The 228,559-nt window shown below is 67.6% G+C and carries 216 protein-coding genes and 5 pseudogenes (1 of these 221 cut by a window edge); 120 read left to right on the top strand and 101 right to left on the bottom strand.

The window, feature by feature from the left end; all coding sequences use genetic code 11:
* Positions 1-1,639, bottom strand: partial view of a glutamine--fructose-6-phosphate transaminase (isomerizing) gene (gene glmS / locus ACFULV_RS04060; protein WP_378652895.1) — the 5' portion only. 194 nt of this gene lie to the left of the window's left edge; 1,639 of the gene's 1,833 nt are visible here — the first part of the coding sequence; it begins with the start codon at positions 1,637-1,639; its stop codon lies off the left edge, out of view.
* A gap of 15 nt (positions 1,640-1,654) precedes the next feature.
* On the bottom strand, positions 1,655-1,924 hold the full coding sequence (locus tag ACFULV_RS04055; RefSeq protein ID WP_378652893.1) for a hypothetical protein: 270 nt from the start codon (positions 1,922-1,924) through the stop codon (positions 1,655-1,657).
* Positions 1,925-2,166: 242 nt separating this feature from the next.
* Here ACFULV_RS04055 and ACFULV_RS04050 point away from each other — a divergent pair, with 242 nt between their 5' ends.
* Complete coding sequence (locus tag ACFULV_RS04050) at positions 2,167-3,672, top strand: hypothetical protein (protein WP_378652890.1); 1,506 nt, start codon at positions 2,167-2,169, stop codon at positions 3,670-3,672.
* Positions 3,673-3,693: 21 nt separating this feature from the next.
* On the opposite strand, the gene ACFULV_RS04045 is transcribed toward ACFULV_RS04050, so the two are convergent.
* Positions 3,694-4,218: a TerD family protein gene (locus tag ACFULV_RS04045; protein ID WP_378652888.1), complete on the bottom strand. Its 525-nt coding sequence runs from the start codon at positions 4,216-4,218 to the stop codon at positions 3,694-3,696.
* A gap of 176 nt (positions 4,219-4,394) precedes the next feature.
* Between ACFULV_RS04045 and ACFULV_RS04040 the strand changes: the two genes are divergently transcribed.
* The 8 genes from ACFULV_RS04040 (at position 4,395) to ACFULV_RS04005 (ending at position 11,445) form a co-directional block, all read left to right on the top strand.
* Positions 4,395-5,153, top strand: a complete 759-nt coding sequence (locus ACFULV_RS04040; RefSeq protein WP_378652885.1) for a spermidine synthase — start codon at positions 4,395-4,397, stop codon at positions 5,151-5,153.
* A gap of 152 nt (positions 5,154-5,305) precedes the next feature.
* Positions 5,306-5,851: a hypothetical protein gene (locus ACFULV_RS04035; protein WP_378628896.1), complete on the top strand. Its 546-nt coding sequence runs from the start codon at positions 5,306-5,308 to the stop codon at positions 5,849-5,851.
* Between the two features lie 109 nt (positions 5,852-5,960).
* Positions 5,961-6,893, top strand: coding sequence for a TauD/TfdA dioxygenase family protein (locus ACFULV_RS04030; protein ID WP_378652882.1), 933 nt, complete (start codon positions 5,961-5,963; stop codon positions 6,891-6,893).
* Positions 6,894-7,026: 133 nt separating this feature from the next.
* The gene (locus ACFULV_RS04025; protein WP_378628901.1) at positions 7,027-7,668 is read left to right on the top strand and encodes an ABC transporter permease; all 642 of its coding nucleotides are present in this window, start codon (positions 7,027-7,029) and stop codon (positions 7,666-7,668) included.
* Positions 7,668-8,948 (top strand): ATP-binding cassette domain-containing protein, encoded by a 1,281-nt coding sequence (locus ACFULV_RS04020; protein WP_378652879.1) that lies wholly within the window; start codon positions 7,668-7,670, stop codon positions 8,946-8,948. The genes ACFULV_RS04025 and ACFULV_RS04020 overlap by 1 nt, the downstream gene beginning before the upstream one ends.
* Entirely contained in the window at positions 8,945-9,682 is a 738-nt protein-coding gene (locus ACFULV_RS04015; protein ID WP_378628907.1) for an ABC transporter permease, read from the top strand. Before ACFULV_RS04020 ends, ACFULV_RS04015 begins: the two co-directional genes overlap by 4 nt.
* Positions 9,679-10,650, top strand: coding sequence for a glycine betaine ABC transporter substrate-binding protein (locus ACFULV_RS04010; RefSeq protein ID WP_378652876.1), 972 nt, complete (start codon positions 9,679-9,681; stop codon positions 10,648-10,650). Before ACFULV_RS04015 ends, ACFULV_RS04010 begins: the two co-directional genes overlap by 4 nt.
* A 93-nt stretch (positions 10,651-10,743) precedes the next feature.
* Positions 10,744-11,445 (top strand): GNAT family N-acetyltransferase, encoded by a 702-nt coding sequence (locus tag ACFULV_RS04005; protein WP_378652873.1) that lies wholly within the window; start codon positions 10,744-10,746, stop codon positions 11,443-11,445.
* Between the two features lie 68 nt (positions 11,446-11,513).
* On the opposite strand, the gene ACFULV_RS04000 is transcribed toward ACFULV_RS04005, so the two are convergent.
* The 4 genes from ACFULV_RS04000 to ACFULV_RS03985 form a co-directional block, all read right to left on the bottom strand.
* A complete protein-coding gene (locus tag ACFULV_RS04000) occupies positions 11,514-11,786 on the bottom strand; it encodes a hypothetical protein (protein WP_378652870.1) in 273 nt (90 codons plus the stop codon).
* 337 nt (positions 11,787-12,123) lie between these two features.
* Entirely contained in the window at positions 12,124-13,146 is a 1,023-nt protein-coding gene (cydB, locus tag ACFULV_RS03995; RefSeq protein WP_378652868.1) for a cytochrome d ubiquinol oxidase subunit II, read from the bottom strand.
* Positions 13,147-13,155: 9 nt separating this feature from the next.
* A complete protein-coding gene (locus ACFULV_RS03990; RefSeq protein ID WP_378653406.1) occupies positions 13,156-14,649 on the bottom strand; it encodes a cytochrome ubiquinol oxidase subunit I in 1,494 nt (497 codons plus the stop codon).
* Positions 14,650-14,811: 162 nt separating this feature from the next.
* Complete coding sequence (locus ACFULV_RS03985; protein WP_378652865.1) at positions 14,812-15,555, bottom strand: uracil-DNA glycosylase; 744 nt, start codon at positions 15,553-15,555, stop codon at positions 14,812-14,814.
* Between the two features lie 95 nt (positions 15,556-15,650).
* Here ACFULV_RS03985 and ACFULV_RS03980 point away from each other — a divergent pair, with 95 nt between their 5' ends.
* Positions 15,651-17,150 (top strand): carboxylesterase/lipase family protein, encoded by a 1,500-nt coding sequence (locus ACFULV_RS03980; RefSeq protein WP_378652863.1) that lies wholly within the window; start codon positions 15,651-15,653, stop codon positions 17,148-17,150.
* Entirely contained in the window at positions 17,147-20,602 is a 3,456-nt protein-coding gene (car, locus tag ACFULV_RS03975; protein ID WP_378652860.1) for a carboxylic acid reductase, read from the top strand. The genes ACFULV_RS03980 and car overlap by 4 nt, the downstream gene beginning before the upstream one ends.
* Before the next feature lie 3 nt (positions 20,603-20,605).
* Here the strand turns inward: car and ACFULV_RS03970 are convergent, their stop codons facing one another.
* The gene (locus ACFULV_RS03970) at positions 20,606-21,214 is read right to left on the bottom strand and encodes a GDSL-type esterase/lipase family protein (RefSeq protein ID WP_378652858.1); all 609 of its coding nucleotides are present in this window, start codon (positions 21,212-21,214) and stop codon (positions 20,606-20,608) included.
* Between the two features lie 309 nt (positions 21,215-21,523).
* The gene (locus tag ACFULV_RS03965) at positions 21,524-22,081 is read right to left on the bottom strand and encodes a TetR family transcriptional regulator (protein WP_378628936.1); all 558 of its coding nucleotides are present in this window, start codon (positions 22,079-22,081) and stop codon (positions 21,524-21,526) included.
* Positions 22,082-22,173: 92 nt separating this feature from the next.
* Here ACFULV_RS03965 and ACFULV_RS03960 point away from each other — a divergent pair, with 92 nt between their 5' ends.
* From ACFULV_RS03960 to ACFULV_RS03950, 3 genes are read left to right on the top strand one after another with little or no spacing between them, the layout of a single operon-like run.
* Positions 22,174-22,644, top strand: coding sequence for a DUF4334 domain-containing protein (locus ACFULV_RS03960; protein WP_378628939.1), 471 nt, complete (start codon positions 22,174-22,176; stop codon positions 22,642-22,644).
* Entirely contained in the window at positions 22,644-23,732 is a 1,089-nt protein-coding gene (locus ACFULV_RS03955; protein WP_378652856.1) for an NAD(P)-dependent alcohol dehydrogenase, read from the top strand. The genes ACFULV_RS03960 and ACFULV_RS03955 overlap by 1 nt, the downstream gene beginning before the upstream one ends.
* 25 nt (positions 23,733-23,757) lie before the next feature.
* Complete coding sequence (locus ACFULV_RS03950; protein ID WP_378652854.1) at positions 23,758-24,384, top strand: TetR/AcrR family transcriptional regulator; 627 nt, start codon at positions 23,758-23,760, stop codon at positions 24,382-24,384.
* 40 nt (positions 24,385-24,424) lie between these two features.
* On the opposite strand, the gene ACFULV_RS03945 is transcribed toward ACFULV_RS03950, so the two are convergent.
* A complete protein-coding gene (locus ACFULV_RS03945) occupies positions 24,425-25,084 on the bottom strand; it encodes a TetR/AcrR family transcriptional regulator (RefSeq protein ID WP_378652851.1) in 660 nt (219 codons plus the stop codon).
* A 139-nt stretch (positions 25,085-25,223) separates the two neighbouring features.
* On the opposite strand from ACFULV_RS03945, the gene ACFULV_RS03940 reads away from it, so the two are divergent.
* The 8 genes from ACFULV_RS03940 to ACFULV_RS03905 all read left to right on the top strand — a co-directional run bounded on the left by ACFULV_RS03940 (position 25,224) and on the right by ACFULV_RS03905 (position 31,963).
* Positions 25,224-26,018: an alpha/beta fold hydrolase gene (locus ACFULV_RS03940; protein ID WP_378652848.1), complete on the top strand. Its 795-nt coding sequence runs from the start codon at positions 25,224-25,226 to the stop codon at positions 26,016-26,018.
* A complete protein-coding gene (locus ACFULV_RS03935) occupies positions 26,015-27,463 on the top strand; it encodes a flavin-containing monooxygenase (protein WP_378652845.1) in 1,449 nt (482 codons plus the stop codon). Before ACFULV_RS03940 ends, ACFULV_RS03935 begins: the two co-directional genes overlap by 4 nt.
* The gene (locus ACFULV_RS03930) at positions 27,460-29,124 is read left to right on the top strand and encodes a GMC oxidoreductase (protein WP_378628951.1); all 1,665 of its coding nucleotides are present in this window, start codon (positions 27,460-27,462) and stop codon (positions 29,122-29,124) included. The genes ACFULV_RS03935 and ACFULV_RS03930 overlap by 4 nt, the downstream gene beginning before the upstream one ends.
* A gap of 15 nt (positions 29,125-29,139) precedes the next feature.
* The gene (locus tag ACFULV_RS03925) at positions 29,140-29,700 is read left to right on the top strand and encodes a DUF4334 domain-containing protein (protein ID WP_378652842.1); all 561 of its coding nucleotides are present in this window, start codon (positions 29,140-29,142) and stop codon (positions 29,698-29,700) included.
* A gap of 52 nt (positions 29,701-29,752) precedes the next feature.
* Positions 29,753-30,055, top strand: coding sequence for a hypothetical protein (locus ACFULV_RS03920; protein WP_378628955.1), 303 nt, complete (start codon positions 29,753-29,755; stop codon positions 30,053-30,055).
* A 24-nt stretch (positions 30,056-30,079) separates the two neighbouring features.
* Entirely contained in the window at positions 30,080-30,367 is a 288-nt protein-coding gene (locus ACFULV_RS03915; protein WP_378652839.1) for a hypothetical protein, read from the top strand.
* A 94-nt stretch (positions 30,368-30,461) separates the two neighbouring features.
* A complete protein-coding gene (locus tag ACFULV_RS03910; RefSeq protein WP_378652836.1) occupies positions 30,462-31,700 on the top strand; it encodes an MFS transporter in 1,239 nt (412 codons plus the stop codon).
* 41 nt (positions 31,701-31,741) lie between these two features.
* Positions 31,742-31,963 carry a hypothetical protein gene (locus ACFULV_RS03905; protein WP_378652833.1) on the top strand — a complete coding sequence of 74 codons (222 nt, stop codon included), beginning with the start codon at positions 31,742-31,744 and terminating at the stop codon, positions 31,961-31,963.
* Here ACFULV_RS03905 and ACFULV_RS03900 read toward each other — a convergent pair.
* The 4 genes from ACFULV_RS03900 to ACFULV_RS03885 all read right to left on the bottom strand — a co-directional run bounded on the left by ACFULV_RS03900 (position 31,943) and on the right by ACFULV_RS03885 (position 34,712).
* Complete coding sequence (locus tag ACFULV_RS03900; RefSeq protein ID WP_378628964.1) at positions 31,943-32,302, bottom strand: hypothetical protein; 360 nt, start codon at positions 32,300-32,302, stop codon at positions 31,943-31,945. The genes ACFULV_RS03905 and ACFULV_RS03900 overlap by 21 nt on opposite strands.
* A gap of 189 nt (positions 32,303-32,491) precedes the next feature.
* Positions 32,492-33,298, bottom strand: coding sequence for a pyrroline-5-carboxylate reductase (gene proC, locus ACFULV_RS03895; RefSeq protein WP_378652830.1), 807 nt, complete (start codon positions 33,296-33,298; stop codon positions 32,492-32,494).
* Positions 33,216-34,103: a class I SAM-dependent methyltransferase gene (locus ACFULV_RS03890; RefSeq protein WP_378652828.1), complete on the bottom strand. Its 888-nt coding sequence runs from the start codon at positions 34,101-34,103 to the stop codon at positions 33,216-33,218. The genes proC and ACFULV_RS03890 overlap by 83 nt, the downstream gene beginning before the upstream one ends.
* A gap of 111 nt (positions 34,104-34,214) precedes the next feature.
* Complete coding sequence (locus ACFULV_RS03885) at positions 34,215-34,712, bottom strand: MarR family winged helix-turn-helix transcriptional regulator (RefSeq protein WP_378652826.1); 498 nt, start codon at positions 34,710-34,712, stop codon at positions 34,215-34,217.
* Positions 34,713-34,780: 68 nt separating this feature from the next.
* Between ACFULV_RS03885 and ACFULV_RS03880 the strand changes: the two genes are divergently transcribed.
* Positions 34,781-35,722 (top strand): NAD(P)/FAD-dependent oxidoreductase, encoded by a 942-nt coding sequence (locus ACFULV_RS03880; RefSeq protein ID WP_378653404.1) that lies wholly within the window; start codon positions 34,781-34,783, stop codon positions 35,720-35,722.
* A gap of 173 nt (positions 35,723-35,895) precedes the next feature.
* On the top strand, positions 35,896-36,594 hold the full coding sequence (locus ACFULV_RS03875) for a GNAT family N-acetyltransferase (protein ID WP_378652823.1): 699 nt from the start codon (positions 35,896-35,898) through the stop codon (positions 36,592-36,594).
* Position 36,595: 1 nt separating this feature from the next.
* Here the strand turns inward: ACFULV_RS03875 and ACFULV_RS03870 are convergent, their stop codons facing one another.
* The 4 genes and pseudogenes from ACFULV_RS03870 to ACFULV_RS03855 all read right to left on the bottom strand — a co-directional run.
* Positions 36,596-37,747, bottom strand: a complete 1,152-nt coding sequence (locus ACFULV_RS03870; RefSeq protein WP_378652821.1) for a glycosyltransferase — start codon at positions 37,745-37,747, stop codon at positions 36,596-36,598.
* Positions 37,748-37,809: 62 nt separating this feature from the next.
* Positions 37,810-38,457 carry a CPBP family intramembrane glutamic endopeptidase gene (locus ACFULV_RS03865; protein ID WP_378652817.1) on the bottom strand — a complete coding sequence of 216 codons (648 nt, stop codon included), beginning with the start codon at positions 38,455-38,457 and terminating at the stop codon, positions 37,810-37,812.
* A 9-nt stretch (positions 38,458-38,466) separates the two neighbouring features.
* Positions 38,467-38,745: a hypothetical protein gene (locus ACFULV_RS03860; RefSeq protein WP_378652814.1), complete on the bottom strand. Its 279-nt coding sequence runs from the start codon at positions 38,743-38,745 to the stop codon at positions 38,467-38,469.
* 109 nt (positions 38,746-38,854) lie between these two features.
* A pseudogene (locus ACFULV_RS03855) lies at positions 38,855-39,214 on the bottom strand (Sir2 family NAD-dependent protein deacetylase); the annotation flags it as partial.
* A 134-nt stretch (positions 39,215-39,348) separates the two neighbouring features.
* Between ACFULV_RS03855 and ACFULV_RS03850 the strand changes: the two are divergent.
* A complete protein-coding gene (locus ACFULV_RS03850; RefSeq protein ID WP_378652811.1) occupies positions 39,349-40,086 on the top strand; it encodes a hypothetical protein in 738 nt (245 codons plus the stop codon).
* A 5-nt stretch (positions 40,087-40,091) separates the two neighbouring features.
* Here the strand turns inward: ACFULV_RS03850 and ppk2 are convergent, their stop codons facing one another.
* Positions 40,092-41,027 (bottom strand): polyphosphate kinase 2, encoded by a 936-nt coding sequence (ppk2, locus tag ACFULV_RS03845; RefSeq protein ID WP_378629995.1) that lies wholly within the window; start codon positions 41,025-41,027, stop codon positions 40,092-40,094.
* A 244-nt stretch (positions 41,028-41,271) separates the two neighbouring features.
* On the opposite strand from ppk2, the gene ACFULV_RS03840 reads away from it, so the two are divergent.
* The 7 genes and pseudogenes from ACFULV_RS03840 to ACFULV_RS03810 all read left to right on the top strand — a co-directional run bounded on the left by ACFULV_RS03840 (position 41,272) and on the right by ACFULV_RS03810 (position 49,238).
* On the top strand, positions 41,272-42,750 hold the full coding sequence (locus tag ACFULV_RS03840; protein WP_378629005.1) for a sugar porter family MFS transporter: 1,479 nt from the start codon (positions 41,272-41,274) through the stop codon (positions 42,748-42,750).
* Positions 42,751-42,835: 85 nt separating this feature from the next.
* Positions 42,836-43,650 (top strand): annotated as a pseudogene (locus ACFULV_RS03835) (hypothetical protein); the annotation flags it as partial.
* The gene (locus ACFULV_RS03830; protein WP_378653401.1) at positions 43,636-45,237 is read left to right on the top strand and encodes a glycoside hydrolase family 65 protein; all 1,602 of its coding nucleotides are present in this window, start codon (positions 43,636-43,638) and stop codon (positions 45,235-45,237) included. The pseudogene ACFULV_RS03835 and the gene ACFULV_RS03830, both read left to right, overlap by 15 nt.
* Entirely contained in the window at positions 45,234-45,992 is a 759-nt protein-coding gene (locus ACFULV_RS03825) for an HAD family hydrolase (protein ID WP_378652808.1), read from the top strand. The genes ACFULV_RS03830 and ACFULV_RS03825 overlap by 4 nt, the downstream gene beginning before the upstream one ends.
* A 136-nt stretch (positions 45,993-46,128) precedes the next feature.
* Positions 46,129-47,355: a hypothetical protein gene (locus ACFULV_RS03820; protein ID WP_378652805.1), complete on the top strand. Its 1,227-nt coding sequence runs from the start codon at positions 46,129-46,131 to the stop codon at positions 47,353-47,355.
* Positions 47,356-47,497: 142 nt separating this feature from the next.
* Positions 47,498-48,574 (top strand): metallophosphoesterase, encoded by a 1,077-nt coding sequence (locus tag ACFULV_RS03815; protein ID WP_378652802.1) that lies wholly within the window; start codon positions 47,498-47,500, stop codon positions 48,572-48,574.
* A gap of 46 nt (positions 48,575-48,620) precedes the next feature.
* Positions 48,621-49,238 carry a class I SAM-dependent methyltransferase gene (locus ACFULV_RS03810; RefSeq protein ID WP_378652799.1) on the top strand — a complete coding sequence of 206 codons (618 nt, stop codon included), beginning with the start codon at positions 48,621-48,623 and terminating at the stop codon, positions 49,236-49,238.
* A gap of 9 nt (positions 49,239-49,247) precedes the next feature.
* Here ACFULV_RS03810 and ACFULV_RS03805 read toward each other — a convergent pair whose 3' ends face one another.
* The 3 genes and pseudogenes from ACFULV_RS03805 to ACFULV_RS03795 all read right to left on the bottom strand — a co-directional run bounded on the left by ACFULV_RS03805 (position 49,248) and on the right by ACFULV_RS03795 (position 52,308).
* The gene (locus ACFULV_RS03805; protein WP_378652796.1) at positions 49,248-50,186 is read right to left on the bottom strand and encodes a sigma-70 family RNA polymerase sigma factor; all 939 of its coding nucleotides are present in this window, start codon (positions 50,184-50,186) and stop codon (positions 49,248-49,250) included.
* A gap of 10 nt (positions 50,187-50,196) precedes the next feature.
* The gene (locus tag ACFULV_RS03800; protein WP_378652795.1) at positions 50,197-51,381 is read right to left on the bottom strand and encodes an NAD(P)/FAD-dependent oxidoreductase; all 1,185 of its coding nucleotides are present in this window, start codon (positions 51,379-51,381) and stop codon (positions 50,197-50,199) included.
* A 79-nt stretch (positions 51,382-51,460) separates the two neighbouring features.
* Positions 51,461-52,308, bottom strand: a pseudogene (locus tag ACFULV_RS03795) (alpha/beta fold hydrolase).
* Positions 52,309-52,372: 64 nt separating this feature from the next.
* Between ACFULV_RS03795 and ACFULV_RS03790 the strand changes: the two are divergent.
* Entirely contained in the window at positions 52,373-52,984 is a 612-nt protein-coding gene (locus ACFULV_RS03790; RefSeq protein ID WP_378652791.1) for a TetR/AcrR family transcriptional regulator, read from the top strand.
* A 71-nt stretch (positions 52,985-53,055) separates the two neighbouring features.
* Here ACFULV_RS03790 and ACFULV_RS03785 read toward each other — a convergent pair whose 3' ends face one another.
* Together ACFULV_RS03785 and ACFULV_RS03780 are read right to left on the bottom strand one after the other, a co-directional pair.
* The gene (locus ACFULV_RS03785; protein WP_378652788.1) at positions 53,056-53,472 is read right to left on the bottom strand and encodes a hypothetical protein; all 417 of its coding nucleotides are present in this window, start codon (positions 53,470-53,472) and stop codon (positions 53,056-53,058) included.
* 41 nt (positions 53,473-53,513) lie between these two features.
* On the bottom strand, positions 53,514-54,332 hold the full coding sequence (locus ACFULV_RS03780) for an alpha/beta fold hydrolase (protein WP_378652786.1): 819 nt from the start codon (positions 54,330-54,332) through the stop codon (positions 53,514-53,516).
* A gap of 254 nt (positions 54,333-54,586) precedes the next feature.
* Between ACFULV_RS03780 and ACFULV_RS03775 the strand changes: the two genes are divergently transcribed.
* Positions 54,587-55,312 carry a helix-turn-helix domain-containing protein gene (locus tag ACFULV_RS03775; protein WP_378629027.1) on the top strand — a complete coding sequence of 242 codons (726 nt, stop codon included), beginning with the start codon at positions 54,587-54,589 and terminating at the stop codon, positions 55,310-55,312.
* An 88-nt stretch (positions 55,313-55,400) separates the two neighbouring features.
* Here ACFULV_RS03775 and ACFULV_RS03770 read toward each other — a convergent pair whose 3' ends face one another.
* Positions 55,401-56,357: an endonuclease/exonuclease/phosphatase family protein gene (locus tag ACFULV_RS03770; RefSeq protein WP_378652784.1), complete on the bottom strand. Its 957-nt coding sequence runs from the start codon at positions 56,355-56,357 to the stop codon at positions 55,401-55,403.
* Positions 56,358-56,498: 141 nt separating this feature from the next.
* Between ACFULV_RS03770 and ACFULV_RS03765 the strand changes: the two genes are divergently transcribed.
* Together ACFULV_RS03765 and ACFULV_RS03760 are read left to right on the top strand one after the other, a co-directional pair.
* Positions 56,499-57,860, top strand: a complete 1,362-nt coding sequence (locus ACFULV_RS03765; RefSeq protein WP_378629033.1) for a M20/M25/M40 family metallo-hydrolase — start codon at positions 56,499-56,501, stop codon at positions 57,858-57,860.
* A 21-nt stretch (positions 57,861-57,881) separates the two neighbouring features.
* Positions 57,882-58,409 carry a YbhB/YbcL family Raf kinase inhibitor-like protein gene (locus ACFULV_RS03760; protein ID WP_378652781.1) on the top strand — a complete coding sequence of 176 codons (528 nt, stop codon included), beginning with the start codon at positions 57,882-57,884 and terminating at the stop codon, positions 58,407-58,409.
* Positions 58,410-58,463: 54 nt separating this feature from the next.
* On the opposite strand, the gene ACFULV_RS03755 is transcribed toward ACFULV_RS03760, so the two are convergent.
* The 3 genes from ACFULV_RS03755 to ACFULV_RS03745 form a co-directional block, all read right to left on the bottom strand.
* Positions 58,464-60,287: an AMP-dependent synthetase/ligase gene (locus ACFULV_RS03755; protein WP_378652778.1), complete on the bottom strand. Its 1,824-nt coding sequence runs from the start codon at positions 60,285-60,287 to the stop codon at positions 58,464-58,466.
* A gap of 131 nt (positions 60,288-60,418) precedes the next feature.
* Complete coding sequence (gene ribA / locus ACFULV_RS03750; protein WP_378652776.1) at positions 60,419-61,105, bottom strand: GTP cyclohydrolase II RibA; 687 nt, start codon at positions 61,103-61,105, stop codon at positions 60,419-60,421.
* Positions 61,106-61,185: 80 nt separating this feature from the next.
* Positions 61,186-62,664 carry a PfkB family carbohydrate kinase gene (locus ACFULV_RS03745; protein ID WP_378652774.1) on the bottom strand — a complete coding sequence of 493 codons (1,479 nt, stop codon included), beginning with the start codon at positions 62,662-62,664 and terminating at the stop codon, positions 61,186-61,188.
* A 227-nt stretch (positions 62,665-62,891) separates the two neighbouring features.
* Here ACFULV_RS03745 and ACFULV_RS03740 point away from each other — a divergent pair, with 227 nt between their 5' ends.
* Positions 62,892-63,287, top strand: coding sequence for a hypothetical protein (locus ACFULV_RS03740; protein ID WP_378652772.1), 396 nt, complete (start codon positions 62,892-62,894; stop codon positions 63,285-63,287).
* A gap of 4 nt (positions 63,288-63,291) precedes the next feature.
* On the opposite strand, the gene ACFULV_RS03735 is transcribed toward ACFULV_RS03740, so the two are convergent.
* The 3 genes from ACFULV_RS03735 to ACFULV_RS03725 are packed head-to-tail and all read right to left on the bottom strand — an operon-like array spanning position 63,292 to position 65,637.
* Complete coding sequence (locus ACFULV_RS03735; protein ID WP_378652769.1) at positions 63,292-64,371, bottom strand: quinone-dependent dihydroorotate dehydrogenase; 1,080 nt, start codon at positions 64,369-64,371, stop codon at positions 63,292-63,294.
* 7 nt (positions 64,372-64,378) lie between these two features.
* Complete coding sequence (locus ACFULV_RS03730) at positions 64,379-64,630, bottom strand: DUF5703 family protein (protein ID WP_378652767.1); 252 nt, start codon at positions 64,628-64,630, stop codon at positions 64,379-64,381.
* Complete coding sequence (locus ACFULV_RS03725; RefSeq protein WP_378652764.1) at positions 64,630-65,637, bottom strand: YncE family protein; 1,008 nt, start codon at positions 65,635-65,637, stop codon at positions 64,630-64,632. Before ACFULV_RS03725 ends, ACFULV_RS03730 begins: the two co-directional genes overlap by 1 nt.
* A 168-nt stretch (positions 65,638-65,805) precedes the next feature.
* Between ACFULV_RS03725 and ACFULV_RS03720 the strand changes: the two genes are divergently transcribed.
* From ACFULV_RS03720 to ACFULV_RS03710, 3 genes are read left to right on the top strand one after another with little or no spacing between them, the layout of a single operon-like run.
* On the top strand, positions 65,806-66,162 hold the full coding sequence (locus tag ACFULV_RS03720) for a hypothetical protein (protein WP_378629053.1): 357 nt from the start codon (positions 65,806-65,808) through the stop codon (positions 66,160-66,162).
* Between the two features lie 6 nt (positions 66,163-66,168).
* The gene (locus ACFULV_RS03715; protein WP_378629055.1) at positions 66,169-66,702 is read left to right on the top strand and encodes a hypothetical protein; all 534 of its coding nucleotides are present in this window, start codon (positions 66,169-66,171) and stop codon (positions 66,700-66,702) included.
* 19 nt (positions 66,703-66,721) lie between these two features.
* Complete coding sequence (locus ACFULV_RS03710) at positions 66,722-68,800, top strand: MMPL family transporter (RefSeq protein WP_378652761.1); 2,079 nt, start codon at positions 66,722-66,724, stop codon at positions 68,798-68,800.
* A 5-nt stretch (positions 68,801-68,805) separates the two neighbouring features.
* Here the strand turns inward: ACFULV_RS03710 and ACFULV_RS03705 are convergent, their stop codons facing one another.
* The 8 genes from ACFULV_RS03705 to ACFULV_RS03670 form a co-directional block, all read right to left on the bottom strand.
* Entirely contained in the window at positions 68,806-69,900 is a 1,095-nt protein-coding gene (locus tag ACFULV_RS03705; protein ID WP_378652758.1) for an asparaginase, read from the bottom strand.
* Positions 69,901-69,987: 87 nt separating this feature from the next.
* Positions 69,988-70,776, bottom strand: coding sequence for an SDR family oxidoreductase (locus ACFULV_RS03700; RefSeq protein WP_378652756.1), 789 nt, complete (start codon positions 70,774-70,776; stop codon positions 69,988-69,990).
* A gap of 68 nt (positions 70,777-70,844) precedes the next feature.
* Positions 70,845-71,420 (bottom strand): TetR/AcrR family transcriptional regulator, encoded by a 576-nt coding sequence (locus tag ACFULV_RS03695; RefSeq protein ID WP_378652754.1) that lies wholly within the window; start codon positions 71,418-71,420, stop codon positions 70,845-70,847.
* Positions 71,421-71,501: 81 nt separating this feature from the next.
* A complete protein-coding gene (locus tag ACFULV_RS03690; RefSeq protein WP_378629065.1) occupies positions 71,502-71,834 on the bottom strand; it encodes a VOC family protein in 333 nt (110 codons plus the stop codon).
* A 199-nt stretch (positions 71,835-72,033) separates the two neighbouring features.
* Positions 72,034-72,897, bottom strand: a complete 864-nt coding sequence (locus tag ACFULV_RS03685) for a heme ABC transporter ATP-binding protein (protein WP_378652752.1) — start codon at positions 72,895-72,897, stop codon at positions 72,034-72,036.
* On the bottom strand, positions 72,894-74,015 hold the full coding sequence (locus ACFULV_RS03680) for a FecCD family ABC transporter permease (protein WP_378629069.1): 1,122 nt from the start codon (positions 74,013-74,015) through the stop codon (positions 72,894-72,896). Before ACFULV_RS03680 ends, ACFULV_RS03685 begins: the two co-directional genes overlap by 4 nt.
* 31 nt (positions 74,016-74,046) lie before the next feature.
* Positions 74,047-75,060: a hemin ABC transporter substrate-binding protein gene (locus ACFULV_RS03675; RefSeq protein WP_378652751.1), complete on the bottom strand. Its 1,014-nt coding sequence runs from the start codon at positions 75,058-75,060 to the stop codon at positions 74,047-74,049.
* Positions 75,061-75,077: 17 nt separating this feature from the next.
* Positions 75,078-76,055, bottom strand: a complete 978-nt coding sequence (locus ACFULV_RS03670) for an aldo/keto reductase (protein ID WP_378652749.1) — start codon at positions 76,053-76,055, stop codon at positions 75,078-75,080.
* A gap of 228 nt (positions 76,056-76,283) precedes the next feature.
* Between ACFULV_RS03670 and ACFULV_RS03665 the strand changes: the two genes are divergently transcribed.
* The 7 genes from ACFULV_RS03665 to ACFULV_RS03635 all read left to right on the top strand — a co-directional run bounded on the left by ACFULV_RS03665 (position 76,284) and on the right by ACFULV_RS03635 (position 81,893).
* Positions 76,284-77,225, top strand: a complete 942-nt coding sequence (locus tag ACFULV_RS03665; protein ID WP_378629074.1) for an undecaprenyl-diphosphate phosphatase — start codon at positions 76,284-76,286, stop codon at positions 77,223-77,225.
* A 32-nt stretch (positions 77,226-77,257) separates the two neighbouring features.
* Entirely contained in the window at positions 77,258-77,974 is a 717-nt protein-coding gene (locus tag ACFULV_RS03660) for a histidine phosphatase family protein (RefSeq protein ID WP_378652746.1), read from the top strand.
* A gap of 49 nt (positions 77,975-78,023) precedes the next feature.
* Positions 78,024-78,611 (top strand): DUF3090 domain-containing protein, encoded by a 588-nt coding sequence (locus ACFULV_RS03655; protein ID WP_056820470.1) that lies wholly within the window; start codon positions 78,024-78,026, stop codon positions 78,609-78,611.
* 6 nt (positions 78,612-78,617) lie between these two features.
* Positions 78,618-79,415 (top strand): SCO1664 family protein, encoded by a 798-nt coding sequence (locus tag ACFULV_RS03650; protein ID WP_378629078.1) that lies wholly within the window; start codon positions 78,618-78,620, stop codon positions 79,413-79,415.
* A 241-nt stretch (positions 79,416-79,656) separates the two neighbouring features.
* Complete coding sequence (locus tag ACFULV_RS03645; protein ID WP_378652744.1) at positions 79,657-80,841, top strand: alanine--tRNA ligase-related protein; 1,185 nt, start codon at positions 79,657-79,659, stop codon at positions 80,839-80,841.
* Positions 80,842-80,961: 120 nt separating this feature from the next.
* Positions 80,962-81,513, top strand: coding sequence for a dihydrofolate reductase family protein (locus ACFULV_RS03640; protein ID WP_378652742.1), 552 nt, complete (start codon positions 80,962-80,964; stop codon positions 81,511-81,513).
* Between the two features lie 122 nt (positions 81,514-81,635).
* The gene (locus ACFULV_RS03635) at positions 81,636-81,893 is read left to right on the top strand and encodes a hypothetical protein (RefSeq protein ID WP_194828263.1); all 258 of its coding nucleotides are present in this window, start codon (positions 81,636-81,638) and stop codon (positions 81,891-81,893) included.
* Positions 81,894-81,944: 51 nt separating this feature from the next.
* On the opposite strand, the gene ACFULV_RS03630 is transcribed toward ACFULV_RS03635, so the two are convergent.
* Both ACFULV_RS03630 and ACFULV_RS03625 read right to left on the bottom strand, forming a co-directional pair.
* Positions 81,945-82,784 (bottom strand): alpha/beta fold hydrolase, encoded by an 840-nt coding sequence (locus ACFULV_RS03630; RefSeq protein ID WP_378652739.1) that lies wholly within the window; start codon positions 82,782-82,784, stop codon positions 81,945-81,947.
* The gene (locus ACFULV_RS03625; protein ID WP_378652735.1) at positions 82,781-83,203 is read right to left on the bottom strand and encodes a helix-turn-helix domain-containing protein; all 423 of its coding nucleotides are present in this window, start codon (positions 83,201-83,203) and stop codon (positions 82,781-82,783) included. Before ACFULV_RS03625 ends, ACFULV_RS03630 begins: the two co-directional genes overlap by 4 nt.
* Positions 83,204-83,498: 295 nt before the next feature.
* Between ACFULV_RS03625 and mshC the strand changes: the two genes are divergently transcribed.
* The 5 genes from mshC to ACFULV_RS03600 all read left to right on the top strand — a co-directional run bounded on the left by mshC (position 83,499) and on the right by ACFULV_RS03600 (position 90,714).
* Positions 83,499-84,737: a cysteine--1-D-myo-inosityl 2-amino-2-deoxy-alpha-D-glucopyranoside ligase gene (mshC, locus tag ACFULV_RS03620; protein ID WP_378652732.1), complete on the top strand. Its 1,239-nt coding sequence runs from the start codon at positions 83,499-83,501 to the stop codon at positions 84,735-84,737.
* A 143-nt stretch (positions 84,738-84,880) separates the two neighbouring features.
* Positions 84,881-87,334 carry a heavy metal translocating P-type ATPase gene (locus tag ACFULV_RS03615; protein ID WP_378652731.1) on the top strand — a complete coding sequence of 818 codons (2,454 nt, stop codon included), beginning with the start codon at positions 84,881-84,883 and terminating at the stop codon, positions 87,332-87,334.
* 108 nt (positions 87,335-87,442) lie between these two features.
* The gene (locus tag ACFULV_RS03610) at positions 87,443-88,228 is read left to right on the top strand and encodes a universal stress protein (protein WP_378652729.1); all 786 of its coding nucleotides are present in this window, start codon (positions 87,443-87,445) and stop codon (positions 88,226-88,228) included.
* Between the two features lie 236 nt (positions 88,229-88,464).
* Positions 88,465-89,883 (top strand): hypothetical protein, encoded by a 1,419-nt coding sequence (locus ACFULV_RS03605; protein WP_378629088.1) that lies wholly within the window; start codon positions 88,465-88,467, stop codon positions 89,881-89,883.
* Positions 89,884-89,886: 3 nt separating this feature from the next.
* Positions 89,887-90,714: an Abi-alpha family protein gene (locus tag ACFULV_RS03600; protein ID WP_378629089.1), complete on the top strand. Its 828-nt coding sequence runs from the start codon at positions 89,887-89,889 to the stop codon at positions 90,712-90,714.
* A 5-nt stretch (positions 90,715-90,719) separates the two neighbouring features.
* Here the strand turns inward: ACFULV_RS03600 and ACFULV_RS03595 are convergent, their stop codons facing one another.
* Together ACFULV_RS03595 and ACFULV_RS03590 are read right to left on the bottom strand one after the other, a co-directional pair.
* A complete protein-coding gene (locus ACFULV_RS03595) occupies positions 90,720-91,376 on the bottom strand; it encodes an enoyl-CoA hydratase-related protein (RefSeq protein WP_378629090.1) in 657 nt (218 codons plus the stop codon).
* Positions 91,377-91,391: 15 nt separating this feature from the next.
* Complete coding sequence (locus ACFULV_RS03590; RefSeq protein ID WP_378652727.1) at positions 91,392-92,000, bottom strand: TetR family transcriptional regulator; 609 nt, start codon at positions 91,998-92,000, stop codon at positions 91,392-91,394.
* 213 nt (positions 92,001-92,213) lie between these two features.
* Here ACFULV_RS03590 and ACFULV_RS03585 point away from each other — a divergent pair, with 213 nt between their 5' ends.
* Entirely contained in the window at positions 92,214-92,759 is a 546-nt protein-coding gene (locus tag ACFULV_RS03585; RefSeq protein WP_378629092.1) for a TetR/AcrR family transcriptional regulator, read from the top strand.
* Positions 92,760-92,775: 16 nt separating this feature from the next.
* On the opposite strand, the gene ACFULV_RS03580 is transcribed toward ACFULV_RS03585, so the two are convergent.
* The gene (locus ACFULV_RS03580) at positions 92,776-94,635 is read right to left on the bottom strand and encodes a Na+/H+ antiporter (RefSeq protein WP_378652724.1); all 1,860 of its coding nucleotides are present in this window, start codon (positions 94,633-94,635) and stop codon (positions 92,776-92,778) included.
* 116 nt (positions 94,636-94,751) lie between these two features.
* Positions 94,752-95,474 (bottom strand): histidine phosphatase family protein, encoded by a 723-nt coding sequence (locus tag ACFULV_RS03575; protein WP_378652722.1) that lies wholly within the window; start codon positions 95,472-95,474, stop codon positions 94,752-94,754.
* A 182-nt stretch (positions 95,475-95,656) separates the two neighbouring features.
* Between ACFULV_RS03575 and ACFULV_RS03570 the strand changes: the two genes are divergently transcribed.
* Entirely contained in the window at positions 95,657-96,388 is a 732-nt protein-coding gene (locus tag ACFULV_RS03570) for a DsbA family oxidoreductase (protein ID WP_378652720.1), read from the top strand.
* 24 nt (positions 96,389-96,412) lie between these two features.
* Here ACFULV_RS03570 and ACFULV_RS03565 read toward each other — a convergent pair whose 3' ends face one another.
* A complete protein-coding gene (locus ACFULV_RS03565) occupies positions 96,413-97,438 on the bottom strand; it encodes a glucose 1-dehydrogenase (protein ID WP_378652717.1) in 1,026 nt (341 codons plus the stop codon).
* Between the two features lie 329 nt (positions 97,439-97,767).
* Between ACFULV_RS03565 and ACFULV_RS03560 the strand changes: the two genes are divergently transcribed.
* From ACFULV_RS03560 to ACFULV_RS03525, 8 genes are all read left to right on the top strand, one after another.
* Positions 97,768-98,556 (top strand): DUF1460 domain-containing protein, encoded by a 789-nt coding sequence (locus ACFULV_RS03560; RefSeq protein ID WP_378629098.1) that lies wholly within the window; start codon positions 97,768-97,770, stop codon positions 98,554-98,556.
* Between the two features lie 19 nt (positions 98,557-98,575).
* On the top strand, positions 98,576-99,133 hold the full coding sequence (locus ACFULV_RS03555) for an isochorismatase family protein (RefSeq protein WP_378652715.1): 558 nt from the start codon (positions 98,576-98,578) through the stop codon (positions 99,131-99,133).
* Between the two features lie 17 nt (positions 99,134-99,150).
* Entirely contained in the window at positions 99,151-99,696 is a 546-nt protein-coding gene (locus ACFULV_RS03550; RefSeq protein ID WP_378652713.1) for a class I SAM-dependent methyltransferase, read from the top strand.
* Between the two features lie 9 nt (positions 99,697-99,705).
* Positions 99,706-100,158 carry a MerR family transcriptional regulator gene (locus tag ACFULV_RS03545; RefSeq protein ID WP_378629101.1) on the top strand — a complete coding sequence of 151 codons (453 nt, stop codon included), beginning with the start codon at positions 99,706-99,708 and terminating at the stop codon, positions 100,156-100,158.
* Positions 100,155-100,598, top strand: a complete 444-nt coding sequence (locus ACFULV_RS03540) for a helix-turn-helix transcriptional regulator (protein ID WP_378629103.1) — start codon at positions 100,155-100,157, stop codon at positions 100,596-100,598. Before ACFULV_RS03545 ends, ACFULV_RS03540 begins: the two co-directional genes overlap by 4 nt.
* 10 nt (positions 100,599-100,608) lie before the next feature.
* Positions 100,609-101,019 (top strand): VOC family protein, encoded by a 411-nt coding sequence (locus ACFULV_RS03535; protein WP_378629104.1) that lies wholly within the window; start codon positions 100,609-100,611, stop codon positions 101,017-101,019.
* A 55-nt stretch (positions 101,020-101,074) separates the two neighbouring features.
* Complete coding sequence (locus ACFULV_RS03530) at positions 101,075-103,456, top strand: ATP-binding cassette domain-containing protein (RefSeq protein WP_378652710.1); 2,382 nt, start codon at positions 101,075-101,077, stop codon at positions 103,454-103,456.
* Positions 103,457-103,612: 156 nt separating this feature from the next.
* On the top strand, positions 103,613-104,029 hold the full coding sequence (locus ACFULV_RS03525; RefSeq protein WP_378652708.1) for a GNAT family N-acetyltransferase: 417 nt from the start codon (positions 103,613-103,615) through the stop codon (positions 104,027-104,029).
* 13 nt (positions 104,030-104,042) lie between these two features.
* On the opposite strand, the gene ACFULV_RS03520 is transcribed toward ACFULV_RS03525, so the two are convergent.
* A complete protein-coding gene (locus ACFULV_RS03520) occupies positions 104,043-104,945 on the bottom strand; it encodes an aminoglycoside phosphotransferase family protein (protein WP_378652706.1) in 903 nt (300 codons plus the stop codon).
* Positions 104,946-105,208: 263 nt separating this feature from the next.
* Here ACFULV_RS03520 and ACFULV_RS03515 point away from each other — a divergent pair, with 263 nt between their 5' ends.
* Positions 105,209-106,009, top strand: a complete 801-nt coding sequence (locus ACFULV_RS03515; protein ID WP_378652703.1) for a carbonic anhydrase — start codon at positions 105,209-105,211, stop codon at positions 106,007-106,009.
* 32 nt (positions 106,010-106,041) lie between these two features.
* On the opposite strand, the gene ACFULV_RS03510 is transcribed toward ACFULV_RS03515, so the two are convergent.
* A complete protein-coding gene (locus ACFULV_RS03510) occupies positions 106,042-106,641 on the bottom strand; it encodes a TetR/AcrR family transcriptional regulator (RefSeq protein WP_378629114.1) in 600 nt (199 codons plus the stop codon).
* A 78-nt stretch (positions 106,642-106,719) separates the two neighbouring features.
* On the opposite strand from ACFULV_RS03510, the gene ACFULV_RS03505 reads away from it, so the two are divergent.
* The 3 genes and pseudogenes from ACFULV_RS03505 (at position 106,720) to ACFULV_RS03495 (ending at position 111,146) form a co-directional block, all read left to right on the top strand.
* A complete protein-coding gene (locus ACFULV_RS03505) occupies positions 106,720-108,015 on the top strand; it encodes a DUF3533 domain-containing protein (RefSeq protein WP_378652700.1) in 1,296 nt (431 codons plus the stop codon).
* 29 nt (positions 108,016-108,044) lie between these two features.
* Positions 108,045-109,855: pseudogene (locus ACFULV_RS03500) on the top strand (AMP-dependent synthetase/ligase).
* A gap of 133 nt (positions 109,856-109,988) precedes the next feature.
* Positions 109,989-111,146 (top strand): fatty acid desaturase family protein, encoded by a 1,158-nt coding sequence (locus ACFULV_RS03495; RefSeq protein WP_378652698.1) that lies wholly within the window; start codon positions 109,989-109,991, stop codon positions 111,144-111,146.
* Between the two features lie 421 nt (positions 111,147-111,567).
* On the opposite strand, the gene ACFULV_RS03490 is transcribed toward ACFULV_RS03495, so the two are convergent.
* Complete coding sequence (locus tag ACFULV_RS03490) at positions 111,568-112,749, bottom strand: epoxide hydrolase family protein (RefSeq protein WP_378652695.1); 1,182 nt, start codon at positions 112,747-112,749, stop codon at positions 111,568-111,570.
* Between the two features lie 81 nt (positions 112,750-112,830).
* Here ACFULV_RS03490 and ACFULV_RS03485 point away from each other — a divergent pair, with 81 nt between their 5' ends.
* From ACFULV_RS03485 to ACFULV_RS03475, 3 genes are all read left to right on the top strand, one after another.
* Complete coding sequence (locus ACFULV_RS03485) at positions 112,831-113,406, top strand: CGNR zinc finger domain-containing protein (RefSeq protein WP_378652692.1); 576 nt, start codon at positions 112,831-112,833, stop codon at positions 113,404-113,406.
* Between the two features lie 90 nt (positions 113,407-113,496).
* Entirely contained in the window at positions 113,497-114,981 is a 1,485-nt protein-coding gene (locus ACFULV_RS03480) for an FAD-dependent oxidoreductase (RefSeq protein WP_378652689.1), read from the top strand.
* A gap of 131 nt (positions 114,982-115,112) precedes the next feature.
* Complete coding sequence (locus tag ACFULV_RS03475; protein WP_378652686.1) at positions 115,113-116,768, top strand: AMP-binding protein; 1,656 nt, start codon at positions 115,113-115,115, stop codon at positions 116,766-116,768.
* Positions 116,769-117,079: 311 nt separating this feature from the next.
* Here ACFULV_RS03475 and ACFULV_RS03470 read toward each other — a convergent pair whose 3' ends face one another.
* The 5 genes from ACFULV_RS03470 to ACFULV_RS03450 form a co-directional block, all read right to left on the bottom strand.
* Complete coding sequence (locus tag ACFULV_RS03470; RefSeq protein WP_378652683.1) at positions 117,080-117,853, bottom strand: SDR family NAD(P)-dependent oxidoreductase; 774 nt, start codon at positions 117,851-117,853, stop codon at positions 117,080-117,082.
* A 73-nt stretch (positions 117,854-117,926) separates the two neighbouring features.
* Positions 117,927-118,757, bottom strand: coding sequence for an SDR family NAD(P)-dependent oxidoreductase (locus ACFULV_RS03465; RefSeq protein WP_378652681.1), 831 nt, complete (start codon positions 118,755-118,757; stop codon positions 117,927-117,929).
* 8 nt (positions 118,758-118,765) lie between these two features.
* The gene (locus ACFULV_RS03460; RefSeq protein WP_378652678.1) at positions 118,766-119,260 is read right to left on the bottom strand and encodes a nuclear transport factor 2 family protein; all 495 of its coding nucleotides are present in this window, start codon (positions 119,258-119,260) and stop codon (positions 118,766-118,768) included.
* Positions 119,261-119,427: 167 nt separating this feature from the next.
* On the bottom strand, positions 119,428-119,814 hold the full coding sequence (locus ACFULV_RS03455) for a hypothetical protein (RefSeq protein ID WP_378629137.1): 387 nt from the start codon (positions 119,812-119,814) through the stop codon (positions 119,428-119,430).
* 174 nt (positions 119,815-119,988) lie between these two features.
* Positions 119,989-121,215: a PucR family transcriptional regulator gene (locus ACFULV_RS03450; protein WP_378652675.1), complete on the bottom strand. Its 1,227-nt coding sequence runs from the start codon at positions 121,213-121,215 to the stop codon at positions 119,989-119,991.
* 263 nt (positions 121,216-121,478) lie between these two features.
* Here ACFULV_RS03450 and ACFULV_RS03445 point away from each other — a divergent pair, with 263 nt between their 5' ends.
* The 3 genes from ACFULV_RS03445 (at position 121,479) to ACFULV_RS03435 (ending at position 140,083) form a co-directional block, all read left to right on the top strand.
* Positions 121,479-137,957, top strand: a complete 16,479-nt coding sequence (locus ACFULV_RS03445) for an amino acid adenylation domain-containing protein (RefSeq protein WP_378652674.1) — start codon at positions 121,479-121,481, stop codon at positions 137,955-137,957.
* A 113-nt stretch (positions 137,958-138,070) separates the two neighbouring features.
* A complete protein-coding gene (locus ACFULV_RS03440; protein ID WP_378652671.1) occupies positions 138,071-139,192 on the top strand; it encodes a serine hydrolase domain-containing protein in 1,122 nt (373 codons plus the stop codon).
* A gap of 111 nt (positions 139,193-139,303) precedes the next feature.
* Positions 139,304-140,083 carry a MerR family transcriptional regulator gene (locus ACFULV_RS03435; RefSeq protein ID WP_378652667.1) on the top strand — a complete coding sequence of 260 codons (780 nt, stop codon included), beginning with the start codon at positions 139,304-139,306 and terminating at the stop codon, positions 140,081-140,083.
* A 9-nt stretch (positions 140,084-140,092) separates the two neighbouring features.
* Here ACFULV_RS03435 and ACFULV_RS03430 read toward each other — a convergent pair whose 3' ends face one another.
* The 6 genes from ACFULV_RS03430 to ACFULV_RS03405 form a co-directional block, all read right to left on the bottom strand.
* The gene (locus tag ACFULV_RS03430; RefSeq protein WP_378652664.1) at positions 140,093-140,572 is read right to left on the bottom strand and encodes a hypothetical protein; all 480 of its coding nucleotides are present in this window, start codon (positions 140,570-140,572) and stop codon (positions 140,093-140,095) included.
* An 8-nt stretch (positions 140,573-140,580) separates the two neighbouring features.
* Positions 140,581-140,991, bottom strand: a complete 411-nt coding sequence (locus tag ACFULV_RS03425) for an NUDIX domain-containing protein (RefSeq protein ID WP_378630003.1) — start codon at positions 140,989-140,991, stop codon at positions 140,581-140,583.
* Between the two features lie 98 nt (positions 140,992-141,089).
* Positions 141,090-141,569, bottom strand: a complete 480-nt coding sequence (locus ACFULV_RS03420; RefSeq protein WP_378629147.1) for a carboxymuconolactone decarboxylase family protein — start codon at positions 141,567-141,569, stop codon at positions 141,090-141,092.
* Entirely contained in the window at positions 141,566-142,645 is a 1,080-nt protein-coding gene (locus ACFULV_RS03415) for a dihydrodipicolinate reductase (RefSeq protein ID WP_378652662.1), read from the bottom strand. Before ACFULV_RS03415 ends, ACFULV_RS03420 begins: the two co-directional genes overlap by 4 nt.
* 49 nt (positions 142,646-142,694) lie before the next feature.
* Positions 142,695-143,807 (bottom strand): winged helix DNA-binding domain-containing protein, encoded by a 1,113-nt coding sequence (locus tag ACFULV_RS03410; RefSeq protein WP_378652659.1) that lies wholly within the window; start codon positions 143,805-143,807, stop codon positions 142,695-142,697.
* 68 nt (positions 143,808-143,875) lie between these two features.
* Positions 143,876-144,253 carry a BlaI/MecI/CopY family transcriptional regulator gene (locus ACFULV_RS03405; RefSeq protein WP_255284061.1) on the bottom strand — a complete coding sequence of 126 codons (378 nt, stop codon included), beginning with the start codon at positions 144,251-144,253 and terminating at the stop codon, positions 143,876-143,878.
* A 215-nt stretch (positions 144,254-144,468) separates the two neighbouring features.
* On the opposite strand from ACFULV_RS03405, the gene rox reads away from it, so the two are divergent.
* The 5 genes from rox to ACFULV_RS03380 all read left to right on the top strand — a co-directional run bounded on the left by rox (position 144,469) and on the right by ACFULV_RS03380 (position 149,155).
* The gene (gene rox, locus ACFULV_RS03400) at positions 144,469-145,908 is read left to right on the top strand and encodes a rifampin monooxygenase (RefSeq protein WP_378652657.1); all 1,440 of its coding nucleotides are present in this window, start codon (positions 144,469-144,471) and stop codon (positions 145,906-145,908) included.
* A 105-nt stretch (positions 145,909-146,013) separates the two neighbouring features.
* A complete protein-coding gene (locus ACFULV_RS03395) occupies positions 146,014-146,904 on the top strand; it encodes an RNA polymerase sigma-70 factor (RefSeq protein ID WP_378652654.1) in 891 nt (296 codons plus the stop codon).
* A gap of 91 nt (positions 146,905-146,995) precedes the next feature.
* Positions 146,996-147,469 (top strand): flavodoxin family protein, encoded by a 474-nt coding sequence (locus ACFULV_RS03390; protein WP_378629153.1) that lies wholly within the window; start codon positions 146,996-146,998, stop codon positions 147,467-147,469.
* Positions 147,470-147,502: 33 nt separating this feature from the next.
* Complete coding sequence (gene dinB, locus ACFULV_RS03385) at positions 147,503-148,738, top strand: DNA polymerase IV (RefSeq protein ID WP_378652651.1); 1,236 nt, start codon at positions 147,503-147,505, stop codon at positions 148,736-148,738.
* Between the two features lie 63 nt (positions 148,739-148,801).
* Positions 148,802-149,155 carry a PLD nuclease N-terminal domain-containing protein gene (locus ACFULV_RS03380; RefSeq protein WP_378652648.1) on the top strand — a complete coding sequence of 118 codons (354 nt, stop codon included), beginning with the start codon at positions 148,802-148,804 and terminating at the stop codon, positions 149,153-149,155.
* Positions 149,156-149,186: 31 nt separating this feature from the next.
* Here ACFULV_RS03380 and ACFULV_RS03375 read toward each other — a convergent pair whose 3' ends face one another.
* Entirely contained in the window at positions 149,187-150,266 is a 1,080-nt protein-coding gene (locus ACFULV_RS03375; RefSeq protein ID WP_378652646.1) for a class 1 fructose-bisphosphatase, read from the bottom strand.
* Positions 150,267-150,392: 126 nt separating this feature from the next.
* Here ACFULV_RS03375 and ACFULV_RS03370 point away from each other — a divergent pair, with 126 nt between their 5' ends.
* The 19 genes from ACFULV_RS03370 (at position 150,393) to ACFULV_RS03280 (ending at position 170,386) form a co-directional block, all read left to right on the top strand.
* Positions 150,393-150,866 (top strand): MerR family transcriptional regulator, encoded by a 474-nt coding sequence (locus ACFULV_RS03370; RefSeq protein ID WP_378652643.1) that lies wholly within the window; start codon positions 150,393-150,395, stop codon positions 150,864-150,866.
* Positions 150,863-151,210: a thioredoxin gene (gene trxA, locus ACFULV_RS03365; RefSeq protein ID WP_378652640.1), complete on the top strand. Its 348-nt coding sequence runs from the start codon at positions 150,863-150,865 to the stop codon at positions 151,208-151,210. Before ACFULV_RS03370 ends, trxA begins: the two co-directional genes overlap by 4 nt.
* A 52-nt stretch (positions 151,211-151,262) precedes the next feature.
* The gene (locus ACFULV_RS03360; protein WP_378652638.1) at positions 151,263-152,405 is read left to right on the top strand and encodes a hypothetical protein; all 1,143 of its coding nucleotides are present in this window, start codon (positions 151,263-151,265) and stop codon (positions 152,403-152,405) included.
* Between the two features lie 102 nt (positions 152,406-152,507).
* Entirely contained in the window at positions 152,508-152,909 is a 402-nt protein-coding gene (locus ACFULV_RS03355) for a hypothetical protein (RefSeq protein WP_378629161.1), read from the top strand.
* A gap of 372 nt (positions 152,910-153,281) precedes the next feature.
* Positions 153,282-153,662 (top strand): NADH-quinone oxidoreductase subunit A, encoded by a 381-nt coding sequence (locus ACFULV_RS03350; RefSeq protein WP_056819816.1) that lies wholly within the window; start codon positions 153,282-153,284, stop codon positions 153,660-153,662.
* A gap of 10 nt (positions 153,663-153,672) precedes the next feature.
* Positions 153,673-154,227 carry an NADH-quinone oxidoreductase subunit B family protein gene (locus ACFULV_RS03345; RefSeq protein WP_019047013.1) on the top strand — a complete coding sequence of 185 codons (555 nt, stop codon included), beginning with the start codon at positions 153,673-153,675 and terminating at the stop codon, positions 154,225-154,227.
* Positions 154,224-154,976: an NADH-quinone oxidoreductase subunit C gene (locus ACFULV_RS03340; protein ID WP_378629163.1), complete on the top strand. Its 753-nt coding sequence runs from the start codon at positions 154,224-154,226 to the stop codon at positions 154,974-154,976. Before ACFULV_RS03345 ends, ACFULV_RS03340 begins: the two co-directional genes overlap by 4 nt.
* Positions 154,976-156,289 (top strand): NADH dehydrogenase (quinone) subunit D, encoded by a 1,314-nt coding sequence (gene nuoD / locus ACFULV_RS03335; protein ID WP_378629165.1) that lies wholly within the window; start codon positions 154,976-154,978, stop codon positions 156,287-156,289. The genes ACFULV_RS03340 and nuoD overlap by 1 nt, the downstream gene beginning before the upstream one ends.
* Positions 156,286-157,002 (top strand): NADH-quinone oxidoreductase subunit NuoE, encoded by a 717-nt coding sequence (nuoE, locus tag ACFULV_RS03330; RefSeq protein ID WP_378629167.1) that lies wholly within the window; start codon positions 156,286-156,288, stop codon positions 157,000-157,002. Before nuoD ends, nuoE begins: the two co-directional genes overlap by 4 nt.
* Positions 157,002-158,321, top strand: a complete 1,320-nt coding sequence (nuoF, locus tag ACFULV_RS03325; RefSeq protein ID WP_378630006.1) for an NADH-quinone oxidoreductase subunit NuoF — start codon at positions 157,002-157,004, stop codon at positions 158,319-158,321. Before nuoE ends, nuoF begins: the two co-directional genes overlap by 1 nt.
* Entirely contained in the window at positions 158,318-160,777 is a 2,460-nt protein-coding gene (locus ACFULV_RS03320) for an NADH-quinone oxidoreductase subunit G (RefSeq protein ID WP_378652635.1), read from the top strand. Before nuoF ends, ACFULV_RS03320 begins: the two co-directional genes overlap by 4 nt.
* The gene (gene nuoH / locus ACFULV_RS03315) at positions 160,770-162,560 is read left to right on the top strand and encodes an NADH-quinone oxidoreductase subunit NuoH (protein WP_378652633.1); all 1,791 of its coding nucleotides are present in this window, start codon (positions 160,770-160,772) and stop codon (positions 162,558-162,560) included. Before ACFULV_RS03320 ends, nuoH begins: the two co-directional genes overlap by 8 nt.
* On the top strand, positions 162,557-163,378 hold the full coding sequence (locus ACFULV_RS03310) for an NADH-quinone oxidoreductase subunit J (RefSeq protein ID WP_378652630.1): 822 nt from the start codon (positions 162,557-162,559) through the stop codon (positions 163,376-163,378). The genes nuoH and ACFULV_RS03310 overlap by 4 nt, the downstream gene beginning before the upstream one ends.
* Positions 163,375-163,674: an NADH-quinone oxidoreductase subunit NuoK gene (nuoK, locus tag ACFULV_RS03305; protein WP_266288663.1), complete on the top strand. Its 300-nt coding sequence runs from the start codon at positions 163,375-163,377 to the stop codon at positions 163,672-163,674. The genes ACFULV_RS03310 and nuoK overlap by 4 nt, the downstream gene beginning before the upstream one ends.
* A 1-nt stretch (position 163,675) precedes the next feature.
* Positions 163,676-165,562: an NADH-quinone oxidoreductase subunit L gene (gene nuoL, locus ACFULV_RS03300; protein WP_378652627.1), complete on the top strand. Its 1,887-nt coding sequence runs from the start codon at positions 163,676-163,678 to the stop codon at positions 165,560-165,562.
* Positions 165,559-167,181 (top strand): NADH-quinone oxidoreductase subunit M, encoded by a 1,623-nt coding sequence (locus ACFULV_RS03295; RefSeq protein ID WP_378652624.1) that lies wholly within the window; start codon positions 165,559-165,561, stop codon positions 167,179-167,181. The genes nuoL and ACFULV_RS03295 overlap by 4 nt, the downstream gene beginning before the upstream one ends.
* The gene (nuoN, locus tag ACFULV_RS03290; RefSeq protein WP_378629181.1) at positions 167,178-168,800 is read left to right on the top strand and encodes an NADH-quinone oxidoreductase subunit NuoN; all 1,623 of its coding nucleotides are present in this window, start codon (positions 167,178-167,180) and stop codon (positions 168,798-168,800) included. Before ACFULV_RS03295 ends, nuoN begins: the two co-directional genes overlap by 4 nt.
* Positions 168,800-169,438 (top strand): class I SAM-dependent methyltransferase, encoded by a 639-nt coding sequence (locus tag ACFULV_RS03285; RefSeq protein WP_378652622.1) that lies wholly within the window; start codon positions 168,800-168,802, stop codon positions 169,436-169,438. Before nuoN ends, ACFULV_RS03285 begins: the two co-directional genes overlap by 1 nt.
* Before the next feature lie 60 nt (positions 169,439-169,498).
* Positions 169,499-170,386 (top strand): NAD(P)-dependent oxidoreductase, encoded by an 888-nt coding sequence (locus ACFULV_RS03280; RefSeq protein WP_378652619.1) that lies wholly within the window; start codon positions 169,499-169,501, stop codon positions 170,384-170,386.
* A gap of 44 nt (positions 170,387-170,430) precedes the next feature.
* On the opposite strand, the gene ACFULV_RS03275 is transcribed toward ACFULV_RS03280, so the two are convergent.
* Positions 170,431-170,985 (bottom strand): GNAT family N-acetyltransferase, encoded by a 555-nt coding sequence (locus ACFULV_RS03275; protein ID WP_378652616.1) that lies wholly within the window; start codon positions 170,983-170,985, stop codon positions 170,431-170,433.
* Between the two features lie 69 nt (positions 170,986-171,054).
* On the opposite strand from ACFULV_RS03275, the gene ACFULV_RS03270 reads away from it, so the two are divergent.
* Positions 171,055-171,447 (top strand): VOC family protein, encoded by a 393-nt coding sequence (locus tag ACFULV_RS03270; RefSeq protein ID WP_378652614.1) that lies wholly within the window; start codon positions 171,055-171,057, stop codon positions 171,445-171,447.
* 192 nt (positions 171,448-171,639) lie between these two features.
* On the opposite strand, the gene ACFULV_RS03265 is transcribed toward ACFULV_RS03270, so the two are convergent.
* Positions 171,640-172,230 carry a TetR/AcrR family transcriptional regulator gene (locus tag ACFULV_RS03265; RefSeq protein WP_378629196.1) on the bottom strand — a complete coding sequence of 197 codons (591 nt, stop codon included), beginning with the start codon at positions 172,228-172,230 and terminating at the stop codon, positions 171,640-171,642.
* Positions 172,231-172,308: 78 nt separating this feature from the next.
* On the opposite strand from ACFULV_RS03265, the gene ACFULV_RS03260 reads away from it, so the two are divergent.
* Complete coding sequence (locus tag ACFULV_RS03260; RefSeq protein ID WP_378652612.1) at positions 172,309-173,319, top strand: saccharopine dehydrogenase; 1,011 nt, start codon at positions 172,309-172,311, stop codon at positions 173,317-173,319.
* Positions 173,320-173,337: 18 nt separating this feature from the next.
* On the opposite strand, the gene ACFULV_RS03255 is transcribed toward ACFULV_RS03260, so the two are convergent.
* Positions 173,338-174,474, bottom strand: a complete 1,137-nt coding sequence (locus ACFULV_RS03255; RefSeq protein WP_378652611.1) for an epoxide hydrolase family protein — start codon at positions 174,472-174,474, stop codon at positions 173,338-173,340.
* Between the two features lie 62 nt (positions 174,475-174,536).
* Between ACFULV_RS03255 and ACFULV_RS03250 the strand changes: the two genes are divergently transcribed.
* Complete coding sequence (locus ACFULV_RS03250) at positions 174,537-175,529, top strand: helix-turn-helix transcriptional regulator (RefSeq protein WP_378652608.1); 993 nt, start codon at positions 174,537-174,539, stop codon at positions 175,527-175,529.
* Between the two features lie 47 nt (positions 175,530-175,576).
* Here the strand turns inward: ACFULV_RS03250 and ACFULV_RS03245 are convergent, their stop codons facing one another.
* From ACFULV_RS03245 to ACFULV_RS03170, 16 genes are all read right to left on the bottom strand, one after another.
* Entirely contained in the window at positions 175,577-176,692 is a 1,116-nt protein-coding gene (locus ACFULV_RS03245; RefSeq protein ID WP_378652606.1) for a serine hydrolase domain-containing protein, read from the bottom strand.
* A gap of 115 nt (positions 176,693-176,807) precedes the next feature.
* The gene (locus ACFULV_RS03240) at positions 176,808-177,236 is read right to left on the bottom strand and encodes a nitroreductase/quinone reductase family protein (RefSeq protein WP_378629210.1); all 429 of its coding nucleotides are present in this window, start codon (positions 177,234-177,236) and stop codon (positions 176,808-176,810) included.
* A gap of 46 nt (positions 177,237-177,282) precedes the next feature.
* Positions 177,283-178,110, bottom strand: a complete 828-nt coding sequence (locus tag ACFULV_RS03235) for an alpha/beta fold hydrolase (protein ID WP_378652603.1) — start codon at positions 178,108-178,110, stop codon at positions 177,283-177,285.
* A 107-nt stretch (positions 178,111-178,217) separates the two neighbouring features.
* Positions 178,218-179,582: an MFS transporter gene (locus ACFULV_RS03230; protein ID WP_378652600.1), complete on the bottom strand. Its 1,365-nt coding sequence runs from the start codon at positions 179,580-179,582 to the stop codon at positions 178,218-178,220.
* A 310-nt stretch (positions 179,583-179,892) separates the two neighbouring features.
* On the bottom strand, positions 179,893-180,234 hold the full coding sequence (locus tag ACFULV_RS03225; protein WP_378652598.1) for a hypothetical protein: 342 nt from the start codon (positions 180,232-180,234) through the stop codon (positions 179,893-179,895).
* Positions 180,235-180,324: 90 nt separating this feature from the next.
* Complete coding sequence (locus ACFULV_RS03220; RefSeq protein WP_378652595.1) at positions 180,325-180,573, bottom strand: hypothetical protein; 249 nt, start codon at positions 180,571-180,573, stop codon at positions 180,325-180,327.
* Between the two features lie 176 nt (positions 180,574-180,749).
* Positions 180,750-182,171 (bottom strand): three-helix bundle dimerization domain-containing protein, encoded by a 1,422-nt coding sequence (locus ACFULV_RS03215; RefSeq protein ID WP_378652592.1) that lies wholly within the window; start codon positions 182,169-182,171, stop codon positions 180,750-180,752.
* Between the two features lie 222 nt (positions 182,172-182,393).
* Complete coding sequence (locus tag ACFULV_RS03210; protein WP_378629222.1) at positions 182,394-182,981, bottom strand: DUF308 domain-containing protein; 588 nt, start codon at positions 182,979-182,981, stop codon at positions 182,394-182,396.
* Complete coding sequence (locus tag ACFULV_RS03205) at positions 182,978-185,287, bottom strand: ATP-binding cassette domain-containing protein (protein ID WP_378653398.1); 2,310 nt, start codon at positions 185,285-185,287, stop codon at positions 182,978-182,980. The genes ACFULV_RS03210 and ACFULV_RS03205 overlap by 4 nt, the downstream gene beginning before the upstream one ends.
* Before the next feature lie 139 nt (positions 185,288-185,426).
* On the bottom strand, positions 185,427-186,632 hold the full coding sequence (locus tag ACFULV_RS03200) for a GNAT family N-acetyltransferase (protein ID WP_378652589.1): 1,206 nt from the start codon (positions 186,630-186,632) through the stop codon (positions 185,427-185,429).
* Positions 186,633-186,719: 87 nt separating this feature from the next.
* Entirely contained in the window at positions 186,720-187,331 is a 612-nt protein-coding gene (locus tag ACFULV_RS03195) for a 1,4-alpha-glucan branching protein (RefSeq protein WP_378652587.1), read from the bottom strand.
* 8 nt (positions 187,332-187,339) lie between these two features.
* Positions 187,340-188,788 carry a S8 family serine peptidase gene (locus ACFULV_RS03190; protein WP_378652584.1) on the bottom strand — a complete coding sequence of 483 codons (1,449 nt, stop codon included), beginning with the start codon at positions 188,786-188,788 and terminating at the stop codon, positions 187,340-187,342.
* Positions 188,789-188,857: 69 nt separating this feature from the next.
* Complete coding sequence (locus tag ACFULV_RS03185) at positions 188,858-189,130, bottom strand: hypothetical protein (RefSeq protein WP_378629229.1); 273 nt, start codon at positions 189,128-189,130, stop codon at positions 188,858-188,860.
* Positions 189,127-190,677 (bottom strand): radical SAM protein, encoded by a 1,551-nt coding sequence (locus tag ACFULV_RS03180; protein WP_378652582.1) that lies wholly within the window; start codon positions 190,675-190,677, stop codon positions 189,127-189,129. The genes ACFULV_RS03185 and ACFULV_RS03180 overlap by 4 nt, the downstream gene beginning before the upstream one ends.
* A gap of 5 nt (positions 190,678-190,682) precedes the next feature.
* Positions 190,683-191,081 (bottom strand): hypothetical protein, encoded by a 399-nt coding sequence (locus ACFULV_RS03175; protein ID WP_378652579.1) that lies wholly within the window; start codon positions 191,079-191,081, stop codon positions 190,683-190,685.
* Positions 191,078-191,833 carry a prolipoprotein diacylglyceryl transferase gene (locus ACFULV_RS03170; protein WP_378629236.1) on the bottom strand — a complete coding sequence of 252 codons (756 nt, stop codon included), beginning with the start codon at positions 191,831-191,833 and terminating at the stop codon, positions 191,078-191,080. The genes ACFULV_RS03175 and ACFULV_RS03170 overlap by 4 nt, the downstream gene beginning before the upstream one ends.
* A 232-nt stretch (positions 191,834-192,065) precedes the next feature.
* Between ACFULV_RS03170 and ACFULV_RS03165 the strand changes: the two are divergent.
* Both ACFULV_RS03165 and ACFULV_RS03160 read left to right on the top strand, forming a co-directional pair.
* Positions 192,066-192,719, top strand: a pseudogene (locus tag ACFULV_RS03165) (DUF1906 domain-containing protein); the annotation flags it as partial.
* A 9-nt stretch (positions 192,720-192,728) separates the two neighbouring features.
* Positions 192,729-193,778 carry a hypothetical protein gene (locus ACFULV_RS03160; protein WP_378653396.1) on the top strand — a complete coding sequence of 350 codons (1,050 nt, stop codon included), beginning with the start codon at positions 192,729-192,731 and terminating at the stop codon, positions 193,776-193,778.
* Positions 193,779-193,782: 4 nt separating this feature from the next.
* On the opposite strand, the gene ACFULV_RS03155 is transcribed toward ACFULV_RS03160, so the two are convergent.
* A complete protein-coding gene (locus ACFULV_RS03155) occupies positions 193,783-193,968 on the bottom strand; it encodes a hypothetical protein (RefSeq protein ID WP_378629239.1) in 186 nt (61 codons plus the stop codon).
* Positions 193,969-194,017: 49 nt separating this feature from the next.
* Entirely contained in the window at positions 194,018-194,950 is a 933-nt protein-coding gene (locus ACFULV_RS03150; RefSeq protein ID WP_378652576.1) for a hypothetical protein, read from the bottom strand.
* Between the two features lie 610 nt (positions 194,951-195,560).
* On the opposite strand from ACFULV_RS03150, the gene ACFULV_RS03145 reads away from it, so the two are divergent.
* Complete coding sequence (locus tag ACFULV_RS03145) at positions 195,561-195,884, top strand: hypothetical protein (protein ID WP_378652573.1); 324 nt, start codon at positions 195,561-195,563, stop codon at positions 195,882-195,884.
* A 155-nt stretch (positions 195,885-196,039) separates the two neighbouring features.
* On the opposite strand, the gene ACFULV_RS03140 is transcribed toward ACFULV_RS03145, so the two are convergent.
* Complete coding sequence (locus tag ACFULV_RS03140; RefSeq protein WP_378652570.1) at positions 196,040-197,509, bottom strand: FUSC family protein; 1,470 nt, start codon at positions 197,507-197,509, stop codon at positions 196,040-196,042.
* Between the two features lie 73 nt (positions 197,510-197,582).
* On the opposite strand from ACFULV_RS03140, the gene ACFULV_RS03135 reads away from it, so the two are divergent.
* A complete protein-coding gene (locus ACFULV_RS03135; protein WP_378652567.1) occupies positions 197,583-198,101 on the top strand; it encodes a MarR family winged helix-turn-helix transcriptional regulator in 519 nt (172 codons plus the stop codon).
* A 74-nt stretch (positions 198,102-198,175) separates the two neighbouring features.
* Here the strand turns inward: ACFULV_RS03135 and ACFULV_RS03130 are convergent, their stop codons facing one another.
* Together ACFULV_RS03130 and ACFULV_RS03125 are read right to left on the bottom strand one after the other, a co-directional pair.
* Positions 198,176-198,520, bottom strand: coding sequence for a DUF1330 domain-containing protein (locus ACFULV_RS03130; RefSeq protein ID WP_378652564.1), 345 nt, complete (start codon positions 198,518-198,520; stop codon positions 198,176-198,178).
* 121 nt (positions 198,521-198,641) lie between these two features.
* The gene (locus ACFULV_RS03125; protein ID WP_378652561.1) at positions 198,642-200,093 is read right to left on the bottom strand and encodes an amidase; all 1,452 of its coding nucleotides are present in this window, start codon (positions 200,091-200,093) and stop codon (positions 198,642-198,644) included.
* Between ACFULV_RS03125 and ACFULV_RS03120 the strand changes: the two genes are divergently transcribed.
* From ACFULV_RS03120 to ACFULV_RS03110, 3 genes are all read left to right on the top strand, one after another.
* Positions 200,092-200,217, top strand: coding sequence for a hypothetical protein (locus ACFULV_RS03120; RefSeq protein WP_378652558.1), 126 nt, complete (start codon positions 200,092-200,094; stop codon positions 200,215-200,217). The genes ACFULV_RS03125 and ACFULV_RS03120 overlap by 2 nt on opposite strands.
* Positions 200,218-200,468: 251 nt before the next feature.
* Complete coding sequence (locus ACFULV_RS03115) at positions 200,469-200,750, top strand: hypothetical protein (RefSeq protein WP_378652555.1); 282 nt, start codon at positions 200,469-200,471, stop codon at positions 200,748-200,750.
* 188 nt (positions 200,751-200,938) lie between these two features.
* Positions 200,939-201,673, top strand: a complete 735-nt coding sequence (locus ACFULV_RS03110; RefSeq protein ID WP_378652552.1) for a ferritin-like domain-containing protein — start codon at positions 200,939-200,941, stop codon at positions 201,671-201,673.
* Between the two features lies 1 nt (position 201,674).
* Here ACFULV_RS03110 and ACFULV_RS03105 read toward each other — a convergent pair whose 3' ends face one another.
* The gene (locus ACFULV_RS03105; protein ID WP_378652549.1) at positions 201,675-202,847 is read right to left on the bottom strand and encodes a macrolide family glycosyltransferase; all 1,173 of its coding nucleotides are present in this window, start codon (positions 202,845-202,847) and stop codon (positions 201,675-201,677) included.
* A 5-nt stretch (positions 202,848-202,852) separates the two neighbouring features.
* Complete coding sequence (locus ACFULV_RS03100; RefSeq protein WP_378630021.1) at positions 202,853-203,461, bottom strand: CatB-related O-acetyltransferase; 609 nt, start codon at positions 203,459-203,461, stop codon at positions 202,853-202,855.
* A gap of 182 nt (positions 203,462-203,643) precedes the next feature.
* Here ACFULV_RS03100 and ACFULV_RS03095 point away from each other — a divergent pair, with 182 nt between their 5' ends.
* Positions 203,644-204,264 carry a TetR/AcrR family transcriptional regulator gene (locus tag ACFULV_RS03095; protein WP_378652546.1) on the top strand — a complete coding sequence of 207 codons (621 nt, stop codon included), beginning with the start codon at positions 203,644-203,646 and terminating at the stop codon, positions 204,262-204,264.
* 91 nt (positions 204,265-204,355) lie between these two features.
* Here ACFULV_RS03095 and ACFULV_RS03090 read toward each other — a convergent pair whose 3' ends face one another.
* Positions 204,356-205,000, bottom strand: coding sequence for a DUF4097 family beta strand repeat-containing protein (locus ACFULV_RS03090; RefSeq protein WP_378652543.1), 645 nt, complete (start codon positions 204,998-205,000; stop codon positions 204,356-204,358).
* 115 nt (positions 205,001-205,115) lie between these two features.
* Complete coding sequence (locus ACFULV_RS03085) at positions 205,116-205,634, bottom strand: pyridoxamine 5'-phosphate oxidase family protein (RefSeq protein WP_378652540.1); 519 nt, start codon at positions 205,632-205,634, stop codon at positions 205,116-205,118.
* A gap of 257 nt (positions 205,635-205,891) precedes the next feature.
* Between ACFULV_RS03085 and ACFULV_RS03080 the strand changes: the two genes are divergently transcribed.
* The 3 genes from ACFULV_RS03080 to ACFULV_RS03070 all read left to right on the top strand — a co-directional run bounded on the left by ACFULV_RS03080 (position 205,892) and on the right by ACFULV_RS03070 (position 208,045).
* A complete protein-coding gene (locus ACFULV_RS03080) occupies positions 205,892-206,548 on the top strand; it encodes an MBL fold metallo-hydrolase (protein WP_378652537.1) in 657 nt (218 codons plus the stop codon).
* Positions 206,549-206,642: 94 nt separating this feature from the next.
* Positions 206,643-207,539 carry a sterol desaturase family protein gene (locus ACFULV_RS03075; protein WP_378652534.1) on the top strand — a complete coding sequence of 299 codons (897 nt, stop codon included), beginning with the start codon at positions 206,643-206,645 and terminating at the stop codon, positions 207,537-207,539.
* Positions 207,536-208,045, top strand: a complete 510-nt coding sequence (locus ACFULV_RS03070; RefSeq protein WP_378652531.1) for a DoxX family protein — start codon at positions 207,536-207,538, stop codon at positions 208,043-208,045. Before ACFULV_RS03075 ends, ACFULV_RS03070 begins: the two co-directional genes overlap by 4 nt.
* Positions 208,046-208,051: 6 nt before the next feature.
* Here ACFULV_RS03070 and ACFULV_RS03065 read toward each other — a convergent pair whose 3' ends face one another.
* Positions 208,052-209,134: an epoxide hydrolase family protein gene (locus tag ACFULV_RS03065; RefSeq protein WP_378652528.1), complete on the bottom strand. Its 1,083-nt coding sequence runs from the start codon at positions 209,132-209,134 to the stop codon at positions 208,052-208,054.
* Between the two features lie 102 nt (positions 209,135-209,236).
* Between ACFULV_RS03065 and ACFULV_RS03060 the strand changes: the two genes are divergently transcribed.
* The gene (locus tag ACFULV_RS03060) at positions 209,237-209,716 is read left to right on the top strand and encodes a MarR family winged helix-turn-helix transcriptional regulator (protein ID WP_378652526.1); all 480 of its coding nucleotides are present in this window, start codon (positions 209,237-209,239) and stop codon (positions 209,714-209,716) included.
* Between the two features lie 86 nt (positions 209,717-209,802).
* Here the strand turns inward: ACFULV_RS03060 and ACFULV_RS03055 are convergent, their stop codons facing one another.
* Entirely contained in the window at positions 209,803-211,527 is a 1,725-nt protein-coding gene (locus ACFULV_RS03055) for an amidohydrolase family protein (protein WP_378652523.1), read from the bottom strand.
* A 60-nt stretch (positions 211,528-211,587) separates the two neighbouring features.
* Here ACFULV_RS03055 and ACFULV_RS03050 point away from each other — a divergent pair, with 60 nt between their 5' ends.
* On the top strand, positions 211,588-212,175 hold the full coding sequence (locus ACFULV_RS03050) for a TetR/AcrR family transcriptional regulator (protein ID WP_378629347.1): 588 nt from the start codon (positions 211,588-211,590) through the stop codon (positions 212,173-212,175).
* Positions 212,176-212,202: 27 nt separating this feature from the next.
* Here ACFULV_RS03050 and ACFULV_RS03045 read toward each other — a convergent pair whose 3' ends face one another.
* On the bottom strand, positions 212,203-212,916 hold the full coding sequence (locus ACFULV_RS03045; protein WP_378652520.1) for a hypothetical protein: 714 nt from the start codon (positions 212,914-212,916) through the stop codon (positions 212,203-212,205).
* A 230-nt stretch (positions 212,917-213,146) separates the two neighbouring features.
* Between ACFULV_RS03045 and ACFULV_RS03040 the strand changes: the two genes are divergently transcribed.
* Positions 213,147-213,587, top strand: coding sequence for a hypothetical protein (locus ACFULV_RS03040; protein ID WP_378652518.1), 441 nt, complete (start codon positions 213,147-213,149; stop codon positions 213,585-213,587).
* Between the two features lie 36 nt (positions 213,588-213,623).
* Here ACFULV_RS03040 and ACFULV_RS03035 read toward each other — a convergent pair whose 3' ends face one another.
* Positions 213,624-214,745 (bottom strand): acyl-CoA dehydrogenase family protein, encoded by a 1,122-nt coding sequence (locus ACFULV_RS03035; protein ID WP_378652515.1) that lies wholly within the window; start codon positions 214,743-214,745, stop codon positions 213,624-213,626.
* Positions 214,746-214,862: 117 nt separating this feature from the next.
* On the opposite strand from ACFULV_RS03035, the gene ACFULV_RS03030 reads away from it, so the two are divergent.
* A complete protein-coding gene (locus tag ACFULV_RS03030) occupies positions 214,863-215,561 on the top strand; it encodes a winged helix-turn-helix transcriptional regulator (RefSeq protein ID WP_378652513.1) in 699 nt (232 codons plus the stop codon).
* Between the two features lie 18 nt (positions 215,562-215,579).
* Here the strand turns inward: ACFULV_RS03030 and ACFULV_RS03025 are convergent, their stop codons facing one another.
* Positions 215,580-216,131 (bottom strand): hypothetical protein, encoded by a 552-nt coding sequence (locus ACFULV_RS03025; RefSeq protein ID WP_378652510.1) that lies wholly within the window; start codon positions 216,129-216,131, stop codon positions 215,580-215,582.
* 129 nt (positions 216,132-216,260) lie between these two features.
* Here ACFULV_RS03025 and ACFULV_RS03020 point away from each other — a divergent pair, with 129 nt between their 5' ends.
* The gene (locus ACFULV_RS03020; protein WP_378629358.1) at positions 216,261-216,500 is read left to right on the top strand and encodes a hypothetical protein; all 240 of its coding nucleotides are present in this window, start codon (positions 216,261-216,263) and stop codon (positions 216,498-216,500) included.
* Positions 216,501-216,576: 76 nt separating this feature from the next.
* Positions 216,577-217,779, top strand: coding sequence for a site-specific integrase (locus ACFULV_RS03015; protein ID WP_378652508.1), 1,203 nt, complete (start codon positions 216,577-216,579; stop codon positions 217,777-217,779).
* Between the two features lie 22 nt (positions 217,780-217,801).
* Here the strand turns inward: ACFULV_RS03015 and ACFULV_RS03010 are convergent, their stop codons facing one another.
* The 3 genes from ACFULV_RS03010 to ACFULV_RS03000 form a co-directional block, all read right to left on the bottom strand.
* The gene (locus ACFULV_RS03010; RefSeq protein WP_378652505.1) at positions 217,802-218,644 is read right to left on the bottom strand and encodes an SGNH/GDSL hydrolase family protein; all 843 of its coding nucleotides are present in this window, start codon (positions 218,642-218,644) and stop codon (positions 217,802-217,804) included.
* A gap of 157 nt (positions 218,645-218,801) precedes the next feature.
* Positions 218,802-219,785 carry a LacI family DNA-binding transcriptional regulator gene (locus ACFULV_RS03005; RefSeq protein WP_378652502.1) on the bottom strand — a complete coding sequence of 328 codons (984 nt, stop codon included), beginning with the start codon at positions 219,783-219,785 and terminating at the stop codon, positions 218,802-218,804.
* Between the two features lie 166 nt (positions 219,786-219,951).
* On the bottom strand, positions 219,952-220,434 hold the full coding sequence (locus tag ACFULV_RS03000) for a nitroreductase family deazaflavin-dependent oxidoreductase (protein ID WP_378629363.1): 483 nt from the start codon (positions 220,432-220,434) through the stop codon (positions 219,952-219,954).
* Positions 220,435-220,544: 110 nt separating this feature from the next.
* Between ACFULV_RS03000 and ACFULV_RS02995 the strand changes: the two genes are divergently transcribed.
* The 3 genes from ACFULV_RS02995 to ACFULV_RS02985 all read left to right on the top strand — a co-directional run bounded on the left by ACFULV_RS02995 (position 220,545) and on the right by ACFULV_RS02985 (position 223,408).
* Positions 220,545-221,090 carry a nitroreductase/quinone reductase family protein gene (locus ACFULV_RS02995; RefSeq protein WP_378652499.1) on the top strand — a complete coding sequence of 182 codons (546 nt, stop codon included), beginning with the start codon at positions 220,545-220,547 and terminating at the stop codon, positions 221,088-221,090.
* A gap of 234 nt (positions 221,091-221,324) precedes the next feature.
* On the top strand, positions 221,325-222,647 hold the full coding sequence (locus ACFULV_RS02990; protein ID WP_378652496.1) for a family 1 glycosylhydrolase: 1,323 nt from the start codon (positions 221,325-221,327) through the stop codon (positions 222,645-222,647).
* Between the two features lie 38 nt (positions 222,648-222,685).
* Complete coding sequence (locus tag ACFULV_RS02985; protein WP_378652493.1) at positions 222,686-223,408, top strand: TetR/AcrR family transcriptional regulator; 723 nt, start codon at positions 222,686-222,688, stop codon at positions 223,406-223,408.
* Positions 223,409-223,426: 18 nt separating this feature from the next.
* Here ACFULV_RS02985 and ACFULV_RS02980 read toward each other — a convergent pair whose 3' ends face one another.
* The 4 genes from ACFULV_RS02980 to ACFULV_RS02965 form a co-directional block, all read right to left on the bottom strand.
* Positions 223,427-224,425: a diiron oxygenase gene (locus ACFULV_RS02980; protein ID WP_378652490.1), complete on the bottom strand. Its 999-nt coding sequence runs from the start codon at positions 224,423-224,425 to the stop codon at positions 223,427-223,429.
* Between the two features lie 121 nt (positions 224,426-224,546).
* The gene (locus tag ACFULV_RS02975) at positions 224,547-225,140 is read right to left on the bottom strand and encodes a hypothetical protein (protein WP_378652487.1); all 594 of its coding nucleotides are present in this window, start codon (positions 225,138-225,140) and stop codon (positions 224,547-224,549) included.
* A gap of 84 nt (positions 225,141-225,224) precedes the next feature.
* Entirely contained in the window at positions 225,225-225,965 is a 741-nt protein-coding gene (locus tag ACFULV_RS02970; RefSeq protein WP_378652484.1) for a TetR/AcrR family transcriptional regulator, read from the bottom strand.
* 7 nt (positions 225,966-225,972) lie between these two features.
* Positions 225,973-226,707 (bottom strand): MerR family transcriptional regulator, encoded by a 735-nt coding sequence (locus ACFULV_RS02965; protein ID WP_378652481.1) that lies wholly within the window; start codon positions 226,705-226,707, stop codon positions 225,973-225,975.
* A gap of 78 nt (positions 226,708-226,785) precedes the next feature.
* Between ACFULV_RS02965 and ACFULV_RS02960 the strand changes: the two genes are divergently transcribed.
* Positions 226,786-228,513, top strand: a complete 1,728-nt coding sequence (locus ACFULV_RS02960) for a GMC oxidoreductase (RefSeq protein ID WP_378652478.1) — start codon at positions 226,786-226,788, stop codon at positions 228,511-228,513.
* The last annotated feature ends 46 nt before the right edge of the window (positions 228,514-228,559 follow it).

Here is a 228,559-nt window from a genome sequence, read left to right as displayed (position 1 = left end):
CGGGTCCGCCGCGTGCCTTGATCTGTTCGATGGTGCTGAGGTTCTTGGCCAGCAGTTCGTCGTCGGGGACGATCACCACGCTGGGCATCTCCTGGTCGATCAGCGCGAGCGGGCCGTGTTTGAGCTCGGAGGCCTGGTAGGCCTCGGCGTGTACGTAGGAGACCTCCTTCAGCTTCTGCGCGCCTTCGCGGGCGACCGGCCACGCCCGCACCCGGCCGATGAAGAACATGCTGCGGGCCTTGGCGTAGCGGTGCGCGATCTCGGCGATCGCGTCTTCGTCGGTGAGGACCTGGTCGATGGCGGCGGGCAGGGCGCGCAGGCCGTCGACGATGCGATGGCCGTCGGCGGCCGACAGGTCGCGAACCCGGCCGAGCAGCAGGGCCAGCATCGTGAACGACACGGTCATATTGGTCAATGCCTTGGTCGAGGCAACCGAGATCTCCGGGCCCGCGTGCAGGAACACTCCTGCCCCGCACTGGCGAGCGATCGCGCTGCCCACCGCGTTGACGGCGCCGATCACACGACCGCCCTTGCGCTGTAGCTCCTGCACCGCGGCGAGGGTGTCGAGGGTTTCGCCGGATTGACTGATCGCGACATAGAGCGCGTCGGGATCGACGACCGGATTGCGGTAGCGGAACTCCGAGGCCGGTTCCGCGGTGGCCGGAATACGGGCGAGTTCCTCGATCAGCTGGGCACCGAGCTGGCCCGCGTAGTAGGCCGAACCGCAACCGAGGAAGACGACCTTGCTGATACTGCGCAGTTCGCGAGCGTCCATGTTCAACCCGCCGAGGTGGGCGGTGGCGAAGCGGTCGTCGAGGCGCCCACGCAGCGCTCGGCGGACGGCCTCACCCTGTTCGGCGATCTCCTTGCGCATGAAGTCGGGGAATCCGCCGAGTGCGTAGTCCTCAGCCACCATGTCGATGGTGGTCGGGGTCTTGTCGGTCTGTTCGGGCTCGACTCCCAGTGTGCTGGTGCGGAATTCGCTGTCGCGGATGGTCGCGAGCTCGCCGTCGTCGAGGAACACCACCCGCTGGGTGTGGTGGACGAGGGCAGCGACATCGGAGGCCACGAACATCTCGCCGTCGCCGACGCCGAGCACGATGGGGCTGCCGTTGCGGGCGACCACCAGCTCGGTCGGGCGGCGCGCGTCGAGCACCAGCAGACCGTAGGTGCCTCGGATCCGGTGCAGCGCGACGCGAACGGCGTCTTCGAGGGACTCGGCTTCCTCGAGCTCACGTGCGACCAGGTGGGCGATCACTTCGGTGTCGGTGTCGGAGACGAGATCGATGCCGAGCGCGGTCAGCTCGGCCCGCAGCTGCTCGGCGTTCTCGACGATGCCGTTGTGCACCACGGCGATACGGCCGCCGGCGTCGGTGTGCGGGTGGGCGTTGGCATCACTGGGCTCGCCGTGGGTGGCCCAGCGGGTGTGCGCGATGCCGACGGTGCCGCGCAGGGCAGTGGTGTCGGCCTTGTCGCGCAGGTCCTGCACCCTGCCCCGGGTCTTGCACACGCGCGCCTTGCCGCGATGCGGCAGTGCCAATCCGGCCGAATCGTAGCCGCGATATTCGAGCCGGTGCAGACCCTCCAGCAGCACGGGAACGGCTTGCCGGTGACCGATGTATCCGACGATTCCACACATGGCGTGATGAACCCCTTACCCGTAGACGATGCGACGAAGTTGCCGTTCGGTGAATGACGGTGCCGCGACCGGGCGCTCGCCGAGTTCGACCTCGAGGCGTCGCCAGATCTCGGCATTGCGCATCTCCCGAGCTTGCAGCTCGGCGTGCCTGCGCCGGACGAACTGCTCGGCCGTCTCGTCGAAGTAGCCGACGATGTCGGCGACGACCCGGGCGGCCACGCGTTCGGGTAGGCCGGTGGACGCCACTACGTAGCGGACCAACTCGGTGGGTACCCCGTCATTCACTCGCACGATCATGCCTGCCCCGACCGGGTTCGCCAACATCCCTGCCCGAATTCGGGCAGATTGTGTCGCGACAGTGCCTCAGGGGGACGCGTCATGGGTGTAGTCGGTCCGGCCGCTGCGCGCGGAGTTCATGCCGTTATCGCCTTGTGAGGTGTGAGCCGCGACTTGCGAACAATTTGCTGGAAGGGTGTCGAGTACACGGAATACTGCGCATCCGAGTGGAGGTTGTGGTGAGGCGACGAATGGGCGACGCATTCAGTGACCGGCTCTATTTCGCGGGCCCCGCGTCGGCATCGGATGAAGCAGGGGGCAGGCCCGAATATGTCGTCGACGCGGCAATCGTGACGATCGCGGAAGAGATCGTGCGGACGGGTTTCGATACCGAGGATATCGTGCACCAGCGGCTGCGCAGGTTCTGTGCGCATGCGAAAGCCGAAGGGGCGATGGTGAATTGCCTCCTCGGGGCCGCAACAGCGGTGGAAGACGGTGGGGTGGTGCCCTTTGTCGGCCGGGTCGTCGGCAGGCTCGGGCACGCGGAGTTGTTGTTCGATCTCGCTCTGGGCGAATCGGGTTTCGATCCGTTCGACGGCAACCCGGTGGTGAATTCGGTCGGGCAGGGCGCGATGACGGAGCTGGATTTCGAATTCGTCATCGCTCAGGTGAGTGAGCTGGTCGATAGCTTGCTGCTACCCAATTACCTGGCACTGCTCGAATGGCGTGACCTCACCGGGGAGGCGCCGCGATCGCGTCAGCCGGAGCAGTCGGCCGCGTTGCTGTACGAACTGAACGAACGGCTCGCGCCGGTCCTCGGTGACATGCCCCTGGCCTGGCTGTTGCTGCACTACGCGGAGTTCGGCGTCGCACCGCTGGCGGACTCGATCCATCGCGCGCTGCTGCGCACCAACGCCGCCGACGCCGTGTCCGCCGCGCGTACCGCCGCGGCGGCACTCACCGCGATGTCGTTCGTGTCCTCCTCGGCCCGGCTGGGTGATCTTCCGGTGGTGTCACGCCGTCCACGGCATCAGCCGACGCTGGTCACCGCCAACCACGTCATGGCGGACCTGGTCTGCGCGCTGTCGCGATGCGACACCGCGAACGGCTGGCAGGCCGACGCGAAACTGTTGCGGGCCGCCGACGCGCAGACGGTCGGCTGGCTGCTGGTCGAGGACCGCCGCCATCGACGCGAAACCCGCAGCAGCCGAGGCGATCTCATGGCCTCGGCGATCGGGCTCGAGATCATGCTCGGCGTCGATCACACGTCCGGTTCGTCCCCGACGACGGCGCAGGCGCCGGGGGCGACCGCGATCACCGCCGACCTGCTCCGCGTCCTGCGACTGCCCTGGGACCAGATCCCGGAGTCGGCCCGCTACAGTCCGAGTCATCTGGACGGTGCCCTGCGTTTGGCCTGTTGCGCGATGGAGGCCATGGCCCCGGGCGTCGAGTCCATCTCCGATATCCTGCGCCGCGCGGCCGATCGGGCGATCCCCGCGCTGAGCGCCCGCCCGGAACCACCGATCTACCTGCAGGGCGCACTGGCCCTGCTCGAGTCCTGGCATCGTGGCGGCGCGCCCGGGGCTCGCTCCTTGCTCGAGGTGACCGAACCGATCGCCCCCGTGGTTTTCACCACGCTGTTGCTGCTGGGCGCGGCACTACTCGAAATGCTGGCCGAGGAGTTCGACGCGGACGTGACGCACGTACTCGACGCACTCGAGACACGTCTGCGAGCCCGCGACCGTCTGGCGGAGTGACGACGGGGTGGGCCGTCGCTCTCAGTGAAGGTAGGCGGTGAGTTGGGGGACGGCGTCGACCACGTGCTGGGCGATGATCGGTTGGCCGATCATTGTGAAGGCCCACTCCTGGTGGGGGCGGTGCAGTTTGCCGACGACGATGCCGGTGTGGGCGCCGACGCTGTGGAGATCGATGCGGATCAATTCGATACCGGTGACATTGTCGACGATGCGACAGAAGCCGTTGGCGATCTGGTCGAATCGCTGGCCGGTGTAGCAGGTCACCAGGAACACGATCGTGGTGACGGCGGGATCGAGGCAGGCCAGGTCGACCACGATCACCTCGTTGTCGCCGTCCCCGTCGCCGGTGACGCTGTCCCCGAGATGGCGCAGCGCGCCGTCGCGCGAGGTGAGCTGCTCGTGGAACACGACGTCGACAAAATTCTCGCCGGCGAACGACAATGCCGCGGCGTTGAGATCGATGTCCTTGCGGCGGGGGTGCATTCCGTTGGCGTGGGCCGGGTCCCAGCCCAGGCCCATGCTGAGGTGGGTGATTGCGAGCGTCATGCGTACTCCTGGCCGATAGAACCCGCCCGACCGAGCACGAGCAGGGTTGCCGACCAGACTTCCCGACTCGTCGACCCATAAACATGGCGTAAAGATCACGCCCAGCACAAATCTGGCGACGTTCTGTGCGCGTCGTCCGGCCGGGTTGTGGCCGCCACGGGACTACCGTGACGGCGATGAGCGCACGCTTCGAAGAACTCGGCTGGCGGCAGACCCCGATCGGCGAGATCAGTCTGCGTCGCCGCTTCGATCCGACGGTGCGGGCCGATGTCTACGAGGTGAAGCTCGGTGACGAGTACCTGATGTCGAGCTTGTTCACCGTCGCCGAACGTGAGCTGTCGCGGCTGGGATTGGGGCGCACGCCCGGCGACCGGCTGGAGGTGCTCGTCGGTGGACTCGGCTTGGGATACACCGCGCGAGAAGCATTGCTGGACCCTCGAATTCACGCGCTCACGGTGATCGAGTACTCCGACGCCGTCATCGATTGGCATCGACGTGAGCTGCTGCCCGACACCGCCGGGCTGGCTGCCGACCCTCGGGTCGAGCTCGTCTGCGCGGACTTCTTCGCCGCGGCGGCGGGGCCGGTGGGATTCGATCCGGCACGCCCGGGACGTGTGTACGACGCGCTGCTGCTCGATATCGACCATTCACCGCGCCATGTCCTGCACGGGTCGAATGCCGAGTTCTACACCCGTGAGGGCCTGCGCGCGGTCGCGCGACACCTGGTCGACGGCGGCACCTTCGCGATGTGGTCCGACGACGCGCCAGATGACGAGTTCTGCGAAATTCTGGAATCGGCCTTCGTCGAGGTGGAGGCTCGGCCGATCCAGTTCGACAACCCGCTGACCCGCGGGCGTTCCGGCGCGACGATCTACCTCGCCACCAGGTCCCACCGCGCTCGGAGCACAGACCGCGACCAGGCATTATGTGACTAGGAACAACAATGCGGCGAAGTGATTGCCGTCGGCGTCGCTGAGGTTGATCGTAAGTGTCTGGGAGTAGTTGTCCCACACACCGAACCTCCGGCGATCGCGTCATGACGGGCCGGTTCGGGATCGAGCTTTTCGGATTCGACATCGGAGTCAGGATGAACAGCTTGCTCGAAAACCATCGCGGATGGGTAGCCGACATCTTCACGGATGGGTTGTACGGACGCAGTGACGCCCCGAGCCCCCGCGCGACGGTCGCCAACGACGCCCGGCCGCTGGCCCCCGAAGACAGCCACCCGCGCCGACCGGAGGAGGTGATCGGGTGGCGGGCACTGTGCTCCTGCGACGGGTGGCACGGACGAACCTGGCTACGCACCGAGCTGTCCGCCGACCACGCCCCCTCCGCGCGGGTGCTGCATTGCTCCACCGGACGGCTCGACGCCGACCTCGCCCGCCTGGTCCTGGCCGAATGGGACTATCACCAGCTCGAGATGCAGGCGCTGATTCCGGTGCGGCTGGCGTTCGAGGACACGGCGTCGGCACAGCGGCGGCTCGTCGAGGCTGTCCGCTTCGTGCGCGCATCGGGGGCGTCCTGGGAAGCGGTCGCCCGGGTGATCAGCGCGCCGTCGGCGGAAGCGGCCGAATCGCGATTCAGTACTTGGACATCCCAGGGGCACAGCGCGGCGGAATTGCGCATACCGTAATACCGGCCGATTCGGCGATTCCGCTCAGCCTGAATTCAATGATGGTCGCGGCGCGTTCCTGGTGGTTTCGTGTGACGAGATCGTCCAGGTTCGACTGAGAGGCCTCCGCATGTCCGTCCATGACGCAGCTGTACCCGGGAGCGCGGTGCGGGTGGTCAAGCTCGGCGCCCACATCGGCGCTCAGGTCGACGGGGTTCGGCTCGGTGGTGACCTGGACGCGCGATCGGTGGCCACCATCCGCGCCGCGCTCAACGAGCACAAGGTGATCTTCTTCCGGGGCCAGCACCATCTGACCGAGGACGGGCAGTACGAGTTCGCGCAGTTGCTCGGCAACCCGACCACCCCGCACCCGACGGTCACCTCCGCCGGTGCGAAGAGCCTGGCTATCGACTCGCACCAGACGCGGTCCAACATCTGGCACACCGATGTCACCTTCGTCGATCGTGTCCCGCGGGCCTCCATCCTGCGTGCGGTCGCCCTGCCCAGCTACGGCGGTTCGACCACCTGGGCTTCGACCGTGGCCGCCTACAACTCGCTGCCGGAGCCACTCAAGCGTCTCGCCGAGAGCCTGCGCGCGCGGCATTCGAACCGCTACGACTACGCCGCCGAGATCCAGGACCGACCCGCCGACACCGACCGCGACTACCGTCGCGAGTTCGAGTCCACCTATTTCGAGACCGAGCACCCCGTGGTGGAGGTGCACCCCGAGACCGGTGAGCGCGCCCTGCTGCTCGGCTGCTTCGTCAAGGAGCTGGTCGGGGTGTCGAGCAGCGAGTCGCGGGCACTGTTCCGGCTGTTCCAGGACCGGATCACCCGCCTCGAGCACACCACCCGCTGGAACTGGTCGCTGGGCGACGTCGCGATCTGGGACAACCGGGCCACCCAGCACTACGCCATCGACGACTACGACGGCAGCGAGCACCGCAGGCTCACCCGCATCACACTGGGCGGGCCGGTCCCCGTCGGGATCGACGGCACCGCGAGCACGGTGATCGCCGGCGACGCCGAGCCGTACACCGCTGCGCTCGAGCGTGCGGCATAACCATCATCGACCGCCACCACCTCGCGCGCGTCCCCGGGCGAACACCCGGTATCGACTATTCTTCGACGGCACATTCGACCGTTGATCACGCGCGAACAGGTACCCACAGGCCCAGTCCGACGATGGGAATGCCGTGAATTTGTGGAGCTATGTCCAGGACCGAGGCGAGGTGCTGACCTTCCTCACCTATCAGCATGCGTCGCTGGCCTTTCAGACCGTGCTGGTCGGCACCGTCGTCGCGATCCTCATCGCCGTGGCGGTGTATCGGTTGCCGCTGGCGTCGGCGTTGACCCTCACCTCGAGCCGGGTCGCGTTGACGATCCCCTCGCTGGCGCTGCTGGCATTGCTGCTGGTCCCGTTCGGCCTCGGTGTGGTGCCGTCGTTCATCATGCTGGCGTTCTTCGCGGCCCTGCCGGTGATCGGTAACGCGATCGTCGGGCTGCGATCGGTGCCGGCCACGGTCGTGGAATCCGCGCGCGGCATCGGACTTTCGCGGTGGCGGATCCTGCTCACCGTCGAGCTGCCGATCGCCTGGCCGGTGATCCTCACCGGGATCAGGGTCTCGACCCAGATGATCGTCGGTGTCGCCGCGATCGTGGCCTACGTCCTCGGGCCCGGTCTCGGCTCGTTGATCTTCAACGGTCTGTCGCGCCTCGGCGGCGCCAACGCGCTCGAAATGGCGCTCACCGGAACCATTCTCATCGTTGCCATCGCGTTGGTCTTCGACGCGCTCCTCGTCCTGCTCGGACGCCTCACGATTGCCAAGGGACTGTGATGACCGATGTGACCAGCCAGCCCGCGCCGACCGCGCCCCAGCGCAACGTGACCGGCGATGCCATCACCTTGGACGGGGTCGTCAAGCGGTACAAGGGCCAGGACACCCCCGCGGTCGAACGCCTGGACCTCGAGATCGACGCCGGCAATATCGTCGCCTTCGTCGGACCGTCGGGCTGCGGTAAGACCACCACGCTCAAGATGATCAACCGGCTGATCGAGCCGACCGAGGGCCGGATATTCATCGGCGGACGTGACGTGACCCGCGAAGATCCCGACAAGCTGCGGCAGTCGATCGGCTACGTCATCCAGTCCGGTGGGCTGTTCCCGCACTGGTCGGTCGCCAAGAACATCGGCGCGATCCCGCGGGTGCTCGGCTGGGACAAGAAGCGAATCGCCGAGCGCACCGAATACCTCCTGGATCTGGTCGGTCTCGACCCCGCGACTTTCGCCGACCGTCTCCCCAAGGACATGTCCGGCGGCCAGCAACAGCGTGTCGGCGTCGCCCGCGCGCTCGCGGCCGACCCGCCGGTGCTGCTGATGGACGAACCGTTCGGCGCGGTCGACCCGATCACCAGGGTTCGCCTGCAGGACAGTCTGATCGCGATCCAGCACGAACTCGGCAAGACCATCGTGATCGTCACCCACGACTTCGAGGAAGCCACCAAACTCGGTGACAAGGTGCTCATCCTGTCCGAGGGCGGACACGTCGAGCAGTACGCGACACCCGAGGAGATTCTCACCGACCCGGCGACGCCGTTCGTCGAGGAGTTCGTCGGATCGGGCGCGAAACTGGCCTATCTCACGGTGTCTCGGGTCCGCGACGTGGAGGTCGACCCGGTGACCACCGCCAGGATCGGCGAATCCTCGCAGGTCGTGATCGGGCGGGCGAAAGCCGCGGGACACACCTGGGTGGTGGTCGTGGACGACGCGGGGCGGCCGCGGTCGTGGCCCTCGCTGACGGAAGTGGCGAGCAAGCCGGAGGTTTCGGACTACCTCGATCGCCGACTGCCCGTGGTCGCGCAGTCCTCGACCCTCAACGACGCGCTCGACGCCATGCTCGCCGCCAGTCAGGGCGCCACCCTGGTCACCGACGGTCGCGGCGCTGTCGTCGGCTCGCTGAACATCGGCTCGGTGACCGACGTGATCCAGACCAAGCTCGCCGAGGGGCACGCCGCTGTCGAGGACCCGTCCTACGAAACCTACGTCGACGGTTCCGATCCCACACCCACCCCTGTCGTCGCCGCCGACGACGAACCCGCATCGGCCGGACCGGCATGAACCGACTGCGCCGGGTCCCGATCGATGTGTGGTTCGAACCGCTCATCATCGTGGTGATCGGCATCGGATACGTGCTCTGGTATCGGTCGTCGACGTTCACCGCGACCGAACAGGCCTCGCTCGGCTGGGCGAACCTGCAGACCACGATCCTCGAGCACATCCGGCTCACGGTGGTCGCCACGCTGATCGTGGTGGTGGTCGCGATTCCCCTCGGCATCGCCTTGACCAGGCCTGCGTTGCAGCGGCTCGAGCCGGTCGCCGTCAACATCGCCAATATCGGTCAGGCGGCGCCCGCCGTCGGACTGCTCGTGCTGTTCACCTTCTGGCTCGGCACCGGATTCCGCACGGCGGTCGTCGGTCTCGTCGTCTACGCGATCCTGCCGATCCTGCAGAACACGATCGTCGGACTGCGGCAGGTGGATCACCGCACCATCGAGGCCGCCCGCGGTATCGGCTTCTCGGCCGGGCGGACGCTGGTTCAGGTCGAGTTGCCGCTGGCCGTGCCGGTGATCCTCAACGGCGTGCGCACCGCGCTGGTCATCCTGGTCGGCACCGCGACGCTGAGTACCTTCATCGGTGCGACCAGCCTGGGCACACTGATCACGACCGGTGTCACCCTGTTCCTGCCCAAGCTGCTCATCTCCGGTGCCGTGCTCGTCGGGTTGCTGGCGTTGACCATCGATTGGCTCGGCCGACTCGTCGAACTGGCCGCGACCCCACGAGGTGTCTCATGAGGCGAGTCCCGTTGATCTCCGCACTGGTCGCGACGCTGTCGTTGCTCGTCGGGTGTGGGCTGGTGAGCTCGTCGGGCACCTTCCACGACGCCAGTCTGCCCGGCGGCGAACGGCCCCTCGACGGCGCGAAACTGGTCGTCACCTCGAAGAGCTTCACCGAGGGCGTGCTGCTGGGCAAGATCACCGCGACCTACCTGGCCGCGGCGGGTGCCTCTGTCACCGATCTGACCGGCGCGCCGGGATCGGCGTCGTCGCGGCAGGCCCAGCTCAACGGCGACGCCGACGTGCTGTGGGAATACACCGGCACCGGCTGGGTCAACTACCACAACGAGACCGAGACGATCGTGGACCCGCAGGAGCTGTGGCAGCGCGTCCACGACGTCGAAAAGCGTGACTACAACCTGGAATGGCTGCCCCCGTCGAACTTCAACGACACCTATGCGTTCGGTGCGTCGATACCGACCGCGCAGCGACTCGGCGTGAAGTCGCTCTCGGACGTGGCCGCGCTGCCGGTCGCCGAACGAACCTTCTGTGTCGATGACGAATTCTTCAGTCGCTCGGATGGTTTCATTCCGATGCTGCAGAAATACGGCATCCCCTACAACGATCCCAACGGTGTGCCTGCGGGCAATGTCACCCGCATGGACGCCGGCGTCGTCTACACCGCGACCGCCAAAGACTCGCCCTGCCACTTCGGCATGGTCTACACCACCGACGGCCGGGTCAAGAACCTGAACCTGCTCGTCCTGGACGACGACAAGAAGTTCTTCCTGCCCTACAGCGGGACCGCGGTCGTCCGGGGCCCCGTCCTCGACGCCAACCCCGAACTGCGCGAACTCCTCGGCACGATCTCCGAACTGCTCACCGACGACTTGATGCGAGAACTCAACGGCCGCGTGGACATCGACGGAGAAGACCCCTCCGACGTCGCTTACGACTGGCTGAAAAGCGCGAACCTGATCGCTTAGCGGAGTAGCGGGCTGTCGCGGGCGATCCGGCGCCGGGGAAGGTGATCGGCGCCGGTCTATGATCCGGCTGTGCCTCAGGATGGTCTAGCCGACGTGACACGCTTCGATCCGGTGCCGGACCCGCGGCCGACCGATGAGGTGTGGCCGGAGCTGAAGTGGCCGGTTTCCCCGTCTGCCGAACTCGCCGGTGGGACAGTGCGGTTGAACCCGGTCGATCCGGCAGCCGATGCTGCCGAGTTGTTCGCGGTGCTCGATCACGATGTCGTGTGGGCCCACATTCCGTTTCGGCCGCGTGATCGACAGGAACTCGAAGTGTTCCTGCGGTCGTGGCACGCGACGCCGGAGAACTATCTGTGGATCGTCCGAACGCGCCAGGCCATCGCGGGCTACCCGGTCGGTGCGATCGTCGGGATGACCTCCTATCTCGAAACCCGAGCGCGGGACGCCCGGTTGGAGATCGGCGCCACCCTCTTCGCCCCGGGCGTGTGGGCGAGCGGGGTGAACCCGGAGGCCAAGCTGCTGCTCCTCGGCTATGCGTTCGACACGCTGGGTGCCGGTCGCGTCGAGCTCAAAACCGATGTTCGCAATCACCGTTCGCAACAGGCCATCGCGCGCCTCGGCGCCCGCTACGAAGGCACACTGCGCCGCTACACCCGGCGTGCCGACGGCACCATTCGCGACTCCGTGCTGTTCTCGATCACGGTGGAAGACTGGCCGGACGTCAGAGCGCGTCTTGCCGGCCGCCTTCGCGACCTCGGGCGTCCCGTGAACTCGTCCGCGGCACCCCTGCGCTGAAACGCGGTCGGCTACCGCTGCGCTGATACGCGTAGCGCCACGAGGGGTTCGCGTGTGCGTAGCCTGGATCAGTGGGAGTTGCGGAGGTCGGGTGCGAGCCCGCTCTGGGCTGGGATTTTGCGGGTCCGTCCGCTGCCGCGGCATCGGGTGCCGCGATGATCGGATACCGCGATGTGGGTGGCGCCGGGTTGGACTTGCGGGTTGCCGCGACGACGGCGGTCGCTGTGGTGATCGAGTTCGGGGGGCGGGAACTGCTTGTCGACGACGCGGATGGACGGCAGGCGCTGGGGGGTTTCGTCGTCGGACTTCCCTTGGCTGCCGCGCGCATTCGTAGCAGACAAGCCGAGTGCGTAGAGATTCGCTTGTCGCCGATCCGGGCGTATTCGCTGTTGGGTATCGCCGCCACGGCACGATCAGTCGCCCGGAAGTCGCGGCTGGCCCCGGTATTCGGTGGCCACCGGCCTGCTGGTCGCCACCACGTACGTCGCCTTCGCCTGCACTGCGAAATTGGTCGACGGGGGACCGGCGGGGCTCATCGAACGGGTGGGGATCATTGCCGGCGGCCTGTGGGTTGTCCTGCTGGCGAACCGCCTACTCAGCATGGCCTCACAATGCGCCGCGCGCGTCATGGCACCATCGGTGCCATGACGCGCGCGGCTGATGTTGTTGCCGGAAAGCCTATTTCGAGAGCGGCAGCCCGGTCGGTTCGGGAATCTGTTCGACGGTGAGTCGTTTGCGGAAGACCCAGTAGGTCCAGCCCTGGTAGATCAGGACCACCGGGGTGCACAGGACCGCTGCCCAGCTCATCACCTGGAGGGTGTAGTGGCTGGAGGAGGCGTTGTGGATGTTCAAATCGAACGCGGGGTCGATCGTTGAGGGCATCACGTTCGGGTAGAGCGAGCCGACCAGCAGGATGGTGGCCGCGGCGATCGTGACGGTGGTGCCGAGGAACGCCCAGCCGTCACGGGCCGCGCCGGTGGCCCCACCGGCGACGACCAGGCCGAGCACGGCCGCGCCGAGCGCGGCCCAGGTCCAGCCGGAGCCGTAGGCGAGCTGAGTCCACAGCCCGAACCCGCCGACGATCACCACCGTGGGTACGAACAGGATCCGCACGCAGACGCGGGCATCGTCGCGGACTTCACCACCGGTCTTGAGCGCGAGGAAGATCGCGCCGTGCAGGGCGAACAGGATGGCCGTGGTCGCCGCGCCGAGCAGCGCGTAGGGGCTGAGCAGATCCCACACCGAGCCGACGACCTGTCGCTTCTCATTCAGCGGTACCCCGCGCACGAGGTTGGCGAACACCCAGCCCCACGCCAGTGCCGGAATCCACGAGCCGATGCCGATGCCGATGTCGCACCAGGCCCGCCACTTCGGCGAGTTGATCTTCGATCGCCACTCGATCGCGCAGATTCGCAGGATCAACGCGACCAGCAACAACAGCAGGGCCAGATAGAACCCGGAGAACAAGCTCGCGTACCACTCGGGAAACGCCGCGAACATCGCACCGCCCGCGGTGATCAGCCAGACTTCGTTGCCGTCCCACACCGGGCCGATGGTGTTGAGCACGACGCGCCTGCGCACATCGGAACCCTTACCGAGGATCGGCATCAGCATGCCGACACCGAAGTCGAAGCCCTCGAGGATGAAGTAGCCGGTGAACAGCACGGCGACCAGCACGAACCAGAATTGCTGCAGACTCATCGTCGTCTCCTAGTACGCGAAGGACAGCGGCTCGACGGGTTCGGCGCGGTGCCTGCCGCCACCGCCGTCGTCATCGGGACCGAACTCGTCATCGGAAGCCGTCGGCCCTGGTTCGGGCCCGACCACGGTGTAGCGATGCATCAGGTAGTACCAGACCACCGCCAGCGCGCCGTAGAGCAGCGTGAAGACAGCGAGGGAGAAGATGACCGTCCCCGGTGCGTGATCGGAGACTCCTTGCGCCACCGTCATGCGAATGGTCGTGTCGCCGGTCAGGTTCGGCACCACCACCCACGGCTGACGTCCCATCTCGGTGAAGACCCAGCCCGCGCTGTTGGCCAGGAACGGGGTCGGGATGGCGATCAGACACAGCCAGGAGAACCAGCGCTTGCCGGGAACTCGGCCACCACGGGTCATCCAGAGCCCGGCGAGCAGCAAGAGCGCCGGTCCGGCCAGCAGGCCGATCATGCCGCGGAAGCCCCAGTAGGTGACGAAGAGGTTGGGCCGGTAGTTGCCGGGCCCGTAGTCCTCGACGTAGGACTTCTGCAGATCCTCCACGCCCTGCAAGGTGACGCCGGTGAACTTGCCCTCGGCCAGGAACGGCAGGACGTAGGGAACCTCCAGCAGATGCGTGACGCTGTCACAGTTGTTGTGCGTGCCGACGGTGAGGATCGAGAACTTCGGATCGGTCTCGGTGTGGCACAGCGATTCCGCCGACGCCATCTTCATCGGCTGCTGATCGAACATGATCTTGCCCTGGATATCGCCGGTGAGACCCACTACGACGATCGACGCGGCGATGACCCACATGCCCGCCCGCGCCACCGGTCGCCACATGGTCTTGGCTTCGTCGAGTTTCGTGGCATCACCACTGCGTACGTTGCGCACCATGAACCAGCCCGCGATGCCGACGACGAAGGTCGCCGCGGTCAAGAACGCGCCGGCGACCACATGCGGAAACGCCGCGAGGGTGGTGTTGTTGGTGAGCAGCGCCCAGATGCTGTCCAGCTCGGCGCGTCCGGTCTCGGGATTGTATTTCGCGCCGACCGGGTGCTGCATGAACGAGTTGGCGGCGACGATGAAGTAGGCCGACGCGTTGACACCGAACGCGACGATCCAGATCGTCGCGAGGTGAACGAGTTTGGGCAGGCGAGTCCAGCCGAATATCCACAATCCGAGGAATGTCGACTCCAGGAAGAAGGCGACCAGCGCCTCGAATGCCAGTGGTGCACCGAAGACGTCGCCGACGAATCGGGAGTACTCACTCCAGTTCATCCCGAATTGGAACTCCTGCACGATTCCGGTGGCGACACCGATGGCGAAGTTGATCAGGAACAGCTTTCCGAAGAACTTGGTGAGCCAGTACCAGTGTTCTTTTCCGGTGATCACCCACGCCGTTTGCATTCCCGCGACGAGCGGTGCCAGTCCGATGGTGAGCGGGACGAAGATGAAGTGGTAGACCGTGGTGATACCGAACTGCCATCTGGAGACATCCAGTGTGCTCATTGCCAGCGAACTCATCGTCGGATCTCCTGCCATCGCAGTGAACTGGTGCCGAACGGTGTCGAGGGGAATGGATGACTATCAATTAGATGTAGCGAATGTCTTTCGCCCGCAGGATTTCCGGGAGCACTGTTCGATCCTAGGTGACCAGGTCGCGAATTCCGGTCAGGACTCGGCGATCTTCTTCGCGTGCAGCAGGACGTGCTCGATCATCGCGGGAGTCACCCGACCGGTAGCGGTATTGCGCTGACTCACGTGGTAACTGCCGAGCACGGTGACCGATCGGCCGTCGGGATGGGTGATGACGACTTGTGCGCCGTGGGTGAAACGGGGACGTGGGCGTGGCACATTCCAGCCCCCTGTCAGCAGGACGGTAAAGAGAGCCTGCCAGCCGAAGGCGCCGAGAACGACGATCACCCGCAGCGTCGGGCGCAGCAGCTCCAATTCCCGGCTGAGGAAAGGCGCGCAGCGCTGCCGTTCTTCGGGCGTCGGTTTGTTCTCCGGCGGGGCGCAGTGCACCGGTGCGGTGAGCCGGGTATCGAGCAGTTCGATGCCGTCGTCGCGGCTGATCGGGTGCGCGCCGGTGGCCAGACCGACCGCGTGCAGTGCGCCGAACAGGACGTTGCCGCTCGGGTCGCCGGTGAACATGCGCCCGGTCCGGTTGCCGCCGTGGGCGGCGGGCGCGAGGCCGACTACGAGAATTCGCGCGTCGGCGGGACCGAAGCCCGGCACCGGCCGACCCCAATACTGTTCGTGGCGGAAGGCCGCGCGTTTGACGACGGCGACCTCCTCGCGCCAGGCGACGAGCCTGGGGCAGGCGCGACAGGTGGAAACCAGGCGGTCGAGCGCGGCGATATCGGGGGTGTGGGCTGCCGCGCTCGGGGCTGCTTCCGGATCCACGCCGGTCATCGGCACAGTCTAGTCGGCGGCCCTGATGCGGTTCCGAGACAGTTCGCCGACGGAACCATATGCGCGGTACCGTCGGTACCAGGTACATTCGGGAGATGTTGTCCACCGAGATCGTGAGCGCCGACGGAGTCGTGCGCGGTCGTGCGGGTCGCCGAATCGCCCGCTGGCGTGCCCTGCCCTACGCGGCCCCACCCATCGGAGCGCTGCGGTTGCGTGCTCCCCAGCCCGTTCGACCGTGGACGGGGGTGCGATCGGCGACCGAGTTCGGCTTCGCCGCGGTGCAGAACCCCAACGGTGCCCGCGTGGGGCCGCGAACCTGGCAACCCACCGGGGAGGACTGCCTGACGCTCAATGTGACCGCACCGGTGACGCCCTCGTCGACACCGCGCCCGGTCATGGTGTTCTTCCACGGTGGCGGCTACCTGATCGGCACGTCGAGCATGTATTCCGGCGCACGGCTGGCCGCGCGGGGCGACGTGATCGTGGTGTCGGTGAACTATCGCCTCGGTGCGCTCGGGTATGTCGATTTCAGCGAATTCTCCACACCGGACAGACCTTTCGAGTCGAACCTCGGATTGCGCGATCAGGTCGCGGCACTCGAATGGGTGCGCCGCAATATCGCCGCGTTCGCCGGTGACCCGGACAACGTCACCATCTTCGGTGAATCGGCGGGTGCGCACGCGGTGGTCAGCCTGCTGGCGACCCCCGCCGCCCGCGGCCTGTTCCATCGGGCGATCGCGCAGAGCGCCCCGGCGGACTGGACCTCGACTCCGGACGAGGCGCGCCGCTTCGCCCGCCGTTGCCTGGACCGGCTCGGCGCCGCCCCCGCCGACGCCGCGACCGTGCTGAACACCGTGTCAGCGAAGGAGCTGTGCCGGGCGGGTGACCGTGCGCTGGGCCGGGCGCTGCGCGAGAATCCGGGCAGTTTTCCCTACGCGCCGGTCGCGGACGGAGATTTCCTGCCGGAAATGCCCTTGGACGCGATCGCGGCGGGCCGGGCGCATCCGGTGCCGTTGATCATCGGCACCAACCGCGACGAGGCGACGCTGTTCCAGCGCTTCGCCAAGGCGGTGCCGCACACCCCTGAGCAGCTGACGGCCATCTTCGGACGCTACGAACCCGGCGCCGAACAGGCGGTGACCAGCCGATACCCCGGCTATCCGGCCGCGCGGACCGCGGTGCGCATCGGCGGGGACCACCTGTTCCTGCGCCCGACGCTGGCCGTTCTCGAAGGCCACAGCCGCTATGCCCCCACCTACGCCTACCGGTACGACTACGCCCCGCGCGCACTGCACCTGGCAGGTTTCGGCGCCACCCACGCACTCGATCTCGTCCCGGTTTTCGGCTGGGTCGACGGACCGGTCGGCCGCGCGATGACAGCGGCAGGCGGCAGGCGGGCGTTCCTGGCGGTCCAAGACCATATCCAGGACAACTGGCTCAGCTTCGCCCGCACCGGCCGTCCGCTGCCGCCCTGGAGCCCCTACACCGCCGAACGCCGGACGACCTCCATCATCGACCATCCACCGCGCGTGCTGGTCGACCCCGAGTCCGCGCGACGCGAAGCGTGGCAAGGCATCCGGAAGTGCGAAGCATGACCGTCGAGCTCGCCGCGGAGCAGCTGGCCGATCGCATCAGGGCGCTCTACGCCGAAGACGGGCAGATCCGTGCGGCGCGTCCCGCCGAGGACGTACACGCCATCGTGACGACCCCCGGGCTCGCGCCGGCGCGCATCGTCGAGACCGTCATGACCGCCTACGCCGAGCGCCCGGCGCTCGGCACGCGCCGGACCGAACTGGTCGAGTCGGGCGGACGGATGACTCGAAAGCTGTTGCCGGAGTTCGATGTACTGACCTACGGGCAGGTGTGGGAGCGCACCCGCGCGCTCGCCGCCGCCTGGCACAGTGACGGCGTCGTCGCGGGGGATTTCATCGCGGTGCTCGGGTTCACCAGCGCCGACTACACCGTGCTCGATCTCGCGACGATCCACGTCGGCGGGGTCGCGGTGCCGTTACAGGCCGGCGCGGGCCTCGAACAGTTGTGTTCGATCCTCGACGAGACCGAGCCGACGGTGTTCGCGGTCGATACCGCCCACCTGGACACCGCCGTCGATGCGATACTCGCCGGCGCGACACCACGTTCGCTGATCGTGTTCGACCATCACGCCGACGACGACGATCACCGCGACGCGCTCGACGCGGCCCGTGCCCGGCTGCGTGCCGGGGGATCGGCCCTGGTGCCCAGCACGCTCGCCGACATCGTCGAACAGGGTCGGCTCGCCGATGCGGCGCCGCTGAGCGTGCCCGCCGACGGCGACGATCCCCTCGCCCTGCTGATCTACACCTCGGGCAGCACCGGCACGCCCAAGGGCGCGATGTACACCCAGCGTTTGGTCGCGGTCGGCTGGCAGCCCGCGCGGCCGCTGGCCGCGATCAATGTCAACTTCCTGCCGATGAGCCATATCGCGGCCCGCCTCACCCTCAACAGCGTGCTCGCCCGTGGCGGCACCGCGTTCTTCGCGGCGGCGCCGGACCTGTCGACGTTGTTCACCGACATCACGCTCGTGCGGCCTACCGAGATCTTCCTGGTGCCGCGGGTGTGCGACATGATCATGCAGCGTTTCCGTCATGAGGTCGCCGAACGTGGCGAGGCGGCGACCGACGCGGTGAAAACCGAACTGCGTGAACAGTTCCTGGGTGGCCGACTGATGTCGGCGCTGTGCGGCAGCGCGCCGATCGCCCCCGAGCTGCGTACTTTCGTCGAATCGGTGCTGCAATTGCGCCTCCACGACGGGTACGGCTCCACCGAGACCGGCGGCGGGGTGATCTTCGATACGAAGGTGATGCGCCCGCCGGTGCTGGACTACAAACTTGTCGACGTGCCCGAACTCGGCTATTTCGGTACCGACAAGCCGTATCCGCGCGGGGAATTGCTGCTCAAGACCACCACGATGATCGCCGGGTACTACCGCCGCCCGGAGGTGACCGCCGAGGTCTTCGACGCCGACGGCTTCTGCCGCACCGGCGACGTGGTCGCGGAGCTGGCACCGGACCGGCTGGCTTACGTCGACCGCCGCAACAATGTCCTCAAGCTGTCCCAGGGCGAGTTCGTGACGGTATCGCGGCTGGAAGCGGTGTTCGCGGGCGCCGATCTGGTGCGCCAGATCTATGTGTACGGCAGCAGCGAACGGTCCTATCTGCTGGCGGTCGTGGTGCCCACCGAGGCCGCCCTCGCGGGACCTGCCAGCGGGTTGCGCGCCGCGGTGAGTTCGTCGCTGCACCGCGCCGCCGTGGCGGCGGGGCTCGAGCCGTACGAGATTCCGCGCGACTTCATCATCGAGACCGAACCGTTCACGACAACCGGCGGGACCTTGTCCGGAGTCGGAAAACTGTTGCGCCCGAAGCTGAAACAGCGGTACGGCGAGCGTCTCGAGCAGCTTGACGCGGACCTCGCGCGGGGTCAGGAAGACGAACTTCAGCGGTTGCGTCGCGATGCGCCCGGCCTACCGGTGTACGAGACCGTCGTGCGCGCCGCCAGCGCGGTGCTCGGCGGCGACCCGGCAGATCTGCGACCCGACGCGCGATTCGGTGATCTCGGCGGCGATTCGCTGGCAGCACTGTCGTATTCGTCTCTGCTGCGGGAACTGCTCGCGGTGGATGTGCCGGTGAATGTGCTGCTCGGACCGGACAGCGACCTGGCGCGCATCGCCGACTACGTGCGCCATGAACGCGAACCGGGCACGCACAGAACCGATTCCGACGCGATACACGGTGCCGATGCGACCGAGATTCGTGCCGCGGATCTGACACTCGAGAAGTTCTTGGATGTCGCCGACGTAGCGCAGGTGCCTGCCGCAGCGCCCGCCCGGACGGTGTTGATCACCGGCGCCAACGGCTACCTCGGCCGGTTCCTCCTCCTGACCTGGCTGGAACGGCTCGCTCCTCGGGGCGGCAAGGTGATCTGCGTGGTCCGCGGCGTCGATGCGATCGCCGCTCGCGAGCGCCTCGACGCGGCGTTCGCCAGCGACAGCGAGCTCGACACCCATTTCCAGCTCCTCGCGAAGGACACGCTGGAAGTGCTGCCCGGCGACATCGGTGAACCGAATCTCGGTCTGCCACAGCCGACATGGGACCGACTGGCCGCCGAGGTCGATCTGATCGTGCACTCCGCGGCACTGGTGAACCATGTGCTCCCGTACGCGGCTCTGTTCGGCCCGAACGTGGTGGGCACCGCGGAGATCATCCGGCTGGCGCTGACAACGACGCGCAAGCCGGTGAGCTACCTGTCGACGGTGGCCGTCGCGGCGCAGGGGGAGTCCTTCGCCGAAGACGGTGACGTGCGAACCATGAGCCCGGTCCGCCGGCTGGACGATTCCTATGCCAACGGCTACGGCAACAGCAAGTGGGCGGGTGAGGTGCTGCTGCGGGAGGCGGCTGAGCGGTTCGGGCTGCCCGTCGCGGTGTTCCGCTCGGACATGATCCTGGCGCACAGTCACTTCCGTGGGCAGCTCAATGTGCCCGATGTCTTCACTCGGCTCTTGCTGAGCGTGCTCGTCACCGGTCTCGCACCGAAGTCGTTCTACCGCACCGATTCCGCCGGGCAACGACAGCGTGCCCATTACGACGGGCTACCGGCCGACTTCGTCGCCACGGCCGTCACCGCACTCGGCGCCGCCGCTACGAGCGGTTACCGCACCTACGACGTCCTGAACCCGCACGACGACGGCATCTCCCTCGACGTCTTCGTCGACTGGCTGATCGACGCGGGCTGCCACATCGATCGCATCGACAGCTACGACGAGTGGTTCGCCCGCTTCGAAACAGCCTTGCGCGCCCTCCCCGAACCGCAGCGCAAACACACCCTGCTCCCGCTGCTCGACGCCTATCGCCGACCCGGTCGTCCACTGCCCGGCTCAGCTCTCGCCGCCGACGGATTCCACGCCGCCGTTCGCGCCGCACAGATCGGTCCCGACAACGACATCCCGCACCTACCGGCGGATCTCATCGCCAAGTATGTCCGCGACCTGACCGGCCTCGGCCTGCTGGAGTAGTCCTCACAGGGTGGGCCGGGCGATCCAGGACTGCCAGCGGCTGTCGAGGACGAGCTCGGCCAGGCGCTGGTAGCCGCCGCTGCCGGGGTGGGCACCGTCGCCCGCCATGGCTTCGCGAGTCCAGACGGGGTCGTCGGCCAAGTGCCTTGTGGTGGCGACGAAGGGCACCTTGCGTGATTCGCACAGCTCCGCCATGTCGTCGGCGAGCTCCGCGGTGCGCCGCAAGTGCTCCGCGCCGCCGTCGACGACAGGTGGTGGGCCGACTACCAGCGGATGGATCGCACGTTCGCTGCTTTCGGTCAGCAGGGTCGCGAGGTTGTCGAGGCATTGTGCCCTGCCCACCCGGACGTCGCCGTTCTCCACGACCGCGTCGTTGCTGCCGAACGAGATCACCAGACGATTGTCGGTGCCGGGCAGGACGCGCGGCTCGACCTCTCCCCAGCAGCGGCGCAGGACATCAGCGGAGGTATTGCGCCGGATACCGAGGTTGAACGCCGTGATACCGGGGCCGCTCGCGGTGAGTACGCGGCCGACCCAGCCGCGGTACTCCGGGTCGCCGATTCCCTGGACGAAGGAGTCGCCGATGAAGCAGATGCGCAGATCCTCATTCATTCGGGCAACTGTACGAGGTGGGGGAGTGGGTTTCGGGGATCGGCCTGATCGGCGGCGGGGGAGCGCACAAGCCAAGGGGCAGAGGGTATTTGAAACCCGGTGACGATCACGGCGGCCGTGGGTGGGGCCATCGACGATCGTCGGTGAGGGTTCTCCCGCCTAGATAGTTAATCGCGATATTGCGATATGCGCATCTAACTATGTTAGTCCATCATCCAGCCGTGCCCGACTTCGTCGACCTCAACACCCTTCAAAAACACAAGGAGGGGAGGGGGTCAGAGCTTGCCGTAGGGGGGAGCATGCCGGTTGCTACGGCGGGGCGACCATTCGCGCCACGGCCGCCACCACCGCCGCGCGCTGCGCCGCCAGGCGACCGTCGTCGGTGGATCCCGTTCTCGCATGGGTGGCTGAGGTGCGGGTCAGATCGGTGAGCATGCGGAGCATGATCGGGGCGGGGATATCGGTGGTGACGAGGCCTTCGTGTTGACCGCGGCGGAGCTCGGTGATCTTCGCGTCGATGGTGCGGCGCAGAGCTTGCGGGATGTCGCCGGATGGTTCGAGTTCGGCCCAGGCTTGCAGGCGGGCGTTGTCGGGGTGGGCGACGAAGTGGTCGAACAGGCGGCCGGCATAGGCCGGTAGGTCGTCGGCGGACATGGCGGCCTCGCTGCTGGTTTCGGTGGTCCAGCGTTCGGTGACGGCCGCGTAGAGCTCGTTCTTGCCGGGGAAGTAGGCGTAGAGCCGGTCCTTGCTGGCGTGCGCGGCGTCCGCGATGCGGTTGATCCGAGCGCCGGCGATGCCGAATTCGGCGAACTCCGCTTTCGCCGCGGTGAGTATTCGCTCCCTGGTTGCCTGACCTGCCGCACGCATGCGCCGAATCCTACCCCTTGCCGAACCATCTGGTTCGGAACTATGGTCCACTGTGAACCGAACGGTTCTGAACTCTGTGAGACGAGGGCTTGATGAGCGCGGACAAACCACGGTGGCAGCAGCTCAAGGAGCAGTCGGACGGTGTGACGACCGCCGAGCTGGATCAGCTGTGGACCCGGCTACGCCCGGCGCGCGCTGAGGACATCCTCGGCGAATGGCGCGGTGACGCGTTTCAGACCGGTCACCCGCTGTGCCGCGCACTGCCCGCGAGTCGCTGGTACGGAAAGAACTTCCACGCTCTCGACGACGCGAAGCCGCTGATCTGCCGGGCCGAGGACGGCAGCCTGTTCTCCAATGTCGAACTGGGACAGGGTGAAGCGACCCTGTGGAACATCGAGTTCCGCGGTGAGGTCACCGCGACCATGGTCTACGACGGTCGCGCGGTGTTCGACCACTTCAAGTGGCTCGACGACACCACCCTGATGGGCATCATGAACGGGCGCCCCGAACTGGTTCTCGCGCGCGGCGAATACTTCTACTTCCTGCTGGAACGGGTCTCTTGATGCGCACGACGGGGGTGCTGTCGCGCGATCCGGGCGCGGACTTCTCGATCGAGCCGATCGAGGTCGACGAGCCGCGCGCGGGCGAGATCCTGGTGCGGATCGTCGCTGCCGGTATCTGCCACACCGACCTGGTGAGCCGTCGCGCGGGCGCCGCGGATCGGCCGATCCTGCTGGGCCACGAGGGCGCGGGTGTCGTCGCGGCGGTCGGGTCCGATGTGCGTACGGTCCGGCCCGGTGATCATGTCGTGCTGACCTTTCGGCACTGCGGTAGCTGTCGCAACTGTGCGGCCGGTCGGCCTGCGTACTGCCACCGGGCGACCGCGCTCAACCAGTTCGGGCGACGCGCGCACGCCACGCCCCGGGCGCTGGTCGACGGGTCCCCGATTCTCGACGGATTCTTCGGTCAGTCGAGTTTCGCCGGTTACGCGCTGAGCACCGAGGACAACACGATCGTGGTCGACCCCGCGATCGACCTCACGGTGGCGGCGCCGTTCGGCTGCGGATTCCAGACCGGTGCGGGTGCGGTGCTCAACGCTTTGGCGCCGGAGCCGGGTTCGTGGGTTGCGGTGTACGGGGCGGGCGCGGTCGGGATGGCGGGCCTACTCGCAGCCCGGACAGTTTCCGACGTGCGCGTGGTCGTCGTCGAGACATCGGCTGCGCGGCGGGAACTGGCCGTCGAACTGGGAGCTGACGCCGCGCTGGATCCTGCCGACGGGCCGACGGCAGCGCGCATCCGTGAGCTCACCGAGGGCGGTGCGACGCATGCGCTCGACACGACCGGCATCGCCACCGTGCTCGCCGATGCCGTCGCCGCGCTCGCGGTGGGGGCGACGGTGGTGGCCGTGGGTCTGGGTCGGGGTACGCCGCCGATCGATGTCGGTGATCTCGTGCTGCACGGCAAGGCGATTCGCGGCTGCCTCGAAGGGGACAGCGTGCCCGCCACCTTCATTCCCCATCTGCTCGATCTGTACGCGGCTGGTCGTTTCCCGGCCGAGCGACTCATCGCCCGGTATCCGCATGCCGAGGTCGGCGCCGCACTGGCCGATCAGCGTGCGGGCACTGTGGTCAAGCCGGTGCTCACATGGTGAACACCCTCGAATCCACGGACGCGCCATGACACTTCTGTTCAATGACATCCAGACCGACGAGAGCGCCGAAACGGCCCGCACCCAGCGTCGGCTCACAGTGCTCAACGCCGCGCGTGCGGTCTTCGTGGCCCACGGGTATCACGGTGCGAGCATGGATGACATCGGCATTCGGGCCGGGATGAGCAAGCCGGTGCTGTACACGCACTACGCGAGCAAGCTCGATCTGTATCTGTCGGTGTTGCAGGGGTATCTGGACCGGATGGTCGACGGCATTCGCGATGCGCTGGCCGACGCGAACGGTCAAGAGGACAAGGTGCGTCGCGCGGTGCTGGCCTATTTCGACTTCGTCGACGAGGACGCCGGCGGGCACACGTTGGTCTTCGAGTCGCCGGTGCCGAGCGAGCCGTGTGTGCGGTGGCGGGTGCGCAATGCCATGGGCGAGTGCGCGGTGCTGGTGAGCGCTGAGCTGCGCGCGGCGGGGATGGACGATGTCCGGGCCTATGCGTGTGCGTTCGGCGTGGTCGGGGCCAGCCACCTCGCGGCGCGCCAGTGGCTGGACACGGGTCGTCCGATTCCGAAGGGCGATGCGGTCGATACCGTTGTCTCGCTGTGCTGGAACGGGTTGTCCGGGGTCGAGACGACGGGGGACTAGGGCCCGTCGCGCCCTCGATGGGGAGCGACGTCGAGGGCGGTCAGTTCAACGCTGCCGGCAGTGGACTTCCGTCGAGCAGTTCCTCGCTGGGTAGCTGTCCGATGAGCACGGCGAGCGCGCGCTTCCATCGGCGCAGTACCGCCTCGCGTTCGCCGAGTGTGCCGGTGAGCATGGCGGTCATCGAGAGCCCGGTGAGCAGGTCGATGGTGAATTCGACGAGGACTTCGGCGCGCGGATCCGAGGCATACGGTTCGCCGAGCACTTCCAGGTAGAGCCTGCGCATTTCGGTGAATACGCGACGTTCCTCGATGACGAGCTGGTCGCGGAGTTCGGTGTCGGTGCGTGCGGCGACCCACAGGTCGAGTGCGGTGAAGAAGGCGGGGCTGTTGAGGTCGCGCCAGGCGAGGTCGACGACGGATTGCAGGCGGTCGCGGCCGGGCGCGAGGAGTTCGGCTTCGCGCCGGAATTTATCGAGCCGGGTGTCGACGACCTGGGTGGTGGCGGCGATGAGCAGTTCGGCTCTGGTGGGGAAGTGGTGCTGCACGGTGCCGCGGGCGAGTCCGGCGCGTTCCTGGACCGCGCTGACGGTGGTTGCCGCGTAGCCGCGTTCGAGCAGGCATTCGGCGGTGCAGGCCAGGATTCTGGCGCGGGTGGATGCCCGACGTTCGGCCTGGGTGCGGCGTGGAGGTTGCACGGTCACCTGAGAAATCGTACGTGCTGCCGACAAGATTCGGTAGATTGAGTGAAAAGTGTCGGCCGTCACCTCTTGACGACGGCCGATGGAGCTGGTGCAATCAAGAAACCGTACGCAGTAACTGTTTATTGGACGAAGGGCTGCGATGACGCAGATCTCCCACCTCCGCCGGGGCAGTGGTACGCCGATCGTGCTGGTGCACGGTCTCGGCAGCCGCTGGCAGGTTTTCGCACCGATCATCGATCTGCTCGCCGGGCAGCACGAGGTCATCGCGATCGACCTCCCGGGCTTCGGTGACTCACCCGCGCTGGACACTGTGCGACCGGGGCCGCGTGGCTATGCCACCTGGCTCGCACAATGGTTGGCGGACAACGAGATTCAACGCCCGCACGTGGTCGGGAGTTCGATGGGCGGCGGTATCGCCCTCGAGCTGGGCCGGGCCGGAGTGGCATCCGGGGTCACCGCGTTCTCCCCGGTCGGCTTCTACGGGCCGCTCGGACGGCGATGGACGCAGGGCCTGCTCACCAGCATGCGTGGCGCCGCTCGGGTCGCCGGACCGGCACTGGACCGGCTGGTCGAGCACCCCGCCGGCCGCGTGGTCCTGCTCTCGTCCATGTTCGGCCGACCGGTGCGTGTCGATCCCGATGCCGCCCGCACCGATCTGGCCGGGCTGGCGGGGGCCACCTCCTTCGCCGCCGCTCGCGACGACTTCGGCAACTATGTGCTCGACCCCGGCGACGACCGTGGCTCATTGGGCGAGATTCCGGTGACGATCGCGTGGGGCACCCGCGACATCGTGCTCGTGCACCGCACCCAGAGCGCCCGCGCGCGGGTGGTGTTGCCGTTCGCGCAGCACGTCGACCTTCCCGGCTGCGGGCATCTCCCGTTCAGCGACGACCCCGAAACCTGTGCTCGCCTCGTTCTCGAAGGGACCTCATGACCCCGTCCATCGCAGTGATCGGTAGCGGGTTCGGTGGCCTGGCGGCTGTCATCGCACTGAAGAAGCGCGGATTCGACGACATCGTCGTGTTCGAGAAGGCCGACGATGTCGGCGGCGTCTGGCGAGAGAACACCTACCCCGGTGCGGCCTGCGATGTGCCCTCCCCGTTCTACTCGTACTCCTTCGAGCCGAATCCACGGTGGCCGCACCGATTCTCGCGGCAGCCGGCGATCCTCGACTACATCAGGCACGTCGCCGAGAAATACGATGTGCGCCGCCATATCCGGTTCGGCACGGAAGTGCTCGGCGCGGCGTTCGACGACGCGACCGGGAAGTGGACGGTCCGGCTCGGCGGCGGGGACACCGTGGTGGTCGATGTGCTGGTGTCGGCGGTGGGCCAGCTCTCGCGGCCCTCGGTGCCCGCGATCGCGGGGCGCGACAGCTTCGCAGGCGCCAGTTTCCATTCCGCCGAGTGGGATCACGAGGTGGATCTGGCGGGTAAGCGCGTCGCCGTGATCGGTACCGGGGCGAGTGCGATCCAGTTCGTTCCCGAGGTCCAGCGGCAGGCCGAGAAGCTGACGCTGTTCCAGCGGACCGCGCCCTACATCATCCCGCGCCCCGATCGCGAGTTCTCGACGCGCCATCATCGGGTGTTCGAGAAGCTGCCGGTGACCGAGCTCGCCGAACGTGGCACCTGGTACGGCGTCGTCGAAGGGCTCAGCGTCGCCTGGGTGTACTCCAAGCCGCTGTCCGCCGCGATCAAGGCTGTGTCGAAGTGGCACATGCGCAGGCAGACCAGGGCCAAGCCGGGGCTGTTCGAGAAGGTGTGGCCGGACTATCCGGTCGGGTGTAAGCGAATTCTGTTCTCCGACAACTATCTTCCGGCGCTGACCGAACCGAATGTGGAGGTGACCACCGAGCGGATCGCCGAGATCACGTCCGCGGGTGTGCGCACCGCGGACGGGCGGGATCACGAGGTGGATGTGATCATCTGGGGGACCGGTTTCACCAGCACCGAGTTCCTGGCGCCGATGACGATCACGGGCGCGCAGGGCCGGGAGCTGACGCAGGAGTGGGACAGCGGTGCGCACGCCTACTACGGCATGACCGTGCCGCGGTTTCCGAACCTGTTCATCATGTACGGGCCCAACACCAACACCGGTGGCGGCTCGATCATCTACTTCCTCGAGGCGCAGGCGAAGTACCTCGGCGACTATGTCGCCCATCTCGCGGCGTCCGGTCGCGCGCTGACGGTGCGTCCGGACGTGGAGCAGGCTTATGACGAGCGGATCCAGGCGCAGCTCGGCGGCAGCGTGTGGAGTCGCTGCTCGTCGTGGTACCGCCAGGCCGACGGCCGGATCACGACCAACTGGCCACTACTGGGAATCCAATACAAGAAGCAGGCGCGGTTCGATCCCGCCGACTATGAGGTGGTGTCGCGATGAGTGACTACGACTACGACGTGATCGTCGTCGGTTCCGGTTTCGGTGGCAGCGTCACAGCGCTGCGGCTGACCGAAAAGGGTTACCGGGTGGGAGTTCTGGAATCCGGCAGACGCTGGAATGCCGAGGACTTTCCGAAGACGAACTGGAACATTCCCAAGGCCATCTGGGCGCCGCGCCTCGGCCTGACGGGGCCGCAGCGGATCAGCGCGCTGGGCAAATGCTTGGTCTTCAGCGGTTCGGGCGTGGGCGGCGGGTCGCTGATCTACGGCAACACGCTCTACGAACCGCTGCCGGAGTTCTATCGCGATCGCGCGTGGGCGCACATCACCGACTGGAAGTCCGAGCTCGCGCCGTACTACGACCAGGCCTCGCGGATGCTGGGCGTGGTGGAGAATCCGCGGGTCGGGCCGAAGGACGACGTGCTGTTGCAGGTGGCGCGGGATCTGAAGGTCGCCGATACCTTCCATCGCACCCATGTGGGCGTGTTCTTCAACGAGGGTTCTGAAGGTGTCGAGGTCGAGGACCCGTACTTCGGTGGCGCGGGTCCGCGCCGGGCGGGCTGTATCCACTGCTCGGAGTGCTTCACCGGCTGCAAGCACAATGCCAAGAACACCACCACGCTCAATTACCTGCACCTGGCCGAGAGCAACGGCGCGCAGGTGCATCCGTTGACCACGGTGACGTCGGTGGCGCCCGACGGTGCGGGCGGCTATCGCGTCGAGACGGTGCAGTCCAACGGTTGGGTGCGCAAGCAGCGTCGCACGTTCACCGCCCAGCAGGTGGTGTTCGCGGCGGCGGCACTGGGCACCCAGAAGTTGCTGCACAAGTTGCGTAGCGACGGCACGCTGCCGGAGTTGTCCTCGCGGGTCGGCGAGCTGACCCGCAGCAATTCCGAGGCGATCATCGGGGTCACCAGTAAGTCCCGGCGTGATTTCGCCCAGGGCGTGGCGATCACGTCCTCCATTCACCCGGAACCGCAGACGCATGTGGAGGTGTGCACCTACGGCAAGGGGCAGAACGCGCTGTTCTTGCAGACCGTGCCGATGATCGATGGTGGCGCGTTCCGGTTCCTGCGGTTGTTGCTGTCGATGGTGTTGCATCCGGTGCAGTTCCTGCGTTCGCAGAATGCGCACGGTGCGTCGGAGCGGTCGGTGATCCTGCTGGTGATGCAGTCGCTGGACAATTCGCTGACCTCCTACCTGAAGGGCAAGCGGTTGGTGACCAAGCAGGGCAGCGGGGAGCCGAACCCGGAGTGGATTCCCATGGCGCACGACATCGCCCGCCGATACGCTGCCGAGTCCGACGGCATCACCGGCAATATCGCCACCGATATCTTCAATATCCCCGCGACCGCGCACTACATCGGTGGCTGCACCATCGGTGACTCCCGCGAGACCGGCGTGATCGACCCGTATCAGCGGGTCTATGGCTATCCCGGGCTGCACATCGCCGACGGCAGCGCGATCACCGCCAATCTCGGGGTCAACCCGTCGCTGACCATCACCGCGCAGGCCGAGCGTGCGATGGCGTTCTGGCCGAACAAGGGTGAGCCGGATCCGCGTCCGGATCTCGGTGCCGCCTACCAGCGGATCAGTCCGGTGGCCCCGGAGCAGCCCGCTGTGCCCGCTTCCGCGCCCGGTGCGCTGCGACTGCCCGCCTGAGGCGAGAGGATCTTCATGACGATCGACCGACTTACCGCGCTCGAACCCGCCTGTTCCCGACAGGACGCGCTGGAGCTGTTCGACAGTCTCGCGCCGGTGCCGGCGACCCAGCTCAGTGGCCGATGGAGTGGTCGCGAGCTGGGCACCGGGCACCCGATGGACGGGTTGCTCGTCGCGTCGGGGTGGTACGGCAAGCAATTCGACGGTCTCGACAGTGTGCATCCGCTGCTGTTTCGCGCTCCGGCGGGCGATATTTTCGCCGTCGATCCGCAACGGGTGCCGTTGGGCCTGGTCGGGAAGGTGCCGAGCAAGGTCGTGGACCGGGGTCGGGGGCTGCTCGGGGTGCTGAAACCGGCGTTGCGCGCCCGTGGTTATCGGGCTCGGTTGCGGGCGGTCGAGCACCGCGGGGTGGTCACCACGGCGATGGTGTACGACCATCTGCCGATCATCGATGTGTTCCGCCGGATCGACGACGACACCGTGCTGGGCCTGATGGACTACCGCAATTTTCCCGAGCCGTACTTCTTCGTGCTCGTGCGGGAGAACTCGAGTGATTCTGGCCGTTTGCCCGATTGAATCGGGGGTACGCGCCGAAGACGGAGAGCTCTCGTCGGAAGGAGGCCGTGCCATGACTGACTACATCGATCCTCATCAACACAAGTTTCCCGACACCGAGCGCACGACGCGCTCACACGCGGGTGAGTCGATTCAGGACTCGCTCAATTGGCCGGGGCTGTTCCTCGTCGGAGTCGGCATCGTGATGCTCGCGGCCACCTTGACGGCCGCCGGTTCCGGGTTCGTCGGATGGGCGGTGATCGCCGGCATCCTCAGCGGTGTGTGTTTGCTGTTCGGGGTCGGGATCGTGCTCGCCGAGCATCGCCGGATCAAGGTCGGCGAGGGGCTGCACCTCACCGATCCGTGTGGTCACTGAGGTCAGAACTCGGAGAGGACGTCGATGAACGAACGCGCTGAGCCGGGACGGATCATCGTCGACTATTCGCATCTGTTCCCCGGTGTGGTGGTGCACGCCGACCGTATGGCCGACGAGTTCGATGTGATGTTCTCCGATGGGATGCGCACCGAGGCCGGCATCCTGCAGGACGACGACGGGGTCGCGGCGCTCGACGTCGTCGGTTACGCCACGGCCGCGGGCACGATGCAGCCCGGGCGGGTGTGGCCGATCACCTCGATCGAGGATGCCGGGTCCGAGGTGAATATCAAGCTGGGGCCGTACCTGCGCTAGCTTCGCGCCGTTCGAGGAGGCCGGTTCGTCGTCACTGGACCTTTCTGCGCCTAACGACTGGACCGGCGTCCATCTCTGCCGCGATGATGACGCCATGAGCGAGCATCCCGCGCAACGGCGCACGCTGGCCGTGTTGGTCGCGGCGCAGATTTTCAGTGGCGCGGGGCTTGCCGCCGGCATCACCGTCGGCGCGTTGCTGGCGCAGGACATGCTCGGATCGACCGGGCTGGCGGGGTTGCCCGCGGCGATGTTCACGGTCGGGTCGGCCGCGGCGGCGGTCGGAGTGGGTCGGATTTCGCAGCGTGCGGGTCGACGGGCAGGCCTCACCCTGGGCTATCTGACCGGTGCGCTGGGGAGTTTCGGGGTGGTGGCCGCTGCGGTGACCGGGAGCTTGTCGCTGCTGTTCGTGTCGCTGATCGTGTATGGGGCGGGCACCGCAACGAGTCTGCAAGCGCGATACGCCGGCGCGGATCTGGCGCAGCCCGCGCATCGGGCGCGCGCGATCAGCACGGTGCTGGTGGCGACGACGGTCGGTGCGGTGGTCGGGCCGAATCTGACGACGCCGATGTCGAATATGGCAGTGAGCTGGGGCATTCCGGCGCTTTCCGGACCGTTCGTGCTGTCGGGGGTGGCGTATGTGCTGGCGGCTTTTGTCCTGTGGGTGATGCTGCGGCCGGACCCGCTTGTTGTTGCCCGCGCGATTGCCGAGCCGCCCGGCGAGGTGGTCGTGACGGACGCTCCGACACGGTGGTCGGCGCCGATCGTGGCCGGGACGACGGTGATGGTGGTGACGCAGTTGGTGATGGCCGCGGTCATGACGATGACGCCGATCCATATGCAGCATCACGGGCACGGGGTGGGCGCGGCGGGATTCGTGATCGCGGTGCATGTCGCGGGGATGTATCTGCCGTCGTTGCTGTCGGGGATGCTCGTGGATCGGTTCGGGCCGGGCCTGGTGGCCGTGGCGGCCGCTGCCACCTTGGTCGCGGCCGGTTCGGCGGCCGCGCTCGCCCCGCCGAGTGCGGTCGGGGCGCTGGCGGTGGCGCTCGGACTGCTCGGGGTGGGCTGGAATCTGGGACTGGTCGCGGGGACGACGATGATCGCGGATGCGACGCCGGTCGCCACCCGTGCTCGAACACAGGGCACCGTCGATGTGGGTATCGCCATCGCGGGTGCGGGTGGTGGGTTGGGATCCGGGGTGGTCGTGGCATTCGCCGACTACCCGGGTCTGGCGTTCCTCGGTGCGGGGATCGCGCTGCTGATCGTGCCCGCATTGGCTTGGGCCGCTCGCCGGCCTGCGGTTCCTGACGAGGTCGTGCGGGTCGAGAGCTGAGCGTCGTGGCAGGTCGTGGGGGACCGTGCGATGATCTGGCGATGAAAGGTCAGACGAGTACCGCCCGGTTGTTGACACTGTTCGGTGGCGTCGCGCTCGTGATGCTGATGGTCAACTGGAGCCTGATGCGCGCGGTCGCGTTCGCGGTGATCTGGGCGGTCGCGGCGGGCGTGCTGGTGTTGCGCGACCGGCGCCGTGGTGTCGAGGCCACCGCGCCCGCCGCGGTTTCCGACCCAGGCGTCTCAGACTCCGGCGAGCGCTGACGCCAGATCCGGCACATCCAGGGCCTGCATGGCCTGCTGGCGCACATCAGCGCAGTGCTGCTGGGTGACGGCATCGATCACCTCGCGATTGCGAGCCACCGCCACGTTGATGCCGCCGCTGCGCACCGCCCAGTTCTGCACTGTGGCGTTGAACGACACGCGCGCCACAGTGACTCCCTGCGCACGCCAATTGTCGAGATCCGGGGCCATCATCTCGCACAGGTGCGCGGCCGCCTCATCGGAGATTTCAGGTGCGCCCTCGGCCGACGGTGGCAAACCGGGATCAGGTGCCTCGGTGCTGGTAGCGCAGCCGGCGACAACCAGCAGCCCGATCAGCACGGCCCCTCGTAGATGTGTGAACACGACGCTGTCCCTCCGGTAGAGGTTTGTCCTTGCTCAGTGCGAATGCCCGCCTTGGTGCGTCTCAAACAGCGGTCGAGCGCCGGAAATCGCTGGGGGAGGTAGGGATTCGGACAGCCAACCTGGAACCGATCAGGCCGGCCCCATCAACCACAACCAAGAGCGAGGCTAGTTCGACATCGCGCCCAGTTCGGCCGAACGGCGTTCTGCCGCGATCAATGCCTCACCGAAAGCCGAACGCACACCACCCCGCTCGAGTTCTCCCACCGCCGCCGCGGTCGTTCCCGCGGGTGAGGTGACCGCAGCGCGCAACTCCACGCCAGGCCGGCGCGACTCCGTCAACAACGCGGCCGAACCGAGCATGGTCTGCTGCACCAACTGGGTAGCTACCTCCCGGGACAGACCCAGCTGCACCGAGGCGTCGATCATGGCCTCGATCACCAGAAAGAAGTACGCGGGCCCCGAACCCGATACTGCGGTCACCGCGTCCATCTGCGACTCGGCGACCGTCACCACCTTGCCGACGGCCTCCATCACATCACCGACCAGCCGCAACTGCTCCTCGCTACAGTGACGGCCCGCCGCGATGGCGCTCATGCCCTGGCCGACCAGCATCGGGGTGTTCGACATAACCCGCACCACCGGGAAACCGGCGGGCAGCCCAGCTTCCATCCGTGCCGTCGACACACCCGCGGCCAGCGACACCAGCACCTGATCGCGCGCAGTGCCGACCATCGACTCGGCCAGTTCGGTGAGCACGCCGTCCACATCGCGCGGTTTCACCGCGATCACTATCAGATCCGCATTCTCGGTCGCATCCGCGAGGCTGGTCATCGCCCGAATGCCGAACCGCTCGATCCGCGCCAGCACCCGCCCCACAACCACCAGATCCTCACGTGCCCATCCGGATTCGAGAAGCCCAGCAATCAACGCCTCCCCGATCCGACCACCACCGATCACCGCAATCCTCGCCACAAAACGCAAGGTTAGCGGACGAGTTCCCGGACACGACCCGCTCACCGAACATACGAGCGGATGTTCGCGGTGTTGAACGACCAGGCTGTGTTCGGTGACGATGCCCGTGAGTTGATCGGTGAGTTTGTCCGGGCGCGACGTTAGCGCGCTCGGCCCCATGCGCGGACTGTGGGCGGCGCATAGAACCATTGCTGCTCGTCGGCCAGCTCCGCCTGCGCAGCGACAATGACCTCGGGTGAGACATCGAGTGCGTGGGCAGGTCCCTAGCCCAGGATTGGTTCGCGCCCTCGGTCTCGGTCGACCGCGCGAAGGCGCGCCAGACCTCCCCGAATGCGCCAGGCATTTCATCGAGGACGCCGAGGCCGTCGCCTTCCTCGAGCAAAAGAACGCCGCCTGGCGCCAGCGCCCGGGCTAGCCGCTGCAGAACAGTGTCTCGTTGGGCAATGTGGAGCAGCACGAATCGTGTGTGGACGAAATCGAATGCGCCCTGGGGGAGTTCGTCGGTGACGAGGTTCATCCGGGCGACTTCGCCGCCACGGTCGGGTAGGTCCGTCAGGTGGCGTGGGTCAGCGTCTACGGCGAAGACTCGACCACCCGGCAATGCGGCATCGCATAACCATCGCGCGAACGACCCGCCGCCGGCTCCGGCTTCCAGACACCGCCATCCCGGACCCACACCCAGTCGCCGCGCAAGCGCGATGCTCTCAGGGTCATAGGCAGCGCCGAGCAGTGCGAGGCGTTCGTTCGCGAAATTCCATTCATTGGGGAGGGTGTAGTGCGGCTTCCGCGGCGATGGCCCGGTCATGATCAGACGCTAATTCGAGCGATCTGGTCGGAGGCAGGTTCTGAGCCGTTTCCCGAGGCCGCGTGATCGAATACACAACGGCGTCAGCCCGAGTCGTGTTCGGGCTCGCTCTCAGCGGTTGCTTCGGGCCTCGAGACTTCGGGCGAAGCGGTCCAAGCTTTGCAGGATTGCGGCACGATCTCGATCCAGGTCGGCGAGCAGCTGTGCGTGGGCTTCGAGTTCGCGGGGGAAGACCTCGTCGATCAAGCCAATCCCTGCTGGGGTGAGGCGGATCAGGGTCGATCGTCGATCGGTCGGGTTCTGGGTGCGGGTGATCAGTCCTCGCCGCTCGAGTTTGGTGAGTGTTTTTCCGACGCCGGCCCTGGACATGCCGAGGTGTTCGGCCAGTCGGATCGCGGTGAGGGGTGGGTCGGCGTACCGAAGGGGTACCAGTAGGCCCACCTCTGCCGTGGTGATGTGGGCTTCGGCGTAGATGTCCTCCACGGCACGGTCGAGCAGGGCGGAAATGCGTTTGACCTGGCCGACCACCACCATGGCGGACGTGTCGAGGTCGGGGTTTCGGACACGCCAGAGATCGGATGTCCGTTCTCGGAGCGACTTTTCGGCCATCACCTCTCCTTTTGTTAACTAGTAAACAATTCGGTACGTTCGGAGCGTACCCGGACGGTGACAAGGTCGTGCGGAGCGGTCGAGGGGGAATTGTGGTTCACGATGTCGTGGTGATCGGTGGGGGTGCGGCAGGTCTGAGTGCCGCGCTGGTTTTGGCTCGATCGTGTCGGCAAGTAGTGCTCATCGACTCCGGTGAACCTCGAAACATGGCTGCCGAGACGACGCATGGCTTCTTGACACAGGACGGAGTCGCGCCCGAGCAGTTACTGGCGACAGGCGGCGCGGAGGTGCGCCGCTACGGCGCACAGGTACTGGCGGACCGAGTCGTGGACATCGCCGCGGTCGACGGATGTTTCTCGGTGGAGACCGAAACCGGGGCCGTCGTTGCGGCGCGGGCGGTGGTTGTGGCGACAGGTCTGCGCGATGAACTGCCGGCGATCCCCGGAGTTCGCGAGCAGTGGGGAAAGGGGGTTCTCCACTGTCCGTACTGTCACGGATACGAGGTGCGGGACGCGCCGCTGGCGGTTCTGGGTGGTGCAAACAGGGCATTTTCCGTGCACCAGGCGTCGCTGGTACGTCAGTGGTCCGACGACGTCCTCTTCTTCCCGCAAGAGATCGTGTTGTCGGCGGATGAGCGCCGCCGGTTGTCCGCGCGCAATGTTCACGTTGTCGAAGGCGAGGTGAACCGAGTTGTTGCGCACGACGGTCGCCTCCACGGCGTGGAACTCGCATCGGGACAGCTCATTACGCGGACGGCGGTCTTTGTCGGGCCGCGTTTCAGTCCCCGTGATGAGCTGCTCACCCGGCTGCGATGCGCGGTCGGCGACGATGGTTGGGTCGCGGTCGATGCCACCGGGCGCACCAGCGTCGCTGGTATCTGGGCCGCGGGCAATGTCGCCGATTCGCCTGCGCAACTCGTCCACGCCGCGGCCGCGGGATCCAGAGCCGCTGTGGCGGTGAATCACTACCTGCTGGAACTGGATATCCAGCTTTCGCTCGCCGAGCATTGACTCGTTCCACTCGTTACGTGGGCGGTTCCCGGAGGGGTGGCGGCGGACGGTGATGGGGCGGTTGCGGGATGTGTTCGAGGCCAGGGGGTCGGAATCGTGGTGAGCGCAAACGGTGACCGGTGGTTGTGTGCTCGGCTAACGTTTCGGCGGTCGGGTTGCCTGGTGAGGAGAGTGTGTTGACCGTCGACGTCGATATCGCGGTGCATCCGCTCGATGATCCGGTGCGGGCTTCGTTGCGGGGCGAGCACAGTCGTTTCGCGCAGTGGACGGGGCGGATCGGTCGCTATGAGCCGGAAGTCGCGCGATTCGTCGGGCATCCGGCGGTGTTGGATGAGCAGGATTGGACTGATCTGGGCGCTGTGCTCGGGTCGGGCGGCAGTGCTGGAATTCGCGGGATCGGACATGCGGTGCCGGCGGGGTGGACGGTGCTCGCCGAGTTCGACACCGTGCAGATGGACGGCGCGCGATTGCGGGTTGCCCTCGATCCTGAGCTCGAAAGACTCACTGCCGCGGATGTTCCCGAGATCCTAGAGCTGATCGCCCGAACCGAACCTGGCCCGTACGCGCCGCGGACCATCGAAATGGGCACCTATCTCGGACTGCGGGTCGAGGGCCGGTTGGTGGCGATGGCGGGGGAGCGGCTGCATCCTCCGGGGTGGACCGAGATCAGCGCGGTGTGCACTGATGTCGAATTTCGGGGGCGGGGGATCGCCTCGCGGCTGATTCGGGCGGTCGGGGCCGGAATCCGCGCGCGGGGTGAGACGCCGTTTCTGCACGCGGTCGCACACAACACGACGGCGATCAGTCTGTACGAGACGCTGGGCTTCACCGTGCGCAAGAAGTCGAAGCTCACGCTGGTGCAAGCGCCCTAGCTCACCGGGTGCCGGCCGATCGGGCCACCTCGTCGGCGATGTCGATGACACCGGGCATCGCGGCGATCTCGGCGGCGACCGCCCGCGCGGTGGCGGCCAGGGCGGGATCAGAGATCAGGGCGTTGAGGTGGGCGGCGGTGATCGAACGGGCAGGCACCGACAGTCCGGCGCCGCGCCGCTGCACCGAGATCGCATTCCACGCTCGGTCGCCCGGTGCAGGGGTGGCGATCTGAGGGATGCCGGCGTGGAGGGCGGCATAGACCGAACCGGCGCCCGCGTGGTTGACCATGGCAGTGCAGTGGGGCAGAGCTTCGTGCAGGGCGATCCACCCGGTCGTGCGGATATTCGCGGGAAGTGCGGTGTTGCGCACTGTCTTTCGATCGGGTCGCACGATGACGATGTCGGCATCGACATACGGTGCGGCGCGCACGATCGCACCCAGCATCGTGTCCGGACCGTCGCCGAGCATGGTCGAGCGGGTGACGAGAATGCGTCGGCGCGTGGACGGTTCGCGCAGGAACGCGGGTGTGTCCGCGCCCGGAGTGGAGTACGGGGTATAGCGCAAAGGTTGCCCGTCGACACAGGCGATGCTGGGCGGGGCGATGGACAGGGTGCTCGCCGGTGCGGGCAGGGCGGCGTCGGTGAGCAGACGCAGGAGTTCGCGGCGGATGACGGTGCCGTTGTCGAGGGCGATGTTGTGCAGGACCGTGGGTACTCCGAGCCGGTCGGCCACGATCGCCGCCGCCGACGCGAACGGCTCGTGCACGATCACTTCGGGCCCGAACTCGGTGGCGGCACGCAGCAGCGGCTCGATCATCGGCCGATTGGTGACCGCGAACACGTGGGCACCGCCGCGCGCATCCGCCATCCCCTGCCCCGATCGCCACGCCAGCACCGGATGCCTGCCCAGCCCCCGCACCGCGGCACGCAGATAGTCGATCGGCGGGGCGACCTCGGCGACCGGCAATCGCGCCCGCACCACCGCGGCCGCGTCGCCGCCGGTGGCCACCATGACCTCGTGCCCGCGCTCGCGCAGAGTTTCGGCCAGCGGCATCATCGGGAACAGATGCCCGATCAACGGCATCGCCACGAACAGCACTCGCATCCGGTCTCCGTCATCGCCCTCGGCGGCCGCGGTCTCGACCCCCACCATCCAAGCACTACGGCGCAACGATGCCGATAGTTCACCTCGGCCCTCGCCGCATCGAGACAGCGTTACGCGGCCGCGGCACCGTGATAGAACAAGTCGCCGAGGCCGACGGTGAAGACGAGGATGCCATAGAGAGCGTGCTCCACCGAGGTGGTGAGCAGCGAGCGGGTGCGCCGATAGCGGGCTGCGAAGAGAGCCCCGGCCGCCGTGCTCAGCAGCACCGAGATCCAGTTGCCGACGATGAAATGGGCGAAACCGAACGCGAGGGCGCTGGCGGCGATCATGCGCGGCCCGTTGCCGAAGATCGGGGCGTAGCGGTGGAACAGGAACGCGCGGAAGAGCAGTTCCTGCGGATAGACGCTGACCAGCGGATAGAACACCAGGACCAGCACCCAGATCAGGGGACGTTCGCGCGGAAGATCGAACAGCGAGCCGGGCCGCGACAGCGCTACCGCGGCGGTGAGGGCGAGGGCCGAGATCGCCCAGAGTGCGAGGATGCCGGGCAGGGCGGGGCGCAGTGCGTCGGCTCGCCAGAAGTTGCGGCGGTCGAAACCGGTGCGGCGCAGATAGATCACAATGACGACGGTGATCACCGCAAGGAACGGCAGCGGGCTCACACCGCGCAGCAATACCGCGACCGAGCCGGTCAGGCCGAAGAAGAGGGCGACGAATTCGACTGTGAGCCAGGCCTTCCGGCCGGTGTCGACGGTCATCTGCCGAGATTAGCCGCTGTGCTCGGTCTTCGTCGCGGCCAATGTTGCCAGCAGAGCGGGCAGGGCGGTGCCGATGGGTTCGCGGATGACCTCGTCGGCGAGTTCGTCATAGGGGGTGGGTTCGGCGTTGACGATGATCAGGCGGGCGCCGTGATCGGCGGCGACACCGGCCAGCGACGCGGCCGGCTGGACCTGCAGGCTGGTGCCGACGGCGATGAACACGGTGCAGGCCTGGGCGATCGCCATGGCGTGCGCGAGCACTTCGGGGTCGAGTGCTTGGCCGAACATGACCGTCGCGGTTTTTGAGGATGCCGCCGCAGCGTAGGCAGGCGGGGTCGGGTTCGCCCGCATTGACGCGGTCGAGGGCCTGCTCGGTGGTGGTGCGGTCCTTGCACGACGTGCACAGCACCGTGCGGGCGTTGCCGTGCAGTTCGAGGACTTTGCGGTCGGGCAGGCCGGCGAGCTGGTGTAGCCCGTCGACGTTCTGGGTGATCACGCGCACCGCCGTCCCGGTGGCGGCGAGCGCGGTGACGGCCCGGTGGGCGGGGTTGGGCTGAGCGCGCCAGGCGGGGTGTTCGCCGCGCATGAGCCAGGATCGGCGGCGGATGTCGGGATCGGCCATGTAGTAGTCGTAGGTGACCAGTTTCTGGGCGTCGGGGTCGCGCTGCCACAGGCCCGCCGGGCCACGGTAGTCCGGGATTCCGCTGTCGGTGGAGACACCGGCGCCGGACAGGATCGCCACGAGCTGATTGGTCATGGGATCCAGACTAGGGCCGGTCGAGCGGTGCGGTCGACGGGATTTCGGTCGTTGTCCTCGCGAAGGGCTACCCCATCTGGCTATGGAACGCTAAAGTCTGCCAGGAGTGGACAACAGCGGAAGGTGGCAGACGAATGACGTCGGCAACGGTCAAACGGCAGGTACTCGAACTCGGTGGGGCGTTCATGATCTCGCGCGAGGCCAGGGCGTTCGGGGAGACGACCGGGGTGGCCGGGTTTCACGGCGCCTACACGCGAGGCCGTGGCGGGGTGCTCGGTGACGTCGACGCCGACGTGGTGACCGCCGCCTTCGGCTTCTTCGAACCCGGCTGCGTGCGCGCCGCCTGGGAATCGGTGCCGATGCCCGCCGCCGACGCCGCGGCGGAATACATGCTCGCGTGTCGCGATTTCGGGCAACGCAAACTGGCCGCGTTCGAGCAGGCCGACCGTCTCGCGTACCTGCTGGGCCGCGTGGTCGATGCCGCACCCTCGACCGGCTTGCCCCTGTTCGCCGGCTGGCGGGCGATGCCGGTGCCCGAGGACGGGCGGGCCGCGGTGCTGCAACTGACCCATGTGCTGCGCGAGCTTCGCGGCGGACTGCACCTGGTCGCGGTGATGGCCAACGGCCTCACCCCACTGCAGGCGATCCTGGTCGCGGGCTCCCCGATCCTCGACGGACCCGGCCACGCGAAATTCCTCGGCTGGACCGAACCGTTCGAGACGGTCACCGACGATGTGCGGGTGCGCTGGGACGCGGCGGAGAAGCTGACCGACGAACTGATCGCACCCTGCTTCGACGTCCTCGACGACGCCGAGCGCGACGAGCTCGCCACGCTGATGCTCGACGCGCACCGAGTCGCCTTGACTCGCTAGAACGTTCAGGAACCGATGACGTCGCGCCCGCGGCCCACGATCAGTGGGTCGGCGGTGCCGACGATCTCGACATCTTTGTTGCCGTAATCGAACCCGCTCAACACGTGCCGCATCGCGTTGAGCCTGGCACGCTTCTTGTCGTTGCTCTTGACCACGATCCACGGTGCGTGATCGGTGTCGGTGTGCTCGAAGTTCTCTTCCTTGGCCGCGGTGTAGTCGTCCCATTTGTCGAGCGAGGCCAGGTCCATCGGCGAGAGCTTCCAGTGCCGCACCGGGTCGACCTGGCGGATGGCGAAGCGGGTGCGCTGCTCCAGCGGCGAGACCGAGAACCAGAACTTGACCAGGTCGATACCGTCGTCGACGAGCATCCGTTCGAATAGCGGCACCTGCGACAGGAACCGTCGATGCTGTTCGGGCGTGCAGAAACCCATCACCCGTTCGACACCGGCGCGGTTGTACCAGGAGCGGTCGAACAGCACGATCTCGCCCGCGGCGGGCAGGTGCTCGACGTAGCGCTGGAAATACCACTGGGTGGATTCGCGCGCGGAGGGCTTTTCCAGTGCCACGACCCGGGCCCCGCGCGGATTCAGGTGCTCCATGAAGCGTTTGATGGTGCCGCCCTTGCCCGCGGCGTCGCGACCCTCGAACACGATGACGACGCGGCGGCCGGTCGCTTTGACCCAGTTCTGCAGTTTCAGCAGCTCGATCTGCAGTAACCGCTTGTCGAGGTCGTATTGCAGGCGCGAGAGGCGCTCGTCGTAGGGGTAGCCCTCGCGCCAGGTGTCGACGACCAGGCCGCCGGGTTCGGTGAGCAGGATCGGATCGTCGTCGTCGCTGTCGTCGACGGTGAATCCGGTGGTGTCGGCCAGGTTCACGACGGTCGCGAGATCGGCGATCTCGCTGACATCACGGGGGATCGGACGAATCTCGACATCGGTCATCCCCGTGACGCTAAATGGTGTGCGTGTCGCGAAGATGAACGTGCGGTGCCCAGCGCAGCGAAGCCACGCCGATCCCGCCGCACTGCGAACGGGCACGGCGCGCGTGTTCATTTTCTCGACGACAACACGGCGATGTGGGCTCGCTATCGTCAATTCCTGCAGATAGCGCCTTGTTCGGGGCAGACTGTGGTCTCACGCCGCTACTCGCGAGGCACTGCTGCCCGCCGTGGAGAGGACGACGCCGATGCATGATGGAGGCTCCTTCACCGACCGGTCCGCTCTCCCCGACGGCGAGCCGGCCTCGGGCAGCCGCGTGATCCGGATCGCGTCCGTCGCGGCGCTGGGTGGATTGTTGTTCGGATTCGACAGTGCTGTGATCAACGGGGCTGTCTCGGCAATTCAATCCGAATTCGATGTCGCCGATGCCGTTCTCGGCTTCGCTGTGGCCTCGGCGCTGCTCGGCGCCGCCGCGGGCGCCATGACCGCGGGCCGGATCGCCGACCGTATCGGCAGGCTCAAGGTGATGAGGATCGCCGCGGTCCTGTTCTTCATCAGCGCGGTGGTCACCGCTTTCGCGCCCGATGTCTGGATCCTGGTCGTGGGCCGGGTGATCGGTGGTCTCGGTGTCGGTGTCGCTTCGGTCATCGCCCCCGCCTATATCGCCGAGACCTCGCCCGCGCGGATCCGCGGCAGGCTCGGATCGCTGCAACAGCTGGCGATCGTGCTCGGCATCTTCCTGGCACTGCTGGTGGACTACGTGCTCGCCCACCTCGCGGGTGGCGCGAGCGAGATCCTGTGGTTCGGGCTCGAAGCCTGGCGCTGGATGTTCTTGTCCATGGTGGTGCCCGCCGTGGTCTACGGCGTATTGGCCTCCACGATCCCGGAGTCGCCGCGCTACCTGGTCGCCACGCACAAGATTCCCGAGGCGCGGCGCGTGCTGTCGATGCTGTTCGGTGAGAAGAACCTCGAGCTCACCATCGGCCGTATCGAGGAGAGCCTGCGCAGCGATACCAAGCCGTCCTGGAAAGACCTGCGCCGACCGGCGGGCGGGCTCTATCCCGTCGTGTGGGTGGGGCTGATGCTGTCGGTGTTCCAGCAGGCGGTGGGCATCAACGTGATCTTCTACTACTCGAATGTGCTGTGGGAGGCCGTCGGCTTCGAGGAATCCCAGTCGTTCCAGATCAGCGTGTTCACCTCGGTGGTCAATATCGCCACCACGATCGTCGCGATCATGCTCATCGACAAGGTGGGCCGCAAACCGTTGCTGCTGACCGGCTCGATCGGCATGACCGTCACGCTGGCCACGATGGCGATCTGCTTCGGCGGTGCCGACCAGGTGCCCGACGCCGAAGGCGTCATGGAGCCACACCTGACCGGTGCGCTCGGCCCGATCGCGCTGGTCGCGGCCAACCTGTTCGTCGTCTTCTTCGGCATGAGCTGGGGCCCGGTGGTGTGGGTGCTGCTCGGGGAGATGTTCCCCAACCGGATCCGTGGCGCCGCGCTGTCGCTCGCGGCGGCAGGCCAGTGGGCGGCGAACTGGGCGATCACCGTCTCGTTCCCCAGCCTGAAAACCTTCTCGCTCGGCTTCGCCTACGGGATGTACGCGGTGTTCGCGCTGCTGTCGCTGGGCTTCGTCGCCAAGTTCGTGCCCGAGACCAAGGGGATGTCGCTCGAGGACATGGACGAGGCCGCCGGCTACGAACGGCCCATCGCCAGCGCCTGACCCTGCCCGAGTTTTTACCGGCTCGACCACGTCGTCACCATCGCAATGCGGTCATCGATCACCCTTCGACGAGGAAGGCTGTGTGATGCATTCGGCCTACGGCTACCCGGCGCAGACGAACCGGGCATCGCGCGCGGTCTGCGGCGGTGAGACTGTCAACGCCCGAACCCACACGAGCGAGACCACCTCGTGGACGGTGGTCGAGGACGCCTGGAACCCGCAGCGCGCCAACTACTTCGAGACGATGTTCACCATCGGCAACGGGCGCCTCGGAACCCGTGGCTCGCTCGAGGAACGGCACACAGGGGCGTTGCCGGGCACGTTCATCGCCGGTGTCTACGACGCCTACGACTCCCCGGTCATCGATCTGGTGAACGCGCCGGACTGGCTCGACAGCGAGGTCTTCGTCGACGGTCTGCGCCTGGACACCGAATCCGCGCAGGTGATCGAGCACCGTCGTGCACTGGATCTGCGCAGCGGAGTCCTGCACCGCGACACCGTGTTCCGGCTGACCGGCGGCGCGCGGGTCAGGCTGCGGACCGAGCGTTCGCAAGCACCGCCGACCGGAATCTGTGCTGTCTGCGGATCGAAGTGACGTGCCTGGACCACGCGGGGGCGGTCACGGTGCGTACCGGTATCGACGCGAACCGGCGCAACCTCGAACGGTTGCCGAACTACCACGAACAGACGGCATTCGGCTACGAACGCAAGTGGGACAAGTGGGCCAAGTCCACGCACCTGGTGTCGGTCGGTGCGGGATTCGACGGTGAGGTCGGTGTCATCGAAAGCCGCACCATCGACAGCGGGATCGACCTGGCCTACGCCTTCACCTGCTCCGCCGACAGCGGGCAGCGTCACCAGCGGGTTCGCCACGACGGCATCGAGGTGCAGTGGCATTGCGACGTGGGCGCAGACGAAACCGTGCGGGTGGACAAGCTCGTCGGTATCGCCACCAGCCGCGACTACCGAGCGGTGTACCCACCTCGGGCGCGCGCACTCGACACCGTCGCGCGCGCAGACTCGTTCGATACCGCCGCAGCGGCCAACCGGGCAGCGTGGGATGAGCTGTGGGCCGGCGCCGATTGCGAAGTGGTCGGCGACGATCGGGTGACCCAGGCGCTGCGGTTCGCGACCTATCACCTGCTCATCGCCGCGAACCCCCACGATCCGACTGTGAGCATCGGCGCGAAAGCGCTGTCCGGCGAAGGCTATCGCGGGCACGTCTTCTGGGATACGGAGGTGATGCTGCTGCCGTTCTTCCTGTTCACCCAGCCCCGCGCTGCCCGCGCGCTGCTGGGCTACCGGCATCACACCCTGCCCGGGGCACGGGAAGTCGCCGCCGACAACGGAACCGGCGGCGCGCGCTATCCGTGGGAATCGGCCGACACCGGCCGCGAGGAATGTCCGCGATACACCCCGGACGGGAAAGACCGTTTCTACACGCGCGAAGAAGAACTGCACATCACCGCCGATATCGCCTACGCGATCATGCGCTACGCCACCGTCACCGGCGATGACGACTACCTGTTCGGGGAAGGCGCCGAGATCCTGTTCGAGACTGCCCGATTCTGGGTGCAGCGGTGCGTCGAGGACGGCGATCGGCTCGCCCTCCGGACGGTGATGGGACCGGACGAGTTCCACTCCCACATCGACAACAACGCGTACACGAACAGGCTGGTGCACTGGCATCTTCGGCAGGCGGCGGCGGTGTACGAACGGATGTCGCGGGAACGGCCCGAGCGTGTCCACGAGCTCATGGCCTCGATCGGGCTGGACGCGGGTGAGCCGGCCCAGTGGCTCGCCACCGCGGACCGGCTGCGGGCGCCGATTGATCCCGACTGCGGTGTCATCGAACAATTCGACGGCTATTTCGATCGCACGGTGGTGCCTATCGTCGACTGGGACGACAACGGGATGCCGCGACTTCCGGTCGGCTACAGCCCTTTCGACTGCGAGACCACCTCGCTGCTCAAACAGCCCGATGTGGTGATGCTGCTGCACATGCTGCCCGACGAATATTCGACGGCCACCCGCCGGCTGAACTATGAGTTCTATGAGCAGCGCACGATGCACAAGTCCTCGCTCAGCCCATCGATCCATGCGATCGTGGGGTTGCAGGTGGGCGATTCCCGCACGGCGCAACGGTATTTCGAGCGGTCGGCGTTCGTCGATCTCGACGACAACCAGGGCAATACCGAAGAGGGAATCCACATCGCGGCGGCGGCGGGCACCTGGCAGGTCGCGACGCACGGCTTTGGCGGGTTGCGCGCCGACGCCGGCGGATTGCGTTTCGCACCCGCGCTTCCGGCGTCCTGGCAGCGGTTACGGTTCGCGGTGCACTGGCGGGGCCGGTCGGTACGGGCCGATCTCGGGCACCGGGACGCGCGCTTCGAGCTGGTCGGTGCGGGGCCATCGGTGGAGATCACCGTGTGGGATCGGCCGGTGACACTCGAACCCGGTGTCGTGGCCGAGGTCGGGGCGCCATGACGGGCGTCTTCGATGCGCAGGCAGTGTTGTTCGATCTCGACGGCGTCCTCACCGACACCGCGGCGGTGCATCGGCGGGCGTGGTCGGCGCTGTTCACCGAGTTCCTGCCCGCCGTCGCGCCGGCAGCCGCCCCTTACACCGATGCCGACTACTTCGCACTGGTGGACGGCAAAGCGCGCGCGGCGGGCGTGCGGTCGGTGCTCGCGTCGCGGGGCGTGAGCGTGCCCGACGGTGAGCTCGACGATCCACCCGACGCGCGGACGGTGCACGGGTTGGGCAACCGCAAGAACGTCGGTTTCACCGAGATCATCCGTGGTGACGGTGTCGAGGTGTTCGACGGGTCGTTGCGCCTTGTCGAGGCGCTCGCGGCCGCGGGTGTCCCGATGGCGGTGGTGTCGAGCTCACGTAATGCGGTGCTCGTGCTCGACACCGCCGGGTTGCTGGGCAGGTTCACGGTGGTGATCGACGGTGTGGTCGCCCACGACGAGCGCCTCGCGAGCAAACCGGCGCCCGACATGTTCCTCACGGCCGCACGGGGTTTGGACGTGGATCCGGTGCGCACGGTGGTGATCGAGGACGCGGTGTCGGGGGTCGAAGCGGGGCGCCGGGGCGGATTCCGGGTGATCGGGGTCGACCGGGGGACCGGCGCCTCGGCGTTGGTAGCCGCCGGTGCCGACGTCGTTGTCAGCGACCTGGCGGATCTGCTCGAAGACCACAGGGGTCGGCGCAGGTCTGCCGTGGCGGAGGAGATCTGAGTTACTCGACTTAAACTGAACGAGTGTCCAAATTGGGCAAGTGTTCATGTGAACGGGACTGTTTCGGAAACCAGGCGGCAATAGGTTCGGATCGAACGATTCACCCTGTCACCCCCCTGGTCGGAGATCACCGCGCATGCGAATGCCCTTGCCTCGCCGTGCCGCGCCCTGCGTCGGCTCCCTCACCGCCTTGACCCTTGTCGCGGGCATGATGCTCGCGCCCGGCACCGCAGCGGCCGAGGTTTCCCCGACCCTGGCCACGACGCCGATCAGCGATGCCACCGCCGTGTGCGCCAGCGGCGCACCGACTTTCGACGACGTGGTGACCGCCGCCGCCTCGGTGCTGCGCGGCACCGTCGGGCCCGCGCAGGTGCTCGCCTACGACCAGCAGGTCGCCGATTTCCGGGCCGGGATCGCCGCGCTGCGGGTGCACCGCGACGGGTTGCCGCTGCGCCCGGAACAGGTCGGCGTGCGGCCCGCCGAACTCGACGATCCGATCGTCACCTACCTGGTCAACGGTCTGGACGCGGTGCGCACCGGGCGCATCGACGAGACGATGTCGGTCTCGCAGCTGACCGTCAACGACGCCATCGAGGTGTTCATCCTGGCGACCGGCATCGTCAAGATCCCGGCCAAGCTCGTCGCGGGCATGGTGCCCACCGTCGGCATGTTCCTCAAGCCGGTGGTCGGCGCGATGTTCACCGGAACCAAGGCGCTGGCCCGCGCGGTGCAGGACTCGATCGACGCCGGCTGCGTGGCGCCGAACGTGTACCCGCCGCTCGAACTCGGCGACGCCGTCATCGAACCCGTGCAGGTTCCCCAGCCCATCGAGGATCTGGCCGCACTGGTCGTGAACGCCGACGGCACCTGCACGCCCGTCGCGGAACTGACCCTGGCCACCGTCGTGGAGCGCGCACGCGCCTTCCTCGACAGTGGGGCCGTGGCGGTGGACCGGGTCGCGATGCACCAGGCCGCCGACGCCCTCCAGGAATTCCTGGCGAGCAACCGGGTCGCCAAGGTGATGCTGATGCGTCGCGCCGACGACCTCGGCCCGCTGGTCGAGGCCCTCGACCTGGGCCCGCTGACCTTCCTGGCCAACTTCGGCGCCGATCTGACCGAAGGCAAGGCCCTCGACACGGTGCCGTTGGCGCAGGTCCAGGTCGAGAATGCCTTCGATCTCGCGACGCTGACCCTCGACATCACCAGCTTGCTGTTCTCGGCGGGCACCACCATCGCCGGGTTCGCCGGCATCACCGAGACGGTCACCACGCCGCTGTCGATCGTGCAGAAACTGGTGTTCGCACCGACCGACTACGGCGCGCCGATCGTGCGCGGTGTCATCCAATCGATGTGCGCGGTGTAGTCGGGGCTTCGCTTCGCCGACATGCGCGCGGCTGACGAACGATCCGCGGCCGCGCCCGTTAGGCTGCGGCGGCGTCGCGATCATGTCAGTGTGCTTCGATCAGGTCAGTTGTCCAACAGAAGCCATTACTCAGAAGGTGACCATGCACGATCAGTTCTCGTCCGGAATCGGCCGTCGTGAAGTTCTGGCAGGCGCCGCCGGCGTCGTCGCGGGCCTGTCGCTGGTGGGGCTCACCCCCGCCGCGGCGGTGCCTGCCGAAGTGCCCAAGTTCACCCCGCAGGCCGGGCGTAACGTGCGGGTGCTGGTCACCGGTGACGCGGGCACCGGCACCCGCACCCAGTGGGCGGTCGCCGACGCGGCACGCGAATTCCACGCACGCCGGCCGTTCTCGCTCGCGGTGGGTCTGGGCGACAACATCTACGACACCGGACCCAACGGGCCCGACGACGAACAGTTCGCCACCAAATTCGAGAATCCCAATGCGGGACTGGACATTCCGTGGGCCATGGTGCTCGGCAACCACGACACCAGCTCGGTGTTCCCCGGTGACGGCGGCTGGCTGGCACGCGGCAACTTCGAGGTGGCCTACCACGCGAAGTCACAGCGCTGGTGGATGCCGAGCCGCTACTACTCGGTGCGCGTGCCCGAACAGAACCCGGTCGTGGAGTTCTTCGTGCTCGATATCAACCCCCTCGCGGCCTACATCCCGCCGTTCCTCGACCCGTACTGGGCCGTCGACGGGCCGTACATGAACGAACAGCGCGCCTGGCTCGATACCGCACTCGCGGAGTCCACCGCGCCGTGGAAGATCGCCTGTACCCATCAGGCCTACATCAGCAACGGCCCGCACGGCGACGCGGGCAACTACGAGGGCCTGCCGGTCGAACCGATCAACGGCGTGCACGCCAAGCGCTTCTTCGAAGACCACGTGCTGGGCAAGGTGTCGTTTCTGCTGTCGGGCCACGACCACACCCTGCAGGTGCTCGATCCCACGCCGGCGACCAAGGGCACCCGCCAGATCGTGTCGGGCGCCGCGGGCAAAACCGCGGGCGGTCAGCCCCGGCTGACGACCGGTGGCCACAGCGCGCTGTTCGAAACCCAGCACGAACTGGGGTTCATGGTCTTGGACCTCACCGCGGACTCGGTGAACCTCACAGTGCTCACTGTCGACCCGGCCTCGGGCGCGAGCACCGAGGTCTTCGACCGACGACTCGGCTGAGCGCCACCGGTGTAGAAAAGCGCGGTGGCGGGAGGATGATCGGTGGATGGGCTTCTACACCGACCGGATCCTCCCGCACATCACCGACAAAGTCTGCGGCGTCGCCCAGAACGGGCCGCTGCGCGAGCGAACCTGCGCCGGGCTACACGGCGCGGTGCTCGAAGTCGGATTCGGGTCGGGCAACAACATCGGGTTCTATCCGGCCGCGGTCGAGCGGGTCAGCGGGGTCGAGCCCGCCGACACCGCGTGGAAGATCGCCGCGAAACGTGTCGCGGGCAGCTCGACCCCGATCGAACGCGCGGGCCTGGACGGCCAGTCGCTGCCGTTTCCCGACGCCACCTTCGATACCGCCCTGTCCACCTTCACTCTGTGCACCATTCCCGACATCGGGGCGGCACTCGCCGAGATCGGCCGCGTCCTGCGCCCCGGTGGCACCTTGCACTTCGTCGAACACGGACTCGCACCGGAGGAATCGGTGCAGACCTGGCAGCATCGCCTCGACCCGATCCAGCAGAAGATCGCCGGTGGCTGTCACCTCTCGCGCGACATCGCGGGACTGATCACCCAAGCGGGTTTCGAGATCACCGAACTCGACCGGTTCTACCAGCCGGGCGCGCCGAAAGCATGGGCGGCGTTGTCCCTCGGCGTCGCGCGTTCTTCCTGAAACGGCCGATCACCACGATCGGACCAGCGGGGCGTCATGCTCGCGCCGCTGCCATTCGGCGGTGAGACGTCCCAGCCGGTGCGGTGCGGCGATGCTGCGCATGCCGGCGATCTTGTCCGCGCGCATCTCCAGGATCGCGACGCCGAGGACTCGATCGCCGAGTGTGACGAGCACGGCCGGGCAGCCGTTGGCCACGACGGCGTAGATCGATGGTGAGCCACCGGCGAGGCGTCGCTTGGCCGGACTCGGCGTGAAACCGGCCCGCACCGCGGTGGCCAGGCGTTGCGGGCTCGCGTAGCGGATCAGCTTCGCGGCCAGGCCGCCGACGCCGTCGGAGATGCCGGTCGCGTCATCGGTCAGCAGCGCGACCAGCCGATCGGTGCGACCCGAGGTGGCGGCCTCGATGAACGCCTGGACGACCCGGCGGGCGGCGCCGTGATCGATGTCGATGGTGGTGCGCGCGACGGTGATCCGCCCACGCGCACGGTGGAGGTGTTGCTGACTCGCCGACACGGTGATGTCGAGGATGCCGGCGATCTCGGCATGCCGGTATGAGAAGGCCTCGTGCAGCACGTACACGGCACGTTCGGTCGGCGACAAACGTTCCATGAGCGTCAGCACCGCCAGGGTCACCGATTCACGCTGCTCGACGGTGTCGGCGGGCCCGAGCATCGGGTCGCCGTCGAGCAGCGGTTCGGGCATCCAGGCGCCGACCGCACGCTCGTGGCGCGCCTTGGCCGAGCGGAGCCGGTCCAGCGCCAGATTGGTGACGATCTTGGTCAGCCACGCCTCCGGCACCTCGACGTAGTCGCGGTCGGCGGCCTGCCACCGCAGGAACGCGTCCTGGACCGTATCCTCGGCGTCGGCGGCCGAGCCGAGCAGACGGTAGGCGATCGAGGCCAGCCGGTTGCGGCTGGCCTCGAAACGCGCCACGGTGGCAGTGTCCATGAGCACGACTCTAGGTCGCGACCACGGCGTGGGGTCGATCGGTGACCGCGCGGTAGCGGCGGCTGGGCATGCCGAAGGTGGGATGGCTCAGGCTCCACGGGTTGACCCCGAGGATCACCGCTTTGACGCGGGCGGCCGCTCGCCCGCGCAGGGCCCACGACTTCGATCGCGCGTCACCGTCGACCACCTGGAAGATCCCGTCCTTACGGCCGAGACTGATGTGGTTGCCCACATACGACAGTGAGGTCGTCGAGATCTTGCGCCCGGTCCGGTCCCCGACGATCGTGGCCGTGGCCTGCATGCTGGTGAATCCCGCGGACGCGCACGACATCGGCAACGGTAAACCGTTGTCGCCGATGACGAAGGCGCTGTCACCGGCGACGTAGACATCCGGGTGCGAGACCGACCGCATCTGCCGGTCGACGGTGATCTGCCCGTTGGGTTGCACCGCGAGACCGCTGGTCGCGGCGATCGCAGGCACAGCGAACCCGGCTGCCCACACCGTCGCCTGCGCGGGGAAAGCGGCGCCGTCGGCGGCCACCGCGCCCGCCGCGTCGACACGGGTGATGGTGGTGTTCTCGTGGACGGTGATCCCGAGCCGGTCGAAGGCGTCGAACAGGTGGCGGCGGGCCTTGCTGCCCAGCCACCCGCCGAGTTCGCCGCGGGTGGCCAGGCCGACATGAAGCCCTGGATGGGATTCGGCGATCTCGGTGGCGGCCTCGATCGCGGTCAGGTTGCCGCCGACCACCAGGACCTTTCCGTCCGCGCCCAGCTCGGTCAGGCGGGCGCGCAGGCGCAGCGCGGCCGGGCGAGACGCCACGTGGAAGGCGTGCTCGGCGGCCCCGGCGACGCCGTGGATGTCGGCGGTACTGCCGAGCGAGTAGAGCAGGGTGTCGTATTCGAGCCTGTCGATGTCGTCGCCGTCGGCAATCGTGACCGTCCGGTGGTCGACATCGACGCCGCGCACCCGCGCTACCCGAAGCCGGATGCCGGTGCCCGCGAACATCTCCGCCAGCGGCAGGTGGCGCAGATTCTGCCCGGCGGCGAGTTGATGATTGCGCAGCCGCTCGGCGAAATCGGGTTCAGCGTTGACGACGGTGATCTCGAAGTCGTCGGGATGGAGTCGGCGGGCCAGTACCCCGGCGGAGAAGGCCCCGGCGTATCCGGCCCCGAGGACGACGATGCGGTGCTTCATGATTGGCTCCTGTCTGGTTCGCGTGCCATCTGAACGAGACAGCCGACGAAATCCTGACAGGATCAATCAGTGATGTGGGTCACGCGCGGGTGGCACGTGAGGTCGCGAGGAATTCGGTGATCGCGGTGGCGACGGCAGTGGGTTGGTCGAGCATCGACAAGACATAGGCATCGTCGATTTCGACCAGGCGCGACCGCGGGATCAGGGCGGCCAGGCGGGGGCCGTGGGAGCGGGGCATGACTTTGCCCGCGGACGACCACAGGATGAGGGTTTCGCCGGGGAAGTGTTGCAGGGTTTCGGTGTTGGTGACGAGTTCGCGTTTGTCGAAGCCGGAGCGGGTGTAGGCGAGTAGGTCGGCGCGGATACGGGGGTCGCGCAGGCCCGGTTCGGTCCAGGCGTGGACCAGGGCGTCGGGGAGGGGAGTTTTCGCCATCCAGCCGAACATCACGGGGCTGCGGCGCAGCCAGCCGATGCGCATCTGACGCAGGGCCAGGCTGATGCCGCCGGGCAGGGCTGAGGCGAGCGTGGCGGTTTTGCCCGGGAGGCCGGGCGGGAAGTTGTCGAAGGCTTCGCTGGGGAAGATGATCAAGCGCCCGACCCGTTCGTCGAGGCCGTAGGCGGTGAGGAACAGGGCCCCGCCCCAGTCGGAGTGCACGAGGGTGACGTCGTGCAGGTCCAGTGCGGCGAGGAAGTCGGCGACGAGCTGGTTGAGGCCGCGCAAGCTCAGGTCGGTGCCCGGGCGCAGGGGCTCGGGGTGGGCGCCCAGCGGTAGGTCGGGCAGGACGTAGCGGAAGCCGGTGGGCAGGTGGTCGAGGACCGAGTCCCAGACCGTGTGGTTCATCAACAGCCCGTGCAGCAAAACCACCGGGGCCCTTCGCCACGTTCGCGGTAGTGGATCCGGCCCGCATCGAGTTCGACGGTCGCCATGACATCCTCCCTTGCGGTCCACGCTAGAGCATTCGCTCTAGCGTGTTTGCTCTAGTCTGGTGGAGTGAGCGAGCAGATGTCAACGAGTACCCGCGAGCGACTGGTGGGCGCGGTCGCGGAACTGATGCGTGTCCACGGGTACAGCGCGATCACCGTCAAACAGATCACCGCCGCCGCCGGGGCGCCCATGGGGTCGCTCTACCACCACTTTCCGCAGGGCAAAGTGCAGATCGCGGCCGAGGCGCTGCGCAGCACCGGCGCGGCCTACATCCAGCTGCTACCGCTGCTGATGGACCCGCACGAGGATCTGCGGGTGGCCGTGCCCGCCGCGTTCGACGCCGCCTCGCGCACACTCGAGGATTCGGGGTGGATGAACATGTGTCCCGTCGGCACCGTCGCGGGCGAGATCGCCGACAGCGAACCGGTCTTGCGGGAGGTGGCCGCGGAGGTCGTGCGGGACTGGATCGAGCAGGGCACACGGTATTTCGTCGAACGCGGCATCAGGGAAGGCGCGGCACGCGAGCTGATCCTGGCGATGCTGTCCGCACTGGAAGGGGCGTTCATTCTGGGCCGCACACTCCGTTCGGCCGAACCGTTGCGTGCGGCCGGTCGGGCGATGGCGGCACGGGTGGATAGGGTGCTCGCCGCGTGCGAGATCGCTGTCGTCGATCGGTGATCACCCGCCAGACCACGTAACCGTGTCACGGGCCCTGTGACACGGCTGTGGTTGCGTGAGTGGGTATCTCATCACGCGGCGTCGAGTGCTCCGGTGATCTTGCGGGTCATGTCGACCATCGTCGGGTTGGGCCGAGTCTGGTAGAGCTGGGTGGTGTCGATGGCGACGGCGATCGTGTTGCGGAAGTTCTCGGCCTCCACCGGGTCGTGTCGACCGAGCAGGCTCATCGCCGCGGTGAGGGCGGGCAACACCTGATCGGCGAGTTCGGCGACCGAGGAGCCGCTCAGTGCGATGCGCCCGGACTTCTCGGCCAGGACGTGCCCGACTACACCGGTCGCCGACGACAGCGCGATGGTGCCGGTGGTGGCGATCTTGTGCGGCTTGCCGGTAGCCCCGCCCGCGGCGGCGAGCAGGGAGACCGCGCCGTACGCGGCGGTCCGCACAGTGGCCTTTTCCTGGGTGGTGAGGGTGACAGACATGGTGGTCATCTCCTTGGGCTCTGTGGTGGGGGAAGGGAATCGGTGCTGAGTCAGCGGGCGGCCGAGGAGATCGTCTCGACCTCGCGGACGGCGTCGGCGATGGCGCGGAAGTCCTTGCGCAGGATCGCACCGTGGTTGCTGGCGACCTTGGCGCTGATGCGGATGTTGGGGTTGCGATCGAGCGCCGCGTCGAGGCCGGCGCGGATCTTCTCCTGCTCGTCGCCACGGCTGCCGAACGACGTTCCCGAAGCGACCACGTACCGCACCGGGTCGGTGATGGCGTCGAGCACCGGGCCCAGCGCGTTGACGCTGGAGAGTTTGCCGATCTCGATATTGCTGTCGGCCTGCTGCTGTGCGGTCAAGCGGGGCGCGAGCCCGGTCGGGCGAGCCAGCGGCAGCACCCAGCTCAAACGCTTGAACAGCGTGCGGATGCGCAGCTCCATCGCCTCGTCGAGCCAGTCGTAGGGGAACGCGCCGTCGACGAGGACCGCGCCGAGCGCACCGGCCGGGTTGCGGCTGGTCCAGTGCGCCCCGAGGTAGGCCCCGTAGGACCAGCCGACCAGGATCGGCTTGTCGGTGACACCCCTGGCGGCGAGGATCGCGTCGATGTCGCGCACGCAGGTGTCGAAGGAGTAGTCGGCCGACTTCTTCGACTTGCCGCGGGCCCGCTCGTCGAAGGTGATGTGCCGGTAGCCGGGGCCGAGGTCGGCGATGACCCGGCGCCAGTAGCCCTGGGTGGCGAACTGGCCGTTGAGGTAGACCACCGGGGTTCCGGTGCCGCCGGTGTCGGTGACGGCCAGTTCGGTGTCGTCGATGCTCACCATGCCGGTCCAGGGGGCGACGGCGCTGGTGGGGTTCGAGGAAGTCATTGTCGTGTCCTTGCGTTGCTGTGTTCGGCATTTACTGATGACTAAAAGGTAGATTGCGTTCACTCATCTGTCAACAGTCAAATGTGATGAAAATGCGTGGTAGATAACGAATAATCGTCGACAGTGCAATGACAATGAGTGTGAATGCAATGGGTTCTTGCGTTGCGCTTTGCAATGAAATGAAGGTGAATGCATACTGGGCGTGGTGCGGGCCACCCGCTACGTACCGGTCGACAGAGAGGTGACCAGCAGCGATGCCCGGAGGCAGACTCACCGACACGGACCGTCAGCACATCGCCGCGGGGCTCGCGGACGGACTCGGCTACGCCGAGATCGGGCGCACGCTCGGACGGCCCGCCTCGACGATCATGCGCGAAGTCACCCGCAACGGCGGCCCCGACGACTACCGGGCCGAACGCGCGCAGGCCGCCACCCAGCAGCGCGCCCGCCGTCACAAGCAGGCCGACCCCGCCCCGCCACCGATTCCCGACGGTGGCTACGGGCGCGATCCTCGCGCGGTCGCCGACTTCACCGAATCGTTCACCGCTCTGCTCATCGAACAGGGTCTGCCCCGGATGGAAGCCAGAGTGCTTGCCTGCCTGCAGATCACCGACTCCGGGGCGCTCACCGCCGCCGAGTTGGTCGCGCGCCTGCGCGTGAGCCCGGCCTCGATCTCCAACGCGGTCGCTTTCCTCGAACAGCAGGGCATGCTGCGCCGAGAACTGGTCCCCGGCGAACGGCGCGAACGCTACTTCGTCGACGACGACATCTGGCTGCGTAACCTCGTCGCCTCGGTGCAGATGCAGAACTCGTTGTCGGCCATGACCCGGCGCGGCGTCGAGATCCTCGGCCCCGACACCCCGGCCGGCGCCCGCTTCGAACAATCCGCCGAGTTCGTCGCCATCGTCGGCGCGGCACTGCGCCAGGCCATGGAGCAGTGGCGAGTGCGCCTGGCCGAACGCAGCGCCGAACGCGAGTAGCGATCGCGCGACCCCGTGCATCGCCTGCCGGCCGCCGGGTCGTCTCCGGTTCGCCGAAATACGTTCTGCAACAGCCGAATACCGGGGTCTAACCCTGGGCTGTGAGGACTATCCGCGCCACCAGCGCGCGGTGATCGGCGCCGGGAACGGCGACGGTTTCGACGCTGGTTGCGCGGGCGTTCGCGAGCAGGAAATGGTCGATGCCCACCAGCGGCGGGACGGCCTTGTCGGTCGGGTAGGTGACCAGGTGACCCGCGCCGGCTTGAACCGCCGCGTCGGCGAAACGCCCCGACGCCAGGGCGCGGAAGCGGGCATGGTCGTAGGTGGCGTTGAAATCGCCGCCGGCGATCACAGGCCGATCGGTGGGGGATCGGCGCAGGATCTCGTGCAAGCGGGCGAGCTCGTCGGCCCAGACACCGATGTCGTAGACGGGCGGGACGGGGTGGAAGGCATAGATCGCGACCGGGCCGAGGTCGGGGACCGCGGCGGTGGCCGAGATCTGATTGAGGACGTAGCCGTCGTATTCGACAGTGTCCGACAACGGGAACCGGCTCCAGATACCGGTACCGCTGGCAGTCTGGCCCGGTGCGAGGTAGCGGTGGGGCAGCAACTCGTCGAGGCCGGCCTGCGACAAGCTCGCCACGGCCGCGCGGGTGAGTTCGTTGACGGTCAGAACGGCGATGTCGCGCGCACGCACCTGGTCGACGAGCGCCCGCGGATCGGCACCGTCGAAGAGCAGATTGGCCTGCATCGCCACGATCGGCCGTCCTGGACCACCGTTGTGTCCGACATACAGCGGCGCCTGGGTCGCGATCCCCGCACCCGCCACCACCACCGCCACACCGGTCGCGATCCACTGCCTGGTCGCCGCGAAACCGGCGACGCCGAGCACCGCACCGGCCATCAGATAGGGCGCCCCCGAAGCCGCGAGCACGAGCGGCTCCAGCGGCCAGCGGGTGAAATGCAAGGCGACCCCGGCAGCGCCGATCGCCGTCGCGGCACCGGCCAGCACGCGGACACCGACTCGGACAACCTGCGCTCTCATCACATCAGCCAAGCACGCCACCGGCACGCAGGCGAATTCGTAGTTCTGCTCACGCCGAGTCCGGGGCGCGAGCAGCGGCGCAACGGTGCTGAGGGCGGCAGGTGGCGCGACGGGTGCGCGAATGGTGGTAGGAAAGGGGACGTGTCGGCATCTGGCGAGAATTCTGGTTCGAACAAGCGGTCCCGCGCGGAAGACGAGGTGGTGGAGCTGGTCAGCAAGCTGATCCAGTTCGACACCTCCAACACCGGCGAGCTGTCCACCACCAAGGGCGAGCGGCAATGCGCCGAGTGGGTGGCAACGCAGTTGCACGAGGTCGGCTACGAGACCGAATACGTCGAATCCGGTGCGCCCGGGCGCGGGAACGTGTTCGCGCGGTTGAAGGGCGCCGATTCCAGCCGCGGGGCGCTGATGATCCACGGGCACCTCGACGTGGTGCCCGCCGAGGCCGCCGACTGGAGTGTGCACCCGTTCTCGGGCGCGGTGCGCGACGGCTACGTGTGGGGGCGCGGCGCGATCGACATGAAGGACATGGTCGGGATGACGCTGGCGCTGGCCCGCCAGTTCAAAGCCGAGGGCACGGTACCGCCGCGCGATCTGGTGTTCGCGTTCCTGGCCGACGAGGAGAACGGCGGCAAATGGGGCTCGCAGTGGCTGGTGGAGCACCGGCCCGACCTGTTCGACGGTGTCACCGAGGCCGTCGGTGAGGTCGGCGGGTTCTCGCTGACCGTGCCTCGCCCCGACGGCACCGAACGCAGGCTCTACCTGGTGGAGACCGCGGAGAAGGGCCTGGGCTGGATGCGGTTGCGTGCCAAGGCCCGCGCCGGGCACGGCTCGTTCCTGCACGAGGACAACGCCGTCACCATCCTCGCCGAAGCCGTCGCGCGCCTGGGCCGCCATACCTTCCCGGTGGTGCTGTCGGACTCGGTGGCCGAGTTCCTCGCCGCGGTCAGCGAGGAGAGCGGGCTGGCCTTCGACCCGCACGGACCCGATATCGAAGGTCAGCTGGCCAAGCTGGGCACCATCTCACGCATCATCGGCGCCACCCTGCGCGATACCGCGAATCCGACGATGCTGCAGGCCGGGTACAAAGCCAACGTCATCCCCCAGACCGCGGAGGCCGTGGTCGACTGCCGGGTGGTGCCGGGACGGCAGGCGGCGTTCGAACGCGAGGTCGACGAGCTGATCGGACCCGACGTGGAGCGGGAATGGATCACCAAACTCGACTCCTACGAGACCACCTTCGACGGCCACCTCGTCGACGCCATGAACGACGCGGTCCTGGCCCACGACGCCCAGGGCCGCACCGTGCCCTACATGCTCTCGGGCGGCACCGACGCGAAAGCGTTCGCCCGCTTGGGGATTCGCTGCTTCGGTTTCGCACCGTTGCAGCTGCCTCCCGAGCTGGACTTCACCGCCCTGTTCCACGGGGTGGACGAGCGGGTACCGGTGGCATCACTGGAATTCGGCACCCGGGTGCTGGAACACTTCCTTCTGCACAGCTGACCTCGACCCGAAAGGTCCTCGATGACTTACAACCCGTATGACGCGTTGCCGCAGGTGCCCTCGTTCACCGTTACCTCCGCCGACATCACCGATGGTCAGCCCTTGGCCAACGATCAGGTGTCGGGAGTGTTCGGTGCCGGCGGCAAGGACATCTCGCCGCAGCTGAGCTGGTCCGGATTCCCCGAGGACACGCAGAGTTTCGCGGTGACGGTGTACGACCCCGACGCACCGACCGCGTCGGGGTTCTGGCACTGGGCCGTGGCCAACATTCCGGCATCGGTCACCACCCTCGATGCCGGTGCGGGCAGCGAAGGCGGGAGCCTGCCCGCCGGTGCGGTGAGCTTGCGCAACGACGGTGGTTTTCCCGGCTTCGTCGGTGCGGGACCGCCGAAAGGCCATGGTCCACACCGGTATTTCGTGGTCGTGCATGCCGTCGACGTGCCCGAACTCGAGGTCGGGCCCGACGCCACGCCCGCCTACCTGGGGTTCAACCTGTTCTTCCACACCCTGGCCAGGGCAACCCTGATCGGGACCTACGAACAGAACTGAGAAGGTACAACGGCGGTGGCCCTGAGACTTCCAGGGCCACCGCCGTTTTCGCAACTACTTCACGTTGACGACATACTCGGGCGGGGTCGCGGCGTAGAGCTCGGCGATGGTCTCGGCGTACTTGTTCGAGATCGGGGTCCGCTTGAGCGACATCTTCGGGGTCAGCTCGTCACCACCGGGCTCCCACAGGTTCTCGACGATCACGAAACGCTTGATCTGCTCCACCCGCGAGAGCTTGCGGTTGCCCGCGAGTACCGCTTCCCTGACCTCGTCGACGATCTCCTTGCGCCGGGCCAGTTCCGCGTGGGTGGCGTCGGTGGCGCCGAAGTCCTTGGCGCGCAACGCCGCGACGTCGGGGTCGAGCATGATCAGGGCGGTGATGTAGGCGCGGGCCTCGCCGATCGCGACGGCCTGGCCGATCATCGACGAGGCCGCCTTCATGGCGTTCTCGATATTGGAGGGGGCGATGTTCTTGCCCGCTTCGCTGATGATCAGTTCCTTCTTGCGATCCACGATGCGCAGGTAGCCGTCGGCGTCGAGGGTGCCGATGTCGCCGGTGTGCAGCCAGCCCGCGTCGTCGATCGCCTCGGCGGTCTTGTCGGGCATGTTGCGGTAGCCGGGGGTGATGATCGGGCCACGGATGAGGACCTCACCGTCGGCGTCGAGGCGCAGCTCCACACCGTCCATGACGCGTCCGACCGAGCCGGGGCGCGGCTTGTCGATCTCGGTGTAGGTACCCACGCCCGCGGTTTCCGACATCCCCCACACCTCGCTGACCGCGAATCCCAGACCGAGGAAGTATTCGAGGGTCTCCGGCGGCACCGGCGCGGCACCGGACGCGGCGACCTTCAACTCGGCGAACCCGAGCGCTTCGCGCAGCTTCGACAGCACGAGGGTGTCGGCGATCTTGTGCTGCACGCCCAGCACCAGCGAGTTCTCACCGGCCAGTTTCGCCCTGGCCTGTGCGACGCCGACACCGATCGCCCAGTTGGCCAGTGCCTTCTTGACCGGGCTCGGCTCGACCGCGAGTTTGTTCTCGATGCCGGCCTTGATCTTCTGCCACACCCGGGGCACACCGAAGAACACCGTGGGGCGGGCATCGGGCAGGGCGGCGGCGATCTCGCGCGGATCGGTGACGGTGGTGATCTGGATGCCGGTGAGCAGGCTCATCGCATGCGCGGAGATGCGGTCGGCGACGTGCGCGGCCGGCAGATACGACACCGCGCGGTCGTCGAAACCGACCGGCAGCGGACCCGAGACCAGGCCGACGACCTGGGCGATCACATTGCTCTGGGTGAGCTCGACGCCCTTGGACGGGCCGGTGGTGCCGGAGGTGTAGATCAGGGTGGCCAGGTCGCCGGGCTGGACCGCTTGCCAGGCCGCGTCGAAATCGAAGTCCGGTGCGGGATCGGATTCGAGCTCGGCCAACGTGACGGTGCCCTCGGCGGTGCCGTCGACGATGACGGTGTGCTCGATCTCGGCGCCCGAGGCGCGGATGGTGTCGAGGAATGCCTGCTCGGTGATGACGACCTTGTTGCCCGCGTTGGCGAACACGTGCGCGATCTGTTCGGTGGAGCTGGTGTTGTACACCGAGAACGGGATGGCGCCCAGGTGCAGGGCGGCAGTGTCGATCAGGTTGAACTCGGGCCGGTTGGTGAGCATGATGCCGACCGCGTCACCGTGACGCACACCGAGTTTCGCCAACCCGGCGGCCAGTGCGCGCACCCGCGTCGCATATTCGGCCCAGGTGATCTCCTGGGTGCCACCGACCGTGCGCAAGGCGATCTGGTCGGGCCGCAACGCGGCGGTCTGCTGGAAGGCGGCGGGCACGGTGTGCACCGTGACCCCGGATGCGTGCGCGAAACCGATGTCTGTCATATCCCTGTTCCCATAGGCCGAGCTGGACGCCGAGCCAATGCGAGCGAAACTGCCTCGTTGTCTCGAGACAGGGGCGGCAACAGTGGCGTGGCTCACTTATCGTAACCGGACATACGGGATTGCGAGGGGGGTTACCGGCGACCTCGTGGTCGCCACCACGACCGCGCCCGCTCCGATCGCTGCTCGTCGGCGGGTGGATCGGCGGGGATGGTGTGCTGACGGTGGCGCCGTTTGGCCTGCAGGTACTGCCTGCCACGCGGGGAGTGCAAGGCGATGGTGAGGGCGATGGGCTCGACGGTGATCCCGGCCTCGGTCAACGCCCGGCACTTGTCGGGGTTGTTGGTGAGCAGCCGGACCCGGGTGAGTTCGAGGTCGCGCAGAGCGTGCGCGGCGGCGTCGTAGCGGCGGGTGTCGGCGTCGAGGCCGAGGCGCCGATAGCTGTCGAAGGTGTCGGTACCGGACTGTTCGCTCTCCCGATAGCCGCGGGCCTTCCAGATCAGGCCAGCACCGCGACCTTCCTGTTCGAGGTAGACGAGCACACCGGCGCCCTCGGCCTGGATGCGGTCCATCGACTCGGTGAGCTCGCCGCCGCAGTCGCAGTCGTCGGAGCCGAGGCCCTCGCCGTAGAGGCAGCGCGAGTGCACCCGCACGAGGCAGCCGTCGCGGGGCTCGCCGAAGAGGAAAAGGTGCCCACCGTCGTCGCGGCCCGGGATCTCGATCACCCGAATCGGTAACTGCTTGCCCTGGCGACCCAGTCGGTGTGCGGTATCGGCACCGGGTTCCCCGGTTCTGGCACCGCCGAACGACAGAATGGTCAACGATCCTCCGTGCGTGGACAGGGCGACAAGGCGCCGATGCCGGACAGGCGTGAGCTGAATGTCGCGACCTTACCCCCGGATCAGGCCGGGGGCGCGTACAGGCGCACGATGCGGTCGATCTCCTCGGCACTCGGCATCGACACCGCCACCGCACCCAGATTCTGGGTCGGAATCATCGCCGCGGTCGCCCACACGAAATCAGCTGCGGTGAGCGGAGTTCCGGAATTGACGAGACGATAGGCCAGCGCACCGGTGAAGGCGGCGGCGGCGCCGACCGAGGCCTTGAGTACCTGCGGGAAATGGTCGATGACTGTCTCGATCGTGTCGGAGGCGACCACACACCGGAAGTTCTCGACCGTGCACACGGTACCGACTCCGAGGCCACGCAACAGTCGGGCGATATCGGCGGCGGACCCGGCAGATACATCGGGCAGCAGCGCGTCGAGATCCGCGGCGGCGCCGACGAGATAGTCGACCGCGCCCAGATGCCGATACAGGCTCTGCGGCACCGGCATGGCCGGTGTCGGACACACGATAACGGGTGGTTTGGGTCGCATCTGCGACACCATCGACAGCACCTGCTCGATCACCGAAGGTGGCGGTTCGAAACTCAGGATCACCGCATCCGAGGCTTCCAGGGCGGCGCGGAGTTCGGGACGGTGGAGGTCTTCGTCCTGGAGCTGGACGCGATTGTCACGGCAGCCGATGATGCGGCTCTCCCCGTTGGGGGTGATCACCACGGCGGTGACCAGCGACGTCGCGAACGGGACGACCTTGACCAGATCGAGGTGGACGCGTTCGGATTCGATGAATTCGAGGATGCGACGGCCGTATTCGTCGCCGCCGACAGCACAGACCAGATGCACGCCGATGCCGAGACGGGCTGCCGCGACCGCCCGGTTCAGCCCTTTGCCGCCGGGGTGGCCGGTAAAGCTGCCGCTGGCTGCGTTGTCGGCGGCGGGGAAGGAGTCGACCCGGTAGAGGTGATCGATGACGGCATCACCGAAGACCGTGACGACACCGCGTTGCGCGGGCACGGCGGTGGGTTGGGTCACGGAGGGTCCGGCCATGGGATAGCCGGAATCGGTGGCGAGCAACCCGGCGAGCGCGGTGAAGGCGTTGTGTTCGGAGACCGTTCGCAACCGTTTGACGGTGGGTGCCTCGGGAACGGGGTCGACGTCGAGCAGGGTGTGCAGCGCGATCCACTGCTCGGTCAAGGCCTCTCGACGTTCCCCGAGGTTGTCTGCATACAGGCGTTCGACATCGACACCCACGCCGGAGCGGTCGCGGAACAGCCCGAGCGAGAGTGCCGCGTCCACGATCAGCCGGTCCGTCGGCGCCAGCCACTGCGTGACCTCGCGCACCACAGGCAGGATCGAGGACTCGACACTGGCCCCGGTACGTCGTGCGTGCCGGCGCACCGACAGCAGCTCTAGCAGCGGCGCAGCGTCGATCTCGGTGTGGCGCAGGCGTTCTGCGTTCAAGCCCGCGTACTTGCCCAGCCTGGCCAGGATGCTGCGGATCGCGGCGACGCGGGCGTCCTGGGGAACCATCGGCATGCTGCCTCCCGTCCACTTGTCGAGGCCGGCGCGCACCCGATCGGGGCGGACGCCGCAGTGCGATCGCCACAATGCCGGGTTTGCCACGCCCGAAATCCGGCAATTGCCTCCTAACAATGGCAATTGACCAAGACAAATGGCAAATGCCACACTGGATTACGGGGAGTGGATGCCCCGCCAGACGCTCGGGGAGGGCGCAGCGCCCCGCCGGGGAAGGCAGGTCCGCGATGGCTATTCATGGCACAGACGACACGTTACGCAGCGACCGCACGCCGGAATTCGCCCAGCGAACCGACACCGGCGGTTGGCGATTGAGCTGGTTGCCCGAGTACACCTTGACCCGTGAGCAGGCCTGGGCGGGTATGGAGCTCGACGAACTCGTCAGCGATCTCGCCGCTGTGCACGACCGGCTCGCGCACGCCGAGATCAGTGCCCGCGCCGATCTGCTCGGCATCATCTGGCAGCAGGCTCTGATCAAGCTCGCCAAGCGCATCGACGCTCGTAGGCATGGCGACGACGCGGCAGCAGGGGAGTCGTTGCACGATCCACCGGCGCAACTGTCCCGGCTACGCCCGGCGCGATCGATGCACGACGGCCGGGCGCCCCAGGCGAACTACGGCTGAGAACTCAGGCCGAGTGGGCGCGGTGCTCGGCGCCGACAGCGTCGGACAGGCGGGCGTAACCACCCGCGCGCAGGTTGGCGGCGATGCCGCGGTGGATACGCGTGGTCCAGAAGGGGCCACCGTAGATGAACCCGGTGTAGCCCTGCAGCAGGGTGGCCCCGGCCAGGATGCGGGCCCAGGCCTGCTCGGGGGTTTCGATGCCACCCACCGAGATCAGGACCACCCGATCACCGACGCGGGCGTAGAGGCGGCGCAGGACCTCCAGGGCGCGTTCGGCCACGGGGGCCCCCGACAGTCCGCCCGCGCCCATGGCTTCGACCTCGGCGGTCGGGGTGGCCAGGCCGTCGCGGCGGATGGTGGTGTTGGTGGCGACGATGCCCGCCAGACCCAGCTCGACCGCGAGGTCGGCGACGGCGTCGATGTCGTCGTCGGACAGGTCGGGGGCGATCTTCACCAGGACCGGCACCGACACACTGTCGAGCACGGCCTGCAGGATCGGGCGCAGCGACTCCACGGCCTGCAGGTCACGCAGGCCGGGGGTGTTGGGGGAGGACACGTTGACCACGACGAAGTCCGCGAGCGGACCGAGTAATCGGGCGCTGGTCGCGTAATCGCCGGCCGCGGCATCGGGTTCGGTGACCTTGGTCTTGCCGATGTTCGCGCCGATCGGGACAGTGGGGCGCGCGCCGTGCAGGCGAGCGGCCGCGGCGGCGGCACCGTGGTTGTTGAAACCCATCCGGTTGATCAGGGCGTGGTCGGCCGGCAGCCGGAACAGTCGCGGCGCGGGGTTGCCGGGCTGGGCGTGTGCGGTGACCGTGCCGATCTCGGCGAAACCGAAACCCAGTGTGCCCCAGGCATTCGCGCCGTCGGCGTTCTTGTCGAAACCGGCGGCCAGACCCAGCGGCGCGGGAAAGTCGACACCGAACGCGGTGGTGGCCAGGATCGGATCCTGCACCACGGTGAGCTTGCGGGCCAGCCAGCGCGTCGGCGGGAACCAGGTGGCGAAACGCAGCGCGGCGAACACCAGGTGATGCACCCGCTCCGGCGGGATCAGGAACATCAGGCGTAACAGGAGGGCGTACATGGTCGGCTCACAATCCGGGTTCGGGCACAGGCAGGACGGCATTCTTGCGGCGGCGCAACAGCACCCGGCGACTGCCGTCGGTGTAGGCGCGTACCCGGGACAACTCCCAGCCACCGAATTCGGCCTGGATGGCCAGTCGCATCGAGGCGGTGACCCGGTTGACCTCGGGTGGCAGCCGCAGGGGTACGTATTCGTAGTCGTCGTTGCTGGTTTCCCAGCTCGGCGGTAACGCCGAGCGCGCATTGCGAGGTGTGGCCATCACTGCCCTCTCTTTTGCTCTTGCACGCCGATCCGCTGCAGGCCATCGCCCGCGGCCGAGGCGACGAACAGGTCGCCGGTGCGTTCGTCGACGGTGATCGCGTCGGGCTGGCGCAGTGTCGCCAGCCTGGCCACCTCGACACCGATGCCGGTCGACAGGTCGTAGCCGACGACCTCGTTGCTCAGCGTGGCGCTCACCCACACCAGCTCCGACCGCGAGTCGTAAGCGAGCGCGTAAGGCGATGATGATACCGGGAAACGCTGGCGCAGCACGAGCGGACCGGCCGAGTAGACCAGCAGTTCACCGCCCGCGGTGTCGGCCACGATGATGCGGCCGTGCGGGTCGGTGATGGCGTTGGTGGCGCCGTCGCCGGCGCGCAGCATCAGGCCGAGCGCGTCCTCGCCCACCGCGACGACGGCGGTCTGCTTGCGGTCGAGCACAGTGATGTTCTCGCCGGTCACCGCGATCGCGTCGGCCGAGACGAGGCCGGTGATCGTGCGGGTGACGGTGCCGTCGGCGTTCAGTTCGCGCACGGTGCCGTCGGCGGTACCGACGACGAGTGTGCCGTCGGTGCGAGTGTGCACGCTGTGCACGTCACCGGCGACAGCGGTCTCGGTGAGCGCGCCCGTGCCCGCGTCTACCCGCAGAACCCGGTCGGGGGCGGCGACGAGGACCTCTCCCGGCTTGCCCTGAGCCAGCGACGCGCCGGCGGCGGGGAGGGCGACCGCGCGTGAGGTTGCCGGAGCGGCGGGGTCGATCAGCGACAGCGTGGTGCCCGCGGTATCGAGAGCGGCGAGCAGACCGGTCGAGCGCTCGGCGAGCAGTGCTTTGGTCGCGACCGCGGCGAAGACCTGCCCCGCGGGATCGACCGCGGCGGGCGAGACCGCCGCGGTCGCCGGCGCCCTGGTCGGCACGTCGGCACCGCCGTCTTCACCGCTGCACCCGGTCAGTACCACCAAAACCGCCGCGCCGACCAACGCAGAGGCGACCGAGCCACGAGGGCGCATGCACCGAACTCCTTCAATCCGCACGAGGTGACTGCCTTGATCACCATCTGACCATGATGACTCACCAGTAGCTCCGACCGGGTATCTGGCGTCGGAGCTGTCGGTGACGCGCGTTACTGTTGACGTGTCGAGCAATTGATCGCCATGCAACGGCAGGAGATCCCCACGATGACCGACCGGACACCAGCGGGTTTCGGCATCGATGACATCTCCGTGGGACCGTTCGCCCACGGCTTCGGCACCACCGACGACGGTCACCCCTTCGCCTTCCGCACCCACCGCGCCACCCTCACGGTGCAGATCTATCGCGCCGACCTGGGCGACGCGGTGCCCAGATCCGATGACGTGGTGGCCCAAGCCCAGGCTCAGGTGACCGACATCGACCTCGGCGACGAACGCAGCGTCAGCGCCTTCGTGCGCGATCTGCTCCTCGACGCCGACCCTGTCGAGGCGCCCGCAACCAGTGACATCTCCACAGTTCGCGCCATCCTGGGGCGGATCAGTGCCGTCATTGATGGTATGTAGATGGTGATGTCTTCCACACTTTCCGCCAGGGCCGCTGCGGCCACCGCCTGCCTCACGGCCCTCGTCGCCCTCGCCGCGTGCGCGGGAACCACCGACGAGGCCTCGGTCGACGCCGCACGGTCTTCGGCCAACGCCTCCCTCGCTTCCTCCGTCGCGACCTCGGCCAGCAAGGCCAATGTGCCGCTGCCGACCGCCCAACAGCTCGACGCGCAGATCAAACGCGCGCTCGACCCGGGCCTGCCCGATGTCGAACGCACCGAACTGATCGAAGACGGCGCCGCGTTCTCCGACGCCATCCCCGACATGTACAAGGCGCTGCGCGACAACCCCCACGCGGTGTACGGCGTCGTCGACCCGGTCTTCGACAACCGTGACGGCACACTCACCGCCACCATGCGCCTGGACAAGGACGGTTCGGGTACCAACGTGCGCACCACCATCGTGCATTTCGTGTTGCTCGACGGTAAGTGGAAGATCTCGCGCACCGACCTGTGTGGCATCCTGCGCTCGGCCGACTACCGCACCGCCGCCTGCGGCTGAGATGCGCGAATCTCGATCCGTGCGGTGGGGCAGGTTCGTCTACCGCCACCGATTCCTCGTGCTCGGCTTCTTCGTGCTGACCGTGCTGATCTCGGGGTGGTTCGGTCGCGACCTCGCCGACCGCTACACCCAGGAGGGCTGGTTCGACGAGTCGAGTCAGTCGGTGGCGGCGTCCAAACTGGCCGATGACACGTTCGGCCGCGACACCGACGGCGATCTGATCGTCATCTACACCGCCCCACCCGGCACCACTGTCGACGATCCCGCCGTCCGCGGACCGGTGACGGCCGCCCTGGCCGACCTGCGCAAACAACACGGTGAGCGCATCCACAAGATCGACAGCTACTGGGACAGCCCCTTCTCCGCCAATGCCTCCGACCCGACCAAACAGCACGCCTTCGCCAGCATCGGGCTGGCCGGGGGCGGCGGAACCGCGACGGTCAACAACTACCTCGCGCTGAAACCCCACCTGCACGCCGATGTCCCCGGCGCCGGGCCCGGCGGGACGACAGTGCAGCTGGCAGGGCTGCAGCCGGTGGTCGAGGGCATCAACATCGGAATGCAGCACGACATCAAGCGCGCCGAGATCATCGCCCTGCCGATCGTGGCGATCCTGCTGTACTTCGTGTTCGGCGGGGTGATCGGCGCACTGCTGCCGGTGCTGATCGGTGGGCTCACCATCCTCGGCACCTCCGGGATCTTGCGGGTGCTCACCGCCCATATCGAGGTCAACGTGTTCGCCAGCGCGGTGATGACGTTGGTCGCGCTCGGGTTGGCGATCGACTACGGACTGTTCACGGTGACCCGGTTCCGGGAGGAACTCTCCGCCGGGCGATCGGTCGAGGACGCGACCGCGCGGACCGTCGCCACGGCGGGGCGCACGGTGCTGTTCTCCGCGGCGATCATCGCTCTGAGCCTCGGTGCGCTGTTCATCTTCCCGAACGGGGTGCTGCGCTCGGTGCCCTACGGCGGCATCTCCGCGGTGATGCTGGCGGCGCTGCTGTCGGTCACCGCGCTGCCCGCCGCCTTGAGTATCGCCGGCCACCGTATCGACTGGCTGGGCTGGAAACGTTTCTCGCGCAGCAAGACCGAAGCCGAGATCGACGCCGGGTTCTTCTCCCGGCTGGCGCAATGGGCGATGCGACGGCCGTGGGCGGTGGTGATCCCGATCGTGCTCGGACTGCTGGCGCTGAGTATTCCGTTGCGCCACATCGAGTTCGGTGGGATCAGCGAGAAGTACCTGGCCGCCGACAACCCCGCGCGAGTGGCCCAGGAAGACTTCGATCACCTGTTTCCCGGTTTTCGCACCGAACCGCTGAAACTGATCGTGGTCGGCGCCTCACCCGAGCAGTTGAGCGATATCCGGTTCGAGGCCAACCAGGTTCCCGGACTCACCGGGCGGTTCGAACCCGCCGCGGCGACCAAGGACAACGTCAACGTGCTCTCCGCCGGGCTCGGCGACAAACGCGACGCCGACCGCGTGATCGACGCACTGCGTGCGCTGCCCGCCCCGCCGGGCGTGCAGGTGATGGTCGCCGGCATCCCCGCGCTCGAACGCGACAGCATCAACGGGTTGATCGACGGGTTGCCGCTGCTGTTGGCGATCCTGATCGCGGCGGCGCTGGCATTGATGATCGTGGCGTTCCGGTCGGTGGTCCTGGCGGTGAAAGCCGTCGCGATGAGCGCGCTCAGCCTGGTCTCGACCCTGGGTGTGCTGACCTGGATCTTCGTGGAAGGGCACGGGTCCGGGGCATTCCAGTTCACGCCGGGACCACTGATGTTCGCGGTGGTCGCGTTGATCGTGACGGTGATCTTCGGATTGTCCACTGACTACGAGGTGTTCCTGCTGTCGCGGATCGCCGAGAAACGGGCCGCGGGCGCCGATGCCGCGGAGTCCATCCGCTACGGCGTGGCCCACACCGGTGGGGTGATCACCTCGGCGGCCGCGATCCTGATCGTGGTGACCGGGGCGTTCGGGTTCTCGGATCTGGTGCTGATGAAATACATCGCCTACGGGATGATCGTGGCCCTGATCATCGACGCCACGATCATCCGGATGGTGCTCACCCCGGCCCTGCTGAAGATCATCTGGAAGTAGCCCGCTCAGAACTGCTGATTGCCGTAATCGCGGAACCAGGCCACGATCTGGTCGTGGTCGGCGGTTGCGGCCAGAGCCAGCAGGAGCAGCAGGCGCGCCTTCTTCGGTGCGAGGTCGCCGCCGCTGACGACGCCCATCTTCGGGTCCACGGTGCTCGCGCCCGAGCCGTAGCCGTTGGTGGCGACCAGGGCGATGCCCTTGGTCGCCATCGCGGCGTTGGCCTGGCTCGGAGACGGCGTGCCCGCGAACACGATGCCCTTGGCACCCGCGGCGACGGCGGCGGTGATCGCCTCGGCGGGGGCGTCGAGGTAGCTGTGGGCGATGTCGACACGCGGGAGGGTGTCGCGAGGGATCGAGGTGAGGTCGAACGGGGTCGTCCAGCGGGCGGGGTCGTCGCAGCGTTGGACGCGGGCGGGGGCGCGTTGCACACGGATGCCCGCCTGGTCGATGGTGCCGAGGTCGCCGTATTCGTGGGTGGTGAAGGTGTGTACGCGGGTCGAGTCGGTTTTGGTGGCGTCGCGGGCGGGCAGGATCTGCTCGTTGAGGGCGATGACGGTGCCGAAGCAGGTGGTGCGGTTGCTCGCCGCGAGGCGGATCGCGTTGTACAGGTTGATCGGTCCGTCGCTGCCGATCGCGGTCCACGGTCGCATCGCCCCGGTCACGACCACGGGTTTCGTGCTGCGCACGGTGAGGTCGAGAAAGTAGCTCAGTTCTTCCATGGTGGCCGAGCCGGTGCTGACCACGACCGAATCATGGTCGCGGAGGCGACGTTCGACCAGCTGCGCCAGGTCGTAGAGGTCGGCGACGGTGTATTCGCCGGATCCCTTCTGCCCGAAGTCCTCGGTCGTCACGGCGGCGATATCACCGATTTCGGGGCGCAGCGAGTCGACGAGTTCGGCGATCGGGCGGGTGCCCGGCCGATAGGTTTCGAGGTCGGTGCGCCGGTCGGAGGTGCCTGCGATGGTGCCGCCGAGGCCGATCACCGCGACTCGCTGCGCGGCACCGGCCGGTGCGGAGTCGGCTGAGCTGACACCGATTCCGGCACCGGCGACGGTTCCGGCGAGAGCGATCGTGGCGGCGACTTTCGAGACTGTGGGCATGTCACTCACGCTAGGAACACCACATGCCCGACCACATCCCTCCCGCGCGGTACCTCGATCCGATACCGAGGTACCGCGCGAGTGAGATCAGATCGTCTTGACGATGCCGCCGTCGATCACCACGTCGGCGCCGAGGATGTTGGCGGACTTGGCCGAGGCGAGGAAGGCGATCAGCGCGGCGACCTCGTCGGCTTCGGAGATCCGGCGCGAGGCGATGTCGAACTGTTCGGGCAGCGCCTCGAGCAGTTGCTGGTGGGAGATGCCCTGGGCGGCAGCCAGTTTGGCGCCGATGCGGTGTTCGTCGCGCCAGATCCTGGTGCCGACGGGGCCGGGGGAGACGGTGTTTACCCGCACGCCCTGCGGGCCGAACTCCTCACTGAGTCGTTTGCCGAGGGAGGTGAGGGCGGCTTTGGCTTCGCTGTAGCCGGTGGGGCCCACCGCGGGCAGGTGGGCGTTGATGGACGAGACGTTGATGATGGTGCCGCGGCGGTCGAGCAGACTCGGCAGCGCCGCGCGGGTGGCCCGGATCGCGCTGAACAGGTTGATGTCGAGGAAGTGGTGCCACTGGTCGTCGGTGGTGTCGAGGAACCCGGCCAGCGTGAGCCGATCCGGGTCGCCGCCGCCGACATTGTTGACCAGGATGTCGATGCCCCCGAGTTCCTTCAGCGCGGCGTCGATGACCGTGGTGACGCCCTGCGCGGTCCCCAGATCGGCGGCGACCGTCGCGGCCGCGACCTTGTCGAGCTCGGCAGTGATCGTGCGTGCGGCGCCGACGACGCGCACGCCCTCCGCGGCGAGTGTTTCGGCGACGGCCAGACCGATGCCGCGCGAGGCTCCGGTGACGACGGCGGACTTGCCGGTGAGTTCGAGATCCATGCTCGTACCTTTCTTGAACTACAGGTCAATAATTAGGGCATGCGGAAAGTGCTGGCGGGACGAGAGTTTCAGAGGGTGGTCAGTGCTACGTCGATGAGGCGGTAGAGCTGGGCGGCATCGTTGGTCTTCGCCATGAGACGCAGGCCCGCGCTGGTGGTGAACAACAGGGCCGCAATCGAATTCGGGTCCACCTCACGGTCGACGTCGCCGTCGCGGCGGCCCTGGTCGATACGAGCGGCCAGGGTGGCGACGATGCGCTGTTCGATGCCGCGCAACACCGCGGTGGCTGCCGCGTCGTGACCGCCGAGTTCTGCCGCGGTGTTGACGGCGAGGCAGCCACGCCGGGTCGGCGAGGCCATGTCGAGATCGACTGCGGCGCGCAGGTATTCGCGCAGGCACTCGCGGGTGGTTCCGGGCCGGGACATGAAGTCCTCGGCCATGGCCACGCCGCGTCGGCCGTAGCGGTCGAGAACGATGTCGAACAGGGCGCGTTTGCTGCCGAAGGTGTTGTACAGGCTGCCTTTTCCGATGCCGGTGGCTTCGGCGAGCTGTGCGGGGGAGGTGTTGGCGTAGCCGTGGGTCCAGAACTGGTCCATCGCACGGTCGAGGACCGTGTCGGTGTCGAAGTTCTGGGGCCGGGCCATATCTCGACGATAGACGTTCTATACCTGTAGGTCAATAATTCGGGCGAAAGATCGTGGCCGTGCGTGCCACGATCTCGTGCGCTACTTGCCGATGATGCCGAAAGCGTTGCCGTCGGTGTCTTCCAGGACACAGATACGGGCGCCGGGGCTGACTTCGCGCGGGGCGGTCCGTTCGGTCGCGCCCGCGGCGATCGCCGCTGCTCTGGCCTTGTCCACATCGTCGACTCCGGCGAAGGCGACCGGACCCGCCGCGACGTCACCGCTGGGATCGAGGCCGATCTGGACGTCTCCGACCGCCCAGCCGACGTAGTACGGCTCGTCGGTGTGGGGTTCGCCGTAGAGGGTGGTGTAGACGGCTTTCGTCGCGGCCAGATCGGATACGGGGATGACGACGCTGGCGATGGTGGGGCTCATCGGATCTCCTCTTGCGATAGGAGCGAGCCACGTTCGCGAGCGACGAGTGGACCGATCGTCGTGTGCGATGGTGACCGCGGTGGACGAATGACCTCGGCGCCCAGCCTACTCAGCCCCGCTCAGCCCTCCGTCGCTGCCGAAGCCCGCGTGTCGACGCTTCCGCAGCACGGTCGCGGTCGATCAGGACGAACCCGTCGCGTCAGTGGTGACCGCGTTCGGGCAAGACGAGCTGGGCGCCGGTGGTCGGGTGATCGAAGACGTCGACGGGGTGGTGGTAAACGGTGGTGAGCAATTCGCGGGTGAGGATCTCGCGCGGGGGTCCGTCGGCGGCGACGCGTCCCGCGTCCAAGACGGTGACCCGGTCGGCGTAGGCGGCGGCGACCCCCAGGTCGTGGACCACGACGACCACAGCGGCGCCCTCGGCAGCGCGGGTGGCGGCCAGGCGCAGGACGGCTTCCTGGTGCCCGAGGTCGAGGGCGGCGGTCGGTTCGTCCAGCAGCAGGGTGGCGGTGTCCTGAGCCAGAACGCGAGCCAGGGCCACCCGGGCACGCTCGCCGCCCGACAGCGACGGGAACACGCGCGTGGCGAGGTGGGTGACGTCGGTGGCGGCCAGTGCCGCGGTGACGAGGGCGTCGTCGTCGCCGGCGGCGGGAGTGTGCAGCCACGGGGCGCGGCCCATGGCGACGACCTCACGCGCGGTGAACGGGAAGCCCACGGCGTGCGATTGGGGCAGCACCGCGCGGCGGCGGGCCATGTCGGCGGGGGTCCAGTGCGAGAGCGCGTGGCCTTCGAGTTTCACCGCGCCGGCGCTGGGCTCGAGTTCACCGGCGAGGGCGGCGAGCAGGCTGGACTTGCCCGCGCCGTTCGGGCCGACGAGCGCGACGATCTCGCCGGCCGCGACCTGGAAGTCGACCTCGTCGAGGACGGTACGGGCGCCCCGCTCGACGGTGAGCCCGGTGGCGCGCAGGGTGACGGTGCCGAGCTCCGGGCGCGTGGGCACGTCGGGGGTCCGTGCGAACAGCGAACGCCAGGAGGCGCGGCGCTCGCGGGTGGTGTCGGTCATCCCCAGCCTCCTGCACGGGCGCGGGTGCGGCGCAGCAGCCAGAAGAAGAACGGGCCGCCGATCAGGGAGGTGAGCATGCCCAGTGGCAGGTCCGCGTTGTGGACCAGCGTGCGGGCGACGACGTCGGCGCCCAGCAGTACCACCGCGCCCACGATCGCGCTGAGTGGGACGAGCACCCGGTGTCCGGGGCCGACCATCATGCGCACCAGGTGCGGCACGATCAGGCCGACGAACAAGATGATGCCGCTGAACGCCACGCCCGCGGCGGTGAGCACGGCGACCACCACGATCACCTGCCTGCGCAGCCGCTCCACGTCGACACCGAGGTGGCGGGCTGCGGAATCGCCGAGCGCGAGCAGATCAAGGCGTGGTGCGATGAGGATCGCGGCCAGGATGCCGACCGAGGCCAGCGCCGCCACCACCGCCACCGACTGCCAGGTGGCGCCGTTGAGGCTGCCGAGCTGCCAGAACACGATCTGATCCCGCGCGGCGGGGCTGGCGACGAACAGCAGCAGCGCGATCAACCCGCCGGCGAAGGCGTTGATCGCGACACCGGTGAGGATCAGCGTCACCACTTCGGTGCGTCCGTTCGACCTCGACAGCACATAGACCAGGGCGGTGGTGATCAACCCGGCGACGAAGGCGGCCGCCGCCACCGACCACGCGGCGACGAACGCGCCGCCGACGACGATCACCGTGCCCGCTCCGACCGCCGCACCGGCCGAGACCCCGATGACGCCGGGTTCGGCGAGCGGATTGGCGAACACCCCCTGCAACAACGCACCCGCTGTCGCCAGGCAAGCCCCGACCAGGATGGCGAGGGCCACCCGAGGAAACCGCACCTCCCACAGCGTCACCTCACCGGCCGGATGCGCGGGCACGGGCCCGATGTCCAGGCCGATCCGGTGCGCCACACTGCCGAGCACCTCGGCGGCGGTCGTGGGGACCTGCCCGAGCACCGCTGAGACCAGCGCCAGCACGAGCAGGGCGAGCAACGCCACCGCGAACACAACGGTCACGCGCGTGCCCCGGTGCCCCGTGGGCGGCAGGGGATCGGGGGTGGCGTCGGTGATCCGCGGGGTGTCCGCGGCTTTGGTCAGGTCGGGAACTTCGCTCATGCGGGGTCCGCCCGGCACGACTGCTGAGCGCTCATGCCGATTTGCCGTAGACGGCGTCGGACAGCGCGGAGACGACGCGGCCGGTGTTGGGACCGAAACTGAGGATCACCGCGTCGGACATGTCGACCACGCGTCGATTGCGGCCCGCCGGAGTCTGGGCGATACCGGGCACCTTCTCCAGTCCCTCGACCCCGCCCACCGATTTCAGCCCGTCCGACATCACCAGCAACACATCGGGGGCGGCGGCGATCATGGCCTCGCTGGTGATGGACACGAACGGTTCGTTCACCCCGGAGGCGGTGCCCGCGTCCACGCCACCGATCGCGGTGATCAGCGAATCAGCGCCCGAGCCGCGCCCGGCGATCATGGTGATCGCGGCGCTGCGCAGGTACAGGAAGGCGATCTTGGGCTGTGGATCCTGCTCGGGCACGCGGGCGGTCGCGGCGGCGATTTCGTCGTGGGTGCGCGCGCCGAGCTGCTTGCCCGCTTCGGGAACGCCCAGCGCGGTGGCCACCGCCTCGATCTGCGGGACGACACCGTCCATGCTGCGATCGGGGTCGAAGTAGACGACGGTCACCCCGGCCGCGCGGAGCTGCTCGCGTACGGCCGGGGCTGCGCTGGTGGTGTCGGTGAGGAATACCGACGGGCGCAGGTTCAGGACCGCTTCGACGCTGAGGCTGCCGTTGCCGCCGGCCACATTGGGCACGGACGCGACGGCGGGGAACGACGCCGAGGTGCTGCGACCGACGAGGTTCGCGCCCAGTCCGAGGGCCCACACGGTTTGGGCGAGGGTGCCGTACCGGTCGACGGCGATGATCCGCGAGGTGTCGGCGATGGTCACGTCGGTGCCGTCATGGGACTTCACCGTCACCGGCAACCGCGGACTCGGCGCGGATCCGATCGGCACGGGGTCGAGGTCGGCGAGCTGGGCTGTCACCGGCCCACCGGAGTTGGCAGTCGATGCAGGATTGCTTCCGGTGCAAGCGACGGCGCCGGTCAGCACCGTCGCCGCGAGCATCGCCGTCAGCACACCACGCAGTTTCATGCAGGTAAGGCTAGCCATCATTCGGAACGGGCGCTCACATCGTCCAGTGCCGCCGCGATCGCCCGCGGCAACTCGAGGGTTTCGGCGGCCAGCACACCGGTGAGCTGACCGATATCGCGGGCACCGACGATCATGCTCGTTATGCCCGGCCGATCCCGGATCCAGGCCAGCGCCACCGCCAACGGTGACGTGCCCAGCCCGTCGGCGGCGGTGACCAGCGCGTCGACCACTCTGGTCGCGCGATCGTCGTCGAGCCTGCGCCGGATCTCGGCCGCGGTCGCCTCGTCGGCACCCCGCGAATCCGCGGGGACACCGTCGCGATACTTGCCGGTCAGGATTCCACCCGCCAGCGGCGCCGACGCGATGACGCCCACCCCGTGGTGGCGGGCGGCGGGAATCACATCGCTCTCGGTACCACGCGCGAGCAGCGAATACGGCGTCTGCGCGGCGCTGATCGGTGCGATCGCGGCCAGACTCGCCAACTGCCACGCCGCGAAGCCACGCACCCCCGCGTACCGGGTGCGGCCGGTCCGCACCGCGGTCTCGAGGGTCGCCGCGACCTCATCGAGCGGGGTGTACGGATCCCAGGCGGCGATGCTCCAGATGTCGAGATGGTCGGTGCCCAGTTCGAGCAGGGTCCGATCGAGTTGTTTGAGCAGCGTGCGTCGCGACGCGTCGACCACCGGGCCCATCGCCGCGGGCGCGGGCACCGAGTCGCCGACCCCGGCGCCGGGCGCGTGCATCACCACACCCGCGCTGCCGCTGAGCACCAATTCGTCACGCGACACCAGGTCGCCGAGCAGGTCCGCCAGGATCCGCTGCGCCGCTCCCTCGCCGTAGACGGGCGAGAGGTCGACGAGCGTGCCACCGGCCTCGGTGAACGCCGCCAACTGCACCGATGCCTCGTCGGCATCGGTATGTGTCCCCCAGGTATGGGTCGCCAACCCGATCCGCGACACCCGAAGTCCGCTGCGTCCCACCGTTCGCTGTTCCATCACCGCGCCCGCGCATTCGTCACGGCGACAGCCTAATGCGCGCACCACCGCTGCCTCGCTCGGCGACCCGTGCCACGGCGCGGCAGAACGCGATCTCGGTGACGGGCGGGCGACGACCGACCGCGACGACGGGTAGGGTCGCTGCGAGATCGTGGCGGTCACAGCCACAGGTGAAGGAAAAGCCCAGGAGGACGCCGTCTTTCGGGCGCGAGTCAGCAGGAGGACGTGTTGGGCGAGTCGATGACCTGGTTCCAGGCATTGGTACTCGGATTGGTGCAGGGACTCACCGAGTTCCTGCCGATCTCGTCCTCGGCGCACCTGCGCATCGTGTCGGGCGTGTTCTTCGGTGACGACGCGGGTGCGTCGTTCACCGCGGTCACCCAGCTCGGAACCGAGGCAGCGGTGCTGGTGTACTTCGCCAAGGACATCTGGCGCATCCTCGTCGCCTGGTTCACCACGCTCGGGATGCGCTGGCGCGAACGGTCCCAGCGCGAGGTCGCGGTGGGCGACCGGGTCACCACGAAGCTGCCGGTGATGGACCGCAGTGCCCGTGACGCGCACGAACGCGACACCCAGCGCGAACTCGACTACCGCATCGGCTGGTACGTGATCATCGCCACCATCCCGATCGGGGTGTTGGGATACCTGTTCAAAGACGAGATCCGCACCGGTGCCCGCAACTTGTGGTTGGTCTCGTTCATGCTGGTCGCATTCGCTCTGGTGATCGCCGCGGGTGAGTACTTCGGCAAGAAGGAACGTCCGATCGAACAGCTCACGACCCGCGACGGCATCCTCATGGGCCTGGCCCAATGCCTCGCGCTGATTCCCGGCGTGTCCCGCTCCGGCGCCACCTCCACCGCGGGTCTGTTCCTGGGCCTGAAGCGCGAAGCGGCCGTGCGGTTCTCGTTCCTGCTGGCCATCCCCGCGGTAACGGCATCGGGCCTGTTCAGCCTGCCCGACGCGTTCGAACCGGCAGGTGAGGGCCTCAATGCCAGTGGGCCGCAGTTGCTGGTCGCCACCGTGGTGGCGTTCGTCGTTGGGTATGCCTCGGTGGCGTGGCTGCTGAAGTTCGTCGGCAAGCATTCGTTCTACTGGTTCGTCGGTTACCGGATCATCCTCGGTATCACGATGCTGGGCCTGCTGGCCGCCGGCGTCGTCTCCGCCACCTGATCCCGACCCCGACCCATGGTTAGGCTGGTCCCATGACGGTGATCCTGCTCCGGCACGGAGTGTCCACCTCCAACACCGCGCGCACCCTCGCGGGCCGCGCCCCCGGTGTCGAACTCACCGAGCGCGGCACCGAACAGGCCGCCGCGGTGGCCGACCGGCTCGCGATGCTGCCGATCGAACACATCGCCAGCTCACCGCTGCTGCGCTGCCAGCGCACCGTGGCGCCGCTGGCCGAGAAACTCGGTCTCGAACCCGACCACGACGAACGCCTCATCGAGGTCGACTACGGCGACTGGACCGGGCGCCCGATCGCCGAACTGGTCACCGAACCGCTGTGGCGGATCGTGCAGGGTCACGCCTCGGGCGCGGTGTTCCCCGGTGGGGAAGGGCTGGCCCAGGTCCAGCAGCGCGCGGTCGCCGCGATCCGCGACATCGAACGCACCCTGGCCGAGAAAGCGGGCCGGGATGTGCTGTGGGTGGCGTGCGCGCACGGCGACGTCATCAAATCGATCCTGGCCGACGCTCTCGGCCTGCACCTGGACAGCTTTCAGCGGATCGCGGTGGAACCGGCCTCGATCAGCGTCGTCCGCTACAGCCCACACGGGCCGTCGGTGTGGAAGTTCAACGACACCGGCGCCGATCTTTCCGCGCTGGCCGCGGCCGCACCGACGACACCGACACCCGGTGGAGAGGTACCTGCGGCCGCGAACGCGGATAATGGGAATGCGGGGCACCGCGATTCTCCTTAGAGGAGTGTGTTCGTGAGTGTCGATCAGGGTCACGTATCAGGAGGTGCATGTGTCACGCGCAATCCATGTATTTCGCACCCCCGATCGTTTCGTCGCCGGGACCGTCGGTGAACCGGGCGATCGTTCGTTCTACCTGCAGGCTGTGCAGGAGCCGCTGGTGGTGAGCGTGCTGCTCGAGAAGCAGCAGGTGAAGGTGCTCGCCGACCGGATGGGTCTGCTGCTCGACGAGGTAGCGCGCCGCTTCGGCGCCGAGGTGCCACCCGAAGGTGAGGACGTGCGCGATGTCGCGCCGCTGGTCACCCCCATCGACACCGAATTCCGGGTCGGCACCATGGGTCTGGGCTGGGATTCCGACGCCAACGCCGTGGTGGTCGAGTTGCTCGCGATCACCGAGACCGAGGTCGACGAATCGGTGGTGCTCGACGACACCGACGAAGGCCCCGACGCGGTGCGGGTTTTCCTGACCCCCATCCAGGCACGCGAGTTCGCGTTGCGGTCGGCGCGGGTGATCGCGGCGGGCCGCCCACCGTGCCCGCTGTGCGGGGAACCGCTGTCCTCGCGGGGGCACATGTGTGTGCGCACCAACGGGTACAAGCGCGGCGAGATCTTCGGCGCTGCTGAGCTCGAAGAGGAGTGATCTCCTGTGCCGGTACTCACCGAAGGTGACCTCGACATCGTCGGCCGGATCGGCGTCGCCAGCAACCTCACGCTGGTGTGTGAGATCGCCGCACCCGAACCCGACGGTGCCCCGCTGCGGGTGGTGTACAAGCCGGTGCGTGGTGAACGGCCGCTGTGGGACTTTCCCGACGGCACCCTCGCGGGCCGCGAAGTCGCGTCGTATCTGATCTCCGAACACCTCGGCTGGGGCGTGATCCCGGAAACGGTGCTGCGCGACGGGCCGCTGGGGCCGGGCATGGTGCAGCGCTGGGTCACCTCGGTCGATAACCGCACCGACGCCCGTCAGCGCCTCGACCTGGTCGATCTGTGCACGCCGGGAACCGTGCCCGAGGGATTCTGCGAAGTGCTGCGCGCGCTCGACGAGCAGGGCAACGAGGTCTCGCTCATCCACGCCGACGATCCGCGCCTGCAGCGGATGGCGGTGCTGGATCTGTTGCTCAACAACGCCGATCGCAAAGGCGGGCACGCGCTCGAAGGTGTCGACGGGCAGGTCTACGGCGTCGACCACGGCATCTGCTTACACGCCGAACCGAAGCTGCGCACCGTGCTGTGGGGCTGGGCGGGGCGGCCGGTGCACGAGTCGCTGATCCCCGACATCACCACCTTCGCCGCGAATCTGCCCGGCGCCGTGGCCGATTCGCTGGCCATCCACATCACCGACGCCGAGATCACCGCCCTGGCCGAACGGGCGAAGGCCTTGCTGGATCACCCGGTGATGCCGATCCCGAACTCTTCGCGTCCGATCCCCTGGCCCGCTTTCTGACAGCAGGTCCGGAGCCGATAATCGGTCGTGCTCCGCCCGGCCCGGTTGCTACATTGCAGCCATGAAGGTCGATTCACGAATCGCTGCCGCGACCGCACGAGCTCTCAGCTCGCCGGTCGCTGCCGCCTGACCTTCTCTCCCACGCCGGCGACCGGAAACGGTCCGCTGGCGTGCGTCGGTCTTGTCGCTGTTCGTCATGGTGGCCGCTTCCGGTCGATGTCACCTCGATGGAGCAACCACCATGATCACCACAGACCAGACCGTTCAGACCTTCCTCGACTATTTCCGCGAACGCGGGCACGAACTCACACCGGGCGGATCGCTCATCCCCTCGCCGGGGGATCCGGTGCTGTTCACCAGCTCCGGGATGCACCCGTTGACCCCGTATCTGAGCGGCCGGCCCCACCCGCTGGGCCGGCGACTCACCGGGTTGCAGCGATGCTTGCGCACCACCGATCTCGACGAGGTCGGTGACGACACCCATCTCACCGTGTTCGAGATGCTCGGATCGTGGTCACTCGGCGACTACAGCGGCCCGCAGAGCCTGCGGTGGGGAGTGGAACTGCTGCGTGACGGCTTCGGTATCGACCCGAACCGAATGCACGTCACGGTGTTCGGCGGTGACGACCATGTCGGGCCCGACCACGAGTCCTGGCGCACTTGGGACGAGCTGGGTCTGCCGGTCGAACCGACCGTCGACGAGAACTGGTGGTCCAACGGCCCGACCGGCCTGTGCGGGCCCGACTCCGAGATCTTCGTCTGGACCGGCGGTGACATGCCGCAGGGCACACCGATGACCGATGACCGGTGGGTGGAGGTGTGGAATCACGTCATGATGCGCTACCTGCGCCATCCTGACGGCAGCCTCGAACCGATGCGACGACCCTGCGTCGACACCGGGCTGGGGCTGGAACGGCTGGTGCGAATCCTGCGGAACACTCGGTCCGTCTTCGAGATCGACCTGTTCGAGCCCTGGCTGACCACCCTGCCCCGAATCTGGGGCCCGCTCGATGATCGGTCGCTGCGCGTGCTGTCGGACCATCTGCGATCGAGCATCGTCATCCTCGGCGACGGGGTCACCCCGTCCCCGTCGGGGCGTGGTCACATCCTGCGGCGTTTGATCCGCCGCACCCTCACCACGGTGTGGCGCGACGATCCGACCCGCACCCTGACCGACCTGCCGATCGAGCTGGTGGACCACACCCTCGGGCACTTCCGGCAATCCGTGCGCTCCCAGGACGTGCGCACCCTGCTGGTCGAGGAGGAACACAAATTCGGTCTGCTGCTCCAGCGCGGGCGAAAGGTCTTGTCCCACCGTCGTTTCAGCGGACCCTTGACCGACGGCGACTACCACTACCTGCACGACACCCACGGTCTGCCCCGCGATCTCGTGGTGTATCTGATCACCGAAGCCTCAGTCGGATGAGAGGGTGCCGCGCTCGTGCTCGGTGTCGCCTGACGGATCCGGTCGGACACCTTCCCGTAGTGTCCGAAACGTCGAGGTGAGGGCCGATGAGTTTCGAGCGCGAAGGAGGTCTACACGGTCATGAGGAAACTGATCTACGGGTTCGGCGTGTCGGTCGACGGTTACGTCAACGACCGCGACGGCAGAATCGACTGGACCGACCCCGACGACGAGCTGCACCAGTACCACAACGACAGATTCCGCGGGCTCGAGATCGCGCTGAACGGTCGCAGGCTCTACGAGCTGATGGCCGAGTACTGGCCGCACGTGCCCGAGGACGCCCCGCCCATCCAGCGCGAGTTCGGCGAACTCTGGACCCGCACACCCAAGGTCGTCTTCTCCCGCACGCTCACCGAGGTCCACTGGAACAGCACCCTGGTCAGCGAGAACGCGGTCGAGGAGGTCCGCAGGATCAAGGCCGAGGGCGACGGCGTCATGGAGGTCGGGGGTGCGAGCCTCGCGTCCGCGCTGATGCCACACGGGCTCATCGACGAGTACCAGCTGTACGTCTCGCCGATAGTGCTCGGTGGTGGCACACCGATGTTCCCGGCACTGGACCAGCGGATCGGGCTGCGATTGGTCGAGACGCGGCGCTTCGAAACGGTGATGCTGCTGCGCTATCAGGTCGACTGAGGTCCGCTCACCGCGGGTGTAGCTGGTGTTTCTCACGGTGTCCGAGGCTCTGTTGCCTGGTCAGCGCCGGTGCTAGTGTGCTCCAAGCACTTTCGTTATCCCCGTGAGATCTGAGGAAACCTATGTCGACCCGTTCTATCGTCACCGCCTCCGCGGCCGCGTTGCTGCTCACCGGTGCTGCCGCTGCTGTGGCCGCGCCCGCGCAGGCGTTCCCCGCCGGCTGGTGGGCTGAGAAGACCTACGTGTGTTCGTCCACCAACCAGGCCGGTGCGCCGCTGCCCGACGTTACGGTGAAGGCCGGCAACGAGGTTGGCGCGGCGTACTACGCGACCCAGCAGCTCGGCCCGGACGCGGCGCAGATGCAGTGCCGCGAACTGTGATGTGAACATGTTCGGTGTCGCCGCACGTCGGGGAGCGGTGGCACCGAAGTCTCATCCCGCGTGCGAGAGCACGAATTCGCCGATCGCAGCAGTCTGATTCACCAGCGCGTGCCCGGCTCCGGGCAAGAGCCGCACCTCGCCTCGGGTGAAGGCACGGGCGCGTTCGGCGGTGCGTGCGGAGTCGAACAGGGCGTCGCGTTCGCCGATGATTATCAGGACCGGGATGTCCACTTCGCGTAGTTGTTCGTCGCGGAACATGGGCAGTTTTCCGGGGCGGGGCGAGAAATGGGTGAACGTCAATTCGATGTCGTCGATGATCGGATCCGCTTGCGCCCCATCGAGGCCGAGGCCGAGGCGTGCCATGTCGCGCACGCTGTGCCTGCCGATCATCCGCAGCCCGATCGCCTTCACGAGCCAGCCGTAGCGGTGCTTGCCCAGTCCTCCCGGGCACAGCAGAACCAACGTCGTGACCCGACCCGGTCTGCGCAGGACGTAATCGAGTGCGGTCCACCCACCCAGTGACATGCCGACCAGCGCCACGGTGTCGAGGCCGAGTCCGTCGACGACCTCGTCGAGCCAGTTCGCGGTCGCATCGCTGTCCAAGGCCAGCCGGGTGGGGGCGCTGAAGCCGGGTTCGCCGGGCAGATCCACCGCGTACACGCGGAAACTTCTCGACCAGTCCGCGATGTCGGCGCGCCAGGTGCTCGCGTTGGCTCCTGAGCCGTGCAGTACGACCAGCGGCGGTGCGTGCACCGGCCCGGAGGCCACGACGAACGTTTCGCCGATGCCGGTGTCGATCCGCACTTCCTCGCGTGGAACCGGCCAGGCGTCGAGGTGTTCGCGGTAACGCTGCTCGACGCGCCGTCGGCCTTCGTCGGATTTGTAGATCATGAGCGCAGGATTCCGTCCAGGTAGTCGAGCAGGCGGGAACTGTCGGCGAGGCTGCCGAGCAGGATCACTTTGAGGCGGTGCCGGGCCGGGTCGTAGCTGGTTTCCACGCGCATCGGCTGACCGCCGCCGCCTCGGGTCCCGGCGGTGGCGGTGAGCAGGGTGGTGATCCGGTCGACGGTGGCGCGGTCGATGTCGTCGATCTCGACGATGGAGGAGGACTCGGCATGGCGACGCGGTGTCGTCTGCGGTGTGGTGATCGGCAGTCCGGTGAACGTCTCGAGGTCTTCGTGGGTGATGCGGTACTGCTTGCCGATGCGCGCGGCGGGCAGTTTGCCGTCGCGCACATAACTGCGCACGGTGCGGACATGCAGTCCGAGCAGTTCGGCGACCTGCTCCACCGAATAGAGACGATCTGTCATGAAACAACCGTAAACGGAGGTACTTATAGGGATCAATAGGGATGTTTTGTGAATTGTGGACTGTGACAATGATCGCGATGGCAACCGTTCGCCCAGGGGGGACCGCACACTGGGCACGACACGCCCGATTCGCCCCGCTACCCCCGTGACCAGCGGATCTGCTCGAGCGCAAACCTTGACGCGGCCGCCGTGACACGTTTGTGTGCAGGTAGCGGGCCGTACCGCGACGCCGCGAGCAACCCCATGGGCCGGGCCGCGAGCCGAGCACCTCGACAGGGGCTCTACCCTCGAAGACATGCAGTCCTGGTCCGATATCGCCCTGCCGACAGTCCCCGGAACAGGGCCGCCGTTGCGTTTGTACGACACCGCCGACCGTCAGATCCGCCCGGTCACCCCCGGCGAGACCGCGAAGATGTACGTCTGCGGCATCACGCCCTATGACGCCACCCACCTCGGTCACGCCGCCACCTACCTGACGTTCGACCTGGTCAACCGGATCTGGCGCGACGCGGGCCACGACGTGCACTACGTGCAGAACGTCACCGACGTCGACGACCCGCTGTTCGAGCGCGCCGAGCGCGACGGTATCGACTGGCGCGACCTCGGCAGCCGCGAGATCGACCTGTTCCGCGAAGACATGGCCGCACTCCAGGTGCTGCCCCCGCGCCACTACATCGGCGCCATCGAATCGGTGGAAGAGGTGGTGGAGCTGGTGCAGAAGTTGCTCGCCGCAGGCGCCGCCTACATCGTCGACGATGCCGAATACCCCGACATCTACTTCCGCACCGACGCCACCGATCAGTTCGGCTACGAATCCGGCTACGACCGCGCCACCATGGAGACGCTGTTCGCCGAACGTGGCGGCGACCCGGACCGGCCGGGCAAACGCGACATCATCGACGCGCTGCTCTGGCGGGCCGAACGCCCCGGTGAACCGTCGTGGGAGGCGCCTTTCGGCGCGGGCAGGCCCGGCTGGCACATCGAGTGTGCGGCGATCGCGCTCAACCGCATCGGCGCCGAGTTCGACATCCAGGGTGGCGGCTCGGACCTGATGTACCCCCACCACGAGTACTCCGCCGCGCACGCCGAGGCCATCACCGGCGCCCGCCGCTTCGCCCGCCACTACGTGCACGCCGGCCTGATCGGCCTGGACGGCGAGAAGATGTCGAAGTCCCGGGGCAACCTCGTTCTCGTGTCGAAGCTGCGCCGCGCCGGTGTCGACCCTGCCGCGATCCGCCTCGGCCTGCTCGCCGGTCACTACCGCGCCGATCGCATGTGGACCGACGAGGTGCTCACGGCCGCGCAGCACCGCCTCGACCGCTGGCGTGAAGCCGTGTCGCTGGCCTCTGGCCCCTCGGCCACCGACACCGTCGCCCGGCTGCGGCAGCACCTGGCCGACGACCTCGACACCCCGAAGGCACTCGACGCGATCGACAACTGGGCCGAACAGGCCATCGCCTACGGCGGCGCCGACACCGAAGCGCCCGCCCTGATCCGCGCCGCCGTCGACGCGCTCCTTGGCGTCGGTCTCTGACACGATCGCGGGTCAGCGCGGCGAGGGCCTTCCTGATGCCGCGGTGACCTGCGCCGACCTGTGACCCGCTGCCGGTAGAGTCGCCGAGAAGTGAAGCGCGGGGCGCTGTCGCGTCGTGTGCACGACCGGCGACAGGAGCGGCGATGCCCGACCCGCAGGATCAACCGGCCTCCGCCACAACCGTCCTGCACGTGGGCGGGCAACTGCGCGCCAGCTCCCACGGGATACTGGCCAACGGTTTGCGCCACCGGCCAGGCGTCATCGCTGTCGACCCCAATCCGGTCGCCCAAACCGTCACTGTCACCTACGACCCCACCCGAACATCGGTCGCCGACCTGCGCACCTGGGTCCGCGACTGTGGCTATCACTGCGCGGGGCGCTCGGTCCCGACCCACGTCTGCGACCCGGCGAGCGAGCCGACCACCCGCACACGGCCCACCACGTACGGTGCCGAATCCGCCACCGCACCCGAGCAGTCCACCGATTCCGTGGTCGGCCACGCGCCGCCTGCGATGCCACCGCATGGCGAGTCCCCGAGTCATCGCGCGCCGACGCGGGATCAGCCCCGAGCCGAGCACGGGGGTGGGCACACACACGGCGGGCACGCGTCGATGTCGATGGACGACATGGCTCGCGACATGCGGAACCGGTTCCTCGTCGCGCTGGTCTTCTCCACCCTGGTGATGCTCTGGTCGCCGATGGCCACCCACATGCTCGGCCTGCACCTGCCCGTCCCGTTCGGGATGCGCGCCGACCTCTGGATGCTCGTGCTGAGCTTGCCGGTGATCTTCTACTCCTCGACGATCTTCTTCACCGGGGCGTTGGCGGCATTGAAGGCCCACACCCTCGACATGATGGTGCTGGTCTCGGTGGGTATCGGGACGGGATGGCTGTATTCGCTGTATGTGACGTTCACCGGCGGCGGTGAGGTGTTCTACGAAGCCTCCACGATGCTGGCGACGTTCGTGCTGCTGGGTCACTGGTTCGAGATGCGGGCGCGCAGCGGTGCCGGCGACGCGGTGACGAGTCTGCTGGATCTGTCGCCGCCGAAAGCCGTTGTGCTGCGCGACGGTCAGGAAGTGCGGGTGCCGACCGCCGACGTGCGGGTCGGTGAGGTGCTGCTGGTGCGGCCCGGCGCGAAGATCGCCGTCGACGGCATCGTGGTGGACGGGTCGAGCGAGGTCGACGAGTCGATGGTGACCGGTGAGAGCATGCCGGTGCTCAAACAGCCGGGTTCGGCGGTGATCGGCGCGACCATCAACACCACCGGCAGCCTGCGAGTGCGGGCCACCAAAGTCGGGTCCGACACCGCTCTGGCTCAGATCGTCGAATTGGTGCAGCAGGCACAGAATTCGAAGGCCCCGGGTCAGCGGCTGGCCGATCGGGCCGCGTTCTGGCTCACCCTGGTCGCGCTGCTGGGCAGCCTGACCACCCTGGCGGTGTGGTTGCTCGTCGGGGCTTCGCTGAGCACAGCACTGTTGTTCGCGATCACCGTGGTGGTGGTGACCTGTCCGGACGCGCTCGGTTTGGCGACACCCACGGCGATCATGGTCGGCACCGGTCTCGGCGCCACACGTGGTGTGCTGTTCAAGAACGCGACGGCGCTGGAGGACGCGGCGCGCATCGACGTGGTGGTGATGGACAAGACCGGCACCCTCACCAAGGGCGCACCCGAAGTCACCGACGTGATCACCGCGCCCGGCGTGGACACCGACCGGGTGCTGGCACTGGCCGCGGCGGTGGAACTCGAATCCGAGCATCCCCTCGCGGAGGCCATCGTCGACTACGCGAAAGCCCATGGTGCGGACACCCTTTCGGCCACCGAGTTCCAGAATGTGGCCGGCCGCGGCGCGACGGCCACGGTCGACGGGCAGCACGTGATCGTGGGCAACCGCGGACTGCTCGAGGCCGACCACATCGAGCTGGGCGAGTTGGCGAAACACCGTGACGAGCTGGCGGCTTCGGGCCACACCGCCGTCCTGGTCGCCGTCGACGGTCACGCGTACGCGGTGATCGCGCTGGCCGACGCTCCACGCCCGACCTCGGCCGACGCCGTGCGGGCACTGCACGACCTCGGTGTCGGCGTGGTCATGCTCACCGGTGACAACACGGGCACCGCCGAACGCATCGCCCACGACCTCGGCATCGACACGGTGATCGCCGATGTCCTACCCGAGGACAAGGCCGACCGGATCGCCGATCTGCAACGCACCGGCAAGAAGGTCGCGATGGTCGGCGACGGGGTGAACGACGCGCCCGCTCTGGCCCGCGCCGATCTCGGTATCGCCATCGGCGCCGGCACCGATGTGGCCATCCAAACCGCCGACGTGGTGCTCATGCGCTCGGACCCGTACGCGGTGTCGACGGCCCTGCGTATCGGCCGCGGCACCGTCCACAAGGAACGCCAGAACCTGGGTTGGGCAGTCGGTTACAACGGCATCGCCCTGCCCATCGCGGCCGGTGTCTTCGCCCCGTGGGGTCTGACCATGCGCCCGGAGATCGCCGCGATGGCGATGTCGGGGTCGAGCCTGATCGTCGCTCTCAACGCTTTGCACCTCAAACGCCTGTCGCTGCCCTCCGCGCCCCAGCGCGAGTGAGGGCCGCAACCTCGCGGACGGGCACGGCCGCACCGGTTGCCCGCAGTGTGCTGCGCTTATACTGTGGGCCACAGCGCAGCTGACCTGCCGTCGATCGGAGAGCGTCACATGGGGTGCTATCAGCGCATCGTCGTGGGAACCAACGGCTCGGAGGCCGCGCAGACGGCGGTAGCGGTGGCGGGGGAGTTCGCGGTGCGCCTCGGTGTCGCGGTCACCGCGGTGAGTGTTTGGAAGGACGCGGGGCGCAAGTCGGCCACCGACGCCGACTGGGCCGAAGCCAACACCCGCGCGGCCGCCGAAGCCCTGCTCGAAGCCGGTGTGGCCGAGGTCGCCCGCGCCGAACTCGACGGCACGGCAGGGGCGTTGCTGCTCGAGATCGCCGAACGCGAAACCGGCACGTTGCTCGTGATCGGTGGCGGCAGCCTGGGCAGTTCCAAGGCGCGACTGCTCGGCTCGACAGCCAATTACGTCTCCCACCACAGTCAGACCGATGTCGTGTTCACCAACAAGGTCCCCAAACGCTGGACCACCATCGGGCTCACCACCGACGGATCGGCGAGTTCGCTGACCGCGGTCCGTCGCGGCTACGAGCTGGCCCTGGCCTTGAGCGCGCGCCCGTTCCTGGTGACTTCCGCCAAGACCGACGACGACGGTGCCGACATCCTGATCGACGTCGAAGGTCAGATCGCGGTCGAGGACCCGGAACTGTTCGGACGCGACATCCTCACCGGGGTCCCCCCGGCGGAGGCAATCTGCAACTCGGCCTGGAAATACGACCTCGTCGTGATCGGCAACCGTGGAATGAGCGGTCCCGCACGTCTTCTGGGCTCGGTGGCCAACAAGGTGACTCACGACATCGACACCAACTTGCTGCTGGTCAACACCACGCACTGAGTCTTCGGCCGTCGCGCGCAGGAGCCTCGGGGAGGTGTCGGCCGCCAATCAGCTGGTGGACACCACGTTCGTGGCGATCGCCGTTCGAGCGGGCGTGGTGAGAGCGCCGAGTCTGGTCTTGATCGGGTGTTTGCTCCGGTTTAGCGGGTAACCGCGGAACTTGCCCGGACCGGGGAGTTCGGTCGCCTATGATGACCGTACGCGCGATGTTCGCCACACAACGGAGTGGACGCCGGATGAATGCTGGGATCGAGGCGGCGGGTTTCTTCGGCCTGCTGGACTGGGAGAAGACGACCGGTCTGAGCAAGTTCTGGGTCGACATGATCACCATCCCGATTTTCAGTGCCATGGCCGGTCTGATCACCAACTGGACCGGGGTGATCATGCTGTTCGCGCCGGTGCGGTTCACCGGCTTCTATGTGCCGGGCCTGAAAACGATCTTCCCGCTGCTGCCGCGCAAGGTGCAGATCCTGCCGACCTTCGCCCCCGGCGGCATCCTCGGCTTCCAAGGCTTCATTCCGGCCCGCTCGGAGAAGATGGCGAGCCTGATGGTCGACAACGCGGTCGCCAAGATCGGCACCGCCAAGGACTTCTTCGACCAGATGGATCCGCGCAAGATCTCCGCGCAGGTCGCGCTGGTGGCGATGCCGAACGTCCGCTCGATGGTCGACTCGATCATGGTCACCGAGCATCCGCGCCTGTGGGCCGACATGCCGCCGCGCGCACGCGAAGCCATCTACACGCGGGTCGAGGCCGAGCTGCCCGCGATCACCGATCGCGCCTTCGATTTCATCGGCGAGAACATCGACCAGCTCCTCGACGTGAAGCTGATGGTCGTGGGCTACCTGCGGCGCAGGCCCGAACTGCTCAAGGACGTGATCTACGGGCTCGGCGCCCCGGAATTGCGGTTCATGATCCGCAGTGGGGTGCTGGGATTCCCGTTCGGGGTGATCGTGGCGCTGTGGTTGTCGTTGCTGCACTACAGCACCCCCCACGGTGACACCCCCGCGGTGATCTCGCTGCCCGGCTGGCTCTACGAGATCCTGCATTTCCTGCCCGCGTGGGCATGGGTGCTCGCCGGTGGCGCGACGGTGGGTGTGCTGGTCAACATCATCGCGATCAAGGTGGTGTTCGAGCCCGCCGTGCCGCAGCCGCGCTACCGATATCCATGGGGGGTCGCGAAATTCGCGAAACGGCAGTACCAGGCGGCAGCGGATCTGGGGCATGCGATCGGGTATCAGATCGTCACCCTCGATGTCGTCACCGAGCAATTGCTCGACGGGCCCAGTGGTGACAAGACGCGTGCGGTCATCGCCCATTTCCTCGAGGCCGAGATCGACCGGATCCTGGGCCCGCTGCGGTCGGTGACCCGGCTCGCGATCGGACCCCGCCATTTCGACGCCATCCAGGCCACCGCGGGCGCGAGCCTGGCCACCGAGATGAAGCCGTGGTTGGTCGAGGACGTGGAGTTCTCTCAGACCACCGCGGCCAGCGTCGACCGGCTCGCCACCGAGAAACTGCGCGAACTTCCACCCGACGAGTTCGTCGAAATGCTCTACACCGCCATCGAACAGGATGCCTGGCTGCTGTATCTGCACGGTGGCGTGCTCGGTGCCTTCATCGGTGCGCTGCACCTGCTGATCTTCGGAGCGTGAGCAATGGAGCCCAACCCTGATCGCGAACCCAGGATCCCGACCGATCTGCTCGGTTTGGCGCGGATCGCGGGATTGTCGTTGCGCCACATCGTCGGCGCGGTGACCAAGGGCGCTGTGCACACCGCCACCGATCTCGTCGACGACCTCCGTTCCGGCGAACCGATATCGCAGATCTTCGACGAGCGCGTGGATCTGTTTCGTCGGGCGGCGTTGAGCGCGCTCGGTCTGACCAGCACCGCCACCGGCGTCTACGGCCCGGTCGAGACCAAGGTCGACGCCGAGGATCTCAAGGCGATGGGCGACGCGATGATCACCGAGGGCTGGGACTCCGCGCAGCAACCGCGTGAGCTGCACCCCTCGTTCGTGCCGATCCTGCACGACCTGACACCCGACGAAGCCCGGATCCTGCGCTTTTTGGCCGTCGCCGGGCCGCAGCCCGCGATCGACATCCGCACCAAGGCGCCGTTCGGGATCGGCTCGCAACGGCTGGCCGACGGCATCAACATGATCGCCGCCATGGCCGGGTGCGCGCTACCCGACCGCGACCACCACTACCTGGGCAACCTCAGTCGCCTCGGACTGGTCCGCTTCTCCACCGAACCGGTCGCCGACTTTCGCCGCTACGCGTTCCTGGAAGCGCAACCACCGGCGCAGGCGGCCTACAAGTCGGTGAAGATGCGGGCCATCAGCTCCTACCGCAGCATCTACCTGACGGTGTTCGGAAAGCAGTTCTGCGACGCGTGTTTCGTGCTGGGCGACTACACCGGGGGCGGTTGGGCAGGCGATGACCGTGGCGACATCTACCTGGGCAAGGGCCCCCGGCTGCCCTGATCCGTTCAGTCCCGGTTGCGGAGCGCGTCGAGGACTTCGGCGAACATCACGGATTTGATCGCTGTCATCGTGGTCTGGTCCTTGCCGCCCAGCGGCGCCACCAAAGCCAGTGCGGTGTCGAGGACTTCGCTTTCCGCGGCGGTGGCATCGACGAGGTCCAATGCCAGCGCGTCGGGGCCGCCGAAGCGGCGGGCCGTGGTCATGCTGGCCACGGCGGTCTTGGGGGTCGTCTTGGCCTGGATGAGCGCGGCCATGCCGTTGGTGAACGGGATGCGGATGTCGGCCTCGGGGAAACAGAAGTAACCACGGTCGGCGCGCATCACCCGGTAGTCGTGCGCCATCGCCACCATCGCACCCGCACCGAAAGCGTGTCCGCCGATCGCGGCGACCGTCGGCATGGGCAGGGTGAGGACCCGGGCGAACAGGGTGTGCACCGCCGCGACGTATTCGGCGGCCCGGTCACCGTTGGCCGAGAGCCAGTCCAGGTCGAGACCGTTGGAGTAGATCTTGCCGGTCGCGGTGGTCACCAGCGCGGACGCGCCCTCGGCGACGACCGCGTCGAGGTGGGTGTTCATCTCGTCGAGGAAGTCGGGGGAGAAGCGGTTCTCGCCGTCACCGAGGTCGAGCACGGCGATCGAATCGTGGTGGCGCAGTGTGGGCATGGGACTGTTTCCTTTTCAGTGGGGACCGAGGTCGAGGACGGCACGCACGGCAGCACGCAGCTGAGCGCGGGCCAGGGGGTCGGTGAGCCGGTCGCGGCGCAGCAGCAACGCGGTGGGCAGGTCTACCAGGCAGGTGGTGACGGTGGCGACGCCGCGCCGGTCGGCGCGACCCCACAGGGCGCGCGCGAGCCGGTTGAGCGCGGCGACGAGGGCCTTCTCGGTGTCGGCGATCTCCTGTGCCAGTGCGGGCGCGATGTCGCCGGCGAGCAGTTCGGCGCGGTCGACGATCAGCAGCAGACGCGCGGAGTCGGGATGGTTTTCGGCCAGTCGCGCCGGTGCCTCGGCGGCATCGAGGACCGCGTCGATGCGGGTCTCGGGGTCGGGCGCGGCGACGGCGCGGTCGATATCGGCCGACTGGAGGGCGAGGAATCGGTGCGCGGCGCGTAACCACGTGCGCGCCAGGACAACCTGGCGGGACTGAAATGTGTGATAGAGCGCGCCATTGGATACTCCGGTTGCGGCGGCGACCGCGCGCACCGTGACAGCGGCGGGTCCGGCGCCGGCTGCCAGCTTCTCGGCGGCGTCCAGCACGGTCTCCGGGTCGTGGGTACGCGGTCTCGGCATGAACAAAAGTTTACAGAGCGTCCGCTCTGCTATTCCATTCGGATGGGCTTTTGGGCCTTTGTGCACGTATTTCGTTCCGCCACTTGGTATTTCGTTGTTCGGTCGGCCCGTTGGAGCACAGCGTAGACAACGTTATGTACGCGCGAGGGCTCGATACGATGGGGTACTGTTCGGATTCTTCGGCCCTGCCCGCACGAACAGAACGGCATCGCGATGTCCCGAGTGGTCACCAAGGAGCAGTACTTCGACACCGCGGTGGCGGTGCTCGCAGAGTTCGGTTTCAAAGGTCTCAACATCGGGGTGCTGTGCCGTCGCCTCGGCGTCACCAGCGGCTCGTTCTATCACCACTTCGGCTCCTGGCAGGGCTTCGTCGACACCCTGCTCGAACACTGGGAGAACCGTCAGATGGTCGAGCTACGCGCGCTCGACGTCGGCCACGGTGACGCCGACGCCGACGTGCGGGCGATGTCGGTGCTCGCCAGCGGACTCGAACACGGCGCCGAAGCCGCGCTGCGCGCCTGGGCGGCCAACGACGAATCGGTACACGTCACCGTCAAGCGGGTCGACGAGTCGCGTCGGCGCACCGTGCACCGTGTCATCGACGGTGTCGTCGACGACACGGCCACCGCCACCGTCGTCACCGAATTCGGCATGGCGATGATCATCGGCTACCAACAGCTCGCCGCCGCGGGCGAATCCACCGAACTCGACCACCTGCTCGCCGAATACGCGCGTCTGATCTACTCCCACCGCGGCTGACGACCACGTCGGTGAGCTAGCCGAGCAGTTGGTCCATGTAGCACCATCGCCAAGCTTCCCCAGGCTCCACACTGCGCATCACCGGATGCGCCGAGTCGCGGAAATGGGCGCTCGCGTGGTCTCCGATCGAGGACTCGCAGCAGCCGATGTTCCCGCAGGCGGTGCACATTCGCAGATGCACCCAGCGCAGACCCTCGTCCAGACACGTCTGACACACCAGCTCGCCGGCGGGCGGCTCCGCCAGTAGCGGCGCGGCGTCCAGATGGGCGCACCCCACCGCACCGGCGGCGGTGGACAGCGGTTCGGCGCGGCGATCGTCGTCGCTCTCGTCGAAACGGTCGATCATCGACTCCTCGAGGTCGAGCCGGGCCAGCACATGTTGGAGGACTTCGTAATCCACCGCCCCCGCGTCGCGAACCTCCAGCACCGCATCGCGTTCGGCGGCCAGCATCGCCAGCCGTATGCGCCGGTACTCCGCGGTCGGTGTCACCAGTTCGGCCTCCGGGCGGCCCAACCGTTCCCAGGCGGCGTTGGAGCGCCAGATCAGTCGCTGTCGCAGCGATTCGATCACCGGTTCGGGAGTGTCGGGCCCGATACTGCGGTCGAGTTCGGCCAGACCGGCGGTCGAAGCCTGTTGCAGCAGATCAGCTTTGGCCAGTGCGTCTTCCTCGCGACTGGGGCCTCGCAACCGCAGCAACCGCACCAGCCACGGCAGCGAACTGCCCTGCACCAGCAGCGTGCCGCCGACCACCACCAGGGCGAGCAGTTCCAGCACCGGCAACTGCGGTGTCGATTCGGGCAGCAACAACACCGCCGCCAAAGTCACCACCCCGCGCATGCCCGCCCACGACACCACCGCCGCATGACTCAACGGTTCGGTCGCGCGCCCGAACAGCCTGGCCACCAGCACGGGCGTGAACACCCACACCGGGCGCGCCAGCATCACCGCGGCCAGTACGCCCACCGCCGCGACGACCAGCGTGGCGTGATCCAACCCGCTGTGCCAGGCGGCGTCGACGATCCAGCGCACCTGCAACCCGATGATCAAGAACACCGCGCTCTCCAGAATGAACTGGATGGTGCGCCAATTGGTGGTCTCGGCGACCCGCGAGGCCGCGCCCTGCCACCGTTGCGCGCCGTGGCCCAGGATCATTCCGCACGTCACGACCGCGATCACGCCCGAGGCATGGAAGTGCTCGGCGGGCAGATACGCCACGAACGGGGCCAGCAGCGACACCGAGGTATCGAGCACCGGGTCGGTGATCCGCCGGCGCAACATCGCCAACGCCGCCGCCACCACGGCCCCGATGACACCACCACCGACGGCCGCGAGCAGGAAATCGCCGCCGATCTGCCACGCGGTCACCGCACCGGCCATCGCCGCGATCGCCGAACGCAACGCCACCAGCGCGGTCGCGTCGTTGAACAGCGACTCGTCCTCGAGCACCGTCACGATGCTGCGCGGCATCCCCGTGCGTCGGGCCACCGCGGTCGCTGCCACCGCGTCCGGGGGAGCGACCACCGCACCCAACGCGACCGCCGCCGCGAACGGCACCGGCAGCAACCACCACACCACCAGTGCTACCGCGAACGTGCTGAACAGCACCAGACCGACCGACAGCGACGCGATGGTGCGCAGGTTGTCCTTGAAATCGACCAGCGAGGTGCGTAGCGCGGCGGTGTAGAGCAGCGGCGGCAGCAACCCCAGCAGCACCACCTCCGGTTCGAGGTGCACCTGCGGCACCATCGGCAGATACGACGCGGCCACCCCGGCCAACGTCAGCACCAGAGGTTCCGACACCCCGAATCGCCGCGCCAGCGCCGCCAGCGCGGTCGCCGAGCCGATGAGGACAACCAGACCGATCGCGACATCCACTCGCGCATTCTCGCACCCACGGACCCATCAGTCCGTCGACGCCGCCCACGACAGCCGCGCCGGTACCGACCACCACGAAAACAGTTGCGGACGACATCGGTCTGTCGCGCCGACCCCTATCCCGTTTCCTCGTCCTTCGCGAGGTGGTCGACCGAGCCCCACACGCGCAATGCCAGTCGTGGGCCCTCACGCCGCCACTGCGACACCGACGCGTTGGGCACCGGCTCGAGCGAATCCGGTACCGGCGCACCGAGTCCGTCGAGGATGTAGCGCAACGACACCACCACCGCGTCGTGGGTCACCACCAGCACCTGCTCGCCCGCGGCCACCACATCGAGCTCGTCGAGGAAATTGCGCACCCGCAACGCCACATCGGCCAGCGACTCCCCGCCCGGCGGCCGATACACCCAGTTGCCGACCAGTTCACGACGCAGTCCCTCCTCGGGTGCGCGTCGCCGGATCGCCCGATACGGGTGCAGTTCGAACACCCCCATCTCCCGGTCGCGCAACCGTTCGTCGACCAGGGTGCGGATCGGGTGCAGGTGCAGGTTGCGGGTGGCGGCGGCCTCGGCCATCACCGCCCAGGTGACTCTGGTGCGCAGGTAGGGGGAGCAGACCACCAGCGTGGGTCGCTGCGTGCCCGCCAACCCGGCCAGCCAATCGCCGAGACAGTGCGCCTGCCACCGCCCGTGGGCGGTCAGTTCCACCCCGGAATCGGTGCCCTGCATCGGCCGCTGCTCGGTCGCCGGGTCGGAGAACCACACATTGGCCTCACTCTGCGCATGGCGCACCGCCCACAATCCACCCAGCGCGCGCGGCACCACCAATCCTTCGGGCACCTGCACCCACCCCCTCCGCTGCTCGAACCCCATCGATACCCCTCGTGCTCGTCCCGTCGTGCCCGGACGCGCCAGGGAATAGCGGCCTCGTTGCCGGCGTTACATTCCCCGAATTCGAACGCCTGTCCAGAACTATCCGGCGGACCACCGCCGCACCCCTCGATGCGCCGCAGGAGGCCCGCTTGTCCACCAGAGTAGAGATCTGGACCGACATCAATTGCCCGTTCTGCTACCTGGGCAAAGCCCGCTTCGAAGAAGCGCTGGCCGGCTTCGCGCATCGGGACGACGTCGAGGTGGTGCACCGGTCCTTCGAGCTCGATCCGACGCTGCCCGCCGGTTCCACGCGCCCGGTCATCCCGGCGATCGCCGAGAAGTACGGCATCACCGTCGACCAGGCCGCCGCCAACGAACGCGGCATCGGCGCCCAGGCCGCGGCGATGGGTCTGCCCTACCGAACCGCAGGCCGCGACTCGGGCAACAGCTTCGATATGCACCGGCTCCTGCACTACGCCCTCGACCAGGGCAAGCAGGAAGCCATGCTCGACGCTCTCTACGCAGGCAATTTCGCCGAACCCGAGCCCGTCTTCGGCGACACCGAACGCCTGGTGGCCTTGGCTGTGCGGGCGGGCCTGGACGAGAACTCGGTGCGTGCGGTGCTGGCCGACCCCGACGCCTACGCCGACGCGGTCCGCCGCGACGAAGCCGAGGCCGCCGCGCTCGGTGCCAGCGGCGTCCCGTTCTTCGTCTTCGACGGCAAGTACGCGGTCTCCGGCGCCCAACCTCCCGAAACGTTCACCCGGGCACTGAACACCGCCTGGAACGATCGACCTGCTCCCCAGCTCATCGCCGACGGCGACAGCTGCGGCCCCGACGGCTGCGCGGTCCCCACGACCGATGCCGCGGCGGCCGACTGACCACCGCGGCCTCGCTTCGGCGAGTCAGGCCAGGTCGATGACGACCTTGATATCGGACCCGCCCGGGTCGAACGCCTCGAGCGCCCTCTCCAGCGGCAGCCGCCGGGTGATGAGGCGTTCGAGCCACGACTCGTCCGCTTTGGCCAGCGCCTCGGCGCCCTGTTCGTAGTGGTGGCGGTTCGCGTTCACCGAACCGAACACGACCGCGTTGTCGAGCACGATATTGCGGTTCAAACCGCCGACATCGACATCGGTGTCGACACCGGGGGTCGACACCCCGGTCAGGCAGACGATCACGCCGGGGTTGTCGATCTCCATCGCGTGCAACGCCACCGCGGGCGCACCGGTCGCCTCGATCACGATGTCGGGGCTGATCTCTTTCGCGGCGGCGGCCGCCGTCCCCGTGTGGAACGTGCCGCCCAACGCTTCGACCAGCTCTTCTTTCGCCCCGCCGCTGGTCCGGTCGAGGACGTGCACGTCCAGGCCGCGTTGCTGCCCGAGCAGTGCCGCCAGCAGACCGATCGGCCCGGCGCCGGTGACCAGGACGGTGCGCGGATCGAACCAGGCGCGGTTGTTGATCTTCTCGATCTGATCCCAGGCCTTGGCGACCACGGTCGTCGGTTCCAGCAGTACCCCGACCTTCTCCAGGGCCGGATCGAGTCGCACCGCGAAGTCCTCGCGCACCACCCAGGATGTCGACCCGTACCCGTCGATCTCCTTGATCCCGCGCTCGACGTACATCCCGTTGCGGCACATGTCCCATTGGCCGCGCGCGCACGCCCCGCACGGCACCGGATCCGGCCTGCGCACGATCCCGACGACGAGGTCACCGGGGGCGAATGCGCTGCCCGCGGGCGCGGTCTTCACCCGGCCCAGAGATTCGTGCCCGAGCACCATCTGTGACTTGCCCGGTGGCAGCCAGCCGTAGTTGCCCTGCGCGATATCGCGGTCGGTGCCGCAGATGCCCAGCGAGATCCCGTCGACGAGCAGTTCGCCGGGACCGACGACCGGGTCGGGCACATCCTCCACCCGCAACGATTGCTTCTGCATGGGAACCACTGTCAACGCACGCATTTCGGCATCCCTTCCGCCCGGACGGGCCAACGGTCGACGTCTGCACGAACCACATCCACGACACCCGGGGGAGCAACCCCATCGCGAACTCGCCGCGAACACGGACTACCTGCGACAACGGTACGCGAACAACCCATCGCCCGGTCGATACGAGACCATTCGCGAACAATCGGCATCGCCGAGGGTAGAACGGCACACTCTTCCATCATCGCGGCACAGGGAACCAGAGTCACCGATCCTGTCCGCTGCCTCGGCTACGGTGGACAGCGCTCGCACCGATCGACCCGTGGCCAGCTGGAGGCGTCTTGCGCATCATCGTCCGGATCATGCTCGTGCTCGCCGCGCTCGTGTGCGCGCTGGCACCGGCCTCGGCCGCACCGTCGGTCGATGACGCTTCCGCACGCAAGATCGACGAACTCCTCACCGTGCGCGCCGAATCGGGCGGTCTGGGCCGTGGCGAACTCCTCGAACGACTCTCCGCGCGGCTGCTCGGCACCCCGTACGGCGCGAACATGCTGATCGGTTCGGCCACCGAGCCCGAACAGCTCGTCGCGGATCTGCGCCGGGTCGACTGCTTCACCTACCTCGACTACATCGATGCCGCCTCCCGCTCCAGCACCCGCGACGAGTTCTTCACCAACCTGGTCGCCACTCGCTACATCGACGGTCGCGTCGAATTCGCCCAGCGCAAGCACTTCTTCACCGACTGGGCCACCCGCGAACGGCTCGCCGCCACCGACATCACCGCGAGCCTGAGCCCCGCCGCGGTGACCACCACCAAGCACCTCAACGCGAAAGCGGACGGCAGCACCTACCTGCCCGGCGTTGCCGTGGTCGACCGTGCCGTCACCCACATTCCCGCGGCCGCCGTCGACGGGACAGTCCAGGCCGCCCTGCGCACCGGCGACTTCCTCGGCGCTTACACCCCCGACGCCGGTCTCGACGTGACCCACGTCGGCATCATCGTCGCGACCCCCACCGGCCCGGTCTTCCGCAACGCCTCCTCGCTCGCGGCGAACAACCAGGTCGTCGACACCCCCCTGACCGAGTATCTCCAGACCGTCCCGGGCGTCGTCGTCCTTCGCCCGCTCTGACCGCCGCAGAGGAATCGCCATGACCACGCTGCCCGACCGCCCGAACACCGCACTGCTCGTCGTCGACGTGCAGAACGGTGTCGTCGACGAAGCACCCCGCCGCGACGAGGTCGTCGCGAACATCAACGCCCTTGTCGACCGGGCTCGCATCGCCGATGTCCCGATCATCTGGATCCAGCACTCCTCCGAGGATTTGGTCGAACACAGCGATCCCTGGCACTACGTTCCCGAACTCACCCGCACCGACACCGAACCGCTGGTGCACAAGCACTACGGCGACTCCTTCGAAGACACCGAGCTCGAGGGACTGCTCGCGGCAGTAGGCGCCGGCCACCTGGTCGTCACGGGCGCGGAATCCGACGCCTGCGTCCGCTCGACCATCCACGGCGCGTTCGTGCGCGGTTACGACGTCACCCTCGTCGCCGACGCCCACACCACCGGCGACAAGACCCGGTGGGGCGCACCGAAACCCGAAGACGTCATCGCCCACACGAACCTGTACTGGCAATTCCAGCAAGCGCCCGGTCGCACCGCGGCCGTGCGCCCGACCGACGAGCTTGACTTCAGGTCGACCTGAACAACCACGGTGGTCTCATGACCACTTTCGGATACGAACAGAGCCTCGGCTACGACCGGCGCGCCACCCGACTCCTCACCGGCCTGTACCGGCGGATCGCCACCGACATCGACGCCCACACCCCCGATTCGGCCACGGTCCTCGACCTCGGCACCGGTCCGGGAAAGCTGTTGTCCCACGTGGCAACTCGTCGCCCCGACCTGCGCCTGCACGGCGTCGACCTGTCCCCGCACATGATCGAGATCGCCCGGCGCACCCTCGCTGGACAGCCGATCGACCTGGCCGTCGCAGACGTCGCCGAGCTGCCCCACCCGCACGACAGCATCGACTTCGCCGTGTCGAGCCTGAGCATGCACGAATGGCCGGACCTGCCCGCCGCCGTCACCGAACTGCGTCGAGTGCTCCGCCCCGGCGGCGGCGCCGCAATCTTCGACTTCCGCTTCACCCGAACCCGCGAGATCCGGCGCGCACTCAGCACCGAGTTCGGCTCGGTCGACACCGAAACAGTCCGTCTGCCTTGGCATCCCGTCGCCGTGATTACCTGCTACCGCGTCACCGCATAGGCTCGGCGGATGGCCGAGGAACACACCACGATCGGTGCGGTGGCGGCACAGTTCGGGCTCGCGACCCACGTGCTGCGCCACTGGGAAGACCGCGGACTGCTCACTCCAGCCCGTGACTCGGCCGGACGCCGCCACTACCGCAGCACCGACATCGACACGATCGCGATGATCGTCCTGGGCAAGAAGGCAGGCTTGTCCCTCGACGATCTCGCCATCCTGTTCATCCGTTCCCCCGATCGGCGCACCCGCCGAGAAGTACTCGAAGCCCATCGCGACCGCCTCGCCGACCAGATCGCCCGCACACGCGCCGCCCTCGATGCCGTCACCCACGTCCTGGACTGCGACGCCGAGGACTTCCGCACCTGCCCTCACTTCCGCGCCGAACTCGCCGGGGTCCTCGACACCCACACCGACCCGCCGGTGTCGGCAACACCGTCCGACGTGGGACGATCGGCTATGTGACCGGCCCACCCGCGAAACCACAGCACTTGCGCGACCTCGCGCTGCTGCGTCGTGTGCGCGACCGCATCGACCGTGAATACGCCCAGCCACTCGACGTCGAAGCGCTCGCCCGCGGCGTCCACATGTCGGCCGGGCACCTCAGCCGGCAATTCCGTCTCGCCTACGGGGAATCGCCGTACTCCTACCTGATGACCCGCCGCATCGAACGGGCCATGGCGCTGCTGCGCCGCGGCGACCTGAGCGTCACCGAGGTGTGTTTCGCGGTCGGCTCGTCCTCGCTGGGCACCTTCAGTACCCGCTTCACCGAACTCGTCGGTGTGCCGCCCAGCACCTACAAACAGCTGCAGGACGAACAGACCGCGGGCATGCCGTCGTGCGTGGTCAAGAAGGTGACCAGACCGATCAGGAATCGAGAAGCTTCCGCTCCGGCCGATAATTAGCGTGGTCGGCATGAACCTCACCATTCACTCGAGCTACCTGCCGCAGGACGATCCCGACGCCGCGCTCGCCTTCTACCGCGACACGCTCGGCTTCGAGGTACGCAACGATGTGGGCTACAACGGGCTGCGCTGGATCACCGTGGGCCCCACCGGCCAGCCCGACACCTCCATCGTGCTGCACCCACCGGCCGCCGACCCCGGCCTCACCGACGACGAACGCCGTGTCATCAGCGAGATGATGGCCAAGGGCACCTACGCGGGGGTCAACCTCGCCACCGACGACCTCGACGGCCTGTTCGAGAAGCTGCAGGCCGGAGACATCGAGATCGTCCAGGAACCCACCGATCAGCCCTACGGCGTGCGCGACTGCGCCTTCCGCGACCCCGCCGGAAATATGGTCCGCATCCAGCAGACCAAGTAAGCCATCGCGCCGGTAGATTCGATATCCGGCGATGTCGACTGATCGAGGGAGACCCATGAGCACGGCCAAGAAGACCGGCACCACCATAGAGCCGGCCGACAGCCACGATCTGATCCGCGTGCACGGCGCGCGGGTCAACAATCTGCGCGATGTGAGCACCGAGATCCCCAAGCGCAGGCTGACGGTCTTCACCGGCGTGTCCGGATCCGGTAAGAGCTCCCTGGTCTTCGGCACCATCGCCGCCGAATCACAGCGCCTGATCAACGAGACCTACAGCGCGTTCGTGCAGGGCTTCATGCCCAGCCAGGCCCGCCCCGACGTCGACGTCCTGGAGGGTCTGACCACCGCCATCCTCGTCGACCAGTCCCGGCTGGGCGCCGACCCGCGTTCCACCGTCGGCACCGTCACCGACACCAACGCGATGCTGCGGATCCTGTTCAGCCGCCTCGGCGACCCGCACATCGGGTCGTCGCAGGCGTTCTCGTTCAATGTCGCCTCGATCAGCGGCGCCGGTGCGGTCGAGGTCGAGAAGAACGGTGTCACCGTCAAGGAACGCCGCAGCTTCGCCATCACCGGCGGCATGTGTCCCACCTGTGAGGGCAAAGGCCAGATCAACGACATCGACCTCACCGAGCTCTACGACGAGAACCTCTCCCTCGACGAGGGCCCGTTCAAGATCCCCGGCTACAGCATGGACGGCTGGATGGGCCGCATCTTCAAGGGTTCCGGCTTCTTCGACCCGACCAAGCCGATCAAGAAGTACACCAAGAAGCAGCTCGCCGACCTGCTGTACAAAGAGCCGACGAAGGTCAAGGTCGAGGGCATCAACCTCACCTACGAAGGACTCATCCCCAAACTGCGCAAGTCGATGCTGTCCAAGGACATCGATTCGCTGCAACCGCATGTGCGCGCCTTCGTCGAACGCGCCGTCACCTTCGGCACCTGCCCCGACTGTGCGGGCACCCGGCTGTCCGCCGCGGCCCGCTCGTCCAAGATCGACGGCATCAGCATCGCCGACGCCTGCGCCATGCAGATCACCGATCTCGCCGAATGGGTCAAGCAGGTCGACGACCCGTCGGTGGCGCCGCTACTCGAGTCGCTGCGCCAGACCCTGGACTCGTTCGTCGAGATCGGCCTGGGCTACCTGTCGCTGTCGCGCCCCTCGGGCACACTGTCGGGCGGTGAAGCCCAGCGCGTGAAGATGATTCGCCACCTCGGGTCCTCGCTCACCGACGTCACCTATGTCTTCGACGAGCCCACCGCGGGCCTGCACCCGCACGACATCCAGCGGATGAACGACCTGCTGCTGCGCCTGCGCGACAAGGGAAACACGGTGCTCGTCGTCGAGCACAAGCCCGAAACGATCGTCATCGCCGACCACATCGTCGACCTCGGTCCCGCCGCCGGGTCCAAGGGCGGCACCATCTGCTTCGAGGGCACCGTCGAGGGGCTGCGCGCCAGCGACACCGTCACCGGCCGCCACTTCGACGACCGCGCCTCGGTCAAGGACTCGGTGCGAAAGTCGACCAGCGCCTTGCAGATTCGTGGCGCCACCGCCAACAACCTCGACAAAGTCGACGTCGACATCCCCCTCGGCATTCTGGTGGCGATCACCGGCGTTGCGGGCTCGGGCAAGAGCTCGCTCGTGCACGGCTCGATCCCGATCGACGAAGGCGTCATCTCCATCGACCAGACCCCGATCAAGGGCTCGCGCCGCAGCAATCCCGCCACCTACACCGGTCTGCTCGACCACATCCGCAAAGCGTTCGCCAAGGCCACCGGCGCCAAACCGGCCCTGTTCAGCGCCAATTCCGAAGGCGCCTGCCCCAACTGCAACGGCGCGGGCGTGGTCTACACCGACCTGGCGATGATGGCCGGCGTGTCGACGATGTGTGAGGTGTGCGAAGGCAAACGCTTCATGGCCGAAGTCCTCGAATACACTTTCGCGGGCAAGAACATCAGCGAAGTGCTCTCGATGCCCGTTGACGAAGCACGCGAGTTCTTCGGTGACGGCGAAGCCCGCACCCCCGCCGCCCACAAGATCCTCACCCACCTCACCGAAGTGGGCCTGGGCTACCTCACCATCGGCCAGCCACTGACCACCCTGTCCGGCGGCGAACGCCAGCGCCTCAAGCTCGCCACCCACATGTCCGACAAGGGCGGGGTCTACATCCTCGACGAACCGACCACCGGCCTGCACCTGGCCGACGTCGAACAACTCCTCGGCCTGCTCGACCGCCTCGTCGAATCCGGCAAGTCCGTCATCGTCGTCGAACACCACCAGGCCGTGATGGCCCACGCCGACTGGATCATCGACCTCGGCCCCGGCGCGGGCCACGACGGCGGCCACATCGTCTTCGAAGGCACCCCCGCCGACCTCGTCGAAGCCCGCTCCACGCTCACCGGCGAACACCTGGCCACCTACGTCGGCGCCTGAACACCCGATGTGCTTCCCCGGGCCACTTTCCGGGGAAGCACATCGGGACAGAACCCGCCACGCGGTGAGCACCCGCAAGATCACTGCCATGCCCGACGCGGCGCCTGGTGACTGATACGCAATGGCGGTACCGGCGAACAGTCCTATCCTGGACCGATGCTCGAGTTCTCCACCGATCCCGCCGCCGTCGACCTCGATTGGCTCCACCACCGGCTGTCCACCGACGCCTACTGGGCACTCGGTCGTAGCCGTGAGCGGGTGCAGCGCCTCGTCGAGAACTCCCTGCCCTACAGCGTGTTCCGCGACGGTTCCCAGATCGCCTTCGCCCGCCTGGTCACCGACCGCACCACCTTCGCCTGGCTCTCCGACGTCTACGTCGACCGTTCCCAGCGCGGACGAGGTGTCGGCAAGCACCTGCTCGATCGCATCATGGCCGACGCGGACGACTGGGGGCTACGTCGCATGGCCCTCGCGACCGGCGACGCCCACGACCTGTACCGGGCCTACGGCTTCACCCCGCACCCGAAACCGGATCAGTGGATGGAAAAGAACTGGCCGTCCAACCCCGCCTGAACCGTTCGGGTTCTCACATCAGGACTTCGGCCAGCTGGTCGGTCGCCGCGATCAACCAGTCGGGATCGCCGTGACACCGACCCCACAGCGCCGCTTTGACCGCACGCACCTGCGCCCACCGGCGGGCACGATCACGGTCGATCTCCGCTGCCTCGCAATACAAGTCCAGCCCGCGTCGAACACCGGCACCAGGATCGGCGGCGAACAACAGCGGCGCGAACCGGTAACTGCGAAGAACGGTGATCGTGTCGTAGGCAGGATCACCGACGTATCCCTTGGGGTCGATCGCCAGCCAAGGCTCACGTTCACCTGCCAGCACATTCGCATCATGGAGGTCACCGTGGACGAGGGTCTCGGGCTGACCCGGACCGAGGTCACGCAAGGTCTCGAACGCGGCATCCAGAACGCGGCGGGGGAGTGGATCGCCCAGTTCGGCGGCCGTCGTGCGGATCTCGTCCGTCCAGTCGGCGACCAGGTCGCTCAAGCGCGGCAGCCCGACAGGGGCGTCGACAGCCAAGCGGCGGGACAGCTGCCCGAGTATGCCGACTGCCTCGTCGAAGTCGGTGATGTCGGCCAGACTTCGGTGGCCGGTGCGCTCGAGCAGCATCGCGAACCGTGCGTCATCACGGTCGAACAATTGCACCGCTCCCCGTCCTTTCCAGGTGGCGAACGCGTCCGGCTCGAACACGTTGCCCGGGTGCGGAAACGAGATCTTGACGACCGCGGGCGCCAGATCCGGACGCAACACCGGAATGACGACCCCGACGTGGCCGTGCATGAGCGGCCCGTCAGGCGTGCACGACCACCGTTGCAGTAACTCCTCCGCCAGTTGGGGCAGTCCCGCGATCCATGCCCGCCCGGGTTCGCCTTCGCGACTGATCGTCGCGCGGGCGAAGACCTGTGGAATCTCGATCATGATCCGACCCTAGGCGCCTAGCTCGAGCCGCGGCTACCGCCGATGTGACGTATCTCGCCGCCCTAGAGTCTGGTCTGCGCGATGACGAGCGGCATAGCCTGAGACCCCGCGCAGGGGCGAAATCTACTGCACTAGAAGGATATTCGGTGCAAACCGGACATTATCGGTCGGTGGACGACTCGCTGATTTCGACACGCGCACACTGCCGTCCCGGGACGTGTACCTCCGGGCCGACGGCAGAATCATGGCAAGGAGCTACACCGGTGCCGGTTCGTCACAATGACCTCAGCCCCGTCCTCACCCGCCGCGGCGCCCTCGCCGCACTGGCACTGCTCGCTGCCGCCGGTTGCGGCGGTTCGGTCGCGGCCACCACGGGCAAGCCGCACTGGGATTACGACGCCGAGGGTCCCGAGCACTGGGCCGACCTCGACCGCGGCTACTCGGCCTGCCGGGTCGGACACGCCCAATCGCCGATCGACCTGGACAGCCCCACCGAACTACACCCGTCCGACCACATCGAGATCGACTACCGCCCCATTCCGTCCGTGAACCTGCTCAACAACGGACACACCGTGCAGGTGAGCGCCCCGGCGGACTCCGGCAACCGCATCGTCGTCGACGGAACGCCGTTCACCCTGACCCAGTTTCACTTCCATCTCCCCAGCGAGCACACAGTCGACGGCGCCGAGACCGCCATGGAACTGCATTTCGTCCACACCGCCCAATCGGGCCGACTGGCCGTTCTCGCCGTCCTGCTGAACGCCCACACCGACCCCACCCCACTGAGTCGAATACTCACCGCCGCCCCGAACCGCTCAGGGCTCACCCGCGCGGTGACCACGGTCGATCCGCGTGAATTCCTCCCGGCCGACCGCGCCCAGTTCCGCTACCAGGGCTCTCTGACCACGCCCCCGTGCACCGAAGGCGTCGAGTGGATCGTGCTGCGCCACCCTGCGCCGGTCACCGTCCCTGATGTCGACAATTACCGCGCGCTGTTCCCGCACAGCAACCGACCCACCCAGCCGCGCAACGGTCGGCCGGTAGTCCTGGCCGGATCCAATTGAGCATTGGGCGCGCACGCCGCGTTCTGCGATCGTCAGCTGGGGGAGGACCGGGGGAGCAGGCCCAGGGTGAGGTGGCGGACCAGGTCGTCGAGTAGCTGTTCGGAGTCGTAGTCGGCGGTGTAGCCGGAGCCGACGAAGGTCGCCAAGCCCTGGAGTGCGGCCAGCGCGGTGACGCCGAGCCGTTTCGGGTCACCTGCCACGATCTCGCCGGCAGCCTGACCGTCGGCGATGAGGGTGATCGGCACCGCGAACGCCCGGTCGGCGGCCTGCTGGATATCAGCCGAGGTGGAGTTGTTTCGGCGCGCGAACATCAGCGGCAAGAGCTCGAGGTTGTCGACGGCGAATCGCAGGTAGGCATAGGCGACGGTTTGCAGGCGTGCCGTGATGGGTCCTTCGATCACGGCTTGTTCGAAGCAGGCGCCGAGGCGTTCGAGCCCGGTGACGGCGAGTGCGTCCAGGAGCGCCTGCTTGTCGCGGAAATGACGACTCGGCGCCGCATGGCTGACGCCGGTGTCGCGGGCCAGTTGACGCAGCGACAGCCCGTCCACGCCGGCCTCGCGCAGTGTCGCCTCGGCGCGCGTCAGCAGCGCGGCGCGGAGGTCTCCGTGGTGGTACGGGGTGTGCAGGGACATGGTACGAGCAGGATATCCGACGGACACCCAATGTTTGCGTTGACTACTTTGTTGTCGCTGACTACATTGACGATTGCCATGACTGACAACACCGCGCCCACCCGCACACAGCGCAACATGCCGATCCGCGAATGGCTGGCCCCGATCACCCTGGTCACCATCCTGGCGGCGCTGCTGGGCACCATGTACCTCGGCTACACCGCCGACCCCGAAAAGCACCTGCACGACTTCCCGATCGCCCTGGTCAACCAGGACGTCGGCGACACCGTCGGTGGCAAACCCGCCAACATCGGCGCACAGATCACCTCGGCGCTGAGCGACAACATCCCCGCCGACAAGATCGACTTGCGCCCACTCGGCATCAACGAAGCCCAGCAACAGCTGCAGAACGGCGAGGTCTACGGCGCCATCGTCATCCCCGGCGACTTCACCAAACGCGTCGCCATCCTCGGCGCCGCCTCGATCGTCCCCGGCCAGGTCGAGCAGCCCATCATCTCCGTGCTCACCAACCCGCGGGCAGGCACCCTCGCCGCACAGATCATGAACACCGTCGCCGACCAGGCCATGACACAGGTGAACAGCACTGTCGGCAAGCAACTCGCCGAACAGGTCCGCACCGCGGCCGGGGCCACACCACTCAGCGGCGCCGCACAGCTACAACTCGCCGAGCCGATCGACGTCGTCGTCACCGCCTACCACCCGCTCCCCGAAGGCACCGGCCAGGGCTTGGCCGCCTTCTTCTACACCCTGGTCCTGCTGATCGTCGGGTTCAGCGGCGCGATGATGATCAATTCACTCGTCGACGCCTCACTGGGCTATATCCCCGCCGAATACGGTCCATGGCACAAGGCCACCACCCCGGCCCCGATCAGCCGGTGGCGAACGCTGCTCATCAAATGGGGGATCGCCGCGATCAGCGCCCCGCTGGCCTCCGGCGTGTTCCTCGGCGTCGGCACCCTGCTGAACATGGCGATCGAGCGGCCACTGATGCTGTTCCTCTATGGCACACTGGCCATCGCCGCCATCGCGGTCACCGCCCTGTCGGTGATGGCCGCCTTCGGCACGGCAGGCCTGATGATCAACCTCATCGTGTTCGTGGTGCTCGGAATCCCGTCATCGTCGGGCACCATCCCGCTCGAGGCGACACCGCGCTGGATCGCCGACATGGCCACGTTCGAACCCATGCACCAGATCTACCTGGCCGTGCGCGCCATCCTGTTCTTCGACGGACACCTCGAAGCCGGCATGGCACAGGGTCTCTGGATGACCTGCGCGGGACTGGCGATCGGCCTGATCGTCGGCGCGGTCGCCACCAACACCTACGACCTGCGCGGCATGCTGCGACTCGGCATCGAGCACGCGCCCGCGCAGTAACTGATCACTCCATGTGGAAGGGCCCTGTGATGCATGAGTTCGAAGCCCCGGCTTCCTACACGATTCCCGAGCACGCGAACAATTCCGACAGTGTGTTCCTGCACGCCGAGCACTCGCCCCACACGGTGTTGTTCAACGTCTCCAACGGCAGCGGCGAACTCACCGACGTCACCGCGGCCGAGTTCGCCCGCACGGTCACCGACGTGGCGAAGGGTCTCATCTCCTCGGGCATCGAACCCGGTGACCGCGTAGCGATCATGGCACCCACCCGCTACGAGTGGGTCGTGCTCGACCACGCGATCTGGGCCACCGGCGGCTGCACCGTGGCCATCTACGACAGCTCCGCCGCCGAGCAGGCCAAATGGATCCTGCAGGACTCCGCGACGAAACTGCTCATCGTCGACAGCGACCAACACCGCCGGATCATCGAGGAGATCGACGACCGCGCCCTGCCCGACCTGCGAGAAATCCTGCAGATCGACAAAAGTGCCGTCGAGGAATTGATCACACGCGGGCCGACCTCGACGACGCGGCCGTGCACACCCGCCGAGCCGAGGTCGGCGCGAGCTCCCCGGCCACCCTGATCTACACCTCGGGCACCACCGGCCGCCCCAAAGGCGTGATCCTCACCCACGGGAACCTCTACGCCGAGTCGAAATCCGACCGAATCGCGCTGGGGGAGTTCGTCACCGAGGGCAACAAGACACTGATGTTCCTGCCACTCGCCCACGTCTTCGCGCGCGCGGTGACACTGGCCGCGCTCGACGCCAAGGTGGTCGTCGCGTTCAGCTCCGACTGGTCCACGCTGGTCGACCAGTTCGGCAGCTTCCGGCCGCATTTCATCCTGGCGGTGCCGCGAGTGTTCGAAAAGGTCTTCAACGGCGCCAAGCAGAAGGCACACGCCGGCGGTAAGGGAAAGATCTTCGACCTGGCCACCGAGACCGCCATCGCCTGGAGCGAAGCCCAGGACACCGGCGGCCCCGGAATCTTCCTCGGACTGCGTCACGCCCTGTTCGACAAACTCGTCTACCGCACGCTGCGTCTCGCGCTCGGCGGACGATGCGAGGCGGCGGTATCCGGTGGTGGGCCGCTCGGCGCGCGGCTCGGTCACTTCTTCCGCGGCGTCGGCATCCCCGTCTACGAGGGCTACGGACTCACCGAGACCACCGCGGCGATCACCGTGAACACCCCGGCCGATACCCGGGTCGGCACCGTCGGACGCCCGACCGAAGGCCACGCCGTCAAGATCGCCGACGACGGCGAATTGCTGCTACGCGGCCCTGTCGTGTTCCACGAATACTGGGGCAACCCACAGGCCACCGACGACGCCTTCGCCGACGGCTGGTTCCAGACCGGCGATCTCGGCAGCATCGACCGCGACGGCTACCTCACCATCACCGGCCGCAAGAAGGAAATCATCGTCACCGCGGGCGGAAAGAACGTTTCCCCGGGCCTGATGGAAGACTCGCTGCGCGCCCACCCGCTGATCAGCCAGGCGATGGTGGTCGGTGACGGCCGTCCGTTCGTCGGTGCCCTGATCACCCTCGACCCCGAAGCGCTCCCGGCGTGGAAGCAAAGCCACAACCTGCCCGCCGACACCACGAACGAGGCTCTGATCGACAACCCGGATCTCGTCGCGGAGATCGATGCGGCCCTCGCCGACACCAACAAGAAGGTGTCCCATGCCGAGGCGATCAAGAAGGTCCGCATTCTGCCCGTCGACTGGACCGAGGCCACCGGCGAACTGACACCGAAGATGTCGCTCAAGCGAGCAGAGGTCATGAAGAAGTACGCCACCGAGGTGGACAAGATCTATGAACCCGCCGCCAGTAGTCACTGACACCCAATCGGTGACTCCCGGCTGTTACGTCTAACTAAATACCGCGCACACCACCGAACCAACCCCTCGAGTTCGTATTCTCACCTGGACCGCGCCCGGCGCGCGGCACCGGAACAGGGGTTGAACACAGCAGATGGCTATATCTGACGTCGAGGCGTACACACATCTCTCGCCGACCGACATCGAAGAGTTCGGGCAACGCCTGGACGCGTTGCGCAGGCAGATCGAATCCAGCCTGGGTGAACGCGACGCGAAATACATCAAGACAGTCATCCGCGTTCAGCGAGCGTGCGAGATAGCCGCCCGGCTCGTGCTGATCGACTCGGGCCGGAAAAGCAGTTGGTGGTGGGGGACAGGCCTGCTCACCTTGTCGAAGGTGCTCGAGAACATGGAGATCGGGCACAACGTCATGCACGGCCAGTGGGACTGGATGAACGACCCGGAAATCCACTCCAGCACCTGGGAATGGGACCATTCCATGCCCGCCGCGCATTGGAAGGAAGCGCACAACTACCGCCACCACGTTTTCACCAATGTGCTCGGGCTCGACCCCGACGAAGGGTACGGGCTGCTCCGGATCACCCGTGACCGGCGCTGGCGTCCGTACCACCTGGGCAACTTCGTCTACCTGGTCCCCGTGTCACTGCTGTACGAGCTGGGTATGTGCGTGTACCACCTGGAGATCCCGCGCGTGCTGGCGGGCAAGAAGGACAAGAAGAAGTTCCGGCAGGCGCGCGACGAAATCGCTCAGAAGGCCGGTAAGCAGCTGCTCAAGGACTACGTGATCTTCCCGGCGATGACCGGTCGGAACTGGAAATCGACGATCCGCGCGAACGTCACCGCCAACCTCACCAAGAATGTGTGGGAGCAGATCATCACCTTCTGCGGACATTTCCCCGACGGCGCGGAGAAATTCACCAAGCGCGATATCGAGGGCGAGACCCGTGGCGAATGGTATCTGCGCCAATACCTGGGCAGCGCGAATATCGACGTCGGTCCCCTGATGCGCATCCTTTCCGGCACACTCAGCCATCAAATCGAACATCACCTGTTCCCGGACCTGCCGAGCAACCGGCTGCCCGAAATCCAGCGTGAAGTGCGCAAGCTCGCGGCCGAATATCGCCTGCCGTACACCACCGGCAGCCTGGTCCGTCAGTACGCGCTGACCTTGCGCACCATCGCCAAACTGTCGTTGCCCGATAAGTACCTCACCGCCGACGCCGACAACGCGCCGGAAACCAGCTCCGAAAAGGCCACCGAATCGCGCCGACTCGCCCCCGTTCTGGTCTGATCTCCATGGCGCACCGCATCACGGCGAAAAAGGCGATGCGGTGCGCCATCCAGGCCACCCTCAGTAGTTTCGTCACTGTGACAAAATATGGGCGGGGAAGTGGGAGGGGGAGTGCCGGGTTTCGGGCAGCCGGCCTGGTTCGCCGAGGGTGCGGGCCCAGATTCGCCGATAAGCACATTCAGGGCGAACGGTCATGAATCGGCCGAACCGAGAATTATCCGGATTCGTCAGCGTTCCTTCGGTGTCCCAAAATTTGGCTAGTCGAGCTTGCAAGTACCGAAGCGTCGGCACACACGCGCGGCAATGCCGAGAAGCGACAGTGAGCGCCTGTCAGCATGTGATGCAACTAGGCATGCACCGCAAACAACTGCAAAAACCCCTTCCGACAGGCCGCCTTCAAACGCCGATAATGCACATTATGTCAAGTAGTCCCTCTGCTGGCGGCCAGTACAGCTGCGAGACCTTCCCGCAGGTCCTCGACGAAGAACTCGGGAGCCTCGAGTGACGGGAAATGTCCCCCACTGTCGGGCGATCCCCAGTGGACGATCTGTCGATACCGCTCCTGTGCCCAGACCCGCGGACACTTCTCGATGTCACGTGGATACATGGTGATCGCCGACGGGACGTCGACGCGAAGTTCGGGATCGAGCGAATTGTGGCTTTCGTAGTAGATGCGGGCTGCCGATGCGCCGGTCCGCGTCAGCCAGTACAGGGTGACGTCGTCGAGAACGCGGTCGATGGAAAGCGTCTCGAACGGGCTGTCCTCGGTATCTGTCCATTCGGCGAACTTGTCGAGGATCCAGGCCAGGAGCCCGACCGGTGAGTCGACGAGCGAGTAACCGATGGTCTGTGGCCGGGTTGCCTGCTGCTTCGCGTATGCCGCGCGGTGGCGCCAGAAATCGCGAGTCTCCTCGATCCACGCGCGCTCGAGGTCTGTGAGCCCGTCTGTCGTCAACCCGGGCGGTGCCTCTGCGAACGTGGAGTGGATACCGAGAACATGCTCCGGGAATCTGCCACCGAGAACCGTGGTGATATTGCCGCCCCAGTCGCCGCCGTGGGCCACGAACTCGCGGTAGCCGAGCCTCCCCATGAGTTCCACCCAGGCTGCCGCGATCTTCTCGGTCCCCCACCCGGTGGTGGCCGGCTTGTCGCTGTAACCGAAGCCGGGTAGCGAGGGAACGACGACGTGGAACGCCGGCGCGTTCGCGTCGTTCGGATCTGCCAGTTCGTCCACTACATCGGTGAACTCGGCAATGCTGCCCGGCCAGCCGTGCGTCATGATCAGCGGCGTCGCGTCGGCTCGCGTGGATCGGCGGTGCAGGAAGTGGATTCCCAGATCGTCGATGGTTGTGCGGAACTGGCCGATCCGGTTGAGGCGCTCTTCGAACGACCGCCAGTTGTATTCGGTGCGCCAGTAGTTCACGACCTCGGCGAGATCGGCGAGCGGGACCCCCTGCTCCCATCGGCGCGGGTCGGGTGCGGCGCGATAGACCGTCTCGGGCTCCGGTAGTCGTGCCGCGGCCAGTCTGGCGCGCAGATCGTCGAGGTCGGCATCGGTTGCGTGGGCGTCGAATGCTTGCACGTCGCGGGTGGTACTGGGCACGAGACCTCCTGCACTTGATGAACCGGCTTAGACGGTTCTAACATGACCGGACGTCAGCGTGCAACCAGCTAAGGTGGTTCCATGCATGCTGAGTTCCCTGACTTCCGCCTCGGCACCGTGCTGGCGACCAGCTTCACAGCGACGCTGACGGAGCGCTCCGGCGACGCTGTGGAGCGCATCCCCACGCCGCAGCGGCTCGTCGACTGGCTCGCGGTGAGCGGCCTGGCCGTGAACTCCTGCACCACCGCCCAGCTCGAACTCGCGCGGGAATTGAGGGAGGCGATTCACCTCGTTGCGACAGCCACCGCGGTGCACGACACTCCCCCGGCCGCCGCAGTCCGAGTCATCAACGACCGCAGCTTTCAGGGCCGCGCGTCAGCGGTCCTGACGCCAGAGGGCAATCGGCACTGGCGACTCAACTCGGATTCCTGCGTCGAAGACGCACTGGGCGTGATCGCCGCCGATGCGATCAGCATCCTCGCCGGCGAGCGCGACGGAAAACTGGCTTTGTGCGCATCGCCGACCTGTCGAGCCGCCTTCTTCGACACCAGCCAGAGCCGCACCCGCAAATGGTGTGACATGAACACGTGCGGGAATCGTCAGAAGAAGGCGCGATTCAATGATCGAAAAGCAAGGTTGCCTGTAGCGAGCAGGTGATCAGCAGACGGTCTCCCGGTGGATGGACACTCCCCCGCCCGCGTGCGCGAGAACTCCTTAGCGTGCGCAGCACAGCGGATGGGAGTTGTAATGAGCACACACAATTCGGTGGCACCCGTCGATGCGGGCGATGTCGAGCAGGTCGACTACGAAACCGATGTTCTGATCGTTGGCTATGGGTGCGCGGGTGCGGCAGCGGCGCTCGAGTCGTCCGCCGCGGGCGCTGATGTCATCGTGCTGGAGAAGCTGGGTGGTGGCGGCGGGTCCTCCGCGCTGTCCGGTGGTGAGATGTATTTGGGCGGCGGCACCGAGGTCCAGCGGGCCTGCGGGTTCGACGACACCGCACAGGACATGGAAGCGTTCCTGCTGGCCGCGCTGGGGCCGGACGCCGACCGGGACAAGGTCGGCCTCTACAGCCGTGAGAGCGCGCGGCACTATCAGTGGCTCGTCGACCACGGCGTCCCGTTCAAACCTTCGCTGTGGGACTCGCCCACGTGGGTGCCGCCCACCGACGACGGTCTCATGTGGATGGGCGAAAAGGCCTGGCCCTTCGCCGATCTCGCGAAGCCGTCGCCGCGCGGACACCGGGTCACCTCCGACGGTTTCGGTGGCAAGGTGTTGATGCAGAAACTGTTCGAGGCCGTCGCCGCGACCGCGGTGACGGTGCACACCGACACCAACGCGATCCGGCTCGTCACCGAAGCCGGACGTGTGGTCGGTGTCGTGGCGAAGCAGTACGGCCGGTACTACACCTACCGTGCTCGACGTGGCGTCGTGTTGACCACGGGCGGGTTCGCCGACAATGCCGCGATGGTGGCTCAGCACGCACCGCAGCTGGTCGGGCTCGGCGTCAACAGTGACGGCGGTGACGACGGGCGCGGCATCGTGATGGCACAGGCCGCGGGTGCGGCGGTGCGGCACATGTCCGCCGCACAGGTCGGGATCTCCCTGATTCCGGGGATGATGGTGCGCGGCATGATCGTCGACGACCTCGGCAGGCGCTTCATCAACGAGGATGTCTATCCCGGGCTCGTCGGCCAGGCCGCGCTGTTCAAGCACGGCCTGAAGGTGTGGGTGATCCTGGACGAACAGGCCTACGAGGAAGTGCCGGAGAACGAGCGGTGGGGCGTTCAACCGCATTTCGTGGCCGAGACTCTCGACGATCTCGAACAGCAGATCGCGATGCCGCCCGGCGCGCTGGCGACGACGGTCGCCGAATACAACCGGCACGCGGCTGACGGGCAGGACCCCTACTTCCACAAGGCGGCGCACTGGTTGCGGCCGCTGCGGTCACCGTTCGCCGCGATCGACGTCCAGCGCGGCATCGCTCCGCCCGAGTACGGCGAAGCGGGCCGTGGCGGCGCTGAGGTGTTCACCATCGGTGGTCTGCACACGACGGTCGACGGCCAGGTTCTCGACTTGGACGGCGCACCGATCCCGGGTCTGTTCGCCGCGGGCAGAGCAACGTCGGGCTTGCATTCGTGGGGCTACATCAGCGGCACGTCGCTCGGTGACGGCACCTTCTTCGGTCGCCGCGCCGGTGTCGCCGCGGCCGCGCCCGCCGCGTCGTCCTGAACCGAGTCGGCGGCTACCGAAACAGGCAGTCTCAGCATGGCGATCCTCGAATCCGGGTTGGATCGGCTTGTCGTCGAAGATCATTGTGTGGTGAACGAGGGTTTCCTGAAACAGATCTACCCGAGGTCGGAATGACGGGCGTGCGCCGGGCGGATATCGCGTCCATGCTGCTCGACCGGGTCGGCGACCAGCGACTCGGCCTGCGCACCCGCGACACCGAGTGGAGCTGGGATGCGGTGGTTCGGGAGTCGGCTGCCCGTGCGGAGCTTGCCCGCACCCTGCGCCGTGACGGCCCGTTCCATATCGGGGTGCTGTTGGACAATGTGCCCGATTTCGTCTTCTGGCTGGGCGCGGCGGCTTTGGCGGGTGCGACGGTGGCGGGTCTCAATCCGACCCGGGGTGATGCCCAGTTGGCTGCCGATGTTCGGTATGTCGACTGTCAGCTGATCGTCACCGATGCCGTGGGGATGGCGCGGTTGCGGCAGCTGGATTTCGATCTGGCCGAGGATCGGTTCCTGCTGGTCGATGATCCCGGCTATGGCGCCCGGATCGATGCCTGCCAGGTGGAGCCTGCGGCGGTGGGTGGGCCGGACTCGTTGCTGCTGTTGCTGTTCACGTCCGGCACCACTGGTGCGTCGAAGGCGGTGCGGTGCACCCAGCGCCGACTGTCGGCGGTCGCGTACGCGGCGACGGCGAAGTTCGGGCATGTGCGCGAGGACGTGGACTATTGCTGTATGCCGCTGTTTCACGGCAATGCGATCATGGCGTTGTGGGCGCCTGCGTTGTCGGTCGGTGCGACGGTCTGCCTGACGCCGAAATTCTCTGCGTCGCAGTTCCTTCCGGATGTTCGCTACTTCGGGGCGACCTATTTCACCTATGTCGGCAAGGCGCTGGGGTATCTGCTGGCCACGCCCGAAACCGCAACGGATTCCGACAATTCGCTGGTGCGCGGATTCGGTACCGAGGCGTCGGTGGCCGATCAGGACGAGTTCCGCCGCCGCTTCGACGCGAAGCTGTTCGAGGGATACGGCTCCAGTGAGGGCCCGAGCCTGGCCGCCCTGGATCCGGCCGCACCGCCCGCTGCGCTCGGCAGGCCGGCGCATCCCGGTGTGGCGGTGGTGAATCCGGATTCGTTGCGGGAGTGCGCGCGGGCCGAGCTCGACGAGTACGGCCGGGTACGCAATCCTGATGAGGCCATCGGGGAGATGATCGACAAGGCCGGTGCGCTCGCGTTCGAGGGCTATTACAAGAACGAGGTCGCTGATGCCGACCGCCTCCGCAACGGCTGGTATTGGACCGGGGATCTCGGCTATATCGACACCGGCGGATTCCTGTACTTCGCCGGCCGCAAGGGCGATTGGATCCGGGTGGACGGTGAGAACACCTCGGCGCTGATGATCGAGCAGGTTCTGCGTCGCTATCCCGCTGTCATCGCCGCCGCGGTGTTCGGGGTGCCCGATCCGCGTTCGGGCGATCAGGTGATGGCCGCCGTCGAGGTCGCCGATCCGGGTGGTTTCGATGTCGACGCGTTCACCGAATTCCTCTGTGCGCAGTCCGATCTCGGCGGCAAGGGTCTCCCCCGGCTGCTGCGCGTCTCGGCGAATCTGCCGGTGACGGGGTCGAACAAGGTGCTCAAACGCGACCTGCAAGAACAGGCGTGGCGCACCGATGAACCGGTGTATCGGTGGGTGGGGCGTGGCCGGCCGGTCTACGAGCGCATGACCGAGGCGGACCGGCAGGCGGTGGAGTCGGAGTTCGCCGCGCACGGCAGGCAGCGCATGTTGTGATCAGCTCTGCCTGCGAGACTCAGGTGAGTAGCCGGATCAGACCGCCTGCCAGGTAGGTCACCTGGTCGTCGAAGAAGTGGATCAGGTCGCCGACGCCGGCTCCGTCGTCGGTGCGGCCGCGAACGGAATCCTCATCGCCTACGAATGCAGTGGGCGCGCCGGGATACGGGGCGCGTGGATCTCGACGGTGTCGCAGACGCGTTCACGACCCTGCGTACCCCACAGGATCACGTGAAAATCATCGTCCGGCCCGGCCTTTCCGCGGGCTGACTCCACCGAATGCGGGCAGACCGGGTCTGCCCGCATTCGGTTCAGATGCCGAAACCGCCGGAGACCGACAGTTGCTGGCCGGTGATGTACCCGGCCTGTTCGGAGGCCAGGAACACGCAGGCGGCGCCGATGTCGGCCGCCGTGCCCCATCGCTTCATCGGCACGAAGCGGCGGGCTTCGGCCTCCCAGGCCGCGTCGACCACACCCGCGGCCTTCAGTTCGAGGAACATGCCTGCCTCGATGACTCCGACCAGCACCGAGTTGGCGCGGATATTGTGCCTGCCTTCCTCTTTCGCGATCCCGCGGACCAGCGCCTCGTTGGCGGCCTTGGGCAGCACGGACAGACCGTCGAGCCGGGGCCACCACCGATCACCGGCGGAGCCGAGGTGGATCACCGAGCCGCCGCCGTGTTCGCGCAGATGCGGTAGCACGGCGTGCACGGCGGTGAACATGCCGAGCGCTTCCACCTCGATCGACTGCCGGTAGCGGTCGGGTTCGGTGTCGGCGAGGGTGATCTGGTCGACGACCGGGCCGGCACCCCACACGAGCGTGCGGATCCGTCCGTGCTCGGCGATCACCTCCGCGATCACCCGGTCGACGGCGGCTGCGTCGCGGACATCGACCTGATGGGCGCTGGCCCGCACGCCGAGCTCACGCAATTCGGTCACGGTGGTCTCGGCGACGGATTGTTTGCTGCGGTAGCAGATCGCCACGTCACCGCCCGCCCGTGCGAAGTCCGCGGCGACGGTTCGGCCGAGGCCGCCACTGCCACCGAAGATCAGCGTGACACCGTCGAGAAGAGTCAGTTGCATCATGGGGGAAAGCTAGCGGCGCCGCGTCTTTCGCCACATGCGGGTCTCCCGCACAGCGGGAGCCACGGCTCCTGCCTCAACGGACGCCGAAGAGCGCGCCGCCACCGAACGCCGCGCGATGTGAGACCGGTTGTCCGCCATCGAGATCGGTGATCCCGTAGTCGACGGCGGCCTCGGCTGTGATCACCGTGCTACCGCTGCGCGCGCCGACCTGTGGATCGGTGGCCAGGGCCAGAACGACCCGGCCGACGAATTCCGGTGTCTCCGCGCCGGCGATCGGGAACCCCTCGATGTCTTCGACACCCATCGCCAGTACCTGCTCGGTGCGCACGATGCCGGGCCACAGCGACAGCGTGCTCACGCCGGTGTCGCGCAGTTCCACGGCCATGTCGGCCGCCATCTTGTCCAGGCCGGCCTTCGACATTCCGTACAGCACCGAGTGCAGGTAGCCGCGGGTGCCGAACGAGGAGATGTTGGCGATGACGCCGCTACCGCGAGGCACCATGAGCCGTGCCGCTTCGACCGAGGCCACGTAGTGCGCCCGCAGGCCGACACCGATCAGGGTGTCCCAGTCGGCGACGGGCCGTCGCCAGAACGGATCACTGAATCCGGCGAAACCGTCGGGATTGGCCCAGACGTTGTTGACCAGCAGGTCGAGCCCGCCCTGTTCGGCGGCGATGCGGGTGAACACCGCGGCGATCTGCGCGTCGTCGCGATGGTCGCAGCGCACGGCGATGCCGGCGCCGCCGCGAGCGCTCACCTCGGCGGCCGCGACCTCCAGGGGGCCGCCGTCACCTTCGGTGCCGCGCCCGGTCAGATACACCGTCCAGCCCGCTGCGCCCAGTGCCAGCGCGATTCCCTTGCCGACGCCACGGCTGGCGCCGGTCACCAGAGCGATCTTCGACATGTCCGCTCCTACTGCGCGATCCGGGTGGCGTCATCGAGGGGGCGGGTGATCGCCCACAACTGGTGGAACGTGCACGTCGCGATCTTCCAGTGCCCGTCCTGCACCTGGTATTCGTCGGCGTACTCACCGGTGGCGACGGTTTCGGTGCGCTCGATCAGGTTGGCCTGGCGAAAGCGCAGCGTCCACCGGCCGCTGGCTGTGCCGTCCTCGCGCACGGTGATGTCGGGGTGCACGCCGTGGTGCATGTCGAGGATCGCGTTCTTGCCGTCCACCTGCTGCAGCGCGATCGAGGCGAAGACCGCGGCCATGCCGTCGGCGTCGGTCGTACCGAGCGTGCCGTAGTCCAGCACCGAGCCGGTCGCGACGAAACAGTCACGGAACCCGACCGGGTCTTTGGCGTCGCAGGCACGGAAATAGCGGTGCTTGAGCGCGGTGATCGACTCGATCGCCGCCAACCGTGCGAGGTGGCGGGCCAGGTCGTCGGGCGGCGGTGTTGCAGACATCGAGCTCCTCGGTCGAATCGACAGATCAGACGTGAAGGAGCTCGAAATGGCCGTGAGCGTCCGCTTTCTCTCCTACGTCTCGCGGCCGCCACCGTACGACCGGAACTCGGTCACCGAGTGCCTGCCTTCCCGCTCATCGGGAACGCCCGCGGGTCTGTGTACCACCATCAGGGGCGGTCGACGTCGGGAATGATGACCTCGGGCTTGAAGATGACCTTGTAGTGGTAGGGACTCACCTCGGCGGCCTCGAGCTGTTCGACGAAGTAGCTCACGTTGTCCGAGAGCCCGAGAAAGTGCTTCTTGTATTCCTCGTCGCCGGTCTTGCACGTCACCTCGAGCTGGTTGTTCTCGTCCTTGATCGAGCATTTGCCCTCGATGGACAGCAGGTACTTGTCGGTGATCCCGTTGAAGAACACCACGCGACGGTTGATCTTGAACTGGTCCGATTCCTTGGACAGGTTCTTGGACACCACGTCGGCGTCGCTCGAGCACCCGGTCACCGCGATGGCACCCGCGAACAGCGCCGCGACAGCGGCGATCAGCTTCTTGTTCATTCCCCCACCTCGTTCGTCCTGCTTCCGACCATCATGAACGTCAGCGATCGAGATCGCCACTGTCAGAGCCATTCCCACTCGCCCCGGGCTGTGGCGCGCCGTACGGCGACGAGCAGGTCACCGACCCGATGGTCGCGCCCGCCCTGCTGTGCGTCCCGCACAAACCAGCTGGGCTCAGATTGTCCGAGTCAGGACATGGGGATACCAGCGGCAGATGCCCAGGGCGAAGCGTAGTTCGAAGGTGTCGGTGTCGACAGCGATGCCGTAGCGACCGGTGACCTGTTGGATGCGGTACTGCACGGTGTTGCGGTGGACGTCGAGGACGCGGGCGGTGCGCGAGTAGCTGGCGCCTTCGGCGAGAAACACCTCGAGGGTGTGGCGCAGCAGTTCCACTTTGGCGCTGTCGCCTGCCAGCGATCCGAGAACGCGGTGGACGAGGCCGGTCAGCTCGTCGGGGTCGTCGGACAGCAGCGCGAAGGGTGCGATCGTGTCGTAGTCGACGACGGTGGGCGCGGTGTCCCCGGCCGAGACGACGAGCGCCTTGGCTCGTGCCGCGCCGCGGGCCGAGCGCCGAAAGCCCGGCAGTCCCTCGCCGACCGGCCCGAGCGCCACCCGTATCGGCAAGCCGGAAGCCTCGAGCTGGGCGGTGAGTTCCTCGACCGCGCACGGTTGCCCGGTCGGGAACCACAGGCACATGGCGCGGTCTCCCGACGCGGCGACCAATTCGGCGCCACCGGTGCCCATCGCCGCGGCCAGCAGCTGTCGGGCCTGCTCGAGCGCGCGCACCGCCTCCGCGCCGGTGACCGTCGACCACACTTCGGCCGCGTGGTGCCACTGATCGAGTCGGTAGCCCAGCGCTTCCTGGGCGGCCCCGACATCGACGTCGTCGTTGTCGAGCAGCCGCGCGATCCATTGCTGGCGTGCGGCTTGGCGGCTGCTGAGCCAGCGGTCCCGTTCCGCCTCGTAGATCCGACCCATCGACGAATTGAGCCGATCCAGGTAGGTGCCCGCGAACTTGAGCAGTTCGGCGATCCGGGCGGGCTGGTCAGGGCCGGGAACGGCCAGGACGAGCCCGATCGCGGCATCGAGGATCCGGTACTGCCCGAGCCCGTAGGCGCGCAGCAGGATCGTCAGCGGCACACCGCGCCGGGCCAGCCGTTGGGCATAGGCGGCGGCCCCGGGGGGCGGGCCGGCGGTGGCCGGGTCGATACCGTTCGCCAGCACGTACTGCACGGCGGCGATGTTCTCGGCGATGCTGGCGGCGCGCATCTCGGCCAGATCGGCGGCGACGTCGTTGAGCGGGATCATCTGCTCGGTCACCCGGATGAGGTCGGCGGTGATGGCGTCGACGCGCGGGCCCAGTGCCTGTCCCACCCACACCAGGGATCCGTATGCCGCCATGCGCGCTTCCGTCCGTTGAACAAAAACCGTCGACGGCATTGTGCCATCCGCACAAATTTCTGGTCGATTCGGTCTCGGCGTCGATAAACAAACCGGTCATGTGGTCGTGACAGCGTGACATGTGGTGTCATGGTCGCCGAACGCCCCGATATCGACTCCTTCTTGCTTGTTCGACACTGGTCCGCCCCGGTAGGCCGAATCCGACAGGGTTCGTGGGTCATCGCAGAGCTGTGGGCCGGTTAGCTGAAGGATGTTGTACTCGAATGCGTGAAGCGCGCACCTCTCCACGTGAAGTTCGTCGTGCGCCGCGCGGTCGAGGCAACCGAAAGTCGAGTACTCCCCTCTTCCCTCAGCTGCTGACCGCGGCGGTCGACACCGCCGGTGATGCCGTCGCCGTGTCCTACACCCCCGTCGACGGTGCACGCCGCGAACTCACCTACACCCAACTCGACGAGTACTCGTCCCAACTGGCCAGAGACCTGATCGCACGCGGCATCGGACCCGGCGATGTCGTCGCGCTCGGATTCACCCGGTCGATCGAGTCGGTGATGGCGGTGTGGGCGGTGGCCAAGACCGGCGCTGCCTATGTCCCTGTCGATCCGGCGCTACCCGCCGAGCGGATCGCCTATCTTCTCGAAGACTCCGGCGCCGTCCTCGGTCTCACCGGCACGGCACATCGACAAATGCTGGGCGATTCGGTCGACTGGCTCGACATCGACGACCCGGCCCAGCACGACCGCATCGCCACCTACCCCACCCACCCGATCTCCTACCTCGACCGAGTTCGTCCGCTGATCGATCAGCACCCGGCCTATGTCATCTACACCTCCGGTTCGACCGGCCGTCCCAAAGGCGTGGTCGTCACCCACACCGGTCTCGGTGCCTTGGTCGCGGCCGCCCGGGAACGCTATTCGATCGACGAAGGCGACCGCGTGCTGCACGTGTGCTCGCCGAACTTCGACGTCTCGGTACTCGAGCTGCTGGTGGCCTTCAACTCCGGTGCCACGCTGGTGGTCTCACCGTCGACGGTCTTCGGCGGCCCCGAACTCGCCGAGCTGCTGCGCCGCGAACGCGTGACCCACCTGCTGATCACCCCGGCAGCGCTGGAATCTGTCGACGCCCACGATCTGGATGCCCTGCGTGTCGTCGTAGTCGCGGGCGACGCTTTCGGCCCGACCCTGGTCGACCGCTGGGCCGACGAGCGTGCCTTCTTCAACGGCTACGGCCCGACCGAGGCCACCATCCTCGCCACCGGCACCACCGCACTACGGCCCGGGCAGCCCATCACGATCGGCACGGCATTCGCCGGAGTCGGTGCGACAGTGCTGGATTCGCGCCTGCGTCCGGTTCCCGCGGGCGTGGCGGGTGAGCTGTATCTGTTCGGGCCCGCGCTGGCCCAGAGTTATCAGGGCAGGCCCGCGCTCACCGCCGAACGATTCGTCGCCTCACCTTTCACCGATTCCCGCATGTACCGGACCGGCGACCTGGTCCGGCGCACCGCCGACGGCGATATCGAATACCTCGGTCGCTCCGATTTCCAGGTCAAGATCCGCGGATTCCGCGTCGAGCTCGGCGAGATCGACGCCGCACTCACCGCCCACCCCGACATCGAGTACGCGGTCACCCTCGGCACGAAAGCCGACTCCGGCGCGACCGTGCTGGTGTCGTATGTGCTCGCCCGGCACGGCACGACGATCGACACCGACGACGTAGCCCGTTTCGTCGGCACTTCCTTGCCCGCCCATATGGTGCCGACCGTCCTGATGACCCTCGACGAGATCCCGTTGACCCCCAACGGCAAACTCGACCGCAACGCCCTGCCCGCACCGGTTTTCGGTGCTGTGGGGTCGCGCGCGCCCGAGGGCCCGGTCGAGACCGCCATCGCCGAACTGTTCACCCAGATCCTGGGTCTGGAGCAGATCGGTGCCGAGGATTCGTTCTTCGCCGCCGGCGGTGACAGCATTCTGTCCATCCAGCTCGTGTCGCGAGCGCGCAATGCCGGCATCTCGTTCACCCCGCAGGCGGTGTTCGAGCACCGCACTGTCGCAGGGTTGGCACGGGTGGCGGTGCTGGGTGCCGAGTCCGCGCCCACGTTGACCGAACTGCCCGGCGGCGGTGTGGGCGTGATGCCGTTGACGCCGGTGCTGGCCGCCTCGCTGGCCTCAGGACGGGTGTTCGGCCGGTTCACCCAGCAGATGGTCCTGGCCCTGCCTGCCGGTATCGACCGAAACGCCCTGGTGGACACCCTCACTGCCGTGATCGATCACCACGACATGCTGCGGGCCGGTCTGCGGCAGGTCGACGGGCAGTGGGAGCTGCACACCCTGCCGCCGGGCGCGGTGGATGTGCGCGAGCTGCTCCTGCGCGTCGATGTCCCGGCGGGCACCGACCAGCTCGGTGAGATCGCCGACGCCGCGATGGATTCCGTGCTCGCGGCGCTGGATCCGCAGGCGTACCGGATGATCGGCTTCGCGTGGCTCGCCCGTCCGGACGGCCCCGACGGTTTGGTCGTCGCGGCCAACCACGCGGCGATCGACGGTGTGTCGTGGCGAATCCTGTTGTCGGACCTGGTCGCCGCATGGTCCCAGTTCGGTCGACGTGTCGTCCTGCCCCCGGTCGGCACGTCGTTTCGTCGCTGGGCGCACGGCCTGACCGAGACGGCGCCGAGCAGGCGCGAGGAACTCGACCACTGGCGCCAGACCCTGTCGGTACCCGACCCTCTGCTCGGCGATCGTCGGCTCGACTCTCGCGACACCGCGTCGACGGTGCGAACCATCAACGTCGAAGTTCGCGCCGACATCACCCAGGCGATCCTGACCGACCTGCCAACCCGGTACCGCGCGGGCGCCGAGGACGGCCTGCTCGCCGCCCTGGCCATGGCTGTGCGCAGGTGGCGGGCCCGGCGCGATGTCGACGCACCCGCGACCCGCGTCCGCCTGGAAGGCCACGGCCGCGAACAATCCGCGGTCGACGGCGCCGATCTGACCCGCACGGTCGGCTGGTTCACCAGCATGTATCCGATCGCCCTCGACCTGAGCGAGGTCGAGGCCGACGCCGCATGGCACGGTGGCGACGCCACGGCCGCCGTCGTCAAGGCCATCAAGGAACAGCTGCGCGCGGTGCCGCACAAGGGCATCGGTTTCGGCATGCTCCGCCATCTGGACCCGGAATCGGCACCGCAGCTCGACGGCCCCCTCGGCCAGGTCGGCTTCAACTATCTGGGACGTATCACCACGGGCGATCTCGGCGATTCCGACCACGGCTGGCTACCCACCGACGCGTGGGGCGAGCCCGTCGCCGAACAAGACCCCGATCTGCCCGCTGCGGCCGTCATCGACATCAACGCCCTCGCCACCGGTACCGACGCCGGACTGACACTGCGCGCGTCGTTCTCCTACGCCTCCGGCATCATCGACGAGGCGTCGGTGCGCGAACTGGCCGACTGCTGGACCGAGGCACTGACGATCCTCGCCGAACACCTGCGCGATCCGGCGGCCGGTGGCCTCTCACCCGCCGACGTGCCGCTGGTCCAGGTCACCCAGGCAGAACTCGACACCTGGCATCGCGAACGCCCGCACCTGACCGATGTGCTGCCCTTGGCGCCGCTGCAGCTCGGTCTGTTCTTCCTCGCCCAGGTGTCGCCGGCCGACCTGTATCTGGTCCAGCTCGCGGTCGAGCTGACCGGCGAGGTCGACACCGACCGCCTGCGGCGAGCCGCCCGAACCGTCCTCGACCGCCACGCGATTCTGCGCACGGCCTTCGGATCGTCGGCAGCGGGCACACCGGTCGGTTTCGTGGCCGAGGGTGTCGCGGTGCCGTGGCAGATCATCGACACCGAACTCACCGACGCCGACGAGTTCCTGGCCGCCGAGGCGCGGATCGGTTTCGAACTCTCCACCGCGCCGCTGCTGCGCTTCACGCTGTACCGCCGTGCCGACGGCATGCACCTGGTGTTGACCGCGCACCACCTCCTCGTCGACGGCTGGTCGATGCCGTTGCTGATGCAGGAACTACTGCTCTGCTACGCCACCGACGGCGCCCCGGCGGCGCTGCCGCGGGTACGCCCCTACCGTGACTACCTCGCCTGGCTCGCGGGCCGAGACCGCTCCGCCGCGTTGCGCGGCTGGCGCGAGGCGTTGATCGGGCACACCCCGACCCTGCTGACCACCGCGGTCGCGCCGCCGACCGAGCCGTGCGAGGGCCACGGGATGTGCACGGTCGAGCTGTCACCGGCCGAGGCCGAGGACCTGGCGGCCTGCGCCGCGGCCAACGACGTCACGGTCAACACCCTGTTCCAAGCGGCATGGGGTGTGGTGCTGGCCGGTGCGGTCGGCCGCGACGACGTCGTGTTCGGTGCGGTGGTCTCGGGCCGCCCGCCACAGCTGGACGGTGTCGACACCATGGTCGGACTCTTCGCCGACACCATCCCCGTTCGCGTCCGTTTCGCCGAGTCCGAGCCGCTGCGAAACATGTTGTCGCAGCTACAGTCCGAGCAGATCGCCGTGCTGGACGGCCACCACCTCGGTCTCGCCGAGATCCAGCGGGCCGCTGGCTCGGGCGAGCTGTTCGACACGCTCATGGCCTACGAGTCCTACCCCGTCGACACCGAGGGAATGCGACGCGCGCAGGGCTCCATCGACGGCCTCGAGATCGTCGATGTCCGAGCCGCCAACGCCACGCACTACCCGGTGGCCGTGGGCGTCGAGGTGGGCGAGGGGATCCGCGTCGGCCTCCAGTACCGCCTGGACCTGATCGATACCGGCATCGCGCACACTCTCGCGCACCGCCTCCGCGCCACCCTCGACGCCTTCCTCCGCACACCCGACCAGACCGCCGCGCAGCTCCTGGACACTTTCGACCAGCACAATGATGCGATCACGGAGGCGAGCTACTGGCGTCGCGTCCTCGCGGACCTGCCTGCGGAACTGAACCTTCCGACAGACCGCGCCCGGCCCGCGAGCCCCGTGCAAGCCGATGCCCGCGTCGGCTTCGAGATCCCCGCCGAACTTCATGACCGCGTGCGGCATTTCGCCGATTCCCGCGACACGACCGTCTTCAGCCTCGTGCACACGGCCTTCGCGGTGCTGCTGGCCCGACTGTCCAACACCGACGACGTCGCGATCGACACCCTGTGCCCACAGTTTCCGGACGCCCGCCTGGTGTTGCGACTACCGGTACGCGGTGCCATTTCCGTCGACGAGCTGCTGGCCGAGGCGACTACGGCTCACCGTCGGGCATTCACGCGAAACGCATTGTCATACAAGAGCATTAAGGCTCTCACTGACGCCGCGCAGCCAATGGTCCGGGTCATGCTGGTACCGGACGAATGCGCGACGGCCGCCGGGGAACGCGACCTCGTACTGTCCCTGCGCACCCAGAGTTGCGCCCGCGTCGACGACCACCGGCGATCGGGAGCCGAGGATGACCACGGGCTAGGTGCCGTCGCGGCAGGCTGTGCCGACGACGACCGCCTGACCGGCGGCATCAACGCCGAATTCGTCTACGCGAGCGCACTGTTCGACGAGGCAACAGTCGAAGTGTTCGCGCAACGGCTGATTCGCCTGCTCACCGACGCGATCGAGCACCCCCACACCGCGGTCGGTGACCTCACGATCCTCAGTACCGTGGAGGAAACGACTCTCACCGCGCGCAACACCGACACCGACACCCGCACCGCACTGTTGCCCGACCTGATCGCACGTGGCCACGCGCTGGGTCCCGACCGGATCGCCGTCCGGCACGAGAGCCGTTCGATCACCTACGGCGAGCTGTCCGAGCGGACCTCCCGGTGGGCCCGCGAACTGATCGCCCAAGGCGTCGGCCCCGAAGTCGCTGTCGCCGTTGCCCTTCCCCGGTCCTACGACATGGTCGCGGCCGCGCTCGCCATCGCCGCCGCGGGTGGGGTGTATGTGCCGATGGACCCGCGCAATCCCGCGCATCGCCTCCAGCACCTGGTCACCGACTCGGACGCGATACTCGGCATCACCGACGCCGCGCATCTGGAAGACCTGCCCGACGACCTGACCTGGCTCACCCTCGACGACCTCGACCGAGTCACCGCCACCCACCCGACGACACCGATCACCGACGCCGACCGCCGCGCACCCCTGCGCGTCGACCACCCCGCCTACCTCATCTACACCTCCGGCTCCACCGGTCTGCCCAAGGGCGTCACCGTGACCCACGCCGGTCTGGCACCGCTGGTCGAGGAGGCGGTCCGCCGCTACCGCCTCGAGTCCGAGCACCGCTTCCTGCACATCTGTGCCCCCTGGTTCGACCCCTCCGTGCTCGAATGGCTGTGCGCGTTCACCACCGGCGCGACGCTGGTCGTCGTCGGGTCCGACATCGCGGGTGGGATCGAACTCGCGGATCTGCTGGCCGCCGAGTCCGTCACCCACGCCATCATCACCCCCGCGGTCCTGGGCACCCTCGACCCGGCCGGTCTGCACGCACTGGAATCGTTGTCCGTCGGCGGTGACGTGACCACCCCGGAACTTCTCGCGAAATGGCAGCCCGGCCGCCGCTACCTCAACGGTTACGGCCCCACCGAGACCACGATCATCTCGTCCTATGCCGAACTCGCTGCCGGACAACCGATCTCGATCGGCGCCCCGGTGCACGGCACGCACGCGATGATCCTGGACGCCCGCCTGAACCCGGTCCCGCGCGGTGTCACCGGCGAGCTCTATCTGAGCGGGCGCGCGTTGGCGCGCGGCTACCGCAATCAGCCGACGACGACCTCGGCCCGATTCGTCCCCGACCCGTGGGGTGCGCCCGGCACCCGCATGTACCGCACCGGCGACCTGGTGCGTCTGCGCGACACCGGCGACATCGACTATCTCGGCCGTGCCGACGCCCAGGTGAAGGTGCGCGGTTTCCGGATCGAACCGGGCGAGATCGATGCCGTGCTCGTCAGCCACCCCGATGTCGAATTCGCGGTGACCGTCGGGCGTCGGAGCCCTGCCGGATCGACCACGCTGGTGTCCTATGTGCTCGCGGCACCGGATCGTTGCGCCGACCCCCACGTCCTCACCGCGTACGCCACCGACCGCCTGGCCGCGCACGCGGTGCCGTCGGCGATCGTGGTTCTCGCCGCGCTGCCCCTGACCTCCAACGGCAAACTCGACCGCAACGCCCTGCCCGAACCGGTCATCGCGACCGCGCCCACCGCAGCACCCATCGGTGCGAGACAAACTCTGCTGGCCGAGCTGTTCGCCCGCGTCCTCGGCATAGCGCGCGTCGGCGTGCACGATTCGTTCTTCGCGCTCGGGGGCGACAGCATCCTGTCGATCCAGCTGGTATCACTGGCCCGCGCCGCGGGCATCGTCTTCACCACCCGTGACGTGTTCGAACACCGCACTGTGGCAAAGCTGTCCGACATCGCCGCGCTCGACAGCCCACAGGCGCCCGTGCTGGTGGAACTGCCCGGCGAGGGCATCGGCGATGTCGCGTTGACGCCGGTCCTTGCCGAGTTCCTGACCACCGGTTCCAGCGACCGTTTCGCCCAGACCATGGTCCTGGCGCTCCCCGAGAACATCGACCGCCCGGCTCTGGTCGCCGTCATCGCCGCGGTCCTGCGCCACCACGACATGCTGCGCTCGCGCCTGCGACGAGACAGCGACGATTGGCAGTTCGAAGTCCTGCCACCCCACGCCGTCGACGTGGACGCCCTGATCACCGAGGTCGACGCGTTCACCGCGATCACCCCGGACGAGCTGACCCGAATCGGCACGGCTGCCATGGATTCGGCACTCTCGGCGCTGGACCCCGCCACCGCCCGCATGATCGCCTTCACCTGGATCCGCAGGCGCGGCGACCGCGATGTCCTCGCGGTCGCCGCCCACCACTACGTCATCGACGGCGTCTCCTGGCGGATCCTGCTCCCCGACCTGGTCGTGGCCTGGGCCCAGTACACCGCAGGTCAGCGGATCGCCCTGCCGCCGGTCGGAACGTCGTTCCGCCGGTGGGCGCACGGCCTGGCCACCGCCGACCGCACCGCCGAACTCGACCACTGGCAACAGGTCCTGTCCACCCCTGACCCGCTGCTCGGCGCCCGCGCGGTCGACAGCAGCCTCGATACCGAGGCGACGATGCGGTCGATCACCGTGCAGATCCCCGCCGAGATCACCGAACCCCTGCTCACGACGTTGCCCGCGCAATACCGGGCAGGCGCCGATCACCCCCTGCTCGCCGCCTTGGCCTTGGCCGTGCGGGTCTGGCGTGCCCGTCGCGGTGTCGACGCTCCCACTCTGCGATTGCGGCTCGAAGGCCACGGCCGCCAGGAGGACGCTGTCCCCGGCGCGGATCTGACCCGCACCGTCGGCTGGTTCACCACCGTCTACCCCGTCGCCCTCGACCTGTCGGCGATCACGCCGACGGTCTTCGACGACGAAGCCCTCGCCGCGACGGTGCGCACCGTCAAAGAACAGCTGCTGGCCGTGCCGGACAACGGCATCGGCTTCGGTGTGCTGCGCCGGAACCCGCAGACCCGAAACCGGTTGTCCGGCACCGTCGGCCAGATCGGCTTCAACTACCTGGGTCGCGCGAGCACCGCGATCCAGCCCACCGACGACACCGCGTGGCTGCCCACCGCCGACCTCGGCGACATCGACGTCGACTACGACCCCACCCTGCCCGCGCACACCGTTCTCGACATCAACGCGATCGCCGTCACCACCGACACCGGGCCGCGGCTGCGGGCGGACTTCCGCTACGCCACCGGCATCCTGTCCGAGTCCGAGGTCCAGGAGCTGGCCGACGACTGGACGAGCTGGCTCACCGCACTGGCCGACCACACCCTCCACCCGTGCGCGGGTGGGCTGACCCCCTCCGATGTCGCCCTGGTACAGGTTTCGCAGAACGACCTCGACACCTGGCGCACCACCCACCCGGGCCTGTCGGATGTGCTACCGCTGTCACCGTTGCAGCACTCGTTGCTCGCACTGGGCGACATGCTCGACGAGTCGGTCCACGCCTACGTCATCCAGCTCGTGGCCGAATTGACCGGCGAGCTCGACACCGACCGGCTTCGCCACGCGGCCGCGACGGTGCTGAACCGGCACGCCAACCTGCGCTCGGCCTTCGTCACCACCCCCGACGGCACCCCCGTTCAGCTCGTCGCCGACGCCGTCGAGGCACCGTTGCGGATCGTCGCGACCACCGACACCGAGCTGCCCGCCCTGCTCGCCGCCGATCAACAGGCAGGGTTCGACCCCACGATCGCGCCGCTGCTGCGATTCACGGTGTACACCACCGGTTCCGGGCGCAGCCACCTCGTCCTGACCGGCCATCACATCCTCCTCGACGGCTGGTCCATGCCGCTGCTGATGAAGGAACTGCTCGTCCTCTACGCCACCCACGGCGACGCGACCCCGCTGCCGCCGGTGCGCCCCTACCGCGACTACCTCGCCTGGCTCACCCGCCAGGACCGCACCGCCGCCGAGCGCGCGTGGTCGGAGGTCCTCGACGGGGTGTCGACGACGATGATCGCCCCCGAGCTGACCTGGCCACCGGCGACCGGCCACGGCTACGGCCTGTGCGAGTTCGAACTCGACGCCGCGCGGACTTCCGCACTGACCGCCTTCGCCGCGGCCGCCGAGGTCACCGCGAACACCGTGTTCCAAACAGCCTGGGGCCTGGTCGTCGCCGCGAGCACCGCGCGCGAGGATGTCGTGTTCGGCGCGACCGTGTCCGGGCGCCCGCCCCAGCTCGACGGCGTCGGCGACATGATCGGGCTGTTCGTCGACGCGGTCCCGGTGCGGGTGCGCATCGACCCCACCGCCACCGTCGGTGACCTGATCCGCGCCGTCCAAGCCGACCAGGCCTCGCTGCTCGATCACCACCATCTCGGCCTCGGCGCGATCCAGCGCGTCGCGGGACTGGGCGAACTCTTCGACACCATGCTCGCTTTCGAGTCCTACCCCGTCGACGTCGAAGGCCTCCAACAGGCAGGCGGCGCGCTCGACGACCTGAGTATCGACGACCTGCACGGCGCCGACCACACCCACTACCCGATCACAGTCCTGGTCTTCCTCGGTGCCCGCACCCAGGTGCAGATCAAGTACCGCCGCGACGTCGTCTCGGATCCTGCGGCCCGCGCGCTCACCGACCGTCTCCGCGCAGCGATCGACAACCTCGTCGCCACCGTGACCACGCCTGTCGTCCGCATCGCCCAGCAGCTCACCACCGACCCCGCCGACCCGATCACCCGATCCCGCTACTGGCGCCAGACCTTGGCCGACCTGCCGGCTCGCCTGGCCCTACCCACCGACCTCGGGGTCGCCGCCGGCGCACGCCCCGACCGCTCGCGCGCGCAGAGTGGGCACGCGGAGCGTCGCCTCGATGCCGAGCACGGTTGTGCCCGGACGACCGTCCCGACGACGGTGCACCGAGCCCTCCATGAACTCGCCGACACCGCGAACGTGAGCCGGCAATCGCTGGTCCGCACAGCCTTGGCCGTACTCCTCGCGCGGCTCACCGCGTCCGTCGACATCGTGATCCGAACCCGCACCCCTGATCTGGTGCTGCGCACCGCCGTCGATCTCGCGGAGCCCTTCCTCGATCTGCTCACGCGGGCGCACGAGGCCGAGACGTCGGCGCTGGCTCATGCCGGAATTCCGCTCGCGGACTTCGCCGAGCTGCTCGGCGTGGAGCCCCGTGCACTGGGACAGGTGTCCCTGGAAGTACGGTCCACCGGCTCATCGGACAACTCGTTGCCCGTCCCCGGGGCGGCGACGAGCGAAGCCGGTTCGGATACGCGGCACACCCTGCCCGGGGACAACGCCGTGACAGCCGGTGAACTCACCGTGACGGTGGTCGAGACGGCGTCGGGCACGGCGATCGAGATGACTTTCGCCCGCACCGTTTTCGATGACCACAAAGCGGACACGTTCGTGCGGCGTCTGGCCCGGCTGCTCACCGCGGTCGCCGCCGATCCACGAATTCCGGCTGGCGACCTACCGTTGTCCGATCATGCCGAGTACACCTTCTTGACGCACCTCGGCGACGGCCCGACCCCGGCTGCCACCCCCACCCTGCCCGAGCTGCTCGTACGCGGCACCGGCTACGGCCAGCATCGAATCGCTGTGCGCGACACCGCGAACACCTACACCTACGGCACCCTCGACGCCGATTCCTCACGCCTGGCCCGAGTCCTCATCGACGAGGGAATCGGCCCGGAAACGGTCGTCGCCTCGGCGATCCCGCGCTCCTACGAGTCGATCCTCGCGTTCTGGGCCATCGCCAAAGCGGGTGGCGTGTACCTCCCCGTCGACCCGAACTACCCCGAAGACCGTGTCCGTCACATGATCGCCGACTCCGGCGCCACCATCGGCCTCACCGTCGCCGCCAGGACGAACAGCCTGCCCGGATCGCTGCGCTGGCTGGCGCTGGACGAACCGACCGCCCGGGCCCGTATCGCCGCCCGCTCGTCGACCCCGGTACGCGACCGTGACCGCCGAGCACCCCTGCGCCGCGACAACATCGCCTACGTGATCTACACCTCCGGCTCCACCGGCACACCCAAGGGCGTCTCGGTCACCCATGCGGGACTCGGCGCCCTCGTGACCCACTCGGCGGCACTGATGCGCCTGCGCCACGACCACCGCATGCTGCACGTCTGCTCGCCCAGCTTCGACCAGTCGATCGAGGAACTCGGCACGGCCTTCCACCACGGCGCCACCCTGGTCATCGCCCCGCCGGACACCCTGGGTGGCACCGACCTCGACGACCTGCTGCGCACCGAACAGGTGACGCACACGATCATCACCCCCGCCCTGCTGAGCACGCTGAACCCGACCACCCTGCCCGACCTGCAGTGCGTGTCCGCCGGCGGCGAAGCCACCGCCCCCGAACTGCTGGCCACGTGGCAACCGGGCCGCAGCTTCCTCAACGGCTACGGCCCCACCGAGGCGACCATCGGCGCGACCTACTCGGCGCTGCGTGCCGGGGACCGCGTCACGATCGGTCGCCCCGTGCCGGGCATGCGGGCCGTGGTCCTCGACGCCCGTCTGCACCCGGTGCCGGTGGGCGCCACCGGTGAGCTCTATCTCGCGGGTCCCGCACTCGCACGCGGGTACCGTGGCCGCGCCGCCGCCACCGCGGATCGTTTCGTCGCCTGCCCCTGGGCCGGACCCGGCGCACGCATGTACCGCACCGGCGACCTCGTCCGCTGGGTGCACGGCGACACCTACGAGCTGGAATACCTGGGCCGCACCGACTTCCAGATCAAGATCCGCGGCTTCCGCATCGAGCCCGGTGAGATCGACGCCGTCCTGCTGCGGCACCCGCAGGTGAGTCTCGCTCTCACGCTCGGCACGCAGAACCCCGCCGGGGACACCGTGCTGGTCTCGTATGTGACAGGCCGCGAGGTCGACCCCGGCGCCATCACACGGTGGTCGGCGTCGATGCTGCCCGCGCACATGGTCCCGGCCGCCGTCGTCGTCCTGGACCGTATCCCGCTCTCGGCCGCCGGAAAGATCGACCGAACTGCCCTGCCCGCACCGGAGTTCGCGACGCGCGCCTACCGTGCGCCCGCGGCCGGGCTGGAACGAACCGTCGCCGAGGCGTTCGCCGAGGTGCTCGGTGCCGAACGCGTCGGCGCCGACGACAATTTCTTCGATCTGGGCGGCAACTCACTGCTCGCCACCCGCCTGACCGCTCGAATCGGTGCCGCACTCGACATCCGGGTGCCGGTGCGCGTGCTGTTCGCCGCACCCACCGTCGCCGCGTGCGCGCACGAGATCGCCGGATTGGCCCGCGCGGCCCGCCGACCCGCCCTGCGGGCGCGCCCACGACCTGATCACATCCCCCTCTCGCCCGCCCAGCAGCGCATGTGGTTCCTCAACCGCTTCGATACCGCAACCGCCGCCTACAACATCCCGGTCGTGCTCCGCCTGACCGGCGAACTCGACACCACCGCGATGCGGCAGGCCTTCACCGATCTCGTCGCACGCCACGAGATCCTGCGCACCGTCTACCCGACTGTCGACCAGGCACCGGCCCAGATCGTTTTGCCGTCGGACCACCCGGATGTACCGCGCCTGCAGGTCACCACGATCGCCCCGGACGTCGACGAAAGCCTGGCCCCCGCAGTGACAGCACTGGTTTCGACCGTTTTCGATGTCACCCGAGAAGTGCCCTTGCGTGCCACCCTGTTCGAGCTCGGCCCGGACGACTACGTCCTGGCCATGGCCGTGCACCACATCGCCGGTGACGGCTTCTCCGGCGGGCCGCTCACCCGCGACCTCGTCATCGCCTACACCGCACGCGCACAAGGACAGGGCCCCACCTGGGCACCGCTGCCCGTGCAGTACGCCGACTACGCGATCTGGCAGCAAACCCTGCTCGGCGACGAAACCGATCCCACCTCGGTGTCGGCCACCCAGCTCGCCTACTGGCAGCAAGCCCTGGCCGGGCTACCCGACCAGCTCGAACTACCCCGCGACCGGCCCCGACCGGCGATCCAGTCCTACGCGGGCGGCCGGGTCCCGTTCACCGTCGACACCGCCACCCACGCCGCCCTCGCCGAACTGTCGCGTACCCACGGCGCGACCCTGTTCATGGCCGTGCACACCGCCTTCGCGGTGGTACTCGCCGAGCTGTCGGGCACCACCGACATCGCCATCGGCACGCCGGTCGCCGGCCGCGGCGAGGCCGCCCTCGACGACCTGATCGGGATGTTCGTCAACACCCTGGTCTTCCGCACCCGCGTCGACGCGGATGCGAGCTTCGCCGAACAGCTCACCCGCCAGCGCGACACCGACCTGGCCGCCTTCGCCCACGCCGACATCCCGTTCGAACGGCTGGTGGAAGTCCTCAACCCGGCCCGCTCCACCGCCCGCCACCCCCTGTTCCAGGTCGGTCTGTCGTTCCAGAACCTGGCCGAGGTGCGCATGGACCTGCCCGGCACGAGTGTGTCGTCGGTGGAGCTCGATCGGGAGCTGTCCCAGTTCGACCTGCACCTGATCGTGGCCGACCGCTACACCGCCGAGGGTTCACCGGCGGGCATCACCGGCTACTGCACCTACGCCGCCGACCTGTTCGACGCGGCCACGGTCGAAGGTTTCCTGGCCCGGCTCACCCGCCTGATCACCGCGGTGGTCACCGACCCGGGCGCACCGCTGCACACCATCGACCTGCTCGCCCCCGCCGAACGAGTCCGGATCCTCGACACCTGGAATCACACAGCGCGCCGAACAGATCCGACCGCGACCCTCGCCTCGCTGTTCGATGCGACCGTCTCGCGCACCCCGGACGCCCTCGCCCTCGTCGCCGACGACACCCGACTGACCTACGCCGACCTCGACGACCGGGTCAATCGCCTGGCCCGTTACCTCATCGCCGCGGGCGTCGGCCCGGAAACGCGGGTGGCGCTGGCGATGCGGCGATCAATCGACCTGGTCGTGGCGATGTACGCGGTCAGCGCCGCGGGCGGCGTGTACGTGCCGATCGACCCCGACCACCCCCGATCGCGCACCGGCTACATCCTGGACACGGCCGCCCCGCTGCTCGTCCTCACCAATGCCGGCACCTGGCTCGGCGCGGCCGACGACCTCGCGACAACCCGTGTTCGATGTGTCGAGCAGGTGGACCTCGCCGCACACAGTCCCGCCCCGATCACCGACCGTGATCGCCGCGCGCCCTTGCGTTCCGCGAACACCGCCTACGTGATCTTCACGTCGGGATCGACGGGGCGCCCGAAGGGTGTCGCCGTCTCCCACGCCGCGATCGTCAACCAGTTGCGCTGGAAGACAGCCGAATTCGGCCTCACAGCACAGGACAGCGTGCTCCTCAAGACCGCGGCCACCTTCGACCTGTCGGTTTGGGAGTTCTGGTCCGCGGCGATCTGCGGCGGTCGACTGGTCCTCGCCGCGCCCGACGGCCACCGGGATCCGGCCTACCTCGCCGACCTGATGCGCCGCGAAGAAGTGACAACTCTGCACGTCGTGCCGTCGATGCTCGACACCTTGATCACCGAGCAACTCCCATCGTCGCTGCGCCGCGTCCTGGCCATCGGTGAAACCCTGCCGGTCGCATTGACGCGCCGATTCGCCACCGCGGCGCCGAACACCGCCCTGTTCAACGTCTACGGCCCGACCGAGGCCGCGGTCTCGATCACCAGCCACCGGGTGAGCGCCGCCGACACGACCACCGTCGCGATCGGCACACCGGTCTGGAACAGCCAGGTCTACGTCCTGGACGCACGGCTACGCCCGGTCCCCGTCGGCGTCCCGGGCGAGCTGTATCTGGCGGGTGCTCAGCTGGCCACCGGTTACCTGGGCCGTCCCGACCTCACCGCCGAACGCTTCGTCGCCGATCCTTTCCACGTCGGCACCCGCCTGTACCGCACCGGCGACCTGGCCGCCTGGCGCGCCGACGGCGAACTCGAATACCGCGGCCGCACCGACTTCCAGCTCAAGATCCGCGGCTTCCGCATCGAACTCCCAGAGATCGATGCGGTGCTGGCTTCCCATCCCGACGTCGGTTTCGCCGTCACCGTCGGTCGCGAGAACCAGGCCGGGGAAACAGTTCTGGTGTCCTACGTGGTGGCCTCGCACGGACACGAGGTCGACGTGGACGGCCTCGCGCGATGGGCGGCCCAGGCACTGCCCACCCACATGATCCCGGCCACGATCATGGTGCTCGACGAAGTCCCCCTGTCCCACACCGGCAAACTCGACCGCGCCGCGCTGCCCGCGCCCGAACTCGCCACCCGCGCCTATCGGGCCCCGGCCACGGCCATCGAACACACGGTCGCCGCAATCTTCGCCGACGTCTTGCGCCTGGACCGCGTCGGCATGGACGATCACTTCTTCGAACTAGGCGGCACATCACTGAGCGCCACCCGCCTGTCGACCCAGCTGGGTGCCGCGACGGCCGCGACCGTCCCCGTCACCTGGATCTTCACCACCCCCACCCCGGCGGGCGTCGTGGCGGCATTGCGCGCCGAAGGCGCCGACAGCGCGGGCATCGATGCGGCTTTCGATGTCCTGCTGCCCTTGCGCGCCGAAGGCACCGGCGCACCGCTGTTCTGCGTCCACCCCATCAGCGGTATCGCCTGGTCCTTCAGCGGCCTCGCAGCCCACCTCGACCACCCGCTGTACGGTCTCCAATCGCCGGCGCTGAGTTCGAGCGAGCCGCTGCCGGATTCGATCGAGGAATGGGCACTGCGCTACCTCAAGGAGATTCGCGCGGTGCAGGCCGAAGGTCCGTACCACCTGCTCGGCTGGTCCCTGGGCGGTGTCATCGCGCACGCCATGGCGGTGCAACTGCAGGAGGACGGCGAGGAAGTCGCGGTGCTGGCCATGCTGGACAGCACCCTGTCGTCGGCTTCGACGGCTGTCGCGACGACGGTGACCGCCGCCGACCTGCTCGGCGGATTCGCCGGCCCCGACCTAGTGGACCTCGCCGACCCGGTCGACATCCACCAGCTCGCCCGGACATTGTTCGAGCTCTCCGCACCACAAGCCGCAGCCGACCCGTCCCGCATCGACCGGATCGTCGACGCGGCGACAGCCTCGGTCGCCCTCGACGCCGCCTACCACCCCCGCCGTTTCGACGGCACCCTCACCTATTTCACCGCGGCCCACAGTGATCCGACCGGAACCACCGGTGCGTCGTCCTGGTCCGAGGCGGTGACCGGCACCGTCGACAATCACGCGGTGGCCGCCACCCACTGGCGCATGACCGAAGACCACGCCCTCACCGTCATCGCCGACACGTTGCGCAAGGAACTCGGCTAGCCGACACCGATTCCACAACCCGATGCTCGGGTCCGACACGATCGGACCCGAGCACACCGGGTGACACAGATCACTCTTGCGGTTGACCTTGGGTCAACCCGGACGCTCATCTCATGACTTCGAACGCGAACACCACAGCGAACATCACCACACCCGCTGCCGCGCAGCACTATCCGACCCTGCAGCAGACCATCGAGGAGATCGTCGCCTCCGGATTCGTCGGCCTGCACGTGCGAGTCGACGACGAGCAGGGCACGTGGGTCGGCACCGCCGGGCGCAGCGAGCTGGGCCACAGTGCACCACCGCCGGTCAACGGACGCGTCCGGATCGGCAGCAACACCAAGACTTTCGTCGCGACCGTGGTCCTGCAACTGGTCGCCGAGGGCAAGATCGCCCTCGACACTCCCGCCGTCGACTACCTGCCCCGGTTCGAGTTGGATCCGCGCATCACCGTCCGCATGCTGTTGCAGCACACCAGCGGGATCTTCAACTTCACCGGCGAGTTCTACGAAGACGGGACGAGCGCGCCGGGAGTCGTCGCCTGGGGCGGCAAAGACTGGGTGGACAACCGTTTCCAGACCCACCACACCGACGAGCTGGTGCGGCTGGCATTGGCAAAGCCCGCGCGGTTCGAGCCGGGCACGGACTGGAGCTACGCCAACACCAATTACGCGCTCGCCAAACTGTTGATCGAAGCGGTCACCGGTCACTCATTGGCCGAGGAGACGCAGCGACTGATCCTGGGTCCGCTCGGGCTCTCCGACACCGTCGTGCCGGAGACCTCGACCGAGATCGGCGGACCGCACGCCCACGCCTACTACCGCTACGACGACGCCGGGGTGGAGAAGACGGTCGACGTCACCTCCCAGAACCCGTCCTGGATTTCCAGCGGCGGCGACATGATCTCGACCAGCAAGGACCTGCACACCTTCCTCTCCGCACTGGTGGGCGGCACGTTGCTGCCCGCCCCGCTGCTGGCCGAGATGCTCACGCCCGAAGCCAAGGTCGGCTACGGCTTGGGGGTGTTCGTCCAGCAGACCGAGACCGGCACCGTCATCACCCACAACGGCGGCCACGGTGGCCATGCGGCGCTGATGTACAGCACGCTCGACGGCGCCAAGACCATGACCGCCACACTCAACTACATCGACGACGCCGACCTGTCGATGTCGGCGACGTTCCAGGCCGCGACGCAGCGACTGATCGACGAAGTGTTCGGTACCGCGACGGCCTGAACGCGTCGTCCGGGCCGTGCCGAGCTGGGCGCGGCCCGGATGCTTGACCTCGACGCACCATCAAGGTCAACTTTCTGAGTAGGACTACCTCGAACAAGGCGGGCTGAGCAGATGATGAACGGCGTCACGATCGGCCAGGCCGCGGTTTTCGCCGGTGTCACGATCAAGACCGTGCGGCACTACGAGAAGAACGGTCTGCTCGCCGAACCGGCCCGCGACAGCTCCGGCTACCGGCGCTACGGTTCCGCCGAGCTGTTGCGGTTGGTGCAGGTCAGAACCCTCGCCGCCGCCGGAGTTCCGCTGGCCGAGATCGGATCGCTGCTCGACGCCGACGCCGACGCGTTCGCCACCGAGCTCGTCGACGTCGAACGGCGTCTCACCGAGCGGATCGAGGAACTGATCGTGCGCCGAGATACGCTGCACCGGCTGGCCGACGGCGACCGCACGCTGCTGCCCGACCGCGCGGTGGAGCTGCTCGCGCGCCTGCCCGGCCTCGGCTTTCCCCCGGCAGAGGTGGCGGCGGCCAGGGAAGGGTGGGTGCTGGCCAGAGCGCTGGTTCCGGAGGGCTTCGACGATTACCTCACCAATGTCGAGAACGCCCTCGAAGACACCGAGTTCCTCACCCTGAGCAGGCGCGCCTCGGAATCGGCAACCTGGGAACCGGAGGACCCACGTATCGAGGAAGTGGCCACCGCACTGGCCGAGCACTATCTCGCCCACCCCGAACAGCTGAAGATCGTGACGGGTCTGCAAGCCCGCACAGAAGCCGCGACACGCTACAAATTGATCCGCCACCACGGTGAAGAGCAGGAATCAGCCCCGGCCCGGCTCTCTGCCCTCGTCGAGGCGAAACTGCGGGCCGCCGGCGTCTACATCCCCGGATCCCGCTGACCCGCACGCTCAGATCTGCCGCACCCACGCGACGAAGAACAACCCGCCCGCCGCCACGAGAACCAGGGCGACCGGAATCGCCCACCACGACCGGTCACCGCCGAGCACAGTCCGCGTCACCCGCAGCTGCAACCGGCCGAACAGGGCGATCACCGCGACGAATGCCGGCGCGATCAACGCACCCAACACCGCGTGCACCAGCCACGCGCCCGCCAGCGTCGGCCCGCCCCACGAGGTCTCATAACTGTCGGCGGCGACCCACGGATAGGCGAGCCCGCGCACCAGAACCAGCACGCTGAGCATCGCGAGGAACCAGCCGAGCAGCCCGACACCACCGGAGAGCACCGATTGGATCAGGCAGCGTCGCAGCGAAATATTGTGAGCGCTGACAGGTTCGCGCAGGAGCAGTCGCGGCACCCGCAGCCGGGTCCGCACCCGGGTGAAGGCCAGTGGCAGTGCCAGCAGTTCGTAGAACGCCGACCGTGCCACCGCGCCGATCACCGCAGCGACCCGGCCGCCGCGAGGTCGTCGAACAACAACTGGTCGACCGGGGGAACCAGATCGCGATCCCCGAATCCGAACCAGGCCAGCGCCTCGATCTCGCTGCTGGCCGTGAGCACCCCACGGTAGTCGGCGGTGTAGCACGCCATCCGGACGACGGTGTCGTGCCCGTCGGCGATCGCGGCCTCATAGGTGCCGACGTGGGTGGCGCTCTCGGGCGTGAGCTCGACGGTCAGTTCTTCGGCGACCTCACGGACCAGGGTCTGCAGGTCGGTCTCTACGCCTTCCCGTTTGCCGCCCGGGATGAAGAACACGTCCTTGCCGCGCGGGCGGGCACACAGGATGCGACCGTTCTCGATCAGCACCCAGGCCACCGTATCGATGAGCTGCTGTCTCGCAGGTTCCATCACGGCCCGCAGCTTAATCGGCGCGGGCGCGACAGTGTTGCCCAGTCCCTGCCGCCCGGCCGCCGGCGCGGTGGTGTTCCGTCCGGCGCACCCGGCGGTCAGTGGCCGGGCAGCACGCACACGGTGTCCAGCCCGAGGACACGGTTGAGGCGGCCGAACGCCAGCCAGGAACCGATGCTCATGCTCAGCTCCACCACCTCGGCCTGGGAGTACTCGGCGAACATCCTGGTCCAGAATTCGTCGTCGAGGCCGTGATGATCGGTGGCGTAGCGCTCGGCGTATTCGGCGGCGAGGCGGGTCCGTTCGTCGAACCGGTCGGTGTCACGCCAGTGGGTGACGGCTTCGGCGAATTCCGCTTCGACCTTCTGCCCGTCGCGTTCGGTGCGCCAGTCCTGACAGAACAGGCAGCCGTTGATCTGGGCGATCCGCAGCCGGGCCGCTTCGAATTCACGCAGGCCGAGGGTGGAGTGCTCGTAGACCGACAGCGAGAACGCCGCCGCGGCGACGCCGATGCCGGGCACCATTTCGCCCCACACGTAGCCGATGGGATCTTTGCCCTCGGGAATATCGATGATCATCGTGGTGTCCTTCCGAGTTTGCCGACCGCGGCGCGCAGCGGCACATCGAGTGCGTCATAGAGACCGGGCGGCGCCTCGACCAGCCAGTCGATGGCATTGACCAAACGTCCCACCGCCGTGGCGTTTCCGCCCGCCGCGCGATTGCCGCCTTCATCGGTCGCTTCGACGCTCACCTCGATGCGTGGCGAACCCTCGATGATCACCCGGTGGGCACCGTCACCGTCGGGTGGTGTCGGCCAGTCCGGTGCGCAGCTGGGATGGATGCGGGTGACGTGCTCGATCACGATGCGCGCCTGCCCGTCGATGATGCCTTGCACCTCGAACCGCACCGCCCCCTGCGTGCCGGCGTCGAACGCCCCCATCTGGGTGGTCTGCACTGTCGCGTCGAGGGCGCGCCGGTCGACGGTTTCGCGGATCTCGTCTAGTTCGACACCCAGCGCTCTGGCCATCAGCCGAATCTGGCCGCCCCACACCATCGTCGGCACGCTCGCCATCAGCATCGGCGGCTGGTAGTCCATCGGCTGTCCCATCCCGACGAGGTAGCGCACCGAGTCGGGTTGGTCGTAGGTGGAGTAGTCGAAGATCTCCTGGCAGCGCACCACGTCGACGGTGGCGGCGAGCCCGCTGATCAACAGCGGCAGCACATCGTTGCCCCAGCCGGGATCCACCCCGGAGACGAACAGCGAACCACCGCCTGCGGCAATGGCTTCCAGCACCGGCTCGCGCATTTCGGCTGGTGCGTTGCGCGGGTCGTAGAGGGCGTAGAGCGCCGGGGTGACGACGACGGCGCCTGCCCGGATCGCCCGCACGATGTCGGCGAGCGCGTCGTCGGGCCGGATGTCTCCGGACGCCGCGTACACCACCGCCTGGGGTCCGGTGGCGAGTAGCGCGTCGATGTCGTCGACGGCGGCCACCCCCAATTCGGTGTCCAGGCCTGCGAGCGTGCCCGCGTCTCGGCCGACTTTGTCGGGGTTGTGCACGAGCACCCCGGTGAGAATCAGCGCCGGATGGGCAGCCACGGCACGGATGGCCGCGCGGCCGACGTTTCCGGTGCCCCAGACGATCGTGGGGATCATCGAGCCACCGTAGCAAGCGCTTGGTTCGTCGTCCGGCGTATCCGAAATCTCAGCTCGCGCGGACGCCGAGCCCCGATGCGCCGGTAGCCTCTGCCAGCCGGTTCACCGCTGCGGTCAGGTCGCGCTTCGCCACCTTGCGCGCGTCGAACATCGACACCACGACCTCATCGTCGACCTGTTCCCACGTACCCACGATGCGACCGTCGACCAGCACCAGCGGCGAGATCCAGCCCGCCGTCCTGCTCACCTTCGACCGGTGCTCGGCGGGCAGCAGCACGGTGTCGGCAGTACCGGGTCCCAGCACGTACTGGTCGAACGGACCGAGCAGATGGATACCGCCGTCGAGAGTCGCCGCGGCGAGATCGTCGGCGAACTCGCTCGGAATCCAGCCGATCCGTCCTTCGACGTCGACCTCGGTCAGCGCGTCACCCATCGCCGCGAACCACCCGCGCAGCACGGTTTTGCGCACGCTGTTGCGACTGAGCCACGCGTCGAAGGCCTCCGGGGTCGCGGGACCGTACGCGCCGAGATACGCGCGGATCAGCGCCGGTGCGGCGATATCGGGTTCCGGGATGCCCTTCCACCCGGGAGTCAGGTCGGCCGGCGCGGTGAAGGTGACCTTGGTCCCGCGCGCGGGACCGTGACACAGCGCGCCCTGCCAGGCCAACGGCTTGAGCACCGCACCCCAGCCGGAGCGCAACTGCTCGCCGAGGTGGGCGAAGCCGGGTTCGGCGAGTACCGCCTCGACCAGTTCGTCCCGGGTCAGGACCTGACCGGCCAGGACTCCCGACACCACCTCCACCAGACCGGCCACTTGCTCCGGGGCCGCGCCGAACGTCTTCTGCCACGACGGCTTCTCCCAGGTCCGTGCCGATCCGATCAGCGACAGCGCGGCCGCGGCCTGCTCGGGCACCATCGCGTGCAGAGTGCCGCGCATCGCCCAGGTCTTGATCAACGTGCCCGCGGCCAACGCCTCACCGACACCGAGCCCGCGGGAATCGGAACTGCGTACCGCCACAGCCATCTCCGCCGCCGACGCCACCTGCGCCTGCACCCCGGCCAACCGGGCCGCGACCTCCTCGGCAGAACCCGCGGTCGGTGCCGCGACGAACTGGCGGCCCAGCCGCCAGGCGAACACCTGATTCCATCCGACACTCAGCATGTGTGTCCCCATCCCCGTGACGATCCGATCGGAGTCCCATCAGATCAGATCACTCCGACACGAACGGGCTAACTCGCCTCGGTCCGCCGGGTGGCGACACGGCGCAACGCGGCTCGCAATCCCGCGAATTCGTCGTCACTGATCCGGTCGACGAAGTAGTTGAGGACGAGGTCGGAGCGCCCGCCCACACCGAGCGCCTCGTGCATGAGCCGGGCGCTGTGTTCCTCGCGGGTCACTGTCGGCCAGTACCGGTACGCGCGCCCCGCACGCTCGCGGGCCAGCCAGCCTTTGCGGTGCAGATTGTCCATCGTCGACATCACGGTGGTGTAGGCGATGTCGCGTTCGGTCGCCAACTCGTCGAACAGTTCGCGCACCGTGGTCGTGTCCACATCGCGGTCCCACAGCCGATCCATCAGCACTGCCTCGAGATCCCCGAAACCACGCACCGCCGACCGACTCCTTCACCTTGCCCGAACCGCTTCACAGTACCGGCACCGCCTCGGTGAGAGTCGCGAGCATGGCAATGGCAAGGAGGGAAAACCACTCCTTGCCACCTCTAACATATAGCGCACCCCGGGGCTTGCGGCAAGACCCCGGTGATGCCGCACAATCTCTCGGCGAGCCCGCAACCTGCGGGAATCTTGTCGAAGGGGAGTATTCGATGATCGACGTGATCGTGGTCGGCGGTGGGCCGACGGGCATGATGCTGGCCGCCGAATTGAGGCTGCACGCGGTGCGGGTGGTCGTGCTGGAGAAGGACGCGGAGCCGACGACGATCGTCCGCTCGCTCGGCCTGCACGCGCGCAGTATCGAGATCATGGATCAGCGCGGCCTGCTCGACCGGTTCCTCGCGCTCGGACGCCGCCATCCGCTCGGCGGGTACTTCGCCGGCATCCCCAAACCGGCGCCCGAACGACTCGACACCGCCCACCCCTACGTCCTGGCCATCCCGCAACCCCGCACCGATCAGCTGCTGAGCGAGCACGCCACCGAGCTCGGTGCCGAGATCCGGCGCGGCTCCGAAGTGGTCGGCGTGAACCAGCGCGACGACGCGGTTACCGTCGAACTGGCCGACGGTAACCGACTGCGTGCGCGCTATGTCGTCGGCTGCGACGGTGGCCGCAGTACCGTGCGCAGGCTGCTCGGTGTCGCGTTCCCCGGTGAGCCGAGCCGGGTCGAGAGCCTGCTCGGCGAAATGGCATTGACCGCGTCACCGGAGACGATCACCGAGGTGATGACCGAAGTCCGCAAGACTCAGCTGCGATTCGGCGCGATGCCCCTGGCAGACGGGGTCTACCGCGTCCTCGCCCCCGCGGCCGGAGTCGCCGAGGACCGGGCTGTCGCGCCCACGCTCGCGGAAATGAAACAACAGCTCATCGCCACCGCGGGCACCGACTTCGGCGCGCACTCGCCGCGCTGGCTGTCGCGTTTCGGCGACGGCACCCGCCAAGCCGAGCACTACCGCGTCGGCCGCGTGCTGCTGGCAGGCGACGCCGCCCATATCCACCCGCCCACCGGCGGACAGGGCCTGAACCTGGGCGTGCAGGACGCGTTCAACCTCGGCTGGAAACTGGCCGCCGAGATCAACGGCTGGGCGCCACCGGGCTTGCTCGACACCTACCAGACCGAACGCCACCCCGTGGCCGCCGACGTGCTCGACAACACCCGCGCCCAGATGGAACTGATGTCGCTGGACGCGGGACCACAGGCGGTACGCAGGCTGGTATCCCAGCTGATGGAATTCGACGAGGTGAGCCGCTATCTCACCGAGAAGATCATCGCCGTCGCAATCCGCTACGACTTCGGCGAGGGCGACCCACTGCTCGGCCGGAGATTGCGCGATATCGCCTTGAAACGCGGTCGCCTCTACGCGCACATGCACGCGGGCCGTGGACTCCTGCTCGACCAGACCGGCCACCTCTCCGTGCGGGGATGGGCGGACCGGGTCGACCACATCGTCGATGTCAGCGAAGAACTCGACGTCCCCGCGGTACTGCTTCGCCCTGACGGGCATGTGGCATGGGCCGGTCGAGATCAGCAGGATCTCCTCGACCACCTGCCTGTCTGGTTCGGTCGGCGCGAGGGCACCGCGGCGATATGAGGTGTCGTCCGCAGCATCCACGGGGATCGTCTGCGCGACAGCGTGGTTGCGCTGACTCGCTGTCGCCCGGAATCATCGGCGTATGAGGCGTGCCGGGGTGGCCCGATGACCGAGTCCGACACATTCGCCACATTCCGGCCACTGCTGTTCACGATCGCCTACGAAATCCTGGGCTGTGCCGCCGATGCCGAGGACGTGTTGCAGGACAGCTACCTTCGCTGGCGCGACGCGACGGAAGTGACGCATCCGCGCGCGTACCTGGTGCAGATCGTCACCCGTCAGGCGATCAATCATCTCCGCACGGTCCGGCGTCGTCGCGAGGATTACGTCGGCACCTGGCTGCCCGAACCGATCCGGACCGCGCCCGACGCGGGACAGGATGTGTTGCTGGCCGAATCGGTGTCGATGGCGATGCTGCTCGTGCTGGAAACTCTCGGTCCCACCGAGCGCGCGGTGTTCGTGCTGTCGGAGGTGTTCGGGCACAGCCATCGCGAGATCGCGCGGATGATCGATAAATCCGACACCGCCGTGCGGCAGATCGCCCACCGGGCCCGCGCGCATGTCGCGTCACGGCGCCGGCGCTTCCAACCGGACTCCGACACCAGCCGCGCGGTGATCGGCCGATTCCTGCTGGCCGTTAACACCGGCGATGTCAGCGCCCTCATGGCGGTACTCGCGCCCGACGTCCTGCAGATCTCCGACGGCGGTGGCCGCGTGAGTGCCGCGCGCCGCCCGATCATCGGCGCCGAGCCCGTCGCCCGGTTCCTGATCGGGCTGACCCAGAACTCGATGGCGGGCGCGACAGTCGAATTCGGCAGTTTCAACGCGCAGCCCACGGTGATCGCCCGATCGAAGAACGGCGACCTGGATACGGTGCTGGTGGTCGAGCTGGCCGACGACCTCATCATCGGGCTCTACGCGGTCCGCAACCCCGACAAGCTGCAGTCCATCGATGTCGTGCGCGCTCTCGACCTCGCGGCCGAACACACGCTGTGACGGAGGGCACAACATCTGCGTGTCACGCTGGGAACTCGAGCGGTGTCTCCGAGAGTGTCCAGCAACGCAGCGGAACGAAAGGACCACCCCTATGAAGGTCATCCTCGTGTGCAAGTCGGTGTCGCACGGCAATACCCAGCGCGTCGCCGAAGCCATCAGCCAGGTGCTCGGCGGCCGGGTCGTCGCTCCCGCCGACATCGATCCGGCCGAGCTCGCCGCCTACGACCTCGTCGGCTTCGGCTCGGGCATCTACAACATGGCTTTCCATCCGGAACTGCGCCGGTTCATCGCCTCGCTGCCGGCCAGACACCAGGGCAAGGCGTTCGTGTTCCGCACCAGTGGATTCCCGGAAACGCCGTTTCGCCGCTATGTCACCACCTTGACCCGCGACATCGAGAAGAAGGGCTTCGACGTGGTCGACGCCTTCGACTGCCGGGGCTTCGACACCTGGCTGCCGCTGCGCGTGGTCGGTGGTGTCCGCAAGGGCCACCCCGACGCCTCCGACCTCACCGCCGCGCGCGAGTTCGCCGAAAACCTGCAGGCCAGGACTATCTCCACACCCTGACAGGCCGAACTCGTCGGACCCCGATGCGAACATATGTTCGTGTCCGATTCCGCCGCCCCGCGTCGCCCGCGTATCCAGTCCCGAGCCGAGGCCTCGATCCTGCACGCCGACCTCGACTCGTTCTACGCCTCGGTCGAGCAGCGTGACCAGCCGTGGCTGCGTGGCAAACCGGTCATCGTGGGTGGCGGGGTGGTGTTGGCGGCCAGCTACGAGGCCAAGGCGTTCGGTATCCGCACGCCGATGAACGCGGCCCAGGCGCTGCGCCTGTGTCCGCACGCGATCGTGGTGCCGCCGCGGATGTCGGCCTATGCCGAGGCGAGCAAAGCGGTGTTCGCGGTATTCCACGACACCACCCCGGTGGTGGAGGGGATCTCGATCGATGAGGCGTTCCTCGACGTCAGCGGGCTACGCCGGATCAGCGGCGAACCGATCGACATCGGCCACTGGCTGCGCATGCAGGTGGCCGACCGGGTGGGCCTGCCCATCTCGGTGGGCATCGCACGCAACAAATTCCTCGCCAAGGTCGCCTCCGCCGTCGCCAAACCCGACGGGTTGCGCCTTGTCGAACCCGGCAAAGAGCTCGACTTCCTGCATCCGCTGCCGGTGGACCGATTATGGGGCGTCGGCAAAGTCACCTCGGCGACGTTGCACGCCAACGGCATCACCCGCATCGGCCAGCTCGCCGAACTCGGCGAACCCCACCTGCGTGCCATCCTCGGCCCCGCCGCGGCCCGTCACCTGTTCGCCCTGTCCTGGGCTCAGGATCCACGCCGCGTGGAAACCGGCAAACGCCGGCGCTCGATCGGCGCCCAACGCGCCCTCGGCCGCCGCCCTCGCGACCCCGACGAGATCGCCGCCTACCTCGACGGTCTCACCGACCGCCTCGGCCGCCGCCTGCGCGCCGCCGGCCGCGTCTGCCGAACGGTGGTGCTGCGCTTACGTTTCGACGACTTCACCCGAGCCACCCGATCACACACCCTCGTCGAAGCCACCGACGCCTCCACCGCGATCCGCCACGCCGCCCGCCTGCTGCTGCACACCGCCCAACCACTGATCACCGAACGCGGCATCACCCTGATCGGCCTGTCGCTGACCAACCTCGACGACGCCGACACCAGGCAACTCACCCTGCCGCTGGAAGCGCGTGCCGAGAACACCCTCGACGCCACCCTCGACGACCTGCGCCGCCGCTTCGGCTCCACCGCCGTCACCCGCGCCGCACTCCTGCGCAGCGGCGAAGGCCTCTCGGTCCCGCTCCTGCCCGACTGACCGCGCCGGTAGTCGCCGGCCACCGCAAATCCACGGTGCGAGCCGACGTGGAATAATCGCCGAATGCCATACGCCGTCATCGGCTTTCTGACTCTCGCCCTGTGGGTGTATTGCCTGGTCGACATCATCACCAGCCCCGACGCGGGCATCCGGCACCTACCGAAAATGGGGTGGATCATCGTGGTCGTGCTGATCCCGACGATCGGTGCGCTGCTGTGGTTGTTCGCGGGCAGGCCGGTCGGCGAGTCAGGACCTGTCTCCAATACCCGGTTCGGCGAATACGATCGCCCCGGTCGCCGGGTCGCGTCGAATCCCGACGACGACGAGGCCTTCCTCCGCGGCCTGCGCGAGCGTGCCGAACAGCAACGTCGCGAGGCCCGCAGGCAACAGCAAGAACGCGACCAGGACCCGGCCTGATCGCCCGGGAAGCACGGTGCCGATCGCGCATCTACGTGCGCTGATCGTGTTTGGCGGGCCGGAACAACGACCGCGTCCCGAACAATGAACTGTCGAACCGCTTGCCCGCGTCCGGTTCCCGGTGATACCGCTCGATGCGCAGCACCTCGTTGCGGGAACCGAAGATGAACGGCACCCGCTGATGCACCTGGGCCGGGGGAACCTCCATCATGCGCTCGTGCCCGGTGGTCGCCGCCCCGCCCGCCTGCTCGACGATGAACGCGATCGGGTTCGCCCCGTACAGCAGCGAGACTCGGCCCGGCTGTGCGGGATTGCGCGTATCGCGCGGATACAGATACAGCCCGCCCCTGGTCAGGATGTGGAAGGTGTCGGCCACCAGTGACGCCACCCACCGCATATTGAAATCGCGCCCGCGTGGCCCCTCGACTCCCTCCAAGCACTCGAGCACATACCGGCGCACCGGCCGCTCCCAGAACCGCTCGTTCGCGGCATTGATCGCGAAACCCGAGGTGTCCTGCGGGATTCGCATCTGCGGATGAGTCAGCACGAACGCACCGATCTCCCGATCGAGGGTGAACCCGTCGACGCCGCTGCCCGTGGTGAGGACCAGCATCGTGGCGGGCCCGTACAGGGTGAACCCCGCACACACCTGCTCCACTCCCGGCTGCAGGAAGTCGGTTTCGGCAGGGTCCGCGTCGCCGGCGACCACCGCTTCCGGCGCCCGCAGAATGCTGAAAATCGAACCGACGGGCAGATTCACGTCGATATTGCTCGACCCGTCCAACGCGTCATAGGCCAGGAGATACTTGCCCCGGCGCTGCGTCGCGGGCAGCACCGTCGCTTGCTGCTCGGACAACAACCCGGACAGATGCCCCGACCACTGCGTCTGCCCCACCATGATCTCATCGGTCAACACATCGAGCCGCCCACTCACCGACGTCTCGTCCTCGACCCCCGACCCGATGATCGCCCCGCGCGTCACCTGATTGGCAATGATCTTCGCCGCCGTGGCCACCACATTCACCAGCGCGGAGAATTCCCCCGACGAACCGGGATGCCGATGCTCTTCCTCGATCGTGTACCGCGTCAGCGTTTTCAATCCATTCGGCATTCGGTCACGACCCCCTGCGAAATCCGGTGCGTCCCTTGCCCTTTTCAGAATGGCTCACCGCCCGCCGATAGGCAATGTGAACTCTCACTTGACCTTGCCCCTGGGGGCAGCGTTTACATTCGCTGCATGAGGATCGGAGAGCTTGCGCGGCTGGCTCAGCTCAGCCCCAAGGCCATCAGGCGGTACGAGGCGCTCGGGCTGGTCGCACCGGAACGGCACCCCAACGGCTTCCGCGAATACGACGACCACACCGTCCGCCTGGTGCGCGAAATCCGATCCCTGAACCGTCTGGGCATCCCGGTAGAGGAGACTCGCCCGTTTCTGGACTGCCTGGCGACAGGCAGCGAACACGTCGACGACTGTCCGGCCTCCCTGGCCGAATACCAGCGAACCATCGACGCACTGACCGCGGAAATCGACGCCCTCACCGCCCGCAGAGACGCCCTCACCGATCGCCTCCGCGAGGCCGCACACCGCCACAGCACCACCCGAATGCTTCCGTGGCCGACGGGCGTCCCTGCGCTGCAACCCCCCGATGGGACGACCCAGCAGGCCGAGCGAACACACGACATCCCCACCGAGTACAAGGAATCCCGATGACCCTGAGTTCTGCGATCGTCGGCACCGTCGTGGTGACCGATGAGACATTCGACCGCGACGTGCTCGCCCACCCCGGCCTCGTTCTCGTGGACGTCTGGGCCACGTGGTGCCCTTCGTGCAAAATGATCGCCCCCGTGCTGGCCGAAGTCGCCCGCGAACGTGCGCATACGCTCGCCGTTCGCACCCTCAACGCCGACGAGAACCCGCTCACTGCCCGCAACTACCAGGTTATGGCGGCGCCGACACTGCTGCTGTTTCGTGACGGCCAACTCCTGCGCACCCTTGTCGGCGCGCGCTCCAAGGCCCGTCTCCTCGCCGAGTTGGACGACGCAGTGAGTCACTGAGCCCGCCAACACCCGTCGGTCGCTGTCGGTGGGCTGTGCCACGATCTCGTGCGTGACCGAACCCTCGCACCTCCTCGCCGAGCATCGACTGGAACTGACGCTCGATTACGGCCAGTTCATCCTGCACGGCGGGGAGGGTGAGGAGGACGTAGAGCTCGCGCTGCTCGACGCCGCGCATGCGGATAGGCCGTCGGCGGGCGACGGCCACACCGTGGTGGTGCTCAGCCCGCACCAGAACAACTTCGAGATGCCGATTCACATACAGGTGTGGGATCGGCGACCGGTCGACGAGGGCGAGTGGCAGCAGGTCAGCGAAGCCCGGCTGCACATCGGCGAGCACGGGCTGACCATCAGTTCACCCGTCGACGGCTGGGCCGACGCACCCGTGCCGCCGGGCGACTACCTTGCCGAGATCGCCGGAACGGGTTTCGCGAACTACGGCTGGCCCGGCGACACCACCCCTGGCGACCACTGGCGAATCCGGCTCTGGCCCGACGACGGCACCGCTCCTCGACCCGCCCGGCAGTGGGACATGCCCGGCTACGGCGTTCCCGCCAACAGCGCAGCACCGCCGACCGAGCCTGCCCCGGATCTGCCCGAGCCCGAATCGGACCGGCAACGAGAGATCCGCACAGAAGCCGAGGCCAGAGTGCGCGCCGAATGGGGCGGCGAGCCGATACCAGCCTTCGCCAACACCTATCACGGACGCGAACTCGCAGGCTACGACCGTGCGATGGCGGAGTCGATAGCCGCCATGAGCGCCACGCGATTGCGTCGACTGGCCGAGTACTGCGCACAGCGCGCCTACGATCTCGCCGGTCTCAGCGATCGCGTCTGGGTGCGCCCCGCGCTGGACGCGCTCGCATCCGGCGCACCGCTGCCCGAACCCTTCCACGACAACGACGCCGCGTTCGCGCGGCTGGACAGAGACCAGTACGGACCCGACGAGGCGAGGTTCCAGAGCAGCGTCATGCGGGAAGTGTCAGAGGCCAGTACCCCGACACCGAACCCGTACGACCACGGCAACATCAGTCACCCCCACTTCGCCCTCAACACGGTTTTCCATGCGCGGCATACCGATCCGTTGCAGGGCGCGCTCTCCGCGATTACCGAAGCCGCGATCACCTTCGGCCCAGACGTCGAGAGCCTGTTCACCGGCATCCGCGGCGAGTTCGATCTACCCCCGCGGTCGTGAGCGCAGGCCCCGCCGGTGCTGATCACCGCCGATACCACTGCGCGACTGGTCGATCCGGCGAACCTGCCACGGTGGCGCCGCCCGCGGACGTACGATCCGAGCGTGGCCGAATCCCATGGTTCCACCCCGCTGCGTGTGCTGGTCTACAGCAACGATGCCGATACCCGCCAACAGGTGATCCTGGCGCTGGGCCGTAAGCCGCGCGCCGACCTACCGGAGCTCGACTTCTTCGAGGTCGCTACCGCACCGGTGGTCATCGAGCAGATGGATGCCGGTGGGATCGATCTGGCGATCCTGGACGGTGAATCCGCCCCGACGGGTGGCCTCGGTATCGCCAAACAGCTGAAAGACGAGATCGATCAGTGCCCGCCGGTGGTCGTGCTCACCGGCCGACCCGATGACGCCTGGTTGGCCAACTGGTCGCGCGCCGAGGCCGCCGTCTCGCACCCCATCGACGCCATGCAGCTCACCAACGCGGTCGCGGGCATCCTGCTCGCGCGCTGAACAGGACCATCCGGGCATCGTCCCGACCTGTCGGATAGTCCGCTTCGCACCTTTCTATCTATCACCACTGGTAACGCCAGTGGTTCGCTGCTGCATACCCGCAGACGATTACCCCCGTATCGCTCATGAATCGCGGTACCGATATCGATCAAACCCCACCCCGGAAACGTGCGGCGGACCCCCGAAACGGCGGTAGTCTGTGCTCTAGCTCACACGAGCACGGGCTCTTGTATAACGCTCCGCCATCGCTGCACAGCCTTGCGCGAGCCCCGGTTCGGCGGACAACGTTGTCGGCCCCGTCTCGCCGAAAGCTGCCGTCCGCGGCCGGGCCACACGGCTCGGCCTGCTCCAGCGAGGAGGGGAAGTGCAGTCGTGAATATCGAGGTGCCCGCACTCGTACTCGGCGCCATCGCCGCGGCGTTCGCGGTGTTCTCCGTCATCATGGCGTCGCTGATCGGCCCGAAACGCTACAACCGGGCCAAACTCGAACCCTATGAATGCGGCATCGAGCCGACCCCGCACGCCATCGCCGGTGGCCCGGGAAATGCAGCGGGACAGCGCTTTCCGGTGAAGTACTACCTCACGGCGATGCTGTTCATCATCTTCGACATCGAGATCGTGTTCCTGTACCCGTGGGCCGTGCATTTCGACACGCTCGGGCTGTTCGGTCTCGCCGCGATGGCGCTGTTCATCGTCAACGTGTCTGTCGCCTACGCCTACGAGTGGCGTCGCGGCGGCCTCAGCTGGGAATGAGTGGGAAATAATGGGTCTCGAAGAGAAACTGCCCAGCGGGTTCCTGCTGAGCACGGTCGAGGATTTCGCCGGCTACCTGCGTAAGGGCTCCGTCTGGCCCGCCACGTTCGGGTTGGCGTGCTGCGCGATCGAGATGATGGCCACCGGCGCCGGACGATTCGACATCGCCCGCTTCGGCATGGAAGCGTTCCGCGCCTCCCCACGCCAGGCCGACCTGATGATCGTGGCGGGCCGGGTGAGCCAGAAGATGGCGCCGGTGCTGCGCCAGGTCTACGACCAGATGACCGAACCGAAATGGGTGCTGGCCATGGGGGTCTGCGCGTCCTCGGGGGGCATGTTCAACAACTACGCCATCGTGCAGGGCGTCGACCACATCGTCCCGGTCGACATCTACCTGCCCGGCTGTCCGCCCCGCCCGGAGATGCTGCTCAACGCGATTCTGGCGCTGCACGCGAAAATCGCCGAGATGCCGATGGGCGTCAACCGCGAGGAAGCGATCCGCGCCGCCGAGCAGGCCGCACTGGCCAGCACGCCGACCATCCGGATGGAGGGCCTGCTGCGATGACGTTCGACTCCCCCGACAACACCGACAACCCTGCGGGACACCAGGTTCCGGAGGAATCACCCGCGCAGGCCCAACCCAAACCGCCACAGGACGAGGTGATCGGCACCCGGCGCGGCATGTTCGGCGTCAGCGGCACCGGTGACACCTCCGGCTACGGCGGCCTGGTCACCCCCGTCGCCCTGCCCGCGGGAACACCTCCCCCGTACGGCAGCTGGTTCGACGCCTTCGTCGGCACCTTGCGCGCCGCACTCGTGGGCCGGGTCATCGCCTTCGACACCGTCATCGAGCGGATCGTGGTCTTCCGCGACGAACTCACCCTGCACGTGAAGCGCGAACACCTCGTCGCGGTCGCGAGCACGTTGCGCGATGACAGCACACTGCGGTTCGAACTGTGCCTGGGTGTCAACGGCGTGCACTACCCCGACGACGACGGCCGCGAACTGCACGCGGTCTATCACCTGAAATCGATCACACACGGACGCCGCGTGCGGCTGGAAGTGTCCGCGCCCGATGCCGACCCGCACATTCCGTCGCTGTTCTCGGTCTATCCGACGACCGACTGGCACGAACGCGAAACCTACGACTTCTTCGGCATCCTCTTCGACGGGCACCCCTCCCTGACCCGCATCACCATGCCCGACGACTGGCGCGGGCATCCGCAGCGCAAGGACTACCCGCTCGGCGGGATCCCGGTGGAGTACAAGGGCGCGCGCATACCGCCGCCCGACGAGCGGAGGACCTACAGCTGATGACCGACACCGACTTCCGCCGCGACGAACCACCGGTAGTGACCGTCGCAGGCCAGGACTGGGACCAGGTCAGCGAAGTGATCGACGGCGGCGCCGAAGAACGCATCGTGGTGAACATGGGCCCCCAGCATCCGTCCACGCACGGGGTGCTGCGCCTGATCCTCGAAATCGAAGGCGAAACCGTCACCGAGGCCCGCTGCGGCATCGGCTACCTCCACACCGGCATCGAGAAGAACCTGGAATTCCGCAACTGGACCCAGGGCGTCACCTTCGTGACCCGAATGGACTACCTGTCCCCGTTCTTCAACGAAACCGCCTACTGCCTCGGCGTGGAGAAACTCCTCGACATCACCGACCAGATCCCCGAACGCGCCACCGTGGTGCGAGTGCTGCTGATGGAGCTCAATCGCATCTCCTCGCACCTGGTCGCCCTCGCGACCGGCGGCATGGAACTGGGCGCGCTCACCCCGATGCTGTTCGGCTTCCGTGAACGCGAACTCATCCTCGACGTCTTCGAGAACATCACCGGCCTGCGGATGAACCATGCCTACATCCGTCCCGGCGGCTTGGCGCAGGATCTGCCCGCCGACGGGGTCACCAAGGTCAGGGAACTGCTCGACCTGCTGCCCGGGCGCCTGCGCGACATGGAGCACCTGCTCAGCGCGAACCCGATCTGGAAGAAGCGCACCCAGGACATCGGCTACCTCGATCTCACCGGCTGCATGGCTCTCGGCATCACCGGGCCGGTCCTTCGCGCCACGGGTCTGCCGCACGATCTGCGCAAATCAGATCCGTACTGCGGGTACGAGAACTACGAATTCGACATCCCGACGACCACCGGCTGTGACTGCTACGGCCGCTACATCATCCGGATCGCCGAGATGACCGAGTCGATCAAGATCGTCGAACAGTGCCTGGACAAGCTGCGTCCGGGCCCGGTGATGATCGACGACAAGAAGATCGCCTGGCCCGCCGACCTGGAACTGGGCCCCGACGGTCTGGGCAACTCACCCAAGCACATCGGCAAGATCATGGGCACCTCCATGGAATCGCTGATCCACCACTTCAAGCTCGTCACCGAAGGCATCAGAGTGCCTGCGGGACAGGTGTACTCGGCGGTGGAGTCCCCGCGCGGGGAACTGGGTGTGCACATGGTCAGCGACGGCAGCACCCAGCCCTACCGGGTGCACTACCGCGACCCCTCGTTCACCAACCTGCAAGCGGTGGCCGCGATGTGCGAGGGCGGCATGGTCGCCGACGTGATCGCCTCGGTCGCCAGCATCGACCCGGTCATGGGCGGAGTGGACAGATGACAATCGACAACCCCACCAGCACACCGATTCTCCTGAGCCTGAGCACGCGTCCCGAACCGTATCCGCCGCATGTGCGCGAGCGTCTCGAACTGGACGCCAAGGAGATCATCACCCGCTACCCGCACCCCCGCTCGGCCCTGCTCCCCCTGCTGCACCTGGTGCAGGCCGAGGAGGGGTACGTGACGGGCACCGGCATCGACTTCTGCGCCGATCACCTGAACCTCACCGGCGCCGAGGTGACCGCGGTCGCCACGTTCTATTCGATGTACCGGCGCACCCCCACCGGCGACTACCACGTCGGGGTCTGTACCAACACCCTCTGCGCGATCCTCGGCGGCGACGCCATCTACGAAGCACTGCACCAACATCTGGACGTCGGGCACGGCGAAACCACCTCCGACGGCGCCATCACACTCGAACACATCGAATGCAACGCCGCCTGCGACTACGCCCCGGTCATGATGGTGAACTGGGAATTCTTCGACAACCAGACTCCCGAATCGGCAGTCGCGATCACCGACGCCCTCCGGGCGGGCCACCAGGTCCGCCCGACCCGCGGCGCACCGCTGTGCACATTCCGCGAGACCGCCCGCATCCTCGCCGGATTCCCCGACGAGCGTCCCGGCGCGCTCGAAGGAACACCGGGCGCACCCACCTTGGCAGGGCTCGACATCGCTGCCGCAGAACAGGATTCGGCAGGGGGTTCGCGATGATGGCCCTCACCCCGGTACTCAGCGAACACTGGGCCGCTCCACGGTCCTGGACCCTGGAAAGCTATCGCGCGACCGGTGGCTACGACGGTCTCCGCGCCGCCTTGGGCAAGACACCCGACGAGGTGATCCACACCGTCAAGGACGCGGGTCTGCGCGGTCGTGGTGGGGCCGGCTTTCCCACCGGGATGAAGTGGTCGTTCATCCCGCAGGGGCCCGGTCCCGACGGCACCACGAAGCCGCACTACCTCGTCGTCAACGCCGACGAATCCGAACCCGGCACCTGCAAAGACATCCCGTTGATGCTGGCCACCCCGCACACTCTCATCGAAGGCATCGTGATCGCCGCCTACGCGATCCGGGCCGCGACCGCGTTCATCTACGTGCGCGGCGAGGTGGTGCCGGTATTGCGCCGATTGCAAGCCGCCGTCGCCGAGGCCTACGCGGCGGGCCTGCTCGGCCACGACATCCTGGGCTCGGGTTTCGACCTGGACCTGATCGTGCACGCCGGCGCGGGCGCCTACATCTGCGGTGAGGAAACCGCACTGCTCGATTCCCTCGAAGGCAGGCGCGGACAGCCCCGTCTGCGCCCACCGTTCCCCGCCGTCGCGGGCCTGTACGCGTGCCCGACGGTGGTGAACAATGTGGAATCCATTGCCAGCGTGCCCTCGATCCTGCGCAACGGCACCGAGTGGTTCCGTTCGATGGGCAGCGAGAAGTCACCCGGCTTCACCCTGTACTCCCTGTCCGGGCATGTGGCCCGCCCCGGCCAGTACGAGGCCCCGCTGGGCATCACCTTGCGCGAGCTGCTGGATTACGCGGGCGGGGTGCGAGCCGGGCACACCCTCAAGTTCTGGACCCCCGGCGGTTCCTCGACCCCGATGTTCACCGACGAACACCTCGACGTCGCCCTCGATTACGAAGGTGTCGCCGCCGCCGGATCCATGTTGGGCACCAAGGCCTTACAGATCTTCGACGACACCACCTGCGTGGTGCGCGCGGTTCTGCGCTGGACCGAGTTCTACGCCCACGAATCCTGCGGCAAATGCACACCGTGCCGCGAAGGCACCTACTGGCTGGTGCAGTTGCTGCGCCGACTCGAAGCCGGCGACGGCACCGAAGCCGACCTTGACAAGCTCGCCGACATCGCCGACAACATCAACGGCAAATCGTTCTGCGCGCTCGGTGACGGCGCGGCCAGCCCGATCTTCTCCTCGCTGAAGTACTTCCGCGACGAATACCTCGCGCATCAGCGACTCGGCGGCTGCCCGTTCGACCCGGCCGCCTCGACCGTGTGGGCACCAGCGAAAGAGGACCGATGACAGCCATCGCGCCAGGCAACAGCAGCGATGTGGTGCCCACCGACATGGTGAGCGTCACCATCGACGACACCACGATCGAAGTTCCCGTGGGCACCTTGCTGATCCGTGCCGCCGAACTGATCGGCGTGCAGATCCCGCGCTTCTGCGATCACCCCCTGCTCGACCCGGTCGGCGCGTGCCGTCAGTGCCTCGTCGAGGTCGAAGGGCAGCGAAAGCCGGTCGCCTCCTGCACGATCCCGGTCACCGACGGCATGATCGTGCGTACCCAGAACAGTTCCCCGGTTGCCGAAAAGGCCCAGCGCGGGGTGATGGAACTGCTGCTCATCAACCATCCGCTGGACTGCCCGGTGTGCGACAAGGGCGGCGAGTGCCCGCTACAGAACCAGGCGATGTCCACCGGCAGCGCCGAATCCCGCTTCGACGGCGAGAAGCGGACATATCCGAAGCCGATCCCGCTGTCCACCGCGGTGCTGCTCGATCGGGAGCGGTGCGTGCTGTGCGCACGCTGTACCCGGTTCTCCCAGCAGGTCGCCGGCGACCCCTTCATCGAACTGATGGATCGTGGTGCGCTCCAGCAGGTCGGCATCGCCCAAGCCGAACCCCTCGACTCCTACTTCTCCGGCAACACCGTTCAGATCTGTCCCGTGGGCGCGCTCACCGGTACCTCCTACCGTTTCCGGGCCCGCCCGTTCGACCTGGTCTCCACCCCGAGCGTGTGCGAGCACTGCGCCTCCGGATGCGCACAACGCACCGATCACCGTCGCGGAAAAGTGTTGCGCCGCTTGGCCGGCGACGACCCGCAGGTCAACGAGGAATGGAACTGCGACAAGGGCCGCTGGGCCTTCGCCTACGCCACCGAGCGCGACCGCCTCACCACGCCGATGGTGCGCGGCTGGGACGGCGTCCTGGCCCCGGCCTCCTGGCCCGAAGCTCTCGCCGCCGCCGCTGCGGGCCTGAGCGCGGCGATCGGCAATGCCGGTGTGCTCGTCGGCGGCCGCGTCACCGAGGAAGAGGCGTACGCGTACAGCAAGTTCGCGCGCATGGTCCTCGCCACCAACGACATCGATTTCCGCAGCCGGGTGCATTCGGAGGAGGAAGAACGATTCCTCGCCGCCCGCATCGCCGGACGCGGTGTGCGGGTCGACTTCGCCGCGCTCGACAAAGCCCCCGTCGTGCTGCTGGTCGGGTTCGAACCGGAAGAGGAATCGCCCATCGTCTATCTGCGGCTGCGCAAGGCCGCACGGACCCGCGGGCAACGCGTGGTGTCGCTGGCGCCGTTCGTCTCCCGCGGCCTCGAACGCATGTCGGGCACGCTCATCCAAACCCCGCCGTGCGGGGAAGCCGACGTCATCACCTCGATCATGGCCGAAACGTCCGCCGATGCCGCCGAACTCATAACGATGCTGAACACGACCGGCGCGGTCATCATGGCGGGTGAACGTCTCGCGGGCAGCCCCGGCGCCCTGTCGGCGGTGACCCGCCTGGCCGATGCCACCGGCGCGGCACTGGCCTGGGTGCCCCGCCGTGCGGGCGAACGCGGCGCGCTGGAAGCAGGCGCACTGCCCAGCCTGTTGCCCGGCGGCAGACCCGTCGTGGATCCTTCAGCACGCCAACAGGTTCGACACCGCTGGCAAGCCGGTGAACTCCCCGTCACCGTCGGCCGCGACGCCAACGCCATTCTGGCGAGCGCCGCCCAGCTGGGTGCGCTGGTCATCGGCGGCGTCGATCCGGCCGACCTGCCCGACCCGGCCGCCGCCCTGGCCGCGATCGACGCGGCCCGGTTCGTCGTCAGCCTCGAAATGCGGCACAGCGCCGTCACCGAACGCGCCGACGTCGTCTTCCCGGTGGCGACCGCGATGGAGAAGTCCGGCACCTTCCGCACCTGGGAAGGTCGCCCGCGTCCCTTCACCGCGGCCTCGCTCGACACCACCCGCCGCGTCGCCGCTCCCCTGTCGGACCTGCGGGTGCTGCACTCGCTGGCCGCGCAGATGGGCGTCCCGATCAACCTGCCCGACCCCGCCGCCGCACGCACCGAACTCGACGGACTCGGCGCCTGGACCGGTGAGCCCATCCCCGCCCCGGAGCTGACCAGCCAGACTCGCCCCGCACCCGGGCCAGGAACGGCCGTCCTTGCCGGATGGCGGATGCTGCTCGACGCCGGCCGCATGCAAGACGGTGAACCCAATCTCGCCGGTGTCGCCCGCCCGCCGGTCGCGCGGCTCTCGGCCGCGACCGCCGCCGAGATCGAAGCCGACGATGCCGATCACGTCATCGTCTCCACCGAGCGCGGCGAGATCTCGGTGCCGTTGATGATCACGGACCTGCCCGACCGGGTGGTGTGGCTGCCGCTGCACTCGCCCGGTTCGACGGTCGCCGCCGAACTCGGTGTGACACCCGGCGCCGTGGTGCGCCTGCGTCGCGCCGACGACAGGATGAAGGAACACCGTCATGAGTGATCGAGTCCTACTCCTCGCGGCCGACACCGGGCCTGTCTTCGGCACCGACCCGCTGTGGCTGGTGGTGGTCAAGGCGCTCGGCGTGTTCATCTACCTGATGCTGGTGCCGTTGATCGCGGTCTACGCCGAACGCAAAGTCGTGGCGTGGATGCAGATGCGGATCGGGCCCAACCGGATCGGCCCCGGCGGCATGCTCCAGTCGATCGCCGACGGTGTGAAGATGGCGCTCAAGGAAGACATCATCCCGGCGATCGTGGACAAGCCGATCTTCGTGCTCGCCCCGATCATCTCGGTGATCCCGGCGTTCATGGCCTTCGCGGTGATCCCGATGGGCCCGGAGGTCTCGATCTTCGGCACGCACACCGCGTTGCAGCTCACCGACATGCCCGTCGCGGTGCTCTACATCCTCGCCATCACCTCCATCGGCGTGTACGGCATCGTGCTCGCCGGCTGGTCCTCGGGTTCGACCTATCCGCTGCTCGGCGGCCTGCGCTCGACCGCGCAGGTCATCTCCTACGAGATCGCGATGGCACTGACCTTCGCCACCGTGTTCCTGCTGTCGGGCACCATGGCGACCTCCGAGATCGTGAGCGCGCAGGAGGGCACCTGGTATGTGTTCCTGCTGCTGCCCTCGTTCCTCATCTACTGCGTGTCGATGGTCGGCGAGACCAACCGGGCGCCCTTCGACCTGCCCGAAGCCGAAGGTGAACTGGTCGGCGGTTTCCACACCGAGTACTCGTCGCTGAAGTTCGCGATGTTCATGCTCGCCGAATACGTGAACATGGCCACGGTGTCCGCCTTGGCGACGACGCTGTTCCTCGGCGGCTGGCGGGCGCCGTTCCCGATCAGCCTGTGGGAGGGCGCCAACTCCGGATGGTGGCCGCTGCTGTGGTTCACCCTCAAGGTGTGGACGTTCCTGTTCGTGTTCGTCTGGTTGCGCGGCACCCTGCCTCGCCTGCGCTACGACCAGTTCATGAACCTCGGCTGGAAGCTGCTCATCCCCACCTCGCTGGTGTGGGTGATGGTCGTGGCCGCCGCACGGGTCCTGGACCTCGAGGGGATCCCCGGACAGAACTTCATCCTGGTCGGTGTAGGGCTGGTGATCACCGCGGCCATGATCGCGATGTTCCTGCGCGCGGGTCGCAGCAAGGGGCTGCCGCCGTTGCCGCCACAGGAGCCCTCGACCTCGTCGGTGTTCCTGGGTTTCCCGGTGCCGCCGATGCCGGCACGGCCCGCGAACGACCAGCCCGAGTTCGGGTTGTTCGACCCGCTCGCGGGTTTCGCGGTCACCGCGGCCACGATGTTCAAGAAGCCCAATACCGAGTCCTACCCGGAGCAGAAGGTGCCGACCGCGCCGCGCTATCACGGTCGCCACCAGCTCAATCGCTACGACGACGGACTCGAGAAGTGCATCGGCTGTGAACTGTGCGCGTGGGCGTGCCCGGCCGACGCGATCTTCGTCGAAGGCGCCGACAACACCGAGGACGAGCGCTTCTCCCCGGGTGAGCGGTACGGCCGCGTCTACCAGATCAACTACCTGCGCTGCATCGGCTGCGGCCTGTGCATCGAGGCCTGCCCGACGCGTGCGCTGACGATGACCAACGAATACGAACTCACCGACGACAACCGCGCCGACCTCATCTACGAGAAGGACCAGCTGCTGGCCCCCATGGAGCCTGGCATGACGCCCGCGCCACACCCGATGGCACCGGGCACCGACGCGGCCGACTACTACCTGGGCCGGGTCGGTCCCGCACCGTCGGAGCAGGAGGTACTGCGATGAGCACCGCACACGTGCTGGCCGCCGAGGTCACCAACACCTCCACGGGTGAGGGCGTGCTGTTCTGGGTACTGGCCCCGATCGCGGTGCTCGGCGCCCTCGGCATGGTGACCGCGGCCAAGGCCGTGCATTCGGCGATGTGCCTGGCCGCCACCATGATCGCGCTCGCCGTGTTCTACATCGCGCAGGGTGCGCTGTTCCTCGGCGTCGTGCAGATCGTGGTGTACACGGGCGCGGTGATGATGCTGTTCCTGTTCGTGCTGATGCTCGTCGGCGTCGACTCCGCGGAATCGCTGCGGGAAACGTTGCGCGGCCAGCGCATCGCCGCCGCGATCGTCGGGCTCGGATTCGGATTGCTGTTCATCGGCGGCATCGGCGCGGCCCTGCGCGACAGCGGAACCGGCTTCCCCGGCCGGGGGTTCGGCGACCGCGACGTGATCGCCGAACTCGCCGAGTTGATCTTCCTGCGCTATGTGTGGGCGTTCGAACTCACCGGCGCACTGCTGATCACCGCCACGATCGGTGCGATGGTGCTGGCCCACCGCGAGCAGTTCACCCCGAAACGCGGACAGCGGGAAATGTCACGCGATCGCTTCCGCACAGCCGGCGAACGGGCCACCCCGCTGCCGACACCGGGTGTCTACGCACGGCACAACGCCGTCGACAGCCCCGCCCAGCTTCCCGACGGCTCCTTCGCCGAACTCTCGGTGAGCACGATCCTGCGTCACCGCCGCAACCGCGCCCACACCGAAGCCGCTGTGCTCTCGGTCGGCACGGTCCGCGACGACAATCCGACGGCCGACGAGGAAGGCAAGCGGTGAACCCCCAGAACTACCTGTTCCTGTCTGCGCTGCTGTTCACCATCGGCGCCGCGGGAGTGTTGTTGCGCCGCAACGCGATCGTGGTGTTCATGTGCGTGGAGCTGATGCTCAACGCGGTGAATCTGGCGTTCGTGACCTTCGCCCGGTTGCACGGCAACCTCGACGGTCAGGTGATCGCGTTCTTCACCATGGTGGTCGCCGCCGCCGAGGTCGTCGTCGGCCTGGCCATCATCATGACGATCTTCCGTGCCCGCCGGTCGACCTCGGTCGACGACGCCAACCTGCTGAAGTTCTGACATGGGTACCGCAACGCTGTGGCTGCTGCCCGCCCTCCCGCTCGCAGGCGCGATCGTCCTGCTCCTGTTCGGCCACCTCACCGACCGCTGGGGCCCCTACCTGGCCACGACGGCCGCGCTGTCCTCGTTCGTCGTCGCCGCTGTCGCGTTCTTCGGAATGCTCGGCCGCGCCGACGCCGACCGCGCCGTGCACAAGGAACTGTTCAACTGGGTGCCCGTCGGTGATCTACAGGTCGGGTTCAGCCTGCAGCTGGACCAGTTGTCGATCTGCTTCGCGCTACTGATCACCGGGGTCGGGTCGCTGATCCACCTCTACTCGATCGGCTACATGAGCCACGATCCGGGCAAGCGCCGGTTCTTCGGCTATCTCAACCTGTTCCTGGCCGCGATGCTCGTGCTGGTCCTGGCCGACAACTTCCTCGTGCTCTATCTGGGCTGGGAAGGCGTGGGCCTGGCGTCCTATCTGCTGATCGGGTTCTGGTACGAGAAGCCCTCGGCCGCAACGGCGGCCAAGAAGGCGTTCGTGGTGAACCGGGTCGGTGACATGGGCTTGGCCATCGCCATGATGGTCATGTTCGCGGCATTCGGGTCCTTCGACTTCCGCACCGTGTTCGCGGCGACCCCGGGCGCGAGCGAAGGCACCCTCACCGCCATCGGTCTGCTGTTGTTGCTGGCCGCCTGCGGAAAATCCGCGCAGGTGCCGTTGCAGTCGTGGCTCGGCGACGCGATGGAGGGCCCCACCCCGGTCTCGGCGCTCATCCACGCCGCCACCATGGTCACCGCCGGTGTATACCTGATCGCCCGCGCCAACCCGATCTACGACCTCGCGCCGAACGCGCGCACGGCGGTGCTCGCCGTCGGTGCGGTGACGTTGCTGTTCGGCGCCGTCATCGGCTGCGCCAAGGACGACATCAAGAAGGCCCTCGCGGCCTCGACGATGAGCCAGATCGGGTACATGATCCTGGCCGTCGGCCTCGGCCCGGCCGGGTACGCGTTCGCGATCATGCACCTGCTCACCCACGGCTTCTTCAAAGCCGGACTGTTCCTCGGCGCCGGCTCGGTGATGCACGCGATGAACGACGAAACAGATATGCGCCGCTACGGCGGCCTGCGCACACTGATGCCGATCACGTTCATCACCTTCGGCCTGGGCTATCTCGCCATCATCGGAGTGCCACCGTTGTCCGGGTTCTTCTCCAAGGACAAGATCATCGAGGCGGCCTTCGACCACGGCGGATCCACCGGAATCCTGCTCGGCGTGGTCACTCTCGTCGGTGCCGCGCTCACCGCGTTCTACATGACCCGCGTCATGCTGATGACCTTCTTCGGCGAGCGCCGCTGGAAGCCCGACACCCACCCGCACGAGTCACCCGCGGTGATGACCGGGCCGATGATCCTGCTCGCGTTCGGATCGGTCTTCGCCGGTGGCCTGTTCGTCTGGGGCTCGTCGCTGGTGAACTGGCTCGAACCCGTCGTCGGTTCCCATCACGCGGAGCCGGTGATCCCCGCGGCGGTCGTCACCGGTCTGGCATTGACCGCGGTCGCAGTCGGTGTGGCCATCGCCTACCGCAAGTACGCCGAGAGCCCGATCCCCGAGGCAGCGCCGGAGCCGGTCAGCGTGCTGACCGGGGCCGCCCGTGCCGATCTCTACGGCGACAAGATCAACGAAGCCGTGTTCGAACGCCCCGGCCGCCACCTCACGAGGGCGCTGGTGTTCCTCGACGCGAAGGGCGTCGACGGGATCGTCAACGGAACCGCCGCCTCGATCGGCGGACTGTCGGCGCGAATCCGCAAGGTGCAGACGGGTTTCGTACGCTCCTACGCCCTGTCCATGTTCACCGGCGCGGCCCTGGTGGCCGCTGCCCTGCTGGCGGTGAGGTTCTGGTGAACTCGTTTCCCTGGCTGACGACGCTCTGGCTCGCCCCCGCGATCGGGGCGGGTGTGGTGCTCGTCCTGCCCGCCGCCCGCCGCACGGTGGCGCGTGGCGTGGCGTTCGCGGTGTCGATCGGTGTGCTCGCACTGGCCGTTGTCCTCGCGGTGCGGTTCAAGCCCGGCGGTGCCCAGTACCAATTCGTCGAATCCCACGAATGGATCCCGACATTCGGTGTTTGCTACACACTCGGCCTCGACGGCATCGCCACCGCCTTGGTCCTGCTGACAGCGGTGCTGGTGCCGCTGCTGATCCTGGCAGGCTGGAACGACGACACCCCCACCGGCGACGGACCCAAGACCATCCACATCTACATGGCGTTGATGCTGCTGGTCGAGTCGATGGTGCTGATTTCCTTCCTCGCCCTCGACATCCTGCTGTTCTACGTGTTCTTCGAAGCGATGCTGATCCCGATGTACTTCCTCATCGGCGGCTTCGGCACTCGCACCACCGACGCCGCGGTGCGCGCCCAACGGTCGCGTGCGGCGGTGAAGTTCTTGCTCTACAACCTCTTCGGTGGGTTGATCATGCTCGCCGCGGTCATCGGATTGTACGTGCTGACCGCCCAGGCGGGCCTCGGCGAGGGATCGGCGGGGACCTTCGATCTGCGCGTCGTGGTCGCCGCGGTCAACAACGGTGAACTCGGGGGCAGTACAGCGGTGCTCAACGCCCTGTTCCTCGGGTTCATGTTCGCCTTCGCCGTGAAGGCGCCGCTGTGGCCACTGCACACGTGGCTGCCCGACGCGGCGGTCTCGGCCACCCCGTCCAGCGCGGTGCTGATGATGGCGGTGGTCGACAAGGTCGGCACCTTCGGCATGCTGCGTTACTGCCTGCTGTTGTTCCCGCTGGCATCGGACACCTTCGCGCCCTTGGTGATCACCCTGGCCGTGATCGGCATCCTCTACGGTGCGCTGCTCGCCATCGGCCAGACCGATGTGATGCGACTGATCGCCTACACCTCGATCTCGCACTTCGGGTTCATCATCCTCGGCATCTTCGCCATGACCAGCCAGTCCCAATCCGGGGCGACGCTGTACATGGTCAACCACGGACTGTCCACGGCCGCACTGTTTCTCATCGCCGGCTTCCTCGTCTCCCGGCGCGGCACCAGGATGATCGCCGAGTACGGCGGCGTGCAGAAGGTCGCGCCGGTGCTGGCGGGCACGTTCTTCATCGCGGGCCTGGCCACGCTCTCGCTGCCCGGTCTCGCGCCGTTCGTCAGCGAATTCCTGGTCCTCATCGGCACTTTCCCGAAGTACCAGGTGGCGGCGGTGATCGCGACCGGCGCACTGGTCCTGGCCGCGATCTACGTGCTGTGGCTGTATCAGCGGTTGATGACCGGCCCGCTGAAGAAGGGCAACGAGCACCTGCGTGATCTGGTGCCGCGTGAGCTGGCCGTGGTCGTACCGCTGCTGGTCGCGCTGCTGGTGCTCGGGTTCTATCCGAAACCGATCCTGGATCTGGTGGACCCCGCGGTGGGACACACCCTCTCGACGATCGGTAAGCACGATCCCGCTCCGACGGTCCCCGCTCCCGAAGCTGGTGCGGCCACCCCGCCCGCAGGCGGCCACAAATGAGGACGGACTCCGTGACCATCACCGAGCTCGCGGCCATCGCGCCCGCACCGAGCATCGAATACCACCTGCTCGCCCCGATGCTGATCGTGTTCGGGGTCGGCGTGGTGGGTGTACTCGTCGAAGCGTTCGTGTCGCGGCCCTACCGGTATCCGACGCAGTTGGTGCTCGGGCTGGCCGGTGTGGTCGGCGCTCTGGTGGCCGTGGTGCTGCTCGCCGGATCCGAGGGCACCGCGGTGGTGGGCGCGGTCGCCATCGACGGAGTCACGCTGTTCCTGCAGGGCACGATCCTGCTGGTCTCGCTGCTGGGCCTGCTGCTGATCGCCGAGCGTGGCGCGGTGCCGCGGGCGCGCAGCGGGCCGGGCACGTGGAGTCGGGCGGCGGCCGCGTTGGATCGAGGGGTCGACGCGTTCACACCGCAGGCCTCCGCAGTGCCGGGAAGCGCGCACGAGCTCGCGGCGGTGCGCTCGGGGGTTTCGACCACCGAGGTGTTCCCGCTGACGATGATCGCGGTCGGCGGTCTGCTGCTGTTTCCCGCGTCGAACGATCTGCTCACGATGTTCGTCGCGCTCGAAGTGTTGTCGCTACCGCTGTATCTGCTGTGTGGGCTGGCTCGCCGCAGGCGGTTGCTCTCGCAAGAGGCGGCGATGAAGTACTTCCTGCTCGGTGCGTTCTCCTCGGCGTTCTTCCTCTACGGTGTCGCGCTGCTCTACGGGCAGACTGGCACGGTGTCGCTGCCGGGAATCGGTGCGGCACTGGACAAGCAGCCCGAGAACGCGACTCTGGCCCTGCTCGGTATCGGCATGCTCGCCGTCGGGCTGCTGTTCAAGATCGGCGCGGTGCCGTTCCAGGCCTGGGTGCCCGATGTCTATCAAGGCGCGCCGACCCCGATCACCGCGTTCATGGCCGCCGCCACCAAGATCGCCGCCGTCGGGGCGACCATGCGGGTGCTGATGGTGGGAGTCGGTGCGCTGGGCTCGGATTGGCGCCCGGTGCTCGCCGCGGTCGCGGTGGCGACGATGGTCGTCGGTGCGATCATGGCGATCACCCAGACCGATGTGAAGCGCATGCTGGCCTACTCCTCGATCGCGCACGCCGGTTTCCTGCTCGTCGGTATCGTCGCCGCCGACAACGCCGGTGTGGCCGCCGTGCTGTTCTACCTGCTGGCCTATGGCCTCGGCACCGTCGGTGCGTTCGCGGTGGTCAGTCTGGTGCGTGACGCCTCCGGTGACGAAGCGACCGCACTGTCGCAGTGGGCGGGCCTCGGTCGCCGATCCCCGTGGCTCGCTTCGGCATTCGCCCTGTTGCTGCTGTCTTTCGCCGGTCTGCCGCTCACCAGCGGATTCGTCAGCAAGTTCGCGGTTTTCGCCGCTGCCTCCGGTGCGGGCTATACCGCCTTGGTGATTGTCGGTGTCCTCTGCAGCGCCATCGCCGCCTTCTTCTACGTCCGGGTCATCGTGCTGATGTTCTTCACCGACCCTCCGGCCGACGCGCCCATCGTGACCGCCCCGTTCGCCACCACCTTGGTCGTGGCGTTCAGCGCGGGCGCCACCGTCCTGCTCGGCCTGTTCCCCCAGCCGGTTCTCGACCTCGCCGACCGCTCCAACCTGTTCATCCGCTGATGCCGCCGACTCCTCAGTCCGACCCCCGCCCGCCGACCAGTCACGAGCGCCAAGCCGGTCAGCCGTGGAACGCGTCCTATCTCGACGGCCCCGCACCGTGGGACATCGGTACTCCGCAGCCCGCTGTCGTGCGGCTGGCCGAATCAGGGGGGTTCTGCGGACCGGTCCTCGATGTCGGGTGCGGCACCGGCGACAACGCCCTGTTCATCGCCGCACGCGGGTTGCCTGTGCTCGGTGTCGACGTGGCCGCAACAGCGTTGGCCACCGCCAGGCAGACAGCCGACGATCGTGGGATCGACGTGGCCTTCGCTATGGCGGACGCCCTACATCTCCAGCGGCTGTATCGCCGCTTCGAAACAGTCCTCGACTGCGGCCTGTTCCACACCTTCGACGCGTCCGAACGCACCGAGTACGTGGCAAGCCTGGCGTCGGTCACCGACTCCGGCGGCACCCTGTACGTGTTGTGCTTCAGCGATACCGGTCCCGACCTCGGACCGCACCCGGTCACCCGGCACGCCCTCACCGCGCCCTTCGATCACAACCCCGCCTGGCACATCGCCACCATCGCCCCCGAGCATCTGCGAACACGATTCTCCGACGCAACCTCAGCGTGGCTCGCCACCATCGAACGGCGGTAGCAGCTCGCCTGATTCCCGGGCCTTGACCTGAAGAGTGGTTGAGCTCTTAATGTCCGTTTCATGAGTGGACATGAGAACGCACAGGCAACGGCAGTCGCAGTTCTGGGGTTGGGTGAGATGGGGTCGGCGCTGGCCGCTGCCCTGCTGGATGGGGGCTATCCGGTCACGGTGTGGAACCGGTCGCAAGACAGGGCACATCCGTTGGTAGCCAAGGGAGCACGGTCGGCCGCGACCCCGACAGAGGCTGTGGGTGCGGCCGATGTGGTGATCGTCAATGTCAAGGGTGGTGCGGTGGCGGCGGATCTGTTGCGTGCGTCGGGTGCGGAGCTGGCGGGACGGACCGTGGTCGACCTGACCGACGGCACCTCCGAACAGGCCACCGCCACTGGACAGTTGGCGCGCGAGTCCGGAGCGGATTACCTGCACGGCCAGATCATGACCATCGCTCCGGCCATCGGCTCCCCGGACGCGGTGGTGTTCTACGGCGGCGCCCGCGCTGCCTTCGATCGACACGAAGCCCTCCTCCGAGCTCTCGGCGGCCGCGCGACCTTCGTCTCCCCCGACCCTGCTGTGCCGGTGCTGTACGGCATGGCCGTCCACGACATCATGTGGGGCCTGCTGAACGGGTTCCTGCACGCCTCGGCACTTCTCGGCAACGCCGGTCTCCCCGTCGGCGACTTCACCCAGCAGGCCGATCCCTCCCTCGCAGCCCTGTCATCACTGATCCCGATGCTGGCGAAAGAGATCGACAGCACCGATTTCGCCATCCCGTACGGCGCCCTGCAGCACCATCTCCCCTCCCTTGACGACCTGCTCGCCGAGAGCCGGACCCGAGGAATCGACACCGACCTACCCACCTACACGAGAAGCCTGGTCGCCGACGCCATCACCGCGGGCCACGGCCACGACAGCTACTCCCGACTCGTCGAACACTTCGGCCGTCGATAGTGACCTCGTGGGAGGGGCGCAACCCGCCCCTCCCAATGGCGCACTTAGGTGCGCGACTTCACGACCGTGATCCAATACCGCCGCGCCGGACCGAGTTCGGTGTCCTGGATGCTCTCGAGAACACCACCACAGCGCTCGATCGTCTTCACCGACCCGGTATTCCCGGTCGCGCAAACAACCAGCACTCGGTCCATCCCAGCCACTCGCGCCTCAGCGATGATCTCTCCCAATGCCCACGTAGCCAGCCCTCGACGGCGCTCGGATGGCCGGATCCCGTACCCGATATTCCCGAGGTTCCGCACGAGGTCACCGTCCCCGTGCCGCAACGCGATCCCGCCGAGTACGCGATCACCCTCGACTATCCAGCGATACGAGCAACGTCCGTCGCGCCCCTCTCCCGACGCGGCGATGAGCCGCGCAACCCAGAGCTCGAATCCCGGGATCGAGTCGACGTCGTCACTCGGCAACAAGCCGAAACCGTCCTCGTGGAGACCGCGCCCCCACTCGACATGCGCGTCGCGCCATTCTCCGTACATGTCGACACTGGGCTCGATCAATCTGTGCCCGGACCCTGCCGGAATTCCACTGGAGGTGAACACTCTTTCAATCTAATCGGCGAGCCGAAGTGAACCGCCGGGAATTCGAGCCAGCTTGCTAGTCTCGCCGATGTGGCCATTGCGCGAAGCTTTGTGAACATCTGCAGCGACCAACTCGCTACGACGCGTGACTTCTACGTCGACCTCTTGGGTTTCCAGGTCGCCTACAACAGCGATTGGTTCGTGCAACTCATCGACTCGGACTCGGGGACAATCATCGGCATCATGGCGCGCGATCACGAGCTGGTGCCCGACCATGTTCGTGGCGGATTCGGCGGCTCCTACATCACCATCGTTGTCGACGATGTGGAGACTATCTACGCCCGTGCCAAGGACCTCGGCATTCCCATCGTCGAGGAGCCCCGGGATCTGTTCTACGGCCAAAGACGCTTGCTGGTAACCGATCCCAACCGTTTCCTCGTCGACGTATCGAGCCCGACCACATCACCGCCCACCGACCTCTGACAGAGCTTCTCCAAAGATGCGGCCGTACATGCCGGGACAAGACCCAGTTGATTCAGCTCGGGAGGTCCAGCGCGTCGAACTGGCCGAGCCCGACACCGACGACATCACAGAACCGCTATCGACTTCCCGCCGACCGCGTACAACACCGGCGGCCGTGCGGATTTCAGGTTCGATGACCATGCTCTCGCCCCGTCAGCGCCGCTCGCCCGCACCGATGCTGCCGACGATCAAATCGGTCAGCGCCGAGATCGCTTCGTCGGGCGTGGTCGTACCCAGGTTCAGTTCCGCGGCCAGTGTTTCGGCCGCGCCGAGCACGCCGACGCAGCGCAGTCGCAGTGCTGTGGCGGTGAGTGACGAGAACGGTTGCAAGGTGGCGGCCATCCAGTCGCGGTAGCTGTCGAGCATGTCGTGCTGGATCGCCTGGACGTCCGGGTTGCCTTTCAGGGCGGCGGAAATCGCGTCGAATTCGGGCATGTCGGTGGCGCAGGCGAAGTAGGCGGTGCTCATGACGCGGGCGATCTCGTCGACGGTAGGGGTGGCGTCGCGGGCGGCTTGTTCCGAGGCCAGGCGGTGGCGTTCGTCGAGTTGGCGGTAGAGCGCGAGGAGCAGTTCGGGGCGGGTGCCGAAGTGGTCGTAGACGATCGGCCTGCTCACGCCCGCAGCTTCGGCGAGAGTGGCCAAGGTCAGGCCGTCGGTACCTTGCTCCCGCACCAGCGTCAAGGCGGTGTCGAGCAGCTGCTCGCGCCGGGCCGGCTTCGCCAATCTGCCCGATCGTGTGGTCATCGTCTTCCCTTGCGCCATGCCCACAGCTTAGCTACAAAGAGTAAGTTACAACTTGTTGCTTAGTGAGAGGAATTCATCATGGAGCAACCGGTACTGATCTTGGGCGGGTCGGGACAGGCGGGGTCGGACACCGCGGCCCTGTTGCGTCGATGGCATCCGGCCCTGCCGTTGACCATCGCGGGCCGTGATCTCGGTCGTGCGCAACGGGTAGCCGACGCCCTCGGCACTGCCACGGCAGTGACGATCGATCTGTCGCGCCGCGACCTCGGTCTCGCCGACGCCGACTACTCCGCGGTCGTCGCAACCCTGTGGGACGACCGGCTCAACGGCCTGCACTACGCACAGGAACGCGGCCTGCCCTACTTCAGCATCTCCAGCGGCCTGCTCGACATCGGCCCGGAGATTGTCGCGGGTGCGCAAAAGTCCAGTGCGGCACCGGTTCTGGTAGCCAGCCATCTGATGGCGGGAACCGTCGTGCTCGCCACGCTGGATTCCGCGCGCGAGTTCGACCGGGTCGACACGGTCCGAGTCGGCGTCGCGCTCGATGACACCGACACCGGCGGGCCTGCGGGAATCGCCGACCTGGAACGCTGGTCGGCCGTCACGACAGCAGGTCTCGTGCGCCGCGACGGCGTCTTCACCTGGCTCTCCGAGGCCGACGCGCAAGCAGACGTCCACACCGTCGACGGCACCGCGCTACCCGGCCAGAGCATCCCGGTTCTCGACGTGCCGAGCCTGGCCCTGGCGACCGGCGCACCGAACGTCCGGGTCGACTTCGCGGTCGGCGCGACCCCGAGCAGGCGGCGCGGCGAGCCCGCCTCCGTCGAGGTTCGGATCGATCTCGCCGGAACCGGCCGCGGCGGCGCACCGCTCGACAGAACACAGCACCTCGTCCATCGGGACGGTCAGCGACCGCTGACCGCGCTCGGGATCGCACTCGGCGTCGAACGGCTGGTCGGCTTGCGCGGCGACCGTCCCGCACCGGGCATCCACACCCCGGAGGCTTTGGTCGACCCCGCCTACGCCGTGGAGCGGTTGAGCGAGATCGGTGCCGTGTGGCATCGAGCCGGCGGTGGCCCCCGGACGTAACCCGGGGGCCACCGACCCCTACCGCACCGACCGGAAGAACTCGCGCACATCCTCGATCAGCAGCTCGGGCGCTTCCATCGCGGCGAAGTGCCCCCCACGGTCGTATTCGGTCCACCGGACGAGATTGTTCTGCTTCTCGGCGATGCCGCGAATCGTGGTGTCGCCGGGGAAGACCGCGACCGCTGTCGGGACACCGGAGCTGGGCAGGTCCGCGCCCCACTGCTGGGATTCCTTGTACAGCCGCATCGAGGAGCCCGCGGTCCCCGTGAACCACAGGATCGCTGTTTCGGCGAGCATGGCGTCGCGGTCGAGGGAATCCTCGGGCAGCGCGGCGGCGGGATCCTTGTAGGTGTTGACGACATCGACAACCCACGCGAGCAGACCTGCCGGTGAATCGGCCAGGGCATGGGCCAGGGTGTGCGGGCGGGTGCTGTGCACACCCGCGTAGGCGGAGGTTTCGTTGTTGCTCCAATCCTGGAGCGCGGCAAGCTTTTCCCGATCCTGCTCGGTGTAGCCCGCGCCGTCGTCGTTCCAGGCGGGGATGGTGATCGCCGCGTTGAGGTGCACGCCGGCGACCCGCTCGGTGTCGACACGACCCACCTGCGGGGCGATGAACGAGCCCGCGTCGCTGCCTTGCACGCCATAGCGCTGGTAGCCCAATTCGCTCATCAGGCGGGCGATCAGTTCCGCGGATCGCTCGGTGGCCGCCTGGCCGGGCTGGTGGGTGGGTCCGGAGAAGCCGAATCCGGGCAGGGTCGGGATGATGAGGTCGAAGGCGTCGCGTGGGTCACCGCCGTGGGCGCGGGGGTCGGTGAACGGCCCGATCGTCGCACCGAAGTCGGTGAACGGCCAGCCGTGCACCAAGACCAGCGGCAGTGCGCCGGATTCGGGTGAGCGCACGTGGGTGAAGTGCAGGCGCTGCCCATCGATCTCGGTGACGAACTGAGGGTGGGCGTTGCGTGCGGTTTCCGCGGCGCGCCAGTCGAACCCGGTCCGCCAGTAGTCGGCGAGCTCGCGCAGGTAGGCGGTGGGCAGGCCGTAGGTCCAGCCGGTGCCGGGCAGGTCGTCGGCCCAGCGGGTGCGGGCGAGCCGCTCACGCAGGTCGTCGAGGTCGGACTGTGGGATGTCGATCCGGAAGCTGTCGATGTCGCTCATACCGGCAACGCTATGGATCGCTTAGGTCAGAATCGTTCCTAAGTTCGCGGCATGATGGAGAGATGTCCGAAACATCCGCTCGGCTGCTCCGGCTGCTGTCACTGTTACAGACCCGCCGCGCGTGGTCGGGGTCCGAACTAGCGACCAAGCTCGATGTCACCGCGCGCACCGTGCGCCGCGACGTGGAACGGTTGCGCGGATTGGGCTATCCGGTGCAGGCATTGCAGGGCAGCGCGGGGTATCGGTTGGGCGCGGGTGCGTCGATGCCGCCGCTGCTGCTCGACGACGAGGAAGCCGTGGCCGTCGCGGTCGGCTTACGTACGACCTCGGGCGGCACGGTCACCGGTATCGAGGACGCCTCGCTGCGTGCGCTCGCCAAGCTGGAACAGGTACTTCCCTCGCGACTTCGGCACCGGCTCACGACCTTGCAACAGTCGATGGTGCGGGTCGCCGCCGAAGCGCCGCGGGTGTCACCCGAGACGCTGCTGACGATCGCGCAGGCGTGCCGACGCCAGGAGCGTCTGCGCTTCGACTACACCGATCACGCAGGTCGGACGTCGCGCCGCGATGTCGAACCCGATTCGCTGGTCAATGTGAGCAGGCATTGGTATCTGGTCGGGTGGGATGTCGACCGGGCGGATTGGCGGTCGTTCCGCGTCGACCGGCTCGAGCCCCGGGTACCGACGGGCCCACGATTCACCCCGCGACCGTTGCCCGCCGGTGACGCGGCCACCTATCTGTCCCGCAGGCTGTCGGCCGCGTCGTGGCCGTGGCGCACCGTCGTCACCCTGCACGGATCGGCCACCGAGGTGGCCGATCGTGTCTGGCCCGGCATGGGCGTCCTCGAAGCGGTCGACGATGTGAGCTGTCTGTTGCATCTGGGCGCCGACTCCCCTGCCGCACTGGCCTGGATGATCACCGCCCTGGACATCGGGTTCACGGTCACCGACCCACCGGAGCTCGTCGCGGCGCTGCGGACGGTGAGTGAGCGATGTCGTGACGCGATAGTCGATGCACCCGATGCCGATTTGCATCGTGTGCCATCACCGCGTTGACAGCGGTGTTCTCGCACGTCGGCCGGTGTGTCGACGAGAGGGGAGATTCAGTCGCACAGCGCGTGGGTGAGCATCCCGCCGAGATCGACAGACGACGATGTGCCGGTATAGGCGATGGTGACCGCGACGCCGGACCCCGTGGCACCGGCGACAGTGGAGAAGCCGGGGACGCCGCCGATGTGACCGACATACCGCGTACCGCACGGCAGTTGGGTGTACCCGAGGCCGAGACCGTAGGACATGCCGTCACTGTTGCCCATGTCGACGCCGTCGAGCATCTGCGCGAGTTGGGGTTGGGGCACGACCCGACCGGCCAGCAGCGCGAGGAAGAACCGATTCACATCGGCGCCGGTGCTCACCAGCGCGCCCGATGCCCACGGCACCGACGGCTCCATCAGGGTCGTGTCGGTGAGTGTCCCGTCAACGGTGGCGTAGCCGGTCGGATGCGGTTGGCGCAGACCGGTTTCACCGGTGGCGGGCAGGTAGGTATTCGACAGGCCGAGCGGTGTCAGGATGCGGTCGCGCAGTTCGTCGGTGTAGCGATGCCCGGTCACCGCTTCGATCAGCATGCCCGCGACGATGTAGTTGATGTTGGTGTACTCGAATCGGCTGCCGGGCGCGAACTTCGCCGGCTGCGCCAGGGCCAGGGCGACCTCCTGAGCCGGGGTGAAGGTACGGCCGTTCTTCGCCGCTTCGTGTTCGTCGAGCTCCGGGGAGCGGGCCGGCTCGGGCAGGCCGCTTCGATGGCCCAGGATCTGGCGGACGGTGATCGCGCGACCGTCCACGCCCGCACCGGTGAGCAACCCGGGCAGATACGTGTCGACGGAGCGGTCGAGGTCGACGCGATGGTCGGCCACCAGCTGCAGCACGATCGCGGCGGTGAAGGACTTAGTGACACTGCCGACCCGGATGTGTTGGGGAACATCGGTACCGATCGGGGTCGCCGCGCCCGCGTCGGCCAGCCCGGAACTGACAACAGTGCCTGCCCCGTGCTCGGTGAGCGTGGCAACGGCTCCGATGGCACCTGAGCCGACCAGAGCGTCGAGATCGCCGCGCACGCTGTCCACGCGAGCCGAGGCGTGGGGCTCGGCCGCGCTGGTCGTGCAGGCGGACAAGCCCAGCGCGACGGCGAGAATCGGCACAGTGAGGGTTCGAAAACGCATGATCGAACGGTAGGAAGCCGAGGCCCACACGCACATTGGACTGCGGTACTACCTCCGCCTCGGTCTCCGGTAGCGGGCAGGGCGGTCCGGTCGCCCTGCCCGCTACCTCATCCGATCAGTTCCGGCGCAACGCCAGCACCGGAATGGTGCGGATACCCTTCGTCTTCTCCTCGTATCCGGCGAAACCGGGGTACCGTCGCGCCTGCTCGGCGTAGAGGCGGTCGCGTTCGTCGCCGGTCACTTCGGTGACGGTGACCGGAAAGGTCTCGGTGCCGACCTCGGCGTCGGCCGCGCCCGCCGAGGTGAGGTTGTAGTACCAGTCGGGATTGGTGGGGGCACCGGCTTTGGACGCGAAGACGTACATGAGCTTCGGGTCGTTCTCGTCGGCCAAATACATCATCGGCGACACCAGTTGCCGGTCGGTGCGCCGCCCTCGGTGATGCACCAGCACCATCGGCGCACCCTCGAAGGGCCCGCCGACGCGGCCTTCGTTGGCTCGGAACTCGGCGATGATCTTGCTGTTCCAGTCCTGTGATTCGCTCATGCCTGGCATCTTCTCCCCCGGCCCGCTCGTGCGCGAGCAACCACGCTCACGGCTCGTCGAGTACTTCTTGCAGGCGGGCGGCGAAGGTGACGGCATCGTTGACGAATCCGATGTGGTCGCCGGGGAACAGGACCGGGTCGACGCCCAGCGCCGATGCCAGTTCCCGCGAGGTGCGATCGCAGAACTGACCGGTGGACTCGGCACCGATCCCGACGATCACCCGGGTGGGGATCGAACGCAGCAACGGCGGGTCCGGTACCCAGGAGGTGGTCGGGCGCAGTTCATGGGCGAACCAGAAACGTTCGCTGGCGACTTGCCGGTGATCACGGTCGCCGCCGAAGATCTGTTCGAGCATCGGTTCCGGGATGGCGATAGCGGCTTGGGTGAAGAACTTTCGCCAGGCGCCGATCACATCGCCGGTGGCGTAGGTGGCGACGATGTCCTCGGTGAGTGGGCGCTGGGCTTCGGCGTCGGGGAGCAGTTCGCGCAGCGGCGGTTCGTGGGCGACGACGGTGGTGACCAGGTCGGGGTTGGTCTGGGCCAGGGCCAGTGCGGTGATCGCGCCACCGCTGGATCCGAACACCACGGCCGGGCCCGCGTCGAGATGGGTGATGAGCTGGGCGAGGTCCCCGGCGCGGGCGAGCACCGTCGAATCCTGATTCGGGTCGTCGAGGGGGCTGCCGAAATGCCCGCGCGGATCGGTGGTGAGGACGGTGTTGGTGGTGGCGAGTTGTTCGGCGGCCGCGGCGAACGAGGCGGCGTTCATCGGGGCGCCGACGAGGACGAGCAGCGGTCCCGCACCACGGACCTCGTAATACAGGCGGGCGTCCGGCACCACGAGGGTGCCGGTGGTGACGGCGGAACTGGCGGTCATGAGGCTCTCCCGGATCTCGGCTACAGGTAGCACTCATACAGACGGTGCGTGCCGAAAGAACTCATCGCTCGCCACGAAAATACTTTTCCGGCAATCTCTTCCGCAGGTCAGGCACTTTTCTGTGGCGAAAGTCCGGTCAGGGCCAGCACCACGACACCGCATCCGGCCACGACAAGCCACCCGATCCGCAAAGACCCGTGACCGGCGATCACCCCGCCGGCGATCGCGATACCGACCGCGGCGCCGACTTGTCGAGCCGTGGAGGTGATTCCACCCGCCACTCCCGCCCTGGCCGCGGGCAACCCGCTCACCGCGGTATTGGTGATCGGCGCATTCGCGAATCCGAACCCGATCCCGATCAGCGCGAACGCGCCCAGCATCGTCATCAGATCCGGATCGCCGCCCGCGCCGACGAGCACGACCCCACCGGCGGTGAGGAATCCGCCCGCGAGCAACAACGGCCGACGGGCACCGACGCGCCCGACGAGAATCCCTGACAGCGGTGCGCACACGGTTGCCGCGACCGCGAGGGGCAATGTGATCGCTCCTGCCGCGACCGCGCTCATTCCCCTCTCGTGCTGCAGATGCCAGGTACTGAGCAGCAAGGTGGTGGTCAGCGCCACGAACACCAGCACCGCGCCGACCACCGCGGCCGTGAACGGCGCGCGCCGGAACAGTGCCGGATCGATCAACGGCTCGGCCACCCGTCGCTCCACCCACACGAACCCGGCAGCTGCCGCGATGACACCGCAGTACCCGGCCAGCGCTGTGGCCGAGCCCCATCCGATCCGAGGTCCTTCGATGAGCAAGGCGATCACCCCGCCGACCACCAGGACGAGCAGCACTTGCCCCGCGCCGTCGATTCGACGCGGTTGCTCTGCTCGCGATTCGGGCACGAACACCGTGCTCAGTACGAGTGCGACCGCCACGACCGGAACCGCGACCCAGAACACCGACCGCCACCCGAACCAGTCGACCAGTGCCCCACCGAGGGTCGGCCCGACCGCCATGCTCAACCCGAACACCGCCGCCCACACCCCGATCGCGCGGGCTCGCTGCCGCGCGTCGGTGATCGCCGAGACCACGATCGCCAAGGCCACCGGACTCAGCATCGACCCTCCGATGCCCTGGGCGACCCGCGCCGCGATGAGCACCTCGATTGTCGGAGCCAGCGCGCACACGGCGGTTGCGGTGCCGAAAACGGCGAGCCCGAGCCGGAATACCCGTCGCCGGCCGATGCGATCCGCGATCGCTCCCGAGGTGATGAGAAAGCTCGCCAGCGCCAGGGTGTAGGAGTCGACGATCCACTCCAGGCCCTGGGTGCCGACGTGCAGAGCGCCACCGATGGTGGGCAATGCCACGGTGACGATCGTCGCGTCGAGCCCGACGACGAACAGGCTCAGCGAGCACACGGCCAGCACGGCCCATGGGCGAACGGCTGCGGTGTGGGTGCGAACAGGGTTGTCCAGCATGGCGGTCCTCCTCGGATCGAGGACCGGAGTATCACCAGCAGTCGGCCGGATCACCCAGAGTTATTGCCGAAACAGCAAATCGCTTGCCTTTTCGGCAATTTTGTCCAGTTCGGGGTGGCGACGGTCGGCCGATTCTCGACCGTGACCGACATGATCCGTCTCGTGAGACTCCATCCGCGGTGCGGGTCGGCTCGTCTACCTCGATATTTCTGGGTGTACAAACGTGCACCGAACTGGTGTCAAGCCCTTCGCGCCGAGGGACGGCCGAGGATACGAATCGCGATGCTTGTGGCCCTCGCCGGACCCTGCGTCAGGGGCGCTCGGTGGGCAGTTCGCCGTACAGCTGACGCGCGCGAGCGGTCAGCAGGGGCAGCACGATGGTGCGCCAGGTCGGCAGGTCCACAGCTTCCGGGCGCCCCTCGACGAGCACGCAAGGCTCTGCCGTCGCGTCGGCGTCATCGACGTCGACCCCGACCCCGACCACCTCGACGATCTCGCGCCGCAGCAGCGCCACGAACTCTGTCGCGGTTTCCGGCGCGACCTCCGCGCACACCTTGTCCCGCACCGCATTCCACGCCACCGGGTCCGCGGGCGACACCCAGTGACGCGGTCGCCGATCGAAGAGCCGGGCTATCTCGGAAGAATCTGGCACCCGCCGGATCCTACCGAGACCCGCTACCCGCCGCCGCGGCGACTTCCCGCGAACGCCGCAGCGGCATCGACGAATCCGCCGGGCGCGCACTCAACGGCGTCGGCGAAGCTCGTCAGCGCTGGCCCGTAGCGTTCCGGCGACCAGTTCACGTCCCTCGTGTGCCAGATCGACGACCTCGCGCGCGCTCTTGCGGCCCGCGTCGCCCAGGATGGCGGCAAGTGCGGTGCCGGTGCGGCGTGCCGCGATGGACAGCTCGTGGATCAGTTCTCGGCCGGGTTCGAATTTGTCCATCTCGGTGGAACTCCATTCGCGGTGCGGGCCGGCTCGGATGCCTGGCAACACATCAGTGTACAGTCGTGCGCCGAACTTGTGTCAACCCCCGAATCCGGCACTACAACCTGCGCGTCACCTGGACACAAATCGCTGCGCGGCCGCATGCCCTGAACGCGTCCTCTTGGCCGCAGGAACACCGGTGCCGCGCAGCCGGGAGCTGCGCGGCACCGGGGGAAGCGAGTTCAGTTGTAGGAGTTGGCAACCCCGTCGAGCAGGTGCTCGAGGGTCTCGTAGGCCGGCACGTCGACGACGTCGATCAGATCGGCGGCCACCGGCACCGAACGTTCGGCGGCGACCGAGGTGAACTGGGCGGTGTCGCCGGTGCGGAAGCCGTGTTCGGCGGCCAGGCGACGCAGTTCGGCGTTGTCGGTGAGCAGTTTGCCGATCTTGTCGCCGCTGGCGTCGAGCGGAACGAGGGTGTGGCTCGACAGGACCGTCGGGGTCGGGTAGGTCAGCACCATGTCCGGCTTGATCCGGCCCTTGCCGGCGGCTTCGACGAACTGTGCCTCGTAGATGCAGACCAGCGGGGTCTGGCCCATGCCGTTGGTGAGGTACTGGTTGAACGGTCCGTCGCTGCTGTTGTCGGTGTAACCCTGGGCGAGGAACAGTTTCGACAACGCCGGCAACACGTGCTGTTCGGCGGTGGCGCCGCGCACGATGGTGTGGTCGTTGGCGACATAGCTGGCGATCGAGAGGTACATGGCCGCGGAGTTCGAGCTGCGCGGGTCGGTCGTCGAGACCAGGATGTTCTTGGCGACCGGGTAGGTGGTGTTGTCGGGCAGGTCATCCCACTGCACACCGGTCCCGGCCAGTTCCAGGTACTTGTTCATATCGAATGTCGCGACCGGGCCGGGCTTGATCACCCCGGCCGCCGTGAGCAGGTCCGCGATCGGCCGGTAGGTGGCGATGACGATCGGTGACGAGAACGGCGTGTACTTGGTGGTGATGTTGCGCTGACGCTGGATTCGTTCCGCGGCCGGAATGCTCGACGGGAACGCGAAATCGAACGCACCGAGGTCGACGGTGGTCGCGATCTGACGCGAACCGGCCGGTTCGACCTCGACCCGCAGGCCGTTGTCGGCGAGCACCTTCGCCACGCGCTCGTCGGCGAAGAACGACATCTTCTCCGACCCCACCACCCCGCGCACCACCGTCACGCCGGCGGCGGGAGCGGCGGCCGGTGCATCGGCACCGCCGGGCAGGAGCACGACTCCGGCGACGACACCGGCCACGACCACAGCCGCGCCGATCGACAACGGCACCACCGCACGCCTGCTCACCGCCCGCTTCGGCGGTTCCTCGGTGGTGTTCGACTCGCGTGCGATCAGTTCCGCGGCGCGCACGCTGGCGGTGGGGGCCGGAACTCGTACCGTCGGGTCGGGATCGGCGAGTTCGCGGCGCACGATCCGCTCGACCAGGATCGGCACGAACTCCCGGATCGGTTTACCGGTGAACCGGTGGTGCGCGGCGCCGACCGCCGACGTCACCTGGTCGACGGGGACGTTCTCGGACAGGTCTTCGACCAAACTCTCGGTCATGCGCCGCATAGCCAGCTCTTCACGCTGGACGGCATCGGCAGCTACGCCGGGGACTACGCGCGACACCACATTCTCCTGGGCTCACAATCGGGCTGCGGACGCGGCGCGCCGAACAGGACCCTCCCCGTGCGCACGCCGCGGGCCACGCTACCGTCGCGCAGCACAGATACCCCAGCCGTGAGCGAGGGTGCACGCAGAGTTCAGCGCTCGCTCGACTGCCCGCAATGTCGCGTTGTCCGTGAGTTCGCGTAAACCTCGAATCCCGAAGTGGCAGTGTGTGATTCGCTACTACAGCTCGGTAGCGGCCCGAACCGGCGGGGTCTGCTCCTCGGTCGCGGACCCGCGCGCCGCCGCCATCGCCGCCCGCCCGAGGCCACCGGCGAGCAGTTCCATCACCGCGATCACCACCAGCCCGGCACCGGCCATCGTGGCCAGCCCGGTGACCGTCTGGAAGGTGATCGCGATGATGGCGATGCCGATCGCGGTGGTCGCGAGCCCGCACAGTTCGTGCGCCCAGCCGTCCTCGACGCTGTCATCCCACGCGGCGACCAGCGCGTGCACCACACCGCGCACCGACCAGCCGATGCCGATCCACAGGGCCAGCAGTTCGATATTGCCGCCCTGGAAGACCAGGCCCGCCAAGATCCCCGTCAGTGCGGCGCTGACCAGTACCAGCACCCGCAGCGGAAACGCGATCCGCGCCATGAACGTCAGATACACCTGCACCACGGTGCTCAGGATCAGCGAGATCCCGAACAGCGTCGCCAGCGTGGATTCATCGCGCCCGGGCCACAGCAGCAGCGCTACACCGAGCAAAAACGAACACCCGCCCGCGACCAGCATCGCCGTGCGGGTCCGATCCGCGCTGCCGGTCATGTCAGCCGCTCCAGCAGGTAGGGCGCAGTCCGGCTGACCGTACTGTCCGCCACCTGTTTCGGTGTCCCCTGCGCCACGATCCGGCCTCCCTGCCCGCCGCCGCCCGGTCCCATGTCGATCACGTGGTCGGCCCCGGCGACAACAGTCATGTCGTGTTCGACCACCACCACACTGGCGCCGCTGTCGACGAGCGAATTCAGTTGTGTCATCAGGATATCGGTGTCGGCCGGATGTAACCCGGTAGTCGGTTCATCGAGCAGATAGACGGTGCCCGCGCGTCGGGCCCGCTGCAACTCGGTGGCCAGTTTCACCCGTTGGGCTTCACCGCCGGACAGTTCGGTGGCGGGTTGACCGAGCCTCAGGTACCCGAGGCCGACATCGCGCAGCGTGCGCAGGGCACGCGCGACGACGTCGACGTCGCCGAGGAAGTCGGCGGCCTGGTCGACGGTCAGGTCGAGTACCTCGGCGATGGTTTTGTCGCGGTAGGTGATATCGAGGGTTTCGGGGTTGTAGCGCGCGCCGTGGCAGGCCGGGCACGGACTGTAGGTGCTGGGCAGGAACAGCAGTTCCACGGTGATGTATCCCTCGCCCTGGCAGGTCGGGCAGCGCCCCTCGGCCACATTGAACGAGAACCGGCCGACGCCGTACCCGCGGGCTTCGGCGGCGCCGGTCGCGGCGAAGAGTTTGCGGACCGTGTCGAACAGGCCGGTATAGGTGGCCAGGTTCGACCGTGGGGTGCGCCCGATCGGCGCCTGATCGACTTCGACGACACGCACGATGTCCGGATCGGCGGCGGCGGTCGTCGACACAGCGTGCAGCAGAGTGGATTTGCCCGAACCGGAGACGCCGGTGATCGCGGTGAACACCCCGAGGGGGATGTCGGCGTCGAGGTCGTGCAGGTTGTGGCTGGTGACGGCGCGTAATCGGAGCTCGCCGGTCGGGGCGCGGGCCGTGCGCGGTGGGCGGACGATCTCGTCGAACAGGTAGGGCCGGGTGACCGAGTCGGCCACCTTCCGCAACCCCTCGACCTCACCGGCGTAGAGCACCGTGCCGCCGTTCACACCGGCGCCGGGACCGATGTCGATGAGCCAGTCGGCGTGGCGGACGACGTCGAGATCGTGTTCGACCAGGAACACGCTGTTGCCCGAGCGCTTGAGCCGGTCCAGCACTGTCGTCAGTGCCGCGGTGTCGGCCGGGTGCAGTCCCGCCGAGGGTTCGTCGAGAATGTAGACGACACCGAACAGGCCCGACCGCAACTGCCCGGCCAACCGTAATCGTTGCAGCTCACCGCCGGACAGTGTCGGGCTCTCCCGGTCGACGCTCAGATAGCCGAGCCCGAGCTCGATGAGCACATCGATGCGGGAGGTGAGGTCCTGGGTGAGTACCGCGACGGCTTCCGTGCCGGGGGTGTAGGGGCGCAGTACCTCGACGAGCTCGACGAGCGGCAGGTCGGCGAGTTCGGTGATGTTGTACCCGGCGAAGGTCACCGCGAGCGCTTCGGGTTTGAGCCGTCGCCCCGCACACAGCCCGCAGACGGCGGTGTGCAGGTATTCGGCCGCGCGGGCCCTGGTCGCCGCGCTCTTGGATTCGGCGTGCGAGCGCAACAGCAATTGCTTGGCACCGGTGTAGGTGCCCTGATAGGGGCGGTGGATGCGATGCGGTTCGCGCACCGGTTCCACTGTGACCACCGGCTTCTCCTCGGTGAACAGGATCCATTCGCGGGCAGCGGGTGAGAGTTCACGCCACGGGCGGTCGATGTCGTAGCCCAGCGCGGCGAGCACGTCGCGCAGATTCTTGCCCTGCCAGGCGCCGGGCCACGACGCGATCGCGCCCTCTCGGATGCTCAGCGACGGATCGGGGACCATCGACGCCTCGGTGGCCTCGTGGACGACGCCCTGTCCGTGGCAGCGAGGGCACGCGCCTTCGACGGTATTCGGGGAGAACGCGTCGGAGTAGAGACGGTTGGTGCCCTCCGGGTAGTGCCCGGGGCCGGTCCTGGCCGGGGTGTCGGGATAGTCGCCTTCGCGGGACATGAGCATGCGCAGCGTGTTCGAGATCGCGGTGACGGTGCCGACCGTCGAGCGTGACGACGGCGAGGACCGGCGCTGGGCCAGGGCCACAGTCGGCGGCAAGCCGGTGACGGTGTCGACATCGGGTGCTTCCACCTGATTCAGCAACCTGCGGGCATACGGTGCCACCGACTCCAGGTAGCGGCGTTGTGATTCCGCGTAGAGCGTGCCGAACGCCAACGAAGACTTGCCCGAACCCGACACTCCGGTGAAGGCGACCAGGGCATTTCGTGGCATGTCCGCGTCGACATCACGCAGGTTGTGGACCCGGGCGCCACGCACCCGAACCGAAGAATCGACCTCGTGCGAATCCACAGCTACCTACCGTACTCGCGAGGGAGCGACCTTCGGGGTGAACGCGCCCGTTGCCGAGGTATTAGAAGAACCACCCCAATTGCGGCGCACGGTCGGTGGTGAACGCTTCGTCGAACGCACGCAGTGCCTTCGGATCCTCGACGGCGATCCGGTGCGCGGCGGCGAACGTGTTCGCGCGATGGGCACCGAAGTACAGAGCGCCGAGAATATTGATGTCGAAGCCGAGAGTCGCTGTCCGGGTGGTCGGCTCGCATTCGGCGAGGCCGTCGCGGATCCGCAGGGCGAAATTCCCGCCCGCGTCGCGGAACGGATCGCGCACCGCCACGACGGTATCGAGGTCGGCGCGGTAGGTGCGGGCGGTCAAGGCGGCGGGGACATCCATGACCCGCGCCCACAGTGCGTCACCGCGGTGGGTCATCTGCACGGTGCGCGGGTCGGTGAGCATGTAGGCGAGCGGATCGTCGTCGGCGATCTCGGCTTCCACGGTGTCGACGAGGTCCATACCGAGCAGCACCCGCCACAGCGCGGCGTGCGCGTCGGGGGTGACCGCACGCAATTCCCACACCGAGGCAATGTCACGGTTCTCGCGCCGCGAGCGCCGATACAGGGCATAGCCGTCGGCGTGCAGCAGCACGAACAGCGTCGTCGCACCGTGGCGGTGGCGTTCTACGTCGGCGAAGAACAGGTCCCACTTGGCATCCGGCCGAACCTGCGCCCCCGCCGTCACCTGCTGCCAGCGCTCGTAGATCTCGCGGATCCGCGGGGCGGCCTCGTGCAGCGTCTCCAAGGTGACGCCACCGGGATCCGGTGTGGTGGAACGGAATTCGGCACGCCGCGTATCGATGGAGATCGCAGTGTCGATGACGGCCACCTCGTAGCCGAACCGCCCGTAGATCGTGCCCTCACTGGCCGTGAAGATCGTCAACGGCAACCCGTCGGCCTCGGTCCGAGCATGCTGGGCCAGATACAGCTCGCGCAGGATCCCCCGCCGCCGATGCGTCGGCGCCACCGCGACCCCCGACACCCCACACGCGCGCACCGTCCGCTCCCCTGGCACCGTGATCGTCATCGTCCGATCCACCGTGTGCCCTACGATCCGGTCACCCTCCACCGCGACCAGTGACCGTTCGACCGGAAAGACCGCTCCCCGGTATTCGTTCTCATCACTCCCGTACCGCATCCCGAACCCGGCCTCCTGCAACCCCACGATCGCCGCCGAGTCCGCAGGAGTCGCCGCCCGAACGCACACGCTCTTCGCCGATGCCATGCTCGTACCCTGCCATGCCACCCCGCCCCGGCACATCCGGTTTTCTCCCCGGCAGAGCCCGTGTCGGTCCGGCGCGCACGGGCCGCGCTATGCCCAGTCGGTCAACACGCTGATCAACTCGACCACCGGGCCCAGCGCCGAGGGTGCGGCGACCGAACCGGCTCCGCCGACCCATAACGACACCGGCACACGATGGAATCGCACGGCAGCGGACCCCCAGGGAACATCGGTGTGGGCGACGCCGTCCACAGCCACGCCGAGGCTGCCCTCGGCCGACCCGGCCGGTGTCACAACGACCGTCGGGTCGGACGTGTCGCTCAGACTCTGGGCCTGAGCGGTCGCGCGGCCGGTCAGCAGATCGATGACGGCGGCGATCGCGACCGGATCGCGGGTCGCGTCGTAGATCCAGCGCCGGCCGAGCACCCCGTGCTCAGCAGTGCCGATCAGCGCCGAGTCGCCGCCGTGCAGCGGTGCCCCGCGATAGGTCATCGGCACCTGATACAGCACCTGGTCAGGACCGGAATCGTCGACGAACAGCACGAATTCGATCCCGACCTCACCGGCCGGGTCGTCGAGGCGGAAGCCACCGACTCTGTCCAGGCACGGAGTCGCGCCCAGGTACCACTGCCGACTGGGCAACCAGGCCGCGACGAGATCGCGCTTGGACGGGGTGACGGTGGTCTGATGAATCACTGCCATCGGGTGCCTCAGCCTTTCGCGGTCATGGCGCGCAGGTCGGGCAGGGTGCCGATGCGCTGGGTGGTCGGACGGCCGGGGGCGGCGGTTTGGGGCGAGCCGGTGGTGCGGAGCAGGGTCCGGATCTGCTCGGGGGTCGCGCGGCCGGGGCCGGCGGTGCGGATGCCCTGGTAGGCGGCGATGGCGCCGACGACGATCGGGGACGCGCTCGAGGTGCCGCTGAATTCGTCGGTGTACCAGAGGTCTTCGTCGGGACCGCCTTGCAGGTCGCCGTAGCCGGTGGTGGTGACCTCGCGGCCCCAGCCCTGGGCGTCGAGGCGGGCGCCGTGGTTGGAGAAGTCCAGGCGCGAGCGGGCGGGTCCGTGGTCGCGGCCGTGCAGGCCCGGCGGTGGGGCGCCCGCGCCGACCAGGATGGCACCGGAATCGGCGGGGCCCGCGCGAAACGGGTTGTGCCAGGTGGCGGGGAAGTCACCGGGGCGGGTGTCGTAGACGGCGTCATCGAGGTTCTCGCCGCCGTTGCCCGCCGCTTCCACGACGACGATGCCCCGGCTCACCGCGTAGCGGATGGCGGCCAAGTCGTCGGGCCACCATTCCACGGCGATGTAGCCGCGCTGATCGGGAGTGGCCTGGTAGTCGAATCGTGGTCCGGGGCGGTGCAGTTCGATGAGCACGATGTCGCCGGGATGCAGAGCGTCGGCCGCGGAGCGGATCGCGGCGGCCGAACCGATGCCGAAGATCGAGATGGCCCTGATGTGGGCGTCGGGTGCGATTCCGGTGACGCCGAATTCGTTGAGGTCGCCACTGATCTCGCCGGCGACGGCGGTGCCGTGGTTGCGCCATCCCAGATCGGCGGAGGCGGTACCGCCGATGACTCCGCCCTGGTTCTGTCGCAGATCCTCGTGGGTGAACCGCCACGCGCCCTCGACGTCGATCACCCGCACGCCGGTGCCGAGCCCGCCGGGCCGACCATGTGCCCACACCGCGTCGATGCCGTGCGGTGCGGCGTCGAGATAGGCCTGTCTGACCCGGAAATCGGGTGTCACCGCCGGCGCTCGTGGTGCGACGATGTTCTCCGCGAGGGGCGCCAGCGGAGGTTCGGCCGCCGGCTTGACGTAGGCGGCGGCGACGGTGTCGTCCTCGCGCAGCCGGTGCGCGAGCTCTCCGAGGTCGCCCAGTTCACCGTGCACCGAGTAGTAACTGAGGTACTCCCCCGCGACCGGCGCCTGCGGTGTGCCGGCCAGGCGGGCCGCGAGCCGGTTGTCCGGCCCGAAGATCGGTACCAGACGCGCGGTGGCGGGCAGGAGTTCATCGACCCTGGTGCGCACGGACCGGTTCTCGCGCAGCGCGATCGGCGTGATCTCCGGGCCGGTCGGCGTGGTGACGACGATCAGTTCGCCCGGCGGGACCGAGGGTGCGGGCACCCCTGGTCGGCGCTGCCTGCTGGATCGGGTGGAGGCCATGGCTATCAGTCAACCGTGCCCCGTGCCCGCCCGCTACCGTTCTGCCACACCGGCTTTGGCGACACGCCGCTACCACACCGCGGCGACGGCCCCGACCACGGCGATCGCCCCGACATACCCCAGCACCAGCCGGGTATCACGCAACCAGCATCGACTGCGCTTCAACCCCGCCCGCCACGCCCGCCAGTATCCGACGAACGCGAGCGCACCGAACCCGACCACCGCCCACGGCCCCACCAACCACGTCAGCAACGCCACCGTCGCGACCACACACAAGGTCAACGGGTCGTGCGGTTGCTGCCCGCGCATCGCCTCCTCGTAGTAGACCCCGCGCTCGCTCACCGCACCTCCACCGGCAACAACGCCCGCCCCGCCGGTGCCGCCGCCGACAATCGCTGCCGCGACAGCGCGGGCCAGGCCTGCACCGCGCAGAACGGCGCGCACTGATCGGCATCGGCACGGGTCCCCACGTGCACGCAGCACTGGGTGAGCCGTTCCTCGATCATCGTCGACATATCCATGAACGGTTTCACCGTGATCCGCACAACGCGTTCCCCGAGCAGTGTGCGCAACCGTTGACGCCGCCCCGGCAACGCCGACGACGCCAGCGTGAGCAGGGTCGACATCCCCAGATCGCAGTTCTCGCAGATGTTGCGCCACACCCGCCCGATCTCCGGATGCGACAGCGACGACTGCTCCGAGAGCAATCCCAGCAACGATTCCTGGACCGCTACCCGCAGTTCGGCGGGCAGTGCCGAGTCCGCGATCCGGTTGGACACCAGTCCCAGCTGCTGCTTCAGCCTTTCGTGCCCGATCAGCGAGACCAGCGACCGCCATCGGCCCGCGTCGTCGCGCAGCAGATAGCCCACCGAGCAGCAGTGTGGATGTGAGCACGGCAGCGCGGTGAGGTCACGCCAAGTCACCAATCCGTCGGTCTGGGGACCGAGTCGGGCCAGCACACCGGTGTGGGTGAGCCGGTTCATCGGGTCGATCGCTCCCGAACGCCCGGAACCGAATTGCGGTTGGATCGAGACCCCGCCGACGAACGGTGTGTCCATCGCGGTGCGTAGGACCGCGCCGATCTCGTCGTCGTTCACACCCAGGGCCACGGTCATCACCAAGGTGGTGAAGACGGCGTTCGACGACAGCCGTCGCAGGGCCTGCTGTTTACGGACACGCAGGTCACCGCCGCGGTGATGGCGTGAGGCCTGCGCGGTTTCCCCGTCGTATTGCAGATACACCTCGACCCGGTCGCGATGGGCACGCAGCAGCGCCAGCAGTTCGTCGTCGACGGCGATGCGCAGACCGTTGGTGTTGAGCAGGATCCGGGTGATCGGCCGTGTGGTCAGTTCGGTCAGCAGCCGCGCCAACTGTGGATGCAGGGTCGGTTCGCCGCCGCTGAGCATCAGCACGTCCAGGCGCCCGTTCTCGCGGGCAAGGCGCTGATCGACATTGGCCAGCACGTCCTCGACCGGCACCACCCCGCGCAGTTCGGGTGAGGAGTCGGCGAAACAGGTGGGACAGCGCAGGTTACAGCTGTCGATGATGTCTTCGAGCAGGATGCAGGTGTGCTGGGTCTGCATCTCGGGCAGCCCCCGCAGATACGCCGAGGGCACCGGGTCGAAATTGCCCACGGTGTCGGGCAGGTGCGCTTTGGTCGGAGCGGTCCATTCTTCGAGGTAGGCCAGGATTTCCGGGTCCTCGTCGTAGAGGGTCCGCACCATGCCGTGCGTTCGACATCCTCGTTCGAGGAATACTTTCCCGTCCCGTTCGGCGAGCCACCCCGACAGTCTCGCGACGTCGGGCAGCGCGGTCTCGGGGTGTTGGTCGTGGCAGCGGGGACAGAACGCGGTGACATAGCGCAGGATCCGATCGCCCCGCAACGGCATCCCGGTCACGGTGCCATCCCGAACATGCCCGTGTACAGCTCCGGGTTGATGGCCGTGCACAACCCCGCCGTGCACACCGTGACCAGCGACCACCCGATCATCAACCCCATCCCGAACCCTTTGGGCGCGGGCCGTTTGCGCCGGATCAACAGCCAGCCACCCCCGAAAGCCGCTGCCGCGCTGACCACCGCGGTCAGCCCGAACAGCGCTTTGGTCGCGGCGTCGTCATTGATGGAGGCGACGACCATGAACACGAAGAATCCCGCCATCGCGTTCGCCAGGATGAACGCCATCGCCCCCGCCAACGCCATCGCCGCGACCTGACCGCCCTGGCCCGGCGGTTTCCCGCCTTGCTGCGGCGGTGGGGGCGGCATGTTCGGTGGTGGTCCGGGAGGAAAGTTCATGCCACGACCTTTCGTCGAAGTACACCGTCGTAGTTCCCGCGCCGGTAGCCGATGCTCCAGCGCACCGCGACCAGGGCCAGTCCCGGCAGCAGGAACCATTGCGGGCGGGTCAGATCCAGCCATACCGTGTCGTTGGCGCGGGTGAATTCGACCAGGAACCGGAAGATCGCGTACGCCCCGACGTAGAGGGTGAACAGCTCACCCGGCGTGCTGATCCGGTCGCGCAACCACCACAGTGCGCCGAAAGCGGCCAGCTGGAACACGATTTCGTAGAGATAGCTCGGATGCATCGCGACACCGGCCACACACCCGGGGCACTGCGGCACCGTGGCGGGGGCGTGGATTGCCCACGGCAGGCTCGTCGGCCGTCCCGGCGCCTCGGTGAGCAAGCAGCCGATGCGCCCCACCGCCATGCCCAGCGCCACCGCGGGGGCGAACAGGTCACCGGTGCGTTCCCGATATCCGATGATCCTTTTCGCGATCAACACGCCCACATACGCGCCGAACAATCCGCCCAGCACGCTGCGCGCACCGAACATCCAGCTCTCGTACGGATCGAGGGTCTCGACCAGACTCGACAACCGCATGCCGATCGCCCCACCGACCAGTGCACCGGTGACCGCGACCAGGGACTCTTCGCGCAGCGCGTCGCGGCGCCTGCACTCGGCCACGAACACCACCGCGGCCACGGCGACACCGAGCGCGACGAAGAACCCGTGCGTCGGGATCCCCCACATCAGCTGTGCCACCATGGCGAAAGGTTAGCGGGCCCACGGGCAGGCACGCGTGAGTGAAACTACTCCCGAATTCGGGTACTACCCTGTTCGTTGGTGAATGCCGGTGCGGGAGTAAGTGTTTCGTTTAGAATTATGCACGGTGAGATCCTCACCCCGGTACCGATCCTCGGGTACCAGCGTCAATCATCGCGATAGTTCCACCATCTCGGGAATTCCATCGGATACGCAGCCATACAGGGGGTCAATCATGTCTACAGCTGTCGATTTCGCGGCCAGGCTCATCGAACCGCGGGCGATCGTCGCCGCGGGCCATTCGGCGGTTCTCGCCTACATCTCACCGAGCAGGCCGGGCGCGAACTTCGGCGCCAAACCGATCACCGCCGACTACGCTCACGCGCTCACCGCCGCCGGGCTCGACATCGTCTCCATCTGGCAGTACGGCAAACCCGGCGACGCGACCCCCTCGGACTGGACTACCGGTTTCGACGGCGGTCGCCGGATGGCCGAACAGGCGCTGGCCACCCACCTGAGCGTGGGCGCGCCTCGACGCGCACCGATCTTCTTCGCCGTCGACGAGGACATCTCGCTGTCGCAGTGGAACAGCACGGCCGTGGAGTTCTTCCGGGGCGTGAACTCGGTGCTGGGCACCGCCTGGACCGGGATCTACGGGCATTCGCGAGTGTGTGCGTGGGCGATCGAGGACGGGGTGGTCGGCGCGCGCGGGGAATTCAGCTGGGCGTGGCAGACGCGGGCCTGGTCGGGTACCGAACGGGAACCACGCGCGGTGCTCTACCAGCGGGTGATCGACACCCCGAGCAACCCCGGACCGATCATCGACGGCACCCGCGTCGACGTCAACGATATCCTCGCCCCCGACTTCGGGCAGTGGGCGCTCGATCGTTCGGTATCGGTGCCGCAGTTCACCGAGATCGACCGGCTCGGACCATCGCACTCCCCGCGCGAAGGGGCCCGCATCACCAATTTCCTGTTGCACACCCAGGAAGGCAACGGCACCGCCGAATCCCTTGCCGCCTACCTCAACAACCCCGCCAACGGTGTGTCCTACCACTACACGCTGCGCGACGCGGTGGTGGTGCGGGTGGTGCCCGAGGAGCTCGCGTCCTGGTCGGTGCTCTCGGCGAACCCTTTCACGGTGAATCTGTGCTTCGCGGGCAGCCGGATCGCGTGGTCGCGGCAACAGTGGCTGGCCATCGACGGCGATCTGCGGATCGCGGCGTTCCTCGCTGTCCGCAGCGCGCACCGGCACGGGTACTCCACCGAGGTGATCGAACCGGATTACCACGTCGGCGACGGGATCTCCGACCATCAGTACGTCACGAGGGCACTGGGCATCGGCTCGCATACCGATGTGGGCCCGAACTTCCCGTGGGATGTGTTCGCCGACCACGTCGCCTCGTTCGCCGGCGGGACCGGACCGAACGCGATCGATGCCCGTGCCGCCGCGTCGCCGTGGTTGGGCGCGCGCCGCACCGACGGCGAACTCAGCACACCGGACGGGGTGGGACGTTTCGCCGAATTCGAGCACGGTTACGTGTACTGGCATCCGAGCACCGATGCCCACGCTGTCCCCACCGGGGTCATGGACAAGTACGCGGAGTTGGAGTGGGAGACAGGGCCCCTGGGCTATCCGACGGCCGAGCACACCGAACTGCCCGATCCGCGCGGGTCCGGCCCCGGGCTGGCGCAAGCGTTTCAGGGCGGCATGGTCTACCGGCGCGCCGGCCAACCCGCGTACTGGGTGCACGGTGCGATCGGCGCGCGGTGGGCGGCGGCCGGGTACGAGAACGGCGAGCTCGGCTGGCCGGCCTCCGACGAGACCGCCCACGACGACGGGGTCTATCAGGCGTTCGAGTTCGGCCGGATCTACTGGGCGCCCGAACAGATCGTCGCGCTGCGCAATTCCGGCGAACCCGACACTCCGCTGGCCCGGCCCGCGTGAGAGGTCAGGCCAGCAGGATCGCGAGGGTGGTGGCACCGGCGCCCAGTAGCAGCGCCGCCACCACCAGGATCGCGATCAGTCGCGTCCGTGAGGTCGGTCCGGTGTAGGTTTCGTCGGCGTTCAGCATGTCGTCGATGTCGATGGCGGCGAACTCACGCGTCGATTCGAGAGGGCCGGGCTGCTCGGTCATGTGCGTGACGCTAGTCCAGGTCGCTGCTCGCCGCCCCCGATACCCCCGCTCATGTTTGTGGTAGCGGGGTGCGGGTGGTGGCGAGGAGTTCGTCGAGCTGCGCTTCGGCGCGTTCGGCACGGGCCAGCGTTTGTTTGCGGGCGTCGTCGAGCGCGGCCCACCGTTCGGCGGCTTCGGTGCGCACCTGCTCGAGTGCGGCCGCCGCTTCGTCGCGGCGTTGCTGGGTTTCGGCGGTGGTGGTGCGGCGCAGCTCGGCGAGTTCGGTACGGGTGCGGTCGAGTTCGCCGCGGGCGGTGTCGAGTTCGGTGCGGGCCCGGCGCCACTCCTCGCGTGCTTCGGCGGCGGCCTCCACCCGTTCGGCGGTGGCTTGTTCGGCGCGTTCGGTGGCACGGTCGGCGTCGGCGGCCCGCTGGATCGCCAGGTCGCGTTCGGCGTTCGCGGCCGCGATCCGGGCTTCGGCGTCGCGGCGCTGGTGCGCGATCTCGTTGTCGGCGCGCTGTTGGGCACGGGCCACGGCGTCGTCGGCTTCTTGTCGCGCCGCGTCGATGTCGTCGCTTGCTTGTTGTTGTGCCGCACGTACTTGTGCCTCGGCGTCGCTGCGGGCCGCGAACACGTCTTCGGAGGCCTGTCGGGTGAGCGCGTCGACCGAGGCCACGACTTCGTCCCTGGCCGCGAGCGCTTCCCCCACCGCCTGTTCGGCCTGTTCCGCGGCCGCCACCGCCTCTTCGGCCACCGATTCCGCCAGTGCGCGTGCCTCTTCGGCCTCGCGCCGCGCTTGTTCGGCCGCCACCGTCGCCATCTCCGCCTCGGCGATCCGACGAGCAGCGTCGGCTTGAACAGCCTGGACCTGCGCCTCGGCCACCGACGGATCCCCGATTGTCTGTAGCTCGGCGACCGCTGCGTTCAGCGTGGTCCCCAGCTGCTCGGCCAGTCCCCGGAATTGCCCGAGCAGCTCGTCGGCCCGCAGACGCGCCACTGTCACCGGGCCCTGAGCCGTCACAGTGACGGCAGGGGTTGCACTCTCGGACTCCTGTTGCTGCCGTTGCCTTTCCCGCCACGCCCGCCACCGCGTGTGGTCGGGGTGATCGCAGTACTCGGAGGGGCGACCCGGCCCACCGGCGCGGGTAATGGGCCGGGCACAGCCCGGGTAGTTGCATACGCTCGACACGGGTGAATCGTAGCGTTGGTTTCGTCAATACATTACGTATTGCACGAAACGAAAACCGTGTCGCCCTTCGCGAGCCAGATCCGCCCCATCCGATCCTGACCGCTGATAAGTGAACATTATCGGTGGTCAGGATCTGAGATGGTTTCGAATGACCTTGAGTGATTTACGTTTCCGTTTGGTCGCAGCCAACGTAACGTAATAGCTACGGAACTGGTTAAAGACTGTGCTCGCCTGTACGGGCGTACCAATGACCGATCTACTGTGAGCTCACGGCCGATTCAGCGGCTGCGCGAAACCCGCGCCCCGGAAATCAGATGCTCATCCTTGCCAGTCGACATAGCGTCACCCGATGGTCCGCGGCCCAAGGCAGCACACGGTTTCGAAGCTCAGGACGCCCCTGGGCGGGAGACGACCGCGCCTGTTGATGGTGGTGGGTTCGCTCGGTATCGCCACCTCGGGCGTGTTCATCGCACTGGCAGCGGTCTCCCCCGCGACTGCCACCTTCTTTCGATGTGCGCTGGCCGTGCCCGCACTGTGGCTGCTCGCGCGGGGAACGTCGTCGGGACGGTCCACTGTCTCGGCGGCCGGTCATGGTCGCGGCGATGGCCGGGAACTGTTCGCCGCTGACGCGCTGAGCAGCACAGTGAATGCCGCCGTCCTCATGCTGGTCCCGGTCGGCGCGCTGGGTCGGCGGCGCCCTTCCTCGATGAAAACCCCACGCAGCTTCAGCTGTTCGGCTGCCTCTTGATGCTTGGCGGCGCCTACATCGCGGCGACGCGGGATGATCACGATCGAGCGGTTGGTTGATCGGATTCGGTGTCTGGCAGCGCTGCTCAACTCCGATCCACGTTGCCGCAACGGCGCGCTCAGACAGTCGCCCGCGCTGTGCTCGCCACCCCGATCTCAGGGACGAACGCGTGTGGCGCCTTGCCTCGTGTCGATGGCCGAGGAGGTAGGGAGATGCTGCAGGTCCGAGCGGCTGATCGTCACGGCCGCGATGACGACGCCGATCGTGACGCCGATCAGGGTGTCCACGATCCGGCTGACGCCGATCTCGGGCGAGAGGTGCACCCCGAGGCCGACCATCAGCAACGCCATCGGTGTGACCGCCAGCGAGGTGAGCGCGTAGTTGCGGGCGGCCATCACTTCGGCGCTCACCTGGAACACCACGATCACCACGGCCGTCGCCCAGTACCCCAGGCCTGCCGCGATCAACAGCGCCCCGATGACCGCGCCGCCGACATTGCCGAGCAGTCGCTGGATGCCGCGCTGCACGGTCATCGCGTACGAGACGCCCTGCATCGCGGCCATCGCACCCATCGACGCCCACAGCGGACTGGCGAGCCCGGCCGCCGCCGCGAACCACCCCGCGCAGGCCGAGGCGAGCGCGATGCGCGCCGCGTTGCCGAGGACCGCGCGTGAGCGCAGTCCGGACAGCCCCGCCGCCAGAAACCCCTCGGGCCGCGGCAACGCGGACACCCCGACTTCGGCGCCACGGTCGAAAATGATGCTGCGCCGCTTGATCTTGCGCAGTTCTGCCTCGTGCCCGACCACGTCGAGCAGTCGCGTTCGGTCCCCCGCTGTCCAATCGTCAACCGCGGTCTCCGCCCCATCGAGCAGGGCGATCAGGTCACGGTGGTGCCGCGCATCCCCGCCCCGAACGCCGCTGAGCGCCACCTTCTCCCGGGCGTGCGCGATCGCGACGCGGGCCGGTTGGACGGACCCACCGTGATCGAGCGCGGCGACAGCCGAGAGAGCCCGCGCGACGGCCAGCCGGGCGGGCCCCAGGGGCAGCACCAGCAGTGGCGCCGTCTGCGCGAGCAGTCCCACCGCGGCACCGATCGCCGCGGCCGAGCACACGTGGACGACATCGCCAGGGGCACTGACGTATCCGATCGCCGCAGTGGCCGCGAAGACGAGGATCACTGGGCCTGGACCGGTGATCCGGAATGCCGATACCGACATCGCCGCACCCGCGGCACCGACCGACATCAACGCGACCTCGGCCCACATCGGCACGTGTGCGAGGGCGAGCAGACCACCACCTGCGACGAAAGCGACAACCAGCACGCCGACGAGTGTCACCTTGGCAGCGACCCGGACCATCGGCTCGTGCCGCGCGAAGGCGGAAGCCAGCGCGCCCAGTACCGCGAAGCCGACATATTGCCGCAGATCGAACAGGCCACAGCCGACGAAGACCAGCCCTGCGGCAACGCCGACGCGCAGCGAGACCGCCACGGTCGCGTCGGCAGGCCGCACCTCGAGCGCGCGCCGCCAGGTGGATGCCGAGACCGAGTGCGCCAACGCGCCACGGGAGTGCCGCAGCCGGGTGGCGGTGGGCGGGTTGTGTAGGTCGGAAGTCGCGGCAGGCACGCTGCCATCCTAAATGTATTTTACTAGTAAAGTATATCTGAAATAGTGTGAGACCGATCGCTAGGATGAACACATGGCCGACACCTCCCCCGACTTCGTCGACGGCGTTCGAGCCGAATGGGCCGAGACCTATCCCGAGGTGGACACTTCCACGATCGAGGTGATCGGGCGGATCAACCGGATCAGTTCACTGGCGCTGCACCAGCTCGACCGGGCGCTCGCGCCGAGGGGCGTCAACCGCGGCGAATTCGACATCCTGTGCGCCCTGGCCCGCGCCGGCCGCCCACTGCGCGCCAGCGAGGTGACCGCCAGGACCATGACCAGCGGCGCTTCGACCACCAAACACGCCGACCGGCTGACCAAGATCGGACTGGTCGAACGGCTGCCGTTCGAGCGCGACGGCCGCGTGGTGCTGCTGCAGCTGACCGCCGCCGGGCGCGATCTCGTCGACACCGAACTGCCCAGCCGCGTAGCACGCGACCATCGGCTGCTGGAGGGACTCGACGAGCAGGAGCGCCAGACGCTCGCGACTCTGCTTCGCCGGGTATCGCGCAACACCGACGCGGCCGCCTGGCCGGCCCCCGGATCCTGAGCCTTCCAGGCTGCCGTGACCGTCGCAGCTCCGCACCGCGCCGGAGGGGTGATCACACCGGGCCTGCTCGGACCTCAGGCGCTCAGCGCGGCACGCATGGCCTCGGCGGTGGCGGCAGGGTCGTAGTCCTCGGCGACCCCGCCGACCAGGATGATGTCGCCCTCGATGTGCCGCGAGCGCAACGGCGCGATCTCCTGGTACGCCGGTGAGTCCCACCAGGCGCGCGCCTGGTCGATCCCCGGGAAGCCGATCATCACGATGCCCCCGCTCCAGCTGCCTTCCTTCACTTCGTGCGGTGTCATGTGCACGAGAAAGCGGCCCCCGTACGGCTCGAAGGTGGCGGGAATGCGCTCGATGTAGTCGGCGATGTCCTCGTGCAGCGGGGCGTCCTGCAATCTGGCAATGGCGTAGGCGGTCATGATTCTCCTCGGTTCAGTAGCGGCTCGATGCTCGTAATCGCGTTGTGTTCACCAAGTTAGGTGGCCGACAGCGATCCGGAATCTGTCGTCTATAGGTACTGAGGAGACAGCCACCACGGCTCTACCGCGGTGCCTGGAAGCCGCCGATCTTCTGTTCGAGCAGTTCGGCAAGCCGCAGTGGGGTGCGGTCCTCGAACTGCGGGCCGATCAGCTGCACCCCGACCGGTAGGCCCTCGGGTGAGCGTCCCGCCGGGATGGCGGTGGCGGGCAGGCCGGGCATCGTGGCAACACCGGCCCAGACGAGCTGGTCGAGGTACGGGTGATCCACACCGTCGATGTCGAGCCGGCGGCCCAGCAGGTCGGGGTCGTGATCGTGGGCGAACGCGGGAGTGGGCGTGATCGGGCACACGACGGCATCGAATTCGGTGAACAGTAGCCGCCAACCGGCGCGGTGGAGTTCGCGGCTGTTGTTCGCTTCGAGCCAGTCGCGGTGGCTGAACACCAGCGCGCGTTGGCGCACCGCGACGAGACTGCGATCGCCGCCGCTCAGCTGTGCGACTCGGGTCCGAAGTTGCTCGTAGGCGTCAGCGGGAAAACGTGCGCCCGCGCCGGCGAACAGCAACTGCATGTAGACCGCCGCGGCTTCGGCGAGATCGGGTAGCAGGGAGCTGTGTCGTCGCACCTGGGCGCCACCCTCGACCAGTGCGTCGGCTACCCGGTTCACACCTGCGCGCACCGCGGACCCGGTCGGGATGAGCGGATGCTCGTCGAGGACCAGTACACGGAAGTCGGCGAGCCGCTCGTGGCGCGAAGGTGGTAGTGCCAGGTCGTATGCCACACCGTTCGTCAGCGGGTCCGGTCCGGCCATGACGTCGAGGAGCAGAGTGAGGTCACGAGCCGTACGCGCCATCGGACCGACGACCGCGAGGTCGAGATCGACCGGCAACGCCGTCGCGGGCGGTGCGACCATGCCGCGGGTCGCGGCCAGCCCGAGTGTCGGCTTGTGCGCGTAGATCCCGCAGAAATGCGCAGGGGTGCGCAGCGAACCGCCGATGTCGGACCCGATGGACAGTGCACCGAATCCGGACGCCAGTGCCGCCGCGGACCCGCCGGAGGATCCACCGGGGGTGCGCGCGTGGTCCCACGGGTTGTTGGTGGTGCCGTAGATCTCGTTGAAGCTCTGCACATCTTGCAGCCCCAACGGCACATTGGTCTTGCCGAGCATCACCGCGCCCGCAGCGGCGAGCCGCGACACCTGCACCGCGTCCTCGGGCGGAGAGTAGTTCGCGAATTGCGGCATGCCCCAGGTCGTGGGAAGCCCGGCGATGTTGTAGGACTCTTTGACCGTCACCGGAATTCCGAGCAGTGCGCTGTCGGCACCGCGGGCGCGTGCCTGGTCGGCACGGTGTGCGGCTTCTCTCGCACGGTCGAAGTCGCGCACGCAGATCGCGTTGATCGCCTTGTCGTCACGTTCGATACGGCCGATCGCCTCGTCGGTCAGTTCCACTGATGACACCGCACGCCCCCGCAGCGCGGAGGCGAGTTGTTCGGCCGATTGAAAGCTCCACTCCATGAATGCGACCGTACCGAGCTGTCGCGGGCTCTCGCTCGCGCTGCGCGTGCCCCTGCCGACCATGTACGGCCAACGACTCACCCGCACTGAGGAAATCGCGTTCTCGTTGCGCCGTCGACGGTGAATCATCCCAGTTCACAGGGTCGACACCACGGGGCACAGGTGCGCGTCGGCCACGAAATTCCGCTGCGCACAACGCGAGGGATGTCTCACTGCGCCTGTCGACGATCGGGGTTTTCGACAGTGGATGTGATGGGTAGTTCGGTCAGGGGAGTCGCCGCGCCGTGACCGGTCGGGCCGTACTGCCGCGGTGCCGACTGTCGTCCACTGGCTGATCGGCGCCGGAATTTCGCCGAATCAACTGCCAGGAGAAAAATGCGTTCTGTCACAGCCGGTACCGTCGCGGTAGCCGTCGCCGCCACCCTCGCCTGCCTCGCCGGACCGGCCGAGGCTGCCGACAACCCGGCGGAGCCCAACGAGATCATCACCATCGACCTCAATCTGCTCGGGTGCTCCATCGGTGCCGGGCTCGGTGGCGAACTCGCCGCCGCGTTCACCGGAGCCACGACGGGCTCCGCCACCGGATCGAGCAGCAGCGTCGACACCGGCTTCGCCTCCCGCCTGCGCGCGGCCGGCTGCTTGCCGTCCTGGAAGTAACCCAGGCGGACACCCGGCGCCGAGTCACCGGAAGTTGACCTTCCTGGTGACTCGGCGTCGGTCGCGCGCAGGGTCCGCTGGCGGCCGGCTCCCGCTTCGGGTACGACTGGAGGCGAGCAGAGGGGGACGCTGTGCGGGAATCGAAAAGCGCGACATCAGCGATCGGTCACGGGGCAGGTGGGCGAAGAGTGCGTTCCACCGAGGAATGGCTCGCCTATTTCCAGCAGAATGCGCTCCGGCAACGCGAGATTCCGTGGCAATCGAACGGGGTCGGGGCATCTCCCGCCGAGATGGCACCCCTTCGCCGGTCGCTGCAGGCCTGGCAGCTGGGCGAAACATCGGATGGGCGGCATCTGGCGGCGTCCGCTGACCGATTTGCCACTGCCACCGACGATCCCGCGTATCGCGATGTCATCGACCTGTTCATCCGTGAGGAACAGCGCCATGGCGCGCTGCTGGGTCGGATCTTGGACGATGCAGGCATCCCACGGCGACACGCTGATTGGGGCGACACGCTCTTTCGCAGACTTCGGTACAGCATCACCGACATCGAAGTCTGGACCACCCCCGTGGTCATGGTCGAAGTTCTGGCGATGGTCTATTACAACGCGATCCGTCGGGCTACCGGCTCACCGGTCCTGCGCGCGGTCTGCGCCCAGATCCTCGCCGACGAGGTGCCCCATGTGCGGTTGCAATGTGAGCGACTCGCGGTGCTGCTGCACAACCGATCCCGCACCCGCTACCGCTGCACCATGCTCGTCCACCGTGTCCTGTTCCTCGCGGTGATGCTCCTGGTGTGGGTCGGCCACCACCGCGCGCTGCGCGCCGGCGGGTACACCTGGACGCACTACCGCCGGGCCGCCTACGCCACAATGAACCGAGCCTGGCGACGCATGGATCCACAACGCTACGTCTGGACCTGATTCAGCCCAGCAGCTTTTCGATGAGGTCGGCCGCGCGCATCGTCCCGCCTTCGGCGTGTGCGTCGGCACGCAGTCGAGCGCAGCGGCGAGCGACTCGCGGGTCTGTGATCACGTCGTGCAGAGCCTGGCGGAGGTTCGCGGCGGTGGCGTCCGTGGTGTCGATGCGGCGGGCAACGCCCAGTTCGACGAGCCGGTCCGCGTTCATGAACTGCTCGGCGCCCTGGGGCACGGCGATCATCGGGACACCCGCCAGCAGTCCCTCGCCGCAGCCGCCCATGCCGGCGTGGGTGACGAAGGCGTCGGCGCGTTGCAGGATCGCCCGCTGGGGAACCCAGGAGTGCACTTCGACATTGGGGGCGATGTCGCCGAGCTCGCTCGGGTCGGTGTGTTTGCCGATCTGCAGAACGACGTGCCAGCCGGGAAGGTCGCCGAAGGCCTGCAGGCACTGGCGGTAGAACTCGGGTTGGCGGGTGTATGCCGAGCCCAGGGAGACCAGCAGGACCTTCTCGGCGTGGGCGGGGCGGTCCCAGCCCGCTGACGGGCGGGTGTTGAAGCAGGGGCCGACGAAAGTCACTGTGTCGGAATCGACTCGGTCGGCGTGCGGTTGCATCGCTCGGGGAATCAGCGCCAGCGCCTGGTCGGGCACGCCGGAGAAGTCGTCGACATCGGTGGTCGCGGCGCCGCAGTCGGCGAGCCAGCGCGCGAACCTCGCCTGGTAGGCGTCGGCGCCTTGCAGCTGCCGCAACGGTGCCGCGACTTCGTGTTCGTAGCCCTTCCACGCCACGAAAGTGGGCGAGAGCTGGATCACGCGGCGGCCCTGAGTTTCAGCGAGGGCGCGTCCGGCGTAGGCGCCGATGTCGTAGAGATAGAGATCCGCGGGGTCGTGGTCGTAGGCCGCGTGCAGCTGAGGCAGCGCGAGCTGGGCATTGTCGAGGAACAGGTTCATCACCGCGACAGGGTCTTCGGGCCAGGTGTTGTCGGCCACCGGCAGCATCGAGGTGCACGCGATCAGCTCGGCGCCGGCTTCGGTGATCAGGTCCGCGACGGCCGGGTCGTTGGCGTAGGTGACGCGGTGGCCGCGAGTCACCAGCTCACGGATCAGCTCCAGGCTCGGCAGGACGTGGCTGACGATGGGGATGCCGATCATCGCGATATCGGCTGGGCGAGAGGGCATTTCACTCACTTCGAGGATTCGGCGGCGGCTTCGAGGTCGTCGATGCTGCCGGACATGATCGCCGGCACGTGTGCGGTGATGTGCTCGGCCGGCCAGTCCCACCACGCGACTGCCAGCAGACGGGCGATGTCGCGGTCGTCGAAGCGGGTTCGGATGAGGCGGGCGGGATTTCCGCCGACGATGCCGTAGTCGGGGACATCGCCGGTGACGACGGAGCCGGTGCTGATGATGGCGCCGTGGCCGATCCGCACGCCGGGCATCACCGTCGCGCCGTTGCCGAACCAGACGTCGTTGCCCACGACGGTGTCGCCTCGGCCCGGCAGGCCGGTGAGCAGGTCGAAGTGGTCCGACCAGGAGCCGCCCATGGTGGGGAACGGGAAAGTCGACGGGCCGTCCATGCGGTGGTTGGCGCCGTTCATGATGAACCGCGTTCCGGTGCCCAGGGCGCAGAACTTCCCGATGATCAGTTTCTCCGGACCGTAGTGGTAGAGGACGTTGCGGGTTTCGAAGGCGGTCGGGTCGTCGGGATCGTCGTAGTAGGAGTACTCGCCGACCTCGATGAGCGGTGAGGTGATCAGCGGCTTCAACAGCACAACCCGGGGCTGCTCGGGCATGGGGTGCAGCACGGTCGGGTCGGCGGGAACAGGCGTGCGATCGTGCGGCACAGCGGAACTCCTTCGGCGCGTGGGCTATCCGGTGGCGGTGGACGTCGAACACCCAGAGCTTCCTAATACGACATCTGTCGCACTAAGCTACGACGGTAGCACTGTCCCGTCAAGCGATCGGTTTGCCGACAATGAGATCCGCATCGAATGCTTCCGAGCCCGCTCCCCCGACGCGTCCCCGCCCGGGTGGCCGCACCGCGCGCATCCGAACCCAGGTGCTCGACGCCGTCACCGCCGAGCTGGCCGAACACGGTTACGACGCACTGAGCATGGACGCGGTCGCGGCTCGCGCGGGCGTGCACCGCGCGACGGTGTATCGCCGCTGGCAAGACGTCGGAGGCCTGCTCGCCGACCTCTTCGACGCGGCGAGCGGCCAGGAGTGGCACCCCCGCGACACCGGCTCCCTGCGCGGTGACCTCGCCGCGCTCAACCACGAGATCCAGGATTCGTTCACCGCGGAGCCCTCACTCGCGATGGCGCTGATCGCCGCCTCGTTCCGATCCGAGGAAGCGGCCCGAGCACTGCGGCGCCTCTGGGATGACCGCTACACCCAGTCCGAGGTCATCGTCGAGCGCGCAATCCGGCGCGGCGAGCTGGCATCCGGCGTCGACGCACGAGCCCTCCTGATCGCCGCGACCGCACCGATCTACCACCACCTGGTCCTGTTACGCAGCCCACGCGATCCCCACCTGCCCGACCTCGCGGCCACCAGCGCCACCCTCGCAGCAGGCGCGGGCGCATTCACCCGATGACCCACCCCCACCGATCGGGGATGCGGGCGCTGCAAGGACGGCGAGGTGGCACGCGAACGGCTTCGGGCACACCAGCGTCGAAACCCTCGGTCTATACGAGGGTTCCGTGGCCGACGATGACGTTGCCGTAGAGGTTGCGCGCGAAAACCTGAACGGCCTCCCCGCTCGTCTTCGACTGGTCGACGGGTTCCATCCGGTTCTGCACACTGCCGTGCAGCGCATTGACCTCCAGCCGCGCCGCACTGCCCGGCCGGATGCCGACCTCGAGGTCGCCCATCGAGGTCTCCAGTCGCAGCACCCCCCGCGCGGCCTCGTCGACGCGGATGTTGCCCTTGGCGGTCTTCGCGCTGACCGAACCGCTCGGGCGCTCGACCACGATGTCACCGGCGGACACTTCGAGATCGCACTGGTCGAATTCGCCGACGCTCACCAGTCGACCCATCGCGAGAGTCGCATCGAGTGCGGAGCCGCTCGGCACCTCGATGGTCACCGAGACCGACGGGTTGCCACCGAACGGGGTGAAGGACTTCCACTTCTTCGGAGCCTCGACCGTGAGCTTGCCGCCGGCGAACTCGACCCGAATCTGTTCGGCGGCACGGACATCGGCCTTGCTGGAGGTGTCGACCGGGCGGACCTCGACAACAGTGTCGGCGCGATCGGAGGCGACCACGGTGACGTCACCACAGGGCACGTCGACGGCGACGGCGACCGGCTGCGGCGTCTGGAAAGTAGGCATCTGCACTCCTAGGCTACGAAGGTTGTACGTAGATGTATACGTACATTGCGTGCTCTCACTATAAGTAGATGTATACGTATAACGCAAGCGCGAGTTTTCGGCCGTGCACAGACGATCAGGGAGCGAGCCTCGCGACATCGGGCGCGTAGACCGTCATCCAGTGTGGACGCAGGCGGTAGTAGACCACCTCGTTGTCCCAGTCGAAGGCGTCGCCGCCGTAGAAGTCCTGGAAGTACGCCAGCAGCTCCGGCCAGCCCGCGCCGGGCGCGCCGTCCAGCGGGTTGAGGATCTCGACCGTGCCGTGGGTGAACACGCCCAAGTTCTCACCGCGCAAGTGCGCGACGCTGGCTGCGGGCCTGGCCGCGAGGTGGCGCGCCTTCGCGGCAGTGCGCGCCGTGCCGAAGTGCCATTGTCCGTGCAGGAAATGCCCGTCTACCGCGCTGATCCGCGGTTCACCCTTCGCCGTCACGGTGGACAGCGCGAGGGTGCACATACCGGTGAGAGTCTGGGTGAGTTCGGCTGCGGTCATTGTGTTCTCGGCGTCGATGATCGATCGCAAGTGTGATGTGGCGCTGGTGAGCGAGGCGTCGAGAAGCGCCTGAAGCGCTGCGAGGTCTTCTGGAGTTTCACGCAAGGCGATCCCTTATCTGTGGGGCGATGTGTCGATCGGCGATTCCCATCCTCGACCACAACCTTGACAACGGGTGTCATGTTTTCGCCTGGATCTTCGCCGCCCGACAGGCAAGGCGCGCTACGCCGCGGCGATATTACTTCGAGGTAATATCGCCGGGAGCGGGCCCGGCGAAGGGAAGCACGAGCGGGTAGCCACAGCGCAGCGACTGCCGCGGACAGAAGTTCTTCCTACGATCACCGACAGATCAGGAGAAGCGCATGCCACAGATCGCGGTCACTTCCTTCGGACACTCCGCTCTACGACTCGAACGTGACGGCCTGTCGCTGGTCATCGACCCCGGGGTGCTCGCCCCCGCCGCCGCCTTCGACGATGTCGCCGCATTCCTGATCACACACGACCACCCTGACCACGTGAATACCGCGCTGGTGGCGTCAGCCCTGGCCGCCGACCCGCGCAGTCGCGTCTGGGCTCCCAGGGATGTCGCCGACGGTCTGGCCGCGGCCGGAACTTCGGCCGACCAGATCGACGTCGTGACAGACAGTCGCGCTTTCGAGGCTGCGGGGATGGCTGTCGAGGTGATCGCCGGCGTGCACGCCGAGGTGCACGACACACTGCCCTCGCCGGTGAACCTCGCCTACGTGATCGACGGACGCATGCTCCATCCCGGTGACGCGTTCCCGGCGCTGCCCGACGGCATCGATATCGAGGTGTTGTTCCTGCCGGTGAGCGGACCGTGGATGCGGTTCGCCGACGCCGTCGACTACGTCGCCGCGCTGCGCCCGCGGGTGATCGTCCCGATCCACGACGGCGACCTCAACGATGTGGGCCTGACGCTGACCGATCAGATGAGCGCGATTCTGCCCGGCGAGGGCGTGTATCACCGTCTTCGCGTCGGGGATCCGGTCGAGCTCTAGCTCCGGACAGCAGTGGCGAGGCGACCGCTGGACAGACGTTGACAGTGAATTTACTATTTTGTAAATTACTCATACGTCAATAAGAGGAGTCGGCTTGCTGTCCGCGTTTTGGGACCACATCAACAACCCTTTGATCTACGCAGTTCCGTTCTTCCTCGTCTTCATCGCTATCGAAGCGCTGAGTCTGCGCCACGCGGACGCCGAGGACACACCGCGGGCCTACTCGCCCATCGACTCGCGTACCAGCATCACGATGGGTTTCGGTGCGATGGGCGCGATGGCACTGTTCAAGCTGGCCACGCTGTTCGTGTTCGTGATCCTCTATGCCGAGCTGGCGCCGTGGAAGTTGCCCACCGGCTCCTGGTGGTACTGGCCGTTGTTGATGGTGGTCGTCGATATCGCCTGGTACTGCAATCACCGGTTCTCCCACCGTGTCCGCATCGGCTGGGCCGCGCATCAGGCGCATCACTCGAGTGAGTACTTCAACCTCGGCACCGCGCTGCGACAGAAGTGGAACCCCTGGTCGGAGGCCATCTTCTGGGCGCCGCTACCCCTGCTGGGCTTCGCACCGTGGACGATCTATGTGGCCTTCGCCTTCAACCTGATCTACCAGTTCTTCACCCACACCGAGACAATCGACAAGATGTGGCGCCCGCTCGAATTCGTGTTCAACACCCCGTCCCACCATCGCGTCCATCACGGCAGCGACCCGGAATACCTGGACCGCAACTACGGCGGCATCCTGATCATCTGGGACCGCATGTTCGGCACCTTCCAGGCGGAACTGCACACTCCCACTTACGGTCTCACCACCCCGGTCGGCACCTACAACGTGCTACGCCTGCAGTATCACGAGTACGCCAACATCGTCCGCGACGTTCGCCGTGCGAGCCGCTGGCGTGACCGGCTCGGCTACGTCTTCGCCCCGCCCGGGTGGCAACCAGCTGTGCGGGAACCCGCGGTGCGTGTCGCGAAGAAGCAGGCGGCATGAATTCCGTCGACGCCGCGGCCCTTGTTCTCCGGCTCACCCTCGGTGCCGTGGTCCTCGCTCACGGCATCAATCACGCCTGGGGTGACGGCAAGCTCACCGGCACGGCGGGCTGGTTCGCCTCGATGGGTCTTCGTCCGGGGATGGTGCACGCGGTGCTCGCCACGGTGACCGAGATCGCGGCCGGCCTGCTGCTCCTCGTCGGGCTGCTCACTCCTTTCGCCGCAGCTGCGGTCGTTTCGACCATGACGGTCGCCTTGGTCACCGCACACCGGGGCAACGGGTTCTTCATCTTCCGGCCCGGCCAGGGCTGGGAGTACACCGCTGTCCTCGCCGCGATGGCCGTCGCCGTCGCCACTCTCGGGCCGGGTCGCTGGTCGGTTGATCATCTGGCCGGCATCGCGATGGACGGCGCAGCGCCGCTAACGATCTCGGTTGTGCTCGGCGTCGTCTCTGCGACGCTGCTGCTCGGTGTGTTCTGGCGGCCCACACCGCGCGACAGCCGCTGAGCGAGGTCAGCCCTCCTTGATGCTGCTCAGGAAGAACTCCCGGATATCGGCGGCGAGCAGGTCGGGAACCTCCATCGCGGCGAAGTGACCGCCCCGGTCGAATTCCGACCAGTGCCTGATGTCGTAGAGCTGCTCGGCCAGCGGGCGCACCGACTGGGTGATGTCATGGGCGAAGACGGCGACGCCGAGAGGCACCGGGCACGGCTCGCTCCCCCGAGCCGATTCCCGGTGCAGGCGTGCCGAGGACGCCGCGGTGGCGGTGAGCCAGTACAGGGAGACGTCGGTGAGCATCCGGTCGTCGCTGATCGGTGAGCGTGGGTCTGTCCATTGCGCGAAACGTTCGGCGATCCAGGCGAGCTGGCCGACGGGCGAGTCGGTGAGCGCGTAGCCGATGGTCTGCGGGGTGACGGCCTGGAGCGCCTGGTAGGGCGGTCGATTCGCCATCAAGTGTTTGATCTTGTCGAGTCGTGCTTCGTCGGCGTCGGAGAGTTCGACGTCCGGGTTCGGCCGGGTCGGCAGGTAGTTGACGTGGACGCCGACAACGTTGCCCGGTGCCACCGCTGCGAGTGACTGGGAAATGCCCGAGCCGAAGTCACCCCCTTGGGCGCCGTAACGCGCGTAGCCCAGCCGGCGCATCAACTCGGCCCACGCGCGTGCCACTCGGACGATGTCCCAGCCGCGCTCGTAAGTCGGCCCGGAGAAGCCGTAGCCCGGAATGGACGGGATCACCAGGTGGAAGTCGCGCGACAGCGGTTCGATCACGTCGAGGAATTCCAGGAACGAGCCGGGCCAGCCGTGGGTGAGGATCAGGGCGAGCGCGTCCGGCTTCGGCGAGCGGACATGGACGAAATGGAGGTTCTGGCCGTCGATTTCGGTGGTGAAGTGCGCGAGTTCGTTGAGTTTAGCCTCATGCGCTCGCCAGTCGTAGCCGGTGCGCCAGTATTCGGCGAGCTCCTTCAGCCGCGCCAGCGGGAAGCCGTAGTCCCAGCCGGCGTCAGCGAGCTCGTTGGGCCAGCGGGTGCGGGCGAGGCGGTCGTTGAGGTCGTCGATATCGGCCTGGGGGATGTCGACGCGGAACGGCTCGATCATGCTCTCAACTCCTTCGTCTGCCCAATGTTTGGGTGACTAATGTTTGTGCGACCAACGATATCGCGATCGTTGGTCGCACAAACGATTTGTTAGAGTTGTCACATGGAACACCCACCCGAGCCGTCCCCAGCCAGGTGGAAGAATCTGCCCACCTGGCTACTCACCCAAACAGCGAACCACGCCCACCGGCTGGTCAGCGATGGTTTCGCGGCCGCCGACGCCCGCGGTTACCACTACCGGATCCTGGCCACCCTCGACGAATTCGGCCCAGCCAGCCAAGCCACCCTCGGTCGCCGCAGCGGCATCCACGTCAGCGACATGGTCGCCACCATCAACGAACTCGCCGAACACCACCTCGTCGACCGCACCCCCGACCCCACCGACCGCCGCCGCAACGTCATCACCCTCACCACCCCGGGCAAACGCCAACTCCGCCGCCTGGAAAAGCAACTCGCCCACAGCCAAGAAGAACTCCTCGACCCACTCTCCCCCGCGGAACGGCAGCAGTTGACCGGCCTGCTGTCGAAGCTGCTGGAGCACCACAATCAGCGAAACGGGTACCCGGACGAGCCGCTGCGCTGAAGCACGAATGATGGGCACGTACATGGTGGCCGTCGAGTAACAGCGCTGGTTGCGGCTCATTCGGTGGAGAGGCGGCCGGGCTTGGGCTACGACTCGGCTGGCAGGAATTGCCCGGCGTGCACTGTGGTGCCGAATCCTTCGGCGAAAACACCGTATTCGTAGAGCACGTGTCCGGCCACGATCGTGGCCGCGACGGCGCCGTCGTTGCGGTTGACCATGCGGTCGACCCCGTCGAGGCCGGGCATGGGCGATTCGGCGTAGGCGGCACTGGAACCGTCGAAGCCGGCAGGGTCGATGATCGCGATATCAGCGCGCGACCCGAGGTCGAGGTGTCCGGCGTCGAGCCCGTACCAGTCGGCCAACTCGCCGGTGAGGCGATGCACCGCGGTCTCGAGGGGCATGAATTTGCGGGTGTGTACCCGCTCGAGCATCCGGACCCCGAAGTTGTAGAAGGCCATATTGCGCAGGTGGGCGCCGGAATCGGCGAACCCGACCTGCACTTGGGCCGATTGCTGGAGTCGATCGAGAACGTCGTCGCGGTCATTGGCGATGGTGGTGCGCCAGCGCAGGTCCGTGCCGTACGCCACCGCCAGATCCAGCAGCGCGTCGACCGGGGAGAGGCCCTGCTCGACCGCGACCGAGCCGAACGACTTTCCCACTACCGAGACGTCGGGGCAGGCCACGATCTCGGCATCGTGCAGGTCGCGATGCCACACCTTGAAGCCGCTCGCCGTCATCTCCTTGCGGAAGCGCTCTCGGAAGGTTTCATCGTCCAGCAGTTCGCCGCGGGCGATGACATCACGAATGTTCAAAGCCGCTGCACCGGCACCGAATTCCTCGAACACGACCACGTCGATACCGTCGGCGTAGACCTCGAACGGGACCGGTAGGTGCTGCCAGCGGAACCCGTCACCGCCGAGTTTGTTGACGATCTTCGCCGCGGCGATCGCCATGCGCACCACGGTGCGGTCGGCCTTGACGTCGGCGGCGCTGATGATGGTGGTCTTGAGCGGCTTGCGCTTTCGGCCCATGCTCTGGGCGAAGTAGCGTGCCATCTCCGAGCGTTTGGCGAGATTGGGTGTGCTCTGATGGATTCGGCCACGCGCGCGCAGCAGCGCGTTGAGCGCACCGAATTCGCGCCAGCTGGCATAGGTCGAGGGCAGCAACCGTGCGGGCCATCGGGTCCCCTCCAGCTTGGAGAACGAGCTGCGGATCGTGGAAAGACCGACGAATCCGGCATCGAGGGCGGCGGTCAGCATTGCTTTCATCCATGCCAGCTCGGCGTCGGTGGGTACGACACCGGGGGAAGTCGCGCGATCCAAACCCATGACCGCGGCACGGATATCGGAGTGCCCGAGAAATCCGGCGACATTGCAACCGAGCGGCAGCGCGTTGATGGCATCGACGTAGGACTGGGGATCGGTCCAGGTCTTGTGCTCCTTGACCGCGGAATGCACCGCGTCCCAGGGCAACGCCTCGACGCGGGCGAACAGGTCGGCGCAGTCGTCGGCGTCGGCGTAGACAGTCGAGAGCGAGCAATTGCCGAGCACGACCGAGGTGACCCCGTGTCGCACGCTCTCACCCAGGCCCGGCGATCCCAGGACCTCGGCGTCGTAGTGGGTGTGTACATCGAGCATGCCGGGGATCACCCATTTGCCGGTGGCATCGATCTCACGCTCGGCGGTCCCCGACTCGATGGTCCCGAGCGCGACGATCTTGCCTTCACGCACGCCGATATCAGTGCGAACGGGTGCCGACCCCGCACCGTCGAACACGGTGCCGTTGCGGATGACGAGCGAATAGTGCGACATCAGAACCCTTCGATACTGGCGGGTATTGAAATTTGGATACTGGCGAGTATCGTCAGCGTGGTGACCACAGTCAACCCCCGAATCCGCACCCCGCGCGCTGAAGTACGGGAGAGAGTCCTGGCCGCGGCCCTGTCCGAGTTCGCAGGCAAAGGGTTCGTCGGCACCACGATCGACGCGATCGCCGACGTCGCCGGATTCACCAAAGGCGCCGTCTACTCCAACTTCGGTTCCAAAGACGACTTGTTCTTCGCGCTGCTCGACCAGCAGATCAGTCGACGGATCGAGGCGGTCACCGCGCTGGCCGACGCCGCCGCCACCCGACCCACGATCACAGCGATCGGCGATCTGCTGATGCAGGGCATGCTCGACAACCGCGACTGGCAACTGCTGTTCACCGAATACTGGCTGCGCGCTCTCCGAGACGAGTCGGTGCGCGAGCGATTCGTGCAGCACCGCCGTACCGTCCGCGCCGCGATCGCGGCGGCGGTCCAGCGACTGGACCTCGGAACCGAGGTCGACCCCGCCACTACCGCGGTCCTGGTGCTGGCACTCAACAGCGGGCTGTCGATCGAGGAATTCACCGAACCAGGCGTCGTGCCCGCAGACCTGTTCGGCACGGTCCTGCAAGCCATCACAACACAGCGATGACTCCGCAGTCGTCGACGAGCCCGCCGACTACCTCGGCACCTGGCAGACCAGCATCTCGTTGGCGCCCGCCTGAAATTCGTAGTCGACCTCCGCGATCCGGCTGCTGATACCCGATTCGGACAGATCGGCGAGCAACTGGTCGAGCTGCGGGTACCGCTCCGACGAACCGATGGGCGTCAAGGGAAACAGGCGGATCTCGGTGGTGGCGACGCGTGCGAGTTCGATGGTGGATCGGTGGTGGAAGGTGTAGTCGAGGTCGTCGGCGTAGCTGAAGAGAAGATGGGAGCTCAGGGCAAGGTCGAAGGTGTTGTCGGCGAACGGGAGTGTGGGCAGGCGGCCTGGGATGTAGCGGTGGGGCGAGGTGCGGGTGTGGGTGGCGAAGTGTTCTGCTGACTCGCGGCGGGCACGGTGGTGTTCGTCGGGGTCGGCGAAGAAGGTCCATCGGTAGGCGTCGGCGTGCTCGCGGACGTATCTGTTGCCGCGGTCGGCTTCGGCGACCGCAGTCGCGGCCACCCGGTCGATACCACCGTCGAAATAGGCTACGTCGCAGGCGGTTACATCACCGCCGCGTCGGCTGACCTCGGCGGCGAATCCGGCCGCACCGCCCGGGCAGTCCAGAATTCGGCGCTCGAGATCGTCGTCGGTGAGCGCGAACATCGCCCGGTACTCGTGCAGGGAGCGCGAGCTGACGAGGATCTCGCCGAACCCTCCGGTCCCCGCAGACGGGTCGTTGTCGATCATGGTCGTCCTTCCGTTCCGGAACCGCCCGTGGGGTTGGAACAGATGTCGTCACGACATCACCCGGTGATTGAACCACGTGAAAGTTCGCTCGAGTAGGAGATTTTCACCGCTGTAGCGGATCATGTGGCGGTGAACCAAGATCGATTGAGGGTCAGGGCGACAGAATTCGCCGACACACCCGAGGTCCGGATGCTGGAGTGGCGTCCGGTCGTGGTGATCTGCGGTCTGACATGAATCCGACCGAGCTCGCGGCGGATCTGGATGAACGACAGTTCGCCCGGTACGAATGCCCCTGCTGCGAAGAGCCGATCGAGCGCACCTGGAACATGGTCACCCGCGACGGAATCGCCTACGCGGCGTACTTCGCCAACAGCTACCACCACACCGACCAAGCCCATGACACCTGGATCGACGTCATCCTGGGAACCTGGGACACCGAATCCGCTGACGATCATGTGACTTTCGGTTGCCGTGTCGGCCCGGTCCAGAACAATCCGTACCCGGCGGCGACCCTGGTTCAGGCCTGTCTGGACGGATCCGCCGACGACGTCCACGGAGTGGTGCTCTCGCGCGCGGACGGCTTGGCCCACCCCCGCCTCCCGGAGTTCTGGGATGTCGTCGACTTCGTCTTGGCCAACGACCCGACCGTCACCGCCCACCTGTACCAGTAGGCAAGGGGTCACCCGGCGTGGATGACCCCTTGCCGCTCAGTCGAGTGGACTGTGCCCCAACAGAACTCGGCCGCTGAAGCGGGTCTGCTTGGCGCGAGGCAGCGGGTGGAATTGGCAGCCGTGGATGTCGCGGTAGAGGCGTTCGAGGTCGCAGGCACGGGAATAGCCTGCGCCGCCGGTGGTTTCGATCGCCAGGCGGACAGTGGTGATGAGCGCGTCGGCCGCCACGGTTTTGCGGCTGAGGGTGCGGGCGGCGTAGGCGTCGGTGTTGGGGAAACTCAGGTTCTCCGAAGCGGTGAACATGGCGGCCACGAGGTCCTCGGCGGTGGTGTAGGCGTTGAGCATTTCGCCGGCCGACTGGACGGTGTGGGCGTCGGAACGGCCTTCCAGCAGACGCGCGGTGAGCTCGACAGCCGCGTCCGCGACACCGAGATAGGCGGCCAGCACCAAGGGAAGAGCCGCGCCGATCACCACATTCAGCACCGGCGGCCACGGACCCGCCGGGCGGGTCATCGAGATCGCGGCATCGGGCACGAACACCTCATCGAGCACGACCGTGTGCGACCCGCTCGCCCGCAAACCGAACGAATCCCAGGTCTTGTCGATGCTCACGCCCTCGGCGGCCAACGGGATCGCGAAATGCAGCACCTCACCGTCGCAGCGGACACTGGTGACGAGCACGTCCCCCACCTCACACCCACTCGCGGGCGCCTTCCGCGCACTCACGCGGTACCCACCCTCGACGCGCACGGCTTGGCCGTTGGAATCGACCCAATCCGAGGCACCGGTGCTGACCAGAATCGCCCCGCCCGCCACCTTCGCGAACACCGCCGAAGCGTCCACCCCATGGTTGTGCCGCCACACCTGCGCAGCCACCAGGTGCGAATGCATCGCGAACGCGACCGCCGTCGACGGATCGTGCCTGCCGAGTTCACGCAGGATCTCCCCCATCTCCCGATGGGAGGCGCCCCCACCGCCGAACTCAACCGGCACGAGCGCCGCGGACAGACCGCTCGCCCGCAATCGATCGAACGCGGCGACCGAGATTTCGCCGGTGCGGTCCCGCTCAGGGACCTCGAGACGCAAGGTTTCACCGATCTCGCGGGCAACCGAAACCCGGTCGGTGCTGGACGTGGTGTCAGAAATTGTGGAAGTCATGTTTCGAAGGTAGGAAGCGCCGCGATAACCAGATAGTCCAGAAAGTGGACTCTCCCGGTCCAGAAACTGGACCCCGTCGGTGTGACGGAGGAGCAATTGCCGACCGCTGAGGTGCCCATGACCATCACGACCGCAGGCTACGGCCAGTACTGCCCGATCTCGCGCGCTCTCGACGTGCTCGGCGAACGGTGGTCGTTGCTCATCCTGCGCGACCTGTTCCTCGGCACCACCCGCTTCAACGACCTCGCCCGCGGACTACCGGGTCTGTCGCGCAGCCTGCTCGCCAAACGGCTGCGCCAGTTCGAACGCGCCGGACTCATCGAGAAACTCGGCACCGAACACCTGCTCACCGAAGCGGGCAGCCAGCTCGAGCCCATCCTGTTCGGCCTCGGCGAATGGGGCGCACGCTGGACCTTCGGCGCGCCACAGGAGGAAGAACTCGACGCCGCCTTGCTCGTGTGGTGGATGCACACCCGCGTCGACACCTCCATGCTGCCGGGGCGACGGCAGGTGCTGCACGTCCGGTTCACCGACGACGTTCGTCGCTTCTGGATCGTGGTCGAAGGCGCGGTGCCCTCGGTGTGTGAGACCGATCCCGGCTATCCCGTCGACGTCACGATCAGCGCGGATGTCGCCGGACTCTACGAGGTGTGGTTGGGGCGCATGCCGCTCACCCACGCGCAAAGCACCGGGCGGATCACCTTCACCGGCCCGCCCGCGCTGACCCGCCGCATGCCCTCGGTGTTGCGGTTGAGTCCGGTGGCTGGATATGTCGCGGCAACCGCGCGCCCGGATCAGCAAGCACGCGCCTCGTGATCCGGAAACTCTTGCCGTTCAGGTGGATTGGGCTCGCCCGGCGATGCCCATCGCCCAGTGGTACAGCTCTACCGGATCCCCCAGCGTCGCCTGCGATTCAGGTCGCACGAGAACGCCGTTCGCCGCGGACAACAGGTCGTACAGGCCCAGATAGACCCACTCCCACAGCATGCTGTCGAAGTTGTAGGACATCATGGCCCGTTCGACGCGCCCGCGGATCTCGGCGATCTCCGTCGACTCCAGTCCCACCCCGTGCAACCGCGCTTCGGTCGCCTGCTGGTCCTCGGCATCGAACCAGGTGTCGAGGAACGGCTCGAGCAGATCAGCCCAGATATCGAGACGTCGACGCACCGCAATCACGTTGCGTCGGCAGAAATCGTCGAGCGCGAGGCGGTGCTCGGCGCGCACGAACAACGTCTCACCGGCAGCGGTACGCACGTGTGGAGGTGTCGCGCCCGGATCGGCTTCGCTGATCGCGGATGCCGCGATCACACCGTCGGGATACACCGACGCGCCCGCGAAAGGGTAGTCGGCGAACCGGATTTCCGTGTCGGCGATGACCACCTGCATCGGTCCATGATGTCGGCTCGAGCAGGCCCGGGCCGGGTGTCATGAACTATATGGAACAAAACGTGGCGGTAATCACTACATGCCACGTCATGTTGGCAGCCGCCGTAATCAAAACGTTAGGATTCGACCATGGTGCGTACCGGAGCAGTAACCTCAGAGCCGTACGAACCGAATGTTCCTCTGCCCCAACAGCATCCGGCCCGTCTCGAACTGGTCAGCGAAGCTCCTGACACGGCCGCGGCGCCGACCGGAGCAGTCGACGACCACTTCCCGCGCCTGGGCGACACCAGCTTCCTCACCGGCGCTGCCCGCCACCGCCTCGCGGCCTTCATCCACACCCAGCTCGCCGAACTCGAAGAGATGCCGTGACCGCACGCCGATGACATAAGCTGCGACGCCGGCAACCATCGGCGGCAGAGGCGATTCACGCGGAGGAGTGGCGAGCTTGAGCGACGCATCGGTCGTGCTTCCCGAGCAAGTCCGCACCGAGCTGCGCCGCGGAGTGCGCAGCGTCCTCGTCGACACCGCAGCTCTACGCCTGGTTCGCGAACGCTTCGACGACACCCAGGCAGGCGCACTGCGCCGCTACCTCGAAGCGTCCCAATCGGCGAACACCCTGCGCGCCTACCGGACCGACTGGATCGCCTGGGCGGGCTGGTGCGCGGCCGAACACCGACAGGCCCTGCCCGCCGACCCACTCGACGTAGCCGTCTACCTGGCCGCCTCCGCCGACGCCCGACGAGAAAACGGCACGTGGGCGTTCAGCCCGGCCACCCTGGATCGCAAGTCCGCCGCCATCGCCGCAGTCCACGCCGCCAACGGACTCCCCTCACCGACCCGCTCCGACGTCGTGCGACTCACCCTGCGCGGCATCCGCCGCACCCGCCGCACCCCGCCGACCCGGAAACGACCGGTGTTGCTGCACACCCTCGACCAGCTTCTCGCCGAACTCCCCGCACCCGCCTGGCCCACCGAACCCGCGCGCCGCCGAGACGGTCTGGCGTTGCTGGTCGGGTTCGCCGGCGCGCTGCGCCGCAGCGAACTGGCGGGCCTGCGCATCAGCGACGTGCACGTACGCACCGACCACACCACCGGCGAACCGCTGCTCGTCGTGCACCTGCCGACAACCAAGACCGACCCGACCGGCGTCGCCGAACAGCGCATCGCCCTGCCTCGCGGCAAACACCCACGCACCTGCCCGATCTGCGCGTTCGCCGACTGGGTCCGCCTGCTGGAAGTCCACGCCGACGCCGGCGACGAGGGCACACGATCCTGGACGGCGAACAACCTCGCCGCCGACACCGCGATCCACCGCTGCCACGGCTTCACCGGAACCCGGCTCAGCACCGACACGGACCGCCCGCTGTTCCCCACCATCAACCGGCACGGCTCGATCGGTGCCACCGCGCTGTCCGGCCGGGCCGTCGCCGAACTCGTCAAGCGCTACGCGGCCCGCGCGGGCCTCGACCCCGACCTGTTCTCCGGGCACTCCCTGCGCGCCGGCTTCGCCACCCAGGCCGCCCTCGGCGGCGCCAGCGACCGCGAGATCATGCGCCAGGGCCGCTGGGCCAACCCCCGCACCGTCCACGGCTATATCCGCACCGCGAACCCGCTCGAAGACAACGCCGTCACCAAACTCGGCCTCTGAATCCGAGCGAGCCGCGCAGCCGTCAGTCGGCGGTCAGCGCCGCATACGCCTTCTCGGCCATGTACTCCCGGCCCAATCGAGTGGGATGAAAGAACGTCCCTCCCTCTCCGGGCTCAACTCCGACGAACGACACATATCGTTGCCCGACAGGGGCGCAGATCGAGTGATCACCCTCGGAGGCAGGATCGACAAAGGTGAAACCTGCACGGTCTGCGGCCGCGGCGACGGCGCTGTTGAGCGCCTTTTGCGCACCTTTGTTGAAGGCAAGTGCGGATGGTCCCGCGATCGCCTCGACAAAGCAGCCGACGGTGTCCTCGGGCACGATATTCAGATAACCGAGCACGGCGATCTCGGCATGGGGTGCGTGTTCCCTGATCGCCGAGTACGCGGCGTCCAGTCGTGCAGGAAGTCTCGCGAGCGATGCCGCGGACTGGTCTCGTACGGCTTGCGTACAGGTAGCGGCGACGAAGCAGTTGCTGATGACGGAGACGAACAGGTTCTCGTCGTTGCCGCCGATGGACAGCGCGACGAACTCGGTGGCAGCGGACAACCCGTTCACCTGCGGCCCCATCCCTGAAACCTGCGTGATATCGGAGGTTTCGGCCCCACCGCAGCCCCAGTCGCCGAAGCTGGTCTCCGGCATCTTCGCCGCGATGAGTCGCGCGACACTGTCGGTTGCCTGAATGCACGGACCCACGATCGACCCCGCGTAGGAGCCGCTGTCGATATACGAGTCGCCTATCGCGACGAATTGGGCATCAGTCCGGTGAGAAGGATCCACCGGCGCTGCCGACGACAGGGCCGCCGGGGACAGCAATAGCCCCGCCGCGGCAAGGAGAAAGGCACGGTGTGCAACGTTGCGCATCGTTTGGATCACCTCGATGTCAGATTTGTCGGGCTACGCAGAGCCGGCACAAGCTCCGCGCGACTCCATCTAATACGTATTAGGTGAAGTGAGACTAGCAGGCAACGAAGAACTCGAAGGAAGAATCGACCATTGAGTCGATGCGCAACAGCGCTGGTCAGGACGACGCGCGGTGAATCACCGTCAGAGCCTGTGCGGCGACCGCACTCGACCGGGCCGCGTTCCCTTCCGCCACATCGACCAGGGCGCGGGCAAGACTCTGGGCGGGGACCGTCAGATCGATACCGATCGTGGTCAATGTGGGCACTGTCAGCCTGCCGACCGAATCGTTGTCGACACCGATGATCGCCAGATCGCCTGGAACATCGAGACCACGCATCCGGCACGCACCCAGCACCGCCACCGCCACAACGTCGTTGAAAGCTGCCACAGCCGACACCCCGTTCCCGCCCCAGCGCACCAACGCGCCGACCGCCCCGTCCAGCGAATAGTCCATCCTCGCCACCACCGGCTCCGCGAGCCCGAGCAGCAAGCACTGTTCGCGAGCGCCCTCCAGACGCGGCAGGCAGAACGGCTGATCCTGTGGCGCGTCGACCGCGGCGAACCCGATCACTCGATGACCACGATCGGCCAAGTGCCGCACCTGCATTCGTCCGATCTCGCGCTGATCGAGGCCGGCGACCGAGGCGTCCTCAGAACCCAACACCCCATCGATAACCGGCACCCCCGACCGCACCAACGCCTGTTTATCGACCTCGGCGAGAACTGTCGTGGAGACGACGATCGCCGGGTCCAGATGCTGACACACAGCACTCACACCACCGGCGAGCCCGCTCAACTCGAGGAACACGCACGTCAAGCCCTGTGCCTGCACAGCAGCCGTGACCTCGCGCTTGAAGCGCCCGAACGGCTCCGTCACCGGTGCGTCTGTCAGCAGGAAGACCACCACCTGGCTGCGGCCGCTGCGCAACGCACGTGCGACTGCCGAGGGTGCGTAGCCGAGCCGCTGCGCGGTCTCGAGGACCAGCCGTCGCGTCGTCTCCGAGATCCCGAACTCGTTCTTGCCGTTGAGCACGAAACTCACCGTCGTCTGCGAAACTCCCGCTTCACGGGCGACATCCAGACTGGTGACCCGCGCCAAGGCTCCTCCTGAACCACCGATTGCCCGGCTGGGAGGTCCAGCCGCCCAGCAGACGACACGTACTCCGCTTCTCGCCAAAGTATCAGTTCGCGATCGCGGAGCTGCGGGCCCCGAACACAGCGGTTCTCGTCTACGAGAACCTCGCGATCCGGCAATGCCCGCCTGATCAGGCGATCCGGTCGAGCCGGAAGATGCGGAACTCGCGACCTCCCGAGCGCTGGAACTCCATCTCATAGCCCGGCCAGAACTCCACGGCCTGGTCCCACACCCGCTTACGCTCGACACCGGTGATCTCGGTGACCGACACCGGGAACGCGGAGCTGCCGTCGAAGCGCGCCGATGCCGTGCGGGCCGCACGCAGGTTCGCCGACCAAGCCGGATGCTCCGGCTTACCCCAGTTCGAGCCCACCAGATAGAAGCCGTCACCGTCGGGCACACACAGCAGCGAGGTGGTGCGCGGCTGTCCCGACTTGCGCCCGACCACCGTGATCTCGATCGACGGGAGCCCGGCCAGATCGAGCACACCCCACCGACCGCCGCTGAGCCTGCGCAACAGCCGCTCGGTCGGCAGAACGACGCCGGCGCCACGCATCACCCAGGGCTGCGACGCGAACACGCGCGCAAAGCCCGGCAAGGGATTCCAAACCATCCCCGAATCCTGGCTCGAGCGAACCCGGTTCGCCCACTCACAACGGTGTGCTGAGAGCCAACTCACTCGGCGTGCTGGACGACCGATCGCCGCAAGCGGACCATAGGGGCATGGACGAGGCCCGAAACGACGCCCGGCGCACCGCGGCGGAGGCCGAAATCAGCAAACACGGCCGGCTCGTGCGCGGCCCTCGCGACGGCAAGCTGCTCAGCGCGGGCATGCTGCCGTTCTTCCGCCTCCGCACACCGCGCGGGTACGGAATTCTGACCACCACGGGGCGCAAGACCGGTCATCCGCGCCCGAAATGCGTCCGGATCTTCCGCGACGGTGATCGCGCATACCTGGTCCAATTGATGCCGCCGCACGTGACGGTTCAGCAGCCCGGCGCGGTCAATGCCTGGCTGCTCAATGTCCGCGCCGATCCACACGTCACCGTGAAGCTGCCCGGCGGCACCTACAGCGGCACTGCCAGGGAGATCACCGACCCGGCCGAACTCGCCACCGCGCGCGCTCTGCTGTGCGACACCGTCGTGCTGGTCGACTTCGGCGAATGCGCGCTTCACCTGCGCGGTATGCCCTCACGGGCGAAGATCCGGCGGCTGCACGAGTACTGGTTCGACACCGGTCGTGCCGTAGCCGTCGATCTGGCGACTTAGCGGAGGCCCTCCCCCGTCCTTGCTGGTGAGTTCGTCGTTTCGTACGGACATGTTGTGGGTTGAGTGGGTGTTCGGGAGCCAAGTGCAATACATATTTAGATGCGCATATCTACGTAATTACATGTTGTACTTGTGACAAGTTCCAGGCCCGCCGCTCCGCCTCAATTCCCCCGCACAGTCCCCTCGATGTCGCACACTGGATCTCACTCCCCTCCCCTAGCCGCCAGGAGTGCCATGCCCTCCCCCAGTGGTCGACGCATTCTCGCTACATTCGCTGTGGCCGCTTCGGCCCTGCTCGCGACCGGCCCCTCCCCCGCTCTCGCTCGACCACCCACACCTGCCCACTTGGCGCCCCTCGGACCCGAATTCCTGTGGGGCGTGGCAGCTTCCGGTTTTCAGGCCGAAGGTGATGCGCCGGACAGCAATTGGCGCCGCTATGTCGAATCGGGGAGCACGGTCGACCCCTACCTGAACTCGGTGGACTTTCGCGCTCGGTACCGCTCCGACATCGACCTTGCCGCGAAACTCGGTGTGCGGGTGTACCGCATCGGTATCGAGTGGGCCCGGGTTCAACCGCAGCCCGGAATCTGGGACGACGCGGCGCTCGCGTTCTACGACGACGTCATCGCGGCGATCACCGAGGCCGGAATGCGGCCGATGCTGACCCTCGACCACTGGGTGTATCCGGGCTGGGTGGCCGACCGCGGCGGCTGGCGCGATCCCGAGATCGTGGCGAACTGGCTGTCCAGCGCCCGCCGCGTGGTCGACCGGTACGCCGGCGCCGATCCGCTGTGGGTGACCTTCAACGAGCCCACGTTCTATCTGGTCAACGATCTGCGCCACGGCGGCATCGGCGCGGCCGACGTCCTGACGATGGGTGAACGAATCACCCAGGCCCACAACAGCATCTACGACTACATCCACGCCGTACACCCCGGCGCACAGGTGACCAGCAACGTCGCCTACATCCCCGGCGTCGACGACGCGGTCAGCGGGCCCCTGCTCGACCGGATCTCCGCGCGCCTGGACTACATCGGCATCGACTATTACTACGGCCTCTCCCCCACGCAGTTGCAAGTCCCCGATCCCGACCGCCTCTGGACGATTCCGCTGCAGCCCGAAGGCATCTACTACGCGCTCGACCACTACGCCCGGAAGTTCCCCGGCCGCCCGCTCTACATCGTCGAGAACGGCATCCCCACCGAGAACGGCCGGCCACGCGCCGACGGCTACACCCGCGCGGATTCGCTCCGCGACACCGTCTACTGGCTGCAGCGCGCCGTCGCCGACGGCATCCCGCTGATGGGCTACAACTACTGGAGCCTGACCGACAACTACGAATGGGGCTCCTACACACCCCGTTTCGGCCTCTACACCGTCGACGTGCTCACCGACCCGACGCTGACCCGCACACCGACCGACGCGGTCGCGGCCTACCGGACGATCACCACGGCGGGTGGCGTCGGCCCCGACTACCGGCCGACGCGCCCCGTCGCTCCGTGCTCGCTCGTCGACGGACTCGCCAGTTGCACCGATCCGGTGTCGGTCCCCCGGTAGGGGTTTGAAGCGTCAACGTTTGCTCTACACTCGGGCGGGTGTCGAGCACAGCGTCACGCCCCTCCAGCGCCGTGAGCGGCAGGCAAGCCCGATGGCAGCCGCACAACGACAGCCGCCGGGAGCGGATCGTGCTGGCCGCGGTCGAGCTGATCGAACAGGCGCCCGCCGGTGTCGAGGTGCCGATCATCCAGATCGCTGAGCACGCGGGGCTCGCGAAATCGGTGGTCTACCGGCAGTTCGCCGGTCGCGACGAGCTGGATCGCCGGATCAGGAGCGAGATCGCCGACCGTTTCGTGGCCGATATCGAGGACGCGCTCGACATCGCCGAGGGCTCCATCCACGAAATCCTGGTGCGCACGATCGGCGGCGTAGTCACCTGGATCCAGGACCATCCCCGATTACACGAGTTCCTGCGGACCGGGCCGTCGGAGGCCGATCCCGATATTGACGCGATGAGCGCCCTGATCGCCACCATCGCGGGATCGACCCGGGCTCTGGTCACCGGTCTGGCCGGGGTGGTCGGCGTGACCGACGAGGCCTCGGCCGACACGATGACCTTCGCCATCGTGTCGATGACCGAGGCCACCGTCACCCGCTGGGCCAACGACCCCGAGCCCGCCCTCACCAGGGATCAGCTCATCGAGGAAGTCGCCTCCTACGCCTGGCACGTGGTCGACGGCGTCGCCCGCCGCCACGGCCTGAACCTCGACCCCGATCAGCAGCTCACCGAGATCATCACCCAGCTGGTCGCCGGCAACTGAATCGCCGCCGGGATCCGCTCACGCGACGCGGCGCGCGCTTCGCTCCGGCTCGCTGCGGTAGCGCGATGCCGGCCCGTCGATACCGAACTTGCGCCACAGCCACTTCGCGGTCGGGTTCATCAGACCGAGGTCATTGGCCAGTTTGCGCATACCGCCGAAGTAGCCCGACAGGATCTGCTGGGAATGCTCCGACTTCCAGAACGCCTGCTCGATGACCTCGCGTGGAATGTCGAACTCGCGCTCGAACGACCGCGGCGGCGCCATGATCTCGTTGGCCAGCCAGCGCATCGCGATCGGGAAGGCCACCGAGCAGACGCCGCGATTGAACTTGCCCATCCGCCCGATGTGCGCGGTGAGGAAGTCACCGGCGAAGGAGATGTGACGCGCTTCCTCGGCGATATGGATCTCCATGGTGCGCAACACCATCGGCGGCATCGTCGCGCCCGCGCGGATCACGGCCTTCTGGTAGTGATCGATCGGTTCCTCGCCGCCGAGGATGCCGATGAACAGGATCGTGTGGGCATAGCCGCCAGCCACACCGATCAGCGGCGACAACGCGCGAAACAGCGGCCGCATGCCGGGCACGTCGACGTCGATGCGGTTGACCAGCTCCTGGAACATCTGGATGTGGTTGCACTCTTCGGTCATCTCGTGCAAGCAGTACCGGAACTCGGGCGACCCGTTCGGCAGCTTCATGATGTATTGCATCATTCCGCGGATCAGGATGCTCTCGAAGGCGGCGCCGACCTTGATCGAATTGGCTGTGCGCCATTTGCCGATCGCGATGCGCCGGTCCAGCGGTTGATCGCGGTACCACTGCGTAGCGCCGAGCGGGTCGATCTCCGGCGAGAGGACCCACCGCACGTCGTTCGGGTCAAGGGCGAGCTCGGGCGAATCCCAGTCGATATCGAGGTAGGGATCGAAATGACGGTCGACAGACCCCTGTGACAGGGTTGCCAGCGCCTCTCGGTACTCCTCGGTGATGGGTCCGCCACGGCTCGATTCGGTCAGCGTCATCGGTGCCTCCTCGGTTCGCGTCCGGCGCGCACGGCCCTGTTATCGCCGTCACACCGTTACCCGAGAATAACTGAGACCGTCAGTCCCACACAACCCGGACGCGATAACGTTTTCTCCCCGCCTATTCGACGAGCAGCACCACCAACTGACGAGCCAGCTCGACATCACCGGGACCACCGAGCCAGATCAGTGGGCGACGTTGATCGAGATGGTCCAGCGCTTCGGGCAGAGACACGAAGACACGATCGGCGCGTACGACGCAGACCTGGGGTACGGACTCGGAGACGGCGGGTCCACCATCGACATCGAGTGCCAGCGAACCGGTCGACGCGTCGCCCGCTACCGCATCGCGAACCACCGCGTCGCCGGACTCGATCGAATCCGAACCGCTGTGCACGACCTGATGACCCGGTGCGCCGGCCCAGTGATCCAGCCACGCCGGGCCCGGCTCGACCGCGGCGAGCACTGTCTGCACGCTCATGCCGTAGAGGACGTCGGCGACCGCGGCGGGCAGGCCCGCGACATCGACGGTGCGCACCAGCGAACCGTGCTCGCGCAATCGGTCGACGAACCGTTCGAGCACCTCGGCCCGTTCGGTCGGATCCACGATCGCGTGCCTGCCCGCGGATCGACGCATGGGTACCCGACGCTCGTCCTCGGGCAGGTCGAGCAGCCCGTCACGGACTCGGCGCAAGATCTCCTCGCGAGAATTCACTCGGGCACTCTCCTTCGTTGGCGACGCCGATGTCGCCGTTCACACATTCCCTCTCCCCACATACCGCGGGAACTCTTCAATTCGCTACCGTACCGACCGGTCCACTTGATCCGGGCGCGGCACGACGAAGCCCAGCAGATGCAGAAGCTGGTCGATGTTCAGGTCGAAGATCTCCGCCCGGTCAGCGAAGGTGTCGCGCCCGTACATGTCGAACACGTCGAAGTTCACGGCACCGAAGAGCGTGGTCCACGCGGTGAGGGCGGACGCGATCACGCGATCGGGGGCGGCGAGGCCGAACTGCTCGCGGATCGTCGCGAAATCGGCGGCCGTACGCGGAGAGATCGCGGGGTCGAGCACGGGGCCGTCGAGCTGGCCCCGCCGGAAGGCGCTGTCGACGATGTTCAGCAGAATCGCGATCACGCGCACGCCCGGCGCTTCCGTGTCGGCGGCCGGTGCGGCATAGCCCGGGACGGGGGTGCCGAAGAGCAGGCCGTACCAGGCGGGTTCGGCCAACGCCCACTCCCGCACCGCTCGCGCGGCGACCCGGAAGCGGGTCGCGGGGTCGTCGGGTGCGTCGAGCAGGGCCGCGTCGACCGCGTCGCCCAGCGCGTTGTAGCCGTCGACCACCAGCATGGTCAGCAGTTCGTCGCGGCTGCGGACATACCGGTACACCGCCGACGACACCACGCCCAGATCGCGGGCAACCGCGCGCAACGACAACGCCGCCGCGCCCTGCGTGGCCAAATGCTCGCGGCCGATGCGTTTGATGTCGGCGATCGTCTGCGCGCGGGCCAGTGCGCGCGGACCCAGCTGATCGGAGCTCATCGTCCGATCATCGCCCACTCGCGGCACGGGCCGGATCCCGGCGTCCAGCCGTGTCGTCCTCGGCGGCGGCGCGTTCGATCTCGGCGGCCAGGGTCGCGCCGCCGACCGCCCAGGCCGTCGCCAGCAATCGGTCGCGGAAGCGGCTCAGATCCACGGCCACCCCTTCACCGCCGTAACCGGTGCCCGCCGCGTCGCGCACCGTACCGACCACCTCGTCGGCGAGATCGGCGATGCGCGACTGGATCAGCGTCCGCAAGACCCCGCTGAGCGTGACGTCGAAACCCACGTCGTAGAGGACGAGTGCGGCCTTGAGCATCGTGCGGTCCGCGACGAACCACCGGTGGCCGCGTCGTTCCAGATATCCCGCCGCGGCGAGTTCGGTGAGGACATCGGTGCCACGCTCCCCCAGCATCGCGGCGAGTTCGGCATCGTCGAGGTAGGACGAGCATTCGATGGACTGTCCCGCCCGTGGATCGAACAGCGTGCGCCAGTCGCCCGCCTGCGGCTCGGTGTCGAATACCTCGCGGATGGCGTCCAGCCGCAGCCCGCGTGCCTGCATGGCGACGATGTCGCGAAGCCGGTCCAAGTGCTCGTCGGTGTAGACGACTTCCTTGCCCGCTCGGCCGGGTTTCGGCAGCACGCCGAGCGAGTGGTAATAGCGGATGGTGCGCGACGCCACGCCGCTGACGTCGGCGAGTTCCGCTCGGGTGTATCGGGCCACCCGACCAGCATAGGTGGGCACGGAGCCTACGTTGACAGCTCTGGCTGTCGCCATTAGCGTTACCCGCGTCACTGTCGACACCGATCGAGGAGCTCCCCCATGCCCGAGCGCACCACCGATTTCGACGTTCTGATCGTCGGTTCCGGCTTCGGTGGCAGTGTCACCGCACTGCGGCTGGTGGAGAAGGGCTACAAGGTCGGCGTCATCGAAGCCGGTCGCCGCTTCGCCGATGACGAACTGCCCAAGACCAGCTGGGACCTGCGCAAATTCGTGTGGGCGCCCAAGCTCGGCTGCTACGGCATCCAGCGCATCCACCCGCTGCGCGACGTCCTGATCCTGGGCGGCGCCGGCGTCGGCGGTGGCTCGCTGAACTACGCCAACACCCTGTACGTGCCGCCGGAGCCGTTCTTCCAGGACCCGCAGTGGCGCGAGATCACCGACTGGCGCAGCGAGCTCACCCCCTATTACCAGCAAGCGAAGAAGATGCTCGGTGTGGTGACAAATCCCCACATGACTCCCGCCGACGAGATCTTCAAGGCCGTCGCCGAGGACATGGGTGTGGGCGAGACGTTCGTACAGACACCCGTCGGGGTGTTCTTCGGTACGCCCGGCAAGACCGAGGCCGACCCCTACTTCGGTGGTGTCGGCCCCGAGCGCACCGGCTGCGTGGAGTGCGGCGACTGCATGGTCGGCTGCAAGTTCGGCGCCAAGAACACCCTGGTGAAGAACTACCTCTACCTCGCGGAACAGGCCGGTGCACAGGTCATTCCGATGACCACGGTGTCATCGCTGCGGCCGCTGCCCGACGGCACCTGGGATGTGGCCACCGAGCGCACCGGCGCCTGGGTACGCAAGGCGCCCAAGACCTTGACCGCCAAGCATGTCGTGCTCGCGGCGGGCACGCTCGGCACGCAGAAGTTGCTGCACGCGATGCGCGACGAAGGTGCGCTGCCGAACCTGTCGGACAAGCTCGGCCTGCTCACCCGTACGAACTCCGAGTCGATCGTCGGTGCCGCGACCAAGACGCTCGGGCCCGACCAGGACTTCACCAAGGGCGTCGCGATCACCTCGTCGATCCACCCCACCCCCGACACCCACGTCGAGCCGGTGCGCTACGGCAAGGGCTCGAACTCGATGGGCATGCTGCAAACCCTCATGGTCGACGGCGGCGGGCGGGTGCCGCGGTGGCTGCGGTTCCTGGGCCTCGTGCTGTCCAATCCCCTGATCTTCCTGCGCTTCATGAGTGTGAAGAACTGGAGCGAGCGCACGATCATCTCCCTCGTCATGCAGCACCTGGACAACTCGATCACCACCTACACCAAGCGCGGCCTGTTCGGCGGCCGCAAGCTGACCTCCAAACAGGGCCACGGACAACCGAACCCGACCTGGATCCCAGCGGGCAACGACGTGACCCGCCGGGTCGCGGAAAAGATCGGCGGCGTCGCCGGTGGTACCTGGGGTGATGTGTTCAATGTGCCGATGACCGCGCACTTCCTCGGCGGCGCGGCGATCGGCGCCGACCGTGAGCACGGCGTGATCGACGCCTACCACCGCGTGTACGGCTACCCGACGCTCAGCGTCGTCGACGGCGCCGCGGTGTCGGCCAACCTCGGCGTGAACCCGTCGCTCACCATCACCGCCCAGGCCGAGCGCGCAGCCGCCTACTGGCCGAACAAGGGCGAACTCGACACCCGCCCCGACCAGAACGCCGGCTACACCAAGATCGCCCCGGTCCGCCCGAACCAGCCGGTCGTGCCCGCGGGCGCACCCGCCGCCCTGGTCCTGCCGATCGTCGAGATCCGCAGCTCGGAGAAGACCGCGGGCTGATCAGAACGAACCCGGCCCCGGCCTCGCGGTCACCCACCGCGAGGCC

Source organism: Nocardia sp. NPDC057272 (assembly GCF_042668615.1).
Lineage (GTDB): Bacteria > Actinomycetota > Actinomycetes > Mycobacteriales > Mycobacteriaceae > Nocardia.
This window is presented reverse-complemented; position numbering and strand designations above follow the sequence as displayed.

Bases quoted from the DNA above. Each gene is read 5' to 3' on its own strand.
- ACFULV_RS04050 (WP_378652890.1), top strand. From the start codon at position 2,167: ATGGGCGACGCATTCAGTGACCGGCTCTATTTCGCGGGCCCCGCGTCG.
- ACFULV_RS04045 (WP_378652888.1), bottom strand. From the start codon at position 4,218: ATGACGCTCGCAATCACCCACCTCAGCATGGGCCTGGGCTGGGACCCG.
- ACFULV_RS04040 (WP_378652885.1), top strand. From the start codon at position 4,395: ATGAGCGCACGCTTCGAAGAACTCGGCTGGCGGCAGACCCCGATCGGC.
- ACFULV_RS04035 (WP_378628896.1), top strand. From the start codon at position 5,306: ATGAACAGCTTGCTCGAAAACCATCGCGGATGGGTAGCCGACATCTTC.
- ACFULV_RS04030 (WP_378652882.1), top strand. From the start codon at position 5,961: ATGTCCGTCCATGACGCAGCTGTACCCGGGAGCGCGGTGCGGGTGGTC.
- ACFULV_RS04020 (WP_378652879.1), top strand. From the start codon at position 7,668: ATGACCGATGTGACCAGCCAGCCCGCGCCGACCGCGCCCCAGCGCAAC.
- ACFULV_RS04015 (WP_378628907.1), top strand. From the start codon at position 8,945: ATGAACCGACTGCGCCGGGTCCCGATCGATGTGTGGTTCGAACCGCTC.
- ACFULV_RS04010 (WP_378652876.1), top strand. From the start codon at position 9,679: ATGAGGCGAGTCCCGTTGATCTCCGCACTGGTCGCGACGCTGTCGTTG.
- cydB (WP_378652868.1), bottom strand. From the start codon at position 13,146: ATGAGTCTGCAGCAATTCTGGTTCGTGCTGGTCGCCGTGCTGTTCACC.
- ACFULV_RS03990 (WP_378653406.1), bottom strand. From the start codon at position 14,649: ATGAGCACACTGGATGTCTCCAGATGGCAGTTCGGTATCACCACGGTC.
- ACFULV_RS03985 (WP_378652865.1), bottom strand. From the start codon at position 15,555: ATGACCGGCGTGGATCCGGAAGCAGCCCCGAGCGCGGCAGCCCACACC.
- ACFULV_RS03980 (WP_378652863.1), top strand. From the start codon at position 15,651: ATGTTGTCCACCGAGATCGTGAGCGCCGACGGAGTCGTGCGCGGTCGT.
- car (WP_378652860.1), top strand. From the start codon at position 17,147: ATGACCGTCGAGCTCGCCGCGGAGCAGCTGGCCGATCGCATCAGGGCG.
- ACFULV_RS03970 (WP_378652858.1), bottom strand. From the start codon at position 21,214: ATGAATGAGGATCTGCGCATCTGCTTCATCGGCGACTCCTTCGTCCAG.
- ACFULV_RS03965 (WP_378628936.1), bottom strand. From the start codon at position 22,081: ATGCGTGCGGCAGGTCAGGCAACCAGGGAGCGAATACTCACCGCGGCG.
- ACFULV_RS03960 (WP_378628939.1), top strand. From the start codon at position 22,174: ATGAGCGCGGACAAACCACGGTGGCAGCAGCTCAAGGAGCAGTCGGAC.
- ACFULV_RS03955 (WP_378652856.1), top strand. From the start codon at position 22,644: ATGCGCACGACGGGGGTGCTGTCGCGCGATCCGGGCGCGGACTTCTCG.
- ACFULV_RS03950 (WP_378652854.1), top strand. From the start codon at position 23,758: ATGACACTTCTGTTCAATGACATCCAGACCGACGAGAGCGCCGAAACG.
- ACFULV_RS03940 (WP_378652848.1), top strand. From the start codon at position 25,224: ATGACGCAGATCTCCCACCTCCGCCGGGGCAGTGGTACGCCGATCGTG.
- ACFULV_RS03935 (WP_378652845.1), top strand. From the start codon at position 26,015: ATGACCCCGTCCATCGCAGTGATCGGTAGCGGGTTCGGTGGCCTGGCG.
- ACFULV_RS03930 (WP_378628951.1), top strand. From the start codon at position 27,460: ATGAGTGACTACGACTACGACGTGATCGTCGTCGGTTCCGGTTTCGGT.
- ACFULV_RS03925 (WP_378652842.1), top strand. From the start codon at position 29,140: ATGACGATCGACCGACTTACCGCGCTCGAACCCGCCTGTTCCCGACAG.
- ACFULV_RS03920 (WP_378628955.1), top strand. From the start codon at position 29,753: ATGACTGACTACATCGATCCTCATCAACACAAGTTTCCCGACACCGAG.
- ACFULV_RS03915 (WP_378652839.1), top strand. From the start codon at position 30,080: ATGAACGAACGCGCTGAGCCGGGACGGATCATCGTCGACTATTCGCAT.
- ACFULV_RS03910 (WP_378652836.1), top strand. From the start codon at position 30,462: ATGAGCGAGCATCCCGCGCAACGGCGCACGCTGGCCGTGTTGGTCGCG.
- ACFULV_RS03905 (WP_378652833.1), top strand. From the start codon at position 31,742: ATGAAAGGTCAGACGAGTACCGCCCGGTTGTTGACACTGTTCGGTGGC.
- ACFULV_RS03890 (WP_378652828.1), bottom strand. From the start codon at position 34,103: ATGACCGGGCCATCGCCGCGGAAGCCGCACTACACCCTCCCCAATGAA.
- ACFULV_RS03885 (WP_378652826.1), bottom strand. From the start codon at position 34,712: ATGGCCGAAAAGTCGCTCCGAGAACGGACATCCGATCTCTGGCGTGTC.
- ACFULV_RS03870 (WP_378652821.1), bottom strand. From the start codon at position 37,747: ATGGTGGGGGTCGAGACCGCGGCCGCCGAGGGCGATGACGGAGACCGG.
- ACFULV_RS03865 (WP_378652817.1), bottom strand. From the start codon at position 38,457: ATGACCGTCGACACCGGCCGGAAGGCCTGGCTCACAGTCGAATTCGTC.
- ACFULV_RS03860 (WP_378652814.1), bottom strand. From the start codon at position 38,745: ATGTTCGGCCAAGCACTCGACCCCGAAGTGCTCGCGCACGCCATGGCG.
- ACFULV_RS03850 (WP_378652811.1), top strand. From the start codon at position 39,349: ATGACGTCGGCAACGGTCAAACGGCAGGTACTCGAACTCGGTGGGGCG.
- ppk2 (WP_378629995.1), bottom strand. From the start codon at position 41,027: ATGACCGATGTCGAGATTCGTCCGATCCCCCGTGATGTCAGCGAGATC.
- ACFULV_RS03840 (WP_378629005.1), top strand. From the start codon at position 41,272: ATGCATGATGGAGGCTCCTTCACCGACCGGTCCGCTCTCCCCGACGGC.
- ACFULV_RS03825 (WP_378652808.1), top strand. From the start codon at position 45,234: ATGACGGGCGTCTTCGATGCGCAGGCAGTGTTGTTCGATCTCGACGGC.
- ACFULV_RS03820 (WP_378652805.1), top strand. From the start codon at position 46,129: ATGCGAATGCCCTTGCCTCGCCGTGCCGCGCCCTGCGTCGGCTCCCTC.
- ACFULV_RS03815 (WP_378652802.1), top strand. From the start codon at position 47,498: ATGCACGATCAGTTCTCGTCCGGAATCGGCCGTCGTGAAGTTCTGGCA.
- ACFULV_RS03810 (WP_378652799.1), top strand. From the start codon at position 48,621: ATGGGCTTCTACACCGACCGGATCCTCCCGCACATCACCGACAAAGTC.
- ACFULV_RS03805 (WP_378652796.1), bottom strand. From the start codon at position 50,186: ATGGACACTGCCACCGTGGCGCGTTTCGAGGCCAGCCGCAACCGGCTG.
- ACFULV_RS03800 (WP_378652795.1), bottom strand. From the start codon at position 51,381: ATGAAGCACCGCATCGTCGTCCTCGGGGCCGGATACGCCGGGGCCTTC.
- ACFULV_RS03785 (WP_378652788.1), bottom strand. From the start codon at position 53,472: ATGACCACCATGTCTGTCACCCTCACCACCCAGGAAAAGGCCACTGTG.
- ACFULV_RS03780 (WP_378652786.1), bottom strand. From the start codon at position 54,332: ATGACTTCCTCGAACCCCACCAGCGCCGTCGCCCCCTGGACCGGCATG.
- ACFULV_RS03775 (WP_378629027.1), top strand. From the start codon at position 54,587: ATGCCCGGAGGCAGACTCACCGACACGGACCGTCAGCACATCGCCGCG.
- ACFULV_RS03770 (WP_378652784.1), bottom strand. From the start codon at position 56,357: ATGAGAGCGCAGGTTGTCCGAGTCGGTGTCCGCGTGCTGGCCGGTGCC.
- ACFULV_RS03760 (WP_378652781.1), top strand. From the start codon at position 57,882: ATGACTTACAACCCGTATGACGCGTTGCCGCAGGTGCCCTCGTTCACC.
- ACFULV_RS03755 (WP_378652778.1), bottom strand. From the start codon at position 60,287: ATGACAGACATCGGTTTCGCGCACGCATCCGGGGTCACGGTGCACACC.
- ACFULV_RS03745 (WP_378652774.1), bottom strand. From the start codon at position 62,664: ATGCCGATGGTTCCCCAGGACGCCCGCGTCGCCGCGATCCGCAGCATC.
- ACFULV_RS03740 (WP_378652772.1), top strand. From the start codon at position 62,892: ATGGCTATTCATGGCACAGACGACACGTTACGCAGCGACCGCACGCCG.
- ACFULV_RS03735 (WP_378652769.1), bottom strand. From the start codon at position 64,371: ATGTACGCCCTCCTGTTACGCCTGATGTTCCTGATCCCGCCGGAGCGG.
- ACFULV_RS03730 (WP_378652767.1), bottom strand. From the start codon at position 64,630: ATGGCCACACCTCGCAATGCGCGCTCGGCGTTACCGCCGAGCTGGGAA.
- ACFULV_RS03725 (WP_378652764.1), bottom strand. From the start codon at position 65,637: ATGCGCCCTCGTGGCTCGGTCGCCTCTGCGTTGGTCGGCGCGGCGGTT.
- ACFULV_RS03720 (WP_378629053.1), top strand. From the start codon at position 65,806: ATGACCGACCGGACACCAGCGGGTTTCGGCATCGATGACATCTCCGTG.
- ACFULV_RS03715 (WP_378629055.1), top strand. From the start codon at position 66,169: ATGTCTTCCACACTTTCCGCCAGGGCCGCTGCGGCCACCGCCTGCCTC.
- ACFULV_RS03705 (WP_378652758.1), bottom strand. From the start codon at position 69,900: ATGCCCACAGTCTCGAAAGTCGCCGCCACGATCGCTCTCGCCGGAACC.
- ACFULV_RS03700 (WP_378652756.1), bottom strand. From the start codon at position 70,776: ATGGATCTCGAACTCACCGGCAAGTCCGCCGTCGTCACCGGAGCCTCG.
- ACFULV_RS03695 (WP_378652754.1), bottom strand. From the start codon at position 71,420: ATGGCCCGGCCCCAGAACTTCGACACCGACACGGTCCTCGACCGTGCG.
- ACFULV_RS03690 (WP_378629065.1), bottom strand. From the start codon at position 71,834: ATGAGCCCCACCATCGCCAGCGTCGTCATCCCCGTATCCGATCTGGCC.
- ACFULV_RS03685 (WP_378652752.1), bottom strand. From the start codon at position 72,897: ATGACCGACACCACCCGCGAGCGCCGCGCCTCCTGGCGTTCGCTGTTC.
- ACFULV_RS03680 (WP_378629069.1), bottom strand. From the start codon at position 74,015: ATGAGCGAAGTTCCCGACCTGACCAAAGCCGCGGACACCCCGCGGATC.
- ACFULV_RS03675 (WP_378652751.1), bottom strand. From the start codon at position 75,060: ATGAAACTGCGTGGTGTGCTGACGGCGATGCTCGCGGCGACGGTGCTG.
- ACFULV_RS03670 (WP_378652749.1), bottom strand. From the start codon at position 76,055: ATGGAACAGCGAACGGTGGGACGCAGCGGACTTCGGGTGTCGCGGATC.
- ACFULV_RS03660 (WP_378652746.1), top strand. From the start codon at position 77,258: ATGACGGTGATCCTGCTCCGGCACGGAGTGTCCACCTCCAACACCGCG.
- ACFULV_RS03645 (WP_378652744.1), top strand. From the start codon at position 79,657: ATGATCACCACAGACCAGACCGTTCAGACCTTCCTCGACTATTTCCGC.
- ACFULV_RS03640 (WP_378652742.1), top strand. From the start codon at position 80,962: ATGAGGAAACTGATCTACGGGTTCGGCGTGTCGGTCGACGGTTACGTC.
- ACFULV_RS03635 (WP_194828263.1), top strand. From the start codon at position 81,636: ATGTCGACCCGTTCTATCGTCACCGCCTCCGCGGCCGCGTTGCTGCTC.
- ACFULV_RS03630 (WP_378652739.1), bottom strand. From the start codon at position 82,784: ATGATCTACAAATCCGACGAAGGCCGACGGCGCGTCGAGCAGCGTTAC.
- ACFULV_RS03625 (WP_378652735.1), bottom strand. From the start codon at position 83,203: ATGACAGATCGTCTCTATTCGGTGGAGCAGGTCGCCGAACTGCTCGGA.
- mshC (WP_378652732.1), top strand. From the start codon at position 83,499: ATGCAGTCCTGGTCCGATATCGCCCTGCCGACAGTCCCCGGAACAGGG.
- ACFULV_RS03615 (WP_378652731.1), top strand. From the start codon at position 84,881: ATGCCCGACCCGCAGGATCAACCGGCCTCCGCCACAACCGTCCTGCAC.
- ACFULV_RS03610 (WP_378652729.1), top strand. From the start codon at position 87,443: ATGGGGTGCTATCAGCGCATCGTCGTGGGAACCAACGGCTCGGAGGCC.
- ACFULV_RS03605 (WP_378629088.1), top strand. From the start codon at position 88,465: ATGAATGCTGGGATCGAGGCGGCGGGTTTCTTCGGCCTGCTGGACTGG.
- ACFULV_RS03600 (WP_378629089.1), top strand. From the start codon at position 89,887: ATGGAGCCCAACCCTGATCGCGAACCCAGGATCCCGACCGATCTGCTC.
- ACFULV_RS03595 (WP_378629090.1), bottom strand. From the start codon at position 91,376: ATGCCCACACTGCGCCACCACGATTCGATCGCCGTGCTCGACCTCGGT.
- ACFULV_RS03590 (WP_378652727.1), bottom strand. From the start codon at position 92,000: ATGCCGAGACCGCGTACCCACGACCCGGAGACCGTGCTGGACGCCGCC.
- ACFULV_RS03585 (WP_378629092.1), top strand. From the start codon at position 92,214: ATGTCCCGAGTGGTCACCAAGGAGCAGTACTTCGACACCGCGGTGGCG.
- ACFULV_RS03565 (WP_378652717.1), bottom strand. From the start codon at position 97,438: ATGCAGAAGCAATCGTTGCGGGTGGAGGATGTGCCCGACCCGGTCGTC.
- ACFULV_RS03555 (WP_378652715.1), top strand. From the start codon at position 98,576: ATGACCACGCTGCCCGACCGCCCGAACACCGCACTGCTCGTCGTCGAC.
- ACFULV_RS03550 (WP_378652713.1), top strand. From the start codon at position 99,151: ATGACCACTTTCGGATACGAACAGAGCCTCGGCTACGACCGGCGCGCC.
- ACFULV_RS03545 (WP_378629101.1), top strand. From the start codon at position 99,706: ATGGCCGAGGAACACACCACGATCGGTGCGGTGGCGGCACAGTTCGGG.
- ACFULV_RS03535 (WP_378629104.1), top strand. From the start codon at position 100,609: ATGAACCTCACCATTCACTCGAGCTACCTGCCGCAGGACGATCCCGAC.
- ACFULV_RS03530 (WP_378652710.1), top strand. From the start codon at position 101,075: ATGAGCACGGCCAAGAAGACCGGCACCACCATAGAGCCGGCCGACAGC.
- ACFULV_RS03525 (WP_378652708.1), top strand. From the start codon at position 103,613: ATGCTCGAGTTCTCCACCGATCCCGCCGCCGTCGACCTCGATTGGCTC.
- ACFULV_RS03520 (WP_378652706.1), bottom strand. From the start codon at position 104,945: ATGATCGAGATTCCACAGGTCTTCGCCCGCGCGACGATCAGTCGCGAA.
- ACFULV_RS03510 (WP_378629114.1), bottom strand. From the start codon at position 106,641: ATGTCCCTGCACACCCCGTACCACCACGGAGACCTCCGCGCCGCGCTG.
- ACFULV_RS03505 (WP_378652700.1), top strand. From the start codon at position 106,720: ATGACTGACAACACCGCGCCCACCCGCACACAGCGCAACATGCCGATC.
- ACFULV_RS03495 (WP_378652698.1), top strand. From the start codon at position 109,989: ATGGCTATATCTGACGTCGAGGCGTACACACATCTCTCGCCGACCGAC.
- ACFULV_RS03485 (WP_378652692.1), top strand. From the start codon at position 112,831: ATGCATGCTGAGTTCCCTGACTTCCGCCTCGGCACCGTGCTGGCGACC.
- ACFULV_RS03480 (WP_378652689.1), top strand. From the start codon at position 113,497: ATGAGCACACACAATTCGGTGGCACCCGTCGATGCGGGCGATGTCGAG.
- ACFULV_RS03475 (WP_378652686.1), top strand. From the start codon at position 115,113: ATGACGGGCGTGCGCCGGGCGGATATCGCGTCCATGCTGCTCGACCGG.
- ACFULV_RS03470 (WP_378652683.1), bottom strand. From the start codon at position 117,853: ATGATGCAACTGACTCTTCTCGACGGTGTCACGCTGATCTTCGGTGGC.
- ACFULV_RS03465 (WP_378652681.1), bottom strand. From the start codon at position 118,757: ATGTCGAAGATCGCTCTGGTGACCGGCGCCAGCCGTGGCGTCGGCAAG.
- ACFULV_RS03460 (WP_378652678.1), bottom strand. From the start codon at position 119,260: ATGTCTGCAACACCGCCGCCCGACGACCTGGCCCGCCACCTCGCACGG.
- ACFULV_RS03455 (WP_378629137.1), bottom strand. From the start codon at position 119,814: ATGAACAAGAAGCTGATCGCCGCTGTCGCGGCGCTGTTCGCGGGTGCC.
- ACFULV_RS03450 (WP_378652675.1), bottom strand. From the start codon at position 121,215: ATGGCGGCATACGGATCCCTGGTGTGGGTGGGACAGGCACTGGGCCCG.
- ACFULV_RS03445 (WP_378652674.1), top strand. From the start codon at position 121,479: ATGCGTGAAGCGCGCACCTCTCCACGTGAAGTTCGTCGTGCGCCGCGC.
- ACFULV_RS03440 (WP_378652671.1), top strand. From the start codon at position 138,071: ATGACTTCGAACGCGAACACCACAGCGAACATCACCACACCCGCTGCC.
- ACFULV_RS03435 (WP_378652667.1), top strand. From the start codon at position 139,304: ATGATGAACGGCGTCACGATCGGCCAGGCCGCGGTTTTCGCCGGTGTC.
- ACFULV_RS03425 (WP_378630003.1), bottom strand. From the start codon at position 140,991: ATGGAACCTGCGAGACAGCAGCTCATCGATACGGTGGCCTGGGTGCTG.
- ACFULV_RS03420 (WP_378629147.1), bottom strand. From the start codon at position 141,569: ATGATCATCGATATTCCCGAGGGCAAAGATCCCATCGGCTACGTGTGG.
- ACFULV_RS03415 (WP_378652662.1), bottom strand. From the start codon at position 142,645: ATGATCCCCACGATCGTCTGGGGCACCGGAAACGTCGGCCGCGCGGCC.
- ACFULV_RS03410 (WP_378652659.1), bottom strand. From the start codon at position 143,807: ATGCTGAGTGTCGGATGGAATCAGGTGTTCGCCTGGCGGCTGGGCCGC.
- rox (WP_378652657.1), top strand. From the start codon at position 144,469: ATGATCGACGTGATCGTGGTCGGCGGTGGGCCGACGGGCATGATGCTG.
- ACFULV_RS03395 (WP_378652654.1), top strand. From the start codon at position 146,014: ATGACCGAGTCCGACACATTCGCCACATTCCGGCCACTGCTGTTCACG.
- ACFULV_RS03390 (WP_378629153.1), top strand. From the start codon at position 146,996: ATGAAGGTCATCCTCGTGTGCAAGTCGGTGTCGCACGGCAATACCCAG.
- dinB (WP_378652651.1), top strand. From the start codon at position 147,503: ATGTTCGTGTCCGATTCCGCCGCCCCGCGTCGCCCGCGTATCCAGTCC.
- ACFULV_RS03380 (WP_378652648.1), top strand. From the start codon at position 148,802: ATGCCATACGCCGTCATCGGCTTTCTGACTCTCGCCCTGTGGGTGTAT.
- ACFULV_RS03375 (WP_378652646.1), bottom strand. From the start codon at position 150,266: ATGCCGAATGGATTGAAAACGCTGACGCGGTACACGATCGAGGAAGAG.
- ACFULV_RS03370 (WP_378652643.1), top strand. From the start codon at position 150,393: ATGAGGATCGGAGAGCTTGCGCGGCTGGCTCAGCTCAGCCCCAAGGCC.
- trxA (WP_378652640.1), top strand. From the start codon at position 150,863: ATGACCCTGAGTTCTGCGATCGTCGGCACCGTCGTGGTGACCGATGAG.
- ACFULV_RS03345 (WP_019047013.1), top strand. From the start codon at position 153,673: ATGGGTCTCGAAGAGAAACTGCCCAGCGGGTTCCTGCTGAGCACGGTC.
- ACFULV_RS03340 (WP_378629163.1), top strand. From the start codon at position 154,224: ATGACGTTCGACTCCCCCGACAACACCGACAACCCTGCGGGACACCAG.
- nuoD (WP_378629165.1), top strand. From the start codon at position 154,976: ATGACCGACACCGACTTCCGCCGCGACGAACCACCGGTAGTGACCGTC.
- nuoE (WP_378629167.1), top strand. From the start codon at position 156,286: ATGACAATCGACAACCCCACCAGCACACCGATTCTCCTGAGCCTGAGC.
- nuoF (WP_378630006.1), top strand. From the start codon at position 157,002: ATGGCCCTCACCCCGGTACTCAGCGAACACTGGGCCGCTCCACGGTCC.
- ACFULV_RS03320 (WP_378652635.1), top strand. From the start codon at position 158,318: ATGACAGCCATCGCGCCAGGCAACAGCAGCGATGTGGTGCCCACCGAC.
- nuoH (WP_378652633.1), top strand. From the start codon at position 160,770: ATGAGTGATCGAGTCCTACTCCTCGCGGCCGACACCGGGCCTGTCTTC.
- ACFULV_RS03310 (WP_378652630.1), top strand. From the start codon at position 162,557: ATGAGCACCGCACACGTGCTGGCCGCCGAGGTCACCAACACCTCCACG.
- nuoL (WP_378652627.1), top strand. From the start codon at position 163,676: ATGGGTACCGCAACGCTGTGGCTGCTGCCCGCCCTCCCGCTCGCAGGC.
- nuoN (WP_378629181.1), top strand. From the start codon at position 167,178: ATGAGGACGGACTCCGTGACCATCACCGAGCTCGCGGCCATCGCGCCC.
- ACFULV_RS03285 (WP_378652622.1), top strand. From the start codon at position 168,800: ATGCCGCCGACTCCTCAGTCCGACCCCCGCCCGCCGACCAGTCACGAG.
- ACFULV_RS03280 (WP_378652619.1), top strand. From the start codon at position 169,499: ATGAGTGGACATGAGAACGCACAGGCAACGGCAGTCGCAGTTCTGGGG.
- ACFULV_RS03265 (WP_378629196.1), bottom strand. From the start codon at position 172,230: ATGACCACACGATCGGGCAGATTGGCGAAGCCGGCCCGGCGCGAGCAG.
- ACFULV_RS03260 (WP_378652612.1), top strand. From the start codon at position 172,309: ATGGAGCAACCGGTACTGATCTTGGGCGGGTCGGGACAGGCGGGGTCG.
- ACFULV_RS03255 (WP_378652611.1), bottom strand. From the start codon at position 174,474: ATGAGCGACATCGACAGCTTCCGGATCGACATCCCACAGTCCGACCTC.
- ACFULV_RS03250 (WP_378652608.1), top strand. From the start codon at position 174,537: ATGTCCGAAACATCCGCTCGGCTGCTCCGGCTGCTGTCACTGTTACAG.
- ACFULV_RS03245 (WP_378652606.1), bottom strand. From the start codon at position 176,692: ATGCGTTTTCGAACCCTCACTGTGCCGATTCTCGCCGTCGCGCTGGGC.
- ACFULV_RS03240 (WP_378629210.1), bottom strand. From the start codon at position 177,236: ATGAGCGAATCACAGGACTGGAACAGCAAGATCATCGCCGAGTTCCGA.
- ACFULV_RS03235 (WP_378652603.1), bottom strand. From the start codon at position 178,110: ATGACCGCCAGTTCCGCCGTCACCACCGGCACCCTCGTGGTGCCGGAC.
- ACFULV_RS03230 (WP_378652600.1), bottom strand. From the start codon at position 179,582: ATGCTGGACAACCCTGTTCGCACCCACACCGCAGCCGTTCGCCCATGG.
- ACFULV_RS03210 (WP_378629222.1), bottom strand. From the start codon at position 182,981: ATGACCGGCAGCGCGGATCGGACCCGCACGGCGATGCTGGTCGCGGGC.
- ACFULV_RS03205 (WP_378653398.1), bottom strand. From the start codon at position 185,287: ATGCCACGAAATGCCCTGGTCGCCTTCACCGGAGTGTCGGGTTCGGGC.
- ACFULV_RS03200 (WP_378652589.1), bottom strand. From the start codon at position 186,632: ATGGCATCGGCGAAGAGCGTGTGCGTTCGGGCGGCGACTCCTGCGGAC.
- ACFULV_RS03195 (WP_378652587.1), bottom strand. From the start codon at position 187,331: ATGGCAGTGATTCATCAGACCACCGTCACCCCGTCCAAGCGCGATCTC.
- ACFULV_RS03190 (WP_378652584.1), bottom strand. From the start codon at position 188,788: ATGGCCTCCACCCGATCCAGCAGGCAGCGCCGACCAGGGGTGCCCGCA.
- ACFULV_RS03180 (WP_378652582.1), bottom strand. From the start codon at position 190,677: ATGCCGTTGCGGGGCGATCGGATCCTGCGCTATGTCACCGCGTTCTGT.
- ACFULV_RS03175 (WP_378652579.1), bottom strand. From the start codon at position 191,081: ATGAACTTTCCTCCCGGACCACCACCGAACATGCCGCCCCCACCGCCG.
- ACFULV_RS03170 (WP_378629236.1), bottom strand. From the start codon at position 191,833: ATGGTGGCACAGCTGATGTGGGGGATCCCGACGCACGGGTTCTTCGTC.
- ACFULV_RS03155 (WP_378629239.1), bottom strand. From the start codon at position 193,968: ATGACCGAGCAGCCCGGCCCTCTCGAATCGACGCGTGAGTTCGCCGCC.
- ACFULV_RS03145 (WP_378652573.1), top strand. From the start codon at position 195,561: ATGGTGGTGGGTTCGCTCGGTATCGCCACCTCGGGCGTGTTCATCGCA.
- ACFULV_RS03135 (WP_378652567.1), top strand. From the start codon at position 197,583: ATGGCCGACACCTCCCCCGACTTCGTCGACGGCGTTCGAGCCGAATGG.
- ACFULV_RS03130 (WP_378652564.1), bottom strand. From the start codon at position 198,520: ATGACCGCCTACGCCATTGCCAGATTGCAGGACGCCCCGCTGCACGAG.
- ACFULV_RS03120 (WP_378652558.1), top strand. From the start codon at position 200,092: ATGAATGCGACCGTACCGAGCTGTCGCGGGCTCTCGCTCGCGCTGCGC.
- ACFULV_RS03125 (WP_378652561.1), bottom strand. From the start codon at position 200,093: ATGGAGTGGAGCTTTCAATCGGCCGAACAACTCGCCTCCGCGCTGCGG.
- ACFULV_RS03115 (WP_378652555.1), top strand. From the start codon at position 200,469: ATGCGTTCTGTCACAGCCGGTACCGTCGCGGTAGCCGTCGCCGCCACC.
- ACFULV_RS03105 (WP_378652549.1), bottom strand. From the start codon at position 202,847: ATGCCCTCTCGCCCAGCCGATATCGCGATGATCGGCATCCCCATCGTC.
- ACFULV_RS03100 (WP_378630021.1), bottom strand. From the start codon at position 203,461: ATGCCCGAGCAGCCCCGGGTTGTGCTGTTGAAGCCGCTGATCACCTCA.
- ACFULV_RS03095 (WP_378652546.1), top strand. From the start codon at position 203,644: ATGAGATCCGCATCGAATGCTTCCGAGCCCGCTCCCCCGACGCGTCCC.
- ACFULV_RS03090 (WP_378652543.1), bottom strand. From the start codon at position 205,000: ATGCCTACTTTCCAGACGCCGCAGCCGGTCGCCGTCGCCGTCGACGTG.
- ACFULV_RS03080 (WP_378652537.1), top strand. From the start codon at position 205,892: ATGCCACAGATCGCGGTCACTTCCTTCGGACACTCCGCTCTACGACTC.
- ACFULV_RS03070 (WP_378652531.1), top strand. From the start codon at position 207,536: ATGAATTCCGTCGACGCCGCGGCCCTTGTTCTCCGGCTCACCCTCGGT.
- ACFULV_RS03065 (WP_378652528.1), bottom strand. From the start codon at position 209,134: ATGATCGAGCCGTTCCGCGTCGACATCCCCCAGGCCGATATCGACGAC.
- ACFULV_RS03060 (WP_378652526.1), top strand. From the start codon at position 209,237: ATGGAACACCCACCCGAGCCGTCCCCAGCCAGGTGGAAGAATCTGCCC.
- ACFULV_RS03055 (WP_378652523.1), bottom strand. From the start codon at position 211,527: ATGTCGCACTATTCGCTCGTCATCCGCAACGGCACCGTGTTCGACGGT.
- ACFULV_RS03045 (WP_378652520.1), bottom strand. From the start codon at position 212,916: ATGATCGACAACGACCCGTCTGCGGGGACCGGAGGGTTCGGCGAGATC.
- ACFULV_RS03040 (WP_378652518.1), top strand. From the start codon at position 213,147: ATGAATCCGACCGAGCTCGCGGCGGATCTGGATGAACGACAGTTCGCC.
- ACFULV_RS03035 (WP_378652515.1), bottom strand. From the start codon at position 214,745: ATGACTTCCACAATTTCTGACACCACGTCCAGCACCGACCGGGTTTCG.
- ACFULV_RS03030 (WP_378652513.1), top strand. From the start codon at position 214,863: ATGACCATCACGACCGCAGGCTACGGCCAGTACTGCCCGATCTCGCGC.
- ACFULV_RS03025 (WP_378652510.1), bottom strand. From the start codon at position 216,131: ATGCAGGTGGTCATCGCCGACACGGAAATCCGGTTCGCCGACTACCCT.
- ACFULV_RS03020 (WP_378629358.1), top strand. From the start codon at position 216,261: ATGGTGCGTACCGGAGCAGTAACCTCAGAGCCGTACGAACCGAATGTT.
- ACFULV_RS03010 (WP_378652505.1), bottom strand. From the start codon at position 218,644: ATGCGCAACGTTGCACACCGTGCCTTTCTCCTTGCCGCGGCGGGGCTA.
- ACFULV_RS03000 (WP_378629363.1), bottom strand. From the start codon at position 220,434: ATGGTTTGGAATCCCTTGCCGGGCTTTGCGCGCGTGTTCGCGTCGCAG.
- ACFULV_RS02995 (WP_378652499.1), top strand. From the start codon at position 220,545: ATGGACGAGGCCCGAAACGACGCCCGGCGCACCGCGGCGGAGGCCGAA.
- ACFULV_RS02990 (WP_378652496.1), top strand. From the start codon at position 221,325: ATGCCCTCCCCCAGTGGTCGACGCATTCTCGCTACATTCGCTGTGGCC.
- ACFULV_RS02980 (WP_378652490.1), bottom strand. From the start codon at position 224,425: ATGACGCTGACCGAATCGAGCCGTGGCGGACCCATCACCGAGGAGTAC.
- ACFULV_RS02970 (WP_378652484.1), bottom strand. From the start codon at position 225,965: ATGAGCTCCGATCAGCTGGGTCCGCGCGCACTGGCCCGCGCGCAGACG.
- ACFULV_RS02960 (WP_378652478.1), top strand. From the start codon at position 226,786: ATGCCCGAGCGCACCACCGATTTCGACGTTCTGATCGTCGGTTCCGGC.